157 protein-coding genes and 1 riboswitch (1 of these 158 running past the window's edge) are annotated in these 178703 nt (G+C 39.2%); of the genes, 80 read left to right on the forward strand and 77 right to left on the reverse strand.

What is annotated here, in order from left to right:
• Positions 1 to 787 carry the final stretch of a M1 family metallopeptidase gene (locus AC04Q1_RS17170; RefSeq protein WP_478365803.1) on the forward strand. 1094 nt of this gene lie to the left of the window's left edge, so the window shows 787 of its 1881 coding nt (coding positions 1095–1881); its start codon lies beyond the left edge, outside the window; it ends in the stop codon at positions 785 to 787.
• A 410-nt stretch (positions 788 to 1197) separates the two neighbouring features.
• Here AC04Q1_RS17170 and AC04Q1_RS17175 read toward each other — a convergent pair whose 3' ends face one another.
• Together AC04Q1_RS17175 and AC04Q1_RS17180 are read right to left on the reverse strand one after the other, a co-directional pair.
• The gene (locus tag AC04Q1_RS17175) at positions 1198 to 1665 is read right to left on the reverse strand and encodes an OsmC family protein (RefSeq protein WP_219076161.1); all 468 of its coding nucleotides are present in this window, start codon (positions 1663 to 1665) and stop codon (positions 1198 to 1200) included.
• A 385-nt stretch (positions 1666 to 2050) separates the two neighbouring features.
• Complete coding sequence (locus AC04Q1_RS17180; RefSeq protein ID WP_478365804.1) at positions 2051 to 2977, reverse strand: NAD(P)-dependent oxidoreductase; 927 nt, start codon at positions 2975 to 2977, stop codon at positions 2051 to 2053.
• A 215-nt stretch (positions 2978 to 3192) separates the two neighbouring features.
• Here AC04Q1_RS17180 and AC04Q1_RS17185 point away from each other — a divergent pair, with 215 nt between their 5' ends.
• From AC04Q1_RS17185 to AC04Q1_RS17200, 4 genes are all read left to right on the forward strand, one after another.
• Positions 3193 to 5679, forward strand: coding sequence for a TonB-dependent receptor (locus tag AC04Q1_RS17185; RefSeq protein WP_478365805.1), 2487 nt, complete (start codon positions 3193 to 3195; stop codon positions 5677 to 5679).
• Positions 5680 to 5736: 57 nt separating this feature from the next.
• A complete protein-coding gene (locus AC04Q1_RS17190; RefSeq protein ID WP_478365806.1) occupies positions 5737 to 8160 on the forward strand; it encodes a TonB-dependent receptor in 2424 nt (807 codons plus the stop codon).
• A gap of 24 nt (positions 8161 to 8184) precedes the next feature.
• On the forward strand, positions 8185 to 8739 hold the full coding sequence (locus tag AC04Q1_RS17195) for an NUDIX domain-containing protein (protein WP_478365807.1): 555 nt from the start codon (positions 8185 to 8187) through the stop codon (positions 8737 to 8739).
• Between the two features lie 560 nt (positions 8740 to 9299).
• Positions 9300 to 10058: a lysophospholipid acyltransferase family protein gene (locus AC04Q1_RS17200; protein ID WP_478365808.1), complete on the forward strand. Its 759-nt coding sequence runs from the start codon at positions 9300 to 9302 to the stop codon at positions 10056 to 10058.
• A gap of 168 nt (positions 10059 to 10226) precedes the next feature.
• On the opposite strand, the gene AC04Q1_RS17205 is transcribed toward AC04Q1_RS17200, so the two are convergent.
• Both AC04Q1_RS17205 and AC04Q1_RS17210 read right to left on the reverse strand, forming a co-directional pair.
• Positions 10227 to 10976: a LytR/AlgR family response regulator transcription factor gene (locus AC04Q1_RS17205; RefSeq protein WP_478365809.1), complete on the reverse strand. Its 750-nt coding sequence runs from the start codon at positions 10974 to 10976 to the stop codon at positions 10227 to 10229.
• A 51-nt stretch (positions 10977 to 11027) separates the two neighbouring features.
• Positions 11028 to 11984, reverse strand: a complete 957-nt coding sequence (locus tag AC04Q1_RS17210) for a sensor histidine kinase (protein ID WP_478365810.1) — start codon at positions 11982 to 11984, stop codon at positions 11028 to 11030.
• A gap of 337 nt (positions 11985 to 12321) precedes the next feature.
• Here AC04Q1_RS17210 and AC04Q1_RS17215 point away from each other — a divergent pair, with 337 nt between their 5' ends.
• The 4 genes from AC04Q1_RS17215 (at position 12322) to AC04Q1_RS17230 (ending at position 15949) form a co-directional block, all read left to right on the forward strand.
• Positions 12322 to 12579 (forward strand): hypothetical protein, encoded by a 258-nt coding sequence (locus tag AC04Q1_RS17215; RefSeq protein WP_478365811.1) that lies wholly within the window; start codon positions 12322 to 12324, stop codon positions 12577 to 12579.
• A gap of 4 nt (positions 12580 to 12583) precedes the next feature.
• The gene (locus AC04Q1_RS17220) at positions 12584 to 13492 is read left to right on the forward strand and encodes an ABC transporter ATP-binding protein (protein ID WP_478365812.1); all 909 of its coding nucleotides are present in this window, start codon (positions 12584 to 12586) and stop codon (positions 13490 to 13492) included.
• Position 13493: 1 nt separating this feature from the next.
• A complete protein-coding gene (locus AC04Q1_RS17225) occupies positions 13494 to 14291 on the forward strand; it encodes an ABC transporter permease (protein ID WP_478365813.1) in 798 nt (265 codons plus the stop codon).
• A gap of 89 nt (positions 14292 to 14380) precedes the next feature.
• The gene (locus tag AC04Q1_RS17230; RefSeq protein ID WP_478365814.1) at positions 14381 to 15949 is read left to right on the forward strand and encodes a M28 family metallopeptidase; all 1569 of its coding nucleotides are present in this window, start codon (positions 14381 to 14383) and stop codon (positions 15947 to 15949) included.
• 99 nt (positions 15950 to 16048) lie between these two features.
• Here AC04Q1_RS17230 and AC04Q1_RS17235 read toward each other — a convergent pair whose 3' ends face one another.
• On the reverse strand, positions 16049 to 16279 hold the full coding sequence (locus AC04Q1_RS17235; RefSeq protein WP_478365815.1) for a response regulator transcription factor: 231 nt from the start codon (positions 16277 to 16279) through the stop codon (positions 16049 to 16051).
• Between the two features lie 291 nt (positions 16280 to 16570).
• On the opposite strand from AC04Q1_RS17235, the gene AC04Q1_RS17240 reads away from it, so the two are divergent.
• The 8 genes from AC04Q1_RS17240 (at position 16571) to AC04Q1_RS17275 (ending at position 22625) form a co-directional block, all read left to right on the forward strand.
• Entirely contained in the window at positions 16571 to 16939 is a 369-nt protein-coding gene (locus tag AC04Q1_RS17240; RefSeq protein WP_478365816.1) for a hypothetical protein, read from the forward strand.
• Between the two features lie 3 nt (positions 16940 to 16942).
• Positions 16943 to 17590, forward strand: coding sequence for a hypothetical protein (locus tag AC04Q1_RS17245; protein ID WP_478365817.1), 648 nt, complete (start codon positions 16943 to 16945; stop codon positions 17588 to 17590).
• A 104-nt stretch (positions 17591 to 17694) separates the two neighbouring features.
• Entirely contained in the window at positions 17695 to 18348 is a 654-nt protein-coding gene (locus tag AC04Q1_RS17250; RefSeq protein WP_478365818.1) for a sensor histidine kinase, read from the forward strand.
• Positions 18349 to 18351: 3 nt separating this feature from the next.
• A complete protein-coding gene (locus AC04Q1_RS17255; protein ID WP_478365819.1) occupies positions 18352 to 18993 on the forward strand; it encodes a response regulator transcription factor in 642 nt (213 codons plus the stop codon).
• 207 nt (positions 18994 to 19200) lie between these two features.
• Positions 19201 to 19578, forward strand: coding sequence for a BlaI/MecI/CopY family transcriptional regulator (locus tag AC04Q1_RS17260; protein ID WP_316843123.1), 378 nt, complete (start codon positions 19201 to 19203; stop codon positions 19576 to 19578).
• A complete protein-coding gene (locus AC04Q1_RS17265; protein WP_478365820.1) occupies positions 19575 to 21560 on the forward strand; it encodes a TonB family protein in 1986 nt (661 codons plus the stop codon). The genes AC04Q1_RS17260 and AC04Q1_RS17265 overlap by 4 nt, the downstream gene beginning before the upstream one ends.
• A 12-nt stretch (positions 21561 to 21572) precedes the next feature.
• On the forward strand, positions 21573 to 22199 hold the full coding sequence (locus AC04Q1_RS17270) for a TonB-dependent receptor plug domain-containing protein (protein ID WP_478365821.1): 627 nt from the start codon (positions 21573 to 21575) through the stop codon (positions 22197 to 22199).
• A 27-nt stretch (positions 22200 to 22226) separates the two neighbouring features.
• Positions 22227 to 22625 (forward strand): energy transducer TonB, encoded by a 399-nt coding sequence (locus AC04Q1_RS17275; protein WP_478365822.1) that lies wholly within the window; start codon positions 22227 to 22229, stop codon positions 22623 to 22625.
• Positions 22626 to 23086: 461 nt separating this feature from the next.
• On the opposite strand, the gene AC04Q1_RS17280 is transcribed toward AC04Q1_RS17275, so the two are convergent.
• The 3 genes from AC04Q1_RS17280 to AC04Q1_RS17290 form a co-directional block, all read right to left on the reverse strand.
• A complete protein-coding gene (locus tag AC04Q1_RS17280; RefSeq protein ID WP_109929539.1) occupies positions 23087 to 23857 on the reverse strand; it encodes a succinate dehydrogenase/fumarate reductase iron-sulfur subunit in 771 nt (256 codons plus the stop codon).
• Between the two features lie 83 nt (positions 23858 to 23940).
• Complete coding sequence (locus AC04Q1_RS17285) at positions 23941 to 25920, reverse strand: fumarate reductase/succinate dehydrogenase flavoprotein subunit (RefSeq protein ID WP_478365823.1); 1980 nt, start codon at positions 25918 to 25920, stop codon at positions 23941 to 23943.
• 17 nt (positions 25921 to 25937) lie between these two features.
• A complete protein-coding gene (locus tag AC04Q1_RS17290) occupies positions 25938 to 26618 on the reverse strand; it encodes a succinate dehydrogenase cytochrome b subunit (RefSeq protein WP_478365824.1) in 681 nt (226 codons plus the stop codon).
• Between the two features lie 494 nt (positions 26619 to 27112).
• Between AC04Q1_RS17290 and AC04Q1_RS17295 the strand changes: the two genes are divergently transcribed.
• Positions 27113 to 28234, forward strand: a complete 1122-nt coding sequence (locus AC04Q1_RS17295) for a TlpA family protein disulfide reductase (RefSeq protein ID WP_478365825.1) — start codon at positions 27113 to 27115, stop codon at positions 28232 to 28234.
• Between the two features lie 84 nt (positions 28235 to 28318).
• Here the strand turns inward: AC04Q1_RS17295 and AC04Q1_RS17300 are convergent, their stop codons facing one another.
• The 10 genes from AC04Q1_RS17300 to AC04Q1_RS17345 all read right to left on the reverse strand — a co-directional run bounded on the left by AC04Q1_RS17300 (position 28319) and on the right by AC04Q1_RS17345 (position 37874).
• Positions 28319 to 28510, reverse strand: a complete 192-nt coding sequence (locus AC04Q1_RS17300) for a cold-shock protein (protein WP_010599638.1) — start codon at positions 28508 to 28510, stop codon at positions 28319 to 28321.
• A gap of 112 nt (positions 28511 to 28622) precedes the next feature.
• Positions 28623 to 29246 carry a tetratricopeptide repeat protein gene (locus AC04Q1_RS17305; protein WP_478365826.1) on the reverse strand — a complete coding sequence of 208 codons (624 nt, stop codon included), beginning with the start codon at positions 29244 to 29246 and terminating at the stop codon, positions 28623 to 28625.
• Positions 29234 to 30376 carry a hypothetical protein gene (locus tag AC04Q1_RS17310; protein ID WP_478365827.1) on the reverse strand — a complete coding sequence of 381 codons (1143 nt, stop codon included), beginning with the start codon at positions 30374 to 30376 and terminating at the stop codon, positions 29234 to 29236. The genes AC04Q1_RS17305 and AC04Q1_RS17310 overlap by 13 nt, the downstream gene beginning before the upstream one ends.
• The gene (locus AC04Q1_RS17315) at positions 30355 to 32508 is read right to left on the reverse strand and encodes an urea transporter (protein ID WP_478365828.1); all 2154 of its coding nucleotides are present in this window, start codon (positions 32506 to 32508) and stop codon (positions 30355 to 30357) included. The genes AC04Q1_RS17310 and AC04Q1_RS17315 overlap by 22 nt, the downstream gene beginning before the upstream one ends.
• Before the next feature lie 56 nt (positions 32509 to 32564).
• The gene (locus AC04Q1_RS17320) at positions 32565 to 33911 is read right to left on the reverse strand and encodes a hypothetical protein (RefSeq protein ID WP_478365829.1); all 1347 of its coding nucleotides are present in this window, start codon (positions 33909 to 33911) and stop codon (positions 32565 to 32567) included.
• 180 nt (positions 33912 to 34091) lie between these two features.
• Positions 34092 to 35159 (reverse strand): ATP-grasp domain-containing protein, encoded by a 1068-nt coding sequence (locus AC04Q1_RS17325; protein WP_478365830.1) that lies wholly within the window; start codon positions 35157 to 35159, stop codon positions 34092 to 34094.
• 19 nt (positions 35160 to 35178) lie between these two features.
• Positions 35179 to 35421 carry a PqqD family protein gene (locus AC04Q1_RS17330; RefSeq protein ID WP_478365831.1) on the reverse strand — a complete coding sequence of 81 codons (243 nt, stop codon included), beginning with the start codon at positions 35419 to 35421 and terminating at the stop codon, positions 35179 to 35181.
• The gene (locus tag AC04Q1_RS17335; RefSeq protein ID WP_478365832.1) at positions 35418 to 36119 is read right to left on the reverse strand and encodes a LytR/AlgR family response regulator transcription factor; all 702 of its coding nucleotides are present in this window, start codon (positions 36117 to 36119) and stop codon (positions 35418 to 35420) included. The genes AC04Q1_RS17330 and AC04Q1_RS17335 overlap by 4 nt, the downstream gene beginning before the upstream one ends.
• Positions 36120 to 36131: 12 nt before the next feature.
• On the reverse strand, positions 36132 to 37319 hold the full coding sequence (locus tag AC04Q1_RS17340) for a sensor histidine kinase (RefSeq protein WP_478365833.1): 1188 nt from the start codon (positions 37317 to 37319) through the stop codon (positions 36132 to 36134).
• A 54-nt stretch (positions 37320 to 37373) separates the two neighbouring features.
• Complete coding sequence (locus tag AC04Q1_RS17345) at positions 37374 to 37874, reverse strand: hypothetical protein (RefSeq protein WP_478365834.1); 501 nt, start codon at positions 37872 to 37874, stop codon at positions 37374 to 37376.
• Between the two features lie 523 nt (positions 37875 to 38397).
• Between AC04Q1_RS17345 and AC04Q1_RS17350 the strand changes: the two genes are divergently transcribed.
• A complete protein-coding gene (locus AC04Q1_RS17350; RefSeq protein ID WP_478365835.1) occupies positions 38398 to 38742 on the forward strand; it encodes a four-helix bundle copper-binding protein in 345 nt (114 codons plus the stop codon).
• 60 nt (positions 38743 to 38802) lie between these two features.
• Here the strand turns inward: AC04Q1_RS17350 and AC04Q1_RS17355 are convergent, their stop codons facing one another.
• The gene (locus AC04Q1_RS17355) at positions 38803 to 40350 is read right to left on the reverse strand and encodes a trypsin-like peptidase domain-containing protein (RefSeq protein ID WP_478365836.1); all 1548 of its coding nucleotides are present in this window, start codon (positions 40348 to 40350) and stop codon (positions 38803 to 38805) included.
• A 401-nt stretch (positions 40351 to 40751) separates the two neighbouring features.
• Here AC04Q1_RS17355 and dapF point away from each other — a divergent pair, with 401 nt between their 5' ends.
• The 8 genes from dapF to AC04Q1_RS17395 all read left to right on the forward strand — a co-directional run bounded on the left by dapF (position 40752) and on the right by AC04Q1_RS17395 (position 53438).
• The gene (dapF, locus tag AC04Q1_RS17360; protein WP_478365837.1) at positions 40752 to 41534 is read left to right on the forward strand and encodes a diaminopimelate epimerase; all 783 of its coding nucleotides are present in this window, start codon (positions 40752 to 40754) and stop codon (positions 41532 to 41534) included.
• 533 nt (positions 41535 to 42067) lie between these two features.
• On the forward strand, positions 42068 to 43237 hold the full coding sequence (locus AC04Q1_RS17365) for an efflux RND transporter periplasmic adaptor subunit (protein WP_478365838.1): 1170 nt from the start codon (positions 42068 to 42070) through the stop codon (positions 43235 to 43237).
• A 48-nt stretch (positions 43238 to 43285) separates the two neighbouring features.
• Complete coding sequence (locus tag AC04Q1_RS17370) at positions 43286 to 46465, forward strand: efflux RND transporter permease subunit (RefSeq protein ID WP_478365839.1); 3180 nt, start codon at positions 43286 to 43288, stop codon at positions 46463 to 46465.
• A gap of 10 nt (positions 46466 to 46475) precedes the next feature.
• On the forward strand, positions 46476 to 47876 hold the full coding sequence (locus tag AC04Q1_RS17375) for an efflux transporter outer membrane subunit (RefSeq protein ID WP_478365840.1): 1401 nt from the start codon (positions 46476 to 46478) through the stop codon (positions 47874 to 47876).
• Between the two features lie 588 nt (positions 47877 to 48464).
• Positions 48465 to 51356, forward strand: coding sequence for a DEAD/DEAH box helicase (locus tag AC04Q1_RS17380; RefSeq protein ID WP_478365841.1), 2892 nt, complete (start codon positions 48465 to 48467; stop codon positions 51354 to 51356).
• Positions 51357 to 51543: 187 nt separating this feature from the next.
• Complete coding sequence (locus tag AC04Q1_RS17385; protein ID WP_478365842.1) at positions 51544 to 51861, forward strand: YgaP family membrane protein; 318 nt, start codon at positions 51544 to 51546, stop codon at positions 51859 to 51861.
• A 65-nt stretch (positions 51862 to 51926) separates the two neighbouring features.
• Complete coding sequence (locus AC04Q1_RS17390) at positions 51927 to 52709, forward strand: 3-keto-disaccharide hydrolase (protein ID WP_478365843.1); 783 nt, start codon at positions 51927 to 51929, stop codon at positions 52707 to 52709.
• Between the two features lie 105 nt (positions 52710 to 52814).
• Complete coding sequence (locus AC04Q1_RS17395) at positions 52815 to 53438, forward strand: TMEM175 family protein (protein ID WP_478365844.1); 624 nt, start codon at positions 52815 to 52817, stop codon at positions 53436 to 53438.
• Between the two features lie 24 nt (positions 53439 to 53462).
• Here the strand turns inward: AC04Q1_RS17395 and aat are convergent, their stop codons facing one another.
• Positions 53463 to 54095, reverse strand: a complete 633-nt coding sequence (gene aat / locus AC04Q1_RS17400; RefSeq protein WP_478365845.1) for a leucyl/phenylalanyl-tRNA--protein transferase — start codon at positions 54093 to 54095, stop codon at positions 53463 to 53465.
• Positions 54096 to 54168: 73 nt separating this feature from the next.
• On the opposite strand from aat, the gene AC04Q1_RS17405 reads away from it, so the two are divergent.
• Both AC04Q1_RS17405 and AC04Q1_RS17410 read left to right on the forward strand, forming a co-directional pair.
• Positions 54169 to 55611, forward strand: a complete 1443-nt coding sequence (locus AC04Q1_RS17405; protein WP_478365846.1) for a DUF1800 domain-containing protein — start codon at positions 54169 to 54171, stop codon at positions 55609 to 55611.
• Positions 55612 to 55706: 95 nt separating this feature from the next.
• Positions 55707 to 56906 carry a DUF1501 domain-containing protein gene (locus tag AC04Q1_RS17410; protein ID WP_478365847.1) on the forward strand — a complete coding sequence of 400 codons (1200 nt, stop codon included), beginning with the start codon at positions 55707 to 55709 and terminating at the stop codon, positions 56904 to 56906.
• A 59-nt stretch (positions 56907 to 56965) separates the two neighbouring features.
• Here AC04Q1_RS17410 and AC04Q1_RS17415 read toward each other — a convergent pair whose 3' ends face one another.
• A complete protein-coding gene (locus AC04Q1_RS17415) occupies positions 56966 to 57319 on the reverse strand; it encodes a hypothetical protein (RefSeq protein ID WP_478365848.1) in 354 nt (117 codons plus the stop codon).
• Positions 57320 to 57427: 108 nt separating this feature from the next.
• On the opposite strand from AC04Q1_RS17415, the gene AC04Q1_RS17420 reads away from it, so the two are divergent.
• On the forward strand, positions 57428 to 57796 hold the full coding sequence (locus tag AC04Q1_RS17420; protein ID WP_113949056.1) for a YccF domain-containing protein: 369 nt from the start codon (positions 57428 to 57430) through the stop codon (positions 57794 to 57796).
• Positions 57797 to 58085: 289 nt separating this feature from the next.
• On the opposite strand, the gene AC04Q1_RS17425 is transcribed toward AC04Q1_RS17420, so the two are convergent.
• Positions 58086 to 59060: an App1 family protein gene (locus tag AC04Q1_RS17425; protein ID WP_478365849.1), complete on the reverse strand. Its 975-nt coding sequence runs from the start codon at positions 59058 to 59060 to the stop codon at positions 58086 to 58088.
• 56 nt (positions 59061 to 59116) lie between these two features.
• Here AC04Q1_RS17425 and AC04Q1_RS17430 point away from each other — a divergent pair, with 56 nt between their 5' ends.
• Entirely contained in the window at positions 59117 to 60001 is an 885-nt protein-coding gene (locus AC04Q1_RS17430) for a diacylglycerol/lipid kinase family protein (protein WP_478365850.1), read from the forward strand.
• Here AC04Q1_RS17430 and AC04Q1_RS17435 read toward each other — a convergent pair.
• The 10 genes from AC04Q1_RS17435 to AC04Q1_RS17480 form a co-directional block, all read right to left on the reverse strand.
• Complete coding sequence (locus AC04Q1_RS17435; protein ID WP_478365851.1) at positions 59978 to 60382, reverse strand: hypothetical protein; 405 nt, start codon at positions 60380 to 60382, stop codon at positions 59978 to 59980. The two genes, AC04Q1_RS17430 and AC04Q1_RS17435, sit on opposite strands and share 24 nt — an antisense overlap.
• Positions 60383 to 60388: 6 nt before the next feature.
• Positions 60389 to 61045 (reverse strand): TonB family protein, encoded by a 657-nt coding sequence (locus AC04Q1_RS17440; RefSeq protein WP_478365852.1) that lies wholly within the window; start codon positions 61043 to 61045, stop codon positions 60389 to 60391.
• 163 nt (positions 61046 to 61208) lie between these two features.
• Positions 61209 to 61895, reverse strand: a complete 687-nt coding sequence (locus AC04Q1_RS17445) for a peptidoglycan DD-metalloendopeptidase family protein (RefSeq protein ID WP_478365853.1) — start codon at positions 61893 to 61895, stop codon at positions 61209 to 61211.
• Positions 61896 to 61902: 7 nt separating this feature from the next.
• Positions 61903 to 62532: a PAQR family membrane homeostasis protein TrhA gene (trhA, locus tag AC04Q1_RS17450; RefSeq protein WP_478365854.1), complete on the reverse strand. Its 630-nt coding sequence runs from the start codon at positions 62530 to 62532 to the stop codon at positions 61903 to 61905.
• A 5-nt stretch (positions 62533 to 62537) separates the two neighbouring features.
• Entirely contained in the window at positions 62538 to 62915 is a 378-nt protein-coding gene (gene rbfA / locus AC04Q1_RS17455; protein WP_029274533.1) for a 30S ribosome-binding factor RbfA, read from the reverse strand.
• Positions 62916 to 63312: 397 nt separating this feature from the next.
• Positions 63313 to 64503 carry a GTPase HflX gene (gene hflX, locus AC04Q1_RS17460; protein ID WP_478365855.1) on the reverse strand — a complete coding sequence of 397 codons (1191 nt, stop codon included), beginning with the start codon at positions 64501 to 64503 and terminating at the stop codon, positions 63313 to 63315.
• A gap of 89 nt (positions 64504 to 64592) precedes the next feature.
• Positions 64593 to 65414, reverse strand: a complete 822-nt coding sequence (trpC, locus tag AC04Q1_RS17465) for an indole-3-glycerol phosphate synthase TrpC (RefSeq protein WP_478365856.1) — start codon at positions 65412 to 65414, stop codon at positions 64593 to 64595.
• Between the two features lie 84 nt (positions 65415 to 65498).
• Complete coding sequence (locus AC04Q1_RS17470; RefSeq protein ID WP_478365857.1) at positions 65499 to 66083, reverse strand: anthranilate synthase component II; 585 nt, start codon at positions 66081 to 66083, stop codon at positions 65499 to 65501.
• Between the two features lie 52 nt (positions 66084 to 66135).
• Positions 66136 to 67533 (reverse strand): anthranilate synthase component I family protein, encoded by a 1398-nt coding sequence (locus AC04Q1_RS17475; RefSeq protein ID WP_478365858.1) that lies wholly within the window; start codon positions 67531 to 67533, stop codon positions 66136 to 66138.
• A 377-nt stretch (positions 67534 to 67910) separates the two neighbouring features.
• Positions 67911 to 68357, reverse strand: a complete 447-nt coding sequence (locus tag AC04Q1_RS17480; RefSeq protein ID WP_478365859.1) for a cytochrome B — start codon at positions 68355 to 68357, stop codon at positions 67911 to 67913.
• A 112-nt stretch (positions 68358 to 68469) separates the two neighbouring features.
• Between AC04Q1_RS17480 and AC04Q1_RS17485 the strand changes: the two genes are divergently transcribed.
• The 3 genes from AC04Q1_RS17485 (at position 68470) to endOF3 (ending at position 74089) form a co-directional block, all read left to right on the forward strand.
• Complete coding sequence (locus AC04Q1_RS17485; protein WP_478365860.1) at positions 68470 to 71490, forward strand: amidohydrolase family protein; 3021 nt, start codon at positions 68470 to 68472, stop codon at positions 71488 to 71490.
• Position 71491: 1 nt separating this feature from the next.
• Positions 71492 to 72802 (forward strand): amidohydrolase family protein, encoded by a 1311-nt coding sequence (locus tag AC04Q1_RS17490; protein WP_478365861.1) that lies wholly within the window; start codon positions 71492 to 71494, stop codon positions 72800 to 72802.
• 273 nt (positions 72803 to 73075) lie between these two features.
• Positions 73076 to 74089 (forward strand): endo-beta-N-acetylglucosaminidase F3, encoded by a 1014-nt coding sequence (gene endOF3, locus AC04Q1_RS17495; RefSeq protein ID WP_478365862.1) that lies wholly within the window; start codon positions 73076 to 73078, stop codon positions 74087 to 74089.
• Between the two features lie 123 nt (positions 74090 to 74212).
• Here the strand turns inward: endOF3 and AC04Q1_RS17500 are convergent, their stop codons facing one another.
• The 4 genes from AC04Q1_RS17500 to AC04Q1_RS17515 form a co-directional block, all read right to left on the reverse strand.
• Positions 74213 to 74713: a hypothetical protein gene (locus AC04Q1_RS17500; protein WP_478365863.1), complete on the reverse strand. Its 501-nt coding sequence runs from the start codon at positions 74711 to 74713 to the stop codon at positions 74213 to 74215.
• 90 nt (positions 74714 to 74803) lie between these two features.
• On the reverse strand, positions 74804 to 75604 hold the full coding sequence (locus AC04Q1_RS17505; RefSeq protein ID WP_478365864.1) for a hypothetical protein: 801 nt from the start codon (positions 75602 to 75604) through the stop codon (positions 74804 to 74806).
• A 510-nt stretch (positions 75605 to 76114) separates the two neighbouring features.
• Entirely contained in the window at positions 76115 to 76789 is a 675-nt protein-coding gene (locus AC04Q1_RS17510) for a hypothetical protein (protein WP_478365865.1), read from the reverse strand.
• A gap of 42 nt (positions 76790 to 76831) precedes the next feature.
• The gene (locus AC04Q1_RS17515) at positions 76832 to 77110 is read right to left on the reverse strand and encodes a hypothetical protein (protein ID WP_478365866.1); all 279 of its coding nucleotides are present in this window, start codon (positions 77108 to 77110) and stop codon (positions 76832 to 76834) included.
• Between the two features lie 546 nt (positions 77111 to 77656).
• Here AC04Q1_RS17515 and AC04Q1_RS17520 point away from each other — a divergent pair.
• The 3 genes from AC04Q1_RS17520 (at position 77657) to AC04Q1_RS17530 (ending at position 82926) form a co-directional block, all read left to right on the forward strand.
• Entirely contained in the window at positions 77657 to 80839 is a 3183-nt protein-coding gene (locus AC04Q1_RS17520) for a TonB-dependent receptor (protein WP_478365867.1), read from the forward strand.
• A 102-nt stretch (positions 80840 to 80941) separates the two neighbouring features.
• Positions 80942 to 82693 (forward strand): ABC transporter ATP-binding protein, encoded by a 1752-nt coding sequence (locus AC04Q1_RS17525; protein ID WP_478365868.1) that lies wholly within the window; start codon positions 80942 to 80944, stop codon positions 82691 to 82693.
• A gap of 17 nt (positions 82694 to 82710) precedes the next feature.
• Complete coding sequence (locus AC04Q1_RS17530; protein ID WP_478365869.1) at positions 82711 to 82926, forward strand: PLDc N-terminal domain-containing protein; 216 nt, start codon at positions 82711 to 82713, stop codon at positions 82924 to 82926.
• Between the two features lie 505 nt (positions 82927 to 83431).
• Here AC04Q1_RS17530 and AC04Q1_RS17535 read toward each other — a convergent pair.
• The 8 genes from AC04Q1_RS17535 to AC04Q1_RS17570 form a co-directional block, all read right to left on the reverse strand.
• On the reverse strand, positions 83432 to 84718 hold the full coding sequence (locus AC04Q1_RS17535) for an MFS transporter (RefSeq protein ID WP_478365870.1): 1287 nt from the start codon (positions 84716 to 84718) through the stop codon (positions 83432 to 83434).
• A 176-nt stretch (positions 84719 to 84894) separates the two neighbouring features.
• The gene (locus tag AC04Q1_RS17540) at positions 84895 to 86769 is read right to left on the reverse strand and encodes a RagB/SusD family nutrient uptake outer membrane protein (protein WP_478365871.1); all 1875 of its coding nucleotides are present in this window, start codon (positions 86767 to 86769) and stop codon (positions 84895 to 84897) included.
• A gap of 35 nt (positions 86770 to 86804) precedes the next feature.
• Complete coding sequence (locus tag AC04Q1_RS17545; protein ID WP_478365872.1) at positions 86805 to 90077, reverse strand: SusC/RagA family TonB-linked outer membrane protein; 3273 nt, start codon at positions 90075 to 90077, stop codon at positions 86805 to 86807.
• Between the two features lie 460 nt (positions 90078 to 90537).
• On the reverse strand, positions 90538 to 92643 hold the full coding sequence (recG, locus tag AC04Q1_RS17550) for an ATP-dependent DNA helicase RecG (protein WP_478365873.1): 2106 nt from the start codon (positions 92641 to 92643) through the stop codon (positions 90538 to 90540).
• A gap of 46 nt (positions 92644 to 92689) precedes the next feature.
• Positions 92690 to 92887 (reverse strand): hypothetical protein, encoded by a 198-nt coding sequence (locus tag AC04Q1_RS17555; RefSeq protein WP_478365874.1) that lies wholly within the window; start codon positions 92885 to 92887, stop codon positions 92690 to 92692.
• A 94-nt stretch (positions 92888 to 92981) separates the two neighbouring features.
• Positions 92982 to 93362: a RidA family protein gene (locus AC04Q1_RS17560; RefSeq protein WP_478365875.1), complete on the reverse strand. Its 381-nt coding sequence runs from the start codon at positions 93360 to 93362 to the stop codon at positions 92982 to 92984.
• A 12-nt stretch (positions 93363 to 93374) separates the two neighbouring features.
• Positions 93375 to 93515, reverse strand: coding sequence for a DUF6728 family protein (locus tag AC04Q1_RS17565; RefSeq protein ID WP_478365876.1), 141 nt, complete (start codon positions 93513 to 93515; stop codon positions 93375 to 93377).
• Between the two features lie 94 nt (positions 93516 to 93609).
• Positions 93610 to 94956, reverse strand: a complete 1347-nt coding sequence (locus AC04Q1_RS17570; protein WP_478365877.1) for an OmpA family protein — start codon at positions 94954 to 94956, stop codon at positions 93610 to 93612.
• A 172-nt stretch (positions 94957 to 95128) separates the two neighbouring features.
• Between AC04Q1_RS17570 and AC04Q1_RS17575 the strand changes: the two genes are divergently transcribed.
• Positions 95129 to 96418, forward strand: coding sequence for an aminopeptidase P family protein (locus AC04Q1_RS17575; RefSeq protein ID WP_478365878.1), 1290 nt, complete (start codon positions 95129 to 95131; stop codon positions 96416 to 96418).
• A gap of 12 nt (positions 96419 to 96430) precedes the next feature.
• On the opposite strand, the gene meaB is transcribed toward AC04Q1_RS17575, so the two are convergent.
• Positions 96431 to 97327, reverse strand: a complete 897-nt coding sequence (gene meaB, locus AC04Q1_RS17580) for a methylmalonyl Co-A mutase-associated GTPase MeaB (protein ID WP_478365879.1) — start codon at positions 97325 to 97327, stop codon at positions 96431 to 96433.
• Positions 97328 to 97499: 172 nt separating this feature from the next.
• Here meaB and AC04Q1_RS17585 point away from each other — a divergent pair, with 172 nt between their 5' ends.
• The 6 genes from AC04Q1_RS17585 to AC04Q1_RS17610 all read left to right on the forward strand — a co-directional run bounded on the left by AC04Q1_RS17585 (position 97500) and on the right by AC04Q1_RS17610 (position 104803).
• Positions 97500 to 98375 (forward strand): glycosyltransferase family 2 protein, encoded by an 876-nt coding sequence (locus AC04Q1_RS17585; protein WP_478365880.1) that lies wholly within the window; start codon positions 97500 to 97502, stop codon positions 98373 to 98375.
• Between the two features lie 50 nt (positions 98376 to 98425).
• Complete coding sequence (locus tag AC04Q1_RS17590) at positions 98426 to 99484, forward strand: glycosyltransferase family 4 protein (RefSeq protein ID WP_478365881.1); 1059 nt, start codon at positions 98426 to 98428, stop codon at positions 99482 to 99484.
• A gap of 279 nt (positions 99485 to 99763) precedes the next feature.
• Positions 99764 to 101599, forward strand: a complete 1836-nt coding sequence (locus AC04Q1_RS17595; RefSeq protein WP_478365882.1) for an ABC transporter ATP-binding protein — start codon at positions 99764 to 99766, stop codon at positions 101597 to 101599.
• Positions 101600 to 101607: 8 nt separating this feature from the next.
• Positions 101608 to 102768: a glycosyltransferase gene (locus tag AC04Q1_RS17600; RefSeq protein ID WP_478365883.1), complete on the forward strand. Its 1161-nt coding sequence runs from the start codon at positions 101608 to 101610 to the stop codon at positions 102766 to 102768.
• Positions 102769 to 102786: 18 nt separating this feature from the next.
• Entirely contained in the window at positions 102787 to 103581 is a 795-nt protein-coding gene (locus AC04Q1_RS17605; RefSeq protein ID WP_478365884.1) for a DUF5672 family protein, read from the forward strand.
• Positions 103582 to 103690: 109 nt separating this feature from the next.
• Positions 103691 to 104803: a glycosyltransferase WbsX family protein gene (locus tag AC04Q1_RS17610; protein ID WP_478365885.1), complete on the forward strand. Its 1113-nt coding sequence runs from the start codon at positions 103691 to 103693 to the stop codon at positions 104801 to 104803.
• Between the two features lie 7 nt (positions 104804 to 104810).
• Here the strand turns inward: AC04Q1_RS17610 and AC04Q1_RS17615 are convergent, their stop codons facing one another.
• The 3 genes from AC04Q1_RS17615 to AC04Q1_RS17625 all read right to left on the reverse strand — a co-directional run bounded on the left by AC04Q1_RS17615 (position 104811) and on the right by AC04Q1_RS17625 (position 107619).
• Positions 104811 to 105620, reverse strand: coding sequence for a glycosyltransferase family 2 protein (locus tag AC04Q1_RS17615; protein WP_478365886.1), 810 nt, complete (start codon positions 105618 to 105620; stop codon positions 104811 to 104813).
• Between the two features lies 1 nt (position 105621).
• Entirely contained in the window at positions 105622 to 106593 is a 972-nt protein-coding gene (locus AC04Q1_RS17620; RefSeq protein WP_478365887.1) for a glycosyltransferase family 2 protein, read from the reverse strand.
• A 66-nt stretch (positions 106594 to 106659) separates the two neighbouring features.
• Positions 106660 to 107619, reverse strand: a complete 960-nt coding sequence (locus AC04Q1_RS17625) for a class I SAM-dependent methyltransferase (protein WP_478365888.1) — start codon at positions 107617 to 107619, stop codon at positions 106660 to 106662.
• 265 nt (positions 107620 to 107884) lie between these two features.
• Here AC04Q1_RS17625 and AC04Q1_RS17630 point away from each other — a divergent pair, with 265 nt between their 5' ends.
• Positions 107885 to 108943: an acyltransferase family protein gene (locus AC04Q1_RS17630; RefSeq protein WP_478365889.1), complete on the forward strand. Its 1059-nt coding sequence runs from the start codon at positions 107885 to 107887 to the stop codon at positions 108941 to 108943.
• A gap of 154 nt (positions 108944 to 109097) precedes the next feature.
• On the opposite strand, the gene AC04Q1_RS17635 is transcribed toward AC04Q1_RS17630, so the two are convergent.
• Positions 109098 to 109937 carry an MAC/perforin domain-containing protein gene (locus AC04Q1_RS17635; protein ID WP_478365890.1) on the reverse strand — a complete coding sequence of 280 codons (840 nt, stop codon included), beginning with the start codon at positions 109935 to 109937 and terminating at the stop codon, positions 109098 to 109100.
• Positions 109938 to 110535: 598 nt separating this feature from the next.
• On the opposite strand from AC04Q1_RS17635, the gene AC04Q1_RS17640 reads away from it, so the two are divergent.
• Positions 110536 to 110820, forward strand: coding sequence for a helix-turn-helix transcriptional regulator (locus tag AC04Q1_RS17640; protein WP_478365891.1), 285 nt, complete (start codon positions 110536 to 110538; stop codon positions 110818 to 110820).
• A 129-nt stretch (positions 110821 to 110949) separates the two neighbouring features.
• Here the strand turns inward: AC04Q1_RS17640 and infB are convergent, their stop codons facing one another.
• The 4 genes from infB to AC04Q1_RS17660 all read right to left on the reverse strand — a co-directional run bounded on the left by infB (position 110950) and on the right by AC04Q1_RS17660 (position 116354).
• Entirely contained in the window at positions 110950 to 114057 is a 3108-nt protein-coding gene (infB, locus tag AC04Q1_RS17645) for a translation initiation factor IF-2 (RefSeq protein ID WP_478365892.1), read from the reverse strand.
• 62 nt (positions 114058 to 114119) lie between these two features.
• A complete protein-coding gene (nusA, locus tag AC04Q1_RS17650) occupies positions 114120 to 115364 on the reverse strand; it encodes a transcription termination factor NusA (RefSeq protein WP_121284435.1) in 1245 nt (414 codons plus the stop codon).
• A 2-nt stretch (positions 115365 to 115366) separates the two neighbouring features.
• Positions 115367 to 115831, reverse strand: coding sequence for a ribosome assembly cofactor RimP (gene rimP, locus AC04Q1_RS17655; protein ID WP_478365893.1), 465 nt, complete (start codon positions 115829 to 115831; stop codon positions 115367 to 115369).
• 121 nt (positions 115832 to 115952) lie between these two features.
• Positions 115953 to 116354, reverse strand: a complete 402-nt coding sequence (locus AC04Q1_RS17660; protein ID WP_478365894.1) for a hypothetical protein — start codon at positions 116352 to 116354, stop codon at positions 115953 to 115955.
• 47 nt (positions 116355 to 116401) lie between these two features.
• Here AC04Q1_RS17660 and AC04Q1_RS17665 point away from each other — a divergent pair, with 47 nt between their 5' ends.
• Positions 116402 to 116746 carry a phage holin family protein gene (locus AC04Q1_RS17665; RefSeq protein ID WP_478365895.1) on the forward strand — a complete coding sequence of 115 codons (345 nt, stop codon included), beginning with the start codon at positions 116402 to 116404 and terminating at the stop codon, positions 116744 to 116746.
• Positions 116747 to 116850: 104 nt separating this feature from the next.
• On the opposite strand, the gene AC04Q1_RS17670 is transcribed toward AC04Q1_RS17665, so the two are convergent.
• Entirely contained in the window at positions 116851 to 117990 is a 1140-nt protein-coding gene (locus AC04Q1_RS17670) for an acyl-CoA dehydrogenase (protein WP_478365896.1), read from the reverse strand.
• A gap of 195 nt (positions 117991 to 118185) precedes the next feature.
• Between AC04Q1_RS17670 and AC04Q1_RS17675 the strand changes: the two genes are divergently transcribed.
• Positions 118186 to 119262 carry a helix-turn-helix domain-containing protein gene (locus AC04Q1_RS17675; protein WP_478365897.1) on the forward strand — a complete coding sequence of 359 codons (1077 nt, stop codon included), beginning with the start codon at positions 118186 to 118188 and terminating at the stop codon, positions 119260 to 119262.
• Positions 119263 to 119370: 108 nt separating this feature from the next.
• Positions 119371 to 121749, forward strand: coding sequence for a TonB-dependent receptor (locus AC04Q1_RS17680; RefSeq protein WP_478365898.1), 2379 nt, complete (start codon positions 119371 to 119373; stop codon positions 121747 to 121749).
• 425 nt (positions 121750 to 122174) lie between these two features.
• Here AC04Q1_RS17680 and AC04Q1_RS17685 read toward each other — a convergent pair whose 3' ends face one another.
• The 3 genes from AC04Q1_RS17685 to panC all read right to left on the reverse strand — a co-directional run bounded on the left by AC04Q1_RS17685 (position 122175) and on the right by panC (position 124473).
• Entirely contained in the window at positions 122175 to 123158 is a 984-nt protein-coding gene (locus AC04Q1_RS17685) for a lysylphosphatidylglycerol synthase transmembrane domain-containing protein (protein WP_478365899.1), read from the reverse strand.
• 4 nt (positions 123159 to 123162) lie between these two features.
• Positions 123163 to 123513 (reverse strand): aspartate 1-decarboxylase, encoded by a 351-nt coding sequence (gene panD / locus AC04Q1_RS17690; RefSeq protein ID WP_478365900.1) that lies wholly within the window; start codon positions 123511 to 123513, stop codon positions 123163 to 123165.
• A gap of 114 nt (positions 123514 to 123627) precedes the next feature.
• Positions 123628 to 124473 carry a pantoate--beta-alanine ligase gene (panC, locus tag AC04Q1_RS17695; protein WP_478365901.1) on the reverse strand — a complete coding sequence of 282 codons (846 nt, stop codon included), beginning with the start codon at positions 124471 to 124473 and terminating at the stop codon, positions 123628 to 123630.
• Positions 124474 to 124622: 149 nt separating this feature from the next.
• Between panC and AC04Q1_RS17700 the strand changes: the two genes are divergently transcribed.
• The 3 genes from AC04Q1_RS17700 (at position 124623) to glmS (ending at position 128861) form a co-directional block, all read left to right on the forward strand.
• Positions 124623 to 125447, forward strand: coding sequence for a glycogen/starch synthase (locus AC04Q1_RS17700; RefSeq protein WP_478365902.1), 825 nt, complete (start codon positions 124623 to 124625; stop codon positions 125445 to 125447).
• Positions 125448 to 125468: 21 nt separating this feature from the next.
• A complete protein-coding gene (locus tag AC04Q1_RS17705) occupies positions 125469 to 126875 on the forward strand; it encodes a DUF4270 domain-containing protein (RefSeq protein WP_478365903.1) in 1407 nt (468 codons plus the stop codon).
• A gap of 147 nt (positions 126876 to 127022) precedes the next feature.
• Positions 127023 to 128861 (forward strand): glutamine--fructose-6-phosphate transaminase (isomerizing), encoded by a 1839-nt coding sequence (glmS, locus tag AC04Q1_RS17710; protein ID WP_478365904.1) that lies wholly within the window; start codon positions 127023 to 127025, stop codon positions 128859 to 128861.
• Positions 128862 to 128923: 62 nt separating this feature from the next.
• On the opposite strand, the gene AC04Q1_RS17715 is transcribed toward glmS, so the two are convergent.
• The gene (locus AC04Q1_RS17715) at positions 128924 to 129361 is read right to left on the reverse strand and encodes a single-stranded DNA-binding protein (protein ID WP_478365905.1); all 438 of its coding nucleotides are present in this window, start codon (positions 129359 to 129361) and stop codon (positions 128924 to 128926) included.
• Positions 129362 to 129416: 55 nt separating this feature from the next.
• On the reverse strand, positions 129417 to 130478 hold the full coding sequence (mutY, locus tag AC04Q1_RS17720; RefSeq protein ID WP_478365906.1) for an A/G-specific adenine glycosylase: 1062 nt from the start codon (positions 130476 to 130478) through the stop codon (positions 129417 to 129419).
• Positions 130479 to 130647: 169 nt separating this feature from the next.
• Between mutY and AC04Q1_RS17725 the strand changes: the two genes are divergently transcribed.
• From AC04Q1_RS17725 to AC04Q1_RS17745, 5 genes are all read left to right on the forward strand, one after another.
• Positions 130648 to 130950, forward strand: a complete 303-nt coding sequence (locus AC04Q1_RS17725) for an HU family DNA-binding protein (protein WP_025143406.1) — start codon at positions 130648 to 130650, stop codon at positions 130948 to 130950.
• An 11-nt stretch (positions 130951 to 130961) separates the two neighbouring features.
• A complete protein-coding gene (locus AC04Q1_RS17730) occupies positions 130962 to 131840 on the forward strand; it encodes a tetratricopeptide repeat protein (protein WP_478365907.1) in 879 nt (292 codons plus the stop codon).
• 281 nt (positions 131841 to 132121) lie between these two features.
• The gene (locus AC04Q1_RS17735; protein ID WP_478365908.1) at positions 132122 to 133672 is read left to right on the forward strand and encodes an Rne/Rng family ribonuclease; all 1551 of its coding nucleotides are present in this window, start codon (positions 132122 to 132124) and stop codon (positions 133670 to 133672) included.
• Positions 133673 to 134094: 422 nt separating this feature from the next.
• Positions 134095 to 135471 (forward strand): DNA repair protein RadA, encoded by a 1377-nt coding sequence (radA, locus tag AC04Q1_RS17740; protein WP_478365909.1) that lies wholly within the window; start codon positions 134095 to 134097, stop codon positions 135469 to 135471.
• Between the two features lie 337 nt (positions 135472 to 135808).
• Positions 135809 to 136273 carry a DUF4920 domain-containing protein gene (locus tag AC04Q1_RS17745; RefSeq protein WP_478365910.1) on the forward strand — a complete coding sequence of 155 codons (465 nt, stop codon included), beginning with the start codon at positions 135809 to 135811 and terminating at the stop codon, positions 136271 to 136273.
• A 169-nt stretch (positions 136274 to 136442) separates the two neighbouring features.
• Here AC04Q1_RS17745 and AC04Q1_RS17750 read toward each other — a convergent pair whose 3' ends face one another.
• Complete coding sequence (locus AC04Q1_RS17750) at positions 136443 to 137507, reverse strand: branched-chain amino acid aminotransferase (RefSeq protein ID WP_478365911.1); 1065 nt, start codon at positions 137505 to 137507, stop codon at positions 136443 to 136445.
• A gap of 147 nt (positions 137508 to 137654) precedes the next feature.
• The gene (locus AC04Q1_RS17755) at positions 137655 to 138620 is read right to left on the reverse strand and encodes a tryptophan 2,3-dioxygenase family protein (protein WP_478365912.1); all 966 of its coding nucleotides are present in this window, start codon (positions 138618 to 138620) and stop codon (positions 137655 to 137657) included.
• Between the two features lie 64 nt (positions 138621 to 138684).
• Positions 138685 to 138745: riboswitch (Fluoride riboswitch) on the forward strand.
• Positions 138746 to 138764: 19 nt separating this feature from the next.
• On the opposite strand from AC04Q1_RS17755, the gene AC04Q1_RS17760 reads away from it, so the two are divergent.
• Positions 138765 to 140054: a voltage-gated chloride channel family protein gene (locus AC04Q1_RS17760; protein WP_478365913.1), complete on the forward strand. Its 1290-nt coding sequence runs from the start codon at positions 138765 to 138767 to the stop codon at positions 140052 to 140054.
• Between the two features lie 399 nt (positions 140055 to 140453).
• Here the strand turns inward: AC04Q1_RS17760 and AC04Q1_RS17765 are convergent, their stop codons facing one another.
• Positions 140454 to 141755 (reverse strand): HAD-IB family phosphatase, encoded by a 1302-nt coding sequence (locus AC04Q1_RS17765; protein WP_478365914.1) that lies wholly within the window; start codon positions 141753 to 141755, stop codon positions 140454 to 140456.
• Complete coding sequence (locus AC04Q1_RS17770) at positions 141755 to 142717, reverse strand: NAD-dependent epimerase/dehydratase family protein (protein WP_478365915.1); 963 nt, start codon at positions 142715 to 142717, stop codon at positions 141755 to 141757. Before AC04Q1_RS17770 ends, AC04Q1_RS17765 begins: the two co-directional genes overlap by 1 nt.
• Before the next feature lie 71 nt (positions 142718 to 142788).
• Between AC04Q1_RS17770 and AC04Q1_RS17775 the strand changes: the two genes are divergently transcribed.
• Both AC04Q1_RS17775 and AC04Q1_RS17780 read left to right on the forward strand, forming a co-directional pair.
• Positions 142789 to 143970, forward strand: coding sequence for a formimidoylglutamase (locus AC04Q1_RS17775; RefSeq protein ID WP_478365916.1), 1182 nt, complete (start codon positions 142789 to 142791; stop codon positions 143968 to 143970).
• A gap of 183 nt (positions 143971 to 144153) precedes the next feature.
• Entirely contained in the window at positions 144154 to 145308 is a 1155-nt protein-coding gene (locus tag AC04Q1_RS17780) for a redoxin domain-containing protein (protein ID WP_478365917.1), read from the forward strand.
• A gap of 78 nt (positions 145309 to 145386) precedes the next feature.
• Here the strand turns inward: AC04Q1_RS17780 and purD are convergent, their stop codons facing one another.
• The 5 genes from purD to dcd all read right to left on the reverse strand — a co-directional run bounded on the left by purD (position 145387) and on the right by dcd (position 152408).
• Positions 145387 to 146658 (reverse strand): phosphoribosylamine--glycine ligase, encoded by a 1272-nt coding sequence (gene purD, locus AC04Q1_RS17785; RefSeq protein ID WP_478365918.1) that lies wholly within the window; start codon positions 146656 to 146658, stop codon positions 145387 to 145389.
• 146 nt (positions 146659 to 146804) lie between these two features.
• A complete protein-coding gene (locus AC04Q1_RS17790) occupies positions 146805 to 147659 on the reverse strand; it encodes an SDR family oxidoreductase (RefSeq protein WP_478365919.1) in 855 nt (284 codons plus the stop codon).
• Positions 147660 to 147813: 154 nt separating this feature from the next.
• Positions 147814 to 148575, reverse strand: coding sequence for an enoyl-CoA hydratase/isomerase family protein (locus tag AC04Q1_RS17795; RefSeq protein ID WP_478365920.1), 762 nt, complete (start codon positions 148573 to 148575; stop codon positions 147814 to 147816).
• 131 nt (positions 148576 to 148706) lie between these two features.
• Complete coding sequence (locus AC04Q1_RS17800) at positions 148707 to 151397, reverse strand: carboxypeptidase-like regulatory domain-containing protein (protein ID WP_478365921.1); 2691 nt, start codon at positions 151395 to 151397, stop codon at positions 148707 to 148709.
• A 474-nt stretch (positions 151398 to 151871) separates the two neighbouring features.
• Positions 151872 to 152408 carry a dCTP deaminase gene (gene dcd, locus AC04Q1_RS17805; RefSeq protein WP_478365922.1) on the reverse strand — a complete coding sequence of 179 codons (537 nt, stop codon included), beginning with the start codon at positions 152406 to 152408 and terminating at the stop codon, positions 151872 to 151874.
• Positions 152409 to 152479: 71 nt separating this feature from the next.
• Between dcd and AC04Q1_RS17810 the strand changes: the two genes are divergently transcribed.
• The 5 genes from AC04Q1_RS17810 (at position 152480) to AC04Q1_RS17830 (ending at position 155588) form a co-directional block, all read left to right on the forward strand.
• A complete protein-coding gene (locus tag AC04Q1_RS17810) occupies positions 152480 to 153127 on the forward strand; it encodes a 4'-phosphopantetheinyl transferase family protein (protein ID WP_478365923.1) in 648 nt (215 codons plus the stop codon).
• 10 nt (positions 153128 to 153137) lie between these two features.
• Complete coding sequence (gene lipB / locus AC04Q1_RS17815; RefSeq protein ID WP_478365924.1) at positions 153138 to 153866, forward strand: lipoyl(octanoyl) transferase LipB; 729 nt, start codon at positions 153138 to 153140, stop codon at positions 153864 to 153866.
• 43 nt (positions 153867 to 153909) lie between these two features.
• On the forward strand, positions 153910 to 154635 hold the full coding sequence (locus tag AC04Q1_RS17820) for an SGNH/GDSL hydrolase family protein (protein WP_478365925.1): 726 nt from the start codon (positions 153910 to 153912) through the stop codon (positions 154633 to 154635).
• A gap of 89 nt (positions 154636 to 154724) precedes the next feature.
• Complete coding sequence (locus AC04Q1_RS17825; protein WP_478365926.1) at positions 154725 to 155255, forward strand: DUF5684 domain-containing protein; 531 nt, start codon at positions 154725 to 154727, stop codon at positions 155253 to 155255.
• Positions 155256 to 155261: 6 nt separating this feature from the next.
• Positions 155262 to 155588, forward strand: coding sequence for a DUF2752 domain-containing protein (locus tag AC04Q1_RS17830; RefSeq protein ID WP_478365927.1), 327 nt, complete (start codon positions 155262 to 155264; stop codon positions 155586 to 155588).
• Here AC04Q1_RS17830 and AC04Q1_RS17835 read toward each other — a convergent pair.
• A complete protein-coding gene (locus AC04Q1_RS17835) occupies positions 155585 to 156328 on the reverse strand; it encodes an RDD family protein (RefSeq protein ID WP_478365928.1) in 744 nt (247 codons plus the stop codon). The genes AC04Q1_RS17830 and AC04Q1_RS17835 overlap by 4 nt on opposite strands.
• Positions 156329 to 156501: 173 nt before the next feature.
• Here AC04Q1_RS17835 and AC04Q1_RS17840 point away from each other — a divergent pair, with 173 nt between their 5' ends.
• From AC04Q1_RS17840 to AC04Q1_RS17865, 6 genes are all read left to right on the forward strand, one after another.
• Positions 156502 to 157455 (forward strand): stage II sporulation protein M, encoded by a 954-nt coding sequence (locus AC04Q1_RS17840; RefSeq protein ID WP_478365929.1) that lies wholly within the window; start codon positions 156502 to 156504, stop codon positions 157453 to 157455.
• Between the two features lie 148 nt (positions 157456 to 157603).
• Positions 157604 to 158341 (forward strand): hypothetical protein, encoded by a 738-nt coding sequence (locus AC04Q1_RS17845; protein WP_478365930.1) that lies wholly within the window; start codon positions 157604 to 157606, stop codon positions 158339 to 158341.
• Positions 158295 to 159071, forward strand: a complete 777-nt coding sequence (locus AC04Q1_RS17850; RefSeq protein ID WP_478365931.1) for a DUF4129 domain-containing protein — start codon at positions 158295 to 158297, stop codon at positions 159069 to 159071. The genes AC04Q1_RS17845 and AC04Q1_RS17850 overlap by 47 nt, the downstream gene beginning before the upstream one ends.
• Complete coding sequence (locus AC04Q1_RS17855) at positions 159068 to 160258, forward strand: DUF4350 domain-containing protein (RefSeq protein ID WP_478365932.1); 1191 nt, start codon at positions 159068 to 159070, stop codon at positions 160256 to 160258. Before AC04Q1_RS17850 ends, AC04Q1_RS17855 begins: the two co-directional genes overlap by 4 nt.
• Entirely contained in the window at positions 160239 to 161216 is a 978-nt protein-coding gene (locus AC04Q1_RS17860; protein WP_478365933.1) for an AAA family ATPase, read from the forward strand. The genes AC04Q1_RS17855 and AC04Q1_RS17860 overlap by 20 nt, the downstream gene beginning before the upstream one ends.
• Positions 161217 to 161384: 168 nt before the next feature.
• On the forward strand, positions 161385 to 162731 hold the full coding sequence (locus AC04Q1_RS17865; RefSeq protein ID WP_478365934.1) for a DUF58 domain-containing protein: 1347 nt from the start codon (positions 161385 to 161387) through the stop codon (positions 162729 to 162731).
• 67 nt (positions 162732 to 162798) lie between these two features.
• Here AC04Q1_RS17865 and AC04Q1_RS17870 read toward each other — a convergent pair whose 3' ends face one another.
• The 4 genes from AC04Q1_RS17870 to AC04Q1_RS17885 all read right to left on the reverse strand — a co-directional run bounded on the left by AC04Q1_RS17870 (position 162799) and on the right by AC04Q1_RS17885 (position 165583).
• The gene (locus tag AC04Q1_RS17870; protein ID WP_478365951.1) at positions 162799 to 163857 is read right to left on the reverse strand and encodes a nucleoid-associated protein; all 1059 of its coding nucleotides are present in this window, start codon (positions 163855 to 163857) and stop codon (positions 162799 to 162801) included.
• Positions 163858 to 163919: 62 nt separating this feature from the next.
• Complete coding sequence (locus tag AC04Q1_RS17875; RefSeq protein ID WP_478365935.1) at positions 163920 to 164402, reverse strand: MarR family transcriptional regulator; 483 nt, start codon at positions 164400 to 164402, stop codon at positions 163920 to 163922.
• Positions 164402 to 164905, reverse strand: coding sequence for a GNAT family N-acetyltransferase (locus tag AC04Q1_RS17880; protein WP_478365936.1), 504 nt, complete (start codon positions 164903 to 164905; stop codon positions 164402 to 164404). Before AC04Q1_RS17880 ends, AC04Q1_RS17875 begins: the two co-directional genes overlap by 1 nt.
• A 105-nt stretch (positions 164906 to 165010) precedes the next feature.
• Positions 165011 to 165583, reverse strand: coding sequence for a TlpA family protein disulfide reductase (locus AC04Q1_RS17885; protein ID WP_478365937.1), 573 nt, complete (start codon positions 165581 to 165583; stop codon positions 165011 to 165013).
• A 113-nt stretch (positions 165584 to 165696) separates the two neighbouring features.
• On the opposite strand from AC04Q1_RS17885, the gene AC04Q1_RS17890 reads away from it, so the two are divergent.
• From AC04Q1_RS17890 to AC04Q1_RS17900, 3 genes are all read left to right on the forward strand, one after another.
• Positions 165697 to 166029: a hypothetical protein gene (locus AC04Q1_RS17890; RefSeq protein WP_478365938.1), complete on the forward strand. Its 333-nt coding sequence runs from the start codon at positions 165697 to 165699 to the stop codon at positions 166027 to 166029.
• A 111-nt stretch (positions 166030 to 166140) separates the two neighbouring features.
• Entirely contained in the window at positions 166141 to 168453 is a 2313-nt protein-coding gene (locus AC04Q1_RS17895; RefSeq protein ID WP_478365939.1) for a TonB-dependent receptor, read from the forward strand.
• 155 nt (positions 168454 to 168608) lie between these two features.
• Positions 168609 to 169322, forward strand: a complete 714-nt coding sequence (locus tag AC04Q1_RS17900; protein ID WP_478365940.1) for a zinc metalloprotease — start codon at positions 168609 to 168611, stop codon at positions 169320 to 169322.
• A gap of 157 nt (positions 169323 to 169479) precedes the next feature.
• On the opposite strand, the gene AC04Q1_RS17905 is transcribed toward AC04Q1_RS17900, so the two are convergent.
• Complete coding sequence (locus tag AC04Q1_RS17905; RefSeq protein WP_478365941.1) at positions 169480 to 170559, reverse strand: NADH:flavin oxidoreductase/NADH oxidase; 1080 nt, start codon at positions 170557 to 170559, stop codon at positions 169480 to 169482.
• 308 nt (positions 170560 to 170867) lie between these two features.
• On the opposite strand from AC04Q1_RS17905, the gene AC04Q1_RS17910 reads away from it, so the two are divergent.
• The 5 genes from AC04Q1_RS17910 (at position 170868) to AC04Q1_RS17930 (ending at position 174908) form a co-directional block, all read left to right on the forward strand.
• Complete coding sequence (locus tag AC04Q1_RS17910) at positions 170868 to 171695, forward strand: ABC transporter ATP-binding protein (protein ID WP_478365942.1); 828 nt, start codon at positions 170868 to 170870, stop codon at positions 171693 to 171695.
• Positions 171696 to 171698: 3 nt separating this feature from the next.
• Positions 171699 to 172517, forward strand: coding sequence for a hypothetical protein (locus AC04Q1_RS17915; protein WP_478365943.1), 819 nt, complete (start codon positions 171699 to 171701; stop codon positions 172515 to 172517).
• Positions 172518 to 172534: 17 nt separating this feature from the next.
• Complete coding sequence (locus tag AC04Q1_RS17920; RefSeq protein ID WP_478365944.1) at positions 172535 to 172909, forward strand: GntR family transcriptional regulator; 375 nt, start codon at positions 172535 to 172537, stop codon at positions 172907 to 172909.
• 3 nt (positions 172910 to 172912) lie between these two features.
• Positions 172913 to 173764 (forward strand): hypothetical protein, encoded by an 852-nt coding sequence (locus AC04Q1_RS17925; protein ID WP_478365945.1) that lies wholly within the window; start codon positions 172913 to 172915, stop codon positions 173762 to 173764.
• Between the two features lie 157 nt (positions 173765 to 173921).
• Entirely contained in the window at positions 173922 to 174908 is a 987-nt protein-coding gene (locus AC04Q1_RS17930) for an alpha/beta fold hydrolase (RefSeq protein ID WP_478365946.1), read from the forward strand.
• Positions 174909 to 174975: 67 nt separating this feature from the next.
• Here AC04Q1_RS17930 and AC04Q1_RS17935 read toward each other — a convergent pair whose 3' ends face one another.
• From AC04Q1_RS17935 to AC04Q1_RS17945, 3 genes are read right to left on the reverse strand one after another with little or no spacing between them, the layout of a single operon-like run.
• Complete coding sequence (locus AC04Q1_RS17935; protein WP_478365947.1) at positions 174976 to 175866, reverse strand: DUF6263 family protein; 891 nt, start codon at positions 175864 to 175866, stop codon at positions 174976 to 174978.
• A 16-nt stretch (positions 175867 to 175882) separates the two neighbouring features.
• Positions 175883 to 176659: a M90 family metallopeptidase gene (locus AC04Q1_RS17940; protein ID WP_478365948.1), complete on the reverse strand. Its 777-nt coding sequence runs from the start codon at positions 176657 to 176659 to the stop codon at positions 175883 to 175885.
• Between the two features lie 47 nt (positions 176660 to 176706).
• Positions 176707 to 177732, reverse strand: a complete 1026-nt coding sequence (locus tag AC04Q1_RS17945) for a Gfo/Idh/MocA family oxidoreductase (protein ID WP_478365949.1) — start codon at positions 177730 to 177732, stop codon at positions 176707 to 176709.
• A gap of 105 nt (positions 177733 to 177837) precedes the next feature.
• On the opposite strand from AC04Q1_RS17945, the gene AC04Q1_RS17950 reads away from it, so the two are divergent.
• Complete coding sequence (locus AC04Q1_RS17950) at positions 177838 to 178182, forward strand: hypothetical protein (RefSeq protein WP_478365950.1); 345 nt, start codon at positions 177838 to 177840, stop codon at positions 178180 to 178182.
• The last annotated feature ends 521 nt before the right edge of the window (positions 178183 to 178703 follow it).

A 178703-nucleotide genomic window follows, 5' to 3' on the forward strand; every position in this document is an offset into this window, starting at 1 on the left:
ATACCCAATGATGGTAAACGATTCGCAATTTGGCGATCCTGTTTTTGCACAATTGGTTCAGGACCATGAAGTGGCACATACTTATTTCCCTTTTTATATGGGTATTAATGAAACCCGTTATGCCTATATGGATGAGGGTTGGGCCACCACATTCGAATATTTAATCGGTATTGCCGAACATGGTAAGGAAGCTGCCGACAAATTTTATAAAAACTTCAGGGTAAACCAATATATCAACGATAAATCGACAGAAGAAGACCAGCCTATAATTTCGATGTCTGATCAGGTTTCGGGCGCTGGTTATGGAAATAACTCGTACGGAAAAGCTTCACTATCTTATTTAGCTTTAAAAGACATGCTTGGTGACGATTTATTTAAAAAAGCGCTGCATAATTATATGAATAACTGGAATGGCAAACATCCTATTCCATGGGATTATTTTAACTCGATGAATGCAGGTGCCGGACAAAACTTAAACTGGTTTTTTCAAAATTGGTTCTTCACCAACAATTACCTCGATTTGGCCATTACCAAGGTTACACCCGCAAAAGGAAAATCGACCGTAACCATTAAAAATATTGGCGGTTTTGCCATTCCCTTTGATGTGGTAGTTACCTATACAGATGGAAAAGCAGATACTATCCACAAAAACCCTGCGGTTTGGAAAGCGAACCAGAAAGAAGTGAGTATAATTGTTAACTCCTCTAAAAAAGTAAAATCGATCAGTTTGGATAATGGCATTTACATGGATGCCACGCCAGCGGATAATGTTTGGTCAGCTAAATAGTTGGCAGTTTACAGTTTTCAGTTGGCGGTTCGATATGGCTACCAACTGAAAATTTAATAGCCCTCGTTTGTCACAAAGTGATTCCCTTAGAATAACGAAGATTATCAGTCCCTTTTACAACAAGTCACCCACATTTTGCAATAATGCACCTGCACTTTACAACAAGACGCCCGCATTTTGCAACAAGACGCCTGCATTTTGCAACAAGGCACCCGCCATTTACAACAAGACGCCTGCATTTTGCAATATCGCTCCTGCAATTAGCAACAACGTCCCTTCAATTTACAACAAGGCTCCTGCAATTATCAATAACGCTCCTGCAACTTATAAAAATGCGGAAAAACCTTAAATATGGTGTGGATTCAGCCAAAGTCGACCGCCAATTGAAAACTGTTAATTGAGACTGCGGACTAGTAACTGAGCACGGGCTCGTGTTTAACCGGAAAATTTAATGAATTGGCAATAAAACACATTTTATTGGCCTCGTGATGCAGTGATGCGGCAAGCTCATAATGTGCCTTATCTGCTATTAATACCTGTGGGTGTAGTGTAACTTCTTTAAACCTGCCACTTCCATCAGCCAGTTCTTCCATCGTACCAACAGCCTCATCTTTATAATCGATGACTACGATCTCGTTTTTAGAACATAAGTGTAAATACCACAACATATGGCAGCTCGAAATCGAGGCCAGTAAAAGATCTTCGGGATTGTATTTAGATTTATCACCCAGGAAGGCAGAATCTGATGAACCTGAAATATCGGCCTTGCCCTTTACTGAAATTACATAATCGCGGTCGTAAGAACGGTAATCCATTGTGCCCGAGCCTTTATTGCCCGTCCAGGTAACTGTAGTTGAATATAAATGATCTTTCGGCATGGTAAAATTGGTTAGATTGTATAGCCAATTTAAGAAAATAAAATTGAGATTTATTTCTTTTTTAGACCTATGAGGTTTTAAAAACCTTCAATACATCATCTCGTAGCAAAAAATAAACCCATCGCTTTGGTGCTCAATCCTATTTGAAAAGCATAACCTGGCGCCCTTCGGCTCCTAAAGTCCTGCTATCGCTTCAAGTCCTGCCCGATGAAAAAAAATCAGGATGCGGAGCGTTAAACCCCTGTTCATAAACCCGATCCGATAGCTATCGGATGCAATGAAAAACCCACAGCGCAGCGAGGACTTGTAATGAAAAGCGGGACAGAACCCAACTATTTGCAATGCCCCTGCTTTCCACAATCAAAATAAATAAGGATCATACCCGCTAAAAATTAAGTCCACTTAGTTTTTCCGCTAAAACCTCCGAAATCTTGCGGTACGAATCAAACGTCCAGCCGCCAACATGCGGGGTTAAAATCACCTGATCATTCTGCCTTAATTCATCATACCAAGCTTGCTCGGCTAATGCCGGAAATTTCTCCGTTTGCAATACATCTAAGCCCGCACCTAGAATCTTTCCTGTTTTTATGGCATTTAGCACCGCTGGCGTATTTACAATTTCTCCCCTCGCCGTATTGATAAAGAAAATAGGTTTTTTAAAATGGAAGAAATATTCATCATCCACCATTTGTTTGGTTTCGGCAGTTAGTGGAATATGCAAACTCAATACATCACTGTGTTTCACAATCTCTTCCATGCTTACCTCACGCGCAAAAGCATCAGAAAAACCGGTTTTATATTTATCGTAAGCCATTACATCTACCTCGAAACCAGCAAGCTTCTTTGCAAAACTTTGCCCCATAAAACCGTAGCCAATAATCCCAACTTTTTTCCCCTTCAGTTCATAACCACGGTTTCCTTCTCTATCCCAAATGCCATTCCTGATTTCGATATCGGCCCTGCGGAAATTGTTCATCAACGATAAAAGCAAACCTGTGGCATGTTCGCCAACCGCATCGCAATTGCCTTCGGGTGCATTAATCAATTCAATATTCCGCTCGAAAGCAATTTTATCATCAATATTATCCAGTCCCGCCCCTGCCCTGGCCACAAACTTTAAATTTGGTGCAGCAGCAAAAATTTCGGCATCAATCCTAAATTTCGTCCGAACGGCAATGCCTGTATAATCTTTTATTTTATCTAATGTTTGTTGGCGCGTAATCTGTGGTTCATCATCAACCTCATAACCCATGGCAATGGCCTGCTCCTTAAATGCAGGGTGAAGATCATCAACAATTAATATCTTATTCATAATAAACAAAAGTAACATTTTGCAAATTGTTCAATTGTAATATTCCTTATTGTTTTGCCAAAACCGGGAATTCGCAATCTTTAAAGTCAGCTGAAGATTACCCACAAAAATATTACTATAAAATGGCTGTAATAAAACAGTTACGCCTCCTTAATTAAACTTAGTTGCCGTTACTTTGTCTCCCTTTACAAAAACACACGAAATTTTATTTTTTAATGAGACTTTTACAATCGAGAACAATACAGATTACCCTTTTACTTTTAAGCTTATCATTTAGCCTTTTCGCCCAAACAGGTGGGAAAGCAAAAATTACCGGAGTACTTAAAGACGCAAAAACACAAGAAACCATTCCCTTTGCTACAGCTGTTCTAATCAATAAAGCCACTGCAAAAAATACCAAAATCGTTCAAACAGATGTAAATGGTGCATTTGTGATGACCGATATCCCTACAGGAACATTTACCTTTAAAATAAGTTTTGTAGGTTACCAAACCATGGTTAGGGATAATGTGGCCATTACTGCTACAACGGGCACATTAAACTTTGGCGAGATCAAGATGAACCCGGCAAAAGGAAATGTACTGAGCGAAATCACCGTTACCGGCCAGAAACAGGGCATGCAGATGGGTATTGATAAAAAGATTTTCGCTGTAGACCAGAGCGTGATCAGCGAAGGTGGCTCAGCAGGAGATTTATTGCAGAATGTACCATCAGTTTCTACCGATATGGATGGCAATGTAAGTTTACGCGGTTCAACCGGTGTAAAAGTGTTAATTGACGGCAAACCATCATTAATTGCAGGTGGTAACGTAGCGCAGATTCTTCAGTCTATCCCGGCAAGTTCTATCGAAAGTGTTGAGGTAATTACCAATCCATCGGCAAAATATGACGCTGAAGGCCAATCGGGTATCATCAACATTGTACTGAAGAAAAATACAAAATTGGGCTTTAACGGTTCAGTTGCCTTAACTGCTGGTAACCGCGATAACTATAACGCCAATACCAATCTAAGTTTTCAGAACAGTAAGGTAAACATTTATGGTAACTACGGATACCGTTATGGCAACCGTATTGGTGGCGGTTTTCAGGATATTACTTATAAATCAGATTCGTTAAGAACAAGGTTTGCCAATCAAAATACGGTTTCCAGATCATTGGACAAAGGACACAATGCCAAAGCAGGTATTGATTATTATCTGGCACCAAAAAGTGTGATCAGCTTGTCAGGTGGTTTTAACTCAAGAGAAAATGAGCGTAACGAACAGCTCGATATCAGACAATTAGATGTAAATCATTCGCCTGTACTCCTGAGCAACAGAACCAATAGTACTGATGGTTATGGCAATAGTTATGATGCAAATTTAGATTACGTACAGAAGTTTAAAAAACCAAAAGAAGAACTGACTTTTAACTTTGGTTACTCTTACGGCACAAACAATAGCGATCAATACTACAGCACCAATACCACCAACCGTAACGGTATGCCAATTGATGAAACCTTAAGCTTACAACGCGTATTTAATACCGGCAACAATACCAATTACAACATCCAAACAGATTATGCATTGCCTGTTGGTAAAGCTGGTAAAATTGAAGTGGGTTACCGCAGCCAGATCCGCTTGGGCGAAAATGATCAATATGCAGATTCGATCCCTACAAATACAAATATTTATATCAGTAATAATAAGTTAATTAATGGCTTCGATAGTAAGGATCAGGTACATGCACTATATTTCAATTACCAGAACCAGATTAAAGATTTTGGTTACCAAATAGGTTTAAGAGGAGAAGATGCACGTTTAGACACCCATTTAGAGGGTTACACGGGCAATGTATTAACTACTGCCGAAGGAAACATCCACTATAAAAGAATATATCCAAGTGTTTTTTTAACGCAGAAACTGAAAGGTGATAATCAACTTCAATTGAGTTATACACGCCGGGTAAACCGTCCACGCCCTTGGGATACCAATCCATTTTTGGATGTTTCTGATCCTTTAAACTACAGAGGTGGTAACCCGAATTTATTACCGGAGGACGTACACTCTTTTGAGCTGGGCTATAGTAAATACTGGAAAAAAGTAACCTTAACATCAAGCTTGTATTTCCGTCAAACCAATGATGTGATTCAACGGGTAAGAAGTACACCTGTTAATGGAATTATTACTTCAACCCCTCAAAACCTGACCAATCAGATCAATAGTGGTTTAGAACTAATCGGCCGTTTTGACTTGATCAAAGCTTTGAATTTTACAACCAACGTAAACCTGTATCAGGCCAAGTTTGCCGGCGATGCGCGATTTGATATCCCATCAAGCAGTGGCTTTAGTTGGAATGCCAACTTAACCGGAAATTTAACCGTAGTTAAAAACTTATCGTTACAGGTACGTGGCGATTACAGGGCGCCAGAGGTAATGGCGCAAGGAAAACGTAACGCCATGTATGGCATTGATGGCGGTGCCAAATATGATTTCCCGAATAAAAAGGCATCCTTAAGTTTCAATGTTAGAGATGTATTTAACACCAGAAGATGGAGCATGACCACCGAAGATAGGGCCACAATTGTTGATTTTGAAAGACAGATGCAGGGCACAATGGGTAACCTTACCTTCTCTTACCGTTTTGGAAAAACCACCTTTACGGGCACGAATAAAAAGAAGAAAGAAGATCAGGATAACCGACCTGATGAAGGATCATTTTAATAACTTAGGGAGCTTAGAAAATTATTTCTAAGCTCCTTTTTTTTAACTAATCGGATATTGGAAAAACTTTTACCCAAGCTTTGCTTTACCCTGTTTATTTTACTCAACGCCATTGCTGCGTTTGCGGTAGAAAAAGGCGTGATCAGCGGAAAAGTGGTAGAAGAAATTGGGGGATTATCTATTCCATCAGCCATAATTGCGGTCTATCCTGAAGGATCTGAACAGCCCGTTATTACCTCTGCCACCGATGAAGAGGGACGTTTCAGCATTAAAAACCTCAAAACAGGCAATTATAGTATTAGGGTAAGTTTTGTGGGCTATGTGCCGCTAAAAGTAAATGGTATCGCCATTACCGAAGAAGATTTCGATAAAAACCTGGGGGCTTTAAAATTAACCTCCGATCAGAACTCCTTACAGGAAGTAACCATTACCGTTCAAAAGCCACCTATCGAATTTGGTGCTGATGGTGTTACCTATAATGTAAGCTCCACTCTTCTGGCTGAAGGGAGTACCGCCACAGATGTGTTGAAAAACGTACCCATGGTACAGGTTGATATTGATGGCAACGCCACTATTGCCGGAAAAAGAAACACCAGGATTTTTATCGATGGCAAACCTTCTGATTACATGACATCGAACATTGCCGATCTGCTGAATGTGCTTCCCTCTGACGCCATTGATAAAATAGAAGTACTCACCAATCCACCATCTAAATATAGTGGAGATGGCGAAGGGATTATCAACATTGTGATGAAAAAAGGTTTCAAGGTAGGCTTTAATGGAAATGTGGGCGTCTCAAGCGGACTGCAGGGTAATGGCAATACCAATGCAAACGCTTCTTACAGAAAAAAATCTTACGCATTAAACGGAAGTGCAGCATACCGGTATAACGTTGGTAAAAGTGATAGCCATAACTTCCGAGAAAACTTTTTTCCCGATACTACCTTTTACTACGACCAATATGGCGCTAACCGCAACCACAATAACGGAGGGAACTTTAGATCAGGCTTGGATTGGGCCATCAGTCCGAAGCAAAGTTTACGCTTATCAAGCAATTATAACCTCAACAATTCCAATTCAAATGCCGCAACCGATCTTCATTACTTAAACGAAAACCGTATAGAAAGTCGTTTGCGTAATCAGCTAAACACCGGAAAAGGCCATAGCAATAATTTTGTATTTAACGCCGATTATGATCTGCTAACAGACACTAGTGGTGGCAAAATATCGCTAGGTTTAAACTTCAACACCAATAAAAGCATTGATTTCCGAGAGTATAGTACCACCTACGCGCAACCAGGCACATCGGCACCTACCTTACAGCAAAATAATAACAATACAGGGAACAGGGGATTAAATATGACCCTTGACTATGAAAAACCCATCTTTAAAAAGCGCGACCGGATCGAAGCCGGCCTGGCCTTTAATTACAGAAAGAATGATAATGACCTGCGGATTGAGAATTTCAATTTCACCTCCCAGCAATTTGTACGGAACGAGAAATTATCGAACCAGTTTTTATACAATGAAAATATAGCGGCCGCTTATGCCTCTTACAATTATCGCAATGTAGGTTGGGGTATAAAGACGGGTGTAAGAGCCGAACTTACCGATGTAGCCTTTGATTTATCTACCGGACAGAATTACAATGTAAAACCTTATCTGAGCATTTTTCCAAATTTATCTTTAAACCGCTTTTACCGCAAACGCTACAACATTGGCGCTACGTATAGCATTCGAGTAAACCGTCCGCGGGAAAACACGTTGAATCCGCAGGTAAACAATGTAGATACACTTAATATATCTTACGGAAATCCCAATCTTTCTCCGGCTTATACGCATCAATTTGATGTTAATTTCGGTGCATTTGGTCAAAAATGGTCTTTTAACCCGAGGCTTTCTTACTCCACCAGTCAAGGGGTAATAGAACGTTATCGTACAGTTACTTTAATCCCAGGCTCCAATACTGCACGATCTGAAAGCACCTTTGACAATGTGGGCACAAATAATTCACTTTCGCTCATCCTAATTGGAAATTACCGTCCTAATAACAAGATATCAGCCAATGGAAATTTCAGTGTAATCCAAAGTAACTACAAATCGCAATTAAACAGCTCACTAAACCGTGATGGTTTAAGCTTTAGGGCTGCAATTGGCTTATCCATGCAGTTACCCCTCAAAACTGCTTTCGAATCGAACCTGAATTATGCGAATAATACCAATGCACAAGGCAGGAACAAAGGTTCTATGACTTCTAATTTCTCGGCACGAAAAGTTTTTTTTAATAACAGGCTAAACCTCCGTCTAACCATAAATGATATTTTAGGAAACAGAACAAATACTTTTTACAATGAAGGACAGAATTTTAGATTGGAGAATTATTCAACCAATAACACGCAAAACTTCACCTTTAGTCTGAATTATCGCTTTACTAAAATTACAGTAAATAAAATTCCGCCACCACCAGTAAAACCACAGTAATAAATCATATTTGTATCTTGCGGCATGGAAGAGATTAACCCCTGGAAAACGCTAGAGAGCGATGTAAAATATGATAACAACTGGATCCGCCTAACTGAACACCAGGTTATTAATCCATCTGGCGGAAGGGGAATTTATGGTACGGTTCATTTTAAGAATCTGGCCATCGGAATCCTCACTTTAGATGAAAACCACAATACCTGGCTGGTTGGTCAATACCGATATGCCTTAAATGCTTACAGCTGGGAAATTCCGGAAGGCGGTGGGCCATTTCATGAAGCACCGCTAGAAAGTGCCCGAAGGGAATTGTTAGAAGAAACGGGTATGAGTGCCAGAAACTGGAAAGAGATCCAAAGGATGCACCTATCCAATTCCGTAAGCGACGAACTCAGCATCATCTATGTGGCCACTGATTTGATTCAGGGCATTGCTATGCCCGAGGAAACAGAAGAACTCGTGGTTAAAAAATTGCCCTTTGATGAAGCCTATCAAATGGTTTTGGATGGCAAAATTACCGATTCGATGAGTGTTGCCGCAATCTTAAAAGCAAAACTGATGATGATCAATGGTGAATTGTAATCATGACGCCCCCCAAATGTTCCTAACGGAACGTAAAAAAGATTACCTGTTTTTTTCTACCCATGATATGTCCGGATGGGACATTGAAAGAAATTTAAAATAATCTAACTATTAAATTTGATTAATTAATCGTCATTAAATCCAGCGTTCCATTAATAAATTCACCCTACGAACTGCTGATCTGTTCCGTAGGAACAAATCCTGGGTAGAAAAATAACGTAGTTGTCCATTTTCGTTCCGTAGGAACGTTTCGTGACCTAATCAAAAATCTGGCGTATTATGAAAATCGATAAATAATTTCTAATTTAATTCACGATTGCAAGAAAACCATTTACAATCCAAGAAAGCCAGAGGGTTATGGCGCTTTCTCCTATTCAAAAAGTCATGTTCAACAAGTTATTCAATATATTCAAAACCAAGAGCATCACCATAAAAAGGGAACCTTCCTGCAGGAGTACAGCCGTTTCTTAAAAACATTTGAGATCGCCTACGAAGAAAAATACATCTTCAAAGAACCAGAATAATTTATTATTATCTTTGCGGTCTATTAAATCAACCAGATGAGCAAGCTTTTTGGATATATTTTAAGCCCTATTTTTTATATTTTCTTCGGATTAACCCTTTGCATCTTCCACCCTATACAATGGCTTTGTTTTAAGCTTTTTGGCTATAAGGCGCATAAAGTTTCTGTTGATATCCTTAATTTCTTTCTCACCTATTGCCAGATCTTTCTTTTTAATTCGATCAGTTTTAAAAACGAATACGATCTGCCAACGGATCGGCCGATTATTTTTGCAGCGAACCACCAGAGCATGTACGATATCCCTTCACTGATCTGGTTCTTAAGAAAGCACAGTGCTAAATTTATCTCCAAAATTGAGCTTACTAAAGGGATTCCTTCTATTTCCATTAACCTACGTTTGGGTGGTGGCGCAAATATCAACCGTAAAGACAACAAGCAGGCCATCTCCGAAATTATTAAGCTCGGCCGCAGAATGAAAGAGAACAACTGGAGTACCGTTATTTTCCCGGAGGGAACGCGTGCAAAAGATGGTCAGTTAAAAACCTTCCAGTTTGGAGGCATTGCCACCATTTTAAAGGTCGTACCCAATGCACTCGTAGTTCCGGTAGCCATAGAAAATTCATGGAAAATTGTGCGTTTTGGCATGTTTCCATTAACCACAGGCAACGCCTTAAAATGGACGGTTCTAAAACCCATCGAACCAGGTGTAAAAACAGCCAATGATATTACCCTGGAAGTAGAAAATGAAATCAGGAAAGTGTTAGGTCAGCCGATGGCGCAGCCTGCAACTTTGTAGTGTTCACCTTTTCTAAAAACATGATTCACATCAATCTCTCTGAGAAGGTCCTTTGACTCCGGTCAGGATGACAAATCAAAGGTAATATTCCGTGATTTTTGTGTTTCCGTGGCAAAAAAGGTGAATTGTTTGATCCGGTTCAGCGTTAAACATCTGGCGCCAAACGCCTTAAATATTCTTATTCCCAATTACCCTGAAGAATTCATCACGATACGTATCACCTACAGGGATAATTTTTTGGTTAATGGTAATGCGGCTACGCTCAATACTTTCGATCTTATCAACAGCAACAATGTAAGATTTGTGTACCCTGATAAACTGACTTTGAGGTAGTGCCTCTTCCATCTTTTTCATACTCTGCAGCGTAATTACACGCTCATCTTTGGTGAAGATCGAAATGTAATCCTTTAAACCCTCAATGAATAAAATGTCGTGCAAATAGATTTTTTGGATCTTATGTTCTGTTTTTACAAAAATATAATCCTGAACCGGGTTTGGTGATCCCGAAAATGGGGCAGGCGTAACGATTGGCTGTGCAACATTAGCCGGAGTTTCAACAGGCTTAACCTGATTATGTACTTTTTCTACTGCTTTATAAAAACGGTCGAATGCAATGGGCTTTAATAAATAATCCGAAACATTCAGATCATAACTTTCTAAAGCATATTGCGGGTAAGCGGTAGTTAAAATATAGTGGCATTTATTACCAGCAATTTTCAAAAACTGGATCCCTGTCAGCTCAGGCATCTGAATATCTAAAAACACAAGATCAATCCCTCCGCCCTGCACAATCTGCAAAGCTTCAATCGGGTTTTCGCACCTTTTAACCATGGTTAAAAAAGGTACTTTAGAAATATAATCCTGTAAAATATCAAGCGCTAGAGGCTCATCATCAACAACAATACAGTTTAAGTTCATTTTTGGTTATTATTTTTAATTCATGATGATCATCTATATCCGGTTTCCGGATTAGATATCAATCATCAGTTCACAGGTATAATGAGTAGCCGAATTTACAACATTTAATTTATATCTGTCGGGATAAACCAATTGTAATCTTCGTTCTACATTGGTTAAACCCACACCACCTTGTGCATCTTTATTCTGCTGGTTCTTTTTGTTGATGACACTAAAATGCAGAATTTTCTGATTAGCAATAATATTGATTTTTACCGGTTCAGCCGGATCGGTTACCACGCCATGTTTAAACGCATTTTCTACAAACGAAATCAACATTAAAGGTACAATTTTCTGATTATCAATTTCGCCGTTTAACGTAAGCTCGATATAAGCCCCATCCTTAAACCGTATTTTTTGCAGTTCGATATAACTGGTTAAATAATCTACTTCTTTGCTCAGTGCCACTGTTGGGGTATTGCTCTCGTAAATCATGTAACGCATAATTTCGGAAAGTTTCATAATGGCATCGGCAGTTTTATCCGACTTTTGATAAGCCAATGAGTAGATATTATTAAGGGAGTTAAAAAGGAAATGAGGATTTAACTGCGATTTTAAAAACTGAAGTTCCATTTCACGGCGCTCACTTTCTAAGTTACGCTGGATCCTTTCGCTTGCAAACCAATCGATAGTGAATTTAATAATACAGCTTGAAACCAGAAAAAAGCCGAGAACAAAAACCCGGTTTAGCGCGAAGTTATTTACTGACATTTCTGCCTTTTTGCCCTCCATATTAGTATAATGAAGAAGTTCTTCAGGATTTAAAACTGCTATAACCGTCTTTACAAACGCCGCAACAACAATTAAAAGCAGAAACGATATAATATATAACCAATATTTTTTCCGCTTTTTGATTAATGATGGAATAAGAAAAATGTAGTTAATATAGAATACCGAAACGTTTAAAATCCCAAAAACAAAAAACGACAGAAAATAATCTTTTGTAGTATGCACCTCTTTATCTAGCATACTTACAACTATAATAAAAAGAAATATTACCCCCCAAAAAATAGCATGTAATATTAAAGGGCCCCTGCTTTGTTTCATTCGAAATGTATTAAATAATGGTGAAGCTGATATACGTTTAACTAACGCATATTATTCAAGCCACAAAATAAATAAAGTTTTACCGATTTACTTACACAATCTACCAACGGGCATTTTTTTTCTACCAACGGCCCAATGGGCAAATTTTATCGACCAACGCCAAAAATGGCTGTTGATCTAGAATCTTGAACACTTGGTATAATAGATTTTAGCAGGTTGATTTTCTTGAGTTTCTTTGAATCATCAAAACGATAACAATATGAAAACTACATCAGCAATCCACTTTAACAATCAAGCAGTAATGGCTGATGTTCAATTCTCAGCCGCTCAATTAAAACAAACCATCATGAAAAAGTTAGGAAACACATCGCCATTTTTACTTTTATTATTACCAGTATTTATGATGATCATTTTAACACTTACAGTAAGCACCAATCAAAATGATGCAGAAATAGTGGTTAAACCTGCGAAAACTTCAAATACCATTATAACAAAGGCCACCGCTATTTTTAAATAATAGCATGGGTAATTACGCGATCGAAACCGTAGGTTTAAATTTTAACTTTGGTAATCAAACCATTGTAAAAGACCTTTCATTACAGGTGCCAAAAGGCAGTATTTATGGCTTTTTGGGGCCAAATGGAGCCGGAAAAACAACCACTATAAAAATTTTGCTTAACCTGCTGAAGTCGCCTTCAGATCAGGTTTTTATATTTGGGAAAGAAATAAACAGTAACCGTATAGCCATTCTAAAACGTGTGGGCGCTCTGGTAGAGCAACCTGCGATTTACGGCCATTTAACGGGTAAGGAAAACCTGATCAACCGCTGCATCCTGCTCGGTATCAAAAAAGCCAAAGCCGACGAAATGTTGTCCCTTGTTGGTTTAACCGATGCAGCAAACAAAAAAGCCAGTAAATATTCTTTAGGCATGAAACAACGTCTGGGCATTGCGCAGGCACTGATTTCTGATCCGGAACTATTGCTTTTGGATGAGCCAACCAATGGTCTTGATCCAAATGGCATCATAGAGGTACGCAATCTCATGATCGATCTTGCTACAAAACATCAAAAAACAATATTGGTATCCAGCCACCTGCTGGCAGAAATAGAAAGAACAGCCACGCATGTTGGCATCATCAATAAAGGTGAATTATTATTCCAGGGCACGATCGATGAACTTCATTTACTGAGCAAACCTGTGCTCGAAATTGAAGTAGACAATATCGAAAGTGCGGGCGCACTGATCACAAAATCGGGTTATGAAATTATTACCCAAACCGATAAAAAAATTACTGTTCCATTTATTTCCGCTCAAAATAGTGGCGAAATAAATACGCTGCTCATCAAAAGCGGTTTTACAGTAAGCAGCCTTTACCAACAAAGAAAAGATCTCGAAAATTTATTCCTGGATATTACCAAAACAAACTAACATGCGCGCGCTTTACATCTCTTTATTATCCGAATTCTATAAATCAAGAAAAACCCTTGCTTTTTGGGCTGCGATATTGTTGCCAGTGATTATATGTGGATTGATCAGCTTTGGGTTTTATTCGGGCGCTGAAAAGATTTTAGAAAGGCATTACCCTCCCATGATGCTTTGGGGCAATTACATCGGTGCAGCGTTGGGTGTAATGGGTTTATTGATTATGCCTTTTTATGTGATATTTATGGCTTTTTCAGTCAATAATATCGAACATAAAAACGATACCTGGAAAATGCTATTTGCGCAGCCTTTGAATAAGTTTTCCATTTATACTGCGAAATACCTGTATGCTGTATTTTTAATATTCATCTGCTTATTTTTATTTGCTACCCTCACCTACGCATTTGGCCATTTATTACAGGTTTTAGTCCCCGGGTATAATTTTAACCAGTACGATCCTTCCGCTATACTGATCAACGCCTATATTAAATTGTTCTTATCTTCATTGGGCATTTTATCTCTTCAGTTTATCCTGAGTTTAGTATGGGGCGATTTTCTTAAACCAATGGGCATCGGTTTTGTTGGTACCATCATGGGCATTATCACTGCCAATGTGGGCTGGAAATACGCTTATCTTAACCCGTATTCTCTACCTACGCTGGCATTAAGAATTACGAAAGTTAAAAAAGGCTCCGATCCGCTAGATTTTCCCGTTTTCACACAGGAAATATGGACAAGTTTAATTTATGCCACCATTCTTTTTATCATCGGTTATTTTATCGTCACTAAAAAGAGCATAAAATAGAATATTCATGTAAAAATCTCATTAGAAAATAATTGGAAGTGGTTTAAAGTGTATTTTAGATCGAAATCAACCAACTAATTATTCAGAAAATGATCAAAAGATTTACCATTACAGCATTGGCCTTCGGCCTCTGCTTTTCAGCTTTTGCACAAGATATACCAGATGCAGCTGTAGTACAAAAAATAAGAAAGGAAGGTTTAGAAAATTCGAAAGCAATGGACATTGCTTTTAATTTAACCGATGTTAGCGGACCACGTTTATCAAACTCTCCCGGATTAAAAAAAGCACAGGAATGGGCAGTAAAACAACTTAGCGATTGGGGATTAAAAAACGCGCACCTCGAAGCATGGGGAACTTTCGGTAAAGGCTGGCAAATCGACAAGTATTATGCTGCCACTACAATCCCCTATTATCATGCCATCATCGCATCACCAAAAGCATGGACGCCTGGCACCAATGGTCCAATTAAATCAGAGGTCATCTTAATTAAAGCCGATAGTGTTGCTGATTTAGCAAAATATAAAGGCAAACTGGCCGGAAAAATTATCATGATGGATCAAGGCATACCACTAACAAGCGGCACCAAAGCTGATTTTTCACGTTATGCAGATACAACTTTGGCACAGATGGCTGCAGCAAAACCACAGGCTGCTGGCGCGAGGCAACGCCCAACCGGCGGACCAATGGCCGATCGGATGGCACAGATGATGAAAATGCGTGAGGTTCGTGCAGCAATGAATGCGATGCTGGTAGAAGAAAAGGTCGGCCTAATTTTAACTTATGCCCGTGGCGGACAAGGAACATTTTTCACCAGCAACGGTGCTTCCTATGCTTTAGATGCCAAACCGGTATCACCAGAACTGGAAGTAGCAGCAGAAGATTTCTTGCATATTTTACGTTTGCTACGTGCAGGTAAACCAGTAGAAGTTGAGGCTGATATCAAAACATCCTTTTATGATCAGGATCCGCAGGGTTATAATGTAATTGCAGAAATACCTGGTACAGATAAAAAATTAAAAGAAGAAGTAGTGATGATTGGCGGTCACTTCGATTCGTGGCACGCAGCAACAGGCGCAACAGACAATGCTGCAGGCTCTACCGTTATGATGGAAGCCATGCGCATTTTAAAAGCGATAGATTTTAAGCCAAAACGTACCATCCGTATCGCGCTCTGGAGTTCGGAAGAGCAGGGTTTATTTGGTTCAAGGGGTTATGTTGCAAAACATTTCGGCGATCCGAAAACAATGGTATTAACACCAGATCAGAAAAAAATATCAGCCTATTACAACCTGGATAATGGAACAGGGAAAATCCGCGGTGTTTATTTACAGGGCAATGCAGCTGCTGGTCCCATTTTCCAAAGCTGGTTAATACCTTTCAACGATTTAGGCGCAACAACCATCACCATTAATAATACAGGCGGTACCGATCACCAGGCTTTTGATGCGGTAGGCATCCCAGGTTTTCAATTTATTCAGGATCCTGCAGATTATAATACCCGGACCCACCACAGCAATATGGACACTTTCGACAGGCTTGTTGAAGATGACATAAAGCAGGCAGCAACCATTATTGCTTCTTTTGTTTATAATACATCACAGCGCGAGGCACAAATTCCACGAAAAGAATTACCAGCTCCACAGCCAGCTAGACCATAGCCAGAAAAACGCATCAAACAAAAGCCTGCTCATTTGACTTTAGGATCAAATAGCAGGCTTTGTTGTTTAGAGTGAGAGGTTATATGTGCATTGAAATCCTTAAAGGGATAATATTCTTTCTTTAAATGCCCAGACAATTAATTGATAAGAGTTTTTTAGATCGAGTTTTCTCACCATATTTCTCCGGTGCGTATTAACAGTATGCTCGCTGATAAAAAGCATCTCGCCTATTTCTTTACTGTTATAACCCATCGATAACAGATGTACAATTTCAACTTCCCTTTCGCTGATCGAACTGTGGTTTTCCTTTAGCAGGATATTGTTTGTCATTATTGAAAGAATTAAGTGGCCTAATGCTTTTATTATCAATCTTATGTCTAAACAGACTTGTTTTCAAACAAGTTCAAAATACTTGTTTTTGTAGGATAGATAGCACTATATGTTATAACTGCAAATTATTGAGCTGTTATTGTATACCAAAAGTAGTGGTACACCGCAATTCAGCTATAGCGCAAAACGCCCTAAATTAAAGGGTATTTTTACGGTATTTAAATTGCGTATCTCTATTGCGGGGACACTTATTATTATCGATTTTTAGACAAAATCAAACTTTAAACTTTTATGAGCAAAAAATTAAATTCGGAACCCATCGATAAGAAGGTTGCGCAGGCAATGGTAAATGCCTATACCAAAGAAGCAACCAAATTTCCCAAATCTTATACCAAGGCTGTATGGTTTTCGGCAGAACAGATCTTGGACATTGCAAAATCAATCGGCGAAGGAAAATACGATGGACTAAGAATTTATATCGCACAATATACCGACAGTTCGGCAGAAGGTGTTCCGGCAGAATATGAAGGTAAAAACACCCTGCTATTGGTTCCTACATTTTGCAGTAAAAGCAATGATAACGAGCACGAGGATGATACAGATCATATTGGAAACCGGGGGCAGGGATGCCCAGAATCTTGTGGAGGCACACAACTATAAGGAATGAGGTACCTATCTCCAATATTTATAGCAGAGGTAATCTGTTTTATAGCTGCTATTGCGATCATATGGAAAGACAAATATGCCTTTGGGAAAGTAATTACCTGCTATCTAGGCATTGCATTAGTTACCGAAGAGGCTGCTGTTTATCTTGCGATAAGGAGCATACACAATTTATGGCTATTTAACATTTATATCATTTTTGAGATCAGCGCAATTTTATATGGCCTTTACCACTGCATAAGAGCTTATACCAATCCCAAACCCATATTTACTATAGGTTTGGGAATTATAGTGATCACTTATGTTTTCTTTTTGATCACCAAGCCGTTTACTGATTTAAACGTCATTACCATTAGTGTGATGTCCGTTATTTTTAGCCTTTATTGCCTCTACTACTATTATTTGCTGCTAAAAGATGAAAGCTTTGTTGAAATTAAAACACATCCCCAATTTTGGTGGGTCTCGGGTGTTTTATTTTACTATTTCGGGAGTACAATGGCGAATATTTTTGATGGATTGTTTGTGGTTAAAATAATAGGTTTCATTACCTTGAAATATACGATTTATGTCCTGTTAAACCTTATTTTATATAGCTTTTGGTTATATTCCTTTATATGCAGAATGAAACAACAAAAATTGCAATCTTAGTTGCCATAGCAACATTGGTATTTCTTCTTATGCCTGTGTTTTTGATTTTATATATCAGATCTTATGCGAGGCATAAAAAGAATCACTTTTTAGAGAAACAGAATATGCAGCAAAGATTCGAATCCGAAATGCTTCAAACACGTGTAGAAGTACAGGACCAAACCATGCAGAGCATTGCCACAGAGCTGCACGATAATGTAGGTCAGTTGCTGAGCCTTACCACCTTAACCTTAAATTCCATCAATATAAACGATGGGGAAAAAGCCAAAAAGAAAATCGACAATTCGCTTTCACTTGTTAATAAATCCATCAAAGAACTGAGAGAGCTCGCCAAACTGCTGCATGGCGAACAACTGGTAGAAAACGGCATTGGGCATGCCATAGATCAGGAAATTAGCTGGTTGAATAAAGCTGGCGCATATGAGTTAAAAGTTAACAATCAGTTGGTTGATCTTCAGATCACTTCCTCAGACAAAGATCTGATCATTCTTCGGTTGTTACAGGAAATCATCAATAACATTATAAAGCACGCCCAGGCCACACACATACAGATCGATACTTTTCTAAAAAACAACGTTTTACACTTAACGGTGGTAGAAAATGGAGTTGGTTTCAATATGGAAGAAACCAAGGCTAAAAAGTCGGGAATGGGACTTAATTCTATTTATAAAAGAATGGAGATGATCAATGGAAAATTAGCGCTAAATTCGGCTCCAGACAAAGGTACTTTCATTTCTATCGAAATCCCTTATCCATAATTTATGCAGAACCAAAGTATTTCTATCGCAATCATTGATGATCACACCCTTTTCCGTTCGGGATTAGCCAGCTTATTAGAGGAGTTTGATGAAATAAATGTGCTGTTTGAAGCCACTAACGGAGTGGATCTCCAGGCTAAAATTAACCAACACCCGGAAGTCCAGCTTATTTTAATGGACATTAATATGCCTGTAATGGATGGCTTTGCTGCGACTAAATGGGTTAAAACGAACCATCCTCACATTCATATACTGGCCCTGAGTATGCTTGAGGATGAAAAAGCAATTATAGGAATGCTCAAAGCAGGCGCTGGGGGTTATATGCTTAAGGAATCTACACCGCAAGATTTATTTACCGCCGTTAAAGTTGTAGTAGATAAGGGATTCTATGTAAACGAGTTGGTATCTGGCAGGCTCCTGGTTGCCTTAAAAGACAGCGATGTTAAACCCACATTCTCTGCAAGGGAACTTACCTTTCTGCAACATTGCAGTACCGAACTCACTTACAAAGAAATTGCTGACCTTATGAATGTTAGTCCACGCACGGTCGACAACTACAGGGAATCTCTTTTTGCCAAGCTTAACATCAGATCGCGCACCGGATTAGTGGTATATGGCATCAAAAACAATCTCATTACCATCTAACAAAACACACACAAATACCTCATTTACAGATAAATAAATAACTTATTTTTGCCTTATTTTCCTCCTTATAGATCTTAATTTATATATAAGGCGCAACCGCTTTGGTTTCTAAAAAAATTATCAAATAAAATTTGGATAACTAACTAATTAGTTTTAACTTTAGTTAAAGCAAAAAATTTGCTATCATCCTTATTATTATTAACTATTATGGAAATTAAAGATTTAACCAAAGCCGAAGAGCAGATTATGCAGGTTTTATGGCAATTGGAAAAAGCGTTCGTTAAAGAAGTTATTGATGAACTTCCCCTCCCTAAGCCTGCTTATAACACCGTATCAACAATCATTAGAATTTTAGAAACCAAAGGCTTCATTGGTCACGAAGCTTTCGGAAAAGCACATCAGTATTATCCATTAATTAGCAGGGAAGAATATAAGCGCCACGCCACAGAAAAATTGCTGGGCAATTATTTCGAAAATTCGGTAGAAAGTATGTTCTCATTCTTTGTTAAAGAAGAAAAACTGGATTTAAGTGATGTTGATGAAATTTTAAAAATGATTAACAAAATTAAAAATCAACCAAAATGAGTTTTGCCCACTACCTATTACAGGTGAACTTATACTTAATTGTTTTTTTCGGTTTTTATAAATTACTGTTAGATAAGGAGACCTACTTTACGTTAAACCGCATTTACCTGGTATCAGCGGGAGTTTTATCGTTATGTATACCATTTATCCGTTTAGAATGGCTAACGGAGCAAAAGGCAGCACAACAGGTTTATACTTCAGTTAATTGGGAAGCCGTATTGCAACAAGCAACAATAGTAACAGAACGTAGCTCAGGCTTTAATTGGGCCAATGCTTTTGTTTATATTTATTGTGCAGGTATATTGTTTTTCTTAGGTAGATTGATATTTAACTTATTAATGGTTAAAAAACTCATCGCATCAAGCAAAACTGGCGCTGCTTTTTCCTTTTTCGGAAAAAAAATAATTGATCGGGACTTGCCACAGATGGATGTGATCGATATCCATGAGGAAGCCCACATTAAACAATGGCATACTGTTGATATTTTATTCTTCGAAATCATAGGCATTATTACCTGGTTAAATCCGGTAATTTACCTGTATAAAAAAGCGATAAAAAACATCCATGAGTTTTTAGCCGATGAACTGGCTGCCGAATTTCAGGGCGATAAGGCCGAATATGCCTTATTGTTATTGAGTAAATCCTTTGGTATTTCGCCAAATGCATTAACAAACGGCTTTTTGGAAAAATCACTGATTAAAAAAAGAATTTTCATGCTTCATAAAGAGCGGTCAAAAAAGATTGCGATTATGAAGTATGGAATTTTCATCCCCCTGTTTGCGGTTTTAATTGTATTTTCATCTGCAACTGTAAGAAAAAGCGAAAAATTAATCTCTATCACCGATCAGATCCCCTTAGATAAACCGATCGAAATGGTGCAGGAAATGGTTACGGAAACACCAAAGGAGGTAATTCCCGACCCCAGAGTTTCGGTTGATGGAAAAACAGACATAAGCTGGAAAGGATTTTATCAGTTTCTGGGAAGAAACATCAAATACCCGGCTGCGGCCAATAGCGATGAAATTCAAGGAAATACCCAGATAAAATTTAATTTGAAAGGCGGCAGGGTAACGAATATGATTTCAAATGTAGAATTAGGAGCCGGTTGTGATGAAGAAGTGATGAAAGCCATTTTATCCTACAAGGGATTTAAGGACATAATAGACGGCAAATATGCATTAACGGTTAGCTTTAGCATTCCCGAATCTACAGAAGAGTTTAAGAATAAATTATTGCCTAAACCGCTGGGATATGTGAACCTGAACAAAATTACCATTGTATCTTATCTTCCTAAAAACAAAGAAACCGCAGCGATTAAATCGGAAAATTTAGATAAAGTTTACGACTTCGTCTCGATCGAGAAACAACCGGAATTTCCAGGCGGCATAGCTAAGTTTTATAAATATCTTGGTGGAAGTATTAAGTATCCCAAAATGGCTCAGGAGAATAATGTTCAGGGCAAAGTTTTTCTCAGTTTTATCGTTGAAAAAGATGGTTCCCTTTCTGATATTCAGATTACGCGTGGTTTGGGAAGCGGTACAGACGAAGAAGCGATAAGAGTTTTAAAAGAATCGCCAAAGTGGAATCCCGGGATCTCAAACGGTCAGCCTGTTAGGGTTAAGTACAATATCAATGTTAATTTCACGCTCAATGATGATCCACCCAAAGAAATTAAAACAGGAAGCATTCCTGCCGACCGGATTAGACTCAAAGGTGGTGCAAATCTTGACGCATTAATCATTTTAGATGGTGTTAAATTATCGGAAAATAGTCAATTAAATACGATAAATCCAAACAGCATCGAATCAATAGAAGTACTAAAAGATCAAACGGCAATGAATCTTTATGGTCCGAGGGCTAAAGCCGGAGTAATCTTAATTACAAGCAAAGGCACAAAAAGTAATGCTTTCCGTCCACTCGATTCAAAAGAGCTTTCGATAGATAAAATGAGCAATTTTTTCGAACTCAAAAGAAAATTCTAACCAAAATTGAACATGAAAAATGTAATCGTATTTACCATACTGATGGGCTTTAGTTTAGCGGGTTTTGCCCAAAAGGCTGATAGTATCAAAACACCTAAAATTACGCTCAGGGGTAAACCAATAGCTGGTAATGAACCTTTGATGGTAATCGACGGGAACAGACAATTTATTAGGGGTACATCATCGCTAGACGAGATTAATCAGGACGATATTGAAGCAATTACTGTTTTAAAAGACAGTTTAGCTATTGCAAAGTATGGTGCTGATGGCTTTGCAGGCGTAATAGAGATTGAGACCAAAAAGAAGCCGTTGGGAACCAGCCTGTTAAAAGCCAAACCGATAAAACCTGTAGATCTGAATTTGAATGGAAAAGTGTCAGGATTTAGCATACGCCCAACACCCAATGGCCGAACGCCGGTTCAAAAAAGATACCTGCTGAACCGGGATTTTGACCCTAAGGCAAAACCGTTATATGTTGTTGACGGAAAAGAAGTATCGGATATCAGTGGTTTAAATCAGGCATCCATTGAATCGATCGAAGTACTTAAAGATTCTACCGCTACAACCTTACATGGCGATAAAGGCAAAAATGGCGTAGTCATTATCACGACTAAAAAAGCAACATCCAAGAAAAACTAAATAGTTAAACCCTTTTAATAAAAAACGATGAGAAAGCTAATTTTTTTAGCCCTAATGGGCATCGCCATGTGCGTAAATCAGGCAAAGGCACAAGAAAATCCGAACAAAGTTTATGATTTTGTATCCGTTCAAAAACAACCTGCCTATCCGGGGGGGATTACAAAATTTTATGAATACCTAGGTAAGGAAATGAAATATCCTGATGCAGCGAAGAAAAACAAAACCCAGGGTAAAGTATTTGCGTCTTTTATTGTGGAAAAAGATGGTAGTTTAACAGATGTACAAGTGATCAGGGGGCTTAGCACAGAAACCGATGCTGAAGCAGTAAGAGTTTTAAAAAAATCTCCAAAGTGGCAACCAGCTCTGCAGAAGGGGCTACCGGTTCGTGTAAAATATAACATTGCGGTTAATTTTACGATGGTTTAAAAATCCATTCTGATTTCACCCTTTTAAAAACACAAAACCCCAGCAAAAATTGCCGGGGTTTTATGTTTTCTCTCCTGTCTCGGAAGACTAAATTTAGAAAAATTTTAATGTATATGCAAATATTACAGAATAAAATTTCTAATTAAGCAAAATTTTAATATGCCAACATAAGATTATTACAACTTTCGCAAACTTTTATTTCGCCAGCCGTATGTTGTTCAAGCTTTCGAATTTAAAGTTTAGGCTTTCGTATCTTTTCAAAATAGGAAACAAATGTTAAATTTTGTATTAGTTTCAACTGCAATGTATCTAAGAAATCATCAGCACCCAATTGATTATTTATTCTAGCTCTCAAAACAATTTGCAATCGCAATCATGACAATGTGCCTATAAAAATAGAAAGCCCCCACAACGTGGAGGCTCAAGAATCCAGCGGTTAAACCGGATGCACAGTATATTTTTTAAACCGTTTCTTCTGAAATGAATTTTGCCGATGCAAAATCACGGTTCATACGCGCAATGTTTTCTAAAGAGATTCCTTTAGGGCATTCTGCTTCGCAAGCTCCAGTATTGGTACAGTTGCCAAAGCCTTCTGCATCCATTTGGGCAACCATGCTCTGTACCCTGCGGTAACGCTCAGGTTGACCTTGTGGCAGCAATGCCAATTGAGAGATCTTAGCCGACACGAATAACATCGCTGATGCGTTTTTACAAGTGGCCACGCAAGCTCCACAACCGATACACGCTGCGGCCTCAAAAGCTGCATCGGCCTGCATTTTAGGTATTGGCAAGTTGTTTGCATCCTGGGCATTACCCGTGTTTACCGAAATAAAACCACCGGCAGCAATAACCCTGTCAAATGCAGAGCGATCTACCGTTAAATCTTTTACTACCGGGAAAGCTGCAGCTCTCCAAGGCTCAACCACGATGGTATCGCCATCCTTGAAAGAACGCATGTGCAACTGGCAGGTCGTAACCAAGTCTTTTGGTCCATGCGGGCGGCCGTTGATAAACATCGAACACATCCCACAGATTCCCTCGCGGCAATCGTGATCAAATACAACCGGCTCTTCGCCCTTATTGATTAATTGCTCGTTCAATACATCGAACATCTCTAAAAAAGACATATCCGGTGAAATATCGGCCAATTTATAATCTACCAATGCACCTTTGGTTTTGTTATTTTTTTGACGCCAAACTTTTAGCGTTAAGTTCATATTTCCTGTACTCATAGTATCTCAGATTTGAGATTTGAGACATTAGATATGAGAACTGAGAATTTTCATCTCACATCTCACACCTCATATCTCACATCTTATTTATAACTTCTTTGTGCTACTTTTATATTTTCAAACTTCAGTTCTTCTTTATGAAGTTCGAAGTTTACACCTTCTTTAAATTCCCAGGCGGCTACGTATGCATAATTTACATCATCACGTAAGGCCTCACCTTCTTCAGTTTGATACTCTTCACGGAAGTGACCACCACAACTCTCATTACGGTTTAAAGCATCAATACACATTAACTCCCCGAGTTCGATAAAATCAGCAACACGGCCAGCTTTTTCCAGTTCGGTGTTCAACTCATCAGCAGTTCCAGGCACACGAACATCACTCCAGAATTCAGCACGTAAAGCCCTAATCTCTGTAATTGCTTCGTTTAGACCTTTTTCGTTACGTGCCATACCACATTTCTCCCACATGATGTGGCCTAAACGCTTGTGGAAATGATCTACTGATTTAGTGCCTTTGATGTTGATTAAAGTATTTAAAATACCAACCGCTCTTTCTTCTGCCTCAGCAAATGCTGGGTGATCAGTTGGAATTGCTTTTACAGAAATCTCTTTCGATAAGTAAGCACCAATAGTATAAGGAAGAACGAAATAACCATCAGCTAAACCTTGCATCAAAGCAGATGCACCTAAACGGTTCGCCCCGTGATCGGAGAAGTTAGCCTCACCTGTACAATATAAACCAGGTACAGACGTCATTAAGTTATAATCAACCCATAAACCACCCATGGTATAGTGTACCGCAGGATAGATACGCATTGGCGTTTCGTAAGGATTTTCACCGGTAATCTGCGCGTACATATCGAACAGGTTACCATATTTTTCCTTAATTACCGCTGTACCTAAACGCATACAGGTTTCTTTGTCGGGATTATGGTTACCAGCCTTCGAAGCTTCGATTTTACCGTAACGTTCAGTATTGGCTTTAAAATCTAAGTATACGGCCAATTTAGAAGCACCAACTCCATAACCTGCATCGCAACGCTCCTTTGCAGCACGGGAAGCCACATCACGAGGAACCAGGTTACCAAAAGCAGGGTAACGGCGTTCTAAATAATAATCTCTTTCATCTTCAGGAATTTCTGAAGCTTTACGGTTATCATCTTTCTTTTTAGGTACCCAGATCCGTCCATCGTTACGCAACGACTCCGACATCAGGGTTAATTTTGACTGGTGATCGCCTGAAACCGGGATACAGGTCGGGTGGATCTGCGTGTAACAAGGGTTTGCAAAATAAGCACCTTGTTTATGCGCCTTCCAGGCCGCAGTTACATTACTTCCCATGGCATTGGTGGAAAGATAGAATACGTTTCCGTAACCACCCGTTCCCAATACCACTGCATGGCCGAAGTGGCGTTCAATTTCCCCTGTGATTAAGTTACGGGCAATGATACCACGCGCTTTGCCATCGATTTTAACAACCTCAAGCATTTCGTGACGGGTATACATTTCTACTTTACCCATACCAATCTGGCGTTCTAATGCAGAATAAGCACCTAATAATAACTGCTGACCAGTTTGACCTGCAGCATAAAATGTACGCTGAACTTGTGTACCACCAAATGAACGGTTATCTAGCAAACCACCGTATTCGCGGGCCAAAGGAACACCTTGCGCCACACATTGATCGATAATATTGGCACTTACCTCTGCCAAACGATGCACATTTGCTTCGCGGGCACGGTAATCACCACCTTTAATGGTATCGTAAAATAAACGATAAGTACTATCGCCATCATTTTGATAGTTTTTTGCAGCATTAATACCACCCTGAGCAGCAATAGAGTGCGCTCTGCGTGGTGAATCCTGGAAGCAAAAACATTTCACTTTGTAACCCATTTCAGCCAAAGTAGCAGCAGCCGAAGCACCTGCTAAACCCGAACCTACAATGATTACCTCAATAGTTCTTTTGTTCGATGGGTTAACCAAAGGCACAGAAGACTTATATTTTGTCCATTTGCTGGTTAATTCGCCTTCTGGAATATTTGAATTAATATCTGACATATCTCTTGTGCTAAAAATTATTGAATAAGACCGAAATAAACTGCAATCGGCATGGCTGCGAAAAGGATCGAAATGATAACCGAATACCAAACGCCAGCGCCTTTAATGATACCGTTATATTTTGAGTGGTTCCATCCTAATGTTTGGAAAGCCGAAGCAAAACCATGTAACAAGTGATAACATAAAGAAAACATCGCCAAAATATATACCACAACCCTTACCGGATCCTGAAATTTCTCTTTCATTACTGCATACAGATCTTCGTGCCCGTTGGCATCAACCGTTGGGATTCCTGTAAAACGGGAAACTACCCAAAAATCTTTCAGGTGGATCACCAAAAAGATCAGCAAAAGCGTACCCAGCAAGCCCATAGAACGGCTGTACCATTTACTATTTGCTTTACCATCGTTTACCGCATATTTAACCGGTCTTGCTTTTTGATTCTCCAACGTTAAACGTAAAGCCTGAAAAATGTGTGCAAGCAAGCCAACAAACAACACAATCTCGCCAGCCCGGATAATCCAGTTGGTGGCCATAAAATGTGCGCCTACGTTAAATGTTAAACCACCGTCGCTAATAAAAATTAAAGCGTTAATACCGCAGTGTACAATTAAAAAAAGTATCAGGAACAAACCTGTAATACCCATGATGAATTTCTTCCCTATTGAGGAAGAAAATGCATTTCCGAAACCACTCATTTGATTAGGATTTTATATCTAAATTTCTTGCAAAAGTATCTAATTATGAGTTTAATTTATAAACGATTATGACAAAACAACGATAAAACATTTATTTAGAAACATTCTAAAGCATATTCGGAAATAATTGAAAGAATATGAGATTATTTATGGTTTCGATATGCAGATTGGCAATTAAACTAAATCAGTTTAGTAATAAGAAGTACTATTACAACAGGTATTTTTTCACTTCTGATCGTATAACCATAATTAATATCTTCATGCTGACTTCGAAGCTTCGGGATCAGCATCCATCATATATTATAGAGACCCAGAAATAAAATCAGGATGACGATCCCTTTGGGATAAAGCGATTTATATTGATCAATTAAGGCCAAAACAATAATGAGGTGATCTGAATACTCAGGTGGCAAATGCCTCAGTAAAATATTATGACAACCTAAGCCAAAAAACAACTAATCTTTTCGTTATATTGCATTATCAAATTGCAAATAATGAAAAAACAGCTGTATTTTATTGCACTTCTGGCCAGTTTAGCTACAGCCTGCGATCCTGCTCCTGCAACATTTAATCTTGAAACGAAAAATTTTGGCCCAAATGCCGTGATCACTATCCAAAGTTCTGAGAACAGCGAAACACTAAAGGTTGAAAACATCACCAACAGCAACCAGACTTTCAAAATCAACATTCCCAAAAAAGGTTATGCTATTTTGAAGACAGAAGACGGCACCCATAAAGGAGAATATCTTTTCTATTTGGACGATGGCCATTATAAGGGCGTGCTTGATGGACAAAACACGAACGCCTATCCCTTTAAAAGCGTTCCTGGCAAAGAGGGGGAAGAATTTGTCGATTTCTATAAACTTTCAGATCATATGAGTAAGGATATACTCGATAGTTTGAATGTGGCAGAGTTAGAGCTGGATCAGGCCAATCCAGACAATATTATGGAAAGGGCTAAAAAAGCAGATGTGTGGAGAGAGAAACAGCTTCGGCTTAAATTAGAAATTATAAAGGCTTTTGCCAAAAAGTATCCAGGCTCAACACACACACTTTTTTTATTGGAACGTTTAGGTACAGTAGAAGCGGAGGCAAAAAACTACTTATCGATTTTTAATGGCTTAGATCAGGAAGTTCAGGAAAGTAAAAAGGGCAAAATCCTTTTAGCCGAAATTAAACAGGCCAACCAAATGATGGCAGGCAGTAAAATGCCCACAATTGAGGGAGAAAACCCGGCAGGGAACAAATTCGACTTAAAAATATTAAAGAAGATAAATCTGGTCAGTTTCTGGGCATCTTATAGTGGTAAGAGCCGCAGAGATAACCAAACACTAGGTTCACTTTACGAAAAATACAAAAATAAGGATGTTGAATTTATCAGTATATCTTTTGATAAGAAGCGCGATTCATGGTTAAGAACCATAAAAGAAGACAAACTAAGCTGGCCGCAATATGCCGATTTTAAAGGCGCTGAATCTCCAAATGCGAAAAACCTGAGCAATTATAACGTTACATACTTCTTTTTAGTGGATAAAAACGGCACGGTATTAAGTGATAATGATCTTGCTCTGGATTTTGTTGATAGCGAAATCAGCAAAAATCTGGCGGGAAGGTAAAATTAAAAAAATCTAATCCGAAATTACATAAAAAAAGTCCCGATTTGCATCGGGACTTTTAACGATTTATGTGTTCGAGTTTTCTTAAGCTACTTTAACATTTACCGCGTTTAGGCCTTTTCTACCTTCTTCTACATCGTAGTTTACGGTATCATTCTCGCGAATGTTGTCGATTAAGCCTGAAGCATGAACAAAAATTTCGGCATCGCCATTAGATGGAGTGATAAATCCGAAACCTTTAGTTTCATTAAAAAATTTTACTGTTCCTTGTTGCATTATATTGTATTTTAATTTGTTTCAAAGATAGAGTTAAATACCTATAAATCAATTTTTTATTTTTTATTATATAAATAAATGCTAAATATATTGACTATTTGCCCTTTAAGCCCTATTTAGCTGCCCGATTTACCCCATCAGTACTTGATGTATCGCCCGGTTTTATCAATAAAGCGCGTTCAAAACAGGCCTTCGCTTCAGCTTTTCTGCCTGAAAAAAGCAATGCCCAGCCCAACATGTGGTTGCCATCGTAATCGAATGGATACAAGGCCACTACTTTTGCAAAATATTTTGAAGCGGCTGCATATTGTTTTTTATTGTAAATAATGATGCCTGCCCAATAATTGGCCTGCGTATTCTGTACATCAATTTTAAGGATATTATTATACTGTTCCATCACCTTATCCCAACTGCTTAAAAGAGAAAGTGGTTTTATCAAGCCAAATCTGGCTTCGACCGAATTGGGACGGGCGTTTATAGCCCGGTTATAATAATTTTGGGAGGCTGTATAATTTTTCGCCAGATAGTATAACCACCCGATACGAAGATTAATTTCATAATTATTCTCTGCATAAAAAGGCATCACATCACTAATGGCCTCAGCATAATTCTTTTTACTTTCTTCGTTATAACTGTTCTGAAAAGCTTTTTGTAAGGCAGCATTTGTTTGGGCACTTACCTCAAATACAGATAGGCCCAGCATAACAAATACGGTAAATCGCCTTAAAAATTCCATGTAATGCCTCCGTTAATTGAATGTTGTAAATAGTTAAATTTAAATATATTATCAGATTTACGCTCAAATGTATAATTCAAACTCAATAGTAGGTGGTGTTTTAACAAAAAATAACAATTTGCAGCTGCTTTAAACTTAGTTTTATCAAATCCGTTATAGATGTACAAAGCATCGGCCTCTGCATAATTATACTGATTCCCTAATGTAACTACCCCTTCCAGCCAAAAATTATTGCCTGGCTTAATACCTAACAACTGCTGAAAAACGGGATTGTTATCATTCAACACGTTAACGAGTGAAAATCGGCTGGTGCTGTAAAAATTTAAGTTACTTGACAGGTACTTTACAAACCGCAAATTGAACTGTCTTGTTTTTTCATTGCCAATATTTGCTAAAATAAAATCACCCTGCAAGTCGCTGCCGGCAGCAGCGTAATTGATCCCGATCAGGCTAGCATGGTTCTGATAAACCAATTGCCGCAAATTAGACCGCATATAATGATAGGCCCCAATAAAACTCACTTTCCTAAAAGGGGTGTAATTGAGTTTGGCGTAATAACCCGGCTGGCTAATATTGTCGTTATGGATCGGCTGATTGTAATAAGAAAAAGATGTAGACAAGTTTAGTTTATAATTAAGCCTCATGTTTAGGAAAGCCCTCGAAAAGGAAGAATTGCCCCGTTCGTAAATATTAGTCAACTTTATTCCCTTCTCTGCTCCCGCGGCTAATAATCTAAAAGATTTTATGGGTTCTCCCTCTACCACACTGCTATCTAAATTGGCGGCCAGATAAGCAGCATTTCCTTCACGGTTTAAATAGATATTACACAGATAAGCGTAATAAACGGCAATCTGATTGTGTTGATCAAGATCTAAAACCCTATTGTACTGGGTTAAAGCATCAACATAATTTTCGCGAACAAAAGCCGCATAGGCAATCCGCAACCGCAGCAAAGGAAAATCCTCCCCTTTATTAAGCGCTTCTTTGCCAAAAAGGATCAGCTTTTGCCATTCTGCAGCATCAAACAGCGCCAAAGAAGTGCTATCTGTTTTTTGATAGCTAGTCTGCGCTTTACCAATCATGATCAGTCCCATTAAAAGCAGCGCGGTTAAACTAAGCCTGTTTCCCATTTTACTTTTAATTTCTTGTTTTTACAGCCGAACTCCAGCTCAGCTATGCCTTTACTATTGATATGGATTTTAGCAGTAAGGAATATCTGACGATGGCTAAAAACCCTCTTTTGAGCTGATGCATTTATCGTTAATCCATCATTTTTAAATTCAATATCATTGGCATAGGTACTTTGCGTAAAAGTGAAAAAGGGAGCAACCAGATCCTGAAGCCACAGTTCGGGTTTAAAGTTTGATACATTGATCGCATAATGATCGGCCGCAGAATGGGCGGAATAATTGATTTTATAGGCGGCTTGATAAAAAAGATGAAGCATGGCGGTTTGATCACCATAAAACCTGGTGAAATAAAACACGTTCGCATTGCTTACAAAATAGGCTACAGCCTGATTTTCGTGACAGAAGAAATAGGTTGACCCAAAATCGTCGGTAAATACCTCCCAGGTTTCCTTTACTCCCTTTTCATTCACTACGGTAGTGATGTATCCTGGCTGAAAATGAAAGGCGTTTCTCAGATATGGATTGATCTCTGGCTTTTGAACATCTATACCTTCCTTTGGAACATCGAAAGATTTTAACTCCGTATTGCTTTTTGATGTGAAATAAGCAAATGGATAAGCTAAGGTTTTAGAACCGATATAAGGTGTAGTTTGGATTTGAAAATGTAAATGCGGCTCAGGCGAGCGTCCCGAATTGCCACAAAAACCGATAATATCGCCCTGTTTCACATAATCACCAGGTTTAACTTTTATACTGTTCTTTTTTAAATGTGAAACTTTACTAAACAGATGTGCTGCATGTTTAATGACCACAGTATTGCCCCAATTTTGCTGCAGATTGACCTGACCGACGGCATTATCATCAATGTGATTAATTACTTCTGCAACAAACCCATCGCCTGCAGCAAGCACAGGCTTATTGAAACAATAATAATCTTCGGGTTTAGTGCCCGGCAGTTCGTAACTTTTATGGTCGATATCTTCCAGTACAAAATCAAGCGCATGCTGCCAGTCGCCCCTGTGCGTAATTTTGCCTTCATAACCTTGCGAAACCGTCCATGCCCCCATAAATGGCAAACTCAGATTGAAATACTTAAAATCATTAAGTCTTTCTTCACCATTTAAAAACTGATACAAATTGGTTTCCGGCGAATAGTGCTGTAAAGCAGTAAGCCGTAGTTTCCCAGCATTCTTCCTCAACATAAAAAAATACAACAGGCCAATGGCAACGAAACAGAACGGAATTGAGAATACCGGAAGATTGTAAAGACCAAGCAACCTTGTAAATCCGTTTAAAACCAGAAAGATAAATGGTATTACGACAATTGCCCATAGATAGGAACGCCATGATGGGATAAGAAAAAAACCACCGATTGCACAACTTGCCATCATAAAATTAGCTCCCAGATAATAGTTGCTAATTCCGTCTGGATAAGTTCCGGAGAGCTTATTTACCACGCAGGCCAGAACAAAACCGATCAATAATAAGCTAAAACCAATACGCGAATGGATAAAAACACCGGTACTAATGAGAATGCCTGCCAATACACTATTTTGAAACAGCACCGCACTCAACGACCTGAAAAAAAGCAGCAGGTAAGCGGGCAGCTTTAGGTTATCAAAGAAATGGCAGAGCCTTGTAAAATGTGATGGTGCATTGGTATTAAGTTCGAATAACAAAGAACTGCTTTTTTGCATCAGGCCCATGCCCGAATATCCATTAACAGCTAAGAGCAATACCCAAAATGTAATGACGAACGGGATGGATAAAGTTGGCAAACCGTATTTTCCCAGAAATGAGACAAGGTTTACGCTGAGCACAATACAGAGCAAGCAAGCAACAGCCAACCAAAGCCAAAAAGTAAAATTAAAATTGAAGAATGTGCCAAAACCAATGCCCAGCAAAAGTGAGTTAAAGCTGTACAGGCCCGATTTAATATTTTCTCTACTAAAACCGAGGTTACTTACTAAAATCAAAGAGCCGATTACGCAGATCAATCCGGAAAGCCCCGCATTAAAATTGAACATGGAAACAACAAACAATAGTATGCCCAAAATCTTATTCTGGGAGAAGAACAAAATCGCATAGCTGTTTAAAGCTGCGTTAAAGTAATATTGCAGGTGTTTTTTCAAATCCAGTTTATTTTGAAGAAGTCAAGTTTTTTGACACTTGACTTCTTTTTTAAGGCTTACTTTAAATACTCAGGCATTTCTTCCATCATTTCTAAATAGGCCAATGTTTCAGGTTTTCTAATCTGGTGGCTCTTACCTTGCAAATCAATCAGCACTACTGCTGGCCGCATATTGATAAACTGCATCCATTGGGTCATGTTATAGGCGCCCACTTTATGCACCACCAACTGATCTCCACGTTCTAAAAGCGGCAGAGTGATGCTTTCCCGTACCACATCGATATTCATACATAATGGCCCGAACAGCACTGTTTCTTCAGTATATTGTCCTGCCTCCCTGGCTACGCTTATTTTATGATCGTACCAATTGGAAGTAAACAAGATATTAACACCAAAATCCAATATTGTGGCTCTCCTACCATCGCTTAATCGTTTATTGGCAATTACACTTCCGATCAGGTAACCGGCATCATCAATGAGCACTCTCCCACTTTCTAAGATCAAAAGAGGAAGATCGCCTGTGGCAAAGCCAAAATCTAAAATGGTACTGCTAATGGCTTCAGCAAAATCTTCTACCGATGGTACGGTATCAACACCAGGCAGATAAGCGCCTTTTAGCGTATTTGTTGAAGGAAAGCCTCCGCCTAAATCTAAATATTGTATGGGGTTTTGTAGCTCATTTTTAGTACGCATGGCCAGATCGCAAAGTTTTGTTGCGGCAACTGAATATGCGGCGGTAGATAACATAAAGGTACCAATATGGCAATGCAACCCAACCAACTCTAAATGTTCGGCAGCTACAATTTTATTGATCACCGCCCAGGCCTGGCCGTTTTCGTAGTTAAAACCAAAGCGGTCCCAGATAGGATAAACGCCGGTATCAAAATTCACCCTAACCGCAACTTTTACCTTTTTATTCAATCGGTTACAGATAGCAATAAGCAGATAAAGTTCGTCGGAGTGATCGATATGGATGAGTGAATGGTTTTCTATTGCCAGAATTAAATCTGCTTCTTTTTTATCTGGTCCGTTGAAGATGATCTGATTACCCATAACACCGTTTCCTAGTGCTTTGCGGTATTCGAAACCGGAAACCACTTCAGCCCAGCTTCCCTCCTGGTGAAAAATCTTACAAACCGCGTTTAAATAATTGGTTTTGTAACTCCAGGCAAACTGAACTTTTGGATAACGGGTTTTAAACGAACGCACCGCTGCCTGATAATTGCGCCTGATCTGTTTTTCTGATAAAACAAAAACCGGCGAGCCATATTCTGTCACCAAATTTTTAACGGGAACACCATCAATCGCCTCCACAGGATCAAAATCGGTACGTGTACCAAACTTGTTCATCAGTCCGGTATTCATTTTCCTTATGGTTGGCCGTTCGTATTTTTGTTTCATCATTCTAGCGTTAATATAATAGTATCAAGTATTGAGTGTCAAGCAGTTGGTGTCAAATATTGAGAAGCAAGCAGTTCGTATCAAATAATAGTATCTGGTATCAAGATGGATTTGAAGCCTAATCATCTTTCTACCATCCAGCCTTCCACAACCCTACCTTCAACCTCTTACTCTCCCCCTTTCCTAAAGTTCTCCAAAGGCTGATAACTTTTGGAATTCTTCCACATCAACAATATTATCCCAGGCATAACGGATAAACATTTTTCCTGCTTTATAAGTATTCATCTCTGCTACCGGATTGCCCAAAGCCAGATCTACCAAGGCTTTTGGTTGGTTCTGACCTGCGGCGGCAGTTAAATATACCCATGCAGGAAAGCGCGGATTAACTTCCATAATGTATAAATTACCGTTATTTTCCTGCATTATTTCGAGTTCAAAGCCACCTTTCCAGGCCGTTGCTTTTGCAAAATCTTTAGCCAATGCGATCAAACGCTCATCGTCAATCGTAATCCCTGCCCAGGCTTTACCCTTTTCTGTGATATACAGTTTACGCATAGGGATTACGCTAATTGCATTACCTTCCCCATCGCCCAAACCCGCAATATTAATTTCAGTTCCTTTTATAAATTCCTGTAAAATGATTGGCAAACCCCATTTCGCATGCAATTTATGAAAGGCCCTGTGCGCATCAGCGATGTTTAAAGCAGTTTGTGCTTCGTAAAATTTACCTTTCACCATTAACGGAAATCCAAACTTACGGGCAATGTTATCGATCTCTACTGCTGTAAAAACCACCTCATTGGCCGGTACTTTGAATTGATATTGTTCGCCAAATGCACTCAGGTTTACCTTATCTCTTTGCGCCAGCTGTTTGTGCGAGGGCAAAAAGGTATGGATGCCCATCGCGAGAAGATCCTGCTCTATTTTTATAAAATTATATAATTCTGCATCGAAATTCGGAATGAGCACATCCATCTGCTCCACCTTCTGAATCTCCTTTATCCGTCCCTTTAGCGCGTCAACTCCTGCTGTTGGATAAGGGATCCGATAGGTTTTATCAATCTGATCTCTTAAATAAATTGCCGGCTCTAAGGTTTCGTAAGCTAAACCGATGATACGTAAATCTTCTCCAAAACCAGCACGCAATGCCCGTATAACCGCCAGCCCCGGGCCAGGATTATCGTTGGCATTTAAACCCGTAACTGCAATCGTTAGGCCCATGCCTTTGTTTAGATCTGGAGAAACGTACATGATTAGTTTTTATTTTTTGTTACAAATCTAAAAGATTCGCTTCCTTTAATTGTAGCATATAATCATCCCAATCTCTTTCCAGTTGGGATAATTCTACTTCATAATTGTTTAATATTTTATTCTTGATTTCCGCTTCACTTTCTCCTGATTTCAGATAGCCCAATATCTCGGCTGCGAGGGCATTGCTCGTAAATGAATCGCCAGTTGCCGGATTGAAAATAAACCCGTTCTCGCTGGTGGCAATATTTGTTTTTAACTTCATATCCTTTTTTGTTGATTGATGAAACCACTGTATGCATCACCAATAGGCAGCTCTGCATAGTTTAGGTTTACTTTTCTGTTATGTATCGATTTTATTTTCGCTAGTGCTACGATAAAACTCCGGTGCACACGCGCAAACTGATCTTCCGACAATTTCTCTAAAACCTTTTTCATGGTCATTAAAGTTAAAATAGGCTTGTCGATATTGCTCAGGTAAATTTTAAGGTAATCGCCCATACTTTCGATGTATTCGATGTCGCGGAGCAAAATCTTAATCATTTTATACTCCGAATACACATAAATACTTTCGTCGCTGGTGTTCTCATGGGTAGCGTTTTTATATTTGTGGTAGTCGACGGCTTTCTCAACCGCAGCTGTAAAACGGCTGAAATCGATTGGTTTCAACAGGTAATCGATCGCCTGAAGCTCGTAACTTTCAAAGGCATAATTCCGATAGGCAGTAGTAAAAATAATCATCGGACTGTTTACCAAACTCCGCACAAGTTCCACACCGGTAATATCAGGCATATTTACATCGACAAAAAGCAGGTCGACGGGTGTTTGCTTCAGATACTCTGCGCCAGATAAAGCATCTTCAAAAACCTGAACCAATTGCAGGTCGGGAAAGCGGGATACATACGTTTTAATGAGTTCGAGCGCCAACGGCTCATCATCAATAGCTACACATTTTAAGGCCATAATGCTGTTAATTTAGCAATTTACACAAAGATTAACGGTAAATATTTCGCCAGTATCATGCATATCCAACCGGTGTTTCTGGGGATACAAATGAGATAACCTTTGGCGGGTATTTGCAATCCCTATCCCCGAACGCTCTAAGTTGGATTTATGGTGATAAATTTTATTCTGGCATGAAAAATCAATGCTTTCGACAGCAATGCGCAAATTGATATGAATCACTGTTTTCTCCTTTTTGGTTACGCCATATTTAAAAGCATTTTCGATAAAAGTCATGAAAATTAGCGGCGCTATTTTTCTTCCGTCAGGTTTACCTCGTACATTGAAATTGATCTCTGCATCGGCACCCAGCCTCAACCTTTGCAATTCGATATAATCGCGCACGCAATCAATCTCATCTTTCAGCATTACAAAATCCTGCGTCACATCATCGGTAACATACCGCATGATGTTAGAGAGTTTCATGATACTTTCTGAAGTATGTTCACTATTGATAACGGATTGCGTATAAATGTTGTTTAAGGTATTAAACAAAAAATGCGGATTGATCTGCGCTTTAAGGAAAGAAAGTTCGGCAGTAGCTTTTTCTGCTTCGGCCTTCACCACTTTCGATTCGGCTGTTTGCCATCGCTGTACGGTGCTTGTAGCAATGCTTAGCCCCATAATCATAAAGAAAATAAAAAGACTGATCACATCGATATTCATGGGCTGGTGCAGGTCTAAAATCCCGTTCGGCTTTTTCAAATTCGGATCCTGCATCCTTAAATCCTCGTTGGGTAAAGGCCCAAAAGGCATTTCCACATTTGGGCCCATAGTCGAATCTTTTCCTGGCTGTAGCGATTGATTTAAGCCTTTAGGCTGCGAATCTGGCGGGCCTTTTAATTCAGCCATTACACTCTTGTTGTGGCCTAATAAATTATCATAGGGCTGCGCATAATACACAAAGCTAAACAGCAATAAAACTGTCCCAATGTAAGTTACATGCCGTTTTTTAAACATGAGTCTGGGCACCAGAATCAGGGCATTGAAATAAAACATGAGCATGTACGTAAGACAGAAAAGCCAATAATATGGCGATGCCAGCAACAGAAAACTGCTTTGCCCCGATTGTTCGTTATTGATGAACAATAGCGGAAAGGTTAAAAATAAAAGCCAACCTGCCACATGGATAATGAAAGTTGGTGTTTTAAATTGTTGCATGCTACAAATTAATGATATTTTTTCTGCCCATCTGGAAAGAAGCAATGGTTAAATTCAGCTATAAACCAGATTTTCGCGCTGCTCGTAATTCACCGCCAGGTTCTCGGTAATTTTAACCATTAATGTTTGGTGGGTACCGCTGTAGCTTAAAATTAATAAGTCGCCGATTATTTCGTGCAATATTAATTTCGGACTGGTATAGGTAATGGATACCACATGGGCACCTTTGTTTAACAGATCTGAATCATCTAGGTGCAGCTCTGCCCAATCAAATAGAATCGGACGATCTTCGAGATCGTTTAAAACAGGCATTTTATAATCCAGGGCAGCAATACTGTTCATTACCGAATACTGAAGTTTTTGGTGCAATGAGTTTGCCTTTTCATTGGCATTTTGCATTTGCGAAAAGGTATGAAGATGCTGGTCTAAGCTATATATTTTTGACCTTTTTTGAAATTCTTTGTAAGTATCATGGAATATCCGTCTTTCAAAATCGGTTTTGCACATGAAATTGAAATATTGTTTTACACTAAGGTTAATATGCGCTAAAGCCATAATATTCGGTTTTGGTTGCTGATTCAAATATGGGACAATAAAAAAAATTAATTTATAGAGTATCGGTAAACACTGATTATCAATCGGTAAATGCGAAACTAAATCTTGATTATGAAAAACGGATGAATATTGATTTGAGTACAAGAAATGAGACCGATTGACTGTGATTTAAGATATTTTAACATATAACCCTAACTGCGGCCAGAATAATGAACGAGCTGTGGTTAAAAAGGGAAAAATGGAAGATGGAATTGGACGGTCGGAAAGTCTGGTGTCAGCAGTCCGAAATGTAATGTCGAAACCAGAGAGATTAATTTAATTAGGGTCTGATCATGAACGAAATGATGAACAATGACTAACCATCAGGATGTCCTATACTATAATATGTTTACGGTCTGTCTGGTAATGAAAAATGTTTACAGTTCATCTGATTTTACCGGCTGTTGTTCACAATTTTAAAAACAGTTTAAATTTCAGGAGGTTATTACTATACAAAACATATATAACCAAAATATTAAACGGTATGGAAACGAGAAACAACCATGGCTTAATCCAGGCTTTATTAGATTGCGCATTAGCTTGCGAACATTGTGCATCATCCTGCTTAAAAGAAGAAGACATCAATATGATGATTGATTGTATTAAGCTTGATAGAGATTGTGCGGATATCTGCACCCAGGCGGCGAGGCTATTGCAAAGAGATTCCATTATCGCGCATCAATATTTATTGCTTTGCGAAGAAATCTGCAGACTTTGCGCCGCGGAATGCGGTAAGCATGACCATGAACACTGCAGACAATGCGCCGTAGCCTGTGAAGAATGCGCTGATGCCTGCCATGCCAATCATGAACCTATTGAGCAAGACTAAAACAAAAAAGCTTCCCAGGTTTAGCCCGGGAAGCTTTTTAAACTATTTTATTCCAATTGATTATTGTGCAGGGAAACTGTAGTTATACGAACCTTGCTCACCAACACCAGCAATACTCACCATGTTGTTTCTGCCTAAAGGCAATGCTTTTTGCACATCAGCCACAGAATTTACCGGTTGTCCGTTCACTTTAGTGATGATTAAACCTTTTTCTACACCAATGTTATCGAAAGCTTTTCCAGTGGTAACCGAAGTTACGACTACACCGCTGTTAATGCCATATTTCGATTTTTGTGCCTGAGTTGCAGGAGCAAAAGTTGCACCTAATTTCGACACTTCAGCACCTTTTGATGTCGCATTTTTTGCAGTTAAACCAACACTAGCTTCGCCTTTTAACGTTACGCTGTAATCTTTAAGCGCACCATCACGTAACACTGTTAATTTAACTTTATCGCCTGGGTTTAAACGGCCAACTCTTTCCTGAAGATCTGGTGAATCGTTAATAACTACACCATCTACTTTTTTGATAACATCGCCTGATTTGATACCTGCTGCCGCGGCACCACCACCGGCAACCACATCATTCACATATAAACCGCTTATCTCGTTGGTTTTAATGCCTTCTGGTTTTTCTTCACCGCTTAAAGGCACAAAGTTAACACCAATATAACCACGTTTAACGGAACCATATTTCATAAAATCGTCAACAATTTTACGGGCAAGATTAACAGGGATTGCAAAACCATAACCCTGGTTGTATCCACTTTGTGAAGCAATAGCGGAGTTGATACCTACCAGTTCACCATTTGCATTTACCAATGCACCACCGCTGTTTCCCGGGTTAATGGCCGCATCTGTCTGGATAAAAGATTCTATACTGGTATTTGCCGGGCGATCAGGTCTTTTGCCTGTGCGTTGATATTCGCGGTACTCTTCTTCTGTAATTTCATTGCCTTGTTGCTCGCGGCCAATAATACCGATACTGCGGTTTTTGGCACTCACGATACCAGCTGTTACTGTTGTATTTAAGTCCAGTGGGAAACCTACGGCTAACACCCATTCGCCTACCTGAACGTTATCTGAATTACCCATTTTCACTACTGGTAAACCCGTTGCATTCACTTTAATTAAAGCTAAATCTGTATTTGGGTCGCGGCCGATCACTTTTGCCTCCACTTTACGTCTATCCGTTAACACCACCTCAACCTTCTCTGCATTTTCTACCACGTGGTTATTGGTAACGATATAACCATCCTGGCTGATAATTACACCCGATCCTGACGCTGCCCTAGGCTGGCGCTGCATCTGGCGACCGCCACCACCGAAAAAGTCTTCCATCATATCAAAAGGAGAAGAAGAACCCTGGCCTTTCGATGCCGCATAAGTTGTTTTAATGTGAACCACCCCCGGTGCAACCGCTGCTGCTGCCTGTGTGAAATCGGTTGCTCCAGCTGATGTTACTTTAAGTGGATTGTTGGCAAAATATAAGTTCTGTTTTTCAGAAATTGTACTGCCTGTTTGGTTACGCTCAAATAGTTTGTAACCCCCTATTGCAGCTGCCCCACCTATAAAAGCAGCCAACACGGTAATTCCTAGTATTTTTTTCATGTGTTTATATATTGTTTTTTAATGGTCATGAAGCTATTAAAAGCTGAACGTTGCCTTCTTTTATAGATCGCTTTTAATGGTTTCATGTGTTTATATATTGTTTTTTAAAGCCATGATTTATTATAAGCTGGTTTGCTAGCGAATTGTTTGGTTAGCTTATAATATTTCATTTTGTTAAATGTAATAATTGCGGGAGCATATTCACTTTGATTTAAGCAGAATGCTCCGGCAGTTTTTATCTGCTCAAATTTTCTTTTGTATTTTATTCAAATTTAATACCATATAAACGATATTTGTATCTTCAAAGCACTTAGTTTTGTGTTAAAAAATGTTAAATTAAAAAACACAAACCGCTTATTATCTTTTGCAATTCAAATATTGCATTAAAAAATGAAGCTTTCATGAAAATTAATTTTTATAAGTACCAGGGCGCAGGCAACGATTTTATCTTGATTGACCATACTCTGAGTCCATTAAAAAACATTGATAACCAATTAGTTGAACGGCTATGCCACAGACGCTTTGGTGTAGGTGCTGATGGATTAATGTTCATTACCAAGCATGAGGATTATGATTTTGAGATGCATTATTTTAATGCCGACGGCAAACTGGGCAGCATGTGCGGAAACGGTGGCAGATGTATCGTAGCCTTTGCCAAACAGCTCGGCATTATTGACCGTGAAACCAACTTTTTGGCAGTTGACGGACCGCATTATGCCAGAATTTCAGAAAATGGCGAGTGGGTTGATTTACAAATGATTGATGTAGACACCATTACCAAAGATGCTGACGCTTATATATTAAATACAGGTTCGCCGCATTATGTAGCTTTGCAAAGCGAATTAAAAGATTTTGATGTTTTTACCGCAGGAAAAAACATCCGGTATAATGCCACTTATGCAGAAAAGGGCATTAACGTAAACTTTGTAGAGGATAAAGGCGATCATTTATTTGTACGCACTTACGAACGCGGTGTGGAAGATGAAACCTACGCTTGTGGTACAGGCGTAACTGCAGTGGCTATGGCCATGGCAAAACATAAAAACCAAACCGGCCATATCAAAACAGATATTAAAGTTCTGGGTGGGGATATCAAGATCGAATTCGATTACGATGGAAAAGCGTTTACCAATGTATTTTTGTGCGGCCCCGCGAAATTGGTTTTTGAGGGAGAAGTAGACTAATTATGTTTTAACCTCATAGGTTCTAAAAAAAACTATGTTTGTGTCCCAACAAACCACTTTAAATATTCTTCCCGTTCTATGGCAACACAGACCTGGAATAAGTAAGATAGCATAATTTTCTTTTTAAACCTCGTAGATTTCTAAAGCCTGCGAGGTTTAACCGTTATCTAAAATCTCTCGTGTAAACAGACATCAACAACACGTTCCGCTGGCTAAAATACACAACATTTATTGTAATAAAAATCGTATATTTCCTTTGAATTTAACAGCTTTTAACATCTGTCGCAAGATATTTACACTCTTATTTTTATGGGAAAAAGCATATCAATACACTATAAAACAACATTTTAGGCCTATTTAGGCTTGTTTTCAATCAGAAAATAAATCAATCGATTGATTAAATGACAGAACTCGGACAGATTTATTTTTTTTTAGGCTCTATTTTTGGGCATTATTGGCGAAAATCAAAGTCTTATATTTTGACAACGCCCTTAATCCCGGAAATTTAAATTTAAACACACAGAAATACCCCCATGAGAAAAGTAACAACTCTCTTTTTTAGCGTGAGCATTGGTATGCTTTTAGCATCCTGCGGAAATAACGACGAAGCTAAAAAAGCTGCCGCAGCTGCTGCCGCGGGCCCACAAGCCTATCCGGTTTTTACCGTAAGCACACAAAATACCACTTTAGATTCTGACTATCCAGCAACTATTGAAGGGATTCAAAATATCGATATCCGCCCTAAAGTTGATGGCTTTATCGAAAAGATATTTGTAGATGAAGGCGCCGTGGTAAAAAAAGGCCAGTTACTTTTCACGATTAATGCCCCTCAATATGAACAACAGGTAAGAACAGCAAGGGCAGCAATAAGCAGTGCAGAAGCTGACGTAAATGCCGCCCAGTTAACGGTAAATAAAACGAAGCCACTGGTAGAAAAAGATATCATTAGTAAATACGATCTGGATGCCGCACAGTTAACACTGCAAAGCAGAAGAGCTGCATTGGCCCAGGCTAAAGCAGAACTGGTAAATGCTCAGGTTAACCTGGGTTATACCTCAATTACCAGTCCGGTTGATGGTGTAGTGGGCAGTATCCCTTTCAGAAACGGAAGTTTGGTAAGCAGCTCGAGCACAGAACCGCTAACAACTGTTTCCAATACCTCAAAGGTTTATGCCTATTTCTCTTTAAATGAGAAACAGCTTTTGGATTTTGCGAACATCTATAAAGGAAATACCCTGGCACAGCAGATGAAAAACATCCCTGCGGTGAGCCTGGTTTTGGCAGATGGTACCATCTATGCGCAGAATGGTAAAATCGAATCTATTAATGGTCAGATCAACACCAGCACTGGTTCGGCAAGCTTAAGGGCAACCTTCCCCAATCCGGTTTCATTGTTAAAAAATGGCGCAAGTGCTTCAGTTAGGATTCCTCAGCATGTTGAAAATGCCATTTTAGTTCCCCAAAAATCAACCATCGATTTACAGGGCAAGAAATTCGTGTATGTTTTAGGCGATTCGGCAAAAACAATCAGTACTGAGATCCAGATTATGGAATTGGCCAAAGGCAAATTCTACGTGGTAACCAAAGGACTAAAAACTGGCGACAAGGTTGTTCTGGAAGGTTTCCAGTCGTTAAAGGATGGAACAAAAATCAAACCTGAAGAAAAAAGTGCCGACTCAGTTTATGCTGATATCAAGAAATAACAATATAATCTTGCCAATCACACTATTGCAGTGTAATCAATATTAATTATGTTTAAGAAATTTATAGAAAGACCGGTTTTATCAACTGTTATATCCATTATCATCGTAATTCTCGGTGTTTTAGGTTTAGCGACGTTGCCGGTTTCACAATATCCAGAAATTGCCCCGCCTACGGTGCAAGTTTCTACTTCATACCAGGGTGCCAACGCGGATGTGGTAATGAATAGCGTTGTTGTTCCGCTTGAAGAACAAATAAATGGTGTGGAAGACATGACTTACATGACCTCTACGGCCAGTAATGATGGTACCGCAACCATTACCGTAAACTTTAAACTGGGTACCAATCCCGATCTTGCTGCGGTAAACGTACAGAACAGGGTAGCCCGTGCCACAAGTTTATTGCCTGCAGAGGTAACAAAATCGGGTGTAATTACCGCAAAAAGACAGGCGAGTAATGTACTGATCTTTGGTATTTATAGCGACGATCCTTCTTATGATCAGAAGTTTTTACAGAATTACGCCAATATCAACATCATTCCGCAGATTAAACGGATTAACGGTGTGGGTGATGCAAGTGCTTTCGGACAAATGGATTATACCATGCGTGTTTGGCTTAAGCCAGATGTGATGGCCGTTTATGGTCTGATTCCAAGTGATGTAAATGCTGCTTTAGCAGAACAGAACGTAGAGGCTGCTCCAGGTCAGTTTGGAGAGCAGGGCAATCAGGCCTTTCAATATACCTTGAAATATACCGGTCGTTTAAAAGATGAGTCTGAATTTAGCAACATCATTATCAAGGCCGATGCCAACGGACAGATTCTGCGTTTAAAAGATGTAGCAAGAATTGAGTTAGGTGCGCAAAGTTATGCCAGTACGGTTAAGTTTAACGGTAAACAGGCTTTGGGTATCGCCATTAACCAAACGGCAGGATCGAATGCAAAAGAAGTTATCGAAAATTCGATCAAAACTTTAGATGAAGCACAAAAATCTTTCCCTAAAGGTGTGCATTATACCACCTTGGTAAACGTTAACGATTTCCTGGATGCTTCTATTGAAAAGGTAATTCATACCTTGATCGAGGCATTTATCCTGGTGTTCCTGGTGGTGTTTATCTTCCTGCAGGATTTCCGTTCTACTTTAATTCCGGCCATCAGTGTTCCGGTGGCCATTATCGGAACATTCTTCTTCCTGAGCTTATTCGGATTTACCATCAACCTCTTAACCTTATTTGCACTCGTACTCGCCATCGGTATTGTGGTAGATGATGCCATTGTGGTGGTAGAGGCTGTCCATGCGAAACTGGATGAGGGTTATACCGATGCCAGAAAGGCTACCATAGATGCCATGGACGATATCAGTGGTGCGATCATTTCAATCACATTGGTAATGGCTGCGGTGTTTATTCCAGTGAGTTTCATTTCCGGTTCATCAGGGGTATTTTACAAACAGTTCGGTTTAACACTTGCTATTTCGATCATTTTATCAGCGATCAATGCGTTAACCTTAAGTCCGGCTTTGTGTGCGATTTTCTTAAAACCACACAAAGAAGAGCACGAAAAATCTAAAAATTTTTTAAACCGTTTCTATGATGCCTTTAACACTTCTTTTGATGCGGTAACCGGAAAATATAAAAAATCGGTTGGTTTCCTTTCGAGAACAAAATGGATAGTTGGTGTAGGGATTCTGTTTTTCACTGGATTGTTAATCTGGACGATGAATACCACGCCAAAAGGTTTCGTCCCAAATGAGGATTTAGGAACCGTATTCTCTGATATTTCATTACCAGCAGGAACATCCCTAGAAGAAACTGATCTCGTAATCAAAAGAATCGACAGTATTGCACACACCGTTCCAGAAATTAAAAACTCGTTAAGAGTTGTGGGCCGGAGTTTAATCAGTGGTTCAGGAAGTTCTTACGGTATGGTTATCGGCAGGTTGATTCCATGGGATGAACGTAAGCGCGATGTGAAAGCCATAATCGGCGAGCTTTTCGCCAAGGCAGCAAGTATAAAAGGTGCAAAAATTATTTTCTTTGCTCCGCCAACCATTCAAGGTTTTGGTACCAGTGGTGGTTTTGAATTCCAGTTACAGGATAAAACCGGCGGCGATATTAAAAAATTCAACGATGTGGGTAACTCATTTTTAGCTGCCTTGAGTAAACGTCCTGAAATTCAATACGCATCAACTTCATTTAACCCTAATTTCCCTCAATATCAGATTGATGTAAACGTGGCTAAGGTTAAACAAGCGGGTTTAACCGTAAGTGATGTATTGGCTACACTGCAAGGTTATTATGGTGGTGTTTATGCCTCAAACTTTAATAAATTCGGAAAGCAGTTCAGGGTAATTTATCAGGCAGATGCCCAATACCGCGCCAATCAACAAAGCTTAACAAGCATTTATGTCCGTAATACAAGTGGAAAAATGGCACCGATTTCTGAGTTTATCAATTTGGAAAAAGTATACGGACCACAGGCTATTTCGCGTTTCAACTTGTTTACCTCAATTGCGGTAACTGGTAACCCTAATGCAGGATATAGCTCAGGTGATGCATTAAAAGCAGTACAGGAAGAAGCGGCAATCCACTTGCCTACAGGTTATGGTTACGAATTCTCGGGTCTATCACGTGAAGAGATGGCCGGTGGAAGCCAGACTGTTTTCATCTTCTTACTCTGCGTAATCTTTGTTTATTTCTTACTTGCGGCACAGTATGAGAGTTATATTTTGCCCTTAGCGGTATTATTTTCGCTGCCAATTGGTTTAGCAGGTGTATTCGTTTTCGATAAGATCTTTGGGGTCGACAATAACATCTATACCCAGATTACCTTGATTATGCTGGTGGGACTGCTCGCGAAGAATGCAATTCTGATTGTAGAGTACGCGGTAGATAGGAGAAGAAAGGGTATGAGCATTGTTAATGCCGCTATTGATGGCGCAACTGCACGTTTACGCCCGATCTTAATGACTTCTTTCGCCTTTATTTTAGGTTTATTGCCTTTGATGTTATCATCGGGAGTAGGTGCTTCAGGAAATAAATCAATCGGAACTGGTGCCGTTGGGGGGATGTTAATTGGTACCTTGTTTGGCGTTTTCGTAATTCCGGCTTTGTTTATCATATTCCAATCTCTGCAAGAACGTGTAAGCAATAAATCACCTTTTAACGAAGGAATTGAGCATGAGCAAACACCAGAAGAATACGAATTGGCTACTGCTAACAGCAAACATTAATATTAAGAAAATGAATTTTAGATATAAGCATTCCATTTTAACCGGTTTAGCCATTCTTAGCCTTAGTGCCTGCGTAACTAAAAAATACGAACGCCCACAGGTGAAGAACGAAGGTTTATACCGGGACAATAATACAACCGATACCACAACTATAGCCGATCTGCAATGGAAAACGTTATTTTCGGATACCACGCTACAATCGCTCATCCAACAGGGGATAAATGAAAATTTAGACCTGAAACAGGCGATCGAGCGGATCAAAATTGCAGAGGCTACTTTGATCCAAAGTCGTGGAGCCTTATTGCCAAGTCTGCAGGCTGATGTAAACGTAACCGACAACAAAGCTTCTGCTGCTGCACAAAATTTTCCGGCAGGGATTAACATCAATTTAGAAACCCAAACCTACAAGGCACAGCTAAGCACAAGTTGGGAGGCTGATATCTGGGGAAAATTAAGCAGTGCGAAACGTGGTGCCTATGCCACTTTACTGCAAAGTGATGCGGCAAAAAGAGCCGTTCAAACCCAATTGATCGCTACCATTGCCAACAACTATTATACTTTATTGGCACTTGATAAGCAACTCGCCATAACGGAGCAAACCATTAAGGTGAGAACGCAGGATGTGGAAACCATGAAAGAATTGAAGCAGGGTGCTGTGGTAAATGGTGCTGCGGTGGTACAAAGTGAAGCCAATTTATATGCTGCACAGGTAACCTTGCCCGATTTAAAAAGAAGTATTAAAGAAGCAGAAAACGCGTTAAGCGTATTGGTTGCAAAAGCACCAAATGCTATTAACCGTACTACTTTAGATCAACAAACACCTTATGCAGATTTAAAAACCGGAGTTTCTGCACAATTGCTAAAAAACCGTCCGGACGTAATCGCTGCTGAATTCGGGTTCAGATCGGCTTTCGAAAATACCAATGTAGCTAAGGCTTATTTTTATCCGGCTTTAACCATTACCGCAGCCGGTGGATTATCGAGTTTGCAATTACAGGATTTCTTTAGCAAATCGATCTTCTATAATTTAGTTGGTGGATTAACACAACCTATTTTTGCCAAAGGCGCAAATAAGGCCCGTTTAAAAACCGCCGAAGCCAATCAGCAGATCGCGTTTTATGCGTTCCAACAAAGCCTTTTAACCGGCGGGCAGGAAGTTTCAAACGCCCTGTATGCTTACCAAACGGCTGCAGAAAAAGAAGAAACAAGGGCAAAACAGATTGCTTCACTTACTAAAGCTGTCGATTTTACCAAAGAATTATTACGTTACAGCTCTGCAACAAACTATACGGATGTATTAACTTCAGAACAGAGTTTGTTAACCGCGCAGTTAAATGGGATAAACGATCGATTGCAGAAATTGCAATCGGTAGTGAACCTATACCGTGCATTAGGCGGTGGCTGGAAATAAACTACAATTAACAAGCACATTTGAGGCATTCTGATTTTCAGGATGCCTTTATTTTTTGCCACGTGAACACAGAAATTGCGAAAGATTTTACGCGGTGTTTTCGCTAGTTCTCAGCCTGTACCCGTTTTTTAACGGATGCTGAATGGCATTATGACTGAATTGTACCACTTTAGCGTTAAAAAGATAAAATTGCAACATACGGGGTTATAAACGAGAACTCACTCGGTCCGTGCAAATTTGTTTAATCAGCATTCCTTATAATTCAGCTCTGAAGGAAATTTTCCGGGTTTTTGTTCTCTATCAATGCCGCTGATCAGTGGTTCAGGCTTCGAACGATTAATAGCACTTTATCCCCTGAGCATCTTTCTGTTGCCCATAAATAATATTTCAGATAGGCTAAATGTTAAAAATTAACAGGTTCGGGTAGCTGAGCTAACTAATTTGCTGTAATCCAATCCGCTTTTTTCATTTTCATAAAAAAAGTATAATTTTTATTCCAAAAAAGGCCAGTTCTTTTGATGTGACCTCAAAATATTGTAAGTTTAAAGTTTTTTAAGCGCTTAGCTTACAAAAATTTCAATCCAATCAATGTTACGTGTCGATAGTTCTAAAGCCTGTAAAGTGGTGTACTCTTTGTGCAAGCATGAGTACCTGGGCTATTTAATTGAACCACATGTAGTTCAGCTTAATCCACAGGGCGATTTCTCCTTTACCTATCAGCGGGTTTTCACCCATACCGCAGAAGAATTTAATTCCTGCTTAAGCGAAATTGATTATAAGCTGATCAAAATTCTAGATGATATCGAGCAAGACTCGCTGATTAAAAAGTATTATAAAAAATTAATCAGGCCTACAGAGTTTTTTACCAAAATTTTCGACGATAAGTTTTATGAAAATGTACGTCCTAAAATTGAAAAGAAACTTGCAGAAGCTTTAGAAATATTAAAGGTTAAAAACGAGCTATATGTAATGGATAAAGATGGCTGGCCAGTAGAGCGCAAGATCGAACTTGCGGCCGAACCTGCGTCTATTCTTTTCCATTTCCGGAGGAACGAAACCGAAACACGTTATTTCCCGACCATCAAATATCAAAACCTGCGCATTGAATTTATGTTCAAAGAAGCGCAGATCATCAGCAATAAACCTGCCTGGTTATTGCTAAATGATGTATTGTATTTTTTCGATCAGGATATAGAAGGTAAGAAATTACAACCCTTTTTAAATAAACGTTTTATTGCCATACCTAAAACTACCGAAGCAACTTATTTCGAGAAATTTGTGGCACCCTTAATCGAGAAACACCACGTATATGCAGAGGGTTTCGAGATTAGAACAGAGCAATTTGAGGCGATACCCGTAATTAAAGTTTTATATGTTGATGGCGGTCTCTCTCAAATTCAACTGTATTTCAAATACGGCGAATATACTTTCCCGATAGAAAATGCGCATAAAGTAACTGTACGTTTAGAAAAAACGGCCGATAACTATATTTTTCACCGGGTAAAACGCTCGGCAGAATGGGAGAAAAAACAATTCAACCTGTTGTTATCGTTAGGGCTTAAAAAAACGAGTTCTTTATTCAGCAATTTAGAAGTGGCTTCGGCTGAAGAAAACCCAAGTTATGGTGCTATTAATTGGGTAAACGAACACATAGAGATCTTACATGCCTCCGGCTTCGAAATTGAACAGGCTACCGGGCAGAAAAAATTCGTATTCGGGGCCAGTAAAATCGATCTCGAAGTTAAAGAAGGAAACGACTGGTTTGATATTAATGCTGTGGTTTGGTTTGGCAAATACCAGATCCCTTTTCTATCGTTAAAACAACATATTTTACATAAAAAACGAGAGTTCTTATTACCAGATGGCGAAGTGGCCATTATTCCCGATAAATGGTTTACTCAATACGGCAGTTTATTCAGTCTTGCAGAAGCTGGAAAAACATTAAAATTAAAGAAACACCATATTGGTTTAATAAACGATCTGGCTGAAGATAGTTTAGCAAATATTACCCTGGAGCGCAAGCTTCAGCGCCTATCCGATTTTGAAGATATTGCCGACACACAGATGCCCGTTCACTTTAAAGGCAGTTTACGCGATTACCAGAAAGCCGGATATAACTGGTTTAGCTTTTTGCGCGAATATAATTTCGGCGGTTGCTTGGCCGACGATATGGGTTTGGGTAAAACCATCCAAACATTGGCCATGCTCCAAAAAGTGAAGGAGGATGATCAGTTGCTGGAGACCCAATCAACCTCACTGATTGTGATGCCAACCTCCTTAATTTATAACTGGCTAACGGAAGCAAAAAAATTTACCCCTAAGCTTAAGATCCTGGCCCATACAGGTACCAACAGAAATAAGGATGTGGCCAATTTTGCCAATTACGATATTATCATTACCACTTATGGTGTAACCAGGGTAGATGTAGATGAATTGAAAAACTTCTATTTCAACTATATCATCCTGGATGAAAGTCAGAACATTAAAAACCCGGCATCAAAATCCTTTAAAGCCGTTAGAAGTTTAAAATCAAAGCACAAACTGATTTTGAGCGGTACGCCTGTAGAGAATTCGGTAAGCGATTTATGGTCGCAACTAACTTTCTTGAATCCGGGTTTATTGGGTACACAGGCATTTTTCTATGAAGAATATGTGCAGGCGATTGAGAAGAAAAAAGACGAAGAAAAAGCGCGCAAACTGCAATCGATCATTAAACCTTTTGTGCTCCGGAGAACGAAAGAACAAGTGGCAGCAGAGTTACCGCCTAAAACGGAGCAGGTCATTTATTGCGATATGAGCGAAGATCAGGCAGCCTATTACGAAAAAACTAAGTCTGCATACCGCAACGATCTGTTGCAAAGTATGGACGATGGAACTTTTGCACAAAAACAGGTTCAGCTTTTACAGGGACTAACGGCTTTACGCCAGTTGGCCAACCATCCGGTAATGATTGACGGAGAATACATCTCCGATTCGGGGAAATTTGAAAACGTGATCCACACCCTCGATAACGTGCTTAAAGGCGGGCATAAGGTTCTGGTTTTTTCTCAGTTTGTAAAACACCTTGATATCTTCAAAAAACATTTCGAGGCCGAAAATATTCCTTTCGCTTATCTGGATGGTTCGACCCGTAACCGCGGCGAAATTGTTTCTGAATTTCAGCAGAATACCGACCTCAAGGTTTTCCTGATTTCGATCAAAGCGGGCGGCGTAGGTTTAAATTTAACACAGGCCGATTATGTTTTTATCCTCGACCCATGGTGGAACCCAGCCGTAGAGCAACAAGCCATTGACAGAACGCACCGCATTGGCCAGGACAAAAAGGTTTTCATCTATAAATTTATTGCCAAAGATACGGTAGAGGAGAAAATCCTTGCTTTACAAAACCGTAAAAAATCTTTAGCAAACTCTTTGATTACTACCGAGGAAAGTTTCTTTAAATCACTGAGTAAAGAGGATATCAGGGATATACTGAATTAGCATCCAATACTTAACTCGTCATCTCGACTGAAACGCAGTGGAATGGAGAGATCTATCATAATGATTTCTCGATGGCGTTGCACATCGCTCGAAATGACGATAAATCTTATGGATTTCACAATTAAATTTCTTTTCAAAACTCATTCCCTCCTTACTTGTTATACAATAGAACATAAATTCTACCATCATGACAAATCAAGATTTTAATAGAGCAGTAAATAACGTTAAAGAAGCCTGGAAATACCCTGAGTTGTTCGAAAACGTTTCAAAATCTGAGCGTTGGTTATCTGGTGCAGCAGGCACTTATCTCCTATTTAAAGGCATTACCAGTATTTTTTCGCACCCGGTAATTGGCTTAACAGGTGCAGCAATTGGCGCTGGACTATTATACCGCGGCATTACGGGTTATTGCCCAATGCGCGATCTGGCCGAACAACGAAAAGAAGAACTGGCCCCTGATGAAGTAATTATAAGTGAAACCTACGTTGTTGACGATTTGGGGTAAAATTTTAAATACTAAATTTCCATTTCTTAATAAACTGGTTAACTTTAAAAAGTTAAACCACAATTATGAACAAGTACACACTATTATTTATTCCTGTGCTATTCGCAGGGCAAGCTATGGCACAAGATAAAAAACCAGATCCTGCCAAAGACCCAAAAACAACTGAGGTTTGGGAACCCGTTCCTAAAGTTGTTACACCAGGCAAATTGCCTCAGGATGCACCATCTGATGCAACCATTCTTTTTAACGGTAGAAATCTGGATGCATGGCATTCGGTTAAAGATCCTTCAAAACCAGCTGCCTGGACAATCGATGATGGATTTTTTACGGTAAAAAAAGGCACAGGAAATATCGAAACGAATAAAAAGTTTACCGATTATCAATTGCACATGGAATGGAAAATTCCTGAAAACATATCCGGCGAAGGCCAAGCACGCGGAAATAGCGGTGTATTTTTAGCTTCAACAGGTGGAGGTGATGACGGTTACGAAATCCAGATCATGGATGCTTATAACAACAAAACCTATGTAAACGGACAAACAGGTAGTGTTTACAAACAAGCTATTCCATTGGCAAATGCCAACAAAAAACCAGGTGAATGGCAATATTACGATATCATCTGGAATGCACCACGTTTTAATGAAGATGGAACAGTACAAAAACCAGCAAGCGTTACGCTATTTTTAAATGGAGTACTTTTACAGAACGGTTACGTATTAAAAGGTGAAACCCGGTATATCGGAGCGCCTGAATACAAAAAACACGGCCCGTCTTCAATTAAGTTGCAAGATCATGGCGACCCAAGTCCGGCCATTAGCTTTAGAAACATTTGGGTTAGAGAATTATAATTTCAACAAAACAACAATAAGGAACCTGCAGGCCAAAAACTTGCAGGTTTTGTTTTATAAAATAATTTGACTGATAATTGTACCATCAAATTAGCATCGGTTTTTATGAACAAAGGCAGATTAGAAGCATTTAGCGATGGTGTAATTGCAATTATTATCACCATTATGGTTTTAGAGATCAAGGTACCCGAACATGGCGATACCTTGGCCAGCTTAAAACCGCTTATCCCGAAATTCATTAGCTACATCTTAAGTTTCACTTATGTAGGCATTTACTGGAACAATCACCACCACTTAATGCATGCGGTTAAAAAAGTAAATGGATCAATGCTTTGGGCCAATCTTAATTTTCTATTCTGGCTATCACTGTTTCCTGTAGCTGCCGGTTGGATGGGCGAACATCATTTTGCCTTATGGCCGGTTATGATGTATGGTGTCGTGCTTTTCTTAGCTGCACTTGCCTACACGCTTCTAGTTATCGTAATTAAAAAGACAGAAGGGCAACATTCACTGGTCGTAAATGCTATCGGGAACGATGCAAAGGGCAAATATTCACTCCTTTTTTATATTGCCGGTGTCGGCTTTAGTTTTATAAACCCGTGGATTGGTGTGGCACTTTACTCTACCGTGGCCTGCATTTGGTTTATCCCAGATAGAAGGATCGAAAAAGCCATGCGCGAACAGGGTTTGATCGATGGGGAAAATGAAGATCGGCACTCACATAAATAAGATAATCCCAAATACCCGCTGGCATCAAGCCGTCTGGAGCGTTTTGGTATACAATTCCCTGCTGATCATTTCTGCGCCCAAACTCATTAAATGATCATTAGGTAGCTGACAGTCGATTAAATCGATATTCATCTTACTTAAAAAAATGAGTGCGGCTTTTGAAGCATTACTCACATGGCTAAACATACTTTCGCCGCAAAACACGCGGTTAACTTTTAAACCATATAAACCGCCTACCAATCGGTCATCCAACCAAACCTCTACACTGTGTGCAAAGCCCTGTTGATGAAGCTTGATATAAGCATCCTGCATTTCATTCGTAATCCAGGTGCCGTTCTGTCCTTTTCTTTCGGTATTCGCACAGTTCAAAATTACATCTGAAAAAGCTTTGTTGAAGGTGACTTTAAAAATCTCCTCTTTTAAAATTTTTCGCATACTCTTACTGACTTTGATTTTATCAGGATAAATGACGCAACGCTCATGTGGCGAATACCAGAGTATAGGCTCTCCTTCACTAAACCAGGGAAAAATGCCGTTCGAGTAGGCGATTAACAGTCTTTCTGTACTTAAATCACCCCCTATGGCCAATAAACCATCTTCTTCTGCCAATGCCGGATCCGGGAAACCAGGGTTATCATCTAGTAATTGAAAAAACATCAACAAAAATAAAGAAAGAAAACAAAGATTAAACCCTGGCGTTTTAAATATGTCATAAGTAAAACAGCCTACTATGAGCGCAAAAGATAATTTCGTAAAAGTAAAACATCTTTACAACCGGGCCGGCTTCGGTATCTCCTATACAGACCTTGAAAAATTAAGCAGAAAAAATCTCGATAAGGTTGTGGATAACCTGCTTAAAGATTCTCAAAAGCACGATCCAATCACTTTAGTGAATGATTATGAATCAAGGCGACAGCTTTTGTTACAGGCAGGTTTATATTCAAAAAAAGATCTGAATGATGAAGAAAAGAAAATGCGCCAACAGATTATCCGCGAGCAAAACGAAGTGAGCCGAGATCTGAACATTGCTTTCGTCAATAAGATGATCAATACCGATGCGCCATTAAGGGAAAAGATGACGCTCTTTTGGCATGGCCATTTTGCCTGCCGCAGCAACAACCCTTTTTTTGCGCAACAGTTAAACAACATCCAGCGAGAAAACGCATTGGGGAGCTTTAAAACTTTACTGGTTGAGGTTTCTAAGTCGCCCGCGATGTTGCAATACCTGAATAACCAACAAAACAGAAAAGGGAAGCCCAACGAGAACTTCGCCCGCGAACTTATGGAACTTTTCACACTGGGTAGAGGGAATTATACAGAGCAGGACATCAAGGAATCTGCCCGTTCTTTTACCGGCTGGATGTATGATAAAGATGGAACCTTTATTTTCAGACAGAATTTACATGATACCGGAACAAAAAACTTTTTCGGAAAGATCGGAAATTTTGAAGGGGAAAACATCATCGATATTATTTTAGAGAAGCCTGAAACATCACAATTTATCGCCAGGAAAGTATACAAATTCTTTGTTAATGATAATCTAAATGAAACCCACGTTAAAGAATTGGCTACCCATTTTTACAATTCGAAGTACGACATCGCTTCGATGATGAAAAAAATGTTTACATCCGATTGGTTCTATAGCCCGGAGAATGTGGGCACCAAAATTAAATCACCAGCTGAATTTCTGGTGGGTTTAAGCCGCGGGTTTTATGTTACCTACAACAAACCTCAGGTTTTAATTCAGTTGCAAAGCAGTTTGGGCCAGTATTTATTTAATCCACCAAATGTGGCGGGCTGGCCAGGTGGACAAAACTGGATCGATAGTTCCTCTTTAATGTTGAGGATGCGGATCCCTTCATTGGTTTTAAATGATGGGGAAATCGATTTCAGCGGTAAAGCCGATCCTGAAGATGAAGCCGTAATTGCTTTAAGCCGCACAGCAACCACCAATGCAAATGCCAATACGAAACCTAAATCGTATGTAAATGCAAATGCCAACTGGCCTAAATTTTTAGATACTTTACCAAAAGGTTTAACACCATTGGCATTGACCGAATTTTTATTACAACCGAAGTTAAATGCAAAAATTACTACAATGGTGAGCGATAATAAGGGGCTGCGCAGTACGGCAGTCGAAATTACCAGTATGCCCGAGTATCAATTGTGTTAACAGTCGATAGTTGATGGTCAATAGCCAATAAGCTGATTACCTAAGCCATTGACTATAAACCATGAACCATGGGCAATTAGCTAAAAACTAACAAGATGAACAGAAGAAATTTTTTAAGAAATACAGGATTTGTTGCTGCAGGTTCGCTATTCGTTCCGGCGTTTATGAAACCGCTGGAGGCAATGGCACTTGATGAACTGAGTTTATATAAAAATTTGGTTGTGGTACAGCTCTCCGGCGGGAATGATGGCTTAAATACAGTTATCCCATTTGGGAACGATATCTATTATCAAAAAAGAAAAAGTATAGCCATTAAACCGGAAGAGGTAATTAAACTGAACGATATGCAGGGTTTAAACCCCAATATGGCTGCCCTGCAGGAAATATACGATCAAGGCTGGATGACCATCATCAACGATGTGGGGTATCCCAACCCCGACCGTTCTCACTTTCGTTCGATGGATATCTGGCAAACCGGTAGCGATAGCAACCAATTCCTTTCAACCGGATGGATTGGCCGTTATTTAGATAGCAATTGCCAAACCTGCAAGTTCCCTTATACGGCAATTGAGGTTGACGATTCGCTTTCCTTAGCTATGAAGGGGCAGACTAAAAAAGGTATCGCCCTGAAAGATCCTGCAGCCTTGTTCCGTAACACCAACGATCCCTTTTTTAAGGCCATGTTGCAGAACGACAAAGAACATTTAGATGAAGACAATTTGGGCTATTTGTATAAAACCATGATCGAAACTTCATCTTCTGCCAATTATATTCAGAATACATCCAAAATTTATCAATCGAAATCAACTTACCCAACTTCGGGTTTTGCCAACCAACTGAAAACGGTTTCTAAGTTTATATCTTCAGGATTAAAAACGAGGGTTTATTATGTTTCGTTAAGTGGTTTCGATACGCATGTAAATCAGATTGGCCAACAAGGAAATCTGCTGAAACAATATAGCGAAGGCATGGCCGCTTTTTTGAAAGATTTAAAATCGAACAATAAACTGGAAGATACCCTGGTAATTACGTTCTCTGAATTTGGCCGAAGGGTAGAACAAAATGCCAGTAATGGTACCGACCATGGAACAGCAAATAACATGTTTGTTTTCGGTGGAAAACTGAAAAAACAGGGCGTTTTTAATGCTGCACCAAATCTAAGTGATTTAGATACCGGCGATTTAAAATATCAACTGGATTTCAGGCAGGTTTATGGTACCATTTTAGACAAATGGCTGGATGTTAACAATGCTGATATCCTGAATAAGAAATTTAATACACTCGATTTTATATAAAAACCTCCAAAGAAGTCAAGTTTAGTAGCCAACGCGCTATTAAACTTGACTTCTTTTTCTTACTTCCTCTTCAGCACATAAACAGGCCAGTTAGAATCTGTACCGGTTTGCTCGGTGTAAACACTAAACAGCTCGTAGCCATAGCTTTTCATCTTATTCACACAATCTAATGCAGAATTAAATTCGAGCTTTTTGTCATTATCGTCTCTGATGTACATTTCGCTATAATCGCCTACTTTTTGCCCGTATTCAAAGGCAATCCACTGTTTATCGGCTAAAAAACTTTTTACTGCCCGCACTTGGATATAATCTGCATGGATATCGGTCAGCTTTACACCATTTACATTTTGGGCTTTGGCACGCGACAGGCCAAAGCAAGCGACAGTCGCCGCTGCAAGAATTAATTTTTTCATGTTGTGTTTCTTTTGTGTGTGATTCTAAATTACGAAGAATACGTGATGATGCATAGGACGGACTGTAACAAATCACCAGTTATGAAATCTTAAACTAAAAAAAACACAATGAACTTTTTAGGCAATATTATCTGGATTATTTTTGGCGGCATATTCATTTTCTTCGAATATATTATCGGAGGTTTAATCCTTTGCCTAACCATTGTAGGTATCCCCTTTGGCATCCAATGTTTTAAATTCGCCATTGTTGGCCTGGCTCCTTTTGGGGTTAAAATAACCGATACTTCATCAAACACAGGTTGCCTTTCTACCATCATGAACCTGATCTGGATTTTTTGTGGTGGTTTCTGGATTGCCTTAACACATTTATTTTTTGGCATACTGCTTTGCATTACCATTATTGGTATTCCATTCGGCCGTCAGCATTTTAAGTTAATGAATCTGGCTTTTACCCCTTTCGGGAAGTCGATTTCTTAACTTGGATAGACCTACATAGTTTCATCTTTTCGATCACAGTAAAGAAATATACAAGCATTTTTTTTGAAAAGCTGGGTTCTGTGCTAATCGGATCCGAAAGTCCTGCCATCCGCTGTAGCCCTCACAAAAAATTCGGGGCTGCCGCTGCTGTCAGGTTTATTGAACTATAGCCTGTTTCCATGAGCAAAAAACGCTGTAATTAGACCCGATTGAATGGATGCCGACCGAGTCGGGAGAAAGTAAAGCGGGATTATCGAAACCGCTGAGCAATACAACTGCTCTCCGAAAACTAATGGATCAAACCTAGAAACTTAGAATGTTCAATCGCTTCATTGCTACTATTAAATAAACAAGCGCTCACCCCTTTCTCCTCAACTTTTTTAAGCAAATCCCTGGTTTCTTCTTCTTTTTCGGGGCGAATATTACGGATATACACCGCTTCTATATTTTTGGGGTATTTCTCAACTATCGACGAATAAATTTCAGGGTCCTGCTGTGAGTTGTCGCCAAAAAAAACAAATTTCTGATTAGGAAAAGCATCCAAAATGCGCATTACCCTCAATAACTTGCCCTCATGCCCTGTTTTACCGGTTCTGATTAAATCTTTCCATCTTTTCAGCGTATTCAAAAGAAAGGCACCATCTGGCAATTTGTTAAACTTAAAAGTTTCGACCAGATAATCGTATAGATTCCATTCGCTGCTGCTCACATAAAAGAAAGGATTGGGCTGATGAGATTCGGTATGCGAAAGTGCTAATTGCTGGTAATGACTGGCGGCATCAGGAAAGGTCTTCCGTGTATGTGGATTTTTGATAAACAACTCTCGCAGTCGTCTCCCAATGGTTGCCGAATGCGAAATCATCACCGTATCATCTACATCCGAAATAAAAGCATATTGGGTAATGTGCGGCACATAAATTTTCCCCTCTCCTACGCTTAAAATGCCCTCATGTTCATCAAATGCCTCCACCTTTACCTCATGCCAGCCCGCCGGAACATCATGCCCGGCTTTCCACTCGAACTTAAAAAAACCGTCCGCTTCAGTTCTATTATCAATGGTCTGATCAAAAAACTTTAACCGCACGCCAACAAAAGCATAAGGTTTTAAGATAAAAAGCTTAAACAGATGTATGATATTTACAAAGATATTGTTGCTGAAAATCTGCTGCGTTTTTGCCTTACGTTTAAAAACATGGCCATAAACAACTAAATTCTGGGTATGACCATAACCGTGATATACTTTTACACTAACAGATTTATTCATTATTATTAAAACAGAGTTTATTAAAAGTTGTTTGTGATTAAACATAAGGCAACCACATGAAATTACTGTTCATCATCAATCCGGGCTCTGGGAGTCACGATATTAATTTAAAGGAAGTAATTTCTACACATTTTAGCGCAAAAAAAACCGAGGTCGATCTTTTCGAATTGCCAAAAGATTGTTCCTTAGACAAAATAAAGGCAAAGATTACCAGCTCGAAAGCAGACCGTGTGGTAGCGGTTGGTGGTGACGGAACCCTAAAGTTGGTCGCCGAATGTTTGCTGAATACCAAAACCCCTATCGGGATTATCCCTGCAGGTTCGGCCAATGGGATGGCTAAGGAACTGGGTATACCAACCGACATTGAGCCGGCGTTGGCTATTTTAGACGAAGGTAAACTACAGAAAATTCATGTGGTTAAATTAAATGATGAAATTTGCATCCATTTATCCGATTTAGGTTTTAATGCCTATCTGGTGAAGAAGTTTGATACCCTGCCCGAACGTGGCATGTGGGGTTATGCCAAAGCCACCTGGCATGCCTTATGGAACCACCGCCGAATGGAAGTGCAGCTGAAGCTTAAAGATGAAACAATCACTTCTAAAGCAGCAATGGTAGCCATTGCCAATGCAACGATGTATGGTTCTGGACTAAAAATAAATCCCGATGGAAAACTGGATGATGAACTTTTTGAAGTGATCTTGGTGAAGGATTATTCTTATCTCGAAATATTAAAAGTATGGATCACCAAATTGCCTTTCAACCCAAAGAAGGTGGAAGTATTCCAAACGGCCGAAGTAAAAATTTCTTCTAAGCACAAAGCGCATTTTCAAGTGGATGGAGAATATATCGGTGGTGTGAATACCGTTGAAGCAAGCATTCTTCCAGCAGCCATAACCGTAGTTTTACCTAACGGATCAGACCCGATAGCGATCGGGTAAGGCGCGGTGAATCTTCACAATAAAATACAACCTGAAGAACTCGGCGATAAAACAAACACGGAATAGAATATCGAACCAGCGATCGCCAAGGTTTAATACTTCTGGCAGATAAGTAATAAAACCGATAGAAAATACCCACACTACTAAACGGAAAGGGAATTGAATATAATAGGTAATAAAGCCAAATTTCTTAAATAAGATTAAACCGGTGGCCGAAATAAACAACGATACAAATAAGGGCAATAACAAAATAACCTTGGCCTGTGAAAGTATCTGATCGGGGATTTCATTTAAATGCGTTAAAATCTGCCAAAACTGCTTTGCCAGCAATATGATACTAATGATATCCAATACAGCAAAAAATCTGGTCGTGTTTTTCATTAATGATTACTTACAATACTTCGATAGATAATCGTCGGCCAATTTGCTCCCCATGTATTTCACAAAAGTAAAATCCTCGCAGGCACCTTGTTTATCACCCTGTTTTATCTTTTTTAAGCCCATTTTTATCCTATCGCTCAAATATTCATCGTCAATCCCCAGCTGGTTCTTGATTCGAATAATCTGAATTTCCTGTCCGGGTTTTGCCTGGTCGATGTTCTTATAAAAATTGATTACTGAATTGGTCAACGCTTCTTCCGCCTGATAACTGCGGACGGATTCCTGCATGGCTTCGCTCGATTTTCCTTCACAATTGTAGCCCGAAAGCACAAAATTTACCGGGGCCACGATCGAAACGGTAGTATCGTAACCAGCTGGCACCTGCCATTTTCCACTGCTCATCCGAACCAAACGCAGGGCTTCTTCATCCAGATCAGACAATATGCCTTTGCTCACTTTCGAAAAATAAACCTTTCCCTGATCATTGAGTTTGAAACTTACATTTACCGTTCCTTGTATACAATTATCTTTAGAGAACCGGGGATAGATCGTATTTTCTCTCAGGAAGTTGGTAAAACCACTTTTACCCGATTTAAACTGAACCTGGGCCATAGCCAATGAACAGTAGAAAAGTAAACAAATAGTGAATAGCTTTTTCATCATACTAATTTACGGTTTTAACCGCAGAGCACGCAAAGTTTTTCGCAGAGCAAAGAAGAGTTTTTTGCCACGAAAGCACAGAAATTATTCCTTGTTGATCTGTGCCTCCGTGGCTAATAATAAAACTTTTTCATGTTCTCCGCCTTCGGTGTTCCCGGTGTTAGAGCTAAGAAAAAGTAGCCTTCAGAATTAAATTCGGATCAGGGCAGTTGGCTAAATACTTTTCTCTTTCGCTAAACTTACACACGCCTGGGTAATCGCCTTTTAGCCCGCCCATATCTTCGATTAATTGAAAATGAAGATGTGGCGGCCAATATCCGTTTTCTTCCTTTACACCCAGTTCGGCAATTTTTTCTCCTGCAGGGATAAATTTACCTTCTTTTAGTCCATTTAGTGAGGCCAGGCTTAAATGCCCGTATAAAGTATTAAATTTAAAACCATCGATCTTGTAAGTTAAGATGATTGTTGCACCATAATCGCCAAGGTTATCGTTATAGGCAAAACTTTGCACGGTTGCATCGTAAAAATTGTAAATCGGTGTTCCTGCCGGTCCCCAGATATCTACACCTAAATGTAACCTGCGGGGTTCTTCTCCGGCATCAAAATGTGCACTTCGAGAATAAATCGTGCGGTGTTCGTTGTATCCGCCAATTCCGTAACGGGCATTGTTTTTAGCCAGCTTTTCATTAACCCAATCTGAGAATAGATCGGTATCATCCAGGATCTCATCAGTTAGCTCCGTATTGGCTGCTGTAAAATCTAAAGCTAAAACCTGATCTTGTTGCACATCAAAATCAACCACCTTTTGGATCAGTGAAGTATTTGATTGAATAACCTGATCGAATGTTTGCATTGATTATCTACTTAAAAATATAAACGAAGTTATAAATATAGTGGGATAAAGCTCCACCGATCACAAACAGGTGCCAAAGTTCGTGGCTGTGCATCCATCTGAAGAGTTGTTTGTCCTTTGCATAATAATAGGTGCCGGCGATATAAAAAATACCACCGAACAATAACCAGAAAATTGCGCCAATAGGTAATGTACCCAGCATTTTTTGCAGCAGAGGTACAATTAAACAACCCATTAATATATAGATAGACAAGGATATTGCTGTACTTTTTAAACGGTTAAAAATTTTAAGCAGACAACCCACAATAGCAATAATCCATACGATGGCGAACAAACTCCAACGCAACCAGCCATCGAAAACCAGTAAGGCCGTTGGCGTATAAGAGCCTGCAATCATTAAATAAATGCAGCAGTGATCGAATTTTTGCCAAAAACGCACACCATAATCAGTTGCCGGATAGCCGTGATACATTGCGCTTACACCAAAGAGGATAAATGTGCCGATGCTGTAAATCCATGCAGCAGTATATTCGATCGGGGTATCACTCTTTTGAAGCAATATATATCCTGCCGGAATCGCGATTAGTGCCGGGATAAAATGAGTGAAGAAATTAACAGGTTCCCTTAGCTTCCTCACAAAAATTATTCGCTGTCTTCGTCTTTTTGTCTTGGTTCTTTTGCAATCTTATCGAAAAGATGGTCCATGCGCTCTACATACTCGTTCGTGTCATCAACAAAGAATGTAAGTTCTGGCACTACCCTAACCTGGTGGCGGATCCTGCTGCCCAGTTTATACCTGATCTCGCCCGAATGCGCATTAACCGTATTGATAGAAAGTGTGGTATTATTGGTATTAAAAAAGCTCAGGTAAACTTTAGCCACGGCTAAATCCGGCGAAACCCGGACACGGGTAATGGTTACCAATGTATTGGGCAAAAATGCAGCACCTTCCCGCTGAAAAACCTGTGCCAACTCCTCTTGTAATACTCCTGCAAATTTCTGCTGACGTTTACTTTCCATAATGTTATAATTATCAATTACCAATAATCAATTATCAGGCATGTAAAGCCGATAAAATTCAACTGATAAGGTTTTAAAATCATCAATCCAATAGTCAATTATCAGACCATAATTAATCTGCTAATATCAAGAGGTATCAACAATAAATACTCTAAATTGTAAAAACTTTTGAAACCTCACAACCTGAGCTCGATTAATATTATTCTAAGGCGGATCGTCATGCTGAATTCATTTCAGCACCTCTCCTGCAAATAGACTTCTGAAATAAATTCAGGGTAACAATTCTAAGAAAAAAAACACCTAGTATAACACCCCAAAAGAAATTTCAATAATCAAACTGTGGTTTACATTAAAAACAATAAGGCTTATTCTCCGTAATGCAAAAACGGAATTTAATCTAATATAACAAATTACTATCATACGGGTATCTCGCCACGTGTGCAGCTTTTACTTTATCGTACAATAGTGTTTTAAACTCTTCCAGGTTTTCTTTTTGTGTTGCCGATATAAACAGCACCGGCACCTTATCATGACTCATCCAGCTTTTCTTAAAGTCTTCCAAAGTGAGTTTACCATCATCTTCTTCATCTTCAAGCTCTGGCGAAACATAGGCATCAATTTTATTGAAAACTAAAATCATGTCCTTATCAATCGCACCAATGTCTTTTAAGGTTTCGTTAACGGTATTAATCTGATCTTCGAAGTTAGGATGCGAAACATCAACCACATGTATCAATAAATCAGCTTCACGCACTTCATCCAGGGTAGATTTGAAACACTCTACCAAATGGTGTGGCAGTTTACGGATAAATCCAACGGTATCAGAAAGCAAGAAAGGCAAATTCTCAATCACCACTTTACGAACAGTGGTATCTAAAGTCGCAAATAACTTATTCTCTGCAAATACTTCCGACTTCGACAGCATATTCATGATGGTCGATTTACCCACGTTGGTATAACCAACCAAAGCTACCCGAATTAACTGACCCCGGTTTTTACGCTGCGTTTCGTTCTGACGGTCGATATTTCTTAAACGCTCTTTTAACAAAGAGATTTTGTTTAAAATAATCCTTCTGTCACTTTCAATCTGCGTTTCACCCGGACCACGCATCCCGATACCACCCTTCTGGCGTTCCAGGTGGGTCCACATACCCGTTAGGCGTGGTAAAACATATTGCAATTGTGCCAGCTCCACTTGGGTTTTTGCCTGTGCCGTTTGGGCCCTGTTGGCAAAAATATCCAGGATCAGATTACTTCTATCCAAAACCTTTACACCCAGTTCGCGGTCGATATTGCGCAATTGCGAGGGCGATAATTCATCATCGAAAACCACTACGTCAATTTCTTCCGATTTTACATAAGCCTTAATCTCTTCCAGTTTTCCCGTACCCACAAATGTTGCACGTTCTGGTTTAAGCATCTTCTGTGTAAAAACTTTCTCTACCTTCCCACCGGCTGTATCCACCAAAAAGGCCAGCTCATCTAAATATTCTTTTGTTTGGGCTTCTTTTTCGCCAGGAGTAACTACTCCAACTAAAATTGCCCGCTCCTGCACTACAGCAGTATCGTAAGTCTTTTGTTTTCCCATGTAATTGAGGCAAATATACGAAATTTGCGAATGTGTATTTTTTTTGTTCAAACCTTAGAGGTCTTTGAGCCCAATAAGGTTTGAACAGGCTATATCTGCGCTACAAATTCCTGTATCGCAGCTCCCGGATCATCAGTCTTCATGAAATTCTCGCCAATCAGGAATCCGTTAAAGCCTGCAGCTTTTAAGTCTTTAATCGTTTGCGGATGGCTAATGGCACTTTCCGAGATTTTTAAAAACTCATTTGGTATTTTGTTTACTAAATCGAACGAAGTCTGGATATCAACGGTAAAATCACCTAAATTCCTGTTATTCACCCCAATGGCATCCAGATTCGGACAGATACTCCGCTCCAGCTCTTCCAGGTTATGCACCTCTAACAGCACATGTAACCCCAAATCTTTCGCAAATTTTCCAAAATCGTTGATCTGTTGAGGCGTTAATATTGAGGCAATCAATAGAATAATATCAGCACCCCAGGCCTTTGCCTCCAGGATCTGGTATTCGTCGATCATAAAATCCTTTCTTAAGATCGGAATATCGTTTACTGCCCTCGCCGCCAAAATATCATCGGTTTTACCCCCAAAGAAATCTACATCTGTTAATACCGACAGGGCAGATGCGCCTGCGGCATTATAGGCTTGTGTTACTTCGGCAACGTCAGCGACGCCATTTATCAAACCTTTTGACGGTGAACGGCGCTTAAATTCAGCGATAATCCCAGTACGGTCACCCGCCAAAAGAAACTCCTTAAAAGAATAAGGCGTTCTGTTGAAGTGCGCCGAACTTTCTAAATCCTGAACTGAAACCAAAGCTTTGGCATCTGCGATCTCTTCCTTTTTACGTAATACGATTTTATCTAGTATAGACCCCCCACCCCCTAAAGAGGGCTTTGACTTTCCATCGTTCATATCTTTTTTATAAAAATTTTGCTTAAATTTTAACTCCTGCTATTTCCAACTTGCTTTTAGCTCCCCCTTTAGGGGGCTGTGGGGTTAGGTCGTCAACCAATTCTCCATCATTTGTTTTCCATACTCCGTTAATACACTTTCAGGGTGAAACTGTACGCCACGAACGTCTAATGTTTCGTGTCTAAGCGCCATAATTTCACTTTTGTGATCTCTTGCGGTGATCTTTAAACAAGACGGGAAATTCTCTTTACTCACCACCCAGCTGTGGTACCTTCCAACATTTATCGTTTGCGGACATTCCCAGAATAATGGCTCATCGCCGTCTACAACCGTTACCGGAGTAGCAATTCCGTGCATGGGCCTTCCTAAATTCAATAAAGTACCGCCAAAAACTTCGGCAATGGCCTGCTGACCTAAACAAACGCCAAAAATACTTTTGGTTGGCGCATAGGTCCTGATAACATCCAATAATAAGCCTGCTTCTTCAGGGATACCAGGGCCAGGAGAAAGCAAAATTTTATGATATTTATCTACATCGGCCAGCTCGAATTTATCATTTCTCCAAACCTCGGCCTCGTAACCCACCTCATTAATTAAATGCACCAGATTGTAGGTAAAGCTGTCGTAGTTATCGATTACCAGAACTGTTTTATTATTTATATCTTTCATTATATTTCTTATTAGTGGATTTTACTCCAAACTAAAAACTCATCACTCCCAACTATATTGCTTCTGCCATCTGCACCGCTTTACGCAATGCCGCGATTTTATTGTTCACTTCCTGCATTTCGGTTTCGGGAACCGAATCGGCCACAATACCTGCTCCTGCACGGTAATGCAGTTCATTATTCTTGCTCATAAAGGTCCTGATCATGATGGCATGGTTAAAATCTTCGTTGAAGCCCATAAAACCAATTGCTCCGGCGTAGAAATTCCTGCCCAGTTTTTCGTTTTCATCAATCAGTTGCATGGCTTTATATTTCGGTGCACCGCTTAAAGTACCCGCCGGATAAGTATCGGCAACTACTTTAAAAGCGCTTACATCTTCCTGCAAATGCCCGCTCACTTTACTTACCAGATGGATGAGATGCGAATAATATTGTACTTCTTTAAAAGATTTTACCTCCACACGGTTACAGTGCCTGCTTAAATCGTTTCTGGCCAGATCCACCAGCATTACATGTTCTGCGCTTTCTTTTGGATCCTGCTCTAATTTACGTGCCTGCTCGGCATCTTCAATATCGTTTCCGCTGCGTTTAAATGTCCCTGCGATGGGGAAGATATTGGCCGAATTGTTTTTAATGGTAATCTGCGCTTCAGGCGAAGAACCAAACAGTTTAAAGTTTCCATAATCATAATAGAACAGATATGGCGACGGATTTATCGAACGCAGGCAACGATACACATTGAATTCATCACCCGAAAAGGCTTGCTTATAGGCTCTTGAAGGTACAATCTGAAAAACATCGCCCCGGTAAATATGCTTTTGCAGTTTCTCTACCAGATCCATAAAACCCTGATCGGTGAGGTTCGAACTCTCTGCACCACGCAACTGAAACTTATATTCGGGATAGTTTTTATTCTGGATCAGGTATTCCATTTTTTCCAGTCCACCCTCTTCTTCGCCTTCAAAAGTATTTTTGAAAAGTGTGATTTCATTTTTGAAGTGATCGATCGCAATGAGGTAACGGTACAAATGGTACTGCATTTCCGGAATTTCTTCACCCTCTGGCGTCTCGGAGGTAAATTTGATATCTTCAAAATGCTGTACGGCATTCCAGGTAAAGTACCCAAACAGACCGCTCGAAATAAACTTGATTTCAGGCAATTCCGTTTCTCTGAATTGATCTTTAAAATCAGCGATCTCTTCGATCAGGTTTTTACTTTCTGTAATTTCTACCGTTCCATCCGGGAAATAGGTTTCCAATCGCGAGCCCTTTAAAATAATTCCGGCAACAGGATCGGCACAAACAAAACTCATTGAGTTTTCCCTACTGTGGTAATCGGAACTTTCTAATAAGATGCTGTTGGGGTACACATCACGTAAGCGTAAATAAATGCTCACTGGTGTTGTGGTATCGGCAAGCATTTTTTTGTAAGTGGTATTTATTTTATACATGATAAAGGTAAAATGGTATAAGGTGTAAGGCTTATGGTTTGCATTCTCGTAATTTTTTAACAATAAAAAACCCGGCGTGTGGTTCTACGCCGGGCTTTAATGGTTCTTTTATAAGGTTTAGGTTGATAAACTATATTTTTCTCATACGCAGCCAGCGCAATCCGTTTTCGAATTACTTTGCCAAAGCCATGTATGTATATTGCTGATCATGAGCGACAAAAATATAAAGAATTTTGAAAAACCGAAATAAATATGAAAATAAATATCTATTAACCGCAGAGGGTGCAAAGTGAAAACGCAAAGAACACAGAGATTAAGATTCAAGGTAAGTGGCTCAGCGCCCCTTTTGCGAAAACCTTTGCGTGCTTTGCGGTTAACTACGAAATGCCAAAAAACGATCTTCCCGGAACTTCTTTTACCATCAACAGAATGGTTACAATAATTAAAATCAGAGCCAATCCGAAGAAAACCGCAATGGTACGGTGTTTTGCAACGGCTTCGGCAACTTTTTTCGATTTGGCATTACCTACCGTGATTAAAATAATTGCAACCACCATCATTGTAATATGCTCCATTTTAAAATAGCGTACTGCGGGTGCGCCTGCACTGCTCAGTTTATACCATCCTTCGCTAAAATAAAGCACCAAACCAATCAATAACTGAATATGCGCACTGATTAAAGTGAAAACATTGAGTTTTCTATCTCCTTCTGTATACGTTTTATTGCCAAACCAGCCAGATAAAGCCTTAACAACAGCAATAATTAATAAAAGAAAAACCACATAGCGCCATCCAGAGTGGGCACTTTTTAAAATATCGTTCATATTAATAAATTTCTATGTTTCAAAAATAGACATTAATTGTAAAATATAGGATATTCAGCAGAATGAACGCTAATTTATATTAGTTTTAAACAAATTAAACCTAAAACTTATTATGAAGAAAATTTTACTTGCCATCGGGCTGGTAATTTCTACTACATTTCTGTTTGCACAGCAAACTACCTTCCCCGTTAACGGTTCTTTCGATACCCGGCCTGGAATGTTTGCCTTCACCAATGCAACAATAGTAGTGAATGCCAACCAAACCTTAACAAATGCCACACTTTTAATTAAAGGACAGACCATTCAGGGCGTGGGCGCCGGATTGGCAGTACCTAAAGGTTATGTAGTGATCGACCTTAAAGGAAAATTTGTATATCCATCCTTAGTTGATGCTTTTACCAGCTATGGTCTGGCTGAAGCACCTGCTCAACAGCGTGGTTTTGGTGGTCAGCGTCAGTCTATTTTTGTATCAACCAAAAAAGGGGCTTATGGCTGGAACGAATCCATCAGACCTGAAACCTATGTTAAAAGTATCTTTTCCACCGACCCTAAAAAGGCTGATGAATTGCGTAAAGCAGGTTTCGGAAGCGTAAACGTTATCAGTCGCGACGGCATTGCCCGTGGTGTTTCTGCTGCCGTAACCTTAAATGAAGGTGCTGATAACAGCGTGATCTTAAAAGACCAAACCGCAGCCAATTATTCGTTTAACAAAGGAACTTCATCAAACGATTATCCTACTTCCTTAATGGGTTCGATTGCATTACTACGTCAAACCTATTACGATGCACAATGGTATGGTAAACAAAAAGACGAATACAACATCTCATTGGATGAGTTTGGCAAACAGCAAACCATGCCACAGATTTTTGAAGTAGATGGATGGCAGAACATCCTCCGTGCGGATAAGATCGGTAAAGAGTTTGGCAAAAAATACATCATCAAATCTACCGGCGACGAATACCAACGCATTAATGAAGTGAAAGCTACGGGAGCAAGTTTAATTATCCCTTTAACTTTCCCAAAAGCATACGATGTGGAAGATCCTGCTGAAGCCAGAAACCTAACTTTATCGCAGATGAAAGGCTGGGAACTGGCACCAACCAATCCGGGAAGTTTAGAAAAAGCAGGAATTAAATTTGCTTTAACTGCCTTCGGTTTAGAAAACAGCCGCGATTTCTGGGCGAATATCCGCACGGCAATCGAAAACGGCCTGACTGAAAAACAGGCTTTACAATCGGTTACCGAAATTCCTGCTTCATTATTGGGTATCAGCGATAAAGTAGGCTCCCTTGAAAAAGGAAAAGTAGCCAACTTTCTGATCTCTTCAGACAACCTCTTCAAAAACGGAAACATTATTTTCGAAAACTGGGTACAGGGCAAACGTTTCATCGTTAATAAGATGGATGTAAGCGATGTTCGTGGCACTTATAACTTAAATGTTGATGGTGTTGGGACACTTATCCTAAAAATTACGGGTACAGGAGGTGGTTCTACCGCGGCAGTTGAAAGAGTAGGTGCAGATAGCGTTAAAACTACCGCAACCTTTACCAGAAACGGCGATTGGGTAAGCATCAATTTCAACTTAAAGAAAAGCCCTAAGGGCGATATCCGTTTGAGTGGCTACATTACTTCGGCAAACCCGGTTACCCTCAAAGGCGAATCAGCATTGGCAGATGGCACTACCGGAAAGTTTACCGCAACCTATAAAGAAGCGGCGAAAGAAATGCCTAAAAAGGAAGAACCGAAAGCCACTTTGGCCTTAGGTCCGGTAATTTATCCCTTCTCCGCTTTTGGCAGCAGCGAACTCCCTAAACAGGAAACGGTATTGATTAAAAACGCCACCGTTTGGACAAACGAGAAAGAGGGGGTCCTTCAAAATGCCGATGTGCTTTTAGAAAACGGAAAGATTAAAGCGGTTGGCAAAAACCTTTCGGCAAGTGGCGCGAAAGTGATCGATGCCACCGGCAAACACGTAACCGCAGGTATTGTTGATGAGCACTCGCACATTGCAGGATCTGGCGGAATTAACGAAGGTGCACAATCAGTTTCAGCTGAAGTTCGCGTTGCCGATATCATCAACTCTGAAGATGTAAACATTTACCGCCAGCTGGCTGGTGGGGTTACTACGTCACATATTTTACACGGTTCGGCAAACCCGATCGGCGGTCAGTCGCAGTTGATTAAACTCCGCTGGGGGAAATCACCTGAAGAATTAAAATTTGTAGGCGCAGATGGCTTCATCAAATTTGCCCTGGGCGAAAATGTAAAACAAAGTAACTTCGGTACAGGTGCCCGTTTCCCGGTTACCCGCATGGGGGTTGAACAGACCTTTGTAGACGAGTTTACCCGTGCGAAGGAATATGCAAAAGCCATTTCGGTTAAGGGCAACAGTGTACGTAAAGATTTAGAACTAGATGCCATTGTAGAAATCCTGAACAATAAACGTTTTATTACCTGCCACTCTTATGTGCAGAGCGAAATCAATATGCTCATCCATGTGGCTGATAGTTTAGGATTCAAGATCAACACCTTTACCCACATTTTGGAAGGCTATAAAGTGGCCGACAAGATGAAGGCACATGGTATTGCAGGTTCAACCTTCTCCGATTGGTGGGCCTATAAAAATGAAGTGGCCGAGGCCATCCCCTACAATGGAAAAATTATGCACAATGTGGGCATTACCACTGCTTTCAATTCTGATGATGCCGAAATGGCCCGTCACTTAAACCAGGAAGCCGGTAAATCAGTATTGTATGGTAACGTTCCTGAAGAAGATGCCTTGAAATTTGTAACGCTTAACCCTGCTAAAATGCTGCATATCGACGATAAAGTGGGCAGTTTAAAAGCGGGTAAAGATGCCGATGTGGTAATCTGGACAGCCAACCCGCTTTCTATCTATGCCAGGGCAGAGAAAACCTTTGTGGATGGTATTGCTTACTGGGATATTGATAAAGATGCACAGATTATTAAAACACAACAGGCAGAAAAAGCACGCTTAATCCAAAAGATGTTAGACAGCAAAAGTAAAGGTGGCCGTACGCAACGTCCGATGGGTGATGCACCACGCCTTTACAATTGCGAAACATTAGAAAACTATTCAGCAGAATTAACCGAGAAAGAACATGCACACTAACATGAAAACATATTTATTCAGCCTGGCTTTTTCGGCATCAAGCCTGATGTGTTTTGCACAGGCAAACATTTCGCCAGCTAAAAAACAGAGCAAAACCATCGCCATTACGGGCGCAACCATACATGTGGGCAACGGCACGGTGATCGAAAATGGCACTATCCTGTTTGGCAACGGAAAAATTATTTCGGTTACCGCCAACGGACAGGTCCCGCAGGATGATGTAACACGCATTGTAGCAACCGGGAAACACATTTACCCGGGCTTTATCGCCGCTACGACAAATCTGGGTTTAACAGAAATTGAAGCGGTTAAAGCGACCCTGGATTTCCAGGAAATCGGCGATTTTAATTCGCACATCCGTTCTATCGTGGCTTACAATACCGATTCGAAAGTGCCGGCTACTCTGCGCAGCAACGGCGTATTAATGGCACAGCCTACCCCACAGGGCGGTACCGTTTCGGGCAGTTCGTCGGTTGTACAATTGGATGCCTGGAACTGGGAGGATGCAGCGCTAAAAACCGACGATGCCATGCACATGACCTGGCCGGTTACCCCACGGTTCAGAGGCGGTTTTGGTGGTTTTGGCCGTCCACAACAATCGCCTGAAAGCCTGGCCGAAAGAACACAGGCGGCAATCGCACAGTTAACTTCCTTCTTTGCCGAAGCCAAAGCCTATTCGGAAATGGGCAAGCCGGAAGTAATCAATACCCGTTTCGAAGCGATGAAAAAGGTATTCGCTGGCAACGAAAAGTTGTTTATTGCAGCCGAAAGTCAGAAGGATATTGTTGCAGGGGTTAATTTTGCCAGGAAATTCGGGATCACGCCAGTGATTACGGGAGCGGATGAAGCTTATCTGATTATTGATTTCTTAAAAGAGAACAACATCACCCTGGTGGTAAAACAGCCACATGCTTTACCCAACAACAATGATGATGATGTTAACATGCCTTACAAAAATGCCGCGGTATTGGCCAACGCCGGCTTAGACGTTGTGTTGAGTATCGATGGGTACTGGCAACAGCGCAACCTTCCTTTTATGGCGGGCACGGTTACCGCCTGGGGCCTGGATAAGGAAAAAGCATTATCAACCATTACCTTAAACGCCGCCAAAGCCATGGGCGTTGATAAAACCACGGGCAGTATCGAAACGGGTAAAGATGCCACTTTCTTTATTTCTGCTGGTGATGCTTTGGATATGCGTACCAATAAGGTAGAGCAAGCCTTTATTCAGGGCAGGGATATTAATTTAGATAACCTGCACAAACAATTGGATAAGAAATTCAGCGATAAGTATACCGCTGAGAAGAAATAGATTATTTTAAACTGATCTTTATAAAACAACCAAAACGGCCGATATTGATTTATCGGCCGTTTTTTGTTTGAATATTTTTCATAGTGGCGCGCACATCCTGCGTATGCCAGCGCTTTATAGAATGAAAAGACAGATCCACCGTACCATTTATGTCATTGATCGATTAGTGATTGTATAATTCCAATCGTTTAGGTAAAATTTGTAATGCAAAAAGAACCGTCGTTTTACGGCAAATTTTGAAATGCATGATAAACAATCTAACCTACCAACAACATGAAAAAACTAAAATCTTTACTGCTTATCTGCAGTATGTGCTGCTTATTTTTTTATTCCGCCTGTAAAAAAGCAGCGGTATCCGATCAAAACTTCGCGGGCATTAATACACAAAATCCGGCACCGGGGAAAAGCACAGCAACCACTGAGGCAACCGGACAAATATTTATCGCCTATTACATTACCGACGGTCGTAATCTGAGCTTTAAGCTCAAAGATATCCCTAATGGAGTAGATATGGTCATTCTGTTTGGTGTAAAATATTGGCAGTATCTGGATACATTAAAATATCCCGCAGGTACGGGCATGATGAGCAGCTATAAATCCTATGGTGCTTATTTTAATGATATTAAGGCCCTGCAGAAAAGAGGCATTAAGGTGTTACAGAATGTAGATGATGATGCATCATGGCAAAATGCCAAACCAGATGGTTATGGCTCGCCGGCACTTTGGGCTGAGGCTTTAAAAAAACTATTGCTGGATAAACATAACCTCGATGGGATTAGTCTGGATATTGAGCATGCCGGAAAGGCACCAAATCCTATTCCTCCATTTCCAGGCTATGAAAAAACGGGGTATTATAGCTGGTATAGTAGTTCTATGGATGCAAATCCGAATTTCCTGTCCTGTATTGAGGCATTAACCAAATACTTTGGTCTTACCGCTCCTAATAATAAACAATTACAAACCGCAAGTGGGATCGACGTGTATTCGTGGGATAAAATTGCTGCAAGATTCGTCAATTCATTTAATTATTTTCAGATCCAATCTTATGATCGGACAGTGGCGAATTGCCAGTTGATGATGAATTATGCCACGGGTGTAAACAAAATACCTGCCTCAAAAATGATATTTGGCGCCTATGCCGAAGGTGGACGTTCTCAGGCAGAAGATGTTAAGCTTGCCAAATGGACACCTACCCAGGGGAAAAAAGGTGGTATGATGGTATATACTTATAACGCAAATACAGGCTATGCTAAAGCGGTGTTAGATGCACTAGTGGCTAACCGTTAAAATTCAAGACCAATGCTGGTGCACGTGTAGCCTTATTAAACACATGCGAGATGCGTGCGCCAGTCTTTGTTAAAATTTATTCAACCGTTAACCCAGCTTGTTACACTAGCTGCTGAAATTTTATCATTCAAAAAATTCAAGCGCCTCTTTACTAAACTTTAAATAGATAACGGTCAGTTTTGTGCCTACCGGGTAACGCGAATAATCTTCAGGCTTTACCCTGATCCTGATCTTATCATTTTCGGATGGGCCTGCGAAGGTTAAATATTCTGCATGTTCGGTTTTATCGCGGTTGATCACCACACTTGTTAATTTATTCTTACCCTGGGCCTTGTCCTTTTTCCAATTGGCACTATCGTACCGCATAATCAGCCAGGCGAAGGAATAGCAAAAACCATACATTGCAAAGCCTGCACCTACAAATAAAATGTATTCATAGTAGACGAAATTCACAAAGTGATCCCATATTAGAAAAGTTGTAATCAACATCAGTAAAAGCGTGCATCCCCCTAAAATCGCAGGCAAAGCAGCTTTAAAGCCTTTTTCCTGGACTTCGATGTATTTTAGATCCGCATCTGCTAAAGGAATATTTTCTTCTAATATTATTGTTATGTCATCAGTCATAAATAGGGCTATTAATTTCTTAGTGGTTCACTACAGGCTAATTTTATCCACTAGCACACGCGGGAAGCGTGCGCTAGGCTAGCCAAATTTTTAACGTATGCTACCGGCTCTTTTGATATAGCCATCTAAATAATCAGTAACACTATTCCACATGCTTTGCAGAATATTCTCTTCTGTAATTTTTTCATCCCTTTTTTCAATTATCCTTTTACTAAAGGCACGGATCACATGACCCGCTGAGTCGCGTAAGCTATCGTTCTCAATATCAAAATCAACAATAATTACAGGTTTACTTGTTGATAGCTTTACCAGGTTTTCGTACAGCTTACTAAAAGATATATCATAGTACAAACCAGCAAAATCAGAACTAGTACCCAACAAGCTGAAAATTTTAAACGGAGAACCTGCAGTTGACAAAGTACTTCCTAAAAGCGGACCCGTAGAGCCTAAAGTAAACGCTCCGTCTAAAAAGGTTTTGCCATATCCTTTTTTATCATTGTAGTAATTACCGCCATCTTCGAAATGCGCCTTGTTATAAGATTTGATATTATAGATTAAATTATAAAAGTTACTTACCCCTTGCGGAAAAAGATGCCTCACGCGGCTTAAACTCATCAATGATTCATGCCTGGTTCCCAAACTAATTGTTTTTAACTGATTAAATACCTTGCTGATACTACGGTCGGTACGAATAGTTTCTCCAGCCTGTATTTTACCCTGCACTCCCCTGGCGGTAACCGTATCAATAAAACTGCATTGATGTAACTGAATCAATAATCGGCTGCCCTGCTCCTGAAATTTTATCCAAACGCCATTAAACTGAAGAGAATTCATATTTTCACCATCACCAGATAAGAGGATATTGTGCGATTTGATATGCCACATCTTCATAGCTTGATCTTTTTAAAAACGATTACTGAAAAAATAAGAATGATGAAAAACAGGATTGCTAATAAGCTATATATAGTTTGTCTTTTGTTCCCTTCTTTATTAAAGCGATAAACCATTATCCCTAACGTAAGTGCTATCCAGATTAGTAAAAGCCCTGTTAAAATACCTTTTCTCACACTAAAAAAGTTAACAACAAACATGGCTATGGTTAGCACAATAACCACGGGCCTTAATATTTTATCCGATTTATATTTACGATCTGTTAACATATTTTTAAAAAATTATAATGCTTACCTATTCGGAATGGCATCCCTAAAGTAAAAAATTTGGATTGAAAAATTGATTGTTGAAATATCGGCTTTGCATTATTCAATGCGGTTCCCGAACTTATGGTTTTTGATGCTGTCATAATTGATGTTAAACGTTAAGTAAATATTTTTAATGGTGGGTTTTCCACCCACCGAATAAGCTTTCTGATTTACACCGTCTGGCACAGGCGTCTCTGGTGTGCTAAGGCGCTGTTATATCCTTCTTGTGCCTCGCGCCAAGTGGAATCACAATTCTTCCATTCTCATAATCGGCCACAAATTTTTCATGGGTGCTTTCCCAGATTCTGATCAGGCGGTCTAACTTAAAAAATGAGGTTTTAAGTTCTACCAACAAGGTTGGAATGGCATTGTTAAATCCTTTACGTTCGGCTATTACTATCCTCGGGTTATCTTTATGCTGTTTAAAATTCTCAATATGTTTCCGGAATATTTCAAGATCATCTTTCGAAACGCCATAGGGTTTTAGTTCTTCTGCTAAAGCTTCGATACGGGCATAAATATTTTCCAATGCCGGGATCAATTGTTGATCGGATAACCTTTCTAACCTCCAGGCAGGTGTTTTAAGTGCATCAAATAATATGGTATCGCCAACCTCCAATGCATGAATCTGTGCCAAACCGGAATATTTAACCGCACGGCTAATAGCAGCATCCGCAGCCTGGTATTTTGTTGCTGTAGCCCCGGTGCTTTTAACGATGGTACTGTTCATAGCAGAACTGATACTCTTTACATCTTCCTCAATTTCGGCAACAATTTTGCTGAATGCAGGCTGATCAGCCCAAATCGCCTTATGCGTATTCAAAACTTTTAATGTTACATTCGCCATGGTTAGATAATTCTCTTCTTTTTGTGTCATTGCTTTTCGTGTTTAAATAGATTATTATTAAGTGATTTTCCCTTATTCAATGCGTTGTTGCGCAAGCCTATTCCAGCGATTTAATTCCACTATCCTTTGCAAATCCGCCAGTGTCAATTGCGCGATGTTAACTATCAGATGCGTACCTTCCACTATCCTTTGCAAAGCCGCCAGTATCGATCGCGCGATGTTCACTATCAAATGCAAACCTTCCAGTATTCTTTGCAAAGCCACCTGTATCGATTGCGCGATGTTCACCATCAAATGCAAACCTTCCAGTATTCTTTGCGAAGCCGCCAGTATCGATTGCGAGATGTTCACTGTCAAGTGAGCACCCTGCCATATAGATTGTTTTGCCTCAACTGATCTTGGTCAGCTTTCAGCATAAAAAATCATTAAAATAGTGCACCATCAGCCTTTACGCCTAAGCACGTTTAATGTGGGATATTTCGGCTTTCGCCATTTTGGGGATGAGATTCGGTGTTCAAACACCTTATTAGGGAAATATTACCTACAAAGCAGATCCGTTTGCTGGTAATGGTATAACTAAATTAATAATTATTGACAGAAGTGGAAATAATTTATAAAAATTTAGTTGGTACTATTTGGCTAGAGAAGAGACTGCTAACATTATTTTAACACGACAGGCCAAATATTAATTTATCTGCTGTATTTATTTTAACATCAGCACGAAAAACCGCTTGGGAGTAAACTTATTATTAATATTAAATCAGAATTCAGTTAACAGCATAGTAACATCTTTGTGATCATAAAAAACCAAAAAACTAATCACGATGAGGAAAGCTGTTTGAGCGGCAAAAAACAAAAATGCTCAGGCAAGCTTCATCACCCCTAAAAACACAAAGAATGATGAAAAATTTACTTATTGCAGTGTTGCTGCTGTTTTGTATTGTCCCAAAACGGGTACTTGCACAAACAACCCAGGCATCAATCTCCGGCATTGTAACGGATGAACAAAAGAAGCCCATTCCTGGTGTTTCTATCCAGATCAGGAACAATTCTACAGGTTTTACCACCAGAACGTCGACCAATGCACAGGGAGAGTATACTTTTAAAGAACTTCCTTTGGGTGGACCTTATACAGTTAAGGCCATTTACATCGGTTACGCGGAGCAAAACAGAACAGGTTTTATGTTAAACCAGGGCGATGCGGTAAGGGTAGCCATTAACATGCAGGAAACTGCCCAAAACCTTGATGGTGTAGAGGTTAACGGATCTTCGTTAAGAAATAAAGTGCAACAGTTTGGTGCATCTACCGAGATTTCGTCAAAAACAATGAACTTATTGCCGGTAAACGGCCGTAATTTCTCCAGCTTAACAGATTTATCACCTTTGTCTGGCCCTGGTGGTATATCTGGCCAGCTGGGCTCTTCTACCAACTTCACTATTGATGGTATGACTGCAAAAAACCCAACATCTTCTGGCAGTACAACCAGCCGGAGCGGTGCGCCATATTCTATCTCCATCGAAAGTGTTCGTGAGTTTAAAGTGGTTACCAACCAATACGATGTAAGTTTAGGCCGTTCGGGTGGTGGTACAATCAGTGCCGTAACTAAATCGGGTACCAACGAGGTTACAGGTAGTGCTTTTGCTTATAACAGAGCTGATTTTTTAGCAAGCACATACGATATTAGAGGGAACAAAAGAGTAAACGATTTCTCTACCTACCAGTATGGATTTAGTTTAGGTGGCCCGATTATTAAGGATAAATTACATTATTTTGCCGCCTGGGATCACCAGAGAGATTCGCGCCCGTTAATTATTGCCGATATCAACTCTTCAGCAGATGAAGCCCGTTTTAATGTAACCAATGCTACATTAAACAGCTTTTTAGCGGTTGCCAGAAGCAAATATGGTGTGGCCAATACACCGCAATTTGGTTCTTTTGATAAGAAAAGAGGAACAGATGCCGGCTTTTTACGTCTAGACTGGCAGATTGATGAGAAGAACTTGTTAACGGTACGTGATAACTATACCAACGACAGGAACCCGCTCGGATTAGCAGATAATACCGCGATCAACTTTTATGAAAGTTACGGCACGGATAAAAATGTCGACAACAGTTTGTTGGCTACCTTACGTTCTACCATAAGCAGTAAGGTGACCAATGAGTTAAAAGTGCAACATTTATACACCTATCAGGCCAGTACACAAAACGATGAGCTGGGTTTTGCTATCCCCAGGGCTGTTGTTTCTAACTTAGAATCTACTTTGCCAACCGGAAGTATATTAACCACTGCAGTTCAGATTGGTGGGCACCGTTTTGGGCAGGAAGGATTTACCAATAACGTTTTCCAATTGGTAGATAACCTATACTATAATACCGATAAAATTAAATACACATTTGGGGTAGATATTATGTATACCCATGCCTTATCATTATACGGCAGTGAGGTGAACGGACGTTTTACGTTCAACAGATCTGGCACCGCAGCAGCGGGGAACCAGCAAACGGCCTTGCAAAATTTTGAAAACTTGATACCGATAAGCTATTACAGGGAAGTGCCTTTAGTTGCCGACCCAAGTGTTGTGGGTAAATTATGGAACTCTGCTATTTATGGCCAAATGCAAACCAAACTCGGTAAAGGTTTAGATTTTACAGGTGGCTTACGTTTAGATTATAGCAAATACCCAACATCTCCACTTAATCAACAATTGTTTGATGCCATTGGTGTAAGAACAGATCACGAATTAAAGCAATTTTTAATTCAGCCCCGTATCCAGCTGGATTGGGATGTTAATGAAAACCATACCGATTATTTTCGCTTAGGCGCCGGGATTTTCGGATCGGACGTAAACAATTATGTAACCATTAACAACCTAACATTTGATGGTAAACACTTAGCTACAGTTGATGTTACTGGTACAGGTGTACCAACTCCAGACTTTATCGGTTACAGAAATGGAACCGCTACAGCACCAACGCTGCCAGCATTACAAATCCCTACCATCAATACTTATGCTGATGATGCCAAAGTACCAGTGGTTTACAAAGCGAACTTATCATATAACAAATTAATCAACGATAAAATACGCATCGGCATTACCGGTTATGCAACTTTAGCCCGTAATAACTATATGTATGTGGATAGAAATATGGTGGCCAATCCTTTCTTCACCTTATCGAATGAAGGAAACAGGGGTGTATATGTACCGGCAAACTCAATAAATACAGGTAACGGAAATACAGACTGGAAACTGGGCCGTTTAACCAATCAATTTGGCCGTGTATTGGAAATGAATAGCAAAGGTAAAGTAAATCAATTTGCTGTTGTTGTAGATGCGACCTGGAAATACTTTAAAGATGGCGAAATTACGGCAAGTTACACCTGGAACGACGCCAAAGACAATACCTCATTCAACGGTAACGTAGCCAACTCTGCAACCCTATCTTTGCCAGTAGTTGATGATCCAAGGAATTTAAGTAAAATGACATATTCAAATGGTCAGTTCCGGAATAAGCTAATTATTTATGGAACATTACCATCATTCCATGGCATTAAAGCAGGTATCCGTTATTCAGGCATTGGTGGTACCCGGTATAGTTTATTATCTGGCGGCAATACCAATGGCGATTTTGTTGCCACAAATGATTTGGCATACATCTTTAACACATCAAATACCAATGTACCAGCAGCACTTAGAAATTCATTACAGGCATTATTGGCAAATGGTGATGCCAGCCAGAGTTTAAAAGATTACATTAAAAAATACGAAGGTACTTTTGCTGAACGTAATGGCGGTATCAACGGTTTTTACGGTACGATTGATTTAAGATTAGCCTATCAGTTTAAATTTGGTCATGGCAAAAAACAAAGCATTGAAATTTCAGGCGATCTGTTTAACGTGGCCAACTTATTTAAGAAAACCTGGGGAACATCAGAAACTTTAGGTACGCAAGCACTATATGCGGTTACGGGTTACGATGCTGCAAGCGCTAACTACAACTACCGATTAAACAATACAGGAATTGTAATCCCAACGGGTAATCCGTGGCAGGCACAAATCGGTTTACGTTACGGTTTTTAAACAAATGTTAGCTAAGTATCTTAGCTTAAAGTCATAAAAAAGGGGAATGGATTTTTATCCGTTCCCTTTTTTTATGTTTGCATTAACAAACAACAAAACTTAATGGGATTATTACTTAACTACCTGAAACACCACAAGTGGATTGTGGCTTTGGCGCTATTGCTAGCAGGTATAAATATTGGCTTTTCACTTTTAGATCCATACATCACCGGTAGAATTTTAGACCGTTTTATCAACAAAAAAGATTCGCTTACCTATAGCCAATACCTTTGGGGTTCTTTAGGGTTAATCGGTTTGGCAATTGGCGCGGCCATGGTTTCGCGTATTGCAAAAAACTTTCAGGATTACTTCACCAGTGTGATTGTTCAAAAGGTTGGCGCAAAAATGTATGCCGATGGTTTACAACATTCACTAAAATTGCCTTATCAGGTTTTCGAAGACCAGCGCAGTGGCGAAACCCTGGGTATTTTACAAAAAGTACGCTTAGATTCCGAGAAATTCATTACCGCATTTATCAGTATCCTTTTTGTAAGCTTAATCGGAATGATCTTCGTTATCGTATATTCGGTTTCGGTAAGCTATAAGGTTACGCTTGTTTATTTCTCGGCCATTCCGATCATCAGTTTCGTGAGCTGGTTTTTAAGCCGTAAGATCAAAACCATCCAACGTTCTATTGTTGGCGAAACCACTGCTTTGGCAGGCTCTACCACCGAATCGTTAAGAAACATCGAACTGGTTAAAAGTTTAGGTTTGGCCGATCAGGAAATAGAAAGATTAAACAAAACCACTTACAAAATTCTGGGATTAGAACTTAAAAAAGTAAAGTATGTGCGCAGCATGAGTTTTGTACAGGGTACTACGGTAAACCTGGTACGCAGTACCATGGTGCTGGTCCTACTATTGCTTATTTTCGACAATACCATTACCGCCGGACAGTATTTCTCGTTTCTTTTTTATTCATTCTTCCTTTTCGGACCGCTACAGGAGTTGGGCAATGTGATTTTAGCCTGGCGTGAGGCGGAGGTTTCGTTGGGCAATTTTAAAAAGATTTTAAGCACGCCGATCGATAAGAAACCTGAAAACCCGATCTCGATAGCAAAAATAAAAGACCTTACTTTTAATACTGTCGGCTTTAAACACCAAACTGCCAACAGAAATGCCCTGGAGAATATTTCATTCCAGACCCATAATGGACAAACCATTGCTTTTGTTGGTCCATCTGGTTCAGGTAAAACTACATTGGTTAAATTGCTGGTTGGTTTGTACCAGCCAAAAGAGGGTGAGATTTTGTACAATGGTGTGCCAAGTAACGATATCGATCTGGATGCCTTACGCGAGAAAATCGGATTTGTAACACAGGATACGCAGTTGTTCTCGGGCACAATCAGAGAAAATTTATTGTTCGTTAATCCCAATGCTACGGATGAAGAATGCTTTAAGGTATTAAACCAGGCGGCCTGTCAGACTTTGCTGGCCCGTGCCGATAAAGGTTTAGATTCGTTAATCGGTGAGGGTGGCGTTAAGGTTTCGGGAGGCGAAAAGCAACGTTTATCCATTGCGAGGGCTTTATTACGCCAACCCGATATCCTGGTATTTGATGAGGCAACCTCTTCTTTAGATTCGATCACCGAAGAAGAAATTACCAAAACCATCCGTTCGGTTTCCGATTTAACCGATCACATTACGATTTTGATCGCTCACCGTCTATCAACCATCAAACATGCCGATAAAATCTATGTTTTAGAGAAAGGACATATTATTGAGCAGGGCCGCCATGAAGAGCTAATTGCACAAAATGGTTTATATCAGGCCATGTGGCGCCAACAAATTGGCGAAAGAGTTGTTGAAGCTTAGGAACAAAAATTATCGTTATGTTACTAGCACAAGTTGAGAGCAATCAGATTGCAATGATCATCATTATCGCCGCCATACTTTGGCTGGCCTTAATATTGGCGGCATTGTACCATATATCCAGAAACAGCAGCATGGTTTTCCCGGTAAAAGTACTCTGGTTTATCATTATCCTCCTGGCTCCCTTTTTGGGTTCGATTATCTACCTCATCTGGGGGAAGAATAAGAAATTTTAATCACTATGGTCCGTGTCCACACGGACCATTTGTTTTTCACCACCAGGAATTTCAGCATTGTCAACTTTTTAACAGCTCCGCTATTAAAGTTGATAACTCTGATCGCATGGTAGATTTTTTTGGAAAGCAGTGCCTGTGTTTCTTAGGCCCGGTTCGGTCCCGCTGTTCCTCCTGCCAATAGTTTTTTTTCACAAAAACAATGATATGCTATCGGCATCCGTGCCATCGGGTTTAGGTGGCGAGGACAAGCGCTTAAAACTTAATAACTTCTTACAATTAAACCTGAGAGCGGGCTACGAGGGATTTTTGCATGAGGGATAGCAGTGTAAATCCTTTTTTGATTTTTCTTCAAAAAAGATTGCAACGGATAGCCCGACCCTTGCGCAGCTTGGGGCATGCCCAAATTGTTTGTCATAAACCTGGTTTACGAATGTCAAATTGCCCTATCTAAGAACCTTTTTTATAGCCTGATAGATGCTGAAATAAATTCAGCAAGACGAAACGATTAAACAGCTTTAGTCGTCTGCTCGTTAATATCCTGCAAACTCAACTTTGTTAAAGATCTTGTCTTTAACCAGGTAATCCCGGCAATGGCGATCGTCATAGTCCCTCCAAAAACCACCGCAGGTACCAACGTTAATAGTTTCGCTGAAAGCCCCGACTCGAATTCGCCGATTTCATTAGACGATCCGATGAACATGCTGTTTACTGCCGAAACCCGTCCGCGCATATCATCAGGCGTAAGCAATTGCATAATCGTTTGACGGATAATTACACTTACACTATCGAAAGCCCCCTCTAAAAACAAGAAGAACAATGTTAAATAGAAGTTTTTAGATAAGCCATAACAGATGATGCTCAAACCAAAGCCAGTTACGGCAATTAAAAGGTTGCGCCAGGGTTTTCCCATTGGCGAAAAGTAGGTCATCGCCAACATGGTTAACACAGCCCCCAGTGATGCCGCTCCCCTCATCATTCCTAAACCGTTAGAACCCAAATGAAATACATCTTTGGCGAACATAGGCAATAAGGCTACGGCGCCACCAAAGAATACCGAGAAAAGATCGAGGCTCATGGCCCAAACCATCATCTTGGTTTTGAAAACAAACTGGATTCCTTCTTTTAAACTGTGAAATATATTCTCTTTCGGCACATAGGTAGAAGGGTGTTTCTTAAAGGTGAAAATACAGATTAAGGAAATGGAAACCAATACTACAATACATGTATATGCGGCAGTAATGCCCCACCACCAGTTTACAAAACCGCCTGCAACCGGGCCGATAATGGTTGCCAGTTGCCAGCTGCTGCTATTCCAGGTGCTCGAATTTGGATAGAGTTCTTTCGGTACAATCTTAGCCATTAACGAGAAGGTGGCCGGCCCAAAGAAGCCGCGGGCGATACCAATGCAAAATACCAATCCGTACATGATGAGTACGATAAGATCTTCTTTAAGATGAAGGTATTTACTGGTAATGATGAGCATCAGAACCGAAGCCAGCCACACACCCGAAAAGATTTTAATCAATAAACCCCGCTTTTCACTCTTATCTGCAATGTAGCCGCCATATAATGCAATCCCAATGGCAGGAATGGCTTCACATAAACCTACCAGGCCTAATTTTAATGGATCATGTGTTAAATCGTAAATATGATAGCCGATAACAACAGCCTGCATCTGGTAAGCAAGCGTAAAAAAGAACCGCATGCCCAGGAATGATCTGAATTCTTTATACCGCAAAGCGGCGAATGCATCTGGTTTTACAATAACCGAATTGGGGTCTGAATCTGCCACAGGAAAAAATTTATCTGCAAAACTACGTTATGAAATTTAAAAACGGGAACGGATAAACAGTTAAGGTGATTTCTTTTTCTATTAAAAAGTAAAAATATCCGATCGCACTGCTGAAATATAAGGACATAAAAAACCCGATGGATCATATGATCCATCGGGTATCTGGTATGGTTAATTTAGTAACCAGGATTTTGTTCGAGTAAATTATTTTTATTTACTTCATCACGGCTAAATGGCCTGAAGTAAAGTTTATTGTCCCAACTTCTGTTTTCTTGCGCGTTCTCTTCCACCGGAGTATAGGTATAATCGTAAACGGTATTGTCGTAATGGTAAGGAGCCGACATGGTTTTACCCGGTTTAAATTTACCGGTTACCTTAATGTAGGTCGTTTTTCTACCCAAGGTTTCACCAGCGATTAACCACCTACGGGCATCATGATAACGCTGCTCTTCATAGGCCATTTCAATGCGGCGCTCATGTCGGTAAACCTCCCTAAGCCCGGCCTGATCTGTTGCGGTAACTGCAGGCATACCAGCCCTAAAACGAATTTTATTTAACCAGTTAATGGCATTAGATAGCTCACCCAGCTCAATACTGGCTTCGATATAATTAAATACCGCTTCGGTATATCTAAAGAAAGGCCAGGGCACATTCTGCGACATAGAAGCATCTATAATCGTTGGATCCGGATCGATAAATTTGTGGTAATAATAGCCTGTCCAGCTACCGTTCCAGTTTTCGATCGAACTTGCACGGGTATCTAAACCCTTAAAGTCGATTCGAGCGCCATTATCGATTAAATCATATACTCCGGTTTGGATCTGGCTGGCTGGATCAACATTACCAGATGCCTTATCGCGGGGTTTCCAGCCGGCACCATCGTAAAGAACTGTGGCATAAAAACGAGGGTCGCGGTCCTGATAAGGGTTAGCTTTTTGTGCGGGATTTGTCCAGCTAAATTTGGTACCGTCTTTCATCTCATAATCGTCAACCAATAAACCTATAGGTGTATTACCCGCCCAGTTGTGGTAGCCGTTCGGACCATTTTGCTGTGCATGTTTGATATTACTCTGGATGATAAAGTAGCGGGCAAAAATCAATTCAGATGCTGCGGTAGCGTCTACTCCAGGCGCTTTACTGGCTCCGCCCATGGCTATACTTTTATAGTTTAGTCTACCATCCTCTGAAGTAGCTGGTGCGGTAAGTCCAAGTTTATAACCAGTACCCAAATCCATAACTGCTTTTGCTGCTGTTTGCGCCGATCTATACCGATCTGCCTGATTGCCACTTGCATAACTTAAAAAATCTAATTTTTGCGGGGCAATTCCGGTAATCTTTGCAGTTATTTTTGATCTATCATGTAAATCGCTCGCTGCATAAATTAATACTCTTGATTTAAGTGCTAAAGCCGCGAGTGCAGTACTCCGTCCTTTATCCAAGGTTTTACCTGTTAATAATTTATTGGCTTCGTCGCAGTCTTTAACAATAAAATTTACGCATTCTTCGTACGTATTGCGTTTAATTTTGAAGTCATCAGTTAATGCATACGTTTTGGTAATGATAGGCACCGCACCGTAATAACGCAACAATTGCTGATAAAAGTAAGCACGCAGGAAATAGGCTTCACCCAATAACTGATCCTTTAGTGCCTGGCTGGCAAGCTCATTATTGCCACCAACAATTCTTTCTACTGTAGTATTACAAGCCCTTATGCGGTTATACATCTGTTTATACGCCCAGGTATCATCTACCCAACCAAGTGTTGATGGGTTAATGGTGCCATTGTTGACTAAATCAATTCCACGTGTGGGATGTGTAAACAAAGCCTCATCAGAAACAGAAGCTAACATCTGCTCAAAAAAACCTCCATTCCCAAGACCATTGTAAATATCGTTAACAAAGGCTTGTGCAAGTGCAGGGTCTTTCCAAACCAGTTCGGAAGATATTTTATCGGGCGGATTTACATCCATAAAATCTTTCTTACAAGAGGCTGCAAGAAAAGTAATAAAAATCAATAGATATAGATTAATATTTTTGTTTATTGCTTTCATATTCTTTGTCGTAATTAATATTGGCTATACATTTATTAAAAAGCGGCCTTAATGCCCATGTTGATTACCCTGGCCTGAGGATAGTACTGGCCACTTGTATTGGTAGATTCAGGATCCCAGATCTTAATCTTATCCAGTGTAGCCAGATTTAATCCATTTGTGTACACCCTTACCGAATTTAGGCCAACTTTTTCGACCAATTTATTCGGCAATGTATAACCTAATTCAACATTTTTAAGTCTGATATAATTGTTGCTGCGTAACCAGTAGGTATTGTTCAATGCATTGTTACTATCGGTATAATAAGTGGCGCCCCTGTTTGATAGGCGGGGATTTACCGAACTTGGATTATCAATGCTCCAACGGTTAAGGTACGACCACTCCAGGAAGTTACCGATATCGCCAGATTCCGTTAAACCCACAATCTGCATCCCGCCTGTTGCCCCTTGAATAAGCACCGATAAATCGAATCCTTTGTATTGAACATTAAAGTTTACCCCTCCAGTGAAAGTTGGGGTACCATTTTTATCTAAACGTATTTTGTCGTCCGCATTAATTTTACCATCGCCATTAATATCTTTAAACTTCATGTCGCCAGGGCGTAGGTTATTGGTAAGGGCACTATAATTAAGTTTATTTGCGCTAATTTCTGCCTGATCTTTAAAAACACCATCATAATCGTATACCAACCATGAACTGGTTACCCTGCCTGTAGAGCGCTGCCATTCAGGTGCACCCGGGGTTTCATCCCAAAAAATGATTTTATTTTTAGCATAACCACCGTTTACGCTTACTCCGAAATTTAGATCGCCCACCTGGTCGTTATAACTTAATTTAAATTCGAAACCTTTGTTGTTTACTTTACCCAGGTTTACAGGTGGCAACTGGTCGGTTATGCCCGAGCTTTCCGGAACGGAGCTACCCCTGCTGATCAGGATATTTGTGCGCTTATTGTAGAAGTAATCAAACTCGAGCGATAACCTGTTATTTAAGAATGATGCATCTAATCCAATATTCGTATTATTCGCTACTTCCCACCCAAAATCAAGATTGGGAACCTTACCTTCAGTTAAGGATTTAGTGATTAAATCATTAAATACATAACTACCAAAGTTCATCAAACTCAGATATTGATATTCTTGCAAAGTATCTCCGAAATAGGCTTCAGCGCCCATTTGCCCCCAGGAAGCCCTTAACTTTAAATTGTTAATGAATTTAACATTGTCTTTAAAAAAGGGTTCTTCAGATAAACGCCACCCCACCGATACACCCGGGAAGAAACCGAAACGCCTGTCCGTTGGAAAGATATAAGACCCATCTACGCGCCAGAGAAATTCGGCCAGGTATTTTTCTTTGTAATTATAACCTGCCCTTCCGAAATAACTTAACCTGGCACGGTTGAATAGATTGTTGGGATCGCCAGGGTTATTTCCTAATGATTGCTCTTTCTCATCACCTGCCAGCAACTGCTCAATAGCCGATGAAAGGAAATACCTTCTAAAGGCAGTAAAACCATCATTAGTGATTTTTTCGCGGGTTACACCAGCCATTAAACCAATGGTATGATCTTTAATTTTTTTATCATAATTGATCATTCCCGTTAAGTTTATAGCCAATTGTCCGCCTGCAGTTTCCCTGAGTCTTGGGTCGGTATATTGAGAACGTACCGTACCTGCAAGCACCGGTGTTACACCATCGGCTTCAAAAGTTTTTTTGTCCCAATCGTAAAGCGTCCATGGCAGTTGCCAGTTCTTTTGTCTGCCAGAATATTTATCTATGGCAGCCGTACCGGTTACTTTTAATCCCTCAACACCGGGCACTTTAATTTCAACCTTACCAGTGGTTTGAAAGTAATCTCTAATATCTTTATTGTAACCCGTTAAATCAGTCGTCGAAACTACTGGATTGTAACCATACTCAATATCCCTGCCTGGCAAGCCATTGGGCCATATCGCAATTTCATTAGGTCTGCCCCGCATTAAAAACCTGAATATATCACCTGCGCCAACGGTAGGGAAATTACGGGCTTCTTCTCTCGCGGTTACCCCTAATGTTGTGGTGATGTATTTGCTTAATTTTGCTTCCAGGTTAAAACGCATATCATATTGTTGGTAACCTGTGGCAGAATTTTTATAGTAGGCATCCTGATCGAGATAACCAAGCGACATCAGATATTTCACATTTTCGCTCCCCCCGTTAACCTGTACATTGTGTCTTTGCTGTGGAGACCAATTTTGGAAAGTGGTTTTAAACCAATCGGTATTGGGGTACCGTAACGGATCTGAGCCATCACCAAATTTTCGGATTTCATCTGGCTTAAAGGCGGCATTAATCGTTTTTCCTCCGGTAGACACATAAGAACCTGTATTTTTAAAACTGTTCCATGCAGTCGACCATTCACTCGGATTGAGATCGGAACCAAAAATATTCAGCTCATTCAAAATCTCTGCATATTGTACCGAATTGGCCATTTTAGGTATCCGGGTAGGCTGTTGCAGGCCGTAGCTAAAATCATAAGAGAATTGCGGCTTGCCCAGTTTACCGAGTTTGGTGGTAATGAGGATTACCCCATTTGCCGCCTGTGAACCATAAATCGCTGCAGATGCGTCTTTTAGAACCGATACACTTTCGATATCATTCGGATTAAGTCTTTCGATCCCCCCTGCACGGTTAGGAATCCCATCGATAACGATTAAGGCGTTGTTATTTCCAAGGGAGTTAATACCACGGATCCGGATTGTTGAACCGTCATAACCCGGCTCTCCACTTCCCTGTAGTGCGGTAACACCTGGTAAACGGCCAGCCAAAGAATTAGTTAAGTTTACAGAAGATGATTTGGCCAGTTCTGTCCCTTTAACCGAAGCTACAGCGCCGGATACAACTGCTTTTTTTTGGGTTCCATAACCCACTACGACTACATCCGATAAATTTTGATTGTTTTCTAATAAACGGACATTAATATTCGTTTGGTTCTTTACCTGGATTTCCTGGTCTACATAGCCCACATAGGTAAATACCAAAGTAGCATCTTCGGGTACCTTGATGCTAAATTTACCAGAACCATCTGTTACAGTAGTTGCCGCACCTCCTTTTAATTTAACGCTTACGCCGGGAATTGGCCCTTTAGCATCCGTAACCTGTCCTTTCACGATGATATCCTGAAGTGGGGGCTTGTAAAAATCAACGGGAGCCTTTTCGTGTAATACTGCTTCAGCTGATCTGCTGGTAAACGGGGATAAAATGAAACTACCACCGCAAAGAAGAAACATGCTACTTCTGGCAAAAGTCCTCAATAGATTTTTTTTCATAGTTTTTAATTTATTTTGGTTAGATATTGATTGTAATACAATTTAATACTCATGTGTATTCATGAATACACTATGAGATACATCATTAAAATTTGATCAACTGAGATAATTAGCTACACCATTCCTCTATGCAGGAATTATCAATCGATTTCTATTTGATCAAGAAATTGTTTTTAACCATTATTCCACCCCCTTATCTGATAAATAAGCACTTATGGGCTAAAAATTACTGTGCGCGGCATACAACGACTTAGACTTGCCAGCTAAACAGTTTACATTTGGTTATACGCAAGATAGGAATATTAGGAATTTAAAAAAGGGGGTAAAATAATAATTATAAGGGGCTGAGTCGTAAAAAAACAATTACAAAACTACTCAATGTAGGACAAATAATACATTGTTAAATATTATTGCGAAAAGAGGTAAAAAGAAGTTGAAAGTATTTTAGCCGATTGTATGACTAGCTTATTTTGTCAAAAGAGATACCTCTTTCCAGCTTTTGGAGGTAAGCTTTTAAAATTGCATTTTCAGGTTTTAGCAATTGCGGATCATCTTCGAAAAGTGCGATTACGGTATTCCTTGCTTCCGACAAAATGATTTGGTCTTTTGCCAGATCGGCAAGTTTTAAATCTAACACCCCGCTTTGCTGTGTTCCGGTAATATCGCCCGGGCCACGGAGCTGCAGATCGATCTCAGAGATTTCGAAACCATTATTGGTCCTCACCATGGTTTCTAAACGGATTTTACCTTCCTTACTGAGCTTATTACCACTCATCAGGATACAAAAAGACTGCTCTGCACCACGGCCTACCCTCCCACGCAATTGATGGAGTTGCGAAAGACCAAACCTTTCGGCGTTCTCAATAACCATTACAGACGCATTAGGCACATTTACGCCGACTTCGATTACAGTTGTAGCGACCATAATGTGGCTCTTGCCTTCAATAAACTGCTGCATTTCAAACTGTTTATCGGTATTTGGCATTTGCCCATGCACAATGCTTATTTGGTAATCAGGCCTGGGAAACTGATAACTCAATTGTTCAATACCAGCCTCAAGATGGAGGAGATCTAATTTTTCGCTTTCCTTGATCAAAGGATAAACAATATAAACCTGCCTGCCCTTTGCAATTTCCTGCTTCATAAAGCCGAACATCCTGAGTCGCTGACCTTCGAAAAGGTGCTTGGTTTCAATGGGTTTCCGGCCTGCTGGTAATTCATCAATGATAGAAACATCCAGATCACCATATAAAGTCATGGCCAAAGTTCGCGGTATAGGTGTAGCTGTCATCACCAAAATGTGTGGAGGAATGATATTTTTCCGCCAAAGCTTGGCACGCTGCTCTACGCCGAAGCGATGTTGTTCATCAATAACCACCAATCCCAGATTTTTGAACTGAACTTTATCTTCGATTAATGCGTGCGTTCCGATCAGAATATCAATTTCGCCACTTTCTAACTGTGCGTGCAAAATGGCCCGGTCTTTCTTTTTAGTGTTTCCGGTAAGGATAGCTACTTTAACCAAATCGTCGGTTACCAATTCGGTGATCGATGCATAATGTTGACGGGCCAAAATTTCGGTCGGAGCCATCATACAAGCCTGATAGCCGTTATCATTTGCCAAAAGCATACTCATTAAGGCTACGGCAGTTTTACCGCTCCCTACGTCGCCCTGTACAAGCCTGTTCATTTGAACCCCACGCTGTGTATCGATCCTGATTTCTTTAACCACCCGCTTTTGGGCATTGGTTAGTTCGAAAGGTAAAAATTCCTTATAAAAACGGTTCACTTTCTCGCCAACCTTTTCGAATGTTGCGCCTTTAAATTTTAATTGCCGTAAGTGTTTATTGTGTAAAAGCTGTAACTGGATAAAGAATAATTCTTCAAATTTCAAACGCCGCTCCGCAGCACTTAAATCCTTTTGATTTTTGGGAAAATGGATGTTCAACAATGCCATCCTTTTATCTGGCAACTGATATTTATCAATGATATATTGCGGTAAGGTTTCTGGAACCTGGGGAATAACCTGATCCAACAAGCCAGCAATTAAGCGTTGCAAACCTTTAGAATCGAGATTAAATTTTTTAAGCTTTTCTGTAGAATTGTAAACTGGCTGTAAGGTGAGGTTTCCTCTACCTACCTGTTTACGCTGATAAAGTTCCATCTCCGGATGCGAGATACTAAATGATCCGTTAAAGATAGAAGGCTTTCCGAAAGCCACATAGGCCGTGCCTACGGTAATATTCTCATCAACCCATTTCAGGCTTTGGAACCAAACCAGTTCCATTATTCCGGTTTCATCCTTAAAAACCGCTACAATACGCTTTGCTCTTTTATCACCAATTACTTTTTTGCTGATTACACGGCCGATAATCTGAATATATTGGAAATCAGGATTAATCTGATTGATCTTAAAATATTTGGTACGGTCTATATACCTGAATGGATAATGGGAAAGCAGATCCTGATAGGTGAAGAGGCCAAGGTCTTTTTTCAAAACATCAGCACGACTTGGGCCAACGCCTTTTAAAAACTCAACAGGTGTATCTAATACCGAATTAAACAAAATATTTTACTGTTTCTTGTAAACAACACTCTTCAGCAATTGTGCATTAAAAATAACGATCGAAAGCAGCAAAAGCAAATAGGCAAATAGGCAAATAGTTGGTGCAGATCTGTTTCTCCTTAAAGTAGAAAAATGCAACGGTAAAAGCAACAATTGGATTGAGATAGATTAAAATCCCCAAGGCGAACGAAGGCATGCCTAAAAGAATGGTACTGAGAAAAGGAACCGAATTAACTAAATACATCGGCAGGCATCATAATATGGAACGGACACTGTTCCCCAGATGATGTAAGGAATAATGCCTGCTACAAAATATTTGCTTTTACTGCTTGCCAAAATTATCCTACAATGGCAATTACAGAAATTTCCACGTTAACATTTTTAGGCAATACCGAAACCTGTACCGTTTCGCGGGCCGGAAAGTCGGTTGTGAAATATTGTCCGTAAACTTCATTAACCTGGGCAAAGGCGCCCATATCGCTTAAAAAAATGGTTGATTTAACCACATGATCGAAACTTAAACCTGCCTCAAGTAAAACCGCTTTAAGGTTACGCATTACCTGATGTGTTTCGTCCTCGATATTGCCTATGTTTAATTCTCCGTTTTCAGGGTTAATAGCTACCTGGCCCGATACGAATAAAAAGTTACCTGCTTGTACCGCCTGGCTATATGGTCCAATTGGTGCTGGAGCATTCGTTGTTTTAATAATCTGTTTCATAAAAATTTGGAGTTATTTGGCAAGCCATTGGATTAGCTTGTAGATGATGCCTGCCAGAAAAATTAAGATAGCCAATGCATTTATAAAATGCATGATTTTAATATTGATATTATTCGGCCTATTGGGATCTTTTTTTCTAAAGAAGTACATCATACAAACTTAGTTAAAAAGCTTAATACAGAAAATTTATGGGCATAAAAAAAGTCCCGATCTTCATCGGGACTTTTTTAAATCTTATATTGAAATACTAGTTTCTAGCAGTTTCAACACGACGGTTTTGGATACGACCTTCTTCAGTATCGTTTGAAGCAATTGGATTAGCTTCGCCATTACCTTTAGTAGCAACTTGACTAGCGTTAACGCCAGAGTTTACTAAGTAAGTTTTAACAGAGTTAGCTCTGTCTTTAGATAACTTCACATTATATGCAGCAGTACCTTCGCTTGAAGCGTAACCGTTTACAGTTACTTTACCACCGTTTTCACGTAATACTGAAGATAATTTATCTAAAGTAGGGTAAGACTCAGTTTTTAAAACTGAAGAGTTGAAATCGAAACCGATTTTTTCGAAACCAGTTACATTGCTAGTTGCAGTTGAATCTACAGTTGGTTTTGGAAGAGGACAACCTGAACCATCAACAGCAGTACCAGCAGGAGTTCCTGGGCATTTATCGAATTGATCAGAAACACCGTCACCGTCAGTATCTTTTTTCAAATCTTCAACAGATTTCTCAACAGCAGAAACACGGTTTTTCAATGCTTCAACTTCTTGACGTAAAGTTGGATCTTTTAACTCATCATACATAGTAGCTAATGGGTTTGTCCATTCTAAACTTGGTTTAGCAGAAGAACCTAAAGAGAACTCTAAACCAGCATATCCGTAAGAGAATTTATCTTTAGTTGTACCTTTTGCATAAACTCCATCTAAGTTATCAGCATCAACAAAGTTCATTGTGTAACCTAAGTTAAAGTTAACACGCTCAGAAACTTTGAATTTAACACCAGCACCAACTGGAATGTAGAAACCTTTTACGTAATCTTTAGCATCATGTTTGTCATCAGCAGGACCTGTAGCATTACCTTTCCAATCAATTACTGAACCATTAGCTAAAGTAACTTTTGGTGCATAAGCCATATAACCAGCACCAGCAGTTAAGAAGAAACCTACTGAGTTCTCACGACGTAAGAAATCGATAGAACCTACATTTACAACACCACGTAAATCTACAGCATATTGTAATTCAGTTTCGAAATCCTTAACAGCCGGATTAGTAATGCCTTCGTTAGTACCCGAAAGTTTACCACGTGTTCCGTTTAATTCTAGACCGAAAGAGTGACCTAATTGTTTACGGATGTTTAAACCATAACCTAAATTAGCATCCCATTTGTTAAAATCATTAGAACCGCCAATAGCAACAACTGGCATTAAAACGCCACCATGTACACCAATAGACCAAGTTCTGTACTGTCCTCTACCACCAAATACCTTGACAGCAGAAGTTGTTGCAGGAGCATCCTGAGCGACAGCAAGAGAAGCTACTCCTGTTAATGCCACTAAAGAAAGCGCAACACTTTTCTTTAAAGTAGAATAATTCATAATCTTTTTTCTTTTTTAAGGGTTAAACAATTTAATTGATTAATTTTTCAGTAAAGGCAAAATTAAACAAAATTTTAAATTTTCAAACTTTTATACAAACTCCGTTCCAAACTTCACAGTAAATAATCATTTTATTACATTTGGCCATTGCCCATATAAAAATACCATTTTCATGAAATATCCAACTATTGATCAGTCACTATTTATTTTAAACAGAAAAAACTTCTCTAAACAGCTAAAAAACAATTCGTTAGCCATATTCAATTCAAGTGATGAGTTTCCTAGAAGTGGTGATCAAAGCTTTGTTTTTAAGCAAAATCCTGATTTATTTTATTTATCAGGAATTGATCAGGAACAGACAATTTTACTATTATATCCTGATTGTCCTAATCCTTTGTACAGAGAAGTCCTGTTTTTAAGACAGACGAATGATTATATCAAGGTTTGGGAAGGATATAAGTATACGAAAGAGCAGGCGAAAGCTGCATCTGGCATACAGGCAGTATATTGGTTAGATGATTTTGACAACATATTGCATAGTATAGTTAACTATGCTGAACATATTTATTTAAATACAAACGAAAACGATAGGTATGCACATGAAGTGCCATATCGTGATGTACGTTTCATTGAGAAAATGAAATCAAAATATCCTTTACATCATTATGAACGCTCAGCGCCAATTATGCGAAATTTGCGGGCGGTTAAATCTGATGTAGAAATTGAGCTAACAAAAAAGGCATCAGCAATCACCCGCGATGCATTTATAAGAGTATTGAAATTTACCAAACCTGGTGTGAAAGAATATGAGATCGAAGCAGAAATCATTCACGAATTTATCCGTCAGGGTGGAACCGGACATGCCTACACGCCAATTATTGCTTCGGGGCACAACGCTAATATCCTTCATTATAACGACAACAATCAGGAATGTAAGGATGGGGACGTGATTCTTTTTGATTTTGGGGCTGAATATGCAAATTACAACGCGGATATGAGTAGATCTATCCCCGTTAATGGCAAATTTACGCAAAGACAAAAAGACGTTTACAATGCTGTTCTAAGTGTAATGAAGCAATCCATTCAATTAATCGGGGAAAGTACAGTGTGGAATATATACCATGAACAAGTTGGGGAAATTATGACCGAACAGCTCATTAATCTCGGGTTGATAACTACAGCTGATGTAAAAAACCAAAACCCAGCATGGCCAGCATATAAAAAATACTTTATGCATGGCAATTCGCACCATTTGGGTATTGATGTGCACGACTTTGCCGGAAGATACACACCATTTGCAGCAGGCAATATTTTAACTGTTGAGCCAGGAATTTATATTCCTGAGGAAGGCTTGGGCATCCGCCTTGAAAATAATATCCTGATCACTCCAAATGGAAATGTAGATTTAATGGCCGATATTCCCTTAGAAGTACAGGAAATTGAGGAGATAATGAACAGTTAGTCCAGTTTTCAGTTAACTGTTATTAAACTCATCTGCAAAACGATAAATATTAAAATTATCTTTTTTTAAGGCTGCCTGGATTTCTTCCCGCAGCCTTTTTTTATCAATATGCTTCATCTTTTCGTGCTGAATAAGTTTCCAGGCTTTCTCTGCAAATAAAAATACGCTTCGGCTATCGTCAATAGGATAAGGCTTGATTATCCAGTTGCATAACTCATTAATACCTATATCTTTATCGGCAACTGTTTTTAATATCGGGATGGATTTTGTTCGCTGATGAATAATTTTCTTGAGATTATTGGCAAAGGTTTCTGCCCCTTCCCTATCTGCCTTATTAATCACGAAACAATCCGCAATTTCCATCAGTCCGGATTTTATATTCTGAACCTCGTCTCCCGATTCTGGCACCAGTACAACAATTGTTTTATCAGCTAAACCAGCAATTTCCACTTCCGATTGGCCAACCCCTACTGTTTCGATTAAAATCAAATCAAAGTTAGCAGCCTTTAAAACATCAACCATCTCGATTGTTTTTGCCGAAATACCGCCTAAAGCACCACGGGTAGCCAACGAACGGATAAAAACATTCGGATTATTGAACTGATTGGCCATCCGGATACGGTCGCCCAACAAAGAACCAAAATTAAATGGAGAGGTCGGATCTACCGCCAATATGGCAATGCGTTTTCCTTCCGCTACAAAATGATTGGTTATAGCATTTACCAAAGTACTTTTACCCGCGCCGGGCGGGCCGGTAATACCCAAAACAGGGATATTCATGTTACCATCCAGATCTCTTAAAATCGAATCGGCCGGTTGAATATTATTTTCAACAAGGGTTAATGCCCTGGCTAAAACCTTATAATTGCCCGCTTTTACTTCGCTTAAAATGGATAGATGTGTATTCATCAATAAAACTATCTTTGTACAAATAAACAAAAATTATTAGCCACATTGCCCAATCAATAAGAAATCTGGATGAAACCATCATGATTTACCAAAACCTGCAGGCAAATGACTAATAAATCACAACACCCGCCAGCAGCAGGCGGATTTCATTACCAAAAACACATTTAAACAGATGAAAGTCACCGGCTTTACCTTTTTAAGAAATGCAATTGTAAACGATTATCCTGCTAAAGAAGCTATACTTTCTGTGTTACCTTTATGCGATGATTTTATAGTTGCACTAGGGAATTCAACGGATGAAACATCTGAAATGGTTAAAAGCATTGATCCCAAAATCAGGACTATTGATACCATTTGGGACGAAAGCATCCGTGAAGGAGGTCGTGTTTTTGCAGCTGAAACCAACAAGGCCCTGGCCGAAATAACGAATGATACCGATTGGATGATTTATATTCAGGGCGATGAAGCCATCCATGAAAATTATCTCCCATTGATTAAAAAAGAAATGGAGATGGAGCTTAACAACAACGATGTTGAAGCTCTGCTTTTAAAATATAAACATTTCTATGCTTCTTATGATTATCTGGCAGAATCCAGGCGCTGGTACAGAAGGGAGGTTAGGATTATCAAGAACCTTCCGGGCGTACGGTCTTACCGCGATGCGCAGGGTTTTAGAATCAATGACAGAAAACTTAAGGTTAAGTTAATCGATGCTTATATTTATCATTACGGCTGGGTAAAACCTCCAAAAGGACTTCAAGGAAAAGTACGTAACTTCAACCAATTCTATCAAACAGCAGAGTGGATTGAAGAGCGGTATCCGGTTCAGGACACTTACGATATGCACAATGCTGACCGTTTGGTTCATTTCAAAGGTAGCCACCCAAAAGTAATGCAGACCAGAATTGCAGCGGCCAACTGGAAATTTGATAAAGATTTAACCCAGGAAACACCAAAAATGAATTTCCGCAGAAAAGTTTTGCAAAAAATTGAAGATTTAACCGGATTACGTTTGTTTGAATACCGTAATTATAAAATTGTAAAATAGGCTACAATCTAAATCTATCTATATTTGCATCAACTAATAACATTTATTTAATGAAAAAGCCTAATGTCTTAGTAACTTTTGATTCGATGAAGGATGCCAACTGCGGCTATTTTTCATTTGGAAAAGGATTGGGCGACGCATTGATCCAGGAAAACAAAGGGAGATTTAAATTAAAATTTTATCTCTTTAAACATACCCAATATCTTTTTAATGGCTTGGTAGATCTCATTTATCTCTCCAGATTAGACCGGTTATTCTTTAAGGGAAAAAATGATTTTGAAGTTGTACATCTTTCTGATCAGACCTGCAGATTAAGGCCGGGCAAGGTTAATGCAAAAAAAATAATGACCGTTCATGACATGAACAAAGTTCATTTAAAGTTTAGCAAGCCGCACAGAATCCAGGTATACCTAAAGAAACTCGGCAAGCTGATAGCACAGTGTGATAAAATTGTATGCATATCCCGGTTTGTTGCCAATGATGTGTTACACTATTTTCCAGAAGCCAATGGTAAGGTAAGCGTAATTTATAATGGTGCTGATAAACTAGTATCCGATGAAAAATATATCCCAAACTTCGTTCCGCCAAAACCGTTCTTATTTACAATAGGATTATTATCGGTCCAGAAAGGATTTCATCTGCTACCTGCCTTATTAAAAGAAAATGATTTTCATCTTGTTATTTCGGGCAGGGAAACCCCACATAAACAAAGGATTTTAGAAGAAGCCGAAAAATACAATTGTTTAGACAGGGTACATATTACAGGGCCAATATCTGATGAAGACAAAGCCTGGTACTACAAAAACTGTGATGCGTTTTTATTTCCTTCAGTCGCTGAAGGTTTTGGCCTTCCTGTAATTGAGGCCATGCACTTTGGAAAACCCGTTTTCTTGTCAAAATTCACCTCACTTCCTGAGGTTGGTGGCGATGTTGCTTATTACTTTGATCATTTTGATCCTGAACATATGCAGGATGTATTTAAAAAAGGGCTAATTGATTTCACTCAAAATAACCGTTATGAAGAAGCAATTGCCCAGGCCGAAAAATTTACTTGGGAAAGCGCAGCAAACCAGTACCTGGATCTATATCAAGAAGTGCTTAATCAATAATTTTTATATCAGAAAAGATAATAAAAATTGCATTACAACAATCGTTATCCCTCCTTACGATTGTTGTAGTTAAACCTTGCTGTACAATCCTTAACATTTCAGCCTCTCAGTAAACAGTCCAATCCCCCACGCTAAAAGGTAAGGAATTGTAATTTAAATGATTTAACATTACTACAATCTTATTCATATGTACGAAAAACCGTACATTTACCCGAATTTTATTATATTTTTTCTTTACGGATAGGTAGTCCCTAAGTTCCGTTATACATACAATACTTAATGAAAACTTATTTTCGTTTATTATCATTTGCCAAGCCCATAGAAAAGTTTGCAATACCTTACGTTATTGCAACCTTGCTTTCTATTCTATTCGGAACCTTTAACCTGGCTTTGTTATCCCCATTGTTCGAGACACTACTAAATGCAAACAAGCAAGCCTGTAAAACGACAAGCTTAACAGACAAAGCCGCTGCTTCATTTAGCTTATTAGGTAAATTAAGGGATTTTGTTAACTATTCAATCAAGGTTAACACCATAGAAAGCACACTGATGTATATCTGTTTTATCATTGTTATCTCCGTATTGCTTTCCAACCTGTTTAGGTATTTTTCTCAGCGTTACATGGAAGATTTAAGAGTTCATACTTTGCTAAACTTTAGAAAGCAGGTCTTTAACAATGTGATGAACCTTCATGTCGGCTATTTTAACAATGAGAGAAAAGGCGATATTATTTCTAAGGTAGCCTCTGATGTACAGGTAGTTCAGTTTACGGTAACAAATACACTTCAGGTTGTTTTTAAAGAACCTGTAACGCTAATTGTATATGTTATTCTTTTATTTAACATATCTGCCAAACTTACCTTATTTTCTTTATTGGTAATCCCAATTTCTGCATTTATCATCAGTAAAATTGTAAAAAGGTTAAAGCAACAGGCAAAAGAATCGCACGAATCTTTCGCGAAAATGATTGGTTTTTTAGATGAGGCGTTAAGCGGGATTAAAATCATAAAAGCCTTTAATTCAACAGAGCGGATTAAAGACAAATTTAACCAGGAAAATATATTCTATTCCAACCTAACACGCAAAATGGTTAGACGCCAACAACTCGGCTCACCTGTTTCTGAGTTTTTGGGTGTTTTAATGATTTCGATCATTGTTTGGTATGGTGGATCATTAATTTTGCACAATGATAAAAATGCCTTAACCGCTTCAGATTTTATTGCTTACATCGCCATTTTTTCTCAGGTAATGCGTCCGGCAAAAGCATTAACAGACTCATTTAGCGGAATCCATTCAGGCATTGCAGCCGGTGAAAGGGTTTTGGATCTAATTGATACAAAACCATTATTGGTCAATCAACCCGATGCGGAAGTCCTTCATGGTTTTACCAGTGCGATCAGCTTTCATGATGTCTCATTCAGCTACGGAGAGAAACAGATTCTCAACTCGATAACTTTCGACATTGATAAAGGGCAAACAGTAGCGCTTGTTGGTCCTTCCGGAGGAGGAAAAAGCACCTTAATGGACCTAATCCCCCGTTTCCATGATCCAAAATCGGGAAGCATTAAAATTGATGGCCACGATTACAAGGGGCTAACCGTAGAAAGTATCAGGGCACAAATGGGAACCGTTAATCAAGAATCTTTTCTATTTAACGACACCATTTTTAATAATATTGCATTTGCAAAACCAGATGCCACAATGGAAGAAGTTATTGCTGCAGCAAAAATTGCAAATGCGCACGATTTTATCGAAAATACAGAAAATGGTTATCAATCTTTTGTTGGCGACAGGGGGAATAAACTTTCGGGAGGTCAGAAACAGCGTGTGTGTATTGCCAGAGCGGTATTGGCTAATCCGCCAATCATGTTGTTAGATGAGGCCACTTCAGCCTTAGACACAGAATCGGAAAAATTAGTTCAGGATGCCTTGAACAACCTGATGAAAAACCGCACCTCAATTGTAATTGCCCACCGTTTAAGTACCATACAACATGCCGACAAAATTGTTGTTATAGATAAGGGCAACGTAGTGGAAACTGGAAGCCATAATGAATTAATGAATAAAAATGGTTTGTACAGGCGCTTAATTGATATGCAGGCCTTTAACGACTAAATATTTAGATGAGGAGAGTACTATTTTTTATGCCTGATAACCCGCTAAAAAAAAATGCGGGCAATAGAACCAGGGCTCTAAGCATGTTAGCTTACTTTAAATCAAGAAATTTTGAAATTGATTTTGTAAGCGAGTATTTTACCGGGCTTTGGAATGAGGCAGATATTAAAGCATTTGAGCAAGCAGGCCTGGCCAACAATACTTATGTAATTAAAAAAAAACCTTCTAAAAAAAATATACTCTATTATCTCCTCTTTTATAAATTGCCAAATTTCTTCTATCAGAATAAGGCCTGGTTCTTTCCGCTTCAATTCCCTGAATTGGTGACCTTGAGATTTAAAAGGGCTTTCAAAAAGATTTTAAAAAACAATGATTACGATTACATATTGATCAACTACGCCAGTTGGGCTACATTGGTAGAGAACAACCCTTTAACAAAAAAATCAATAAAAGTAATTGATACGCACGACTTTATAACCGCTCAACTTCAAAAAAGGAATAATATCGGCCAGTCCTTCAAAGAAGAAATCAGGAGAATTTCTTTATTCGATATTGCTTTAGCCATTTCTGTCGAAGAACAGTATATCTTTAGCCAATTCTGTAAAAATAGGGTGGTATTAGCGCCAATGATGCTTGATAGACCAAAAAGCATTTACTCTACTAATGAAAAGTCGTTTGATCTGATATATGTAGCGAGCGATAATGTACATAATCAAAAAGCCGCCAATTGGTTTTTTAATGAGGTTTACCCGTTGTTACCAGGTAACATACAGATTTGCGTAATTGGACAAATAAACGAACACCTTTCTATAAAGGCAACTAATATAGTTGCTGTAAACTTTGCTGAAGATTTATCAATTTATTACCAAAATGCGAAAGTAGCCCTATGCCCTATGCTCACGGGCACAGGAACCAAAATAAAAGTAGTAGAAGCGCTATCTTATGGCTTACCGATAGTTTGTAATACCAGAGGCATTGATGGGCTGATCAACAAAACCGACAATGGCTGTTTAGTGAGTGATGATCCCGTTGAATTTGCAAACAATATCATAAAACTATTAACAGACGAATCGGAATACAAAATACAGGCAGAAAATGCATCGACTGCTTTTAATATCAATTACGAAAAAGAACACTGTTATAAACAACTCGACACTGTTTTCAAATAGTTTAAATCACATCACATTATGAAAAAGGTTGCCGTTATTGTCCCTATATATAAAGAAATAACCTATTTGGAGGATATATCACTACAACAGTGTTTCAAAGTTCTTTCTAAATCGCATCCAATTTTTTGTATAAAACCCGCCTCTTTAAATTTAAACACCAAGTACCGGTTTAATAAATTCGTAAATTTTGATGATGCCTATTTTAAAGATATCGCCGGCTACAACAAACTGATGTTATCCGGAGCATTTTATGAAGAATTTTTAGACTATGAATATATCCTGATCTATCAATTAGATGCTTTTGTTTTTAAAGATGACCTAAATATCTGGTGTGAAAAGAACATAGATTATGTTGGCGCCCCATGGCTCAGACACCAATATCCTGATATGATCAAAGCAGTAAAAAATAGAGTTTTGGGTTACATACACCGAAAATTTGATATTAAGGAAAAAAATACGCTTGCTCCAACTGATATCCAGCGGGAGTATAAAGTTGGAAATGGAGGTTTATCTTTGCGTAAAACACAGCTATTTTATATTTTAACTGAGCGCTTTCAAGAAAAAATAAAAGAATATTCCTTGAATACAGCAACCAACTTTAACGAAGACGTTTTTTGGAGTATAGAAATAAATAGGAAGAAAAAAATCTTAAGGATCCCCTCCTATAAGGAAGCTGTATATTTTGCTTTTGAACTACCTGTTAACAGAGGCTTTGAACTCACCAACAATACGCTGCCCTTTGGATGTCATGCCTGGAACAAAAACCTGGATGTGTGGAGACCCATATTTAAAGACTTTGGGTATGCTATCTGATCTGTTTAAAATTCAATTTGAAATACCAATAGTTAATACAACAGATTGCCAAAAACACTTTTGATAATCAATTGATTACACATATAACTCATATTAACTTAAGCAGTTTATGCGAAATTCTACCAGCGAAAACAAAGTTAAGGCCATTGCACTTTATTTGCCACAGTTTCATCCTTTTAAAGAAAATGATGAGTGGTGGGGAAAAGGCTTTACTGAATGGACAAATGTTACCAAATCAAAACCCAAATTTAAAGGGCACTATCAGCCGCATTTGCCAACAGATTTAGGTTTTTACGATCTTAGACTATTGGATACCATGATTGAACAGGCTGCTATGGCCAAAGCATATGGTATTTATGGTTTCTGTTTTTATCATTATTGGTTTAATGGCAAGCTTTTGATGGAAAAACCGCTGGAGCAAATGCTAACATCCAAAAAACCTGATTTCCCATTTTGTTTATGCTGGGCAAATGAAAACTGGACCAGACGTTGGGATGGATTGGAAGCTGATGTTTTGATTAAACAAGATTATAATTTAAAAGACGACCTTGAACATATTCAATACCTGATACCATTTTTTAAAGATGAAAGATATATTAAAATAGATGGAAAACCGGTATACATAATGTATAGGTCTGAACTCCATCCAAATATTAATGAGGCTGTAGATATTTGGCGGACAGAGGCAAAAAAAGCAGGTTTTGAAGATCTGTATTTAATCAGAGTGGAAAATTTTAAACGAGATTTCGACCCAAAAAATCATGATTTTGATGCTAGTATGGAGTTTGCTCCAGATTTCTCTATCGAACTTCAGAAATACAGCAAGAAAAACCTAATTAATCATTTCTTCAGAAAATTACTGCATAAGAGCACTATAAAAGAAAGTGGATTACTTGCAAACAAAATATTCGACTACGAAGAAATAGCTGATAAAATGGCCAAAAAGGAGCCAAAGAAATATAAATACTATCGTTCAATTTTTCCAAGTTGGGATAATTCTGCTAGAAGGACTAAAGATGCAACAGTGTTTGTTAATTCAAGTCCAGAGAAATTTAAAGAATGGGTTACAAAAACAGCGGCATACACAAATGAAAATTTTAACGGAGAGGAGCGCTTGTTATTTGTAAACGCATGGAACGAATGGGCAGAAGGTTGCCATTTAGAACCAGATCAAGAATACGGTCACCGCTACTTACAGGCACTAAAAGAAGGTTTGAGCTAAATTATTATTATAGAAATCTGCTTAATTTGAAAAAGCTGTAAGCTTTTAAGGCTGTAAAAGCCAGATTAAACTTCGATTGTTTTAAAAAAAAAACTATAGTTTTCTTCAGCTCATATCTATACTTGTATAAAGATTTATCAAGTAGTTTATTCTTAAAATAAACTACTGTATTAGACCATTTATCCTGCTCAAAGCCAATGTCTTTTAACCTAGAACTAATGCCGCCAGCATTAAAAAAGGACACTATAATCGGCACATAATGCATTTGGTAACGAGAGGCACAGTATATATTGAAATCGTGATCCGCTAAAACTTTATACTGAATATTATAAAGTTTATGCTCAAAAATTTCTTTTGAATAAAAGATACATTGATGGCAAATATTAGATGTTAACAAATCTGCTATAGAAGTCTCTCCCTTATAAACCTCACCATTCTTTGCCCATGATGTATCCCCAACAATCTTTACATTACCATAAACAAACTTGGCGCTTGTCTTATTCAGTATTTTGCTCATGTCGGCTAACACATCTTCATTATAAAGAAGATCGTCACTTCCTAAAAAAAATAGCCATTTAGCATCGGCTATTTGAATGCCTTTATTCATAGCATCATAAACACCTTGATCCTGCTCTGAAAAAAAATAAATTCTATCATCATTAATTCCTTCAACAATAACCCTGGTGTCATCAGTAGACGAACCATCCATAACTAGAATTTCAAAGTCTGTGAACGTTTGCTGCTGCAATGTTTTTATACAATTTTTGATTGTTCCTACGGAGTTATATGTTGGAATTATGATACTAAAAAACTTCATCCTACCTTTTATTAAATATAGTCTTTTTTAAGTTCCGTCTATCTCTTTTTAAATTTATCGATAAACACATCCAAATTGACTTAAACAATCCTTGCCTAAATATTTTACTTAAATCTTTTGAGACGCTAAATATACTGAGATATGGCAGCCCTTTGTAGTGATCTGTTACAACAAGGTTAAAATTCTTTTTTGAAGCTTCTCTCAGTTCAATTATCTTTCTGCCAAATTTTATTTCGCTTGTCAAATCAAACCTATTGGTAATCCATTTTAGAAACTGGATATACCCAACAAGGAGAAGTTTCTTTTTTTTTGTAGCTTGAGCAGACACATTCTCATCACTGTAACGCCACTTTACTTTTGGACCTGCTATAGTATATAATCCTCTATCATAAGCAAAATTTATAGATGTTGCCCAATCGCTAGATTGCGCTTGTGCGAAATTTACAAACCCATCGAGCTCAGTATATTTTTCTTTTTTAAAAATATGGTCGGGCATTGAATTGCCACGTTTCCATAAAAGAATATTGATGGCCAAATCCATTGCATTCTCAATTGTAGGACTATCTTCGGCAGCAGACAAAAAATTATTATTCTTATCTATAACACAAGTATTAAACCGATACACATCATAGAAACCATTAGTGAGGCTAACGGTTTCATAAAATTTTTCAACACAAGTATCATCGGCAATATCATCATCTGAAAACAACCATAGCCATCTTTCTTTCCTTGTCCTTGACACGCATCTTTCCCATTGTTTCACTAAATTGATTCCCCCTAAATTTTTATCAAATCGATAATAATCTAGAGGCATCTTATCTTCATATTTTTTGCAAACAGAAAATATATCATTTGGGCTACAATCATCGCCCACATAAACATTAAAGTTCTTGTTGGTCTGACTGGCTAATGAATTTAAAGCTTCTTCTAAATATGTAATCTTGTAAGCGGGTATTACTATTGCCAGATCCATGATTTGATTTCTATATCACCGTAAGGCATTTTAGTTAAGATGCCGAAACTATATTTTTATAACTTTTTACTTTTTGTATAGATAAAAGACACCAGAATCACCTTTCCCAAGTCTATTTAATTCTTTTGCTCTATTTTCAAAACCTTCTATTTGAGTATTGTTAAATAATTTTTCAACCGGATAAAAACCATAATTATTTTCTTCTGTAAATAAAGGTATATCTCTCTTATAAAATTCACTTCCCCAAAACTGAAAACTAGTAGAATCAAACATAGAGTGCTTAATCTCGAAGCCATTGGTTTCTGCCAAAATAGTGATGCTTTTCACAGTATGCAAAAAGTAATGTCTAGGTGCATCCAACTGAACCCAATTATGCTTGTATTCCTCCCAGGCAGTCGCTAACAAAGGGACTCCGAGTACTAAACAGCCATTCTTTTTTAGTAAATCATAGCAGTCTTTAATAGTCTTATGTTGCTGATCAATATGCTCTAACACATGATGCATGGTAATTACATCATACGAATTACTTTGAAGATCTGTCAATTCCTTTTTCAGAATTTTTACACCAAAATCATATTTAATTTCCTGGGGAATAAACTTATCTATACCACTAACATTTTTAAATCCTTGATTAAATAATTCACATATCAATCGTCCTCTTCCGCATCCCACATCTAAAATTCTATAATTTATTTTAGCATTTACAGGCTTTAGATGTTTTAGTATATCTAGGTTCTGTCCGTATTTTTTTTTCAACCTCATTTCCGCAAATAGCCGTTTAAAAAATGGTAGTCTTCTGAGTTTGGGGATTTGCTGAGTAAATGAATAATAGTGTGGAGGATAATATTTTTCAATGTTTGACGGTAATTCGGTAATTTGTAAGCAACCACAAGACGAACATTGTTGATAGCTGAATTTGTCTCTAAATCCAAACATCATTTCGGCCACCATATAATTTTCAATGGTAAATGGAGCATGGCATATTCTGCAATTTTCAGAATAATACGCTTTGTCTTCGTCTCTCATTAAGTTTTATTCTGTTCCAATTTAATAGTTTGCTAAAAATAGTCAAATCTTATACAAGATTGCCATTGTCTAATTTTTCTTTCAATATTAAGAACTTCTATAATTCTATATCTAAAAAATTTACTCTATCACTCTAACATTCTTTTCATTAACAAAATTTAAATATTTTTTAAATCACAAGAATTACTTCCTTTTAACATTTGCTTAACTATGTGCAACAATAAAGATAAAAATCGGTGTTTCTTTTTTTTGTAAAATTGCAGCGATGACAAAAATTAAAAACTACGACTTTATAGATACCATGAGGTTTATCTCGATGATTGGTATTGTAATGGAGCATAGTTCTCCATTTTTAGGACTACAGCTTATCTCTCTCCCTGATAAAATTATACAAATAGTATCTTTACAGTTCATTAAATTCGGAACTATTGTATTTTTCATCTTGGCTGGCTTTTTAATAGGGGACAAATTTCATCAATATACTACAAAAGAGTATTTGGGCAGAAGGTTGCAAACTACAATAAGGCCATGGCTGTTTTGGGTAGCTATATTCTTAGTCCTTTTCTATATCAATCAAGCTGTACTTTATTTTAAAGGATCTGATCAGGTTGGTATTAGTCATCCGCTTGCCTATTTAATAGACAGGTTTCACTTTATTCTTGTTTATACAAGTTTTTGGTTTATTATAAACTTTATGTTTTGTATTACCATCTTATTGTTATTTCGAAAATATATGTATAATCTCGGCTTTGGAATAATTTTGGGAATATTTTCATTGTTTTATTCAGTCAACGTTTATTTCGATTGGATACCCACTAGTCATACAACAGCTTTATTAGGCTTCATTTTTTATTTGTGGCTCGGAGTAATTATGCATAAATATATTGCTTTGTTTAATAAATGGATAAATAATAGATCTTTCGCTTTAATATTTTCTTTAGTGATCATTACTTTTATTTTATCTTGTCTAGAAACACTTGGTTTAATGCAACTTGGAATAGTAGACTCACTAAATACCTTGCGAATTACAAACATTCTTTATTCGTTTGCCTCATTCCTTTTTTTATACAGATTCTGTAATTTTAAGTCTATAGAAAAATTAAGACCAAGATCAATGACTTTTGGAATCCATCTTATACATCACATTTTGATTCTGATTTTTCTACCAATGATCTTACAACCTTTAAAAATATCATATCAATCTGAGTCAGCCTGGAGTTTATTTTATATGCAATTTTTAATCTTCATTTTGATATATGGAACTAGCTATATAATTGTTTATTACATCGGTAGGTCTAAATGGAAATGGGTAGTTGGGCAGTAGCCTATACCGAAACAAATTATGGATAACTATTAGCATATTAAAAGAGCTTCAATAAAGATTTGAAGCTCTTTTAATATCAGTGTATGTAAAATATTTACTGGATAATAACATTAAAACTGAGGTATTTCAGTCTCCTGCCTTAAGGCAAACAAATTCAGGGTTTTGTTTTATAAAGATACCCTTCAATTCCTTCAGAGTGATAGCCCGGATAACTGCCAGAAACTGTTGTATAGTAATGATCCGTGCCATTATAATATCTATATAATGGTACTGTTCCTGAAAATTGATATTTATAAAGATATCCAACAACTCCTTCGGAGTGATAGCCTGGATAATTACCATTAGTAGTTGTATAGTAATGGTCTGTCCAGTTATAAAAACAATACAGCGGAACAGTATTATTTGTTTCTTCTTTATATAAATAACCCTCAATTCCTTCGGAGTGATAGCCTGGATAACTACCATTAGTTGTAGTATAATAATGCTCCGTCCAATTATAAAAACGATATAAAGGGAATGTTTCATAGACTAAGTTAATCTGTCTATCAGCAATATATTTTTCAACTGCCGCCTTTACCTCTGCTTTTTTAACCAGATCAGTTATAAATTCATAAATGGGAACAGACCTATTTATACCAATCAATGATGCATTATTAACATTAATACTTTTTTGCCAAGTTACTAAATTTATAGACTGAGAAGTATTTCCTAGCGCATCTCCAGAAAAGCTAGTTCCCGAATTATCACCACCATAAAAAGTCCCCCTAAATAATTTCTCCGTAGTCTCGTTTGAAATTGTTGTTTTTTCTTCTTTAGTTAAATCTGTACTTAGATCAATACTAAATATTTTCGCGATACCTAAAGAGAATCCAGCTTTTATTGCCTTTAATTTTTTTTCAAAAGTCGCTTCTTTAACAACAGACCCTCTATAGTCATATTTCAAACGTCCGCCTATGTCGATACCGAGTAGGATATGGGTTCCATACGTTTGCACGATTTGCTCCGCACTGTAATTAGATAAGAATATTTTGGTGTATTATTAAAATACGGAATTTCAAATGGCTTGCCCGTTGCATGATTGAGTTTCATTTGAGAAATATCAGAGAGTTCGTTTTTAAAAGCACTTAATTCAGGTTTAATGTTGCTATACTTTGCTCTTGGTGCAAAATTGCTGTAACTAGGTAGAACATCATTCCATAAGTAAATCTGTTTTGCATAAAGAAAAATAGAATCAAGTGTAAATTCAGTTCTTGTTCCAGTAATTGGCGAAACAATTTCTTCGTCCGTTAGATCGGTTGGCTTATCCTTTTTACAGCTTACGTAAGCTACTGCGATAAATAAAATAATAATCTTATTCTTTTAGAATACAGCGTATGTATTATGTTATAAATTTTCAATTTTTAAACGTTAAAGGTTAATGGTTAATTAAAATGCAACGACTTATTTGATATGATTAATTTTTTACAAAAAAAATTCTCACATGAAACACTAATTTTATTTACTAAATTTGACAGTCCCTAAATATCTTTATTGATAAATAAATGTACAATAAGTATATAATAAAATATACATGAAAATTAACATTTCTCAACATGTTGGATATAGGGACCACCTTAAGAAGGTATAGAGACAAGTATGATTATACACAGCAGTACGTTGCTGATGTGATTGGAATTAGTAGGGTTGCCTACAGAAAATGGGAAAACAATGAAGTAGATTTTTCATTATCTCAACTCAACAAAATTGCCGAAGTATATGATATACCGATCCATGAGATCATCATCCAATCTGATTTTAGAAAGAATAAAATAGTTTCTCTCCAACTAAAAAGGGCAACGGCGTTATTGATGCTGTTTGTTATTATATTTCTAGGTTAATCGAATTCATAGTCCTGATAATCTTTCTATAAATATCAAATACTAATGCCGATCTTTTTAAGGTTGATATAAAGGCATAAAAAAAGTGGCCTTTTTGAGGCCACTTTAAATTCTATATCTTAAAAATGATTACAGCTTTCTAGCTACTTCTACTTGCTCGTATGCTTCTACGATATCGCCAACTTCGATGTTATTAAAGTTCTGAATGTTTAAACCACACTCGTAACCTTTATTCACCTCTTTAACATCATCTTTAAAGCGTTTTAATGATGCCAGTTCACCTGTGTACACTACAACACCATCTCTAACGATACGGATCTTGCTGTTACGGGTAATCTTACCATCCAGTACCATACAACCTGCAATGGTACCCACTTTAGTAATTTTGAAAGTCTCGCGGATCTCAACGTTCGCTACAATTTTCTCTTCAAATTCTGGATCCAACATACCTTCCATTGCCGACTTAATCTCGTTGATTGCGTCGTAAATAATAGAATATAAACGGATATCAATCTGCTCTGCTTCAGCAAGTTTACGTGCACCAGTTGATGGACGAACCTGGAAACCGATGATAATCGCATCTGAAGCCGAAGCCAACAATACATCAGATTCTGAAATCTGCCCAACACCTTTACTGATAATATTAATCTGGATCTGTTCAGTAGACAGTTTCAATAATGAATCAGCTAATGCTTCGATCGAACCATCCACATCACCTTTAACGATAATGTTAAGCTCTTTAAAGTTACCGATAGCCAAGCGACGGCCAATCTCATCCAAGGTAATATGTTTCTGTGTACGTAATCCCTGCTCGCGTTGTAACTGCATACGTTTGTTAGCAATATCACGTGCTTCAGTTTCACTTTCTAAAGCATTAAACCTGTCGCCAGCTGTAGGTGCACCCTGCATACCCAAAACCTGTACCGGTTGTGATGGTCCTGCCGATTCAACTTTAGCACCACGCTCGTTGGTTAACGCCTTCACACGTCCGCTATAACTACCCGCCAGAATTGGATCTCCAACTCTTAATGTACCAGCCTGAACCAGTACCGTAGTTACAATACCACGCCCTTTATCCAATGCCGATTCAATAACAGTACCTGTAGCTCTCTTATTTGGATTTGCCTTAAGTTCTAATAATTCGGCTTCTAATAATACTTTATCTAAAAGTAGATCAACGTTTAAGCCGCTCTTGCTTGAGATTTCCTGTGATTGATATTTACCACCCCAATCTTCAACCAAAATATTCATTACCGATAACTGCTCACGTACTTTATCTGCATTTGCACCTGGTTTATCTACTTTAGTAAAAGCAAATACCAATGGTACACCTGCTGCTTGTGCGTGATTAATCGCCTCTTTTGTTTGAGGCATCACCGCATCATCTGCAGCAATAACAATAATGGCAATATCGGCAGCCTTGGCACCACGTGCACGCATCGCTGTAAAGGCTTCGTGACCTGGTGTATCTAAGAAAGTAACTTTTTTACCGGTTGGTGTAGTTACCATATAAGCACCAATGTGCTGGGTAATACCACCTGCCTCACCGGCAACCACATTTGCCTTACGGATATAATCCAGCAATGAAGTTTTACCGTGATCGACGTGACCCATAATCGTCACAACCGGAGCTCTTTCGATTAAATCTTCTTCATTGTCTTCCTCTTCTATTACGTTTTCTTCATCCTCATCTGGTTTAACGAATTGAATTTCGTAACCAAACTCGTCAGCAACGATAGTTAAGGTTTCAGCATCTAAACGCTGGTTAATGGAAACAAACATGCCAAGGCTCATACAAGTACCAATAATCTTGGTAACGGGTACATCCATCATGCTCGCTAATTCATTAGCCGTAACAAATTCTGTTACTTTTAATATTTTCGATTGTGATTCAAGCTCGTTTGCTGCCTCTTCTGCATTATAAGCTACATCATCACGTTTCTGACGACGTAATTTAGCGCGCTGTGCAAATTTACCAGATTTACCTGCTCCACTTAAACGGGCAAGTGTTGCCTTGATCTGATCTTGAATTTCTTTCTCAGTAGGTTCTTCTTTAGGTCCGCTTGGTGTAGCATTTCTATTTTGGAAACCTGGCCTGTTATTATTATTGTTGTTTCTATTTCCCTGATATGGCGTTCCACCCTGTCCGGCTGGTCTGTTGCCCTGGTATGGCGTACCGCCACCTGGCCTGTTGCCTTGGTAAGGTGTACGAGGTTGCCCTGGCGTACCGGTTTGACCTTGTCCCTGACCCTGACCTGCAGGATTGTTCTGTCCTTGCTGGCCTTGACCTCCATGTTGACCTGGCTGGCCTGGAGCTCCTGGTGTTTTCTTGCGTTTACGCTTACGTTTAGCCGCTTCACTATCGCTAGATGATGCCACCGGACCGTTTCTTCTATCCGGCACTGTTGGTAAAACAATTTTACCAATAATATTCGGACCTGTTAATTTAACAGTACGTGCTTTAATTACCTCTGGCTCGTTGCTAACCGGTTTTACTTCAGCTGGTTTTTCTTCCGCTTTCGGTTGTTCAACTGGTTTTACTGGCTCAGGTGCTTTAACCACTGGCGGTTCTACAACAGGAGCTGATGCAACTGGTGTTTCTTCCTTTTTAGCCTCAACCGGTTTTTCTTCCATTTTTGGTTGTTCAACTGGTTTTACAGGCTCGGGTGCTTTCGCAACCGGTGCTGGTGTCGCAGCAGGTGTTTCTTCTTTCTTCACCGGGCGTGTTTTCGAGTTAAGATCATTTAAATCGATCTTTCCTACAATTTTAACCCCTGGCAATCCGGTTTCTTCAACCTTATCTTCTGCCTTAGTTTCTTTTACTGGCTCTACTGCTGCCGCAGGTGGTGCTGGTGCTGGCGCTGGCGTTTCTACCTTTGGCGTTTCTACAACCTTTGGTTTTTCTACCGTTGGAGGCGTAAATGATTGAGCATTTTTGATTAAAATCTCTTCATTTTTCTCAAAATCGGTATTCTTCTTCGGCGCTTCTACTGGCTTTTCAGTTTCAGGCTCGTCACGACGTATTTTACCAATCACTATTTGTTTGGCTTCTTCTCTTACGATCTTATCTCCCTGATACTCTTTCAATAAGGCATTATACATGTCTCCCGTAAGTTTAAACATAGGGCTTTTCTCGGCAGAGAACCCCTTTTTGTTTAAAAACTCAACGGCCGTACCCATGCCTATATTAAGTTCTTTAATAGCTTTAATTAAAATGATTGGTTTGTCGTCTGACATTTAGCTCCTGTTATTGTTTTTTATTTAATACAAAAGTAGTGTTTATTTGGCAATTACACCACTTATTCAAATTCTGACTTCAAAATTTGAACCACTTCTTTAATGGTTTCCTCTTCAAGGTCGGTGCGCTTCACTAAATCTTCTACTGTAAGTGCTAATACACTCTTAGCAGTATCGCAACCGATAGCCTTTAATTCATCAATGATCCAGCTATCAATCTCATCTGAGAATTCTTCTAAATCTACATCCTCATCACTCTCTTCACCAGCTTCACGGTACACATCAATTTCGTAACCGGTTAATTTACCAGCCAGTTTAATGTTGTGTCCGCCACGTCCGATGGCCAATGAAACCTGATCTGGTTTTAAGTAAACCGATGCATGTTTGGTTTCATCATCCAGTTTAATGGAAGTAATTTTTGCCGGGCTTAAAGCACGGGTAATGTACAATGAAATATTATTGGTAAAATTAATCACGTCAATGTTTTCGTTTTTCAATTCGCGAACGATACCATGGATACGGGATCCTTTCATCCCCACACATGCACCAACCGGATCGATACGGTCATCATACGATTCAACCGCAACCTTAGCACGCTCTCCTGGCTCACGTACAATCTTTTTGATGGTGATTAAACCATCAAAAATTTCCGGAACTTCCTGTTCGAACAGGCGTTGTAAAAATTCTGGTGCTGTTCTTGAAATGATAATTTTCGGATTCGCATTGATCATTTCTACCTTAGAGATTACTGCTCTCACAGAATCTCCTTTTTTGAAATAATCTGCAGGAATCTGTTCAGTTTTAGGCATTAAAAGTTCGTTACCTTCATCATCTAAAACCAAAGTTTCTTTTTTCCAAACCTGGTAAACCTCACCGGTTACGATTTCGCCTACTCTATCTTTATATTTTTTGAAAATCTCGTCTTTCTCTAACTCCAATACTTTAGAAACCAAAGTTTGGCGTGCAGCTAAAATTGCCCTACGGCCAAAACTTTCTAAGGTAATCTGTTCAATATAATCATCGCCAACTTCTAAAGTGCTGTCTAATTTAGAAACTTCAGCAAGTTCGATCTCCAGATCATCATCCTCAGAAAAACCATCTTCCATTACTTTTCTCGTTCTCCAGATCTCCAAATCTCCGTTATCTGGATTCACGATCACATCACAGTTCTCGTCTGTTCCGTATTTTTTACGCAACATGCTACGAAAAACCTCTTCCAGCACACTGATCACCGTTGGGCGATCTATATTTTTGAAATCTTTAAACTCTTGAAAAGAGTCGATCAAATTAATTGTTGTAGTACTCATTTTTACTTAAATGAAATTAACACACTTGTTTCTAATATATCATTAAACGGAACAACTGTTTGAATTGCTACCGCCTTTTTACCTTTTTCTTTAACCGATTCTTCAATCAGCAGGTTATCTTCTGTTACTTCCAGCAGTTTTCCTTCTTTCTTTAATCCCTCTTTGAGTTTAATACTCACAGTGCGGCCAATATTTTTATTGTATTGACGGATTAATTTTAGCGGTTCACCCACTCCTGGTGAAGAAACTTCTAAATTATAAGCCTGTTCTATTGCGTTTTCTTCTTCGAGATGAAAACCAACATGCCTGCTTATGGCCACACAATCCTGGATGCTAATGCCTTCGTCGCCATCAACATGAATTATAAGCTTATTGTTTGGCAACATCCTTACTTCAACCAAAAACAGTTCTGGCCGATCTGCTATTTTTTCCTCAACGAGGGCTGCAACTCTCTTTTCTACCTGCATATTTTAACCTGATTTCATAGAAAAAGGGGACACGGTCCCCTTCTCTTTTCTTCGATTACGATGCAAATGTAGTAAATTTTTAAGAAAAATCAAACAGTTACTGTAATTATTATGCTGATTATTACCGCTTAAGTGTTTGTCTTTGTGCCTGTAAGTTGTGCCTCGCATTGCCAGAGATCAGGTTCCCCACCGTTGCAAACTTTATACCTATATAACTTTCCACCACATAATCTTTCCCTTTTACGAAGGGCTGATCAGGGCTAAAAATTACGGAATCGCCACTAACCTTAACCTTCCCGGGCATTTCCAGTTCATCTTGAATACTGTCCAGATCGCCAGGTTTTATTAAAACCGAAATCAGATTAAGTGTATCTGCATTAGCCTTATAGGCGTTTTTAACCTGTAAGAGACTCGCCTCATCAATATTTTTAATTATTATTGATAAACTATCTCTGGAAAACTTAATGATTGGTTTGTTGTTTGTATTCGAACATGAAAGTGCAAATACGGCAACAGCAATCATAGCCAGGTATTTAAAAAAGCATTTAAACATTTACAAAAATAACAATTATGAGATTTATTATCGAAATCCTTTTAATGGGATTAGCCTTTTTTATTGGCGCAAGATTGGTGCCTGGTGTAACTATTGATGGTTATGGAAATGCCATTATAGCCGCAGTATTGATTGCATTGGCAAACTCAACCATCGGATTCATTTTAAGGCTATTAACATTTCCTGTTAATTTTCTAACGCTCGGGCTCGTATCCTTTATCATTACTGTTTTAATGATTTTATTGGTGGATAACATGATGACCTCTTTTAATACCTCCGGATTTATCGCCGCGGCATTCTTAGCTATCGTTGTGGCTTTAATTAAAGCAGTATTTAGTGCGGTGGTAGGAGAAAAGGATTAAATTCGGAATCTTAAGTTTGGAGTGCATTGCGCTTAAACTTAAAGGGGAGTTTTGAGTTGGGGGTTTGGATCAACAATTCCAAGCTCCCAACTCCAGGCTCACAACTAACGGATCACTTCCCTCGAAATTACCATTTTCTGAATTTCAGAAGTACCCTCGTAAATTTGGGTAATTTTAGCGTCACGCATCAGGCGTTCTACGTGGTATTCCTTTACAAAACCATAACCACCATGTACCTGCACAGCTTCGATGGTTACATCCATCGCCACCTTAGAGGCAAATAACTTGGCCATAGAACCTGCCTGTGTATAGGGCTGACCCTGATCTTTTAACCATGCGGCTTTATATACCAGTAACCTTGCGGCTTCAATTTGGGTTGCCATATCGGCCAGTTTAAAAGCGATGGCTTGGTGCTCAGCAATCGGTTTTCCAAAAGATTTACGTTCTTTGGCATATTGTGTAGCCAGTTCAAAAGCACCCTGTGCAATGCCCAAAGCCTGGGCTGCAATACCGATCCGGCCGCCCTCCAGCGTTTTCATGGCAAATTTAAAGCCGAAACCATCGTCACCAATCCTGTTTTCTTTGGGTACCTTAACATCATTAAACATTAAAGAATGCGTATCAGATCCGCGGATGCCCAATTTATTTTCTTTTGGTCCGATGGTAAAACCTTCCATTCCTTTTTCCACAATAAAAGCGTTTATACCCTTATGCCTTAATTCAGGATGTGTTTGCGCAATTACCAGATAGGTTGATGCAGTATTGCCATTGGTAATCCAGTTTTTGGTACCGTTTAGCAAATAATAATCACCCTTGTCTTCCGCAGTTGTGCGTTGTGAGGTGGCATCAGAACCAGCTTCGGGCTCCGACAAACAGAAGGCCCCGATTTTTTCTCCAGCAGCTAACGGCTTTAAATATTTTTCTTTTTGGGTTTCGTTACCATACGCTTCCAATCCGTAGCAAACCAGCGAATTGTTTACCGAAACCACAACAGAGGCAGAGGCATCGATTTTAGAAAGCTCTTCCATTACCAGAACATAAGAAATGGCATCGAGTCCGCTACCATTATATTTTTCGCTCACCATCATCCCCAAAAACCCAAGTTCTCCGAGTTTTTTCACTTGTTCGGCAGGAAATTTCTGGTGTTCATCACGTTCGATTACCCCAGGCTTTAATTCTTGCTGCGCAAAATCACGTGCAGCCTGCTGGATCATTAACTGTTCTTCACTTAATTCAAAATGCATAACATTTATGTATAAAAGGTTAGTAAGTCAAATGTAGCATTTCTGTTCGAAATTACTATGGCTGCATAGCAATTTATTTTGTCGGCCGGTATATTTATGATTTGTTAGGCAATCATAAAAAATATTGTCCCCCTTAAAATGAAAGTATTCGTAACAATAGGCTTTGTGTTCATGTAAGATTATTATTTTTGTTAAATGAACTTAGGGCAGCAAATATTATTTTTCTTTAGTGCCCTGGGCGCATTTAATGGCTTTATCATTAGCGCATATCTGTTATTCTTCAAAAAGCCAAAATCTACACCTTCTTTTTTTCTTGGGCTTTTGCTTGTTTCTCTTTGTGTAAAGATCAGTAAATCGCTCCTCTTTTATTTCTATCCGGCCCTACCTGGCATCTATATCCAAATAGGCATCCTGGGAAGTTCATTGGCAGGCCCATCTCTTTTTTATTTTATTCAATCTGCATTAGGCCAAGCCTCAAAGAATACCATGATACAGAAGGGAACTTATCTTTTTTGGGCTTTAGCAATTCTGATTAGCGGTTTCGTTGCACCTTATGATAACAAATCTAATGTATGGGAAAATTATATTGGGAGCATCATTTCCATACAATTTACAGTTTATGTGCTATTATCTGCCTGGTTGCTTAGGACGGTTTTTGTTAAATTCCTCAGCAAGGGAGACAGAATTTCTACAACGGAGATGTTGCTGTTATCCGTATTCATTGGCAATATAATCGTTCCGGCGGCATTTAAGTTACCTTTCTTCCCGTTTTTTAATGGCCCCTGCATTAGTGGAGCCTTATTTTTCTCCGCCGTTCTCTATCTCAACACGTTCCTGTTTATGAGCCGGCGGAAAACCAGTACTTTTTTATCTGGCCATGGGGATCTGGTCCGTTATGCCAACAAGAAGATAGCCGAAGAACAGGCCATGATACTAACAGATAAACTGCGGAGGATTATTTTGGAAGAGGAGCTTTATAAGAATCCCGATCTTAAATTAAATGATCTTGCCAAAAAAATCAGCATTTCAGGCCACCAGCTTTCGCAATTGCTTAACGACAATTTAGGCAAAAGCTTCGCTGCCTATATCAACGGCTTTAGGATAAACGAAGCTTGCGAACTCATCGTTAACGATAAGGGAATTAAGCTCGAGGCCATTGGATATGAAGTTGGCTTTAACTCCAAATCTACTTTTTACACCACTTTTAAAAAATATAAACAAACTACGCCCATGCAGTACAAGGAACAACTTTTGGCTGTTCCATCAAACTAGATGAGTCTCGTTTTATAATTCCGAACGCCCAAATCTGAGATTTAAAACCCCTTCTATATTCTTCTATTCTAGTTTTGGTTTACTCCATAAAAAACCAAACACACGAAGATGAAACCGATATTGTTATTATGCCTGTTCTTATTTACAGCGCTATTTTTAAGGGCACAGGTAATTAAGGGAAAACTGATTGATCACAAAACCAGGCAAGCCATACCCTTAGCCAATTTGATTTTGACAGATCAAAACCATCCTACGGTAATCAGATATGCCAACAGCGACACTTCTGGTTATTTCCGATTCAGCGATCTGCCAAACGGAAAATATGCCTTATCTATTAGCTTAACCGGTTATCAAAAAATGCAAAAAGAGCTGTTGATAGACGAAGATCACCCAAAGACAATAGATATGGGCGACATCTTAATGGCGGAAGATGTTAACCTACTTCAGGAAGTAACCGTAACAGGGGGCGTGCCAAATTTTAGCACACAAAACGGCCAGATTAAAATCGGTGTCGCCAACAATGTGTTTTTTAAGTCGGCATCTAATCTGTTGGACGTATTTAAAAAACTGCCCGGCCTTCAGGTTAACCAGGATGGAACCATGGTAATGGCGAGCAGGGCAACCCCAACATTATTTGTGGATGGCAGACCTGTAAACATGAATAATGATGAAATCTTATCCTATCTGGGCAGTTTATCTCCTGATATGGTCGAATCGATCGAAATGATTAACCAGCCCTCTTCCAAATACGATGGCGAATACCAGGGAATTATCGATGTAAAACTGAAGAAAAACCAGTCTTTAGGCTTAAAAGGCACGTATAATGCCCGTTTTCAGCAAAACAATTACAGTTTACTGGATAATAATCTATCCCTGGTTTTTAAAACAAACCGGTTTGTTTATGACCTAAGGCTAGGCAATACCAGCGGGAGTACCTTCTATAAGTATTATTCTTTGCAGTATTTAAGCAATACCAACGCCATGACCACCGACACCAGAACCGTTACCTCCAATCAAAACTTTAACCTACAGGCAAGGGCAACTTATGAGGTAAAAAAAGGGCAAAACCTGGAGGCTTTCGTACGTACATACCAAATGGATAGAAATGCAGTATCCGGCAATCAGCTGCTTACCCAAACCAATACCTTAGATCAAACCACTGCGCTTGTTAAAAGCGATAACAATGCCCTTCCCAAGCAATATAATTATTCAGGTGGTATCAATTACGATGCACAATTTAAGAACAGCGAACTTCACGTAATTACTTCTTTGGCCCAAATAGACAATCGACAAACAGAGGATATTCAGAACCGCAATATACTTAACGATCAGTTGATCAATTACTGGAAAACAGGATCTAAAAATGAGATTACGATCCGTGCTGCACAGACAGATTACACGCAAAAAATAGGTAAAGGAAAGTTAGAATTTGGAGGAAAATTTGCCCATACCACCACTCAGAACGACATCCGCTATGACACATTGGCCAACGCTATTTTTAACCTTGATCTGAACAGGAGTAACCAGTTCCATTACCAGGAATATATTGGCGCAGGCTATCTTTCTTACAATGAACAGTGGCGCAAATTTAATTACAGCTTAAGTTTAAGAACAGAGTATACGCGCACCGTAGCAAATTCGATCACTACCGGTAACATTACAGAAAAAAAGTATATGAAGTGGCTTCCAAGCTTAAATATTACCTACGCCATTAACGAAAATTCACAACTCAGCTTCAGTTATAGCAGACGGCTAACAAGGCCAACTTTTGCCATGTTAAACCCATTTCGGTTTTATTACAGTCCGAGGCATTACTGGATAGGCAATCCATACCTGCAACCTTCCACAACCGATCTAATTGCTTTATCTTATAGCAGAAAGAGCCTTAATATTTCGCTGAACGCAGGGAAGGAAACAGATCCAATGAGCCGCTATCCCGAATATAATCAAATCAGCAATGAGCTGATTTTTTTAGGCAGAAACCTACCCTATAGAAAATTTGCGAACCTACAGATCAGCGCTCCCATCACCATAAACAAGTGGTGGCGGACGAACAACAACATTACTTTCTATTACAACAAGGAACTAACACCTTACTTTGGAAATACCTTCGAAATACCTGTATATAGTTATATCGTTAATGGCAGTCAGGTTTTTACTTTAAAAAACTGGCTACTGGACATCAGTTATACCTACGAATCGAAAAGCGGGAATGGCCTCTATATTTTTGCCCCGGTTTACGGAATTGATTTTGGTGTGCAAAAAACATGGCTAAAAAACAGGCTCAACACGAAACTTACGCTGTATGATGCATTCGACAATATCAAAAGAAGGCTTATTTTTAGAGAGAAAAGCATTATTAATAACGATTTTTATCACTATTTCGCTGCGCAAAGATTGGTGTTTAGTTTAACTTTTAATTTTGGCAGTTCGACTTACAAAGCCAGAGAAAACAAAAAAAGCGATGAAGAGAACAGGGCCAATTAAACGAATGGCTATGTATTCCATTTCTTAAATAATACCAGAAATAAGTTCAAACAGCTTGTTGGATCCTTAACCGGTCTTTACCTGATTCAAAATGCATCACATTTACGGCATCAGCAATTTGTTTCAAAGCCTTTTTCCTGATCAAGAAATTACAACAACACTGTTCTGAAAGTAAGGATTTACATGCGTTGTAAATACAGACTAAAACCGGACCTTCATCGGACAAATTGGGTCTTGATCCGAAAAAAGTCGGATTGAGATCATTACTTTATTGTTTTTTAATGATCAATTGGAGTGATGACTAAGACGATTTGGTTTTAAAACATTAACAGCTTATTTACGCTTAAAAATGGCTAATTCATTTTCTTTAATCAGTTAAGATCATACCCTATATTAAGGGCTTGTAAGAACAAAAACACGGAGAATTATTTTATTGTGGTTCTATTGAATAAGATTTTGCATAGGCTCAGGCTGCCTAAAATCAGAATGAGAAGTACCTGTGATGAATGAATAATGGTTGAATATGCCAATCCATGTTTAAATGATATCCCGTATAATACTAACGACTGGGCAACCATCCAATGGAAAACACCAATTCCGCCCTGAACGGGTGCTGCCATGGCAAAACCAGAAAATACAATTGCCGTAAATGCGGCGTTAAAATGCAATCCGGAAGTAGCCTGAATGGAGGAAAATGCAAAATACATGGAAAGCGAATAGAAAATCCATATCCCCAATGTGTAGGTTAAAAATAATCCTTTTTGTTTTAGCTTGCTGTAGGAACCAAAGCCCTGGCGCAGGCTTACAAATGTGCGTAAGAACTTTTTACTGAATTTCTTGCGAAGAAAATAGACTGCTACGCCAATAAGTACCAATATCATTACGCCCGGTCCAACCAGCCACCAATAATTAATGGCACTTAGTTTTTTAGCGAGATTAACATAAATGGTTTCGTAAAGAAACCCGGCCACAATATCATACTGAAAAATCAGCATTGCCAATGCGGTGAGAAAGAGTACAAGCACATCAAATAGCCGTTCGGTAATGACGGTGCCTATCGAAGCAAACATGGGCACCTTTTCTGCTCTATGGATAACCGAACAACGGCCAATCTCTCCGAAGCGTGGCAAAGCCAGGTTAGCCAGATAACCGATCATCACGGCATGATAGGCATTCCAGAAACTGACATTGTAATGGATAGACTGATACAACATTTGCCAGCGCAATGCCCGTAATACATGGGCAATCCATACGGCAAATGCAGAAGTAATGACCCAAAAGTAGTTGGCGGTTTTGATTTCCTGCCAGATCTTTCCAATATTCTGACCTCTAAAAGCTAAATATAGTACCCCTATCCCGATTAAAAACAGAATAATGTACTTTAGCGCTGTCTTGAGGTCGAATGTCACAAAGTTATTTTAGCAAGTGGTTGTTATCGTCAGGAAAAACCAAAATTGGATTGTATTTTTTGGCTTCTTCTATTGGTAAGGCGCCATAAGACATAATAATCAGGATGTCGCCAAGCTGCGCTAAACGTGCCGTTGCCCCATTTAAACAGATGGTACCGGTACCGCGTTCACCTTTAATTACATAGGTTTCGAAACGCGCACCATTATTATTATTTACAATCTGCACCTTTTCATTAGCGATAATGTTAGCCGCATCCATCAAATCTTCATCTATCGTAATACTGCCTACATAATTTAATTCGGCTTGTGTTACCTTAACACGGTGTATTTTCGATTTTAATATTGTGATAACCATTCGGCAAAGTTAGCAATCAGTTTGGAGTTTCAATAACGGAAGATGTAAGAGAGATGTAATATGGAAAATGGATGATGAAAAAGGGCAACAATCAGCTACATCTTCCATTTTCCATCATTTAATGATCATATTATCAATCAACCTGGTAGAGCCTACTTTTGCGGCAACCAGGGCAACCAGGTTATTTTCATCTTTTGATTTGGCTGGTTCGAGGGTGCTGCCATTGGCAATGGTAAAATAGTCGAGTTCAACGCCATCAATATCATGGTAAAACGCTTTGGCCTTATTTTCCAATTCGGTTAATGTGTATTCATTAAAATGATCGACAACGAACTGTAGTGATTTACTCAGTACCAGGGAATGTTTACGGTCATCGGCAGATAAGTGGATATTGCGGCTGCTCATGGCCAAACCATCGTCTTCCCTAATAATCGGGCAGGTGATAATCGAGATGGGCAGTTTAAAATAAGCCAGCATATTTTTGATCATCAACACCTGTTGAAAATCCTTCTGACCAAACATGGCTACATTAGGCTCAACGGCATCAAACAGTTTTTTTACAATCTGTGTTACGCCTTGATAATGACCTTTCCTAAATTCGCCTTCCAGTAAAAACTCGGCATTGCCCAAATCAATATGCCAGGCCTCATCTGCACCAGTGGGGTACATCTCCTCTACGTTTGGCATAAATACAGCATTACAGCCTGCGTCAGCCAGCATAGCCAGGTCGTGCTCAATCGGGCGCGGATATTTTTCTAAATCTTTGGGGTCTGTAAACTGTGTGGGGTTCACAAAAATGCTGCAGATAATGATATCGGCATTTTGTTGCGCCAGTTTTATCAAAGATATATGGCCATTGTGCAGAGCACCCATAGTAGGTACCAATGCTATTTTTTTAGCTGATGCTTTTAAAGGTTTTAAAAAAGCTTTAAGCGCTGCTTTGGTTTTAAATATTTCCAATTTGGACAATCTAAATTAAAGCCGTAAAGGTGTAAATTAATCTAAACGAAACCAAACAAATGCTTGCTATATTGATAAATAGTATTATTATGCTTACCTTTGCAGCTCATTATCTTTTATTTAACTTAATATTTTCTTAGAATATGGAGATGGCAAAAACGAAGCTGCTGATTGTTACACACGAGATGTCGCCTTTCCTCGAGCTTACTAAAATTTCTGAAATCACGCGCCAATTACCGCAGGCCATGCAAGAGAAAGGATTCGAAATCCGCATCTTAATGCCAAAATTCGGTAATATCAACGAAAGAAGAAATCGTTTACACGAAGTAATCCGCTTATCGGGAATGAACATCATTATTGATGACAATGATAACCCTTTAATCATTAAAGTAGCCTCCATCCCAGCTGCACGCATGCAAGTTTATTTCTTAGACAACGAAGAGTATTTCCAACGCAAACAGGTATTTAGAGATGCCAGCGGAAAATTTTTCGACGACAATGATGAACGCACAATTTTCTTCTGCAAAGGTGCATTAGAAACGGTTAAAAAATTAGGCTGGGCGCCAGATATCGTTCACTGCCATGGCTGGATGAGCGCCTTGGTTCCTGCTTACATTAAAACAACTTATAAAAACGATCCTACTTTTAAAAATTCAAAAGTGGTTTATTCTATTTATGAGGATGGCTTTACAGAAAAATTAAATGCTGATTTCGCAAAGAAAGCAGTGATGGCAAACATGACGGAAGATGACACTAAAGCATTCTTGCCATCTGATTGCGACAGCATGCACATTGGTGCAATAACACACTCAGACGCAGTAGTTTTAGCAGATGAAAACCTGAATAAAGATGTGTTAAAATTTGTTAAAGATTCCAATAAGCCAACATTAGCTTTTAACTTAACCGAGAATTTTGAAAACTTCTATACTTTTTATGAAGAAATTTCAAACGACGAATTGGTTTCAGTTGCTTAATTAGGTATTATTATTTTAAATATGAAATTTACAAAACAAGACTTATTAACCCTGTTGATAGGTCTTTTTCTTTTTGCATCATGTAAAAACCCCGATGGTGTTGGTTTAGATGTTGATCCAAGTACTGCAATTACAGGAACCCTGGTCGTATCTGATGTAAAATCTCAACTCGTTCCAGAAACACCGGCAGTTACTTCCGAATTAAGCCGTTATCCATTAGGATATATGACTGATCCAGTTTTTGGAAAAACGGAAGCTGGCCTGGCCATGACGGTTTATCCGGTGAGTACAAGTTACGATTTTGGAACAACTCCAGTACTCGATTCGGCAGTTTTAGTTTTAAAATTTGATGAATCCAGTACCGCAACCAAGTTTTACGGCGATACCACCAATTCTAAATACAGTATCGATGTTTTTCAGCTTACAAACAAGGTTGAGAATTATAAAAGCTCAGATGTACAGGCGATTAATAATACTGTGTTAGGGAATTTTACCGGTAAAATAGCCCCAAATACCAAAGCAAAAGTATTTGATATCGTTACCGGCAAACCAGATACTTTAAAGACGGTACCTGCACAGATCAGAATTCCGTTAAACACAGCGTTTATACAGAGTAATATTTTAAACCTGGGTACCGCAGGAACAGCTACAAATGCAAAGTTTATCGAGGCATTTAAAGGTTTGTATGCGAAAGTAAATAAAACATCATCAACTGGTGTTGGGGGCATTGGCTTCTTTAATTTTACGGGTACCGACTCCTACTTACAATTGGTTTGGAAGAAAACAAACTCATCAAGCGGAAAAGATACGGCAACAGTAAACTTCCCATTAGGTGTTATAAATTCAAACAGTAAAATTATCGGCATAGCAGCAAACATTAAACACGATTATACCGGTACACCTGTGGAAACGCAAATTTCTGCTCCTGCAGCTTCATACGATGTAACCTATTTACAAGGTCTGGCCGGTGTAAAAACCAAGCTTACCTTTCCTCAGTTGTTAAATTTCACAAGCACATATGGAAAAGTAATTGTGAACAAGGCCGAATTGGTGGTAGAGCTAGGCGGTAGTGCACCTGCCTACCCTTTTAATGCCGCACAAAGACTTTCTTTATACCGTTGGGATATTGCTCATCAACCAGGCAGCATTCCTGATTATACTACTTTTACCGGCAGTACAGGCGGAGACGCACTCTTTGGGGGTTATTTTGACGCACTAAAAAACCGGTACATTTTTACGGTAACCAGTTATGTTCAGGGAATAATTGATAAAACCATAGAAGATTATGGTACATTCCTTGCGCCAACATCATATACTGATTTTCAGGTTATCCCTACTGCAACTTCTGCGGAAAGAGTAATCATCGGAGCCAGCAGCTCAACTACAAACAAGTTGAAACTGAATATCTATTATACCAAGATTAATTAATCATATTATTTCTTTTAAAAACTCCTGTTTCAAAGAACAGGAGTTTTTTTTTGCCCATAATGAAGGAGAAATTAAAAATTCATTCAAAATTCATCCAAGTCAAACGTTTGTTTAGTATGTTTACAGAATCAAAATTTACTCAAACTTATGTGTGGAATAGTAGGCTATATTGGCTACAGAGAAGCTTGGCCGATTGTATTAAAAGGTCTTAAAAGATTAGAATATCGTGGTTATGACAGTGCCGGAATTGCACTGATGAATAACAGTGGGCAACATATTTATAAAAAAGCGGGCAAAGTAGCGGTTCTCGAAGAATTTGCCGAAGATCAGGACAAATCTGGTACAATCGGTATGGGGCATACCCGTTGGGCTACCCACGGTGTCCCGTCTGACCGGAATTCTCATCCACATAGGTCGAATAACGATAAACTTTCCATTATACACAATGGGATTATCGAAAACTATGCTACGTTAAAAGAAGAGTTAACCCGCCGTGGGCATGAGTTTAAAAGTGATACAGACACGGAGGTTTTAATTCACCTGATTGAAGAAATCCAAAAAATTGAAAATATAGATTTATTGGAAGCCGTTCGTTTGGCGCTGATGGAAGTAATTGGTGCGTATGCAATTGTGATTATGGATAAAGACCATCCGGATCGTTTAATTGCGGCCCGAAAAGGTAGCCCGATGGTTATTGGCGTTGGTAAAGGAGAATATTTTATCGCCTCTGATGCAACACCAATTATTGAGTATACCAAAAATGTAATTTACCTCAACGATAATGAAATTGCGTTGATCACCAAAGATGATCTTTTGGTTAAACGTTTGGATAATGTGATTCAAACGCCATTGATTCAAGAGTTACAGTTGCAGTTAGAAATGCTGGAAAAAGGCGGTTTTGAGCATTTTATGCTCAAAGAGATCTATGAGCAGCCGCGTTCTATTAAAGATTGTATGCGTGGCCGGATCTATCCCGAAGAAGGCAAGGTTCAACTTGGTGGGATTAAAGAATTTGCAGAAAAATTAAAAAATATAGATCGGATTATCATTGTTGCCTGTGGAACATCCTGGCACGCAGGCCTGGTTGGCGAATACCTGATCGAAGAGTATGCCCGCATCCCTGTTGAGGTTGAATATGCCTCTGAATTCAGGTACAGAAATCCAATTATTACCGAAAAGGATGTGGTGATCGCCATTTCGCAATCTGGAGAAACTGCAGATACGATGGCAGCCATAGAAATGGCGAAAGAACGGGGTGCCACCATTTTTGGCATCTGTAACGTTGCAGGCGCATCTATACCGAGATTAACACATGCAGGGGTTTATACCCATGCAGGCCCTGAAATCGGGGTAGCATCAACCAAAGCCTTCACTGCACAGGTAACGGTATTGACTTTGATGGCTTTTTATATGGCCCAACAAAAGGGGACCATCACCACTTCGAAATTAATCGAGCTTTTAACAGAGCTGGATAATATTCCGGAAAAGATCCAGGTTGCTTTAGCATCTAACGACCTGATTAAGGAAGTTGCTGAAAAAATAAAAGATTCTACCAACTGTTTGTTTTTAGGTAGAGGTAGCGGTTTTCCCGTGGCACTGGAAGGCGCTTTAAAGCTCAAGGAGATCTCTTATATCCATGCAGAAGGTTATCCTGCCGCAGAGATGAAACACGGCCCTATCGCATTAATCGACGAAGAAATGCCTGTGGTTTTCATTGCTACACAAAACTCATCATACGAAAAGGTGATCAGTAACATACAGGAGGTAAAAGCTAGAAAGGGGAAAGTAATTGCCATTGTAACGCAGGGCGATACGGAGGTTAAAAAAATGGCAGATTACTGTATCGAAATTCCCGACGCGAATGAAGCATTCTTACCACTTTTGGCTACCATACCACTTCAATTATTGTCCTACCATATCGCGGTAATGAGGGGCTGTAATGTAGATCAGCCCAGAAACCTGGCTAAATCAGTAACAGTTGAATAATTTAACGCATAAAAAAAGCTACCTCTCATCAGGTAGCTTTTTTTATCATATCATCTCGCCTGTTAAAAAGGAAGATCTCCGCTTTCATCAGATGAACCGATGGTAAACTCGTCTTCAATTTTAGATTCAGAACTTTGATGTGTAGGTGCAGTTGGGCTCTGTTCAAAATCACTTTTTCTGCCCAGCATGGTAAAATTTTCGGCAACAATCTCGGTTACATACTTTTTAACTTTTTCTTTGTCTTCAAAGGATCTCGTTCTCAGCTTCCCCTCTATATAAACCAGCTTACCTTTTTGTAAATACTTGGAAGCTACTTCGGCCAAGCCACGCCATAACACAATATTATGCCACTCTGTTTGCTCTACTCTCTTACCGTCTTTGTTGTATGTTTCCGATGTAGCTAATGGAAAACTGGCTACTGTTACGCCACCGTCTAAATGTCGCACCTCAGGGTCTTTGCCTAAGTGGCCTACTAAAATAACTTTGTTAATCCCAGACATAAATATTTTTGGTTAGTTGTTTCGTTGTGTAAATATGCACCGCTTAGATGGTTAGTTACTCCATTTTAGGCTTATAAAAGTATTCCTCTATAAAATCGTGGATCACTTTTGGCTGCGGTAACTCATCTAACTCATTTAAAGAAACCCAATTAAGTTCCTTTTGTTTACTAAAGTTAAATATATAATTTTTTAATACAAAAAATTGCAAATGGATTATTTGGTGCGTTAATAAGTGCTTTTTGCTGCTGACAAATTCAACATCCACATCTTTTCCGAAAGCACTTTTTATCTGATCAATAAATACCGGGTGATGCAATTCGTAGCCTTCAGCGGTTTCCAAACTCGGAAAATCGTAAAGATGCTGCCATATATCACCCGCCTGCCTTTCTCTAATGAGCAGCCTTTCATCATCATAACAAATGAAATAATTGATATATCTGTGCTTTTGCGCCGCCTTTTTAATTTTAACCGGAAGGGAGTTTACCAAATCATGATTAAAGGCATAACAGTTTTGGCTGAGTGGGCAAATACTACAATTGGGCGATTTCGGTTTACATTGTATGGCACCAAACTCCATAATGGCCTGATTATATAGTGCAGGGTCTTTCAGGTAAAGCAGTTCGTTTGCCAAACGGTAAAACACATTTTTACCTGCCGGGGAATTGATTGCCGTATCTATACCATAATACCGGGAAAGTACCCTGAAAACATTTCCATCCACAACAGCCCGGGCCTCTCCGGAAGAAAAAGATGAGATTGCAGCGGCCGTATATTCGCCAATTCCTTTCAACTTGATCAGTTCATCATGCAGATTTGGGAAGATTCCATGGTAATCCTTCACTACAATCTGCGCAGTGGCATGCATATTCCTTCCTCTGGAGTAATATCCCAATCCTTGCCAAAGCTTTAAAACTTTCGCTTCAGTGGCATTGGCAAAATCAGTAACGGTTGGAAAATTCGCTAAAAATTTATTAAAGTACGGAAGACCTTGTTCTACTCTCGTTTGTTGTAATATAACCTCTGATAACCAGATGGTATAAGCATCATTGGTGTGCCTCCAGGGCAGATCTCTCTTGTTTATCAGGTACCAATTGATGAGTTCATTTTGAAATGTCATTACTGCAAATTACGGTCTATTTATCCGATTAAAAAAAAACTTGCAATTGGCTGATAAGTCTGGAGATAAAAAAATCATCTTTTATTTCCCTATCTCATTAAAAAGCAATACTTTTGCAACCCCAAAACAGTAGTAATATTAAAACACAATATATAATAAATAATAAAATATGACTAAGGCAGATATTATTTCAGAAATATCAACAAAAACCGGAATTGAGAAGGTTGATGTACAGGAAACAGTTGAGGCATTTTTCAAGGTTATCAAAACCAGCATGATTGGCGGTGAAAATGTATACGTTAGAGGCTTCGGAAGCTTTGTTGTTAAAAAGAGAGCGCAAAAAACTGCGAGAAATATCTCAAAAAATACTGCAATAATTATCCCTGAGCATTTTGTTCCAAGCTTTAAACCAGCAAAGGTATTTGTTGACAAAGTGAAAAGCAATTCAAAAAAAATTAACGTAGAAGCCTAAGTCTTACCGATATGAATAGCAACATCAGATCAAAACAAACCATTATTATTGGAGCGATTGTATTGCTTGTTGCATTTTTATTTACCAGAGACATTAAAGGTTTAGTAAAACCAACGGAAGAAAATGGCAAAATGCCTGCCAGTGGCCAAGTGGCCGAAGCAGCTTCTTCCTCAACTTCGTCGGCACTAAACATCGAAACTTCATCTACGGCTGCAAAAAATGTAATCAATAAAAATTTGGCTACAGATATCACAGCTTTAGAAAATACTTACAAAAATGCAAACGGTGCCGAAAAGATTGAGCTTGCAAAGCAACTGGCCCAGAAATGGGACGATGTAGAGCAAATCACTCCATCTGCACTTTATTTAGAAGTTGTTGCACAGGCCGAGCCGTCATCAAAATCATGGTTGGCCTCTGGTAATCAATTTATAAAAGCTTTTGAAAGTACACAAGATAGTATCGCGCAGCCTGCATTATTGCAGAAAGCCAATACATCTTACAAAAACGCATTAGAGAAAGACTCTACAAACATTGAAGCTAAAACAGGCTTAGGTGTAACGATAGTAAATGGCCTGGGTGCACCAATGCAAGGTATTGCAATGTTGCTGGAGGTGGTGGCTAAAGAACCTAAAAATGTAAAGGCGAATATGAATTTAGGATTGTTCTCCATAAAGTCAGGTCAGTTCGACAAAGCAATTCCCCGTTTTAACACGGTAATTGCAAGCGCTCCAACCCCTGAAGCCTATTTTTATTTAGGAACAGCTTTAGAAAATTTAGGCAGAAATAAAGAAGCAGTAAGTGCTTATTTATCAAGCAAAAAATTAGCGGCTAACCCAACCTTGTCTTCGTTCATTGATAAGAAGGTGGCTGAACTAAAGAATAAAAATTAATTAACAGATTAATAAAAACATTTAAAACTTAAAACTATGCCAAGCGGTAAAAAAAGAAAGAGACATAAAATGGCTACGCACAAACGTAAAAAACGTTTAAGAAAAAACAGACATAAGAAAAAATAGTTTCTTATTTTGATAAAGCTAATTAAACCTTATAGTAAAACACTATGAGGTTTAAACCATTTATATGATTTTTAATTATATAGGTTTAAGCTATATCAATGTTTTTTATTTACTATCCATTTGTTAAATAGGCGAAAGCCTTAAATCTGTAGCTGTTGGTAAAAGAATTAATTATCAATTCGACTCCTGCCGGAGTTACCATAGCATTGATTGAAGACAAACAACTTGTTGAGCTTCACAAAGAACAAATCAATAATAACTACGCCGTAGGCGATATTTATTTAGGCCGCATTAAAAAAATTATGCCCGGCTTGAATGCTGCTTTCGTGGATGTTGGTTATGAAAAAGATGCATTTTTGCATTATTTTGATTTGGGCCCTCAGGTGCAATCTTTAATTAAGCTAACGAAGATCAAGCGTAATGGCTCGGTTACAGGCACATTATTAGATAATTTAAAGCTAGAAGCCGATATTAATAAGGCAGGCAAAATTTCTGATGTGCTTAGTAAAAACATGCTCCTACCTGTACAAATTGCTAAAGAGCCAATTTCTACAAAAGGACCACGTTTAAGTTCCGACATTTCGATTGCCGGCAGGTATGTGGTACTGGTGCCATTCTCCAATACCATATCTGTATCAAAAAAAATAAAAAGCAATACCGAACGTAATCGTTTAAAAAAGATTATCGAAAGTATTAAACCCCAAAATTTTGGGGTAATTATCAGAACTGTTTCTGAAGGCAGAGGGGTTGCCGAAATGCAAAAAGATCTTTTAGATTTAATTGCTAAATGGGAAAACTTCATTAAAAAAATGCCTTCTACCGAACCTTCAAAAAGAGTTTGGGGAGAAATGGACAGATCATCAACGTTAATCCGTGATATTCTGAACCCTGATTTTACAAACGTTTACGTAAGTACACCAGAGCTGTACGATGATATCCGTTCTTATGTACACGATATTTCTCCAGAAATGGAAAAGATCGTTAAACTGTACAAACAGAAAGAACCCATCTTCGATCACTTCGGGATAGAAAAGCAGATTAAAAATGCTTTCGGAAAAACAGTAAACTTACCAGGTGGTGCTTACCTTGTTGTAGAGCACACTGAAGCACTTCACGTAATAGATGTGAATAGTGGAAACCGCACTGCCAGTAAAGAAAACCAGGAGGAAAATGCTTTACAGGTAAACAAAGAGGCGGCTAAAGAAATTGCCCGTCAATTGCGCTTACGCGATATGGGCGGTATTGTGGTAATCGATTTTATCGATATGCATAAACCAACAAACCGTAAAATGCTATTCGATTATTTGCGTGAGCTGATGTTATTGGATAGAGCCAAACACACCATTTTGCCTCCGAGCAAATTTGGTTTGGTACAAATTACCCGGCAACGTGTTCGTCCGGAAATGAATATTGTTACGGTTGAAAAATGTCCGGCCTGCGATGGGACTGGAACCATTAAAGCGAGTATTGTTTTAATGGATGATATTGAGAACAACCTTAATTATATTTTAAGAGAGCAGAATGAAAAAGGCGTTACACTTTGTGTACACCCATACATTGAAGCTTATATTACAAAAGGTATTTTCAACCTTCAACGCCGCTGGTTCTTTAAATACGGCCAATGGATTAAAGTGAAGGCACAATCATCGTATTATTTAAACGAGTTTCACTTCATCTCGGCAAAAGACGAAGAGATTAAATTATAACTCAAAAACACATTGAACGGAAAGCCTGGATTTAAATACCCAGGCTTTCTTGTTTTAGCAAAACCGAAAGGTTAACCTAAGTAATTTAAACCTGACAGCAGCGGAAATACTTTTTGTTGTAGCAACGCTAATATTGTCATGCTGTGGCACAAAGCGTCTGTTTCATAGCTGCAGATGTCTGTTGCCTCCCAAAAAGATAGAAGCGAATGGCAGGGCTTTCGGAACCGAAATGCACAGAAACCTGCTTTCCAAAAAATAACAATTGTATTGTTTAAACATCATCTTTTTTCTGAGAAAAGCAAATACAGAAGCTATTGGGTTACATCAGCCCCCACCTAAATAATTTCAAGCCCCTCAAGTTTTAGAAACCTGCGGTGTTTTTCAGCGGGAAAGGTTAAATTCGTAATCTAAATTTTAATCAATTGGCAAAATCAAAAAGTGCATTTTTCTGTCAGAGCTGTGGCTACGAGTCGGCAAAGTGGCTGGGCAAATGCCCATCATGCAACCAATGGAATACTTTCGTAGAAGAAATTGTAGAAAAAAGTTCTGCATCTGTCCCAACCTGGAAAAGCGATACATCGACCCGTAAATTAAGCAAACCAAGTAAGGTTGATGAAATACAGTCGTCAACAGAACGGAGAATATTAACCGGCGACAAAGAACTTGACCGTGTTTTAGGTGGGGGTTTGGTAGAAGGATCGCTTGTATTAATCGGAGGAGAACCCGGTATCGGAAAATCAACATTGATGTTGCAACTCGCCTTAAATTTGAAGGGCAAAAAACTACTTTATATTTCCGGAGAAGAAAGCGAACAGCAGATTAAAATGCGGGCGGAAAGAATCCAGGAAAGTCCATCGTCTAACTGTTACATTTTAACGGAAACATCCACACAGAATATTTTCAAACAGATCGAAATTTTAGAACCAGAGATTTTGGTTGTTGATTCTATCCAAACCCTTCATTCTGCGCATATCGATTCAACGCCAGGGAGCGTATCGCAAGTGAGAGAATGTACGGCCGAATTATTGCGTTTTGCAAAAGAAACTGGGGTACCTGTTTTTCTCATCGGTCATATTACCAAAGACGGCGCTATTGCAGGCCCGAAAATATTGGAACACATGGTGGATACCGTTTTGCAGTTTGAAGGCGACAGGCATCATGTTTACCGGATACTGAGATCGATTAAAAACCGTTTCGGTGCAGCAGCAGAACTGGGTATTTACGAAATGCAGGGAAGTGGTTTAAGAGAGGTTTCCAACCCTTCGGAGATCTTACTGTCACAACGTGATGAGGAACTCAGTGGAATTGCCATTGCTGCCACTTTAGAAGGCGCCAGGCCAATGTTAATCGAAACACAAGCCTTGGTAAGTCCTGCTGCCTATGGCACACCACAACGATCGGCCACGGGCTTTGATACCAAGAGGATGAATATGCTCTTAGCTGTTTTAGAAAAACGTTGTGGTTTTAGATTAAGTACGCAAGATGTTTTCTTGAATATTGCTGGAGGAATAAGGGTAGAAGACCCCGCAATTGATTTGGCGGTTCTAATTGCCATCATTTCATCACATCAGGATATTGCTGTTTCTTCCAAGAACTGCTTTGCCGCAGAGGTTGGCTTATCAGGAGAAATAAGAGCGGTAAACAGAATTGAACAACGGATTGCGGAAGCTGATAAGTTGGGCTTTGAAACCATTTATATTTCTAAATACAATATGAAAGGTGTTACAACAGAAAAATATAATCTTGAAATTAAAGCCGTAAGTAAAATAGAAGATGTTTTTAGCCTTGTTTTCGGTTAGCAGCCAATTGTGGAAACAGATCAGCAACATTTTCCCCATATGGAAGAAAAAATTCCACAGTCTCACAATTCACAGCGTATTGCCACGTTCGCTAAATAAAATTAAACCGCTATAAATCAATCAATTAAATAAAAAATACTGCAAAAATAATACTTTTGGTTTAAGCTTTGCCTAATGATTACTGTCTGGGTCACGACATGGGATCTTTACGAAAAATGGGATGATTTTCCTCGCTGGCTTTCACCAGCGAGGATTTTTTTTTGCAGCTCACTCTTTAGAAAAATTTTAAATAACTTTGAGTTAAGATAATAACCAGAACAATTATAAATTAATAAGGATGAAAAAGATCATTTTGAGTATAAGTTTTTGCCTGTTTGTGGCATTCGCCTTCGCACAAACAGCTTATACCGGCCAAAAATTTGGAGAGGAAGTTAAGCCAGGAGATGTAAAACCTGCAGCAAAAATGGAAGCTGCTATGGGCGACAAAAAAACGGTCGATATGAAAATTGAAGGCAAGGTGCTGGATGTATGTAAGAAAAAAGGCTGCTGGATGACATTAGCAATGCCAAATGGCGATCCGATGCGGGTAACCTTTAAAGATTATGCTTTCTTTATGCCAATGGATATCGTAGGCAAAAAGGTAGTTTTAGATGGCTTAGCAAAGAAACAGACCATCTCAGTAGAAACTTTACGCCACTATGCCGAAGACGCAAAAAAAACTCCTGAAGAAATAGCAAAAATTACCGACCCTAAAAAAGAGCTGGCATTTGAAGCAAAGGGTGTTGTGATTTTAGATAAATAATTAACATTCTGGTCGTCGCCCTGATCCGATAACAACCGATTTATTTCAGGGTCTTTATAGCAAGAAAAATGCTGAAATGAATTCAGCATGACGAAACTAAAAAAAGACTCAAAAAATAACCCCGATACATCTGCTGTACCGGGGTTTCTTATTTTATATCTGTTTTCTATTACAAAACCCAGTTCCAGCCAAATTCGTCAGGAGCTAAACCATAACGGATATCGTTTAATTTTTTAGCGATGCCGTTAGAGATATGTCTTGTTGATGGATCGGTTAATTTATAAATCTGACCATTATAGCCCATTTCGCCAACATGTGTAACCGTAGCAGCAGTTCCTGCAGCAAAAGCTTCGGTTAAACTCCCGTTTTCGATTCCTTCAATCACTTCTTTAACAGAAACCCTGCGTTCTTCTACTTCAACACCAGCATCTTTTGCCAGTTTGATAATGGTATCACGCGTTACGCCATCCAAAACCGTACTACGTACAGATGGGGTAACCAGTTTACCATTGATAACAAAAAGTAAATTTGCTGTTCCGGCTTCTTCAATAAATTCGTGTGTTACCGAATCCGTCCAGATCAATTGATCGTAACCTTCTTTTTTGGCTTGTTCGAAAGGATATAACGAACGGGCATAATTTCCGGCAGTTTTGGCAAAACCAACACCCCCTTCATCCGCACGTGTAAATTCAGTTTCGATTTTAACTTTTAAAGCGCTACTGTAATATGGGCCGGTTGGTGTAGTTAACAGGGCAAATTTGTAGGTATCGGACGCCTTAACTCCCAAATAAGGATCCATGGCAAACATTACCGGGCGGATATATAAAGCATAATCTTCCTGGTTAGGCACCCATTTCTCATCCACATTAATCAATGTAGCCAAGCCTTGCATAAAAACTTCTTCAGGAATGGTTGGCATCGACATCCTGGCGGCTGATTTGTTAAAACGTTCGAAATTTTTGTCAGCGCGGAAAACGCTGATCCTCCCATCCGGAAGACGATAAGCTTTTAGTCCCTCAAAAATCGCCTGCCCATAATGAAGTGCAGAAATTGCCGGGCTCATCAGAATTGGGCCATAAGGAAGAATCTGTAAATTTTTCCATTCGCCATCTTCGAAATCGGCAGTAAACATGTGATCGGTAAAAACCTTACCGAACGGTAATTGCGAAAAATCAGTAACAGTCAAACGTGTTTGATCTGCTTTAGTGATTTTTATATCCAATGTCTCGGTCATACTTTTATATTTTTGAATGAGTGATTTTTGAATGAGCGAATGGTTTGCATGAAGCAAATTCAATCATTACATCATTCTCTAATTCAATCATTATTTATTTTGCGCAAATTAGTAAAAAACGGGCTTTTCTAATAGCTTTTTACAATATTAATCTTTGTTTTTGAGTGTTTTAAGTACACTAAGCACCCAGCCTCTGCCCCACTCTTCCATTTGTTCGTCCGTCCATAAAAAAGGATAAAAGATTCTCTTTTGAAAACGCGGAGGCAGGTATTTCTGCCAATTGGTACCACCAGTTGCCGCCACGTCGACAGGATCTTTCTCCAGATAACGTACTGCTGATTTGTAGTGTGATAAAGGCCATTCTACATTTACGTATAAATCCAGCTTGCGCAACTCTTCTGCAAGCGCAGATACATCGGCTCCATTTGCCTGTAACTGATGATATAAGGCGGAGAAATTGGTTAAAGAACGATCTTTTGCCAACTGCAAAAATTGTGCAGCATACTTTTTGATAAACTGTTTTAAGGTTAAGGTCTGTTTGCCCGAAGCCAGTTCGGTAGCGCCAAATTTCCAATAGATATTTTCAAACTGCTCTTCTATCGTTGCCATACTTAATTCTTCGCGTTTAGATTTATCCACCAGGCGGATAAAATCAGTAGCACAAATTTCGATCATCCTGTACTGGCCGGATTGGAAACCACTTGCAGGCAATAGCGACATACGGAATTTTAGAAACTGTTCTTTTTCCATTCCATCTACCATCACTTCGAAAGAAGTGGTTAAGGCATTGAAATAAGCATTGATGCGTTTTACACGGGCAGTAAAAAATTCGGCTGTTAAATTTTCATGTTCAGCAATTTGTCTGCACTCGTGCAGCGCAAGCTTAAAATAAAGCTCGGTAATCTGATGGTACATGATAAAGATCTCCTCATCAGGAATTGGTGTTTTAGGACTTTGTAAACTCAGCAATGTATCCAGATGGATATAGTCCCAATAGGTGAGGAAATCGGCATATAACAGGCCGTCGAGGTATGAGGCCATATCCTGCCCCATTGCCGTGTATTTTTCTTGTAGTTGGTTTAGTTTGTCTTTTATTTCAGGTGTGAAATCCATCGTTTGAAGTTAGCTGCACAAAGGTGATAAAGATTTTGCAACAAATAACTAAATTTTATACATTTGAAACGATGGCGATGGGGTACCGCCAAAACCGCCCACAGGCTGATGACTCCTACGATTTTGATTTAAAATTGAATTTAAATGCCTGTTAAAAGACTAACAGAAGGATTTCTTCTGTCTATCAACCGCTTTATTAAGCTCGACTTCGGATTACTCCTAATTAGCACTTTAAAGTGGCTGCTGATCTCTGCCCTACTGGGTGGAATTATTGGTTCTGCCTCGGCCTTATTTCTGGTAACCTTAAACTGGGCAACCAATTACCGCGAACAAAACCTCTGGATTATTGCCTTTTTACCTGTAGCCGGTATTATGATCGGTTTGGCTTATCATTATTGGGGGGCATCGGTTGTAAAAGGAAATAATCTTTTGATAGAAGAATTGCAATCGCCCAGAAAGGTTATACCACTCGTGATGGCACCCCTCATTTTTGCCGGAACCATTATAACCCATTTATTTGGTGGTTCGGCCGGACGGGAAGGTACAGCTGTTCAGATTGGTGGAGCCTTTGCAGATCAGTTTACCAAACTGTTCAAACTTAAAGCCAGAGACAGGAAAGTGATCCTGATTTGCGGCATTAGTGCTGGCTTTGCCTCTGTTTTCGGAACGCCATTGGCGGGCGCTGTTTTCGGGCTGGAAGTTTTCGTGATTGGAAGTTTAACCTATGGTTCAATTTTCCCTTCGTTTATCACTGCAATTATTGCTGATTATGCTTGTAAGGCCTGGGGGGTTGGCCACACCCACTATTCCATATCTGTGGTACCCGAAATGAATTCAATTCATTTATTGTTATCCTTAGGTGCCGGAATATTATTTGGACTTGCTGCCAGAAGTTTTTCAGCGTTAAATCATGGCTTATCAAAGCTTTTCAGCAAAATTAAATACCCCCCGTTACGGCCATTTATTGGCGGCATTATTTTAATCGGAATCATTTACCTGATCGGAAATACGCGTTATATCGGCTTAGGCATCCCAGTTATCTCGGAAGCTTTTACGCAACAGGAAGCTTATTATACATTTGCAATTAAATTATTTTTAACCGCACTCACACTCAGTGCTGGCTTTAAGGGCGGTGAGGTTACCCCATTATTCTTTATTGGTGCAACACTGGGCAGCTTTTTAAGTTTTTTTATTCCATTACCCTATGGCTTGCTTGCAGGAATGGGTTTTGTAGCTGTTTTTGCTGGTGCAGCAAACACACCATTGGCCTGTATCTTCATGGGCGTAGAGTTATTCGGTACCTCATCCGGAATTTACATCGCGCTTGCTTGTGTTACCGCTTATCTGTTTTCAGGCCATACCGGGATTTATCGATCGCAAACCATTGGTGCGCCTAAACATTTACTGTTAAAAAGGCATCAGTTTTTGAGGTAGGGAAGAGCGTGGATAACTTTGACAACCTTCTAGCGCTTTGCTAAGAAGGCTGTCAAAGTTTATCCCGGATGAGCAGATGAAAATGATTTCCTAATAAACAATATGCATATACATCTAAAACACCGGAAAGGTAGTAATCGAATTTCTTTAGAAAAAATTTATAATTAGCATCCGACTTGAAAAGTGGTTGCCTATCGATAGATCGGTTATAAATATGATAGAATTTTCCTTCTTCAAATTTAGTGTAGTAATGTTCGGTTTTTGCCATAAGAATATTGCATAAACCAATATAATAAAAATTGATGATAAAAATTTTGACGCTTCATGAGCATACCTTCTATAAGAACTTTGACAACCTTATGGGCATATAGCCTATAAAGGTGGTCAAAGCTTCTCCATCTAATACAGCACCCTAAACTTTATCGTATGTTCAATTTTTTTAAGTGATTTAAACAATTGTTTATCGTACTGTGCATTAATATCAGTGATGGCATAACCTATTTCGGGGTTAGTCATTAAAAACTGGCTTACAATATTGATATCGTGTTTGGCAAAAACTGTATTAATTTTCGCCATGATACCGGGAACGTTTTTGTGGATGTGGATCAAACGATGCGACTTTGCAATTTTTGGCAATTGTAAATTCGGGAAGTTACTGCTTAAATAAGTTGCTCCGGTATTCATAAAATCGGCCACACGTTTTGGTATGAAATCGATATTACGTGGGTTATTCTTTGGATCGTCGAAAACTACAATGCCTTGCTTGGTGCAAATATCCAGATCAATTTTATTTTTGGCACTTCCTAAGTAACCGATTGTTTTCAGCTTGGCAGCATTTTTTAATTGTTCCTTATCTATTTTTTCTCCGTCGGCTAAAAGAATAATCCCGACATCTTTTACATATTTCTCTTCGAAAGAGGTTTTATGACGGATAGACAGACCATCATTTTTCAGGATCGAGATTGTTAACGGATCAACTTCTCCTATTACCAGACAAAGGATTCTATTTTTTGGATATGAGATGGCACGTGGAAGATCGTTTACGTATAAAAATTCGTCGAAACTCGGTGTAACGTGGTCTGCTTTTGAAACGATGCTTTCGCGTGCAATATTCTCGGTAAAGGCAAAAAACTTATTAATGATTCCGCTTTCGCGCAACTGAAAATCCGAATAACCATCTCCGATTCCGAACAGTTCGCCCTCTAGTTTTAAATGGCGGAGCAATTTCACTTTACCACCTTCCTCGCTTAAAGGATTGGCGTGATCATAATCAATAATTTTACCATCACCTGTGGTTAAAAAGGTATTGGCATAAATATTTTCTTTTTTGATGTGATACTGACTCACTACCGGGGTAATAAACTCCTTAAATCCGCCTGAAACAATTAAAACCTCGTCGGCATGTTTTTTAAAAAACTCTGCATTACGCGAAAAGGAAGTAGATACTTTCTTTTTCAAATGTTTGATCAGTTGTTTTAAATGCTCTTCATTTGCTTCGAGCAGTTTAACACGCTGAGCCAGGCTTTCGGAGAAGGAAAGTTTTCCTTCCATGGCAAAATTGGTATAGTCTTCAATTTTTTGGAAGATCGCTTCTTTGTCTGGGTGGTTCTTCAGCGAAATTCGGGCAAGTTCGTCGAGTGCTTCTACCTGGGTAAAGGTACTATCAAAATCGATGATGTAATAGGCTTTCTGTTTGGGCATTATCTTAAATGTTGGGTAATTTCTTTTATACTTTCGGCAACCGGTTTAAAGGTTATACCTGTTTCCGTTTTTACCTTATTGTTGTTATAATAGCTTAAAGTTAAACTGCTCTTTGCAGCGTCTTTTGTTATAGAAGGCTGTTTACCTGTAAATATAGAGGCAAGCTTTAAAGCCCTCCAGGCTATTCCAAGCATCCAGGGTTTTGCTTCTTTTGTTGGGGCTTTAACAGCAAAACCTTGTGCAATTTCGCCGAACAGGTCTTTATAATGATAGTCATCAGCAGAAATAATATATCGCTGTCCCGAAACTTCAGCATCCATCAACAGGATCATGGCTTTGGCTACATCTTCCACATCAACAAAACCTGAGGCACCATCAGTATAAAATGGAAAACCTCCTTTTACCAATTTAAAGATAGCCCCGCTGCCTTCGAAACCTGCATTTTTACCGATGATTACAGATGGGTTCACAATAATGGCATCCAAACCTTCAGTTATGCCCCGCCAAACTTCCATTTCACCCTCATACTTGGATAAGCCGTAAGCATGGGCTTTTGCATCATATTCCCAGAAGTCTTTCTCGGTAATTTTATGGCCTTTTTTGGCATTGCCAAGCGCAGCCACAGAGCTTACATGCAACAAACGGCAGTTATTTTCGGCGCAAAGGTTTACCATATTCGACGTTCCTTCGATATTGACATGAAAAAGCTGTTTTTTATCTTTGGGATTAAAGGATACAAATGCCGCACAATGATATACTTTAGTAATGCCTATAAAAGCATCTTCCAGCACTGAGGGTTCATTGATATCGGCTACAAACCATTCAATCAATGAAATATCTTTGATCAGCACGGGGATTTCAGATTTCTCCCGCCTTAGTGCCCGCACTGTTAAACCTTTGTCAGTTAACTGCTTAATTAATTCAGATCCTAAAAATCCAGTTCCTCCGGTTACCAGTATCATTTTATTTTTTTCGGGCTATATGTGGAAATGCGCATTCAAAAATAGATATTTGAGCCGAGAGTTTTAAATATATGTCATTAACGGATTTCTTTTCCCCGATAAACCCCGATAGTTTTACACCCAGACAAGGATTTTTTACAAGTCAGCTGGGTTTAAAAGCGCAGATTTACACTGAATCGTTTCCCGATTTTGAGGAACATACCTACGATCTGGCAATTTTTGGAGTACTGGATGGAAGAGGTGCGGTTAATAACGAAGGCACTGCCATTGCCCCGGATTATTTTAGGGAGAAATTTTACAAACTCAACGAAGGTGCTTTTACAAGCAGGATTGTTGATTTGGGCAATATTAAACATGGTGCAACCATAGCCGACACTTATATCGCCATCAAAATGGTGGTTGCTGAGCTGATCAAAAAAGACATTATTCCGATTATTATCGGTGGCGGACAGGATTTAACCTACGGACAGTATCTGGGCTATGAAGATTTGGAGCAAAAAGTAGATCTGGTTGTTATTGATAATCAATTTGACATCGGTGATGATGATCACGAGGGAATTGCGACCCGATCGGACTGTTACCTGAATAAAATTTTCCTGCATCAGCCCAATTACCTGTTCAATTTTAGCAATGTGGGTTATCAAACGTACTTTGTTAATCAGGAAAGTTTGAGTGTGATGGATAAGTTATACTTTGATGTACACCGCCTTGGTGAGTTTGCGCAGGACATTACTTTAACTGAACCCATCATCCGCAATGCAAACATGATCAGCTTTGATATGGGGGCTATCCGTTCGGCCGATGCTGCTGCAAATGCCAATACTACACCGAATGGCTTTGACGGCGAGGAGGCCTGTCGCATTGCCCGTTATGCGGGTATGAATGATAAACTGACTTCAATTGGCTTTTACGAGTTTAATCCGGCTTACGATAACAATGGGCAAACCGCTTTTTTGCTTGCCCAAATGGTATGGTATTTTATGGAAGGTTTTTATGCCCGTAAAAAGGATTTCCCACTTACACCGAAATCGCAGTTTATGATTTACAGAACCAGTTTAAAGGACGGTTCGGGCGAAATGATGTTCGTCAAGAGCAAAAAATCAGATCGCTGGTGGATGCAGGTTCCTTATCCATCGGGCCAAACTAAAAACGAGCGGTACCATCTTGTACCTTGCAGGTATGACGATTACCAGACTGCCGTTAATGGCGAAATGCCCGATCTGTGGTGGAGAACCTATCAAAAACTGAACTAAAAGCTTTTTGATCTTCAACTTGAAGCTGTGTAATTTCAACGTTAGCGTAATATATCTTTAATCATAACAAGGAATGTTGTTGAGAGCTAAATCATTAAACCGCAAAATCTATCATAATTTTACACAGCTATTTACGTTTTAGCGGAACAGATTTCTATATTTGGACAGGATTAAACTAACCTCATGAAAAAAATATTATTATCAGCGATGGCTTTATTGCCACTTGCAGCATTGGCACAGAAGCCATTTACAGTTAATGGCGATATAAAAGGATTAAAAACCGGAAACAAGGTTTATCTGATCTATCAGGGCGATGGTAAAAACATTACTGATTCTGCAACTGTAACAAACGGTGCCTTCAGCTTTAAAGGAACGTTATCAAGCCCAGCCCAGGGAAGTCTTTTTTTAAATAAAAATCCTTACGTCAACCGTCCGGCACAGGGTGAGAAACTAGATGCCTTGTCGCTATATGTGGAGCCTGGAAATATTAAACTGGCTGCAGCAGATTCATTAAAGAAAGCAACCATTACCGGTTCTCCTGTTAACGATGATGCGAAAAAACTAAATGCATTAACTAAACCGGTAGCAGATAAACTTGCAGCAATTAATGCAGAATATGCTGCTTACACTCCTGAACAAAAACAAGATAAAGCGGGCATGGCTGCTTTAGGTGCACGTTATGAAAAAGAAGCGGCTGGAATGATCCCATTGTTATTACAATTTGCAAACAGCAATCCAAAATCATTTATCAGTCTAAGTGCAATTAGCCAATTGGCTCCAGATCCTGATCAGGTTGTAGCAGCAGAAAAGGCTTTTAATGGATTGTCGCCTGAATTGAAGGCAACTTCCAGCGGTAAAAAAATCGCTCAGATATTCGAAGCTGGAAGAAAAACAGCTGTAGGTGTTATGGCAATGGATTTTACACAGCTAGATACTGCTGGCAAACCTGTAAAATTATCTGATTTTAAAGGTAAATATGTACTTGTAGATTTTTGGGCATCATGGTGCGGCCCTTGCCGTAAAGAAAACCCTAACGTAGTGGTTGCCTATAATAAATTTAAAGATAAAGGTTTTACCGTATTGGGCGTTTCATTAGACGGTGGAAATACCAGAACAACTAAAGCAGCATGGGAGAAAGCCATTGAAGCTGATCAGTTAACCTGGACGCATGTATCTGATTTAAAAGGATGGAGTAATGAGGTTGCCCAGATGTATGGCATTCAATCCATCCCCGCTAACTTCTTAATTGACCCAACAGGTAAAATTATTGCTAAAGGGTTAAGAGAACAAGCTTTACAAGATAAACTTCAGGAATTATTGGGAAGTAAATCGAAATAAAATTGTTTATTAAAGTACCCAAGAAGAAAACCCACAGATCAATTGATCTGTGGGTTTTCTTCTTTATGTGAAATCAGTTTAAACTAAATCGAAACCAATATCTTCTCTGAAATATTTTCCGTCGAAATAAATCCTGCCGGCATCAGCCGTTGCTGATTGTAAAGCCGTAAACAGATCATCTTGTAAACTTGTAATGGCAATTACCCTTCCACCGTTTGTTTTTACAACATCATTTTCTAAAAGTGTACCGGCATGGAAAGCGTTCGAATGGCGCAGGTTTTCGATTCCGGTAATGGCTTTACCTTTTAGGTAATCGCCTGGATAACCACCAGCAACAATCATTACGGTAGCTGCTGTTTTTTCAGAAATCACCAGATTAACTTCATTCAATTTTTTATCTGCTGTAGCTAAAAACAGCTCAACCAAATCGTTTTCAATCCTGGGGATTACACTTTCGGTTTCAGGATCGCCCATCCTTGCATTGTACTCAATCACAAATGGCTCTTCCCCCACTTTTATCAATCCGAAAAAGATAAAGCCCGTATAATCAATATTATCTTTCTTCAGTCCTTCAACCGTTGGTTTAATAATACGCTCTTCTACCTTGGCCAAAAACTCTGGTGTGGCAAATGGAACCGGAGAAACCGAACCCATACCGCCTGTATTTAAACCGGTATCGTTCTGGCCAATTCTTTTATAATCTTTAGCTGAAGGGAGGGTAATATAGTTTTCCCCATCGGTTAAAATAAATACGGAAAGTTCTATTCCACTTAAAAATTCTTCGATTACAACCGTTGCACCAGCCGCACCAAATTTACCACCAAGCATGAGTTTTAATTCTTCCTGGGCCTCGATGGTTTCGGTACAAATTAGTACACCTTTACCTGCTGCCAAACCATCTGCTTTTAAAACAACTGGTAATGCATGGTTTTGCAAATAAGCCAAACCATCCGCTAAGGTTTCGGGTGTGAAAGATTTTGAAGCCGCGGTAGGAATACCATGACGTTCCATAAACTGTTTGGAGAAATCTTTACTGCCTTCTAAAATGGCACCTTCTTTTTTAGGTCCGATAACAGGAATGTGTGCAATGGCTTTGTCGGCAAGGAAAAAATCGTGAATGCCATTTACTAAGGGTTCTTCTGGCCCAACAACTACCAATTGGATATTTTCGGTAAGTACTACTTTTTTAATCGAATCAAAATCGTTTACATTGATATTGATGTTGGTACCATAAGTGCCTGTACCGCCGTTACCTGGAGCAATAATCAATTTATCGCAGTGCGAAGACTGGCTCATTTTCCAGGCAAATGCACTTTCTCTGCCGCCTGAACCTAAAAGTAAGATATTCATGTGGGCAAAGATAATAAATGAGGGATGGAAAAGGCAAGATGGGTGATGGAAAATGGAAAAAGATCTATAATTGAAGAAGTAAGATGGATAACGTATTTAGAGATGGAAAACCTTTCCCTCCGCCATCATCCATTTTACTTCTTCCATCACTTTGCGCTTCTGGTCATCTGCTCCAGCATATCCCACATTTCGTTGGGAATTGCCTCTAAGCCATTCATCTGGCCTGCACCCTGTAGCCATTCGCCGCCATCTATAGTGATCACCTCTCCATTGATGTAGCCTGAGAAATCGCTCACCAGAAATGCCGCTAAGTTGGCCAGTTCCTGATGATCGCCAACTCTTTTTAAAGGTACGCGGTTTTTAAAGTCGAACTTTTTGGCCAAATCGCCTGGCAATAAACGCTCCCAGGCACCTTTGGTTGGAAACGGTCCGGGTGCAATCGCATTGGTGCGGATACCATATTTACCCCACTCTACGGCTAAAGATCTGGTTAAAGCCAAAACTCCGCCTTTTGCACAGGCCGAGGGCACAACATAGGCCGAACCGGTAAAAGCGTAAGTGGTAATAATATTTAAAACTGTTGCAGCCTGTTTTTCCTTGATCCAGTGTTTACCGAAGGTAAGTGTACAATTTACTGTTCCTTTTAAAACGATATCGATAATGGATGAAAATGCATTGGCCGACAAACGTTCGGTTGGGGAAATGAAATTACCCGCAGCATTGTTTAATAAAACATCAACCGAGCCAAATCTTTCCAAGGTTTTGGCCAGTACATTTTCTACCTGTGTTACCTCTCTCACATCACAGGCCACAGCCAACACCTTACCGCCTGTTTTTTCTTCCATCTCGTCGGCAGTTTTTTGTAATACATCTTGCTTGCGACTGGTGATCACTAAGTTTGCCCCTAATTTTAAGAAATAAACACCCATTGCTTTCCCCAGCCCGGTTCCACCACCTGTAATGACAATAGTTTTTCCTTTTAAAGCGTCTTCTCTGAGCATTGGTGAATTAAAACTGAACATAGCGGTGATGGGTTAATTGTTGAAACTGGTTAATTGGTTAGTTGTTGAGATTGTTAAATTGTTGAGAATGGTTAATTGCTAAATTGTTTGAACCGGATAATCGACTCCAAACGCCCGGCTCCGAACGCCAAATTTACTTCCGTTGCAGGTTAGCTAAAATCGTTTTCAAAATATGGCGTGTTGCCGGCGACCACCATTGGGCCAGCATTTTTTCTAAGGTAGCAGATTGATCAGCCGTTACCGCAGCAAGAAGTTCTTCGCGGATATTTAATTTACTCTGCGACCAGGTATTGCTTTCGAGTTCCATGTATTTTTTAATTTTGCGTTCGGCGGCTGTTAATAAACTTTCATTTCTTACCAACTCATCTACCAAACCCACTTTCAAAGCTTCTTCAGGGTTATAAAGTTTGCCCGACAGCAGACTCCGCGTTGCCTCGGCTTTTCCGATCCAGAAACTATATAACTGAAAAATACTGTTCGGAACGATAATCCCTACCGGAACTTCATTTAATCCAATAATATACTGTCCTTCGGCCATTACACGATAATCGCAGGCCAAAGCCATCACGCAGCCACCAGCCGGGCTATGCCCACTAATTGCGGCTACCATTGGTTTTTTAAATGAAACCATATTTGCGGTAAAACCCAAAAACAATTGCCAGAAAGATTTTGCTTCTTCCTCATTATAATTATAAAGTTCTACTAAATCGAGTCCGGCAGAAAAGAAAGGAGCTGTTCCTGTTAAAATTACACCGCCAATGTTATCATCAGCGGTGATATTTTTAAGCATATCGTCTAATTCGGTAATCAGCTCGCGGTTTAAGGCGTTCGATTTCCCTCTATCTAATGTTATGGTGGCTAAACGGTCTTTAACACTTACTTTTATTGTATTCATGTTTAAAATAGTATCAGGATTTGAGAATTAGTATCAAGATTCAATTATCGAGTATCAAGATGCCATTACCAGGACAATTATAACAAATATAATTATGCATGCATACTAATTTCAAATTTATCTATTTTTCCCTATTTAACCTCATAAGTGTAAACTTTTCTGCCCAAATGCCCCATTGCATCTATTCCTTCGATTACTACACGATAGCTTCCAGGTTCGTCGGCATTGTAAAACTCGAACCTGGCTTTCCCCTCTTTATCGGCAACCACCTGTGGATTCCAGTAAATGGTTGTTCTTAAATCGGCCCTGCTGCTTGAACTTTCCGAATCATACTTTGGCGAATAAAATTCTCTGGAGACTGTAAATCCCTTAGGATTAAAAGTTACAATTCCCGGAGCATAACGGTCGGTACTTCTACCACCGTCGCCACGTTTAGTGGTAATAATAATTACACCACCGCCACCTTGCGAACCATAAATTGCCGTATTACCGATACTTTTTAACAGTTCGATAGATTCTACATCGCTGGGGGTAACGTTATCCAGAAAATCGGCTTCCATCTGCATCCCATCAACAATAATATTGATAGGCGTATTCTGACTGCGCATTAAATAGGGCACATTTCCCCTAAATATTACTCCAGGTAAACGCCCCTGTAAACATTGAGATAAGGTAACGCAAGTAGATAACTGATCGGCTGTCATGACAAAATCTGCCCTACCGGCACCGTTCAGGTTTGATGAATTTTTAGCAGGATTTTTCTTTTCGGTAATGGTTACCTCTTCCAGTTTAATTGTCCGCTCGAGTAAGCCCAAACGGGTCATTTCGTTAAAATAGTTATCACTCTCTTTGATATACTTCATTAGCGTATTGTTCACATTAATATCGATATCGGCGCCATTTTTATTTTTGGTTACAATCTGATTAGGCACTACATCAAGGTTAATATCAACAAATTTCCTTTCGGTTTTGGTTCTTGCCTGAACCACAAATTTTGTACTGTCGCCAAAACTTAGGTTATCGAAAACAAATTTCCCTTCGGCATTGGTTACCGTATCTAAAATATACATGGTTCCTTTTGTGGCCATAAGCATTACTTTGCCACCGGGTACAGGTTTATTGCCTTTGGTTATGGTTCCACTTATGGTAATAGACTGTTCGGGTTTATAGGTAATGTTAGGCCCAACATTATTGATGATATTCTTCCAGATAAACCTTCTCCATCCCTGGGTAAGCATCAGGTTGTCGAGCTCTTTTTGTGTTTGAAGATCATCTTTTAAAAAATAATGGTTGGGTTTTTCTACGTATCCGATCAAATCGGAAGTAAGCAACAAAGAAGTAAGGATATTGGTCTCATTATCTTCATCAGGCGCTACTTTAGTGGCATTGGTAACCGCAACAGAGAAGCTGCCTAAAACCGGTTGCCCTTCATTTGCCGCATCAAAAGCGAAACTGGCCTTTCCTTTCCGGGCAGAGGAAACACCTGAGGAGTTAACTGCCAGATCAATTAAACCAGCCTTATTGTTTACAAAAACCAAACGCTCTGCAATTGGTTGGTTGCTACCCGAAAATAAGGTAAACTGAACAATCCCCGTTGGTAAATTCTTTTTGGGGATATTGGCCACCAAAACCTGCTTATCCATCTTCGCTTTTGAAACATAATATACGTTTCCGCCATGCTGCGCCACCACCTTTAGTTCTTCGCCGTTAACCAGATCGGCACTGGCCATGATTTTAAGCACAACTTTGCCGGTATCCAAACTGTTTAACGAAATGGCATAACCGCTTTTAGCTGCTACAGGCAGTTTTACGGTTTTCTGCGATCCATCTTTAAATTTAACCTTAGCAGAATACGATTTCCCGGCCTGGCTATTGAACACCAGGTTGCCCATCCCCAGGTAACCCGTTGTAAAATTGGTGATTTCGGCTCCAGCTTCGTCAACAACTACCCCTTCAACATCTTCGCCCTTTCCATTAGAATTAACGGCTTTAATGGCCACTTTTTGTGGCAGATCTTCAACCAATGTCCCTCCTTCGGGCATAAACTGAACGTCCACATCATTAGAGGTTGAGGTAATCGGGATTGATTTAATAACTTTTTGCTTGTTATCAAGGGTAATGGTGGCCACAATTTTACCCGATTTATTCTGAAATGATTGAGTATTGGTAAAATTGATTACGGCATCGCCGGCTAAACTGGTTTTAACCTTTCCCTTGGCTACCGAGCGGAAATCCAGCTGAACATCATAACTGATTTCATTTTCACTATAGGCTACCCCGTTTTTATCTTCGAAGTGCACGGTAGCAGTTACTTTATCGGCATTGTTTTCTTTGGTAAAATTATAGCTGGTTTTTGTAAAAACTTTGTTAGCCCAGCTGTTTCCGATCTTAATTGTTTTGTCGAAGAAGAATTCTGTTCCAAAATTCCGCATATAATTGGTGTACGCCCTGATGCGGTAATTGCCTTCACCGAGCGAATCGGTCAGCTTAAAATCCCCCCATGAAATACCACCCATCACAGGCAGTTTAACCAATCTTTTAAGCGAATCTTTTTCATTGATCAGCTCTACATACAGGATTTTACTAATGCCTGACGGGGCTGAAGTTTTGGTGTTCATCACATATGCTTTGAACCAAATATCATCTCCAATGGCATAATAGGGCTTATCTAAATGAAGGTGAACTTTTTCCTGAGGGTATTTGCTGGTGTAATCTTCTAATTTTTGTAAGAGCTGACTAAATGGATCATCGTCCATTTTAAATGCCGTAAAGCCGATCAATAAACAAACAAAGCTGAGTGCGAGAATAATTCTGGGTTTCATGTGGTTAGGTACAATTAAATACGCCTCAAGGTACAAAACCTAAGGCATACTTTTATGAAGTTAACATGAAAATTCGTTTTACTTCTAAGTTTTTAGTTGACGGTTTCAGGTTAACCCAATAAACATTTATCAAGGGTATGCTTATCCTGTTGATTTGGAAATGAGGGGTTCGGAACATTTGGCTTCTTCTGCCCCGCTTTTGTTTCTGCCGATGAAAAATCGGCATCCACGACAATCGGGTTTAAAGACAAGGTATAGTGGCCAGAAAACAGACCGTTGTTAATAAACCCGACAGCAGCGGTGGCTCCTGATTATTTCTATCAGGACCATAGCAAATGGCGGGACTACAGGCCGCCAAAAAAACATGCCGTTCGTTTCCAATACAATTATTCAGTTTTCAGTTGGAAATTGGCAGTTTAACAAAATAACATCTACAGTTAACCGATTTAAACAATTAACCGTTCAACCCGCGCTTTAAAACTTATTCTTCCACATCATGCTTTCTACCGGCCTGGTGGTTTTATTGTTGTATTTGGCGTTGCCTTTTGTATTGTACATGGTTTCGATCTTACCCTCAACCACAAAATAAATCAATTGACCGATCGGCATCCCTGCATAAATTTTTACAGGCTGTGCTACCGATATTTCCAATGTCCAGGTATTGCAAAAACCTACATCACCTTTACCCGCTGTTGCATGGATATCGATCCCCAAACGGCCGGTACTGCTTTTCCCTTCCAAAAATGGTACATGCCCATGCGTTTCGGTATATTCAACCGTAACCCCAAGATATAGCGTGCCGGGATGTAGGATATAGCCATCTTTCGGAATCTCAAAATGCTCGATTTCATTATGTGCCCTGGCATCCAGTACACGGCTTTTATAGGTAGCCAGATATTTCCCCAAATGAACATCATACGAGTTAGTGCCTAAACATTCGCGTTTAAAAGGCTCAATGATGATTGTTCCCTTCTCAATTTCTTCTAATATCCTGCTATCAGATAATATCATTTTTATACGTATTTTTGGCCTAAATTATCATTTATTTAAGATAATTTTGCATGTAATCTCCAATTTAATCAATGCCAATAATTTACAATAAAAATATTGATCAGCATTCTGTTTTAGCAATTTGGAAAATTGAGGAAACCGAGGAAGAATTGTTGGCCGGACTGCAGCTTAAGCAGCATGAACGTGATATCATTTCATCATTAAACAGCGGCAAACGCTTATTGCATTGGTTAAGCACAAGACTGCTGTTAAGAACCATGCTCAATACTACCGAATACATCGATTGCCAGTTTGATGAACATGGAAAACCTTATCTGGTTAATTTCGACTATCATATTTCGTTAAGCCATTCGTTCGATTATGCTGCTGTAATGATCAGCAAAGACCATCCGGTCGGTGTAGATATTGAACTGATCAAACATAAAATAAAAAGCATTAAACACAAGTTTTTGAGCGATGTAGAGCTTGCCCAAAAACAGATTGGCGACAATACGGACGGTTTATACGTGGCCTGGTGTGCCAAAGAAGCGATTTATAAATGGCATGGTAAAAAGGGACTGGAGTTTAAACAACACATCCACATCAAACCTTTTAAATTAAAAAGTGAAGGCTCTTTAAATGCAATCGTCGAACTGCCCGATGGCACCCGTGAGCTAGCCGTTAATTATTTTAAAACCAAAGATGGTTATATGCTGGGTTACGTGGCAAGCAACTTTTAAAAATACTAAGATGGACGAGACAGCGGGAAAAGTGATTGCAGCAGATTTAATTCCAACCCTATTTACGGATTGGGGCTTGACAGATTATCAGGAAGCCTGGGATAAACAGGAAGATTTATTAAATAAAACGGTGGCCGTTAAAACCGAAAACCGTGTAAACAATACCCATAAACCCACCCCTAACCACCTTATATTCTGCGAACACCCACATGTGTATACTTTGGGCAAAAGCGGGCACCCTGAAAATTTATTGCTGGATGAGCAGGGCTTAAAAGACAAGGAGGCCACCTATTACAAAATAAACCGCGGTGGGGATATTACCTATCATGGGCCTGGTCAGATTGTAGGTTATCCTATTCTTGATCTTGATAATTTCTTTACTGATATCCATTTATACCTGCGCACGCTGGAGGAAGCCGTGATCCTGACTTTAAAAGATTACGGTATTGAAGCAGGTCGTTATCCGGGTTATACGGGTGTTTGGTTAGATGCCGACAATGAAAAGGCACGTAAAATCTGTGCCATGGGCGTGCGCTGCAGTCGCTGGGTTACTATGCATGGTTTCGCTTTTAATGTAAATGTTGACCTCGATTATTTCAAAAATATTGTTCCCTGCGGTATTGACGATAAAGCGGTTACTTCTTTGGCAAATGAGCTCGGGTATCAACCAGATATAGAAGAGGTTAAAGAAAAATTAAAAAACCACATTGCCGAGCTTTTTAAAATGAGGCTGATTTAACCCGCAAACAAACTAAGTTCAAGTCTACTTCGTAAATTACACTATGAAGATTTTATTGAACGTCATTTTATTTTCTTTGCTAACTTCGGGCTGTACAAAAGAAGCGCCCATGTATACCGAACCCACTATTGATAAACCTCTAACCAACCCCGCTGCAAAGGGCAATTACACTTATCTGGCACTAGGCGATTCGTACACGATTGGCGAATCCGTTAAACAGGCAGAATCTTTCCCCTATCAACTTCAAAACCTGTTACAGGCCCAGGGTAAAAGCGTAGCCAACCCAAAAATTATCGCGGTTACGGGCTGGACTACCGACGAACTGCAATCGGCTATCAAAAAAGAGAATTTAACCGGAACATACAGCTTCGTTACGCTTTTAATCGGGGTAAACAATCAGTACCGCGGCTACCCGATAAGCACTTACAAAAAAGAGTTCGCAGAATTGTTACAAACGGCAATTGCTTTTGCAGGCGGCGACAAGAGTAAAGTTTTTGTGGTTTCTATACCCGATTGGGGTGCTACCCCTTTTGGCAAAAACTCAGGCCGCGATCCCAAGACCATTACTACTGAAATCGACAATTTTAATACCGTAAACCAGGAAATCACGCTTGCAGCGGGTGTAAACTACACCAATATTACGCCGGCCTCTAGAAACGCAGCCACCGATATTGCACTCGTTGCCAACGATGGACTGCATCCCAGTGGTAAAATGTATGCCGAATGGGCCAATGCGTTATCCACAAAAGTGGCTGATGTGTTGAAATAATTTACCCATTTATTTATTCTGTTTTTAAATTAAAAAAATTACTTTAGATTAACTATTTAAATTAATCACCTTAAAAACATTAAAAAATTATGAACGAGTATGAAGGAGGCGGATTAGCCGCAGGTATTGGCGTTGTAGGCGGAATTATTTACCTTGCGATAATTGTTGTACTAATTGCCGGCATGTGGAAAACATTCGAAAAAGCAGGAAAACCAGGCTGGGCAGCTATTATCCCGATCTACAATCTGATCATTTTATTAGAAATTATCGGCAAGCCAATGATTTGGATTTTATGGATGCTAATTCCTTGCGTGAACATTGTATTTGGAATCTGGGCAACAAACCTGTTAAGCAAAAGCTTTGGTAAATCAGAAGGTTTTACTGTGGGCTTAGTTATATTTCCTTATATTTTCTGGCCAATTTTAGGCTTTGGTCCGGCAACATATTTAGGTCCATCAGCGGCAGAAGCACAAAATGGTGGTTTTGGAAACAACCCTTTCAACAATCCAAATAACCCTTTCAACAATCCAAATAACCCGTTCAATAGTCCAAACAATCCTTTTAACAAACCAACCGACAATCAGAATACGCCTAACGATACCCCTCCACCGGTAGTTTAATTCAGGATGTTTATCATATCTATATTTTGCAGCTCAATCAACCTGTTTGATTGGCTGCAAAATCATTTAATAACCTGTCCATTTAAAGCTTTAACAGGTATCGATTGTCCAGGTTGTGGCTTTCAAAGATCATTAATTGCCCTGCTGCAGGGCGATTTATCCAAAAGCTGGTCGCTTTATCCACCAACTATTCCGTTACTGTTTTTGTTTATATCTGTTGGTTTATTGTATCAGCTGAAAGTTAAACGACACTCCCTAATCTTTAAAATACTGGTAATCGCGGTGGGTAATTTTGTAATGATCAGTTATCTGCACAAAATGTGCTTTAGTTAAACACCCATATTAGCCGTAAGGTGGTTATAATCCTTTAACACCGCCTCTAAAAACTGTAACTCGTTCATCCCGCTTGGAATATTTACGAAAATATGTGCTTTGGTTTTAGCAGCCATGGCATAAATTAAATCCGCATTCCCGGTTTGATAATAACCCGTCAGCACTTCGTGGATCAGTTCGATATCCGGATCGTTTAAATGCAAAACCTCTTTAAATTGTGGATTGTATTCTTCAGGCAAATTAAAGCTGAAGGCCACGTTGGTAAATTCGGTGCGGGGTTTAGTTTTGATTAAGGTTGTTTTAGCAAGTATATCGCCCACCCGCTGGTGGTTTTTGGTTACCGCTACCGAAACTAAGGCAACAACTCCCCAGCCAAAGGGAAAACCGAAATCGATTATCCTGAACAACCATCTAAAAATATACTGCCCAAAGGTGGGTTGCGTGCCATCAATGCTGATGACCTTTATTTTTAACACTTTTTTGCCGAGGCTCTGTCCGTCCATGGTGATCTCGCAAACCAGATCATAGAAAACAAAAATGGCCAGAAAAATAAAAAAGACAACCATCGACGCATTTCCCGACATACTCATCTGAGCCACGCCCATTAATACCAACCCTATTCCCCCTACCACCACGAAACCAGCCAGATCAATACATCTGGCGGCTATACGCTCGCCAAGGCCCGCAATTTCGTAATCAATATCAATATTTTGAGCAGTGCTAATTCTGATGCTATCCATATTCAAACATAATTTTTTTTAAAGATAATTGCTGTATATCCATCCTTAATTTTTTTAACTAAAGTTTCCTTAGATTTTCCATCTCTGTATACTTACAAATGCAACGAATATGATGTTAATTTCATTTCCATAAAAAATTAGCTATTTTAACCCAAGATTTGGTAACGCCTTAAATGAGAGAAGCATTATTTGTTAAACAGAATTCGGAAAAGTGGCAACATTACGATGCCATGCAACAGGCAAACCCTGATGAAGTGGCCAACCAGTTTATCGAAATCACCAACGACCTTGCCTACTCCAAAACATTTTATCCGAATTCTAAAACCACGGCTTATTTAAATGGTTTGGCTTCAAAACTGCATCAATCTGTTTATAAAAATAAAAAAGAGAAATCGAACAGGTTTATCAATTTCTGGAAAACAGAACTCCCCTTAATCTTTTTGCAGCATCGGAAACAGGTGTATTATGCGCTTGCTTTTTTCCTGATTTCATGTGCCATCGGTGCCTTATCGGCGAAGTATGATGATACGTTTGTGCGCCTGATTATGGGCGATGGTTATGTAAACATGACCAACGAGAACATTGCAAAAGGCGATCCTTTTGGTGTTTACAAACAACAGAACGAGTTTATGATGTTTTTTCAGATCGGCGCCAACAATATCTTTGTGGCCCTATATACTTTTGTTTTAGGCATCTTATTTTCATTTGGTTCGATCGTTTCATTATTCAGAAACGGCGTAATGCTCGGTTCATTCCAGTATTTCTTTTTTAGTAAAGGTTTGGGCCTCCAATCTGTTCTGGTAATCTGGATTCACGGAACATTAGAAATATCGGCGATCGTACTGGCCGGAGCAGCAGGATTAATTTTAGGCAACAGTCTTTTATTTCCCAAAACCTATACCCGGATGGCATCCGTAAGCAAAGGGGCAAAAGATGGATTAAAAATCGTAATCGGCCTGATCCCAATTTTTATCGTTGCCGCATTTTTTGAGAGTTTTGTTACCCGCCATACCGAAATGCCTTTAGCGCTCAGCTTACTCATATTGTTATCATCTGCAGCTTTCATCATTTGGTACGTATTTATTTATCCTATTAAAATTTATAACAAACAACCTACACTAAATTAACATGATCGGCAAAATTGAATTTAAGAAAAGAAGAGATTTTGGGCAAGTGATAAACGATACCTTTACCTTTATGCGCCAAAATTTTAAGCCGCTAATTAAGGTCTATTTTACGTTTTGCGGTTTGTTTGTTCTAGCCAGCATGTTAACCATGTTACTGCAGCAGTACAAAATGGTCAACATCATCAATACCTTTGGCAACGGAAAAACTACAGGTGGCTTAGGCTTTGGAAGGTTATATGGACTAGAATATTTCTTATCTATCCTGTTCTCGCTGGCTACCTATGCGAGTATGAGCGTTGCCATACTATCTTATATTGCTGTATATGTTCAAAAAGGCAATCATACACCTACTACAGATGAAGTTTGGGGTTATTTTAAGTATTACTTCTTCAGGATTTTTGGCAGCTCTCTCCTCTTAATGCTGCTGCTGGGTGTTGCCTTTATCTTCTGCCTGGTACCTGGATTTTGGCTATTCCCCTATATCGCCATGATTTTCCCGATTATGGTGATCGAAAACGGCACTTTGGGTTACGCATTTAGCAGAAGCTTCAAAATTATTAAAGACAATTTCTGGATTACCTTCGGAACGCTGATCGTAGTATGGATTATCGTTTACGCCTGTATGAGTATGGTGATTTTACCCACCAGTATATTTAACATGATTGGTATGTTTACCCATAAAACACCACACATGTCGGTAACGCTTACCATGATTACCACTGTGCTACAATCGCTGTGTCAGGTTTTTACCATTATCCCCATTATTACCATTTCATTGGCCTACTTCAGTTTGGTAGAGCAGAAAGAAAGCACCGGATTGATGGAACGGATCTCTAATTTTGGCAATACAGAAAAACCTATCGATACCCGACCTGAAGAATATTAAGATGCAGCGTGCTTTATTCCGATACCTTCTTGTTTTCCTGTTGTTTTTTATTCCGGTAATCAGCAATGCGCAGGCTGTAAAGCCTAAAGCAAAACCTGTGGTGATCGCAATAGATAGCGCCAAAATTACACCATCAAAATTCGATAAAAACGCCATTAGCGACTATAAAACGCAAAAAGAATTCCAGTATGATGAAATAGGCCAGCAACAACTGTCGCTGTGGGACAAATTCTGGATGTGGTTTTGGGATATGGTGGGCAGGTTATTTACCGGTGCGGCAACCAACTTTGTTTCGAGGTATATATTTATCGGACTGGGTATTGCGCTCATTTTGTACATCGTCATCAAAATCATTGGTGCCGAGAATATCTTCAGGAGAAAATCGAAGGAGACCATCCTTCCGTACGATGTAATAACCGAAAACATCCATGAGATCGATTATGAACAGGAATTGCAGCGATTAATCGGCGAAGGAAAATTCCGTTTGGCTGTGAGGCTTCTGTATTTGAGGACGCTAAAACAGCTGAGCGATGCGGATGTCATCCAATGGCAGCCTGATAAAACCAATTATAATTACCTGATGGAAATCAGTAAACCCGAACTCAGAAGTGATTTTAGCCGCCTTACCCTACAGTTTGATTATATCTGGTATGGCGATTTCCCTGTTGATGAAGGAAAATTTACGCCGATCAACCATTCGTTTAACCAGTTTAACAACCAGATTAAATGAAAGGTTATAAAGTATATCTGATCATCGGCTCCCTCTTAATTTTGGGCTATCTGGTGGCACAGTACAACAAACCCACACCTACAAACTGGGCACCCACTTATGCGGCACAGGATAAAATTCCCTATGGCACATTTATTTTGTACAACAGGATAAAAGACATTTTACCCGATGCCAATGTTCAACAGTCGAAAACAGCCATTTACAACACCATAAAAGGTAAAAAATTTAGTAAAACAGCTTATTTGATTGTGGCACAGAAAGCCGAGATCAGTAAAACGGATTTCGAACAATTGGTAAAATACATGCAAAGCGGTAATGATGTATTTATCGCCAGTTATGATCTGGGCAAAATAGAAAAAGACCTTAAAATACAAACCTCTACCTCAATGTCGGCCGAGGGAAGTAACTTAAATTTCACCAATCCAAATCTCAAAACCGATGCAAATTACGGTTTTGAAAGAGGCATCGGCAGTCAGTATTTTAGCAAGGTTGATACCGCTAAAACCACCATTCTTGGGGTAAATGCAAAGGGCCAGCCTAATTTTATCCGTTACCGTTATGGTAAGGGCAGCCTTTACCTGATTGCTGAACCCGGTTTTTACACCAACTTTAATCTGCTCGATAAATATGGGGCAGAATATGCCGCTAAAACATTAAGCTATCTGCAGGGAAATGAGCAGCTTATTTTTGATGAATATTTTGCGCTTCAGAAAAACGCCACTACCGACATCCTGAGGGTATTCTTTAAACACCCCGAACTCGAGTTTGCCTATTACCTGAGCATTTTCAGTCTGATTGTTTTTGTACTGTACGATATTAAACGCCGGCAACGGATTATCCCGATCGCAGATCCACTGACCAATACTTCGTTGGCCTTCGTTAATGTGGTGGGCAGTGTGTATTATCACGAACGGAACAACTTAGATATTGCCCTAAAAAAGATCAACTATTTTATGGAATATTTAAGGACCAGATATTACTTAAAAACCAACGATATCGACAGCAAATTCGCCCAATTGTTAATGGAAAAAACAGGCATCAACGAAGCCTTATCTAAAACCTTAACGAAGCATTTTATGCAAACGCCAGGCATGGCCGACATGAGCGATACCCAATTGATCAATTTAAACGAAAGCATAGAACAGTTTTATAAAAATACGCAAAGCAATGGAACAAGAACAGTTTAACCCACGTACCGATTTAAGTGCACTTAACGCGGCGGTAAATCAGATCAGAAACGTACTGGGGAATATCATCGTAGGCCAAAAACAGGTGATCGACTTCCTAATTGTAGGCCTTCTTGCCGATGGGCATATCCTCATTGAGGGAGTACCTGGCGTAGCCAAAACCCTTAGCGCCAAATTGCTCGCCAAATCAATTGATGCCCAATTTTCGAGGGTGCAGTTTACGCCCGACTTAATGCCCTCTGATGTTTTGGGCACACCCATATTCAACACCAAAACAGGAGATTTCGAATTCAGGAAAGGTCCGATTTTCGGCAATATTATCCTCGTTGATGAGATTAACCGTGCACCTGCCAAAACCCAGTCGGCCCTGTTCGAGGTGATGGAAGAGCGTCAGGTAACCATCGATGGCCACACCTATATCATGGACGAACCCTTTATGGTACTGGCCACACAAAACCCTATCGAACAGGAAGGCACTTACCGTTTACCCGAAGCCCAGCTGGATCGCTTTCTTTTCAAAATAGAGGTTAAATACCCTACGTTAGAAGAAGAAACAGCAATTTTAATGGCACAGCACACTTTGGTAAATAAAACCTTATTAAGCGAGGTAAAACCGGTATTATCCGTACAACAGATACAAGAGGCGAGGGCCATTATCCGTAATTTATTTGTAGAGCCTAAATTATTGGAGTTTATCGCTAAAATCGTAAACGAAACCCGCAACAACTCGTCGCTTTATCTGGGCGCTTCGCCAAGGGCATCCTTAGCCATTGTACACAGTGCAAAAGCTTTTGCAGCCATACAGGACAGAGACTTTGTGACACCCGAAGATATTATTGCCGTTGCAGGTCCGGTTTTGGCGCACCGGATATTGTTATCGCCCGAAAAAGAAATGGAAGGACTCACTACAAGCGATATCGTGAATCAGATTATTAAGAAGATTGAAGTACCAAGGTAATCCGCAGTCGCTAATCCATAGTCTTGAGTCTTATTTAATGATTACAATTAACCTCTTGAGTTTGGAGTTGAGCGTTGGGCGTCGATTAACCGGTTTTCAGTTGGCAGTTTTCAATTTACAGTTTATAATTCAATTAACCAGTTTAAACAATTAACCAATTAACCCAACTTGAAAAAATTCTTTCAGCAATATTATACCAATCTATTCCTAACCGACCGTTTATTTACGGCCTTAGGCTGTTGCATTGTGCTTTTTTTGTTGAAGTTCTTTTTTGCCTGGCTGGGCGATATCCCCGAAATTGCCATTGGGGTGGTTGTGGTTTTGTTCTTTATTGATGTTCTTATCCTATACCGGATTACCCAGGGCATTGAAGCCAAAAGATTTACGGCGAAACGCCTGAGCAATGGCGATGAAAACCCCATACAGATCGAAATCAAAAACCGTTATGGCTTTGGTGTAAATGCAAGGGTAATTGATGAGGTGCCTTTTCAATTCCAGCTGCGCGATAAAGATTTTAAACTGCACTTAAAACCTGCCGAAGTAAAATCTATCCATTACAATCTGCGCCCCACTAAACGCGGGGAATACGACTTTGGCTTTATCAGAGCCTATACCAGTTCACCATTAGGTTTAATCAGCAGGCGTTATAATTTTGATGGCGCTAAAGTTCTGCCCGTTTATCCTTCATTTATCAATCTCGGTCAGTACGAATTGATGGCCGTTTCGCGCTACCTAACCGAATTTGGGATTAAAAAGATCAGAAAGGTTGGGCAAAGCAGCGAATTCGATCAGATCAAAAACTATGTGGGCGGCGACGATATCCGGACCATCAACTGGAAAGCCACTGCAAGGAAAGGCGGCTTGATGGTGAATACCTATACCGATGAAAAATCGCAGAATATTTATTGTGTAATCGATAAATCACGTGTGATGCGTATGCCTTTTGAAGGCTTAAGCCTGCTCGATTATGCCATCAATGCAACGGTTGCACTTTCCAAAGTGGCCATGCTCAAAGAAGATAAAGCCGGTTTGATCACCATATCTGAAAATATCGGCTCTGTTGTTCCGGCCGACCGTAAGGCTTCACAACTGGGCAACATCATGAACGTGCTGTACAAGGAAAAAACCAGGTACCTCGAGAGTAATCTTGAAGCTTTGTACTCAGCGGTACGCTCGGTGGTCAAGCAGCGCGGACTATTGGTTTTCTTTACCAATTTCGAAAGTCTATCAGCACTGCAACGACAGTTGCCTTACTTAAAAAGAATTGCCAAATACCATTTACTGGTTGTCGTATTTTTCGAAAATACAGAACTGAAAGGATTGGCCACTGAACCCGCAAAGGATGTGGAAGGCATTTACCATAAAACTATTGCCGAGAAATTTATCTACGAGAAAAAACTGATGGTTAAAGAACTCAACAAACATGGTATTCTGGCCATCCTTACCCCACCACAGAAACTAACCGTTAATGTGATTAACCAGTATCTGGCGCTAAAGGCACAACAAAGGATTTAGTCCAGAGTCGTTAGTCCTCAGTCCAAAGTCGGCTCATGACTGAAGACTACAGACCCAAGAGTAAAACCTACTCTTCTTCCCTAAAATACACCTTATAAAAGTTCATCGATTTATCGTCATCGTAACCTTTTTCGATCATATCTTTATTGCCATGAATGTAGATGTGGAAGTTTTTATCCAACTTTAATACGCTTTTATAGGCACGGGCCTGCTTTTTTACTGCAGATTCGGCAATTTCAAAATTATCGGCAATCGGACTTTCGAACTCCTGTTCGTAACTTTTTTTATAATTTTTAAAAGATTCAATTCCTTCAGCGTTCCCGATTACCTCATTACCGAACTCTTCGATATCAAAAGTTTCCTTTTCTTTGAAATACTTCATCGAACGGTTTAAAAGGTCAATTTTATCCGCTTTGCTGATTTCATAATCATCATCCAGCTTCTGTGTGACGAAGTTTTTATAAACCCCTAAAACATTATTGGTCTGGTTATAACTGTCGTTCCTGATTTTTAGTTTTAAAAATTCATCTTTCCAATAAACAGCAGAATCGTTGCTGCTTTTCGATTGATCCAACACCACCACCTTGTAGCCTTCTTCTTTATCTACATTAAAAATCAGGCAGCCCTTATCCAATTTGTTAATGCTAATGGCTTCCTGCTCATAACTTACGTTAAAGCCATCCTGCTCAGGGTACACTTTTAGGTAGGTATCCTTTGTTTCAGATTTGAAAACCCCAACCACATCCAACTGCTCACCTTCGATCTGCACTTTTTCAAAATAGGCAACATACAGCTCCCCCGATTTAATTTTGGGGTGGTTGGCCACATCATATAAGTGTTTGGCCAGTTGCTGCGAATCTTCGTGAAACAGTTCGTTATTTTCAAAAATTTCATGAACAAAATGAAATACTTCATTCAGTTCTAAATTGTCGTTAGGATGGTAAAACCGGTAAACTTCATTTACCTTTTCGAAGGGTTTTAGGAAATACTGCATCAACAGATTTCCCAACACTTCATCATCAATTTTTAAAGGCGCATCAGATAATTTATAATATTCTTCCAGCAGTTTATTGCCTGTATGGTGAATGGAAAGTTGTTTAAGCGAAGCCTCGAAAAATGAAATCATAGGCGCAAAAATAGTAAAATCATTGATTAACGCTCTCGTCATTCAATCATTCTATTCTTCAATCATTTTTTAATATAAACCTCGGCCCTTTGCAGAAAACTCTTTTCCTGTAAGCTTGCTTCCACTTCGTTAATGGCTTTCATCAAATTATGCTTGGTATTTGTAATTTCTGCTGTGGCTTTAATAATTACGTCCCAAACAGGCTCCATGGTAGAGAGAAGGGCGATTCCTTTTTCGGTCAGTTCAACCAAACGTTTACGGGTATCCACTTTATCTTTTTTAGACCTGATCAATTTCTCTTTCTCCAGTTCTTTTAATAAACTGATGGTAGATGGATGTGCATAACCAATCTCATCAGAAAGCGAAACCACGCTCATCGTCGATTTTTTATACAAAGTATATAACACCGGAAACCATTTGGGCTGGAAATCGATCCCGAAGGCTTTATAAATCAACAGACCATCTTTCCGGATCTGATCGCTCAGCCTTTGCAAACGGGTAGAAATGGCCAATAAACCAGAAGCATCAATTACATTTTGTTCCATTAAACAGATTTTAAGTCCAGGCTATAAAACACATTATCAACAGCCATGCGAGGGAAATAAACTGGTAGTTTTTCCATTTCAACGGGTTTAAACCCATTTCGCTCGTAAAAACGGCAGGCAGCCTGTAAGATATCCTTGGTACCCAAATATACTTCATTCAGGTGATGATCCGCACAATACGCCAAAAGGGTTTTTAATAAGGCCTGCGCTACACCCAGTTCCTTTCCGCGGTATTCTTTTTTAACGAACATCTTTCTAATGGCTCCCGAATGATTTTGCGGCTGGGAAATTAGCGCAATGGTCCCAATCAGTTCACCGTTTAATTTGGCCCCCCAAAAAGCACCGCCAGAGCCATTGTAGTTTTCTTCGATATCCAGCAAATCTGGTTGTGCTGCCAGATCGATATCTACATTAAATTCTATTTGCTGAATGGGCAGAATTAACCCGATAATCTCTTCACAGAATTGATTATCTAACCGTTCAATTTTAAAATCGTTTTGCATTGCTCAATATTATGCAACAAATATATGTAGTTAACTACATATATCTCGAATAGAAATATCATTTGTACATCAAATTTATCTGTTCGAGAATTTGGAAGAGGAATGCTAGTTGCTACTTTTTAACTTATTGAGGAAATCAATAATCTTTTGATCGGCGTAATTGGCTACGCCTTCGTGTTTAAAAGACAACCTGCCCTGTTTATCGAAAATAACCGTAGTGGGTAATGATCCTGTAAATATTTGCTCAGGAATATCACTTTCTACTTTGTAAACCGGCATTGTGTATTTACGATCAGCCATAAATTCCGCTGATTTTGCAAAATCTCCATCTGCATCTGCGAAAATGAAAACGATATTTTTACCATCTTTAAACTGAGTATATAACTTATTGATGGAAGGCATTTCGGCCCTACATGGCGGGCACCAGGTTGCCCAGAAATTAAGGAAAATAACTTTACCTTTCAAATCACCCAGATCTACCAGCTTTCCCCCTGCATCCTTAAACTGGATTCCGTTAAGGCCCGTCACCTTTTCTTTTGGTGCTTCAACACTGGGTTTGTAAAAACCAATTTCCATCAATCCCTTAATAAAAAAAGCTTTTGCGTCGGGCACAAAAACGATTACCAAAAGGACAACGATAAATAACGCATTAAGTATGTTTTTCCTGATAAACTTCATAAACGGATGGTTTAAGCGACCAAACATCGATAAAATCGCTGGTCAGAACAGTATAAATACAATGTTACTTTGTAAATATATATAATTGCTTAGGAATTACTACTTTTGGCCTGTTGAAAAAGCATAGACAAAACATCCAAAAATATTTATCAGCATTTATGCTGGTCGTGTTTGCTATTGCATTAACTCCATGGAGTGTTCTCCACCACCACAATCCCGTTCCTGTTGTGCCCAAAGAAGCACATTGTAAACATGTAAGCCATGTACAGGCTCACGGCGATACCTGTTTAATCTGTAATGCGAGTTTTGAGAAAAACTATGTGCAAACGCACCACATTTACAGAATCTTCTTGTCGGCCAAAATCTTCAGCCGTACAGAACCTACCTTAAAAAATGCCTTTACCGAAATAAAGCGCACCTGCTTACGCGGTCCCCCTTTAGCTTAATTTTTCTTTCCAGCGCATCCGTGCTTAATTAAATTATTTACAAGAAAAACTAAAAACTAGCTTATTTAAGCTATGGTTTTGGCTTTCCGATCATTTTATTTACGACAACACATGAAAAAATTACAGCTTATTGGCTTGGTAATTCTATATACATTATTGGGTAGCCCTGCTTTCGCTGCCATATTAAAAGATATAAAAGGTAAGGTTATTGATGCCAGCACCAAACAAACATTGCCAGGTGCAACCATTTTTATTCCAGATTTAAAGGTTTCGGCCCTAACCAACAATGATGGAGAATTTACGATCAACAATCTTCCTTCAAAAGGAAGTTATCTGGTAGAGGTACACTATGTTGGTTATAAAACTGCTACTCAAGTGGTAAACTTCGCCAGCGCTACCGGATTAGAATTTGCTTTGCAGCCTACTGCAATAGAAACCAAGGAAATTGTGATCACCGGGAGTTTAATCAGCAGCACGAGCAAACGAAACAGTGCCTCTTCGGCAGTGATTGGTAAAGATCAGCTGCTTCAGCCCTCTACCAACTTAATCGATGCCTTAACCAAAATCCCTGGGGTATCTCAGATTACTACTGGTCCGTCTATTTCCAAACCCGTAATCAGAGGTTTGGGTTACAATAGGATTGTAACTTTAGATGATGGGGTTAAACAACAGGGCCAGCAATGGGGCGACGAGCATGGCATCGAAATCGATCAGTTTAAATCAGACCGCGTGGAAGTTTTACGTGGCGCAGCGTCGCTGATGTATGGTTCTGATGCACTTGGCGGTGTAATCAACCTGTTAGAGCCAAGTAGCGCACCTGAAGGACAGATCAAGGGTGAATTCATCACCAATTACTCTACCAACAACGGACTTACCGCCAACTCATTAATGTTAAACGGCAACGAAAACGGTTTTGTTTGGAGGGCCCGTGGCACGTATAAAAATGCCTACTCTTTTAAAACGCCTACCGGATATTTCCCTAACTCCGGTTTTAATGAAACTGATTTAAGCGGTATGGTGGGTTTAAATAAAAGCTGGGGTTACACACACTTAAACGTTTCAAATTTCCGTAACAACATCGGTTTCTACGAGCCAACTTTAGATGACAATGGAAATTTTGTTAAAGAAGATGGCAGTCCATTTACCAATGCGGATAATAAAAACCGTACTTTAGAATACCCCCGTCAGGATATCCGTCACTTTAAGATTGCTTTGAACAACAATTTCATTATCGGTAATGGCAATCTGAAAGCGGATTTTGGCTATCAACAAAACCAGCGCCGTGAGCTGGATGGACCAGATCCGGCTTTATTTTTCGATCTTAAAACCTACAATGCAGATTTAAAGTACTATCTACACGAAACCAATGGCTGGCAACCGGTTTTTGGCTTAAGCGTGGATGATGCACACAGCCAAAATAAGGGAACAGAATTTTTAATTCCTGCCTATGATACCTTTGGTTTAGGTGTTTTTGCATTTGCCAAGAAAAACTGGGAAAGCAATACCTTTAGTATCGGCGCCCGTTACGATTTCAGAAAAAATAACGGTAAACAATTGTTCGATGATGGAGAGGAATTATTCGCGCCTTTTAAAAATAAATTCTCTAATGTAAGTGGCGCATTAGGTTTTACACACCAGTTTAACGATGAGCTGAACTTTAAGGCCAATGCGGGTTCTGCTTTCCGTGCGCCAAATCCAGCTGAACTAGGATCAAATGGTGTACATGAAGGTACATTTAGATATGAGATCGGTAATTCGGCTTTAAGCCCTGAGCGCAGTTACCAAATAGACGCGGCTTTAGAATATGAAGGAAAAATTATAAGTGCAAGTGCCAGCATTTACAACAATTATATCCACAATTATATTTACGCATCCAACAATGGCGAACAACGTGAGGTTGATGGTACTCTTTTCGATGTTTACCGCTACGGGCAGGTAAACGCGAACCTTTATGGTGCTGAAGCGAGTCTAACCATCCACCCGGTTCCATTTATCCATTTCGAAAATACCTTTGGATATGTTCATGCACAGAACAACACTTTAAACAGGCCACTTTCTTTTATCCCTGCAGGAACTTTGAGAAATGAGTTGCGTTTCGAGCCTAAAATTAAGGGCACAAACGATGCTTACCTTTCTGTAGGTATCAATTCGGCATTTAAACAAACCCGCGTGGATGATGTTTTCGAAACACCAACCAGTGGCTATACTTTGTTAAACGCAGGCATCGGCGCTACATTTAATTTGGGTAAACAACCCGTTAAATTATCGGTATCTGCCAACAATCTGTTAAACCAGAAATATTATGATGCCTTAAGCAGGTTTAAACCGGGCCGTTTTGATAAGGAAAACCCTAATCTGGGTGTATATAACACAGGAAGAAACATTACTTTCGGATTGTATGTTCCTTTTACCCTGGTAAAATAATTTAATTCGGTTTATTCTGAATCTTCCTAGCGGGACTGATCGATAAGATTGGCCCCGCTTTTTTGTATGTCAAAAGCAACCGAAAAGACTTACCAAACATATTTAAGCAATTGACTGTTAAAAAGATATCAACGTATCATGAACTAATATCTGCTATGAAAACACTTTTCAGAAACCTTGTATTGGCTGCATTTATGCTATCTGGTTTAATATCCTGTTCAAAAAACAGCGCCGAAATGAATATGGATACGCCAATTTTTACGGGTCCAAATCCAAATCCAGCCAATTTAAGCGTCAGGGTAATTTATATTGTTCCATCTGATCGATTACTGAACAAAACCTATACCGAAGCTGCCGGGAATTGCATTACACAATTAACGGCGTGGTATAAAACTACATTGGGTAGTAATAAAACTTTCCATATTAATAACAATATGCTCGTAGAAACAATGCAAAGTTCGCATGCCGCGGCATGGTTTAACGCCCAAAATGGAAATACAGGTGATGCGCAATTTTATTTTTATGCCAACGCAAAAAATGATACTAAATTATTACTGGGGAGCAGTTATGATGAAACAAAATACATTTACCTGGTTTATATTGATGCCGCGGGAACAACAGGAGCCGGCGCGCAGGGCTTTACGGCCATGCCCGAAAACGACCTGAAAGGTTTAACGGGGCAAATGACTGAATCTATTCCGAGGTGGATTGGTGGAGCCGGGCATGAATTGGGGCACGCTTTCGGAATGCCACACCCAACAAACGAAAATCCACAGGCTTTAATGTGGACGGGTTATACAACCTATCCAAATTGCATCTTGCAGGATAATGATAAAACCATTTTAAACGCAAGTAAATTTTTCTATTAAGAGAAAAGTCAGCTTAACATTTTTTTTTGGAAAGCAATCACAGGAACATGAGCGGGTTCAGGTGGCTTAAAAAGAAAACATAGGCTAAGGGCTTAGTGATTAAGAAGAAGAAAGCCAGCAAATGCTGGTTTTCTTCTTTTCGGTATATCACCACTAACTATTTCTTAAACGTTTCCCGCTTTGCCCTCACATATTGATTTGGCCATTCCGTATCATCGCCTAGCACTTGTGCGGCATGTGAAGGGAAATAAGCATCACGTAGCGATTCACGCGCAATAAAAATCAGATCGGCCTTGCCTTCCGCTAAAATTTCTTCCGCCTGGTTCGCTTCCACAATTACGCCTACTGCACCGGTATAAATACCAATTTCATTTCTGATCTTATCCGCAAAAGGAACCTGGTAATTCGGTCCTGCAGGAATAAAGGCATCTGGTACATTCCCACCCGAAGAGGTATCGATTAGATCTACCCCACGATCTTTCAACACCGCGACCAACTGTAACGAATCATTTTCGTTCCAGCCACCTTCAGTCCAGTCTGTTGCCGAAATACGCACAAATAAAGGCAGGTTCTCCGGCCAAACAGATTGTACAGCTTCAACCACATCGATCACCAAGCGGATGCGGTTTTCGAAACTGCCACCATAAACATCAGTACGTTTATTACTCAGCGGACTAAAAAACTCGTGTAGCAGGTAGCCATGGGCAGCGTGTATTTCTATCACTTTATAACCAGCATCCAAAGCACGTTTTGCCGCAGCCCTGAAAGCAAAAACAATATCCTGAATTTCTGATATCGTTAATTCATGTGGTTCAACCTGTCCTAATTTAAAAGGAATCGGTGATGGGCCAACCGGTTTCCAGCTGTTTTCGCCATCAGCAATCTGCTCTCCCCCATTCCAGGGCACTTCACAACTCGCCTTTCTACCAGCGTGCGCCAATTGAATGCCTGCAATGGCTCCATGATTATGGATAAAAGAAACAATTTGTTTCAGTTTATCTACATGTTCATCTTTCCAGATACCCAAATCGGCATAGGTAATTCTTCCATCTGCGGTTACTGCAGAAGCTTCCTGGATAATCAAACCTGCTCCACCAACTGCACGGCTTCCTAAATGTACCAAATGCCAATCGTTGGCAAAGCCATCAACGGCAGAATACTGGCACATCGGAGAAATCACAATTCTATTTTTTAAGGTTACATCCTTTATGGTAAAAGGGGAAAATAATTTCGACATATCTTTTTGTTTAACCGTAAGTGGCGCAGCATTTTTCGATAAAATGAAATAAAGTCATTTGTATGAACGCTCTTCGCATATTCCACAAACATACAATTTACACAATAAGGAAGTTTTAATGCCTCAATTATTAAACGGATATTTTACCTTTTAATGGCGCAGAGCGATAAGTGTAGGGCATTAAGCGTCGAAGCATGACAGGAAAACACCAACTGCCATTCGCTCAGCGCTAAACTTTTTTCCACAAAAATTTGGAGATCACCAAACAACATCATACTTTAGTGTATTATTTAACTAATACAGTAGATATGATCAACATTAACAATCTTAATTTTGGCTACAGCAAGCACAAGCCATTATTTAAAAATATGAGCATGCGGTTAAGCAACGGCCATATTTACGGTTTGCTTGGAAAAAATGGTGCGGGTAAATCCACCTTATTAAAAAACCTGGCGGGTTTGGTTTATGCACAAAGCGGTACTTTGGATGTAATGGGTTACAATCCTGCTAAAAGACAGCCTGCACTTTTAGAACAGATTTGTTTTATTCCGGAAGAGTTTTATTTGCCTTCGGTAAAAATTGATGCCTATCTAAAAGCAAATGCACCATTTTACAAAAACTTCGATCACGCTTATTTCGCTGATCTGATTAAAGAATTCGACATTCCGGTTGAACAGAAACTCATCAACATGAGTTATGGGCAAAAGAAAAAAGTAATTATCGCCTTCGGCCTGGCTACACAGGCTAAACTGGTCATTATGGATGAGCCTACAAATGGACTGGATATTCCTTCTAAGGCACAGTTCAGAAAAATTATGGCTTCTGCCATGACAGATGAACGTTGCATCATCATTTCTACCCACCAGGTTAGGGATCTGGATAACCTGATCGATACCGTGATCATGCTTGATGAAAACGATGTTGCACTTAAAGCTACAGTAGAAGAAATTACGGCAAAGCTAACCTTCAAAAAAGTGAAGGAAATTGATGACAGCATTATTTATGCCGAGCCCTCACTCTCTGGTTATAATGCGGTAATGCCAAACTACCATCAGGAAGAAAGCAAATTGGATATGGAACTCCTTTTCAACGCCATACTTGCCGAAAAAATTAAATTTAAACCTCTATTCAGTTAAGCGATGAACAACACATTTAATATCAATCGATTTGGCTTATTGCTTAAAAGGCAATGGTTAGATTTCGGAAAAATTTACCTGATCAGCCTTATTGTACTGCTGGGAATTGTAGTAGGCTTTTATAGTTATAGTATTCCATCGCCGCTAAAGGACAACAATTTTGATTACGATAATAATCTCGATATGCGTTTCCGCTATCCTCTTTTCCTGATTTTAGGATTTATTTTCATCAGTATTGTAGCAAGCAGCTATTTTAATATCCTTGGACAAAAATCGAGGGCCATTTTAGAACTGATGACACCTGCATCTGTATTCGAAAAATTCCTTTCGGGTATATTTTATACCGCCATTCTAAGTATCTTCAGTTATTTACTGATCTTCTATTTAACAGATCTGGCTTTCGTTAAATACCTAAATAACCATCTCGATGCTTTTAAAGGGCTCTTGCCAAATAACGGGGCGATCATAGAAGTTGAAAGCATTACCTATCAGATATTTAATGATGAAGGTTATAGAAAATTTTGCGGCTACTTTTTTGCTTTCCCCTTTCTTATTACCAGCGTGTTCCTTTTAGGATCTGTTTACTTTAACCGTTTCCACTATGTCAAAACTGCGCTTTCTGTAATGGTTTTTGTTGGGCTGATAGCTTTCCTGATTGTTAAGGTTTCCGAATGGCTAATGAAAGATAAAGTTCCCTATCACCATCATTTCAGAAAAGATGATAAAGATTGGATTTTGCTTTTGTTATTATTGGTAACAAGCGTCATTACCTTAATTATTTGGACGATCACCTACGTTCGCCTAAAAGAAAAAGAAGTTTAACATTAAAAGGTATAGATATGGAATTTAGAGATAATAAGGCAATATACCTTCAAATAGCAGAATATGTTTGCGAACACATTTTGTTAGGAAAATGGAAAGCCGAAGAAAAACTACCCTCAGTTAGGGAACTGGCCGTTGAGCTGGAGGTAAACCCAAACACGGTAATGCGTACATACGAACTGCTACAGAACAAAAATATCATCAACAATAAAAGGGGCATCGGTTTTTTCGTAAGTGATGATGCCATTGGCCATGTAAAAAACTATCGAAAAGTTTTATTTATGGATGATGAACTTCCTGTAGTATTTAGGAACATCTATCTATTAAATATTGGCTTTGATGAATTAAAAAGCAAATATGAAACATTTGTAAAAGAAAATTTTAACGCTTAGGATATGAAAACAAGTAATAAATTATTAATCGGCTTAGCAGCGCTTTTACTCATTGTACCCATTGTGGTTGTTGCGATCAATGTAAAACTGAATTACAAAGAAAAAGAGGTTGAGGACACCTATTTCGGGACACAAAACATCAATGACGCAGGTTTCGATCAGAAATCGAAAGGCAGGATCACCATTCCTATACCAACACCATTCAAAGCCATTCAGATTAAGGACGCCAAAGGTCTTAACGTACAGCTTTATGTAAAGGAAGACAGCAGATACGGACTTAAGGTACCCGAAAAATTTCAAAAAGACCTAAAATTTGAAGTAGATGCTAATGGGGTGCTTCAAGCTACCATTAACAATTTTGATGATGATAACGGTATGGAGAAAGTTGTTCTTGTGATTTATTGTCCTAAGATCAATCAGGTTTCAGTTTCAAAATCAGGTGTTTTTGAATTTAGCGCCCACGCAGATTCCTTAACACTTAACGTTGATCATAGTGAAAGTTTATTCTTAACTGGCGATATTATATTCAACGATGCCAAAGGAAAGGTTACCAGTGTGATTAATCCAACCAAAATTGGAAAATTGTATCTGAACCTGAACAACACTACATTTAACGGGTATACAAATGCTTTTAAAGAGTTATATGTTACCGCAAATAAATCAGAGATTGAAGTCGGAAGCACCGATGATGATAACAACAAACCCTTTCCGTTCGATCATCTTAGCATTAAAACAACCGATACCTCTCATGTAAAATTGCAAAACGTTAAAGTGAAAAGCTTCACTGGTGATTTTTCTGATGCCACCACGTTACAGATTCCAACTCCGCTGCTTAAGCAGCTTTTTAAAAAATAATCTTCAAATCCCGATGAGCCAAATCTTATCGGGATTTTTTATGCTACGATATCTTTTATTCGTCCTTATGTAAAAAGGGCATGATTTTTAAGCTAAGTCATTGGCAAAAGTTTAACTTGGCCCAATGAGCTTTTTAGTTTTCACATCAACCCCCATCATGAAGAGATATTTTCTTTTATTCGCCCTTAGCCTGTTCGTTTTTAGCCATGTACAAGCACAAAAAACAGATACCCTATCCATTACCCTGGATAATGTAAAATATCCTTATCCGGTTAAATATTTCCCGATTAATACTGAAGGACAGGATATTAAAATGGCCTATATGGATGTTGCACCTACCTCAGCGTCAAATGGAAAAACAGCCATTCTTTTCCATGGTAAAAATTTTGGAGGCTATTACTGGACAAACGTCATTAAAGCTTTAACCAATGTTGGTTATCGCGTTATCGTACCCGATCAGATTGGTTTTGGTAAATCATCCAAAGCCTTTATCCATTACAGTTTCCATCAAATGGCCAGCTGGAACAAAAGGTTATTAGATACACTGGGCGTTCAGAAAACAGTTGTTTTAGGCCATAGTATGGGTGGCATGCTCGCTACCCGTTTTGCTTTAATGTACCCCGAAACGACAGTAAAGCTCTTGCTCGAAAACCCAATCGGACTGGAAGACTATAAAACATTTATTCCTTACATCACTACCGCCCAACAATACCAAACCGAACTTAAAACCACTGCAGAAAGCGTGCGTAAATATTATCAGAGCTCTTACTTTACCTATTGGAAACCTGAGTATGAATACCTGGTGAATATTGCCGGTGGGGTAACCAATAGTGCCGATTATCCAAGATGGGCAAAAGTTGCCGCATTAACTTACACCATGATTTATGAACAGCCTGTGGTATACGAGTTTCAGAACTTAAAAGTACCTACTGTTTTGTTTATAGGTAAGGAAGATAAAACGATTATTGGTAAGGGTTTGCTTACGCCAGATCAACAGGCACTTCACGGCCAGTACCGGCTTTTAGGAAAGCAGACTGCAGCCAAAATTATTGGTGCTAAAATTATCGAATTTGATGCCTGCGGACATATTCCGCATCTAGAAATCCCAACGGAATTTCTGGTAGCGTTAACAGGGAGTTTGTAATTTCTTAAAAAAGACCTCGCAGGTTTTTAAACGGCAAACTCCGGATTAAATCTGCGAGGTATAGATATTATTTAATCTCTTTCCCTACGATTTTATTAATGCCCTGCATTTCAAAATCAATGTCTTTTCCCATCGATTTCATTTTGCCGTACAGCTCAATACGAAGGTGACTGTTGAGCACCATCCCTGTCTTAATATCCAGGGAGGTTTCTCCGGAATTGGTCCCACTTAAATCGGTTTCCATTTTGTTGCCCATGGTTTCAAATGTCCCTTTCGATACCAAAGTACCTTTTACACTCAGTATGGCAATACCGTCTTTCACCTCTTTCAAGGTGTATTTTGTTATCGTTTCAATGGGCATGCTCATCTGCATTTTGGTATCAACCGTCCAGCTATCGCCAATGTTAACCGCCCTATCGGGATAAATTTTAAACGACGATTCCATGGTCTGTTTTACCACTTCAGCGCTGAATTGTTTACCCAATTCATTTTTAATCTGCTTTACCTGGTTGGTATCGTTGCTCATCTTTACCGCCATATTGTCGAGCATTTTATCAATACCTGCAACCGTTTTAATTCCTCCGTTCGGTGTTACGGTCATAAAAAAAGAAGCACCTTTCAAACCGCTAAACGGATTTTTCTTTGTGCTATCCTGATCATCAGAATTAAGGGTCATGGTATTCCCCATCGCAACAGATTTTATAAAAATCCTGTTATATGTTACTTTAATATCCTTTTCGCCGTTGTGGCCTTCGGTAATATCAAAAGTATAATCGGTTCCAATATTCTGGGTTAAATGTACATCCTGACCGCCAATTTTCTGGTTAATGATCTGATCAGAAGTAATCGAGAAATCGTATCGATAACCTGTTGGATAATTTTGCTTCAGTATATAGGTCTTCTGCGCAAGAGCACCAATTGAAATCAAGCTACAGATGATCGTTGCAAATATTTTCATTCGATAATTTATCATGTTAACCTGCGGGCTGTTGCGCAAAGATGCGGCTTAACTGGAAATACAATTCAGGGTGTTTATCTTTTAATAACTCAGGTTTTTCAAAGAAATATTCTGAAACTACCGCAAAAAATTCGGCCTGGTTGGTGATGGCGTAAGGATTGATATCCGATTTGTTATCCTCAATTTTCTCCATCTCCTCATGCATCATTTTAATCCAGGGCAAAGTATATTCGTGTGCAATTAAATTCTCCGGAACGCCATCTGTTGCACCATCCGATTTATCCAAAAGGTGTACAAATTCATGGATCGCCGTATTCTCCTTCCCAGCGCTTTTAGAAAAACCATGGCGTAAAGCCGAACGCGATAAAATCATCTGTCCGTTCATATAACCTGTGCCTACCATGCCCATGATATTTCTCTCCCCACCTTCTTCAAACTGAAAATCCTTATTAAAAGTATCCGGATACAATAAAACGCTGGTGAGGTTTTTGTATTGCCAGTCGTCGAAACCAAAAATCGGAATCACTGCACTAGAGGCGATCAGTAACTCGTCTAGGGTGGTCATTTCCAAGCCTACAGCTTCAATTTTAACCGTACTAAAAAATGAAGCCACCTTTTGTTCAAACCGAAGTTTGTCCGTTGAATCGAGGTTATGGTAGTAACCTACATAATCATCCAGTATTTTCTTATCCACATCCGTTAAGGGCTCTATGGCCACCTTCTTTTTTTTAAGGATAAGGTATAAGGCAATCAGAAAGATAGGGATCAGGTAGGCAAATGGCAGCGAGTTCATAAAGAAGGATTACACAGATTAATGGGATGACACAGATTGGATTTGTTTTAACTTTCGATAATTTCTAATTGGGTCAGTATATGCTCACGGCTAACCGGATAAGGTATATTGTTGGTTATTGCCTGGTAAACGGCTTCGAAAAGCGGCAGATAACTTCCTACTTCTGATGGGATTGTCTCCTCGGTTTTATGGCCATCGGCATCAATGGTGGTTAACAGACCATCTTTACTCACTGGCTCAATACCATAGCCCGGATCGGTTAATTTCATACCTGCCAGCAACTGTTCTTCCTGAATATCGGTTCTTTGTTTAATAAAGCTTCCATTCACGCCATGTAAAATAAATCCTGGTTGCGGGTTTACGACCAACATGCTCGAGGTTACAAAAACATTTACACTATCAGGGTAACTTAACTGGATCGAGAAATAATCATCTACCAGGGTACCTACCCTGTTTTTACCCAAAATTTTATGGAAACTTAAAGGTTTGCCAAACAAACTGATTACCTGATCCAAAAGATGCGGACCTAAATCGTATAAAAGTCCGCTGGCTTCTACCGGATTTTCCTTAAATGCTTTCGGCCCGATTACATTGCGGTACCGATCGTAACGCAGGTGCATTTCATTCAATTTACCCAGTTTGCCGCTTTCGAGTACCTTTTTCACCGATGTAAAATCGCTATCCCAACGGCGGTTCTGATAAAAGAAAATCTGCTTTCCTACACTGTCGGCCAGTTCGAAAAGTTCTTTGGCCTGGGCAGTTGTTGCCGTAAAAGGCTTCTCCACCAAGATATGTTTATGCGCACGTAATGCGGCTTTCGAATGTTCGTAATGCAGGTTGTTTGGGGTATTAATCACCACCAATTCTATTTCCGTATCGTTCAAAAGCTCATCAACACTGTTGTAACTTGTAATATTGGGGTAATCATTAACCGCAATTTTACTGCTCCGCTCTACTATTGCCTTAAAATTGAAACCACTGTGTGCCTGAAGAAAAGGTGCATGAAAAACCTTTCCCGACATGCCGTAAGCTAATAAACCTGCGTTAATTGTTTTATTGATATTCGTATCCATAGGTTATAAATGTAACTAAAAATACAATTACGATTCAAGCTTTAACGTTAAAACCGCAAAGCTTTTACTTAAGCCTTACACCATTTTACACTATCTTTGTTCCATATGAAGCCGTCGGAGATTAATGCCAAGTGGAAAATTTTACAGGAAAAGATTTCAACCGAATTTGATTCGGATTTCCCTGATTTAAAAGTAATGCTTTTTCTGATCGGTGTTCAGGAACTGGGCAAAGGGCCCAAGAAATACAGCAAACGCCAAAAAGAGGAACTGATGCATATCGCAACCTGCCGCTTATTGAGTGAAATGGGTTTTTACGAATTAGAAGGCCTCGACCAGGACGGCTGGCCGCACTGGAAATTAATTAAAGCCATTCCTCCATATACCATGCTGGAGCAGGAAATGCTGATGAAATCGCTCGTGGTGAGTTATTTTGAGGATATTTATTCATAAATGCTGCCGTGCTGTCGGATGTTATCATCTGACATGTTACAAAAGCACATATCTTTTTCTTTTTGGAAAGAAAGGCTATCTGCATTTTTTAATGATAGCCGGGCTTTTCGCTATATCTCCCCATCCGACGAAGCCTGTGAAGCAAGCACATCACAAGAAATAAAATAATAGCGCTTAAATCGGATCGGGAGGATGCCGCTTCATCCGATAGCTATCGGATCCTGTTTAAACCATTTGTTCCGTGCTACTATTTGAGGTTGCAGAACCCTATCCCTGGTAACTAAACCGGACAGCAGCGACACTGAACGAAGAGAGGTAAAGCGAATGGCGGGGCTTTCGGAACCGATACACACAGGAAGCTGTTTTTCAAAAAAACATAAAATTTATCACGTGTCAGCTTGTAACAGCTGACAGCACAATTATTTATCCCTGACCTTCATACTCTTTTACCGTTAGGGCATCACCAAACAAGGAAGAAAAAATATAAAATTTATCAAGCGTCAGATGGTAACATCTGACAG

The organism is Pedobacter humicola, from assembly GCF_056490705.1.

What these genes read in the sequence shown, in the direction of transcription:
- AC04Q1_RS17175 (WP_219076161.1), bottom strand. Translation starts at nt 1,665, where the DNA reads ATGCCGAAAGATCATTTATATTCAACTACAGTTACCTGGACGGGCAAT.
- AC04Q1_RS17180 (WP_478365804.1), bottom strand. Translation starts at nt 2,977, where the DNA reads ATGAATAAGATATTAATTGTTGATGATCTTCACCCTGCATTTAAGGAG.
- AC04Q1_RS17185 (WP_478365805.1), top strand. Translation starts at nt 3,193, where the DNA reads ATGAGACTTTTACAATCGAGAACAATACAGATTACCCTTTTACTTTTA.
- AC04Q1_RS17195 (WP_478365807.1), top strand. Translation starts at nt 8,185, where the DNA reads ATGGAAGAGATTAACCCCTGGAAAACGCTAGAGAGCGATGTAAAATAT.
- AC04Q1_RS17200 (WP_478365808.1), top strand. Translation starts at nt 9,300, where the DNA reads ATGAGCAAGCTTTTTGGATATATTTTAAGCCCTATTTTTTATATTTTC.
- AC04Q1_RS17205 (WP_478365809.1), bottom strand. Translation starts at nt 10,976, where the DNA reads ATGAACTTAAACTGTATTGTTGTTGATGATGAGCCTCTAGCGCTTGAT.
- AC04Q1_RS17210 (WP_478365810.1), bottom strand. Translation starts at nt 11,984, where the DNA reads ATGCTAGATAAAGAGGTGCATACTACAAAAGATTATTTTCTGTCGTTT.
- AC04Q1_RS17215 (WP_478365811.1), top strand. Translation starts at nt 12,322, where the DNA reads ATGAAAACTACATCAGCAATCCACTTTAACAATCAAGCAGTAATGGCT.
- AC04Q1_RS17220 (WP_478365812.1), top strand. Translation starts at nt 12,584, where the DNA reads ATGGGTAATTACGCGATCGAAACCGTAGGTTTAAATTTTAACTTTGGT.
- AC04Q1_RS17225 (WP_478365813.1), top strand. Translation starts at nt 13,494, where the DNA reads ATGCGCGCGCTTTACATCTCTTTATTATCCGAATTCTATAAATCAAGA.
- AC04Q1_RS17230 (WP_478365814.1), top strand. Translation starts at nt 14,381, where the DNA reads ATGATCAAAAGATTTACCATTACAGCATTGGCCTTCGGCCTCTGCTTT.
- AC04Q1_RS17235 (WP_478365815.1), bottom strand. Translation starts at nt 16,279, where the DNA reads ATGACAAACAATATCCTGCTAAAGGAAAACCACAGTTCGATCAGCGAA.
- AC04Q1_RS17240 (WP_478365816.1), top strand. Translation starts at nt 16,571, where the DNA reads ATGAGCAAAAAATTAAATTCGGAACCCATCGATAAGAAGGTTGCGCAG.
- AC04Q1_RS17245 (WP_478365817.1), top strand. Translation starts at nt 16,943, where the DNA reads ATGAGGTACCTATCTCCAATATTTATAGCAGAGGTAATCTGTTTTATA.
- AC04Q1_RS17250 (WP_478365818.1), top strand. Translation starts at nt 17,695, where the DNA reads ATGCAGCAAAGATTCGAATCCGAAATGCTTCAAACACGTGTAGAAGTA.
- AC04Q1_RS17255 (WP_478365819.1), top strand. Translation starts at nt 18,352, where the DNA reads ATGCAGAACCAAAGTATTTCTATCGCAATCATTGATGATCACACCCTT.
- AC04Q1_RS17260 (WP_316843123.1), top strand. Translation starts at nt 19,201, where the DNA reads ATGGAAATTAAAGATTTAACCAAAGCCGAAGAGCAGATTATGCAGGTT.
- AC04Q1_RS17265 (WP_478365820.1), top strand. Translation starts at nt 19,575, where the DNA reads ATGAGTTTTGCCCACTACCTATTACAGGTGAACTTATACTTAATTGTT.
- AC04Q1_RS17270 (WP_478365821.1), top strand. Translation starts at nt 21,573, where the DNA reads ATGAAAAATGTAATCGTATTTACCATACTGATGGGCTTTAGTTTAGCG.
- AC04Q1_RS17275 (WP_478365822.1), top strand. Translation starts at nt 22,227, where the DNA reads ATGAGAAAGCTAATTTTTTTAGCCCTAATGGGCATCGCCATGTGCGTA.
- AC04Q1_RS17280 (WP_109929539.1), bottom strand. Translation starts at nt 23,857, where the DNA reads ATGAGTACAGGAAATATGAACTTAACGCTAAAAGTTTGGCGTCAAAAA.
- AC04Q1_RS17285 (WP_478365823.1), bottom strand. Translation starts at nt 25,920, where the DNA reads ATGTCAGATATTAATTCAAATATTCCAGAAGGCGAATTAACCAGCAAA.
- AC04Q1_RS17290 (WP_478365824.1), bottom strand. Translation starts at nt 26,618, where the DNA reads ATGAGTGGTTTCGGAAATGCATTTTCTTCCTCAATAGGGAAGAAATTC.
- AC04Q1_RS17295 (WP_478365825.1), top strand. Translation starts at nt 27,113, where the DNA reads ATGAAAAAACAGCTGTATTTTATTGCACTTCTGGCCAGTTTAGCTACA.
- AC04Q1_RS17300 (WP_010599638.1), bottom strand. Translation starts at nt 28,510, where the DNA reads ATGCAACAAGGAACAGTAAAATTTTTTAATGAAACTAAAGGTTTCGGA.
- AC04Q1_RS17305 (WP_478365826.1), bottom strand. Translation starts at nt 29,246, where the DNA reads ATGGAATTTTTAAGGCGATTTACCGTATTTGTTATGCTGGGCCTATCT.
- AC04Q1_RS17310 (WP_478365827.1), bottom strand. Translation starts at nt 30,376, where the DNA reads ATGGGAAACAGGCTTAGTTTAACCGCGCTGCTTTTAATGGGACTGATC.
- AC04Q1_RS17320 (WP_478365829.1), bottom strand. Translation starts at nt 33,911, where the DNA reads ATGATGAAACAAAAATACGAACGGCCAACCATAAGGAAAATGAATACC.
- AC04Q1_RS17325 (WP_478365830.1), bottom strand. Translation starts at nt 35,159, where the DNA reads ATGTACGTTTCTCCAGATCTAAACAAAGGCATGGGCCTAACGATTGCA.
- AC04Q1_RS17330 (WP_478365831.1), bottom strand. Translation starts at nt 35,421, where the DNA reads ATGAAGTTAAAAACAAATATTGCCACCAGCGAGAACGGGTTTATTTTC.
- AC04Q1_RS17335 (WP_478365832.1), bottom strand. Translation starts at nt 36,119, where the DNA reads ATGGCCTTAAAATGTGTAGCTATTGATGATGAGCCGTTGGCGCTCGAA.
- AC04Q1_RS17340 (WP_478365833.1), bottom strand. Translation starts at nt 37,319, where the DNA reads ATGCAACAATTTAAAACACCAACTTTCATTATCCATGTGGCAGGTTGG.
- AC04Q1_RS17345 (WP_478365834.1), bottom strand. Translation starts at nt 37,874, where the DNA reads ATGGCTTTAGCGCATATTAACCTTAGTGTAAAACAATATTTCAATTTC.
- AC04Q1_RS17350 (WP_478365835.1), top strand. Translation starts at nt 38,398, where the DNA reads ATGGAAACGAGAAACAACCATGGCTTAATCCAGGCTTTATTAGATTGC.
- AC04Q1_RS17355 (WP_478365836.1), bottom strand. Translation starts at nt 40,350, where the DNA reads ATGAAAAAAATACTAGGAATTACCGTGTTGGCTGCTTTTATAGGTGGG.
- dapF (WP_478365837.1), top strand. Translation starts at nt 40,752, where the DNA reads ATGAAAATTAATTTTTATAAGTACCAGGGCGCAGGCAACGATTTTATC.
- AC04Q1_RS17365 (WP_478365838.1), top strand. Translation starts at nt 42,068, where the DNA reads ATGAGAAAAGTAACAACTCTCTTTTTTAGCGTGAGCATTGGTATGCTT.
- AC04Q1_RS17370 (WP_478365839.1), top strand. Translation starts at nt 43,286, where the DNA reads ATGTTTAAGAAATTTATAGAAAGACCGGTTTTATCAACTGTTATATCC.
- AC04Q1_RS17375 (WP_478365840.1), top strand. Translation starts at nt 46,476, where the DNA reads ATGAATTTTAGATATAAGCATTCCATTTTAACCGGTTTAGCCATTCTT.
- AC04Q1_RS17380 (WP_478365841.1), top strand. Translation starts at nt 48,465, where the DNA reads ATGTTACGTGTCGATAGTTCTAAAGCCTGTAAAGTGGTGTACTCTTTG.
- AC04Q1_RS17385 (WP_478365842.1), top strand. Translation starts at nt 51,544, where the DNA reads ATGACAAATCAAGATTTTAATAGAGCAGTAAATAACGTTAAAGAAGCC.
- AC04Q1_RS17390 (WP_478365843.1), top strand. Translation starts at nt 51,927, where the DNA reads ATGAACAAGTACACACTATTATTTATTCCTGTGCTATTCGCAGGGCAA.
- AC04Q1_RS17395 (WP_478365844.1), top strand. Translation starts at nt 52,815, where the DNA reads ATGAACAAAGGCAGATTAGAAGCATTTAGCGATGGTGTAATTGCAATT.
- aat (WP_478365845.1), bottom strand. Translation starts at nt 54,095, where the DNA reads ATGTTTTTTCAATTACTAGATGATAACCCTGGTTTCCCGGATCCGGCA.
- AC04Q1_RS17405 (WP_478365846.1), top strand. Translation starts at nt 54,169, where the DNA reads ATGAGCGCAAAAGATAATTTCGTAAAAGTAAAACATCTTTACAACCGG.
- AC04Q1_RS17410 (WP_478365847.1), top strand. Translation starts at nt 55,707, where the DNA reads ATGAACAGAAGAAATTTTTTAAGAAATACAGGATTTGTTGCTGCAGGT.
- AC04Q1_RS17415 (WP_478365848.1), bottom strand. Translation starts at nt 57,319, where the DNA reads ATGAAAAAATTAATTCTTGCAGCGGCGACTGTCGCTTGCTTTGGCCTG.
- AC04Q1_RS17420 (WP_113949056.1), top strand. Translation starts at nt 57,428, where the DNA reads ATGAACTTTTTAGGCAATATTATCTGGATTATTTTTGGCGGCATATTC.
- AC04Q1_RS17425 (WP_478365849.1), bottom strand. Translation starts at nt 59,060, where the DNA reads ATGAATAAATCTGTTAGTGTAAAAGTATATCACGGTTATGGTCATACC.
- AC04Q1_RS17430 (WP_478365850.1), top strand. Translation starts at nt 59,117, where the DNA reads ATGAAATTACTGTTCATCATCAATCCGGGCTCTGGGAGTCACGATATT.
- AC04Q1_RS17435 (WP_478365851.1), bottom strand. Translation starts at nt 60,382, where the DNA reads ATGAAAAACACGACCAGATTTTTTGCTGTATTGGATATCATTAGTATC.
- AC04Q1_RS17440 (WP_478365852.1), bottom strand. Translation starts at nt 61,045, where the DNA reads ATGATGAAAAAGCTATTCACTATTTGTTTACTTTTCTACTGTTCATTG.
- AC04Q1_RS17445 (WP_478365853.1), bottom strand. Translation starts at nt 61,895, where the DNA reads ATGCAAACATTCGATCAGGTTATTCAATCAAATACTTCACTGATCCAA.
- rbfA (WP_029274533.1), bottom strand. Translation starts at nt 62,915, where the DNA reads ATGGAAAGTAAACGTCAGCAGAAATTTGCAGGAGTATTACAAGAGGAG.
- hflX (WP_478365855.1), bottom strand. Translation starts at nt 64,503, where the DNA reads ATGGGAAAACAAAAGACTTACGATACTGCTGTAGTGCAGGAGCGGGCA.
- trpC (WP_478365856.1), bottom strand. Translation starts at nt 65,414, where the DNA reads ATGAACGATGGAAAGTCAAAGCCCTCTTTAGGGGGTGGGGGGTCTATA.
- AC04Q1_RS17470 (WP_478365857.1), bottom strand. Translation starts at nt 66,083, where the DNA reads ATGAAAGATATAAATAATAAAACAGTTCTGGTAATCGATAACTACGAC.
- AC04Q1_RS17475 (WP_478365858.1), bottom strand. Translation starts at nt 67,533, where the DNA reads ATGTATAAAATAAATACCACTTACAAAAAAATGCTTGCCGATACCACA.
- AC04Q1_RS17480 (WP_478365859.1), bottom strand. Translation starts at nt 68,357, where the DNA reads ATGAACGATATTTTAAAAAGTGCCCACTCTGGATGGCGCTATGTGGTT.
- AC04Q1_RS17485 (WP_478365860.1), top strand. Translation starts at nt 68,470, where the DNA reads ATGAAGAAAATTTTACTTGCCATCGGGCTGGTAATTTCTACTACATTT.
- AC04Q1_RS17490 (WP_478365861.1), top strand. Translation starts at nt 71,492, where the DNA reads ATGAAAACATATTTATTCAGCCTGGCTTTTTCGGCATCAAGCCTGATG.
- endOF3 (WP_478365862.1), top strand. Translation starts at nt 73,076, where the DNA reads ATGAAAAAACTAAAATCTTTACTGCTTATCTGCAGTATGTGCTGCTTA.
- AC04Q1_RS17500 (WP_478365863.1), bottom strand. Translation starts at nt 74,713, where the DNA reads ATGACTGATGACATAACAATAATATTAGAAGAAAATATTCCTTTAGCA.
- AC04Q1_RS17505 (WP_478365864.1), bottom strand. Translation starts at nt 75,604, where the DNA reads ATGAAGATGTGGCATATCAAATCGCACAATATCCTCTTATCTGGTGAT.
- AC04Q1_RS17510 (WP_478365865.1), bottom strand. Translation starts at nt 76,789, where the DNA reads ATGACACAAAAAGAAGAGAATTATCTAACCATGGCGAATGTAACATTA.
- AC04Q1_RS17520 (WP_478365867.1), top strand. Translation starts at nt 77,657, where the DNA reads ATGATGAAAAATTTACTTATTGCAGTGTTGCTGCTGTTTTGTATTGTC.
- AC04Q1_RS17525 (WP_478365868.1), top strand. Translation starts at nt 80,942, where the DNA reads ATGGGATTATTACTTAACTACCTGAAACACCACAAGTGGATTGTGGCT.
- AC04Q1_RS17530 (WP_478365869.1), top strand. Translation starts at nt 82,711, where the DNA reads ATGTTACTAGCACAAGTTGAGAGCAATCAGATTGCAATGATCATCATT.
- AC04Q1_RS17540 (WP_478365871.1), bottom strand. Translation starts at nt 86,769, where the DNA reads ATGAAAGCAATAAACAAAAATATTAATCTATATCTATTGATTTTTATT.
- AC04Q1_RS17545 (WP_478365872.1), bottom strand. Translation starts at nt 90,077, where the DNA reads ATGAAAAAAAATCTATTGAGGACTTTTGCCAGAAGTAGCATGTTTCTT.
- AC04Q1_RS17555 (WP_478365874.1), bottom strand. Translation starts at nt 92,887, where the DNA reads ATGTATTTAGTTAATTCGGTTCCTTTTCTCAGTACCATTCTTTTAGGC.
- AC04Q1_RS17560 (WP_478365875.1), bottom strand. Translation starts at nt 93,362, where the DNA reads ATGAAACAGATTATTAAAACAACGAATGCTCCAGCACCAATTGGACCA.
- AC04Q1_RS17565 (WP_478365876.1), bottom strand. Translation starts at nt 93,515, where the DNA reads ATGATGTACTTCTTTAGAAAAAAAGATCCCAATAGGCCGAATAATATC.
- AC04Q1_RS17570 (WP_478365877.1), bottom strand. Translation starts at nt 94,956, where the DNA reads ATGAATTATTCTACTTTAAAGAAAAGTGTTGCGCTTTCTTTAGTGGCA.
- AC04Q1_RS17575 (WP_478365878.1), top strand. Translation starts at nt 95,129, where the DNA reads ATGAAATATCCAACTATTGATCAGTCACTATTTATTTTAAACAGAAAA.
- meaB (WP_478365879.1), bottom strand. Translation starts at nt 97,327, where the DNA reads ATGAATACACATCTATCCATTTTAAGCGAAGTAAAAGCGGGCAATTAT.
- AC04Q1_RS17585 (WP_478365880.1), top strand. Translation starts at nt 97,500, where the DNA reads ATGAAAGTCACCGGCTTTACCTTTTTAAGAAATGCAATTGTAAACGAT.
- AC04Q1_RS17590 (WP_478365881.1), top strand. Translation starts at nt 98,426, where the DNA reads ATGAAAAAGCCTAATGTCTTAGTAACTTTTGATTCGATGAAGGATGCC.
- AC04Q1_RS17595 (WP_478365882.1), top strand. Translation starts at nt 99,764, where the DNA reads ATGAAAACTTATTTTCGTTTATTATCATTTGCCAAGCCCATAGAAAAG.
- AC04Q1_RS17600 (WP_478365883.1), top strand. Translation starts at nt 101,608, where the DNA reads ATGAGGAGAGTACTATTTTTTATGCCTGATAACCCGCTAAAAAAAAAT.
- AC04Q1_RS17605 (WP_478365884.1), top strand. Translation starts at nt 102,787, where the DNA reads ATGAAAAAGGTTGCCGTTATTGTCCCTATATATAAAGAAATAACCTAT.
- AC04Q1_RS17610 (WP_478365885.1), top strand. Translation starts at nt 103,691, where the DNA reads ATGCGAAATTCTACCAGCGAAAACAAAGTTAAGGCCATTGCACTTTAT.
- AC04Q1_RS17615 (WP_478365886.1), bottom strand. Translation starts at nt 105,620, where the DNA reads ATGAAGTTTTTTAGTATCATAATTCCAACATATAACTCCGTAGGAACA.
- AC04Q1_RS17620 (WP_478365887.1), bottom strand. Translation starts at nt 106,593, where the DNA reads ATGGATCTGGCAATAGTAATACCCGCTTACAAGATTACATATTTAGAA.
- AC04Q1_RS17625 (WP_478365888.1), bottom strand. Translation starts at nt 107,619, where the DNA reads ATGAGAGACGAAGACAAAGCGTATTATTCTGAAAATTGCAGAATATGC.
- AC04Q1_RS17630 (WP_478365889.1), top strand. Translation starts at nt 107,885, where the DNA reads ATGACAAAAATTAAAAACTACGACTTTATAGATACCATGAGGTTTATC.
- AC04Q1_RS17640 (WP_478365891.1), top strand. Translation starts at nt 110,536, where the DNA reads ATGTTGGATATAGGGACCACCTTAAGAAGGTATAGAGACAAGTATGAT.
- infB (WP_478365892.1), bottom strand. Translation starts at nt 114,057, where the DNA reads ATGTCAGACGACAAACCAATCATTTTAATTAAAGCTATTAAAGAACTT.
- nusA (WP_121284435.1), bottom strand. Translation starts at nt 115,364, where the DNA reads ATGAGTACTACAACAATTAATTTGATCGACTCTTTTCAAGAGTTTAAA.
- rimP (WP_478365893.1), bottom strand. Translation starts at nt 115,831, where the DNA reads ATGCAGGTAGAAAAGAGAGTTGCAGCCCTCGTTGAGGAAAAAATAGCA.
- AC04Q1_RS17660 (WP_478365894.1), bottom strand. Translation starts at nt 116,354, where the DNA reads ATGATTGCTGTTGCCGTATTTGCACTTTCATGTTCGAATACAAACAAC.
- AC04Q1_RS17665 (WP_478365895.1), top strand. Translation starts at nt 116,402, where the DNA reads ATGAGATTTATTATCGAAATCCTTTTAATGGGATTAGCCTTTTTTATT.
- AC04Q1_RS17670 (WP_478365896.1), bottom strand. Translation starts at nt 117,990, where the DNA reads ATGCATTTTGAATTAAGTGAAGAACAGTTAATGATCCAGCAGGCTGCA.
- AC04Q1_RS17675 (WP_478365897.1), top strand. Translation starts at nt 118,186, where the DNA reads ATGAACTTAGGGCAGCAAATATTATTTTTCTTTAGTGCCCTGGGCGCA.
- AC04Q1_RS17680 (WP_478365898.1), top strand. Translation starts at nt 119,371, where the DNA reads ATGAAACCGATATTGTTATTATGCCTGTTCTTATTTACAGCGCTATTT.
- panD (WP_478365900.1), bottom strand. Translation starts at nt 123,513, where the DNA reads ATGGTTATCACAATATTAAAATCGAAAATACACCGTGTTAAGGTAACA.
- AC04Q1_RS17700 (WP_478365902.1), top strand. Translation starts at nt 124,623, where the DNA reads ATGGCAAAAACGAAGCTGCTGATTGTTACACACGAGATGTCGCCTTTC.
- AC04Q1_RS17705 (WP_478365903.1), top strand. Translation starts at nt 125,469, where the DNA reads ATGAAATTTACAAAACAAGACTTATTAACCCTGTTGATAGGTCTTTTT.
- glmS (WP_478365904.1), top strand. Translation starts at nt 127,023, where the DNA reads ATGTGTGGAATAGTAGGCTATATTGGCTACAGAGAAGCTTGGCCGATT.
- AC04Q1_RS17715 (WP_478365905.1), bottom strand. Translation starts at nt 129,361, where the DNA reads ATGTCTGGGATTAACAAAGTTATTTTAGTAGGCCACTTAGGCAAAGAC.
- mutY (WP_478365906.1), bottom strand. Translation starts at nt 130,478, where the DNA reads ATGACATTTCAAAATGAACTCATCAATTGGTACCTGATAAACAAGAGA.
- AC04Q1_RS17725 (WP_025143406.1), top strand. Translation starts at nt 130,648, where the DNA reads ATGACTAAGGCAGATATTATTTCAGAAATATCAACAAAAACCGGAATT.
- AC04Q1_RS17730 (WP_478365907.1), top strand. Translation starts at nt 130,962, where the DNA reads ATGAATAGCAACATCAGATCAAAACAAACCATTATTATTGGAGCGATT.
- AC04Q1_RS17745 (WP_478365910.1), top strand. Translation starts at nt 135,809, where the DNA reads ATGAAAAAGATCATTTTGAGTATAAGTTTTTGCCTGTTTGTGGCATTC.
- AC04Q1_RS17750 (WP_478365911.1), bottom strand. Translation starts at nt 137,507, where the DNA reads ATGACCGAGACATTGGATATAAAAATCACTAAAGCAGATCAAACACGT.
- AC04Q1_RS17755 (WP_478365912.1), bottom strand. Translation starts at nt 138,620, where the DNA reads ATGGATTTCACACCTGAAATAAAAGACAAACTAAACCAACTACAAGAA.
- AC04Q1_RS17760 (WP_478365913.1), top strand. Translation starts at nt 138,765, where the DNA reads ATGCCTGTTAAAAGACTAACAGAAGGATTTCTTCTGTCTATCAACCGC.
- AC04Q1_RS17765 (WP_478365914.1), bottom strand. Translation starts at nt 141,755, where the DNA reads ATGCCCAAACAGAAAGCCTATTACATCATCGATTTTGATAGTACCTTT.
- AC04Q1_RS17770 (WP_478365915.1), bottom strand. Translation starts at nt 142,717, where the DNA reads ATGATACTGGTAACCGGAGGAACTGGATTTTTAGGATCTGAATTAATT.
- AC04Q1_RS17775 (WP_478365916.1), top strand. Translation starts at nt 142,789, where the DNA reads ATGTCATTAACGGATTTCTTTTCCCCGATAAACCCCGATAGTTTTACA.
- AC04Q1_RS17780 (WP_478365917.1), top strand. Translation starts at nt 144,154, where the DNA reads ATGAAAAAAATATTATTATCAGCGATGGCTTTATTGCCACTTGCAGCA.
- purD (WP_478365918.1), bottom strand. Translation starts at nt 146,658, where the DNA reads ATGAATATCTTACTTTTAGGTTCAGGCGGCAGAGAAAGTGCATTTGCC.
- AC04Q1_RS17790 (WP_478365919.1), bottom strand. Translation starts at nt 147,659, where the DNA reads ATGCTCAGAGAAGACGCTTTAAAAGGAAAAACTATTGTCATTACAGGT.
- AC04Q1_RS17795 (WP_478365920.1), bottom strand. Translation starts at nt 148,575, where the DNA reads ATGAATACAATAAAAGTAAGTGTTAAAGACCGTTTAGCCACCATAACA.
- AC04Q1_RS17800 (WP_478365921.1), bottom strand. Translation starts at nt 151,397, where the DNA reads ATGAAACCCAGAATTATTCTCGCACTCAGCTTTGTTTGTTTATTGATC.
- dcd (WP_478365922.1), bottom strand. Translation starts at nt 152,408, where the DNA reads ATGATATTATCTGATAGCAGGATATTAGAAGAAATTGAGAAGGGAACA.
- AC04Q1_RS17810 (WP_478365923.1), top strand. Translation starts at nt 152,480, where the DNA reads ATGCCAATAATTTACAATAAAAATATTGATCAGCATTCTGTTTTAGCA.
- lipB (WP_478365924.1), top strand. Translation starts at nt 153,138, where the DNA reads ATGGACGAGACAGCGGGAAAAGTGATTGCAGCAGATTTAATTCCAACC.
- AC04Q1_RS17820 (WP_478365925.1), top strand. Translation starts at nt 153,910, where the DNA reads ATGAAGATTTTATTGAACGTCATTTTATTTTCTTTGCTAACTTCGGGC.
- AC04Q1_RS17825 (WP_478365926.1), top strand. Translation starts at nt 154,725, where the DNA reads ATGAACGAGTATGAAGGAGGCGGATTAGCCGCAGGTATTGGCGTTGTA.
- AC04Q1_RS17830 (WP_478365927.1), top strand. Translation starts at nt 155,262, where the DNA reads ATGTTTATCATATCTATATTTTGCAGCTCAATCAACCTGTTTGATTGG.
- AC04Q1_RS17835 (WP_478365928.1), bottom strand. Translation starts at nt 156,328, where the DNA reads ATGGATAGCATCAGAATTAGCACTGCTCAAAATATTGATATTGATTAC.
- AC04Q1_RS17840 (WP_478365929.1), top strand. Translation starts at nt 156,502, where the DNA reads ATGAGAGAAGCATTATTTGTTAAACAGAATTCGGAAAAGTGGCAACAT.
- AC04Q1_RS17845 (WP_478365930.1), top strand. Translation starts at nt 157,604, where the DNA reads ATGTTACTGCAGCAGTACAAAATGGTCAACATCATCAATACCTTTGGC.
- AC04Q1_RS17855 (WP_478365932.1), top strand. Translation starts at nt 159,068, where the DNA reads ATGAAAGGTTATAAAGTATATCTGATCATCGGCTCCCTCTTAATTTTG.
- AC04Q1_RS17860 (WP_478365933.1), top strand. Translation starts at nt 160,239, where the DNA reads ATGGAACAAGAACAGTTTAACCCACGTACCGATTTAAGTGCACTTAAC.
- AC04Q1_RS17870 (WP_478365951.1), bottom strand. Translation starts at nt 163,857, where the DNA reads ATGATTTCATTTTTCGAGGCTTCGCTTAAACAACTTTCCATTCACCAT.
- AC04Q1_RS17875 (WP_478365935.1), bottom strand. Translation starts at nt 164,402, where the DNA reads ATGGAACAAAATGTAATTGATGCTTCTGGTTTATTGGCCATTTCTACC.
- AC04Q1_RS17880 (WP_478365936.1), bottom strand. Translation starts at nt 164,905, where the DNA reads ATGCAAAACGATTTTAAAATTGAACGGTTAGATAATCAATTCTGTGAA.
- AC04Q1_RS17885 (WP_478365937.1), bottom strand. Translation starts at nt 165,583, where the DNA reads ATGAAGTTTATCAGGAAAAACATACTTAATGCGTTATTTATCGTTGTC.
- AC04Q1_RS17895 (WP_478365939.1), top strand. Translation starts at nt 166,141, where the DNA reads ATGAAAAAATTACAGCTTATTGGCTTGGTAATTCTATATACATTATTG.
- AC04Q1_RS17900 (WP_478365940.1), top strand. Translation starts at nt 168,609, where the DNA reads ATGAAAACACTTTTCAGAAACCTTGTATTGGCTGCATTTATGCTATCT.
- AC04Q1_RS17905 (WP_478365941.1), bottom strand. Translation starts at nt 170,559, where the DNA reads ATGTCGAAATTATTTTCCCCTTTTACCATAAAGGATGTAACCTTAAAA.
- AC04Q1_RS17910 (WP_478365942.1), top strand. Translation starts at nt 170,868, where the DNA reads ATGATCAACATTAACAATCTTAATTTTGGCTACAGCAAGCACAAGCCA.
- AC04Q1_RS17915 (WP_478365943.1), top strand. Translation starts at nt 171,699, where the DNA reads ATGAACAACACATTTAATATCAATCGATTTGGCTTATTGCTTAAAAGG.
- AC04Q1_RS17920 (WP_478365944.1), top strand. Translation starts at nt 172,535, where the DNA reads ATGGAATTTAGAGATAATAAGGCAATATACCTTCAAATAGCAGAATAT.
- AC04Q1_RS17925 (WP_478365945.1), top strand. Translation starts at nt 172,913, where the DNA reads ATGAAAACAAGTAATAAATTATTAATCGGCTTAGCAGCGCTTTTACTC.
- AC04Q1_RS17930 (WP_478365946.1), top strand. Translation starts at nt 173,922, where the DNA reads ATGAAGAGATATTTTCTTTTATTCGCCCTTAGCCTGTTCGTTTTTAGC.
- AC04Q1_RS17935 (WP_478365947.1), bottom strand. Translation starts at nt 175,866, where the DNA reads ATGAAAATATTTGCAACGATCATCTGTAGCTTGATTTCAATTGGTGCT.
- AC04Q1_RS17940 (WP_478365948.1), bottom strand. Translation starts at nt 176,659, where the DNA reads ATGAACTCGCTGCCATTTGCCTACCTGATCCCTATCTTTCTGATTGCC.
- AC04Q1_RS17945 (WP_478365949.1), bottom strand. Translation starts at nt 177,732, where the DNA reads ATGGATACGAATATCAATAAAACAATTAACGCAGGTTTATTAGCTTAC.
- AC04Q1_RS17950 (WP_478365950.1), top strand. Translation starts at nt 177,838, where the DNA reads ATGAAGCCGTCGGAGATTAATGCCAAGTGGAAAATTTTACAGGAAAAG.